203 protein-coding genes and 3 tRNA genes (1 of these 206 cut by a window edge) are annotated in these 230,686 nt (G+C 35.3%); 85 read left to right on the plus strand and 121 right to left on the minus strand.

The annotated features are described in order from the left end of the window. Positions 1-5: 5 nt before the first annotated feature. Together L1S34_RS05635 and pafA are read left to right on the plus strand one after the other, a co-directional pair. Positions 6-91, plus strand: a tRNA-Leu gene (locus L1S34_RS05635). 291 nt (positions 92-382) lie between these two features. Then, positions 383-1,996, plus strand: coding sequence for an alkaline phosphatase PafA (pafA, locus tag L1S34_RS05640; RefSeq protein ID WP_236363191.1), 1,614 nt, complete (start codon positions 383-385; stop codon positions 1,994-1,996). A 61-nt stretch (positions 1,997-2,057) separates the two neighbouring features. Here the strand turns inward: pafA and lysA are convergent, their stop codons facing one another. The 3 genes from lysA to gltB form a co-directional block, all read right to left on the minus strand. Then, a complete protein-coding gene (gene lysA / locus L1S34_RS05645; protein WP_144894018.1) occupies positions 2,058-3,278 on the minus strand; it encodes a diaminopimelate decarboxylase in 1,221 nt (406 codons plus the stop codon). 305 nt (positions 3,279-3,583) lie between these two features. Next, positions 3,584-5,038, minus strand: a complete 1,455-nt coding sequence (locus L1S34_RS05650) for a glutamate synthase subunit beta (RefSeq protein WP_236363192.1) — start codon at positions 5,036-5,038, stop codon at positions 3,584-3,586. A 2-nt stretch (positions 5,039-5,040) separates the two neighbouring features. Next, a complete protein-coding gene (gene gltB, locus L1S34_RS05655) occupies positions 5,041-9,558 on the minus strand; it encodes a glutamate synthase large subunit (protein WP_236363193.1) in 4,518 nt (1,505 codons plus the stop codon). A gap of 402 nt (positions 9,559-9,960) precedes the next feature. On the opposite strand from gltB, the gene sucC reads away from it, so the two are divergent. Both sucC and L1S34_RS05665 read left to right on the plus strand, forming a co-directional pair. Beyond that, positions 9,961-11,154: an ADP-forming succinate--CoA ligase subunit beta gene (gene sucC / locus L1S34_RS05660; protein WP_166134700.1), complete on the plus strand. Its 1,194-nt coding sequence runs from the start codon at positions 9,961-9,963 to the stop codon at positions 11,152-11,154. A 157-nt stretch (positions 11,155-11,311) separates the two neighbouring features. After that, positions 11,312-12,877: a protein adenylyltransferase SelO gene (locus tag L1S34_RS05665; protein WP_236363194.1), complete on the plus strand. Its 1,566-nt coding sequence runs from the start codon at positions 11,312-11,314 to the stop codon at positions 12,875-12,877. A gap of 30 nt (positions 12,878-12,907) precedes the next feature. Here L1S34_RS05665 and L1S34_RS05670 read toward each other — a convergent pair whose 3' ends face one another. From L1S34_RS05670 to L1S34_RS05690, 5 genes are all read right to left on the minus strand, one after another. Further along, positions 12,908-13,423 (minus strand): hypothetical protein, encoded by a 516-nt coding sequence (locus tag L1S34_RS05670; protein WP_166134706.1) that lies wholly within the window; start codon positions 13,421-13,423, stop codon positions 12,908-12,910. A gap of 57 nt (positions 13,424-13,480) precedes the next feature. Then, positions 13,481-14,137 (minus strand): NAD(P)H-binding protein, encoded by a 657-nt coding sequence (locus L1S34_RS05675; RefSeq protein ID WP_236363195.1) that lies wholly within the window; start codon positions 14,135-14,137, stop codon positions 13,481-13,483. Between the two features lie 5 nt (positions 14,138-14,142). After that, complete coding sequence (locus L1S34_RS05680) at positions 14,143-14,607, minus strand: DUF1456 family protein (RefSeq protein WP_236363196.1); 465 nt, start codon at positions 14,605-14,607, stop codon at positions 14,143-14,145. 78 nt (positions 14,608-14,685) lie between these two features. Then, positions 14,686-15,696 (minus strand): dipeptide epimerase, encoded by a 1,011-nt coding sequence (locus L1S34_RS05685; protein ID WP_236363197.1) that lies wholly within the window; start codon positions 15,694-15,696, stop codon positions 14,686-14,688. A gap of 21 nt (positions 15,697-15,717) precedes the next feature. Continuing rightward, complete coding sequence (locus tag L1S34_RS05690; protein WP_236363198.1) at positions 15,718-16,521, minus strand: alpha/beta hydrolase; 804 nt, start codon at positions 16,519-16,521, stop codon at positions 15,718-15,720. A gap of 58 nt (positions 16,522-16,579) precedes the next feature. Here L1S34_RS05690 and L1S34_RS05695 point away from each other — a divergent pair, with 58 nt between their 5' ends. Continuing rightward, positions 16,580-16,981, plus strand: coding sequence for a TerB family tellurite resistance protein (locus L1S34_RS05695; RefSeq protein WP_236363199.1), 402 nt, complete (start codon positions 16,580-16,582; stop codon positions 16,979-16,981). Here L1S34_RS05695 and uvrB read toward each other — a convergent pair. Continuing rightward, entirely contained in the window at positions 16,978-18,969 is a 1,992-nt protein-coding gene (uvrB, locus tag L1S34_RS05700; RefSeq protein ID WP_210791770.1) for an excinuclease ABC subunit UvrB, read from the minus strand. The two genes, L1S34_RS05695 and uvrB, sit on opposite strands and share 4 nt — an antisense overlap. A 58-nt stretch (positions 18,970-19,027) precedes the next feature. Then, on the minus strand, positions 19,028-19,972 hold the full coding sequence (gene rlmF / locus L1S34_RS05705; protein WP_236363200.1) for a 23S rRNA (adenine(1618)-N(6))-methyltransferase RlmF: 945 nt from the start codon (positions 19,970-19,972) through the stop codon (positions 19,028-19,030). 153 nt (positions 19,973-20,125) lie between these two features. Here rlmF and L1S34_RS05710 point away from each other — a divergent pair, with 153 nt between their 5' ends. Next, on the plus strand, positions 20,126-20,992 hold the full coding sequence (locus L1S34_RS05710) for an alpha/beta fold hydrolase (protein ID WP_236363201.1): 867 nt from the start codon (positions 20,126-20,128) through the stop codon (positions 20,990-20,992). A 374-nt stretch (positions 20,993-21,366) separates the two neighbouring features. On the opposite strand, the gene L1S34_RS05715 is transcribed toward L1S34_RS05710, so the two are convergent. The 7 genes from L1S34_RS05715 to trmD form a co-directional block, all read right to left on the minus strand. Then, positions 21,367-21,732, minus strand: a complete 366-nt coding sequence (locus L1S34_RS05715) for a hypothetical protein (protein WP_236363202.1) — start codon at positions 21,730-21,732, stop codon at positions 21,367-21,369. A gap of 58 nt (positions 21,733-21,790) precedes the next feature. Beyond that, positions 21,791-22,453 (minus strand): thiamine diphosphokinase, encoded by a 663-nt coding sequence (locus tag L1S34_RS05720; protein ID WP_236363203.1) that lies wholly within the window; start codon positions 22,451-22,453, stop codon positions 21,791-21,793. A gap of 211 nt (positions 22,454-22,664) precedes the next feature. Continuing rightward, complete coding sequence (locus tag L1S34_RS05725; protein WP_236363204.1) at positions 22,665-23,507, minus strand: DUF4249 domain-containing protein; 843 nt, start codon at positions 23,505-23,507, stop codon at positions 22,665-22,667. A 15-nt stretch (positions 23,508-23,522) separates the two neighbouring features. Then, complete coding sequence (locus tag L1S34_RS05730; RefSeq protein WP_236363205.1) at positions 23,523-25,904, minus strand: TonB-dependent receptor; 2,382 nt, start codon at positions 25,902-25,904, stop codon at positions 23,523-23,525. Positions 25,905-26,047: 143 nt separating this feature from the next. Continuing rightward, positions 26,048-28,270, minus strand: coding sequence for an NADP-dependent isocitrate dehydrogenase (locus L1S34_RS05735; protein WP_236363206.1), 2,223 nt, complete (start codon positions 28,268-28,270; stop codon positions 26,048-26,050). Positions 28,271-28,537: 267 nt separating this feature from the next. Further along, on the minus strand, positions 28,538-28,888 hold the full coding sequence (gene rplS, locus L1S34_RS05740; protein WP_166134748.1) for a 50S ribosomal protein L19: 351 nt from the start codon (positions 28,886-28,888) through the stop codon (positions 28,538-28,540). A 170-nt stretch (positions 28,889-29,058) separates the two neighbouring features. Then, on the minus strand, positions 29,059-29,736 hold the full coding sequence (gene trmD / locus L1S34_RS05745) for a tRNA (guanosine(37)-N1)-methyltransferase TrmD (RefSeq protein WP_236363207.1): 678 nt from the start codon (positions 29,734-29,736) through the stop codon (positions 29,059-29,061). 369 nt (positions 29,737-30,105) lie between these two features. Here trmD and L1S34_RS05750 point away from each other — a divergent pair, with 369 nt between their 5' ends. The 6 genes from L1S34_RS05750 (at position 30,106) to L1S34_RS05775 (ending at position 34,792) form a co-directional block, all read left to right on the plus strand. After that, on the plus strand, positions 30,106-30,819 hold the full coding sequence (locus L1S34_RS05750; RefSeq protein ID WP_236363208.1) for an endonuclease/exonuclease/phosphatase family protein: 714 nt from the start codon (positions 30,106-30,108) through the stop codon (positions 30,817-30,819). 3 nt (positions 30,820-30,822) lie between these two features. Then, the gene (locus L1S34_RS05755) at positions 30,823-31,686 is read left to right on the plus strand and encodes a GIY-YIG nuclease family protein (RefSeq protein WP_236363209.1); all 864 of its coding nucleotides are present in this window, start codon (positions 30,823-30,825) and stop codon (positions 31,684-31,686) included. A gap of 188 nt (positions 31,687-31,874) precedes the next feature. Then, the gene (locus L1S34_RS05760) at positions 31,875-32,495 is read left to right on the plus strand and encodes a hypothetical protein (protein ID WP_236363210.1); all 621 of its coding nucleotides are present in this window, start codon (positions 31,875-31,877) and stop codon (positions 32,493-32,495) included. 96 nt (positions 32,496-32,591) lie between these two features. After that, positions 32,592-33,206, plus strand: coding sequence for a hypothetical protein (locus L1S34_RS05765; RefSeq protein WP_236363211.1), 615 nt, complete (start codon positions 32,592-32,594; stop codon positions 33,204-33,206). A 138-nt stretch (positions 33,207-33,344) separates the two neighbouring features. Beyond that, positions 33,345-33,707, plus strand: coding sequence for an iron chaperone (locus L1S34_RS05770; protein ID WP_236363212.1), 363 nt, complete (start codon positions 33,345-33,347; stop codon positions 33,705-33,707). A gap of 152 nt (positions 33,708-33,859) precedes the next feature. After that, complete coding sequence (locus L1S34_RS05775) at positions 33,860-34,792, plus strand: peptidylprolyl isomerase (protein ID WP_236363213.1); 933 nt, start codon at positions 33,860-33,862, stop codon at positions 34,790-34,792. 109 nt (positions 34,793-34,901) lie between these two features. Here L1S34_RS05775 and L1S34_RS05780 read toward each other — a convergent pair whose 3' ends face one another. Beyond that, positions 34,902-35,780, minus strand: coding sequence for an alpha/beta fold hydrolase (locus tag L1S34_RS05780; protein ID WP_370637579.1), 879 nt, complete (start codon positions 35,778-35,780; stop codon positions 34,902-34,904). A 141-nt stretch (positions 35,781-35,921) separates the two neighbouring features. On the opposite strand from L1S34_RS05780, the gene L1S34_RS05785 reads away from it, so the two are divergent. Next, positions 35,922-36,260 carry a tRNA-binding protein gene (locus L1S34_RS05785; RefSeq protein WP_236363214.1) on the plus strand — a complete coding sequence of 113 codons (339 nt, stop codon included), beginning with the start codon at positions 35,922-35,924 and terminating at the stop codon, positions 36,258-36,260. Positions 36,261-36,266: 6 nt separating this feature from the next. Here the strand turns inward: L1S34_RS05785 and L1S34_RS05790 are convergent, their stop codons facing one another. From L1S34_RS05790 to L1S34_RS05800, 3 genes are all read right to left on the minus strand, one after another. After that, positions 36,267-37,088 carry a sulfurtransferase gene (locus L1S34_RS05790; RefSeq protein ID WP_236363215.1) on the minus strand — a complete coding sequence of 274 codons (822 nt, stop codon included), beginning with the start codon at positions 37,086-37,088 and terminating at the stop codon, positions 36,267-36,269. Positions 37,089-37,178: 90 nt separating this feature from the next. Next, the gene (locus L1S34_RS05795) at positions 37,179-37,559 is read right to left on the minus strand and encodes a PUR family DNA/RNA-binding protein (protein ID WP_166134790.1); all 381 of its coding nucleotides are present in this window, start codon (positions 37,557-37,559) and stop codon (positions 37,179-37,181) included. A gap of 71 nt (positions 37,560-37,630) precedes the next feature. Then, positions 37,631-39,391, minus strand: a complete 1,761-nt coding sequence (locus L1S34_RS05800; protein ID WP_236363216.1) for an ABC transporter ATP-binding protein — start codon at positions 39,389-39,391, stop codon at positions 37,631-37,633. 203 nt (positions 39,392-39,594) lie between these two features. Here L1S34_RS05800 and L1S34_RS05805 point away from each other — a divergent pair, with 203 nt between their 5' ends. The 3 genes from L1S34_RS05805 (at position 39,595) to yajC (ending at position 42,090) form a co-directional block, all read left to right on the plus strand. Next, positions 39,595-40,701, plus strand: coding sequence for a Glu/Leu/Phe/Val family dehydrogenase (locus tag L1S34_RS05805; RefSeq protein ID WP_166134797.1), 1,107 nt, complete (start codon positions 39,595-39,597; stop codon positions 40,699-40,701). Positions 40,702-40,879: 178 nt separating this feature from the next. Next, positions 40,880-41,791: a transcription antitermination factor NusB gene (nusB, locus tag L1S34_RS05810; RefSeq protein ID WP_236363446.1), complete on the plus strand. Its 912-nt coding sequence runs from the start codon at positions 40,880-40,882 to the stop codon at positions 41,789-41,791. 26 nt (positions 41,792-41,817) lie between these two features. Beyond that, entirely contained in the window at positions 41,818-42,090 is a 273-nt protein-coding gene (yajC, locus tag L1S34_RS05815; RefSeq protein ID WP_236363217.1) for a preprotein translocase subunit YajC, read from the plus strand. A 73-nt stretch (positions 42,091-42,163) separates the two neighbouring features. On the opposite strand, the gene L1S34_RS05820 is transcribed toward yajC, so the two are convergent. The 3 genes from L1S34_RS05820 to L1S34_RS05830 form a co-directional block, all read right to left on the minus strand. Then, positions 42,164-42,655, minus strand: a complete 492-nt coding sequence (locus L1S34_RS05820) for a hypothetical protein (protein WP_236363218.1) — start codon at positions 42,653-42,655, stop codon at positions 42,164-42,166. A gap of 207 nt (positions 42,656-42,862) precedes the next feature. Then, positions 42,863-44,101, minus strand: coding sequence for a peptidase T (pepT, locus tag L1S34_RS05825; RefSeq protein WP_166134809.1), 1,239 nt, complete (start codon positions 44,099-44,101; stop codon positions 42,863-42,865). 157 nt (positions 44,102-44,258) lie between these two features. Continuing rightward, entirely contained in the window at positions 44,259-44,777 is a 519-nt protein-coding gene (locus L1S34_RS05830; protein ID WP_236363219.1) for a hypothetical protein, read from the minus strand. A gap of 283 nt (positions 44,778-45,060) precedes the next feature. On the opposite strand from L1S34_RS05830, the gene L1S34_RS05835 reads away from it, so the two are divergent. The 5 genes from L1S34_RS05835 (at position 45,061) to guaB (ending at position 50,737) form a co-directional block, all read left to right on the plus strand. Next, on the plus strand, positions 45,061-46,080 hold the full coding sequence (locus L1S34_RS05835) for a quinone-dependent dihydroorotate dehydrogenase (RefSeq protein WP_236363220.1): 1,020 nt from the start codon (positions 45,061-45,063) through the stop codon (positions 46,078-46,080). 64 nt (positions 46,081-46,144) lie between these two features. Beyond that, positions 46,145-47,008, plus strand: coding sequence for a hydroxymethylglutaryl-CoA lyase (locus tag L1S34_RS05840; RefSeq protein ID WP_236363221.1), 864 nt, complete (start codon positions 46,145-46,147; stop codon positions 47,006-47,008). Between the two features lie 83 nt (positions 47,009-47,091). Beyond that, a complete protein-coding gene (locus tag L1S34_RS05845; protein WP_236363222.1) occupies positions 47,092-47,643 on the plus strand; it encodes a hypothetical protein in 552 nt (183 codons plus the stop codon). Continuing rightward, positions 47,640-49,028, plus strand: a complete 1,389-nt coding sequence (locus L1S34_RS05850) for a DUF5723 family protein (protein ID WP_236363223.1) — start codon at positions 47,640-47,642, stop codon at positions 49,026-49,028. The genes L1S34_RS05845 and L1S34_RS05850 overlap by 4 nt, the downstream gene beginning before the upstream one ends. 236 nt (positions 49,029-49,264) lie before the next feature. Next, positions 49,265-50,737: an IMP dehydrogenase gene (gene guaB / locus L1S34_RS05855; RefSeq protein ID WP_236363224.1), complete on the plus strand. Its 1,473-nt coding sequence runs from the start codon at positions 49,265-49,267 to the stop codon at positions 50,735-50,737. Positions 50,738-50,873: 136 nt separating this feature from the next. Here the strand turns inward: guaB and L1S34_RS05860 are convergent, their stop codons facing one another. From L1S34_RS05860 to L1S34_RS05870, 3 genes are all read right to left on the minus strand, one after another. Next, entirely contained in the window at positions 50,874-53,108 is a 2,235-nt protein-coding gene (locus L1S34_RS05860; RefSeq protein WP_236363225.1) for a cation:proton antiporter domain-containing protein, read from the minus strand. A gap of 89 nt (positions 53,109-53,197) precedes the next feature. After that, positions 53,198-54,544, minus strand: coding sequence for an adenylosuccinate lyase (purB, locus tag L1S34_RS05865; protein ID WP_236363226.1), 1,347 nt, complete (start codon positions 54,542-54,544; stop codon positions 53,198-53,200). Between the two features lie 68 nt (positions 54,545-54,612). Then, positions 54,613-55,305 carry an SIR2 family NAD-dependent protein deacylase gene (locus L1S34_RS05870; RefSeq protein ID WP_236363227.1) on the minus strand — a complete coding sequence of 231 codons (693 nt, stop codon included), beginning with the start codon at positions 55,303-55,305 and terminating at the stop codon, positions 54,613-54,615. Positions 55,306-55,526: 221 nt separating this feature from the next. Between L1S34_RS05870 and L1S34_RS05875 the strand changes: the two genes are divergently transcribed. After that, complete coding sequence (locus L1S34_RS05875; protein WP_236363228.1) at positions 55,527-56,189, plus strand: TrmH family RNA methyltransferase; 663 nt, start codon at positions 55,527-55,529, stop codon at positions 56,187-56,189. A gap of 80 nt (positions 56,190-56,269) precedes the next feature. Here L1S34_RS05875 and L1S34_RS05880 read toward each other — a convergent pair whose 3' ends face one another. The 26 genes from L1S34_RS05880 to L1S34_RS06005 all read right to left on the minus strand — a co-directional run bounded on the left by L1S34_RS05880 (position 56,270) and on the right by L1S34_RS06005 (position 78,810). Beyond that, entirely contained in the window at positions 56,270-57,184 is a 915-nt protein-coding gene (locus L1S34_RS05880; protein ID WP_236363229.1) for a helix-turn-helix domain-containing protein, read from the minus strand. Between the two features lie 53 nt (positions 57,185-57,237). Beyond that, complete coding sequence (locus L1S34_RS05885) at positions 57,238-58,275, minus strand: aldo/keto reductase (protein WP_236363230.1); 1,038 nt, start codon at positions 58,273-58,275, stop codon at positions 57,238-57,240. A 245-nt stretch (positions 58,276-58,520) separates the two neighbouring features. Beyond that, on the minus strand, positions 58,521-59,519 hold the full coding sequence (gene amrB / locus L1S34_RS05890) for an AmmeMemoRadiSam system protein B (RefSeq protein WP_236363231.1): 999 nt from the start codon (positions 59,517-59,519) through the stop codon (positions 58,521-58,523). A gap of 432 nt (positions 59,520-59,951) precedes the next feature. Then, positions 59,952-60,680 (minus strand): hypothetical protein, encoded by a 729-nt coding sequence (locus tag L1S34_RS05895; protein ID WP_236363232.1) that lies wholly within the window; start codon positions 60,678-60,680, stop codon positions 59,952-59,954. 2 nt (positions 60,681-60,682) lie between these two features. Continuing rightward, positions 60,683-61,174, minus strand: coding sequence for a hypothetical protein (locus L1S34_RS05900; protein ID WP_236363233.1), 492 nt, complete (start codon positions 61,172-61,174; stop codon positions 60,683-60,685). 93 nt (positions 61,175-61,267) lie between these two features. Then, entirely contained in the window at positions 61,268-61,789 is a 522-nt protein-coding gene (locus L1S34_RS05905; RefSeq protein ID WP_236363234.1) for a hypothetical protein, read from the minus strand. Positions 61,790-61,949: 160 nt separating this feature from the next. Next, complete coding sequence (locus L1S34_RS05910; RefSeq protein WP_236363235.1) at positions 61,950-63,281, minus strand: serine hydrolase domain-containing protein; 1,332 nt, start codon at positions 63,279-63,281, stop codon at positions 61,950-61,952. Then, a complete protein-coding gene (locus L1S34_RS05915; protein ID WP_236363236.1) occupies positions 63,271-63,720 on the minus strand; it encodes a MarR family winged helix-turn-helix transcriptional regulator in 450 nt (149 codons plus the stop codon). Before L1S34_RS05915 ends, L1S34_RS05910 begins: the two co-directional genes overlap by 11 nt. Before the next feature lie 179 nt (positions 63,721-63,899). Further along, positions 63,900-64,250 carry a hypothetical protein gene (locus L1S34_RS05920; protein ID WP_236363237.1) on the minus strand — a complete coding sequence of 117 codons (351 nt, stop codon included), beginning with the start codon at positions 64,248-64,250 and terminating at the stop codon, positions 63,900-63,902. Positions 64,251-64,270: 20 nt separating this feature from the next. Continuing rightward, positions 64,271-64,894, minus strand: a complete 624-nt coding sequence (locus tag L1S34_RS05925) for a CatB-related O-acetyltransferase (protein ID WP_236363238.1) — start codon at positions 64,892-64,894, stop codon at positions 64,271-64,273. A 204-nt stretch (positions 64,895-65,098) separates the two neighbouring features. Next, positions 65,099-65,620, minus strand: coding sequence for a GNAT family N-acetyltransferase (locus tag L1S34_RS05930; RefSeq protein WP_236363239.1), 522 nt, complete (start codon positions 65,618-65,620; stop codon positions 65,099-65,101). Between the two features lie 76 nt (positions 65,621-65,696). Further along, the gene (locus L1S34_RS05935) at positions 65,697-66,305 is read right to left on the minus strand and encodes a short chain dehydrogenase (RefSeq protein ID WP_236363240.1); all 609 of its coding nucleotides are present in this window, start codon (positions 66,303-66,305) and stop codon (positions 65,697-65,699) included. A 76-nt stretch (positions 66,306-66,381) separates the two neighbouring features. Beyond that, positions 66,382-66,957 carry a Crp/Fnr family transcriptional regulator gene (locus tag L1S34_RS05940; RefSeq protein WP_236363241.1) on the minus strand — a complete coding sequence of 192 codons (576 nt, stop codon included), beginning with the start codon at positions 66,955-66,957 and terminating at the stop codon, positions 66,382-66,384. Positions 66,958-67,127: 170 nt separating this feature from the next. Further along, positions 67,128-67,895: an MBL fold metallo-hydrolase gene (locus L1S34_RS05945; protein ID WP_236363242.1), complete on the minus strand. Its 768-nt coding sequence runs from the start codon at positions 67,893-67,895 to the stop codon at positions 67,128-67,130. Positions 67,896-67,969: 74 nt separating this feature from the next. Then, the gene (locus L1S34_RS05950) at positions 67,970-68,542 is read right to left on the minus strand and encodes a Crp/Fnr family transcriptional regulator (protein WP_236363243.1); all 573 of its coding nucleotides are present in this window, start codon (positions 68,540-68,542) and stop codon (positions 67,970-67,972) included. A 156-nt stretch (positions 68,543-68,698) separates the two neighbouring features. Continuing rightward, positions 68,699-69,190, minus strand: a complete 492-nt coding sequence (locus tag L1S34_RS05955) for a hypothetical protein (protein ID WP_236363244.1) — start codon at positions 69,188-69,190, stop codon at positions 68,699-68,701. Positions 69,191-69,329: 139 nt separating this feature from the next. After that, positions 69,330-69,818 carry a DUF4199 domain-containing protein gene (locus L1S34_RS05960; RefSeq protein ID WP_236363245.1) on the minus strand — a complete coding sequence of 163 codons (489 nt, stop codon included), beginning with the start codon at positions 69,816-69,818 and terminating at the stop codon, positions 69,330-69,332. Then, complete coding sequence (locus tag L1S34_RS05965) at positions 69,815-70,453, minus strand: tetratricopeptide repeat protein (protein WP_236363246.1); 639 nt, start codon at positions 70,451-70,453, stop codon at positions 69,815-69,817. Before L1S34_RS05965 ends, L1S34_RS05960 begins: the two co-directional genes overlap by 4 nt. A 162-nt stretch (positions 70,454-70,615) precedes the next feature. After that, positions 70,616-71,257 (minus strand): hypothetical protein, encoded by a 642-nt coding sequence (locus L1S34_RS05970; RefSeq protein ID WP_236363247.1) that lies wholly within the window; start codon positions 71,255-71,257, stop codon positions 70,616-70,618. Positions 71,258-71,364: 107 nt separating this feature from the next. After that, positions 71,365-72,060, minus strand: a complete 696-nt coding sequence (locus L1S34_RS05975) for a DUF1003 domain-containing protein (RefSeq protein ID WP_236363248.1) — start codon at positions 72,058-72,060, stop codon at positions 71,365-71,367. Positions 72,061-72,148: 88 nt separating this feature from the next. Then, a complete protein-coding gene (locus tag L1S34_RS05980; RefSeq protein WP_370637585.1) occupies positions 72,149-72,277 on the minus strand; it encodes a DUF4241 domain-containing protein in 129 nt (42 codons plus the stop codon). A 406-nt stretch (positions 72,278-72,683) separates the two neighbouring features. Next, complete coding sequence (gene secA / locus L1S34_RS05985; RefSeq protein WP_236363250.1) at positions 72,684-76,025, minus strand: preprotein translocase subunit SecA; 3,342 nt, start codon at positions 76,023-76,025, stop codon at positions 72,684-72,686. A gap of 85 nt (positions 76,026-76,110) precedes the next feature. Next, a complete protein-coding gene (locus L1S34_RS05990; protein WP_007138072.1) occupies positions 76,111-76,332 on the minus strand; it encodes a DUF2795 domain-containing protein in 222 nt (73 codons plus the stop codon). A gap of 172 nt (positions 76,333-76,504) precedes the next feature. Next, positions 76,505-77,074 (minus strand): cob(I)yrinic acid a,c-diamide adenosyltransferase, encoded by a 570-nt coding sequence (locus tag L1S34_RS05995; RefSeq protein WP_236363251.1) that lies wholly within the window; start codon positions 77,072-77,074, stop codon positions 76,505-76,507. Positions 77,075-77,107: 33 nt separating this feature from the next. Continuing rightward, a complete protein-coding gene (locus L1S34_RS06000; RefSeq protein WP_236363252.1) occupies positions 77,108-77,965 on the minus strand; it encodes an ATP-grasp domain-containing protein in 858 nt (285 codons plus the stop codon). Between the two features lie 158 nt (positions 77,966-78,123). Next, a complete protein-coding gene (locus L1S34_RS06005) occupies positions 78,124-78,810 on the minus strand; it encodes an ABC transporter ATP-binding protein (protein WP_166134907.1) in 687 nt (228 codons plus the stop codon). A 336-nt stretch (positions 78,811-79,146) separates the two neighbouring features. Between L1S34_RS06005 and L1S34_RS06010 the strand changes: the two genes are divergently transcribed. Continuing rightward, positions 79,147-79,818: a DUF6565 domain-containing protein gene (locus tag L1S34_RS06010; RefSeq protein WP_236363253.1), complete on the plus strand. Its 672-nt coding sequence runs from the start codon at positions 79,147-79,149 to the stop codon at positions 79,816-79,818. A gap of 66 nt (positions 79,819-79,884) precedes the next feature. On the opposite strand, the gene L1S34_RS06015 is transcribed toward L1S34_RS06010, so the two are convergent. The 3 genes from L1S34_RS06015 to L1S34_RS06025 form a co-directional block, all read right to left on the minus strand. Further along, on the minus strand, positions 79,885-80,670 hold the full coding sequence (locus L1S34_RS06015) for an O-methyltransferase (protein ID WP_236363447.1): 786 nt from the start codon (positions 80,668-80,670) through the stop codon (positions 79,885-79,887). A 90-nt stretch (positions 80,671-80,760) separates the two neighbouring features. Continuing rightward, positions 80,761-81,159: an NUDIX hydrolase gene (locus L1S34_RS06020; protein ID WP_236363254.1), complete on the minus strand. Its 399-nt coding sequence runs from the start codon at positions 81,157-81,159 to the stop codon at positions 80,761-80,763. Positions 81,160-81,303: 144 nt separating this feature from the next. Beyond that, positions 81,304-83,166, minus strand: coding sequence for an ABC-F family ATP-binding cassette domain-containing protein (locus L1S34_RS06025; RefSeq protein WP_236363255.1), 1,863 nt, complete (start codon positions 83,164-83,166; stop codon positions 81,304-81,306). Positions 83,167-83,392: 226 nt separating this feature from the next. On the opposite strand from L1S34_RS06025, the gene L1S34_RS06030 reads away from it, so the two are divergent. From L1S34_RS06030 to L1S34_RS06085, 12 genes are all read left to right on the plus strand, one after another. Further along, complete coding sequence (locus tag L1S34_RS06030) at positions 83,393-84,580, plus strand: glycosyltransferase family 2 protein (RefSeq protein WP_236363256.1); 1,188 nt, start codon at positions 83,393-83,395, stop codon at positions 84,578-84,580. Between the two features lie 84 nt (positions 84,581-84,664). Beyond that, positions 84,665-85,966 (plus strand): dihydrolipoamide acetyltransferase family protein, encoded by a 1,302-nt coding sequence (locus L1S34_RS06035; protein WP_236363257.1) that lies wholly within the window; start codon positions 84,665-84,667, stop codon positions 85,964-85,966. A gap of 142 nt (positions 85,967-86,108) precedes the next feature. Next, positions 86,109-86,885, plus strand: coding sequence for a 3'-5' exonuclease (locus tag L1S34_RS06040; RefSeq protein WP_166134928.1), 777 nt, complete (start codon positions 86,109-86,111; stop codon positions 86,883-86,885). A gap of 39 nt (positions 86,886-86,924) precedes the next feature. Then, the gene (locus tag L1S34_RS06045; RefSeq protein WP_166134931.1) at positions 86,925-87,536 is read left to right on the plus strand and encodes a fumarylacetoacetate hydrolase family protein; all 612 of its coding nucleotides are present in this window, start codon (positions 86,925-86,927) and stop codon (positions 87,534-87,536) included. Further along, positions 87,536-87,880: an Hpt domain-containing protein gene (locus L1S34_RS06050; protein WP_166134934.1), complete on the plus strand. Its 345-nt coding sequence runs from the start codon at positions 87,536-87,538 to the stop codon at positions 87,878-87,880. Before L1S34_RS06045 ends, L1S34_RS06050 begins: the two co-directional genes overlap by 1 nt. 216 nt (positions 87,881-88,096) lie before the next feature. After that, a complete protein-coding gene (locus L1S34_RS06055) occupies positions 88,097-89,350 on the plus strand; it encodes a CinA family nicotinamide mononucleotide deamidase-related protein (RefSeq protein ID WP_236363258.1) in 1,254 nt (417 codons plus the stop codon). Positions 89,351-89,422: 72 nt separating this feature from the next. After that, entirely contained in the window at positions 89,423-89,659 is a 237-nt protein-coding gene (gene rpmB, locus L1S34_RS06060; protein WP_024980263.1) for a 50S ribosomal protein L28, read from the plus strand. Positions 89,660-89,686: 27 nt separating this feature from the next. Next, positions 89,687-89,869, plus strand: coding sequence for a 50S ribosomal protein L33 (gene rpmG / locus L1S34_RS06065; protein ID WP_007805817.1), 183 nt, complete (start codon positions 89,687-89,689; stop codon positions 89,867-89,869). A gap of 95 nt (positions 89,870-89,964) precedes the next feature. Then, positions 89,965-90,117, plus strand: coding sequence for a DUF4295 domain-containing protein (locus L1S34_RS06070; protein WP_073370281.1), 153 nt, complete (start codon positions 89,965-89,967; stop codon positions 90,115-90,117). Positions 90,118-90,245: 128 nt separating this feature from the next. Then, complete coding sequence (gene ftsY, locus L1S34_RS06075) at positions 90,246-91,226, plus strand: signal recognition particle-docking protein FtsY (protein ID WP_236363259.1); 981 nt, start codon at positions 90,246-90,248, stop codon at positions 91,224-91,226. A 445-nt stretch (positions 91,227-91,671) separates the two neighbouring features. Next, complete coding sequence (locus L1S34_RS06080; RefSeq protein ID WP_236363260.1) at positions 91,672-92,112, plus strand: hypothetical protein; 441 nt, start codon at positions 91,672-91,674, stop codon at positions 92,110-92,112. Then, a complete protein-coding gene (locus L1S34_RS06085) occupies positions 92,093-92,389 on the plus strand; it encodes a DUF721 domain-containing protein (protein ID WP_166134946.1) in 297 nt (98 codons plus the stop codon). The genes L1S34_RS06080 and L1S34_RS06085 overlap by 20 nt, the downstream gene beginning before the upstream one ends. Positions 92,390-92,510: 121 nt before the next feature. On the opposite strand, the gene L1S34_RS06090 is transcribed toward L1S34_RS06085, so the two are convergent. Both L1S34_RS06090 and bshC read right to left on the minus strand, forming a co-directional pair. Continuing rightward, positions 92,511-92,930, minus strand: a complete 420-nt coding sequence (locus L1S34_RS06090) for a nucleoside-diphosphate kinase (RefSeq protein ID WP_166134949.1) — start codon at positions 92,928-92,930, stop codon at positions 92,511-92,513. An 86-nt stretch (positions 92,931-93,016) separates the two neighbouring features. Continuing rightward, a complete protein-coding gene (bshC, locus tag L1S34_RS06095) occupies positions 93,017-94,606 on the minus strand; it encodes a bacillithiol biosynthesis cysteine-adding enzyme BshC (RefSeq protein ID WP_236363261.1) in 1,590 nt (529 codons plus the stop codon). A gap of 112 nt (positions 94,607-94,718) precedes the next feature. Here bshC and L1S34_RS06100 point away from each other — a divergent pair, with 112 nt between their 5' ends. From L1S34_RS06100 to L1S34_RS06135, 8 genes are all read left to right on the plus strand, one after another. Then, a complete protein-coding gene (locus tag L1S34_RS06100; RefSeq protein WP_236363262.1) occupies positions 94,719-95,993 on the plus strand; it encodes an MFS transporter in 1,275 nt (424 codons plus the stop codon). A gap of 77 nt (positions 95,994-96,070) precedes the next feature. After that, positions 96,071-96,607, plus strand: a complete 537-nt coding sequence (locus tag L1S34_RS06105; RefSeq protein WP_236363263.1) for a hypothetical protein — start codon at positions 96,071-96,073, stop codon at positions 96,605-96,607. A gap of 244 nt (positions 96,608-96,851) precedes the next feature. Then, positions 96,852-99,053, plus strand: coding sequence for a B12-binding domain-containing radical SAM protein (locus L1S34_RS06110; RefSeq protein WP_236363264.1), 2,202 nt, complete (start codon positions 96,852-96,854; stop codon positions 99,051-99,053). Between the two features lie 93 nt (positions 99,054-99,146). After that, positions 99,147-99,632, plus strand: a complete 486-nt coding sequence (locus L1S34_RS06115; protein ID WP_210788625.1) for an acetyl-CoA carboxylase biotin carboxyl carrier protein subunit — start codon at positions 99,147-99,149, stop codon at positions 99,630-99,632. 96 nt (positions 99,633-99,728) lie between these two features. Then, positions 99,729-101,168: an acetyl-CoA carboxylase biotin carboxylase subunit gene (gene accC, locus L1S34_RS06120; protein ID WP_236363265.1), complete on the plus strand. Its 1,440-nt coding sequence runs from the start codon at positions 99,729-99,731 to the stop codon at positions 101,166-101,168. Between the two features lie 53 nt (positions 101,169-101,221). Beyond that, entirely contained in the window at positions 101,222-102,763 is a 1,542-nt protein-coding gene (locus tag L1S34_RS06125; RefSeq protein ID WP_236363266.1) for an acyl-CoA carboxylase subunit beta, read from the plus strand. A 318-nt stretch (positions 102,764-103,081) separates the two neighbouring features. Further along, positions 103,082-105,205 carry an ATP-binding protein gene (locus L1S34_RS06130; protein ID WP_236363267.1) on the plus strand — a complete coding sequence of 708 codons (2,124 nt, stop codon included), beginning with the start codon at positions 103,082-103,084 and terminating at the stop codon, positions 105,203-105,205. 85 nt (positions 105,206-105,290) lie between these two features. Next, positions 105,291-106,643, plus strand: coding sequence for an NAD-dependent succinate-semialdehyde dehydrogenase (locus tag L1S34_RS06135; protein WP_236363268.1), 1,353 nt, complete (start codon positions 105,291-105,293; stop codon positions 106,641-106,643). Between the two features lie 88 nt (positions 106,644-106,731). Here L1S34_RS06135 and L1S34_RS06140 read toward each other — a convergent pair whose 3' ends face one another. Both L1S34_RS06140 and L1S34_RS06145 read right to left on the minus strand, forming a co-directional pair. After that, positions 106,732-107,211, minus strand: a complete 480-nt coding sequence (locus tag L1S34_RS06140) for a hypothetical protein (RefSeq protein WP_236363269.1) — start codon at positions 107,209-107,211, stop codon at positions 106,732-106,734. 18 nt (positions 107,212-107,229) lie between these two features. Next, positions 107,230-107,559 (minus strand): hypothetical protein, encoded by a 330-nt coding sequence (locus L1S34_RS06145; protein WP_236363270.1) that lies wholly within the window; start codon positions 107,557-107,559, stop codon positions 107,230-107,232. Positions 107,560-108,115: 556 nt separating this feature from the next. On the opposite strand from L1S34_RS06145, the gene L1S34_RS06150 reads away from it, so the two are divergent. Continuing rightward, positions 108,116-109,165 (plus strand): outer membrane beta-barrel protein, encoded by a 1,050-nt coding sequence (locus L1S34_RS06150; RefSeq protein WP_236363271.1) that lies wholly within the window; start codon positions 108,116-108,118, stop codon positions 109,163-109,165. A gap of 77 nt (positions 109,166-109,242) precedes the next feature. On the opposite strand, the gene L1S34_RS06155 is transcribed toward L1S34_RS06150, so the two are convergent. From L1S34_RS06155 to L1S34_RS06175, 5 genes are all read right to left on the minus strand, one after another. Next, the gene (locus tag L1S34_RS06155) at positions 109,243-110,145 is read right to left on the minus strand and encodes an N-acetylmuramoyl-L-alanine amidase (RefSeq protein WP_236363272.1); all 903 of its coding nucleotides are present in this window, start codon (positions 110,143-110,145) and stop codon (positions 109,243-109,245) included. A gap of 30 nt (positions 110,146-110,175) precedes the next feature. Beyond that, positions 110,176-110,646, minus strand: coding sequence for a hypothetical protein (locus L1S34_RS06160; RefSeq protein WP_236363273.1), 471 nt, complete (start codon positions 110,644-110,646; stop codon positions 110,176-110,178). Between the two features lie 25 nt (positions 110,647-110,671). Continuing rightward, positions 110,672-111,985, minus strand: a complete 1,314-nt coding sequence (gene rimO / locus L1S34_RS06165) for a 30S ribosomal protein S12 methylthiotransferase RimO (protein ID WP_236363274.1) — start codon at positions 111,983-111,985, stop codon at positions 110,672-110,674. A gap of 190 nt (positions 111,986-112,175) precedes the next feature. Continuing rightward, positions 112,176-113,753 carry an OmpP1/FadL family transporter gene (locus tag L1S34_RS06170; RefSeq protein WP_166134999.1) on the minus strand — a complete coding sequence of 526 codons (1,578 nt, stop codon included), beginning with the start codon at positions 113,751-113,753 and terminating at the stop codon, positions 112,176-112,178. Positions 113,754-113,798: 45 nt separating this feature from the next. Further along, the gene (locus L1S34_RS06175; RefSeq protein ID WP_236363275.1) at positions 113,799-114,830 is read right to left on the minus strand and encodes a hypothetical protein; all 1,032 of its coding nucleotides are present in this window, start codon (positions 114,828-114,830) and stop codon (positions 113,799-113,801) included. A gap of 100 nt (positions 114,831-114,930) precedes the next feature. On the opposite strand from L1S34_RS06175, the gene proS reads away from it, so the two are divergent. The 4 genes from proS (at position 114,931) to rpsT (ending at position 117,058) form a co-directional block, all read left to right on the plus strand. After that, the gene (proS, locus tag L1S34_RS06180; RefSeq protein WP_236363276.1) at positions 114,931-116,409 is read left to right on the plus strand and encodes a proline--tRNA ligase; all 1,479 of its coding nucleotides are present in this window, start codon (positions 114,931-114,933) and stop codon (positions 116,407-116,409) included. A 78-nt stretch (positions 116,410-116,487) separates the two neighbouring features. Beyond that, positions 116,488-116,559, plus strand: a tRNA-Glu gene (locus L1S34_RS06185). Between the two features lie 46 nt (positions 116,560-116,605). Further along, positions 116,606-116,677 (plus strand) — tRNA-Glu (locus L1S34_RS06190). 129 nt (positions 116,678-116,806) lie between these two features. Continuing rightward, positions 116,807-117,058: a 30S ribosomal protein S20 gene (gene rpsT, locus L1S34_RS06195; RefSeq protein WP_166135008.1), complete on the plus strand. Its 252-nt coding sequence runs from the start codon at positions 116,807-116,809 to the stop codon at positions 117,056-117,058. 107 nt (positions 117,059-117,165) lie between these two features. Here rpsT and L1S34_RS06200 read toward each other — a convergent pair whose 3' ends face one another. Together L1S34_RS06200 and L1S34_RS06205 are read right to left on the minus strand one after the other, a co-directional pair. Next, positions 117,166-117,567: a response regulator gene (locus L1S34_RS06200; RefSeq protein WP_166135011.1), complete on the minus strand. Its 402-nt coding sequence runs from the start codon at positions 117,565-117,567 to the stop codon at positions 117,166-117,168. Continuing rightward, positions 117,567-119,282: a PAS domain-containing sensor histidine kinase gene (locus L1S34_RS06205; RefSeq protein ID WP_236363277.1), complete on the minus strand. Its 1,716-nt coding sequence runs from the start codon at positions 119,280-119,282 to the stop codon at positions 117,567-117,569. The genes L1S34_RS06200 and L1S34_RS06205 overlap by 1 nt, the downstream gene beginning before the upstream one ends. 164 nt (positions 119,283-119,446) lie before the next feature. Between L1S34_RS06205 and typA the strand changes: the two genes are divergently transcribed. Next, entirely contained in the window at positions 119,447-121,243 is a 1,797-nt protein-coding gene (typA, locus tag L1S34_RS06210; protein WP_210788609.1) for a translational GTPase TypA, read from the plus strand. Between the two features lie 296 nt (positions 121,244-121,539). Here the strand turns inward: typA and L1S34_RS06215 are convergent, their stop codons facing one another. From L1S34_RS06215 to L1S34_RS06240, 6 genes are all read right to left on the minus strand, one after another. Next, on the minus strand, positions 121,540-126,489 hold the full coding sequence (locus L1S34_RS06215; RefSeq protein ID WP_236363278.1) for a T9SS type B sorting domain-containing protein: 4,950 nt from the start codon (positions 126,487-126,489) through the stop codon (positions 121,540-121,542). Positions 126,490-126,513: 24 nt separating this feature from the next. Continuing rightward, positions 126,514-128,619 (minus strand): choice-of-anchor L domain-containing protein, encoded by a 2,106-nt coding sequence (locus L1S34_RS06220; protein WP_236363279.1) that lies wholly within the window; start codon positions 128,617-128,619, stop codon positions 126,514-126,516. A 12-nt stretch (positions 128,620-128,631) separates the two neighbouring features. Then, positions 128,632-129,468, minus strand: a complete 837-nt coding sequence (locus tag L1S34_RS06225; protein ID WP_236363280.1) for an ABC transporter permease — start codon at positions 129,466-129,468, stop codon at positions 128,632-128,634. Positions 129,469-129,540: 72 nt separating this feature from the next. Further along, the gene (locus L1S34_RS06230) at positions 129,541-130,437 is read right to left on the minus strand and encodes an ABC transporter ATP-binding protein (RefSeq protein WP_236363281.1); all 897 of its coding nucleotides are present in this window, start codon (positions 130,435-130,437) and stop codon (positions 129,541-129,543) included. Between the two features lie 64 nt (positions 130,438-130,501). After that, complete coding sequence (locus tag L1S34_RS06235) at positions 130,502-130,903, minus strand: response regulator (protein WP_236363282.1); 402 nt, start codon at positions 130,901-130,903, stop codon at positions 130,502-130,504. Then, entirely contained in the window at positions 130,893-132,722 is a 1,830-nt protein-coding gene (locus L1S34_RS06240; RefSeq protein ID WP_236363283.1) for a sensor histidine kinase, read from the minus strand. Before L1S34_RS06240 ends, L1S34_RS06235 begins: the two co-directional genes overlap by 11 nt. 313 nt (positions 132,723-133,035) lie before the next feature. On the opposite strand from L1S34_RS06240, the gene L1S34_RS06245 reads away from it, so the two are divergent. Then, the gene (locus L1S34_RS06245; RefSeq protein WP_236363284.1) at positions 133,036-134,100 is read left to right on the plus strand and encodes a hypothetical protein; all 1,065 of its coding nucleotides are present in this window, start codon (positions 133,036-133,038) and stop codon (positions 134,098-134,100) included. A 57-nt stretch (positions 134,101-134,157) separates the two neighbouring features. Then, positions 134,158-135,033 carry an SdiA-regulated domain-containing protein gene (locus L1S34_RS06250; protein WP_236363285.1) on the plus strand — a complete coding sequence of 292 codons (876 nt, stop codon included), beginning with the start codon at positions 134,158-134,160 and terminating at the stop codon, positions 135,031-135,033. On the opposite strand, the gene L1S34_RS06255 is transcribed toward L1S34_RS06250, so the two are convergent. Then, the gene (locus L1S34_RS06255; protein ID WP_236363286.1) at positions 135,016-138,747 is read right to left on the minus strand and encodes a metallophosphoesterase; all 3,732 of its coding nucleotides are present in this window, start codon (positions 138,745-138,747) and stop codon (positions 135,016-135,018) included. The genes L1S34_RS06250 and L1S34_RS06255 overlap by 18 nt on opposite strands. 25 nt (positions 138,748-138,772) lie before the next feature. On the opposite strand from L1S34_RS06255, the gene L1S34_RS06260 reads away from it, so the two are divergent. Then, positions 138,773-139,948, plus strand: coding sequence for a Pycsar system effector family protein (locus L1S34_RS06260; RefSeq protein WP_236363287.1), 1,176 nt, complete (start codon positions 138,773-138,775; stop codon positions 139,946-139,948). 2 nt (positions 139,949-139,950) lie between these two features. Here the strand turns inward: L1S34_RS06260 and L1S34_RS06265 are convergent, their stop codons facing one another. From L1S34_RS06265 to L1S34_RS06295, 7 genes are all read right to left on the minus strand, one after another. Continuing rightward, positions 139,951-142,314 (minus strand): GAF domain-containing protein, encoded by a 2,364-nt coding sequence (locus tag L1S34_RS06265; RefSeq protein ID WP_236363288.1) that lies wholly within the window; start codon positions 142,312-142,314, stop codon positions 139,951-139,953. Between the two features lie 154 nt (positions 142,315-142,468). After that, the gene (locus L1S34_RS06270) at positions 142,469-143,527 is read right to left on the minus strand and encodes a nucleoid-associated protein (protein ID WP_210788596.1); all 1,059 of its coding nucleotides are present in this window, start codon (positions 143,525-143,527) and stop codon (positions 142,469-142,471) included. 45 nt (positions 143,528-143,572) lie between these two features. Next, entirely contained in the window at positions 143,573-143,932 is a 360-nt protein-coding gene (locus L1S34_RS06275; protein WP_236363289.1) for a four helix bundle protein, read from the minus strand. 77 nt (positions 143,933-144,009) lie between these two features. Beyond that, the gene (locus L1S34_RS06280; protein ID WP_236363290.1) at positions 144,010-144,549 is read right to left on the minus strand and encodes a plasmid pRiA4b ORF-3 family protein; all 540 of its coding nucleotides are present in this window, start codon (positions 144,547-144,549) and stop codon (positions 144,010-144,012) included. A 130-nt stretch (positions 144,550-144,679) separates the two neighbouring features. Next, positions 144,680-145,069 (minus strand): SMU1112c/YaeR family gloxylase I-like metalloprotein, encoded by a 390-nt coding sequence (gene gloA2, locus L1S34_RS06285; RefSeq protein WP_236363291.1) that lies wholly within the window; start codon positions 145,067-145,069, stop codon positions 144,680-144,682. Positions 145,070-145,117: 48 nt separating this feature from the next. Then, complete coding sequence (locus tag L1S34_RS06290) at positions 145,118-145,513, minus strand: hypothetical protein (RefSeq protein WP_166135064.1); 396 nt, start codon at positions 145,511-145,513, stop codon at positions 145,118-145,120. Between the two features lie 72 nt (positions 145,514-145,585). Continuing rightward, positions 145,586-146,143 carry a sugar O-acetyltransferase gene (locus tag L1S34_RS06295; protein WP_236363448.1) on the minus strand — a complete coding sequence of 186 codons (558 nt, stop codon included), beginning with the start codon at positions 146,141-146,143 and terminating at the stop codon, positions 145,586-145,588. Positions 146,144-146,423: 280 nt separating this feature from the next. Here L1S34_RS06295 and L1S34_RS06300 point away from each other — a divergent pair, with 280 nt between their 5' ends. The 7 genes from L1S34_RS06300 to L1S34_RS06330 all read left to right on the plus strand — a co-directional run bounded on the left by L1S34_RS06300 (position 146,424) and on the right by L1S34_RS06330 (position 153,239). Then, the gene (locus L1S34_RS06300; protein WP_236363292.1) at positions 146,424-148,583 is read left to right on the plus strand and encodes a TonB-dependent receptor; all 2,160 of its coding nucleotides are present in this window, start codon (positions 146,424-146,426) and stop codon (positions 148,581-148,583) included. Between the two features lie 231 nt (positions 148,584-148,814). Next, positions 148,815-149,435 (plus strand): hypothetical protein, encoded by a 621-nt coding sequence (locus L1S34_RS06305; RefSeq protein WP_236363293.1) that lies wholly within the window; start codon positions 148,815-148,817, stop codon positions 149,433-149,435. A 52-nt stretch (positions 149,436-149,487) separates the two neighbouring features. Next, entirely contained in the window at positions 149,488-150,819 is a 1,332-nt protein-coding gene (locus tag L1S34_RS06310; protein WP_236363294.1) for a 2TM domain-containing protein, read from the plus strand. Beyond that, positions 150,810-151,124: a 2TM domain-containing protein gene (locus L1S34_RS06315; RefSeq protein ID WP_236363295.1), complete on the plus strand. Its 315-nt coding sequence runs from the start codon at positions 150,810-150,812 to the stop codon at positions 151,122-151,124. The genes L1S34_RS06310 and L1S34_RS06315 overlap by 10 nt, the downstream gene beginning before the upstream one ends. 2 nt (positions 151,125-151,126) lie before the next feature. Beyond that, a complete protein-coding gene (locus L1S34_RS06320; RefSeq protein WP_166135087.1) occupies positions 151,127-151,435 on the plus strand; it encodes a 2TM domain-containing protein in 309 nt (102 codons plus the stop codon). Positions 151,436-151,501: 66 nt separating this feature from the next. After that, positions 151,502-152,269 carry a LytR/AlgR family response regulator transcription factor gene (locus L1S34_RS06325; RefSeq protein ID WP_236363296.1) on the plus strand — a complete coding sequence of 256 codons (768 nt, stop codon included), beginning with the start codon at positions 151,502-151,504 and terminating at the stop codon, positions 152,267-152,269. A gap of 43 nt (positions 152,270-152,312) precedes the next feature. Next, positions 152,313-153,239, plus strand: coding sequence for an SMI1/KNR4 family protein (locus tag L1S34_RS06330; RefSeq protein WP_236363297.1), 927 nt, complete (start codon positions 152,313-152,315; stop codon positions 153,237-153,239). Between the two features lie 486 nt (positions 153,240-153,725). Here the strand turns inward: L1S34_RS06330 and L1S34_RS06335 are convergent, their stop codons facing one another. The 4 genes from L1S34_RS06335 to L1S34_RS06350 all read right to left on the minus strand — a co-directional run bounded on the left by L1S34_RS06335 (position 153,726) and on the right by L1S34_RS06350 (position 157,759). Further along, positions 153,726-154,499 carry a CDP-alcohol phosphatidyltransferase family protein gene (locus L1S34_RS06335; protein WP_236363298.1) on the minus strand — a complete coding sequence of 258 codons (774 nt, stop codon included), beginning with the start codon at positions 154,497-154,499 and terminating at the stop codon, positions 153,726-153,728. 47 nt (positions 154,500-154,546) lie between these two features. After that, positions 154,547-155,572 carry a COX15/CtaA family protein gene (locus tag L1S34_RS06340; protein WP_236363299.1) on the minus strand — a complete coding sequence of 342 codons (1,026 nt, stop codon included), beginning with the start codon at positions 155,570-155,572 and terminating at the stop codon, positions 154,547-154,549. 125 nt (positions 155,573-155,697) lie between these two features. After that, a complete protein-coding gene (locus tag L1S34_RS06345) occupies positions 155,698-157,125 on the minus strand; it encodes a CCA tRNA nucleotidyltransferase (RefSeq protein ID WP_236363300.1) in 1,428 nt (475 codons plus the stop codon). Between the two features lie 67 nt (positions 157,126-157,192). Beyond that, on the minus strand, positions 157,193-157,759 hold the full coding sequence (locus L1S34_RS06350; RefSeq protein WP_236363301.1) for an L-threonylcarbamoyladenylate synthase: 567 nt from the start codon (positions 157,757-157,759) through the stop codon (positions 157,193-157,195). Positions 157,760-157,933: 174 nt separating this feature from the next. On the opposite strand from L1S34_RS06350, the gene L1S34_RS06355 reads away from it, so the two are divergent. After that, positions 157,934-158,719, plus strand: a complete 786-nt coding sequence (locus L1S34_RS06355; protein ID WP_236363302.1) for a DUF5672 family protein — start codon at positions 157,934-157,936, stop codon at positions 158,717-158,719. Between the two features lie 10 nt (positions 158,720-158,729). Continuing rightward, the gene (locus tag L1S34_RS06360) at positions 158,730-159,464 is read left to right on the plus strand and encodes a Kdo domain containing protein (protein ID WP_236363303.1); all 735 of its coding nucleotides are present in this window, start codon (positions 158,730-158,732) and stop codon (positions 159,462-159,464) included. On the opposite strand, the gene L1S34_RS06365 is transcribed toward L1S34_RS06360, so the two are convergent. From L1S34_RS06365 to L1S34_RS06380, 4 genes are all read right to left on the minus strand, one after another. Beyond that, positions 159,447-160,232, minus strand: coding sequence for a glycosyltransferase family 2 protein (locus tag L1S34_RS06365; protein ID WP_236363304.1), 786 nt, complete (start codon positions 160,230-160,232; stop codon positions 159,447-159,449). The genes L1S34_RS06360 and L1S34_RS06365 overlap by 18 nt on opposite strands. A gap of 64 nt (positions 160,233-160,296) precedes the next feature. Continuing rightward, positions 160,297-161,361, minus strand: coding sequence for a glycosyltransferase family 9 protein (locus L1S34_RS06370; RefSeq protein WP_225872908.1), 1,065 nt, complete (start codon positions 161,359-161,361; stop codon positions 160,297-160,299). 18 nt (positions 161,362-161,379) lie between these two features. Continuing rightward, on the minus strand, positions 161,380-162,363 hold the full coding sequence (locus L1S34_RS06375; protein WP_236363305.1) for a glycosyltransferase family 2 protein: 984 nt from the start codon (positions 162,361-162,363) through the stop codon (positions 161,380-161,382). A 25-nt stretch (positions 162,364-162,388) separates the two neighbouring features. Beyond that, positions 162,389-163,204: a 2,3,4,5-tetrahydropyridine-2,6-dicarboxylate N-succinyltransferase gene (locus L1S34_RS06380; protein WP_166135123.1), complete on the minus strand. Its 816-nt coding sequence runs from the start codon at positions 163,202-163,204 to the stop codon at positions 162,389-162,391. A 195-nt stretch (positions 163,205-163,399) separates the two neighbouring features. Between L1S34_RS06380 and ruvX the strand changes: the two genes are divergently transcribed. Both ruvX and L1S34_RS06390 read left to right on the plus strand, forming a co-directional pair. Next, positions 163,400-163,813, plus strand: a complete 414-nt coding sequence (gene ruvX, locus L1S34_RS06385; protein ID WP_166135126.1) for a Holliday junction resolvase RuvX — start codon at positions 163,400-163,402, stop codon at positions 163,811-163,813. A 120-nt stretch (positions 163,814-163,933) separates the two neighbouring features. Beyond that, positions 163,934-165,430, plus strand: a complete 1,497-nt coding sequence (locus L1S34_RS06390) for a malate:quinone oxidoreductase (RefSeq protein WP_236363306.1) — start codon at positions 163,934-163,936, stop codon at positions 165,428-165,430. Positions 165,431-165,492: 62 nt separating this feature from the next. On the opposite strand, the gene L1S34_RS06395 is transcribed toward L1S34_RS06390, so the two are convergent. Then, positions 165,493-167,700 carry an FUSC family membrane protein gene (locus L1S34_RS06395; protein ID WP_236363307.1) on the minus strand — a complete coding sequence of 736 codons (2,208 nt, stop codon included), beginning with the start codon at positions 167,698-167,700 and terminating at the stop codon, positions 165,493-165,495. A 193-nt stretch (positions 167,701-167,893) separates the two neighbouring features. Here L1S34_RS06395 and def point away from each other — a divergent pair, with 193 nt between their 5' ends. The 4 genes from def (at position 167,894) to L1S34_RS06415 (ending at position 171,396) form a co-directional block, all read left to right on the plus strand. Beyond that, complete coding sequence (def, locus tag L1S34_RS06400) at positions 167,894-168,481, plus strand: peptide deformylase (protein ID WP_236363308.1); 588 nt, start codon at positions 167,894-167,896, stop codon at positions 168,479-168,481. Positions 168,482-168,563: 82 nt separating this feature from the next. Further along, positions 168,564-169,037 (plus strand): DUF5606 family protein, encoded by a 474-nt coding sequence (locus tag L1S34_RS06405; protein WP_166135138.1) that lies wholly within the window; start codon positions 168,564-168,566, stop codon positions 169,035-169,037. Between the two features lie 80 nt (positions 169,038-169,117). Continuing rightward, a complete protein-coding gene (gene mazG / locus L1S34_RS06410; protein ID WP_166135141.1) occupies positions 169,118-169,891 on the plus strand; it encodes a nucleoside triphosphate pyrophosphohydrolase in 774 nt (257 codons plus the stop codon). A gap of 50 nt (positions 169,892-169,941) precedes the next feature. Then, a complete protein-coding gene (locus tag L1S34_RS06415; protein WP_236363309.1) occupies positions 169,942-171,396 on the plus strand; it encodes an APC family permease in 1,455 nt (484 codons plus the stop codon). 64 nt (positions 171,397-171,460) lie between these two features. Here the strand turns inward: L1S34_RS06415 and L1S34_RS06420 are convergent, their stop codons facing one another. The 5 genes from L1S34_RS06420 to L1S34_RS06440 form a co-directional block, all read right to left on the minus strand. Continuing rightward, positions 171,461-173,395 carry a DUF349 domain-containing protein gene (locus tag L1S34_RS06420; RefSeq protein ID WP_236363310.1) on the minus strand — a complete coding sequence of 645 codons (1,935 nt, stop codon included), beginning with the start codon at positions 173,393-173,395 and terminating at the stop codon, positions 171,461-171,463. Positions 173,396-173,715: 320 nt separating this feature from the next. Then, complete coding sequence (locus tag L1S34_RS06425) at positions 173,716-174,465, minus strand: shikimate dehydrogenase family protein (protein ID WP_236363311.1); 750 nt, start codon at positions 174,463-174,465, stop codon at positions 173,716-173,718. 2 nt (positions 174,466-174,467) lie between these two features. Further along, positions 174,468-175,862, minus strand: a complete 1,395-nt coding sequence (locus L1S34_RS06430) for a tetratricopeptide repeat protein (protein ID WP_166135153.1) — start codon at positions 175,860-175,862, stop codon at positions 174,468-174,470. A 154-nt stretch (positions 175,863-176,016) separates the two neighbouring features. Next, entirely contained in the window at positions 176,017-177,153 is a 1,137-nt protein-coding gene (locus L1S34_RS06435; RefSeq protein ID WP_255710741.1) for an aspartate aminotransferase family protein, read from the minus strand. Between the two features lie 191 nt (positions 177,154-177,344). Then, positions 177,345-178,967 (minus strand): OstA-like protein, encoded by a 1,623-nt coding sequence (locus L1S34_RS06440; protein ID WP_236363449.1) that lies wholly within the window; start codon positions 178,965-178,967, stop codon positions 177,345-177,347. A gap of 282 nt (positions 178,968-179,249) precedes the next feature. Between L1S34_RS06440 and L1S34_RS06445 the strand changes: the two genes are divergently transcribed. Further along, the gene (locus tag L1S34_RS06445; protein ID WP_236363313.1) at positions 179,250-181,115 is read left to right on the plus strand and encodes an alpha-amylase family protein; all 1,866 of its coding nucleotides are present in this window, start codon (positions 179,250-179,252) and stop codon (positions 181,113-181,115) included. A gap of 34 nt (positions 181,116-181,149) precedes the next feature. Next, the gene (locus L1S34_RS06450) at positions 181,150-182,835 is read left to right on the plus strand and encodes a glycoside hydrolase family 13 protein (RefSeq protein ID WP_236363314.1); all 1,686 of its coding nucleotides are present in this window, start codon (positions 181,150-181,152) and stop codon (positions 182,833-182,835) included. 178 nt (positions 182,836-183,013) lie between these two features. On the opposite strand, the gene L1S34_RS06455 is transcribed toward L1S34_RS06450, so the two are convergent. From L1S34_RS06455 to rsfS, 7 genes are all read right to left on the minus strand, one after another. Then, complete coding sequence (locus tag L1S34_RS06455) at positions 183,014-183,784, minus strand: superoxide dismutase (RefSeq protein ID WP_236363315.1); 771 nt, start codon at positions 183,782-183,784, stop codon at positions 183,014-183,016. A 6-nt stretch (positions 183,785-183,790) separates the two neighbouring features. Beyond that, the gene (locus tag L1S34_RS06460; RefSeq protein WP_236363316.1) at positions 183,791-184,060 is read right to left on the minus strand and encodes an acyl-CoA-binding protein; all 270 of its coding nucleotides are present in this window, start codon (positions 184,058-184,060) and stop codon (positions 183,791-183,793) included. Continuing rightward, positions 184,060-184,713 (minus strand): phosphatidylserine decarboxylase family protein, encoded by a 654-nt coding sequence (locus L1S34_RS06465; protein ID WP_236363317.1) that lies wholly within the window; start codon positions 184,711-184,713, stop codon positions 184,060-184,062. Before L1S34_RS06465 ends, L1S34_RS06460 begins: the two co-directional genes overlap by 1 nt. Next, on the minus strand, positions 184,703-185,593 hold the full coding sequence (locus L1S34_RS06470; RefSeq protein WP_236363318.1) for a phosphatidate cytidylyltransferase: 891 nt from the start codon (positions 185,591-185,593) through the stop codon (positions 184,703-184,705). The genes L1S34_RS06465 and L1S34_RS06470 overlap by 11 nt, the downstream gene beginning before the upstream one ends. A gap of 1 nt (position 185,594) precedes the next feature. Next, entirely contained in the window at positions 185,595-186,197 is a 603-nt protein-coding gene (locus tag L1S34_RS06475) for an LUD domain-containing protein (RefSeq protein WP_236363319.1), read from the minus strand. Between the two features lie 115 nt (positions 186,198-186,312). Next, on the minus strand, positions 186,313-188,238 hold the full coding sequence (gene ftsH / locus L1S34_RS06480) for an ATP-dependent zinc metalloprotease FtsH (RefSeq protein WP_236363320.1): 1,926 nt from the start codon (positions 188,236-188,238) through the stop codon (positions 186,313-186,315). A gap of 18 nt (positions 188,239-188,256) precedes the next feature. Continuing rightward, positions 188,257-188,628, minus strand: a complete 372-nt coding sequence (rsfS, locus tag L1S34_RS06485; protein ID WP_166135181.1) for a ribosome silencing factor — start codon at positions 188,626-188,628, stop codon at positions 188,257-188,259. Between the two features lie 95 nt (positions 188,629-188,723). On the opposite strand from rsfS, the gene L1S34_RS06490 reads away from it, so the two are divergent. Continuing rightward, positions 188,724-189,452, plus strand: a complete 729-nt coding sequence (locus L1S34_RS06490) for a biotin--[acetyl-CoA-carboxylase] ligase (RefSeq protein ID WP_236363321.1) — start codon at positions 188,724-188,726, stop codon at positions 189,450-189,452. A gap of 57 nt (positions 189,453-189,509) precedes the next feature. On the opposite strand, the gene L1S34_RS06495 is transcribed toward L1S34_RS06490, so the two are convergent. After that, positions 189,510-189,902: an SRPBCC family protein gene (locus L1S34_RS06495; protein ID WP_166135188.1), complete on the minus strand. Its 393-nt coding sequence runs from the start codon at positions 189,900-189,902 to the stop codon at positions 189,510-189,512. 24 nt (positions 189,903-189,926) lie between these two features. Then, positions 189,927-190,574, minus strand: coding sequence for an orotate phosphoribosyltransferase (pyrE, locus tag L1S34_RS06500; RefSeq protein WP_236363322.1), 648 nt, complete (start codon positions 190,572-190,574; stop codon positions 189,927-189,929). A gap of 7 nt (positions 190,575-190,581) precedes the next feature. On the opposite strand from pyrE, the gene L1S34_RS06505 reads away from it, so the two are divergent. Continuing rightward, positions 190,582-191,181 (plus strand): NUDIX hydrolase, encoded by a 600-nt coding sequence (locus L1S34_RS06505; RefSeq protein ID WP_236363323.1) that lies wholly within the window; start codon positions 190,582-190,584, stop codon positions 191,179-191,181. A 48-nt stretch (positions 191,182-191,229) separates the two neighbouring features. Here L1S34_RS06505 and L1S34_RS06510 read toward each other — a convergent pair whose 3' ends face one another. Then, positions 191,230-192,963, minus strand: coding sequence for a M14 family metallopeptidase (locus L1S34_RS06510; protein WP_370637580.1), 1,734 nt, complete (start codon positions 192,961-192,963; stop codon positions 191,230-191,232). Between the two features lie 196 nt (positions 192,964-193,159). Between L1S34_RS06510 and L1S34_RS06515 the strand changes: the two genes are divergently transcribed. Then, positions 193,160-194,506, plus strand: coding sequence for a DEAD/DEAH box helicase (locus L1S34_RS06515; RefSeq protein WP_236363324.1), 1,347 nt, complete (start codon positions 193,160-193,162; stop codon positions 194,504-194,506). A 338-nt stretch (positions 194,507-194,844) separates the two neighbouring features. Here L1S34_RS06515 and L1S34_RS06520 read toward each other — a convergent pair whose 3' ends face one another. The 4 genes from L1S34_RS06520 to L1S34_RS06535 all read right to left on the minus strand — a co-directional run bounded on the left by L1S34_RS06520 (position 194,845) and on the right by L1S34_RS06535 (position 197,678). After that, the gene (locus L1S34_RS06520) at positions 194,845-195,486 is read right to left on the minus strand and encodes a hypothetical protein (RefSeq protein ID WP_236363325.1); all 642 of its coding nucleotides are present in this window, start codon (positions 195,484-195,486) and stop codon (positions 194,845-194,847) included. A gap of 137 nt (positions 195,487-195,623) precedes the next feature. After that, on the minus strand, positions 195,624-196,190 hold the full coding sequence (locus tag L1S34_RS06525; RefSeq protein WP_236363326.1) for a PhnA domain-containing protein: 567 nt from the start codon (positions 196,188-196,190) through the stop codon (positions 195,624-195,626). Positions 196,191-196,238: 48 nt separating this feature from the next. After that, positions 196,239-196,697, minus strand: coding sequence for a pantetheine-phosphate adenylyltransferase (gene coaD / locus L1S34_RS06530; RefSeq protein WP_236363327.1), 459 nt, complete (start codon positions 196,695-196,697; stop codon positions 196,239-196,241). A gap of 9 nt (positions 196,698-196,706) precedes the next feature. Next, the gene (locus tag L1S34_RS06535; protein WP_236363328.1) at positions 196,707-197,678 is read right to left on the minus strand and encodes a D-alanine--D-alanine ligase; all 972 of its coding nucleotides are present in this window, start codon (positions 197,676-197,678) and stop codon (positions 196,707-196,709) included. A 240-nt stretch (positions 197,679-197,918) separates the two neighbouring features. On the opposite strand from L1S34_RS06535, the gene L1S34_RS06540 reads away from it, so the two are divergent. The 3 genes from L1S34_RS06540 to L1S34_RS06550 all read left to right on the plus strand — a co-directional run bounded on the left by L1S34_RS06540 (position 197,919) and on the right by L1S34_RS06550 (position 202,270). Continuing rightward, positions 197,919-198,545, plus strand: coding sequence for a PASTA domain-containing protein (locus L1S34_RS06540; protein ID WP_236363329.1), 627 nt, complete (start codon positions 197,919-197,921; stop codon positions 198,543-198,545). Next, positions 198,535-199,581, plus strand: coding sequence for an RluA family pseudouridine synthase (locus L1S34_RS06545; protein ID WP_166135221.1), 1,047 nt, complete (start codon positions 198,535-198,537; stop codon positions 199,579-199,581). The genes L1S34_RS06540 and L1S34_RS06545 overlap by 11 nt, the downstream gene beginning before the upstream one ends. A 217-nt stretch (positions 199,582-199,798) precedes the next feature. Beyond that, the gene (locus L1S34_RS06550) at positions 199,799-202,270 is read left to right on the plus strand and encodes a zinc-dependent metalloprotease (RefSeq protein ID WP_236363330.1); all 2,472 of its coding nucleotides are present in this window, start codon (positions 199,799-199,801) and stop codon (positions 202,268-202,270) included. Positions 202,271-202,319: 49 nt separating this feature from the next. Here L1S34_RS06550 and L1S34_RS06555 read toward each other — a convergent pair whose 3' ends face one another. Then, positions 202,320-203,738 carry an adenosine deaminase gene (locus L1S34_RS06555; protein WP_236363331.1) on the minus strand — a complete coding sequence of 473 codons (1,419 nt, stop codon included), beginning with the start codon at positions 203,736-203,738 and terminating at the stop codon, positions 202,320-202,322. Positions 203,739-204,058: 320 nt separating this feature from the next. On the opposite strand from L1S34_RS06555, the gene L1S34_RS06560 reads away from it, so the two are divergent. Next, on the plus strand, positions 204,059-205,588 hold the full coding sequence (locus tag L1S34_RS06560) for a SulP family inorganic anion transporter (protein WP_236363332.1): 1,530 nt from the start codon (positions 204,059-204,061) through the stop codon (positions 205,586-205,588). A 67-nt stretch (positions 205,589-205,655) separates the two neighbouring features. Here L1S34_RS06560 and L1S34_RS06565 read toward each other — a convergent pair whose 3' ends face one another. Both L1S34_RS06565 and L1S34_RS06570 read right to left on the minus strand, forming a co-directional pair. Then, entirely contained in the window at positions 205,656-206,894 is a 1,239-nt protein-coding gene (locus L1S34_RS06565; protein ID WP_236363333.1) for an NAD(P)/FAD-dependent oxidoreductase, read from the minus strand. Positions 206,895-206,985: 91 nt separating this feature from the next. Beyond that, positions 206,986-207,504 (minus strand): GNAT family N-acetyltransferase, encoded by a 519-nt coding sequence (locus tag L1S34_RS06570; protein WP_236363334.1) that lies wholly within the window; start codon positions 207,502-207,504, stop codon positions 206,986-206,988. A 153-nt stretch (positions 207,505-207,657) separates the two neighbouring features. On the opposite strand from L1S34_RS06570, the gene yaaA reads away from it, so the two are divergent. Beyond that, positions 207,658-208,416, plus strand: coding sequence for a peroxide stress protein YaaA (gene yaaA / locus L1S34_RS06575; protein ID WP_236363335.1), 759 nt, complete (start codon positions 207,658-207,660; stop codon positions 208,414-208,416). 32 nt (positions 208,417-208,448) lie between these two features. Here the strand turns inward: yaaA and L1S34_RS06580 are convergent, their stop codons facing one another. The 4 genes from L1S34_RS06580 to L1S34_RS06595 form a co-directional block, all read right to left on the minus strand. After that, the gene (locus L1S34_RS06580) at positions 208,449-210,032 is read right to left on the minus strand and encodes a DHA2 family efflux MFS transporter permease subunit (protein ID WP_236363336.1); all 1,584 of its coding nucleotides are present in this window, start codon (positions 210,030-210,032) and stop codon (positions 208,449-208,451) included. A 63-nt stretch (positions 210,033-210,095) separates the two neighbouring features. Next, positions 210,096-211,175, minus strand: a complete 1,080-nt coding sequence (locus L1S34_RS06585) for an HlyD family secretion protein (protein ID WP_236363337.1) — start codon at positions 211,173-211,175, stop codon at positions 210,096-210,098. A 10-nt stretch (positions 211,176-211,185) separates the two neighbouring features. Next, positions 211,186-212,508: a TolC family protein gene (locus tag L1S34_RS06590; protein ID WP_236363338.1), complete on the minus strand. Its 1,323-nt coding sequence runs from the start codon at positions 212,506-212,508 to the stop codon at positions 211,186-211,188. After that, the gene (locus L1S34_RS06595; RefSeq protein WP_166135250.1) at positions 212,498-213,124 is read right to left on the minus strand and encodes a TetR/AcrR family transcriptional regulator; all 627 of its coding nucleotides are present in this window, start codon (positions 213,122-213,124) and stop codon (positions 212,498-212,500) included. Before L1S34_RS06595 ends, L1S34_RS06590 begins: the two co-directional genes overlap by 11 nt. Before the next feature lie 301 nt (positions 213,125-213,425). Here L1S34_RS06595 and L1S34_RS06600 point away from each other — a divergent pair, with 301 nt between their 5' ends. Then, a complete protein-coding gene (locus tag L1S34_RS06600; protein ID WP_166135253.1) occupies positions 213,426-213,971 on the plus strand; it encodes a DUF4494 domain-containing protein in 546 nt (181 codons plus the stop codon). Positions 213,972-214,069: 98 nt separating this feature from the next. Here the strand turns inward: L1S34_RS06600 and L1S34_RS06605 are convergent, their stop codons facing one another. From L1S34_RS06605 to L1S34_RS06615, 3 genes are all read right to left on the minus strand, one after another. Continuing rightward, positions 214,070-214,585, minus strand: coding sequence for a GNAT family N-acetyltransferase (locus tag L1S34_RS06605; RefSeq protein WP_236363339.1), 516 nt, complete (start codon positions 214,583-214,585; stop codon positions 214,070-214,072). A gap of 105 nt (positions 214,586-214,690) precedes the next feature. Further along, positions 214,691-215,158, minus strand: coding sequence for a PEGA domain-containing protein (locus L1S34_RS06610; protein ID WP_166135259.1), 468 nt, complete (start codon positions 215,156-215,158; stop codon positions 214,691-214,693). Positions 215,159-215,172: 14 nt separating this feature from the next. Then, positions 215,173-215,559, minus strand: a complete 387-nt coding sequence (locus L1S34_RS06615) for a hypothetical protein (RefSeq protein WP_236363340.1) — start codon at positions 215,557-215,559, stop codon at positions 215,173-215,175. 378 nt (positions 215,560-215,937) lie between these two features. Between L1S34_RS06615 and dnaK the strand changes: the two genes are divergently transcribed. Continuing rightward, the gene (gene dnaK / locus L1S34_RS06620) at positions 215,938-217,824 is read left to right on the plus strand and encodes a molecular chaperone DnaK (RefSeq protein WP_236363341.1); all 1,887 of its coding nucleotides are present in this window, start codon (positions 215,938-215,940) and stop codon (positions 217,822-217,824) included. A gap of 85 nt (positions 217,825-217,909) precedes the next feature. On the opposite strand, the gene L1S34_RS06625 is transcribed toward dnaK, so the two are convergent. Beyond that, positions 217,910-218,815, minus strand: a complete 906-nt coding sequence (locus tag L1S34_RS06625; RefSeq protein WP_236363342.1) for a Brp/Blh family beta-carotene 15,15'-dioxygenase — start codon at positions 218,813-218,815, stop codon at positions 217,910-217,912. A gap of 110 nt (positions 218,816-218,925) precedes the next feature. On the opposite strand from L1S34_RS06625, the gene L1S34_RS06630 reads away from it, so the two are divergent. Continuing rightward, on the plus strand, positions 218,926-219,651 hold the full coding sequence (locus L1S34_RS06630) for a bacteriorhodopsin-like (RefSeq protein ID WP_166135271.1): 726 nt from the start codon (positions 218,926-218,928) through the stop codon (positions 219,649-219,651). Between the two features lie 350 nt (positions 219,652-220,001). Here L1S34_RS06630 and L1S34_RS06635 read toward each other — a convergent pair whose 3' ends face one another. Next, a complete protein-coding gene (locus tag L1S34_RS06635; RefSeq protein ID WP_236363343.1) occupies positions 220,002-222,563 on the minus strand; it encodes a zinc-dependent metalloprotease in 2,562 nt (853 codons plus the stop codon). Between the two features lie 323 nt (positions 222,564-222,886). Here L1S34_RS06635 and corA point away from each other — a divergent pair, with 323 nt between their 5' ends. The 5 genes from corA to L1S34_RS06660 form a co-directional block, all read left to right on the plus strand. Beyond that, positions 222,887-223,957 (plus strand): magnesium/cobalt transporter CorA, encoded by a 1,071-nt coding sequence (corA, locus tag L1S34_RS06640; protein ID WP_236363344.1) that lies wholly within the window; start codon positions 222,887-222,889, stop codon positions 223,955-223,957. A gap of 47 nt (positions 223,958-224,004) precedes the next feature. After that, complete coding sequence (gene pta, locus L1S34_RS06645; protein ID WP_236363345.1) at positions 224,005-226,098, plus strand: phosphate acetyltransferase; 2,094 nt, start codon at positions 224,005-224,007, stop codon at positions 226,096-226,098. A gap of 75 nt (positions 226,099-226,173) precedes the next feature. Continuing rightward, entirely contained in the window at positions 226,174-227,373 is a 1,200-nt protein-coding gene (locus L1S34_RS06650; protein WP_236363346.1) for an acetate/propionate family kinase, read from the plus strand. Between the two features lie 12 nt (positions 227,374-227,385). Further along, positions 227,386-229,482 carry a glycoside hydrolase family 97 protein gene (locus tag L1S34_RS06655; RefSeq protein WP_236363347.1) on the plus strand — a complete coding sequence of 699 codons (2,097 nt, stop codon included), beginning with the start codon at positions 227,386-227,388 and terminating at the stop codon, positions 229,480-229,482. Between the two features lie 130 nt (positions 229,483-229,612). Then, positions 229,613-230,686, plus strand: partial view of a M28 family peptidase gene (locus tag L1S34_RS06660; RefSeq protein ID WP_236363348.1) — the 5' portion only. 309 nt of this gene lie beyond the right edge of the window; only the first 1,074 of its 1,383 coding nucleotides appear in the window; its start codon is at positions 229,613-229,615; the stop codon falls past the right edge of the window.

Genomic DNA, 230,686 nt, shown 5'->3' on the forward strand with positions numbered 1-230,686 from the left:
ACCATGCTCGGATTGTGAAATTGGTAGACACGCTGGACTTAAAATCCAGTGAACAGCAATGTTCGTGCGGGTTCAAGTCCCGCTCTGAGTACACAGTAAAACCCTTCAACACTAATGTGTGGAAGGGTTTTTTGCGATTAAATGATAGTAAATTTAAATTTTGAGAACTTTAAAAAATAGGATATTCTTAAAATTTATTTTAGTCAGCTTTCTAAAGGCATTTTTAAGCGATGTTGTCTTCTAAAATATTATTCTATTTATTATGGAGTCTATCTTATAATTTATTATCGGGTTAATAATTTATTAAATTAGTATCATGAGGTAATTGTCAACAGTGGGTTTAAACTTTATGTTGTATTTTTGTATAAAATATATTTATAGTATGAAGAAAATTTTTTTGTTTTTGACAGTTGTTTTGTCTCTAAACTCACAAGCTCAACAACGCCCTAAATTGGTAGTAGGCATAGTAGTAGATCAAATGAAAATGGAATATTTATATCGTTTTTCAGATGATTTTTCTGCAAATGGATTTAAAAGATTGATGAATAATGGATATACTTTTCATAATATGCATTATAATTATGTGCCAACTTATACTGCGCCAGGTCATGCCAGTATTTATACTGGAGCAACTCCATCAACGCATGGTATTGTTGGAAATGATTGGTTCAATAAAGCGACGGGAAAAGATATGTATTGTACTGACGACGCATCTGTTAAGACGTTGGGTGAAGGTGCTGAAAATGAGGGTGCAATGTCACCACGAAATCTTTTAAGTACTACTATTACAGATGAGTTGCGTATGGCAACTAATTTTAGAGGTAAAGTAATCGGATTGAGTATTAAAGATCGTGGTGCTATTTTACCAGCAGGACATTTTGCTAATTGGGCATTTTGGTACAGTTCAACAGGTTCCTTTATTTCAAGTACGTTTTATGGTGCAAATTTGCCTAATTGGGTAACTGAATTCAACCAAGAAAAACGGTTTATGAACTATGTAAATAAAGGTTGGAGTTTATTGAAGCCATTAGTAACCTATAATGAAAGTTTAGCTGATGATAATCCATACGAGGGGAAATTAGATAAAGCTAATGGTCCTGTTTTTCCTTATGATTTAGCTAAGATCTATAAAGATAAAGGAGCTGATGTGTTACGAACTACACCCTTTGGTAATGATATTTTAGCAGATTTAGCTATGAAAGCTATTGAAAAAGAGGAGTTAGGAAAAGATGATATAACGGATTTTTTAACAGTTAGTTTTTCTTCGACTGATTATGTTGGTCATACTTTTGGGCCTCGTTCAATTGAACTTCAAGATACCTATTTACGTCTTGATCAAAATATAGATCAATTTTTAAATTACTTAGACAAGACAGTTGGAAAGGACAATTATTTAGTTTTTCTAACAGCTGATCATGCTGGAGCTGAAAACCCAAATTATTTAAAGGATAATAAATACAATGTAAAAAATATTCCTACCAAAGGTTTTGTTGAATCCTTAAAGAAATTTTCAAATGATACTTTTGCTGTAGACCTTATCTTGGACTATTCTAATTTCAATGTATTTTTTAATATGGATTTGGTAAAACAAAAAGGTTTAGAATTAACAAAAGTAAAAGAGAGATTCAAAGGATTTTTGATGACACAAGAACACATCAAAAGAGTGTACACTGAGGAAGAAATTTTAGCTTCGTCTGGTGATGATTATTTTTTGAGTTCCATAGCTAAAGGTTATGATCCTAAGCAGAATGGTGAGTTAGTGATTTTAGATAAAACGGGCTATATGGAATATCAAGCTACAGGAACAACACATGGATCTCCAAATAGTTATGATACTCATGTACCGCTTCTTTTTTATGGATGGCATGTACCTAAAGGTGAGTTACACGCAAAGAAATATATCACTCAAATTGCACCAACACTTTCGCAAATGTTAAAAATTCCGTTTACGAATGGCACTGAGTCAGAAGTTTTAGAAACTTTACTTGATAAATAATAGTTTTTTGAATTGAAAAATCCCATTTACATCTGATTGACTGTAAATGGGATTTTCTATTTTAAACCGCTGCTATTGCTTGTGGTAATGGAATTTGATTTTTCAATAAATCTTCAAAGGTTTCGTGGGCTCTGATTAAATGTCCTTCGCCGTTCATCCATAAAACTTCAGCAGGTTTGTATCTAGAGTTATAGTTTGATGCCATAGAGAAACAATAGGCTCCTGCATTTCTAAAAGAGAGTATATCGCCTTCTTTGATTTCGGCAATTCTTCTGTTGTTTGCAAATGTGTCCGTTTCGCAAATATATCCTACTACAGAGTAAAAACGCTCTTTCCCTTTTGGGTTTGAGATGTTTTCGATATGGTGCTGAGAACCATAAAACATTGGACGAATTAAGTGATTGAAACCACTATCGATTCCTGCGAATACGGTTGAAGTTGTTTGTTTAACTACATTAACTTTTGCTAAGAAATATCCAGCTTCACTTACAAGGAATTTTCCAGGTTCGAAAATCAATGTTAATTCTTTTCCATACTCATCACAAAAAGCGTTGAATCTTTTTGATAGTTTTTTACCCAACTCTTCAATATCTGTTTCGATATCGTCTTTTTTGTATGGAACTTTAAATCCGCTTCCGAAATCTAAGAATTCTAAGTTTTTGAAATTTCTTGCGGCATCAAATAATATTTCAGCTGCATACAAAAACACTTCAATATCTAAAATATCGGAACCAGTGTGCATGTGGATACCTACAATGTTCATTTTTGTATTTTCGACAATTCGAACCAAATGTGGTAATTGGTGAACTGAAATTCCAAATTTACTATCAATATGACCTACAGATATATTGGCGTTTCCACCTGCCATCACGTGAGGATTGATTCGGATGCAAACAGGCACATTTGGATATTTTGTTCCAAATTGTTCCAAAATTGATAAATTATCAATATTTACTTGTACTCCCATTGCGGCAACTTCTTCTATTTCTTCAAGCGAAACACCGTTTGGAGTATAAAATATTTTTTCCGGTTCGTAGCCTGCGTGCAAGCCTAATTGTACTTCTTGAATAGAAACCGTATCTAAACCTGAACCCATTTCTCGTAACAATTGAAGTATCGCCACGTTTGATAAGGCTTTCATTGCATAATTGATGCGCAACTGTTTTACCTTAGAAAAAGCTTTGGATAATCTGTTGTATTGAGATTGTATTTTTTCGGCATCATATACGTATAATGGACTACCAAATTGTTCTGCTAATTGTACTAAGTCTTTTGATTGCATAATTATTAATTTTGAACAAATTTATTACTCTTTATTTAGTCCTACAAGGGAAGATATGAATTCTAACAAATTGTAACAAAAAGTTATATTTTAAACAAATTAGTGTTTTAGATACGAATTTTCACTTTGGGTGAGGGATGGTAGCGGATAGCCCACAGACGCTGTAGTTTTTACGAAAGCGGCGCGGACTTGAAGTGAACAGCCCGACGCTACCGCAACGATAGTGGAGGTAGGCGCACCTCCTAAAAAATCAAATGACTGCCATTAATTAAATTGGCAGTCATTTTTTGATTGTTTAAAACAATTTATAGGCTAGGCAAATCGCCATTTCCTTTGGTTGGTAAATTGGTATAACCCATCAAGTATTTATCTACTTCTCTGGCGGCTTCACGACCTTCAGAAATTGCCCAAACAATTAAGGATTGCCCTCTACGCATGTCGCCTGCAGTGAAAATATGCGGAATATTGGTTTGGTAATTGGTAGCTTGATAGTTGTTACGGGTGTCAATTTTGATACCTAGCTGCTCGCTTAATGTTTTTTCAGGGCCTGTAAAACCGAGTGCTAAAAGTGCCAAGTCACAAGGCCAGATTTTTTCGGAACCTTCTTTTTCAATTAATTCAGGTCGCTGACCAGGTGTCATTTTCCAAGCGACTTCAACGGTTTTCAAGCCGACCAGTTCTCCAGCTTCATTGGCTATAAATTCCTTCGTATTGATGAGCCAGTTTCTGTCGCAACCTTCTTCATGAGAGCTAGACGTCTTTAATTGCAAGGGCCAAAAAGGCCATGGAGTTGATTCGCTTCGGCTTACTGGAGGTTTTGGTAAAATTTCAAAATTTGTAACTGATTTGGCACCATGACGGTTTGACGTTCCTACACAGTCTGATCCGGTATCTCCACCGCCAATAACGATAACATTTTTATTAGTTGCTTTGATTTGATTAGGAATCGATTCACCGTATAATGCTTTGGTTTGCTGTGTTAAAAAGTCCATTGCCTGCACCACACCTTTGCTTTCAATTCCTTTTGTTGGTAAACTGCGACGCTCTGTAGCACCACCGCATAATACAACAGAATCGAAATTATTGAGTTCTGAAATTTCATAATTTATCCCCACATTGACATTGGTTTTAAATGTAATTCCTTCCGCTTCTAAAACTTTTATACGTCTATCAATAATCCCTTTTTCTAGTTTGAAATTTGGAATTCCATAACGCAATAATCCACCAATGGCATTGTCTCTTTCGAATACTGTAACGGTATGTCCGGCGCGGTTTAATTGTTGTGCTGCCGCCAAACCAGCAGGTCCAGAGCCAATTACGGCAACTGTTTTTCCGGTTCTAACCCCTGGAGGTTGTGGTTTGATCCAACCTTCGGCAAAGCCTCTTTCAATAATATTTTTTTCAATATTTTCGATAGCAACTGGCTCGCTAATGATTCCTAGAACACATGATTTTTCGCAAGGAGCTGGACAAAGTCTTCCTGTAAACTCAGGAAAATTATTAGTAGATTGTAATATTTTCAGTGCACTTTCCCATTCCTCTTGATGCACCATATCGTTGAAATCAGGAATTAAGTTTCCTAACGGACACGAGCTGTGGCAAAATGGAATGCCGCAATCCATACATCTGGAACCTTGTTCTTTTATTTTATCTTTGGTTAATGGAATTGTAAATTCATTATAATTTGAAACTCTTTCTGGAACTGCAACATTACTTTCGTCGGTTCTAGAATATTCTTTAAATCCTCCTATTTTTCCCATGACTATGATGCTATAAGTTCTTTAATTTCTTTTTCTTCGGCTAAGCGCTGCAACGCTTTTTTGTAATCTGTAGGCATTACTTTTACAAAATGCAGACTTTGATTTTCCCAATCCTCTAAAATTCTTTTTGCTAGAGGGCTACTCGTATACAGCGAGTGATTTTTAATCAAACGACGTAGTTTAGTGAAGTCGTCCTCTTCTAAAGATTCCAAGCCAACCATTTCCATGTTACAAACTCGTGCATCAAATTTTTTGTTGGGATCGAAAACATACGCAATTCCACCGCTCATACCGGCTGCAAAATTCCTTCCAGTTTTTCCTAAAACTACTACAGTTCCACCTGTCATGTACTCGCAGCCATGATCTCCAATTCCTTCAACAACGGCAGTTGCTCCAGAATTTCGAACACAAAAACGTTCTCCTGCCATACCATTAATGTAGGCTTCACCAGTAATAGCCCCGTATAGCGCCACATTACCAATAATGATGTTTTCTTCAGGTTTGAAGGTAGCAGTAGGAGGAACTTTAATGATTAGTTTTCCGCCTGAAAGTCCTTTACCTAGATAGTCATTGCAGTTGCCATGAATTTTAAATGATAATCCATTTGTTGCAAAAGCCCCAAAACTTTGCCCAGCGGATCCTGTAAAATCAACTAAAATAGTGTCTTCGGGTAAACCCTGCGCACCGTATATTTTTGAAATTTCGTTACTCAATATGGCTCCTACAGAACGATCGGTGTTTTTGATATCGAAGGTGACTCTTGTTTTTTCTTTTCTATAAATTGATGGAATCGCCGCTTTGATAATATCAAAATCCAAAACGTGCTCTAAAGCATGATCTTGAGTAGTTGTATTATGATTGGGAACTTCTTTTGCTTTTTCAGGTTTGTATAAAATGGAAGACAAATCTAGTCCACTTGCTTTATAATGCTTGATGGCTTTGTTTACATTCAGTTTTTGTGATTGTCCAACCATTTCTTTCAAGGTTCTAAAGCCTAATTGAGCCATGATTTCTCGCAATTCTTCGGCAATAAAATACATGAAGTTGATAATGTGCTCTGGCGTTCCTTTGAAATTTTTTCTCAATTCAGGATCTTGTGTTGCAATTCCTACAGGACATGTATTCAAGTGACACGCTCGCATCATGATACAACCTGAAGCTACTAATGGCGCTGTTGCAAAACCAAATTCCTCCGCTCCAAGTAAGGCTGCTATAGCAACATCGCGACCCGTTTTTAGTTGCCCATCACATTCTAAAACGATTCGGCTTCGTAAATCATTTAAAATCAATGTCTGTTGTGCTTCGGCAAGTCCAAGTTCCCAAGGAATTCCGGTATGAGTTAATGAAGTCAATGGAGCAGCTCCAGTTCCTCCGTCGTATCCTGAAATTAAAATCACATCTGCTTTTGCCTTTGCAACTCCAGCAGCTATTGTACCTACACCAACTTCAGAAACTAATTTGACATTAATTCTAGCTTCGCGATTGGCATTTTTTAGGTCAAAAATCAACTGCGATAAATCTTCAATTGAATAAATATCATGGTGAGGTGGTGGCGAAATTAAGCCAACATATGGTGTTGAATTTCGAGTTTCGGCAATCCAAGGCACTACTTTTTCACCAGGTAATTGACCACCTTCACCAGGCTTTGCTCCTTGTGCCATTTTGATTTGTATTTCACGAGCGTTGGTCAAATAGTTAATCGAAACTCCAAAACGGCCAGAAGCAACTTGTTTGATGGCGCTGTTTCTAGAGTCTCCATTTAAGTCTTTTTGAAAACGTTTTGGATCTTCTCCTCCTTCTCCAGAATTGCTTTTACCACCAATTCTGTTCATGGCGATCGCTAGGTTTTCATGTGCTTCTTGGCTGATAGATCCATAAGACATGGCACCTGTTTTGAATTTTTTTACAATTTCAGTCCAAGGTTCCACTTCATCCAAAGGGATAGGATCTAAGTTGTTGAATTCAAATAAGCCTCTTATGGTCATCAAATTTTCACTTTGATCATTGACCATTTTAGAGTATTCTTTATAACTTTCAGGACTATTTAAACGAACTGCTTGTTGTAATTTAGAAATAGTAGTTGGATTGAACATGTGCTTTTCGCCTGATCTTCTCCATCTGTAAACACCGCCAATTTCAAGTGGAAGTAAATTACTGACTTTAGAATTTGGAAAGGCTTTTTGGTATCTTTTTTTGACTTCTTTTTCAATTTCCATCAAGCCAATTCCTTCAATTCGAGATGGTGTGTATGGGAAATATTTAGAAGTAAAAGTTTTGTTCAGTCCTAAGATTTCAAAAATTTGTGCCGCTCTGTACGAATGCAAAGTAGAAATTCCGATTTTATTCATGATTTTCAGAATACCTTTTGCGATGGCTTTGTTGTAATTTTTAATGGCATAATCAGCTTTTACACCAGTGATAAATCCTGCATTTACTTGATTGTGGATGATTTCGTTGACCATATATGGATTTATGGCACTTGCTCCGTAACCAAATAATAGGGCAAAATGATGCGGTTCACGTGGTTCTGCCGATTCGATAAGGATACCAAATTTTGATCGAACTTTAAGAATGTTTAGCGAATGATGAATATACGAACACGCCAATAACATTGGAATAGGAGCCATTTTTTCACTAACACCTCTGTCTGACAAAATTACAATATTGCAGCCTTCTGCAACTGCTTTGTAGGTGGCTTGCACTGCTTTTTCAAGTGCGCGTTCTAAGCCGTTTACGCCTTTTTTGATCTCGTACAACATTGAAATAGTGACCGACTTGAAATCGGCATGATCAATGTTTCGAATTTTATCCAAATCTTCGTTGGAGATAACAGGATTTTGAATTTTTAGTTTTTTACAATGTTTGGGAACAATATCAAAAATATTATAATCGCCACCAATTGCTAAACTGATATCCGTAATGATTTCTTCACGAATACCGTCCAACGGAGGGTTAGTTACTTGTGCAAAAAGTTGTTTGAAATAATTATACAACAATTGAGGCTGATCAGATAAAACAGCAAGCGGAGTATCATTCCCCATTGAGCTTAGTGCTTCCGCGCCTTCGGCACCCATTGGGTTGATGATGGTTTTTAAATCTTCAATAGTATATCCAAATAAACGCTGTCTGGTTTCAAAATCAATATTTTCAACAGGAATAGGATTATCAGTATATGGAATTTGCGCTAACGGAAGTAAATTTTCATCTAACCATTGTTTGTAAGGGCGCTTGGTGACAATTGCATTTTTGATTTCGTCATCTTCTATAATTCGGCCTTCATTCATGTCAACTAAAAACATTTTCCCCGGTTCTAATCGACCGTGCTGAATCACATCTTCTGGTTTGATATCTAATACACCAATTTCAGAGGACATAATTACGAAACCACTTTTGGTTAAGGTGTATCGAGAAGGACGCAAACCATTTCTATCCAATAGCGCTCCAATAACGTTACCATCTGTAAAAGGAATAGAGGCTGGACCATCCCAAGGTTCCATAATACAGGCGTTGTATTCGTAAAAAGCTTTCTTATCTTCTGACATCGTTTGGTGTTTTTCCCAAGCTTCAGGAACCACCATCATCATGGCTTCAGGCAAGGAACGTCCTGTCATCAGTAACAATTCAATAACCATATCCATTGAGGCAGAATCTGATTTTCCTTCCAAGATAATTGGGAAAAGCTTTTTGATGTCTTCGCCAAAAACATCACTTTTCATCAACTCTTCACGGGCACGCATGCGGCTTATGTTTCCGCGGAGTGTATTGATTTCTCCGTTGTGGCACATGTAGCGAAAGGGTTGCGCGAGTTCCCAAGACGGAAAAGTATTGGTAGAAAAACGTTGGTGAACCAGCGCCAAGCGAGTTACCAAGTCATCATCGAGTAAATCGGTGTAATACCTGCTGATGTCTTCGGGCATTAATAGACCTTTATATATTATGGTAGTGGTAGAAAAACTGGAGAAATAAAAACGATAGCTCTCGGATATTCTGGAATTTAATACGGTATGCTCTGCTATTTTTCTTGCAGCAAACATTTTGGCATTGAAGGCTTGTTCTGTCAAATCTTGCTCATTTTTACCCACAAAAACTTGAACTACATTAGGTTCTTTTTCGGCGGCAATTGCACCTAAATTAGTAACATCAACTGGAACGGTACGCCAGCCTAAAATGGATAAGTTTTGATCTTGAATGGCTTTTTCAAAAGTAGTTTTACAAAATAAAAGTTGGTTCGCACTTTTAGGCATAAACAACATTCCTACAGCATATTCTCTTATTTCAGGTAGATCGAAATCACAGACTTTTTTAAAAAAAGCGTGAGGAATATCAAATAAAATTCCAGCTCCATCTCCTGTGCGTCCGTCAGAACTGACGGCACCGCGGTGTTCTAACTTGATTAAAATGTCAAGTGCTTTGTGAATAATATCGTTCGACTTAATTCCATTTAGATTACAAATAAATCCTGCTCCGCAATTATCGTGTTCAAATTCGGGCAAATACAGACCTTGTTCTTTAACTTTCATGCTTAATTTTTTTCTTCAAAATTAAATATTTAGTATGGAATATTAGTCAAATTGGTTAAATACGAGTATTTTTTATAGTAATAACAGAAAAACGTTGTGAAAAATATAAAAACGTGATTTAAAGGGAGGTGATTTGTTTTTTCGATAAAATTCGAGTCTACAAATAGACAAATCGCAAGTGGAAAAGCATAAACAAAGCTGATTTTCAACGGGGAGTAAAAAAATATAACAAAATTATAACAGAAGCTTAAATTTGTTTTGGTTGACACAGTTTAGGTAGTCTTTCATCACTAATAATTCCCCAATTTTTTAGTAAAAAAAAGAGCAGTTACACATAATTTTGCTATTTTTGTGCCACTTTAAAATCTGAAAAAATTTCAGAAGCCAGACAAATTCTATATTATGAACATACACGAATATCAAGGAAAAGAGATTTTAGCTAGCTACGGAGTGCGTATTCAACGCGGAATCGTTGCTAATAGCCCAGTAGAAGCGGTAGCTGCTGCCAAACAATTAACAACTGAAACCGGTACAAGTTGGTATGTGGTAAAAGCACAAATTCACGCAGGTGGACGTGGAAAAGGTGGAGGAGTTAAACTTGCTAAAAATTTACAGCAAGTAGAAGAGATTGCAGAACAAATCATCGGAATGCAATTGATCACGCCTCAAACCTCTGCTGAAGGTAAAAAAGTACACAAAGTATTAATTGCTGAAGATGTATATTATCCTGGTGAAAGTGAAACTTCTGAATTTTATGTTTCTGTTTTATTGAATAGAGCTACAGGTCGTAACATGATTATGTATTCTACTGAAGGTGGAATGGATATTGAAGAAGTTGCTGAGCACACACCACACTTGATTTTTACTGAAGAAATTGATCCTTCTGTAGGATTACAAGGTTTTCAAGCAAGAAGAATTGCTTTTAACTTAGGTCTATCTGGAAATGCTTTTAAAGAAATGGTGAAATTCATCGACTCTTTATACAATGCATACATCGGATCAGATGCTTCTATGTTCGAAATCAATCCGGTTTTGAAAACATCTGATAATAAAATTATGGCTGTTGATGCTAAAGTAAATATCGATGATAATGCTTTATACAGACAACCAAAATATGCTGACATGCGTGACGTTCGTGAGGAAAATCCAATCGAAGTTGAAGCAAAAGAAGTAGGATTGAACTATGTTGATCTTGATGGTACTGTAGGATGTATGGTTAACGGTGCAGGTCTTGCAATGGCAACTATGGATTTAATTAAATATGCTGGTTTTGAGCCTGCTAACTTCCTTGACGTAGGAGGAACTGCTGATGCAAAACGTGTTGAAACTGCGTTCCGTATTATCTTAAAAGATCAAAACGTAAAAGCGATTTTGATTAATATTTTTGGTGGAATCGTACGTTGTGACCGTGTGGCGCAAGGTGTTGTTGACGCTTACAAAAATATGGGTGATGCTATTAAAGTACCAATCATTGTTCGTTTACAAGGTACCAATGCAGCTATTGCAAAGGAATTAATCGATAATTCAGGAATGCCAATTTTATCTGCTGTTGAATTTCAAGAAGCAGCTGATCAAGTACAAGCGGCACTTTCTTAATTTATTTTTTGTTATATATTACAAACCTGTTTGTCTCTGGCAAACAGGTTTTTTTTTGCTTCGCTTTTACTTTAACCTAAACTATTGCTAATAAAATTGTAACAAAAAGTATTTTGTTAGCCCTTTGATTTACCTTTGTCTATTCAAAAAACAGTTTATGAAACTTCACATACACAATAGCTTTATTACGGAATTACCCGCTGATAAAGATCAAAATAAAATTCCGCGTCAAGTAGAAAATGCTTGTTTTTCATACGTGCAACCGGTGGTGCCATCTAATCCTGTGTTAATTCATGCTGTTGCTGAAGTTGCAGACAATATTGGTTTGTCACAAACTGATTTGGACAGTCCTGAGTTTTTAAAGGTCTTTTCAGGATCGACAGTTTATCCCGGAACTAAACCGTATGCCATGTGTTATGCAGGACATCAGTTTGGCAATTGGGCTGGGCAATTAGGAGATGGTCGTGCTATAAATTTGACTGAGGTTATAAATAATGATCAGCTGCATACGCTCCAATTGAAGGGTGCGGGACCTACACCGTACTCTAGAAATGCGGACGGTTTTGCTGTTTTGCGCTCGTCTATCCGTGAATATTTGTGTGCTGAGTCCATGCATCATTTAGGAGTTCCTACAACGCGCTCTTTATCTTTAATGGAGACAGGTGATCCGGTTTTACGTGATATTTTATACAATGGCAATCCTGCTTATGAAAAAGGTGCGGTCGTATGTAGAGTAGCGCCTTCTTTTATTCGTTTTGGAAGCTTCGAGATTTTTGCAGCACGCAATGACCTTGAAAATCTAAGATTATTGACTGATTATACCATCAAACACCATTTTTCGGATATAAAAGAAGAAGGTGTATCAAAATATGTTGCCTTTTTTAGTGCTGTTGCAAAAGCGACTCGTACCATGATTATTCATTGGCAGCGCGTGGGTTTTGTGCATGGTGTAATGAATACCGATAATATGTCTATTCACGGAATTACGATTGATTATGGACCTTACGGTTGGCTTGAGGATTACAATTCAGGTTGGACACCCAATACGACTGATGCACAATACAAGAGATATCGATTTGGTAATCAAGCCGAAATTGCGTTGTGGAATTTGTATCAATTGGCAAATGCTTTATTTCCTCTTATTGAGGAAGCAGCGCCTTTAGAAGCTGTTTTAGAGTCTTTTCGATCCGATTACGAAAAGGATTATTTGCAAATGATGCAGGATAAATTGGGTTTAACTGGTGAAGCCGAAAATGATTTGATTTTAAGTGGCACTTTGGTGCAATTATTAGAAAAGGCAGAAACGGATATGACGCTCTTTTTTAGAATGTTGGGTAAAATCACAAAAGATAACGCTGTTGAAGCAGCTTTTGAGACTATTCGAATTGCTTTTTACAATGAAGAACAATTGCCTCAAAATGTGCGAGCCGAGTGGGAGCAATGGTTGCAAAACTATTTGAATCGTTTACAAAAGGATACTATTTCAGATGAAGAGCGGGCTAACAAAATGAATACTTATAACCCGAAATATGTGTTACGTAATTATATGGCACAATTAGCAATTGATGCAGCCGAAAAAGGAGACTATTCAATTTTAGAAGAATTATTTAACGTGCTTCAAAAACCATACGAGGAACAACCCGAATTTGAGAAATGGTTTGCAAAAAGACCAGAATGGGCTCGTGAAAAAGTAGGTTGTAGTATGTTGAGTTGTAGTTCGTAAACCGCAAACCAAAATTTTTTACTTTTAGTTTTATTCTTTTTTTGAAGCATTTTTTAAAATTTGCTCCTTTTTATCCTTGATGTTTTTTGCAGTTTTTCCGAGAATGTGAATGATGTCTGATTGAATTTCTCCAGAACTTAAATTGTAAAATTCGGTGGTGTTGGTTGTAATGACCTCTAAGATATAATTGCGATTTAACTGTAAAGTTTCGATTCCGTCTTTAATTATTTCACCGTTGATTGCGTATCCCACACTTTTGGTTTTGACTTTGGTATATTCATTTTTTATTTGTTCCAAAGTCATGAAGTCAAACTGTTTCGGATTTTTGGATTGAATAAAAAGTTGACCTTCAAAACGGACATTGTTTATTGTTGTATCTCTTTTTATGACATTAACGGTTGCAATAAGGTCGGGTTCGATGTAAGCTATGGTTTCCTGCGAAACCAATTTGCCATCAAAAAAGAAAGCTGGATCGGCAACTTTTTTAGTTTGAGCAGAAAGATTTAGTGCAAAAAATACAAAAAGTAAAGAAAATAGCCGTTTCATAGGATTTGATTTTGATTAAAAAAAATCCTGATGGATTATCAGGATTTTGAATGAGCTTTATTTACCGAGTTCTTCTAGTACGTCCGATTCATAAATATGGAAACCTTGAGTATTTTTTTGAGCCAAAGTGTACATCGCTTTGGCTACGGTAGCGCCTTGTATGGCTTTGTATTTTTTTAAGTTCCCTTGAAATACAAAGGAAAATATTTTCATAAAAAATGCGCCTACTTTTTCTCCAAATCTAAACTCAGCTCTTGGACCAAGTAATAGCGAAGGTTGTAAAATAGCAACGTTCTCAAAGGGTAAGGTTTTTAAAAAATCCTGAATTTCACCTTTGGTTTTGAGGTAAAAATTAGTTGATGTTGCCGATGCGTTCAACGAGGAAATCAATAAAAACTGCTTTACATTTTGTGCTACAGCAATGCTTGCAAAATGTTTAGGGTATTCAAAATCTACTTTTCTAAACGCTTCTTGGCTACCTGCATTTTTGATAGTCGTTCCAATAGTACAAAACAAATCATCACCCACGATGTACTGTTGGAAACTTTCTGGTGCGTTAAAATCAATTTGATGTTGCACAAGTTTAGGATGTTGCAAGCCCGCATCTCTTTTTACGAAAGTAATGACTTTGCTGTAATCAGCACTCTCTAATAAAAGTTGTACCAAGGCAGAGCCAATCAATCCGGTGCTTCCAATAACAATCGCTGTTTTCATTCGGTTTATTTTTTGTTTTTGCCGAAGTTGTATTTTACTTTTTCAACCACTTGCACTTTAGGAGTTCCTTTTGCGAAAGTTTTTTTGAATGGTTTTTTTGCAGCCGGTTTTGCTTTAGCAGGAGCTTCATCTCCTCGTGAACCTTCCGTGTCTCTTGGTTTTGCTTTAAATTCCGGTCTGTTTTCGGCACCGTCTTTCACAGGAATTTGCGCTTTGTGTTTGGCTAAAATGTCTTTTGGATTCTTTGGGTTTTCTTTCGTTCCACGCAAGTGAATTACCAATCCGTTCAAGAAATTACGCAACACTTGATCTCCGCATTCCATATAATTTTCGTGCTTTTCATCTCTAAAAAAAGCGCCTAATTCTGATTTTGTAATTCTAAAATCAACTAATTCTAAAATTTCTACTATTTGATCGTCACGTAACATTAATGCTACGCGAAGTTTTTTGAAGATATCGTTATTTGTCATGGTATGTATTTTTAGCAAAGGTACGGTTTATAAGTAATTAGCGGTTGTTTTTTTTAATAGTCGCTTTCCATTGCTAGTTTACAAAAGTTGCACACCATTTCCAGGAGTGGGAGCGTAGATTGTTTTGCCAAATTCTAATTTAATTCCGGTAGCGATGTCTTCTTGCAGCAATAATGCGCCATCCATGTCTACAAAATCCAACTCAGGTATTAAATGCGCGATAGAGGAGATGCCTACGGTTGATTCGGTCATGCAGCCAACCATAGTTTTCATTTCTAGTTTCTTGGCTTCAGCTAGCATTCGTCGGCCGGGAGTTAAGCCGCCACACTTGGTTAGTTTGATATTTACACCGTGAAAATATTGGTAACATTTCGCTACATCTGTTTCAATAATGCAACTTTCATCAGCAATAATAGGTAAAACGGAGTGTTCATATACTTTTTTATGACCTTCCCAATCGTTGGCAGGTAAAGGTTGTTCTAAAAATTCTACGCCAAGATGTTGCAATTCCTTTGCATTTTTTAGTGTTTCGTCAACAGTCCATCCGCAGTTGGCATCAATTCTAAAAATGGCATTGGTATGTTTGCGGAGTGCTTTTACGATTGCCAAATCTTCAGCTGTGCCTAATTTAATTTTATAAATCGGCCATGGCAATTCTTCCATTTTGGCAGTCATTTTGTCAATAGAATCAATTCCAATCGTATAATTGCTCAGCGGATTATTTGAAGTATTGTAGTTCCATAATTCGTATAATTTTAAACCTTTTGATCGTGCATACCAATCGTTGTAAGCATTGTCTAAAGCACACAATGCAAATTTATTATGTGTTAAAAAAGGTGCTACTTGATTCCAAAATTCTTCTGGTTTGCAAGGTTTAAGGGTGTCTAAAAAGGACTCTAACTTCTTTAAATCTTCAACCATCATGGGTACCGTAATATTATAATAAGGATTTGCGGTAGCTTCACCATAACCAGAGCAACCGTCACTTTGTAATTCGACAATTAATGTAGGCTGCGTGTTGATTGATTTTCTCGAAATCGTAAAAGTATGTTTGAGTTTTAAATCGTATTGGTGCAATAAAAGTTTCATGTGTTTCAATCATTTTCAAAATTAATAGCCAAGCCACAAAAGCGCGTCCACAAAACCATCTCTCCACAGTTTTTCGTTGTGTTGGCCACCTTTAACTATTTTTTTTTCATTTCTGTTTAAGCAATAACAGCGGTTAGAGTTCAATAGGTATTCCATCTTGTTAAGGTCAGCAACCATTTCTGGACTTTCATTGTCTCCACAAAGAAAATAGATTTTGGCTTTCGTTTTTTTACTGCTTTCCATTAAGGTATAAATCTCTTTTGAAAACCAAAACGAAGGTGAAAAAACGCCTGCTTTGCCAAATATTTTAGGATATTTTAAAACGGCGTAAAAGGAGTTAAGTCCACCCAAAGAACTTCCCATAATCAGCGTATGATTTTTATCGGTTTTGGTTCTAAAGTTTTGATCAACATAAGGTTTTAGTGTTTTTGTGATGAATTCTAAGTATTCGTCTGCTTTGCCGCCTCCATATTTTTCGTTTTTAAAAGGCGTAAGTTCGTCTAGTCGTTTTTCATTGCCATGCTCAATTCCGATAACTATAATTTGTGCTTGCAAACTATCGAGTTTTTCATCAATATTCCATTCGCCGCTAAAAGAAGTTGCAGCGTCGAATAAATTTTGCCCGTCGTGCATGTACATTACGGGATATTTCTTTTTGGAACCTTTGTAATTTTTGGGCAAGTACACCCAGATTTTTTTGGTGGTTTGAAGTTGTGGAGCTTTAATTTCAAAAGTACTCACTTGTTGGCTTGCAGTACTTGGTTGACCTTGAATTATTTCTGTAAACAATAACAACAAGCAAACGGATAAAAATTTCACTGTCATAAAAGTGATTTTGTGTATGTGATCTAAAAACAATAATTTAGCTAAAAATAGGAATTTGATGGCTACTTTCGAAGAAAAGAGAAGTTTACTTTTAGAATTAATTGCTTTTGCCACGGTTGATGGTAAACTACATGCAAGAGAATACGAGTTCTTGCGAATTGTTGCAGTTGAATTGGGTTTTAATACTGCTGATTTTCAAGAGCTATTTCATGAAGAATTGCCAGAGCTTCCTATTCGCTCAGAGTTTATGCGCATTCAGCAATTTTATCGATTGGCTTTACTTATGCATTGTGATGGCGTTTTACATGATAAAGAATTAGCCGCCATTCAGCAAATTGCTATTAAAATGGGGTTGAATCCACACGCGACTAAACGCATTTTAAAATTAATGGAAAAATCACCTTTCTCTGTTATTGAGAGTGAAGTTCTGTTGACTATTTTTCAAGAGCAACACAACTAAGTAAGTTGCTCTTGTAATGCTTTGATTTCATCACGGAATTTTGCTGCCTGCATAAAGTCTAATTCTTTGGCTGCCTTTTCCATGTTTTTTCTTTTCTCTCGAATCAATTTTTCAATTTCTGGTTTCGATAAATAGGCATTTACTGGCTCTGCAGCTATTGGTGCACTGTTGCCCAATTCATAATCTACCAGAGTGTTTTTGGTAAATGCGCTTTCGATTTTTTTGTTCAGCGCCTGCGGAACTACATTGTTTGCAACGTTGTAATTGATTTGTTTGGTTCTGCGGTATGAGGTTTCATCAATTGTTTTTTGCATGCTGTCTGTAATTTTATCAGCATACATGATGGCTTTTCCGTTCAGGTTTCTCGCTGCACGACCAATAGTTTGTGTTAAAGAGCGGTGGCTACGTAAAAAACCTTCTTTGTCGGCATCTAAAATCGCAACAAGAGAAACTTCAGGTAAATCAAGACCTTCACGCAATAAGTTGACACCAATCAACACATCAAAAATACCTTTTCGTAAATCTTGCATGATTTCAATTCGTTCCAAAGTGTCTACTTCTGAATGAATATAACGACAACGAATATGAACTTTAGTTAAGTATTTAGCCAACTCTTCAGCCATTCTTTTGGTCAAAGTAGTCACCAAAACACGTTCATCTTGTTCAGCACGTTGTTGAATTTCTTCAATTAAATCATCAATTTGATTTAAACTTGGTCTAATTTCAATAATAGGATCTAACAATCCGGTAGGACGAATTACTTGTTCTACCACAACACCTTCCGTTTTTTGCAATTCATAATCAGCTGGAGTAGCGGATACATAAATTACTTGGTTTTGCATGGCTTCAAATTCCTCAAATTTTAATGGACGATTGTCCATCGCAGCGGGAAGTCGGAAACCATATTCCACTAAGTTTTCTTTACGACTGCGGTCGCCTCCGTACATAGCACTAACTTGTGATAATGTAACGTGACTCTCATCAACCACCATCAAATAATCTTTAGGAAAATAATCTAATAAGCAAAAAGGTCTTGTGCCCGGTAAACGGCCATCTAAATAACGAGAGTAATTTTCAATTCCGGAGCAATAACCCAATTCACGAATCATTTCTAAGTCGAAATTGGTTCGCTCTTCCAGTCGTTTTGCTTCAAGATGTTTGCCTATTTCTTTAAAATAATCTACTTGTTTGACCAAATCTTGCTGGATTTCCCAAATGGCATTTTGCAGCACATCGGGCGAAGTAACAAACATATTGGCAGGATAAATTGTCAATCGTTCGAATTTTTCTAAAACTTGAGATGTTTTGGTATCAAAGCTTTCAATTTCTTCAATTTCATCACCAAAAAAATGAACGCGGTATGCTTCGTCAGCATAACTTGGGTACACATCAACAGTATCACCTTTAATTCTAAAACTGCCCGGATTAAAGTCGGCTTCTGTTCTGGAATACAAACTTTGTACTAATTGATGGAGCAATTTAGTTCTCGAAATCATTTGACCGCGCTCAAGCGGAATTAAATTTTTCTGAAATTCAATTGGGTTTCCGATACCGTACAAACAAGATACCGATGCTACGACTAAAATATCACGTCGACCGGAAAGTAGCGAAGCCGTTGTCGACATACGCATTTTCTCCAATTCCTCGTTGATGGATAAATCCTTCTCGATGAAAACTCCGGTAACCGGCATAAAGGCTTCTGGCTGATAATAATCGTAGTAGGATACGAAATATTCTACTGCATTATTCGGAAAAAACTGTTTGAATTCAGAGTACAACTGTGCCGCAAGGGTTTTGTTGTGTGCCAAAACCAAGGTCGGACGCTGAACTTCTTGAATTACATTGGCTACTGTAAACGTTTTTCCGGATCCTGTAACTCCCAAAAGGGTTTGAAAAGGATCGCCATCAATTATACCTTGTGCTAATTTTTGAATGGCTACAGGTTGGTCGCCTTTGGGCTGATAATCGGATACTACTTGGAACTTCATGTGGGTACAGTGCTAGTTCACAAAGATACTAAGGAATTTGACAAACGGTTTTTAAAAACTAAAATTTCCACGCTTTTTGTTGGGCTTCGCTGTGAAATGTCCAAGCCAAAATACGACTTGTTTTTTGGCCTTGAGCCATGTCAATGGTACGCACTGTAACAGCACTTACCTTTTGTAAGGTTTTGTTTAAGCTGTAAAGATTTTCTTTTTTAGAGACCAAAGTGGTAAACCATAAACATTGCATTGGGTATTTAGCACTTTCAAAAATCATTTGAGTCAAAAATCCTAACTCGCCACCAGCACACCATAATTCGGCATTTTGTCCACCAAAATTAAGAACGAGTTCTTTTGTTTTTGATTTTTCGAGTGTGTTCACTTTTCGAAGACTGCTTTTGGTAGCTTCATCTGCCGAGGCATGAAAAGGCGGATTACAAATCGTAAACGTAAAACGATCCTCGGGAGTGATTATGTTTTTAAAAATAAATCGAGACTCCGTTTGCTGTTGCAAACTAATAGCTTCACCAAGTTTTGGATTGTCACTCAAAATGCTGCTACAATTTTCAATCGCTTTCAGGTCAATATCGGTACCGACAAAATTCCAACCATAAGTAGAGTTTCCTAAAATAGGATAAATGCAATTGGCACCTACACCAATGTCAAGACCGAGTACAGTATCGCCTTCTGGGATTACACCGTTGTTACTTGAAGCCAATAGATCGGCAAGGTAATGAATGTAATCTGCGCGACCCGGAATTGGCGGACAAAGGTATTGGGCTGGTATATCCCAATTTTTGATGTTAAAATGAAAAGCAAGCAATGCTTTATTGAGCGCCTTTACGGCCAGAGGATCGCTAAAGTTGATGGTTTGTGTTTGATGTTCATTCACAAATACATGTTGACTAAGCTCAGGATTTACGGCCGACAATTGTTCAAAATTATACCCTTCACGATCAAGATTTCGAGGATGTAAATTTGTTTTAAGGATGCTTGGTGTTGCTTTCATTTTTTTAATTTCAGTGCAAAGATAGTCAATCCTAACTTGTAAATTGTTAGGCGGTTGTTTAAGAGAAAATAGCATTTTGAGTCAGTGTAAAAATTGTAGAGGCAAGGCTTTTAGTTGCCATAAAAAACGGTTACTTTTATAACAAAAACACTAATGAATTTTACGTTGAACCGATTCCGATTTAAAAAACGCTACGTTGTCTACGTTTTGTTTTTGAGTTACGTGGTAATGAGTCAGTCGTGTATGCGAATGCGCTACAATGCCAAAGAAACAAAGCAGTTTTTTACAGAAAGCGGAACGCAATTTCAAGATAAGTACCTTAGTATAGACGGCCACCAAATACATTATATTCAAACTGGTGATGGGGCAAAACCTACGCTGTTTTTTATTCACGGTTCGCCAGGAAGTTGGAACGCCTACAAAGATTATTTAAAAGACACTTTATTGCTGAAAAAATACCGAATGATTGCCATTGACCGTCCAGGTTTTGGTTATAGTGATTTTGGGATAGCTGAAAACTTAGCTGTTCAGTCAAAATACATTGCCCAATTCATTGCAAAAATGAGTAATCAAAAAGAGGTTGTGTTGATTGGTCATTCGATGGGTGGACCCGTTATAGCGCAACTAGCAGCGGATTATCCCAAGCGATACAAACACTTAGTTATTTTAGCGGGCTCGCTCGATCCTGCTGCTGAGAAGCCAGAAAAATGGCGCACAGTGATTCTGTCGCCACCGTTACGGTATTTGATTCCTGGTGCTTTGCGACCATCGAACGACGAATTGTGGTGGTTGAAAAAAGATTTGATCGCTTTGAAACCAAAGTTGCCCAAGATTACGTCAGGAGTTACAATTATTCATGGGACCAAAGATGATTTGGTACCGTTTAGTAATGTTGCTTTTATGAAAGAAAATTTTAGCAATGCAGCAAGTTTAGATGCCATTGTGATTGAAAATGCCAATCATTTTATTCCGTGGAGTCATTACGACATCGTGAGAGATGCTGTTTTAAAGTTGAATTAGAGGTTCTGAAAATAAAGGTGTTCTGTTCTAAAGTAAAATCAATTTTTCGTTAACTAGTTTGCAGTTAAATACAAAATTAGTTATCCATAAAGCTAATTGTCCAAATCCGATGTAGTAGCTGTTGTGTGCTGGTTTTTTATTAAATTTTTGTTGTAGAGTTGCAATTACTACACCACCAAAATTCTTCTATTTTATCTTTTAATTTTGTTTCAGTTTTTTGATTGCATTTGAGACATTTTCTTTCATCGGTTTCATTTTCGACTGCAATATATTTACAATGTAGACAGCTCCATTTTGTCAATGTAGTTTCGCTAACATCAATATTCCAAAAAAAATTATCTGTTTTACACTTTGGACAAATTTGTACAGCCATTTTAATCTACTTTTTCAAAATAATATTCTAAATCACTGTCTAAATTAATTCTGGGTTTAGAAAAAAAACTTCTATAAATATTCATTTCATAACTAGCTTCTCCAAATTCAAATCTATAATTTAATTGAATATTAGTTCCTTTCAGTGAATATTTTAGTTTATACTTTCCATTTCCCCAAGTTTGACTTTCAAATCTATCATTACTGTAAATTTTCAAAGTATCTCCAAAATTTGGTCCGTCAATTAAACTTTGTTTGTTATTACTAACATAAGTTCCCGAAATCATATTTTTGGACAAGAAATTTTTGAATAAATAAAAGCCAAGTAGCAAAACACAAACTATCAAAATTTTATTATTTTTTACCATTTTTGTTTCTGTTTTGGATTTCTTTTTACCGTAGATTTTTTTGTAAACTTCCACACAACTAATCAATACATTCCATTAATAATAAATCGCCTGATTGGTGCGAAATACTAACTAATCCATCTTTGGCGACATGATTGCTGCTGCCTGTGCGGTACCCAATAGTTAAGGTGTCATTTTGTAAAGGATAATACAAATTACTGGAATGAATTCCTGAAACTTCACCAATGGGAATGAGAGAAATAGGAGTGTTGGCCGTGTACCATTTTTCGAATTGTCGTGGTAGAAGAAAAATTTTCGAATGGTCGTCAAGTACTACAATTTTAATAAGGTCTTTGTAACGGACAATATTGGTAATGTTGGTAATGGTATGATCGGCTCTTCGTCCGGTGGCCCAAACTACATTTACAGCGGGAATTTTGCGTTCAATTAGGTAATCAAAAGCTTTTTCGAGGTCGGTTTTGTTTTGGTCTGGCGTATGAATGATATCAATTGGGTATTGCAAGGTTTGGTATCGCTCAGTATTGTAATCACGATCGAAATCGCCCAGCAAAACATCAACTTTTATGTTCAAGTCCATCACGCGCTCCATGGCCGAGTCTAGCACAATCACAAGCGGAGACCACTCTAACAACTGCCCCAAAAGTTCAGGATTGCAAGCTGCACCATTGGCAATGATTAAAGCGGGTTCTTGATCGTCTCGAACGATGTGATGTGAAGACATGGTATTGCGGTTTTGAAATAGGATTGTAAAAGTAAATAAAAGTTCTGTTATTGCCGAGTGCTCTAGCCCAGATGGAAATGAAAACCAAGAACCGCTCTTGAACATTTGTTTTGTGCTTGTAGAAGAGCGACCAAAGGAAGCTCCTTATACAAGCTACAAAACAGTTCAAAAGCGGTTGTGGGTTGTAATGAACAGCTGGATCAGCTACTAATTATTGTACGGTGTAATTGGCAACTGCAATCTCGCTTAGACTAAAAAAGCCTAATGGAAAATTTTCTGGTGCGGTGGTATTGACAATGTTGCCGCGCACGGTTGCCGGTGGTGACTGAAATGGGCCGCCGCCGCTGTTGCCTGCAATGCTCACGAGCACGCTCATGTAGTTGTAATAGGCGCGAGAAATGCCGTAATGAGTAACCTCGATTTTATCGTCTTTTTTTAGTTCATCGTTTTGCGAAATACTAAAAAACTCGTTGCCATCAAAAAATTCGTCACGGTCTACGTAAAAGTCTGACTTGCGTTGGTTGGAATACGAATATTTATACAGGTAATAATTAGGTTGGCCGGCAGGATCAAGATAGTAGGTTTTAATTTCCTTTTCGTTTCCTGTAAAACCGCCTTGGTCGTTTTGTTCTAGTCGGCTGATTGGTGCGACCGCTTTCAGAGTCTCCATTGCAGTGTAGGTATTGCCGTTACTGATGATGGTTAAGGTATAAGTTTCGTTAATTACCGGTGCAAAATTGCTACAAACGTACTCGCCTGTTGTTCCTACTTCGTTGAAAACAAAAACGGTGTTTTGACTGTTTCTGATAGTCACATTGGCGCCGCTTACTTTTGGTATTTGGGAACTGTAAAAGCCAGTTGTAGTAGTCAATTTTATTTTTTGGGTATTTCCTGAGGTGCCTTTTTGCCAGTTTATAGCTGCTTCGATAACTAATTTTGGATCGGCTTCATCTAAGTCAACTGCAATTACATCCTCGCAACTACTTACCAAAAAGGAGAGTGCAAGTGCAAGAAAAAGAAAGCTTTGTTTGAGAATATTTGTTGTTGATTTCATGGTGTCAAAAAGAATTTAAAACTTAAAATTATAACTCACAGCAGGAACTATTCCAAAAATCGAGGTACGAACGGCTTCATTGGCGCCTGTGTCCGCGTTTTGTCTGAAATTAATAGATGCTGCGTTGCGCCTGTTGTAAAGGTTGTAAATACTAAAAACCCATTCGCCTTTCCATTGGCGGTTGTTATTGCTTTTTGGTGTTAAAGTTGCAGCAATATCCAAATGGTGGTACGCTGGCAATCTATTTTTGTTGCGCAAGCCATAACTAGGAACCACAATGCCCAAGTACTCGTATTGACCAGTTGGAAAGGTTACTGGTTGGCCACTTTGTAGTGCAAAATTAGCTCCAAAAGACCATTTGTCATTCAAGGTATAAGAAGAAGTAACTGCCAGATTGTGCAGTTTGTCAAAAACAGAATTGTACCACTGACCGTTGTTGATGCCGGTTTCAAGCGTAGTTCGTCCGGGTGTTTGTTGCTCTGAACGCGATAGGGTATAAGAGATCCAACCGTTCAGTTTCCCTTCATTTTTACGAAGTAAAAGTTCTAGTCCGTAGGAACGTAATTGCCCGTTAAGAATAATTTGTTCGATGGCATTGTTGGCAATCAAATCGGCTCCGTCAATGTAGTCCAATCTGTTTTGTACTTTTTTATAGTAGGTTTCTACTTCAAAAGAATACTGGTCATTGCTGAAATTTTTGAAAAATCCTAAGGCAACTTGATCGGCAATTTGTGGTTTGATGAAATTATCACTTGGTGTCCAAATATCAAGCGGAGTAGGAGATGAGGTATTCGAGATGAGTTGCAAATACTGCACCATGCGGTTGTAACTCGCTTTTATGGATTGCTCATCATTTATTTGATAAGCAGCAGAAAATCGCGGTTCAAGGTAGTTGAAGCTTTCAATTACTTGGTTACGAGAAAATGATTTTTGACCGATAGGAGTTGCTTTTTCATAAATTTTCAACTCAGGATTAAACAATACTGGGTTGTTGTCTTGGTAAAGATTAACATCCGATGCACCCAAACGGTAAAACATGCTGTAGCGCAATCCGTAAGAAAGTGAAATTTTGTTGCTAATATCATGATCAGCATTGAGGTATAATGCAGGTTCGAAAGCGTATTTTTTATCCAATTGTGCAAAGTTAATTCCACTATCGAGTTTAGATGGCCTGATAGTTCCCGGATTGAATTCGTAATAAATACTGTTCATTCCGTAATTCAATTTGAACTTATCCGAAATGTAGTTTTTGAAATCGTATTTGATGTTGTAGTTTTTAATGCCAGAATCCCATTTGAAACCCACAAAATCGAGATCTAAACCATAATAGTAATCGCTGTATATCAAGGACAGGTTCGAGAATAATTTTTCAGAAAATAAGTGATTCCAACGCAAGTTGACTGTGGTGTTTCCGTAAATGTTAGAAAAGCTATCTCTTAAACTGAAAACATCGCGACCAAAATAACCAGACAAATACAAACTGTTGTTGGGATTTAGTTTGTAACTTAATTTGGTGTTGAGGTCGTAAAAATAAGCTGCATTGTCTTTTTGTTCTTCGGAAAGTTTTAAAAATAAATGGGCGTAAGAGCTGCGACCGCCAATTAAAAATGAACCTTTATCTTTTACCAAAGGTCCTTCGGCAAGAATGCGGCTGCTGATCAAACCGATTCCTCCATTTACATGAAAATCTTTACTGTTGCCATCTTTTTGATAAATATCTAAAACAGAAGAGGCTCTTCCGCCAAAACGTGCTGGAATTCCGCCCTTGTACAGTTTTAAATCTTTTATGGCATCAGGATTGAAAACGGAGAAAAAACCAAAAACATGCGAGGAGTTAAAAATGGTTGCTTCGTCTAGTAAAATTAAATTTTGATCGGCACCACCACCACGAACATTAAAACCAGAGGCGCCTTCGCCCGCGTTTGTAACTCCTGGCAATAATAAAATAGATTTTAAAACATCTACTTCACCAAGAACAACAGGCATTTTTTTGATGGCTGAAATCGAGAGTTTGTTGACACTCATTTCGGGTTTTTTGATATCGATCTTGGTTTTGTTATCGGTAATGATGACTTCTTTTAATGTAGTTTCGTTACCAAATAAATTGAAATTATTTTTAACGTTTTGATTCAGATTTAAAGTTTGTTCAAGGGTTTTATATCCCAAATAACTCACTTGTACGGTATAAGTCCCTTTGGGTAATGTAATCGAGTAAAAACCATATTCATTGGTAGTAACTCCCGTTTTTAACTCGGTAACCACAACATTTACTCCAATCAACGTTTCATTGCTATTGCCATCAATAACAGTTCCGCTAAGTGTGAATTTTTCTTGGGCCAAAGCTGGCAAAGCACCAAACAAAAGAAACAGCAACAGGTATTTTTTTATAAAATCCATAGATAGTTATTTAACGAATTATAAGCTACAAAGAACAAACTTTGTATTCTTAATTTTATTATAACGGATGTTAAGGTATTACTAATAAAAAAAAGACAACTCGGTGAGTTGTCTTTTATAAGTATTCTTAATTGTGCATTTAATTATGCGATTTTTTCGATAATAGCATTGAATGTTGCACTTGGACGCATCGCTTTGCTAGTCAATTCCGGAATTGGGTGGTAATGACCTTTAATTTCTTGCGCTTTTCCTTGTGCTGCAATTAATTCAGTATTAATTGTAGCTTCGTTACTCAAAAGTTCTGCTGCAATTGGAGCAAAAGTCGCTTGTAATTCAGCATCTTTTGATTGTGCTGCAAGAGCTTCAGCCCAGTACATAGCTAAGTAAAATTGTGATCCTCGGTTGTCAATTCCACCTACTTTACGAGCAGGAGATTTATCATTTGCTAAAAATTTCTCAGTAGCAACATCAAGAGCTTCTGCTAATACAATGGCTTTAGTGTTGTTTAAAGTTTGACCTAAGTACTCTAATGAAGCTCCTAGTGCTAAAAATTCTCCCAATGAATCCCAACGCAAATATCCTTCTTCTGTAAATTGCTCAACGTGTTTTGGAGCTGATCCACCTGCACCCGTTTCAAACAATCCACCACCGTTCATTAACGGAACAATAGAAAGCATTTTGGCAGAAGTTCCAACTTCTAAAATTGGGAATAAATCAGTTAGGTAATCACGCAATACGTTTCCAGTAACTGAGATAGTATCTAAACCTTGTACAATTCTTTCCAAAGTAAATTGAGTAGCTTCAACTGGATTCAAGATACGAATATCTAAGCCATTTGTATCAAAATCCTTCAAGTAATGATTTACTTTTACGATCAATTCTCTGTCGTGTGCTCTTTTGTTATCCAACCAGAAAACGGCTGGAGTACTTGATAAACGCGCTCTGTTTACAGCTAGTTTTACCCAGTCTTGAATAGGAGCATCTTTAGCTTGACACATTCTAAAAATATCATTAGTTTGAACAGCTTGCTCCATTAAAACAACGCCATTTGTATCCACAACACGAACGGTTCCGTTAGTTGTAATTTGGAAAGTTTTGTCGTGTGATCCGTATTCTTCTGCCTTTTGAGCCATCAAACCTACGTTAGGAACACTTCCCATGGTAGTTGGGTCAAAAGCACCGTGTTTTTTACAAAAATCAATAGTGGCAGTATACACACCAGCGTAAGAACGGTCTGGAATAAGTGCAACAGTATCTTGTTGTTTTCCTTCTTTGTTGTACATCTGTCCTGAAGTACGAATCATTGCAGGCATAGAGGCATCTACAATTACGTCAGATGGAACGTGTAAGTTGGTAATTCCTTTATCAGAGTTTACCATTGCCAATGCAGGACCATTTTCGATAGCTGCGGTTAATGCGGCTTCTACTTCAGCTTGCAATGGATTTCCAGCAATTTTAGCATAAACATCGCCAAGACCGTTGCGGGTGTCAATGTTTAATTCTTGGAATAAAGTTGCGTATTTTTCGAAAACATCTGCAAAGTAAACCTCTACGATAGCGCCAAAAATGATTGGGTCAGATACCTTCATCATCGTCGCTTTCAAGTGCACTGATAATAGAATGTTTTGTTTTTTAGCATCAGCAATCGTTTGCGCTACAAATGATTTTAATGCATTTACATTCAGTACAGCAGTATCAATGATTTCACCTGCTTTTAATGGTGTACTCGCTTTTAATGTTGTAGTGGTACCATCTTCAGCAACCAATTCGATTTTTACGTCGGTAGGAGTTGCAATGGTTACTGATTTTTCACTTCCGTAAAAATCACCACTTTCCATTGATGCTACGTATGTTTTTGAATCTGCACTCCAAGCGCCCATGCTGTGTGGGTTTGCTTTTGCATAATTTTTAACTGCTTTTGGTGCTCTACGGTCAGAGTTTCCTTCACGTAAAACAGGGTTTACCGCAGATCCTAAAATTTTAGCAAATTTAGTTTTGATAGCCGCTTCTGCATCGTTTTGTGGTTCTTCTGGATAACTAGGAACAGCGTATCCGTGTGCTTGAAGCTCAGCAATAGCAGCTTTCAATTGTGGCACAGAGGCTGATACGTTTGGTAATTTTATGATGTTTGCTTCTGGCGTAGTAGCTAATTGACCTAGTTCAGCCAAAGCATCGTTGGTTTTTTGAGCATCTGTCAAAAACTCAGGGAAGTTGGCAATAATTCTACCGGCTAATGAAATGTCTCTTGTTTCAATTTCGATAGCAGCAGTACCTGTAAAGGCTTGAACGATAGGTAAAAATGAATAAGTGGCCAATAATGGCGCTTCGTCAGTAAGCGTGTAAAAAATCTTTGATTTCTGTGTCATTTTTTTATTTTTATAATCCAATAGCGTTAAAAGTAGCTTATTTAAAGGTTTAGTCTTGAAATAAGGCGCACAAAGATATGAAAATCAGATGTAATTGAGGCCCGAATTACGCGAGAAAAACATGAATTTTCAGATTATAACGTGTTCGTTTTGGATTGTGATATTTACTCTTGCTTTTAGTGTTTGTTTGGTAATGGATTTGCTATAATTAGAGCAAAAAAAAAGTCCCAAAACGAGTTGGGACTTTTATGATTCAAAGAGATAAAACTATCTTCTTTTATCTTTAATTTTTGCTTTCTTACCAGTAAGTTCTCTGAAGTAGAAAATTCTAGCTCTACGAACTGCACCTTTTTTGTTGATTTCAATTTTTTGTAATGCAGGTAAGTTTACAGGGAAAATACGCTCTACACCAACTGAACCAGACATTTTACGGATGGTGAAAGTTTCAGTGTTAGCTGAACCTCTTCTTTGAATAACCACACCTTTAAAGAACTGAGTTCTTGTTTTTTCACCCTCTCTAATTTCGTAGTAAACGGTGATTGTGTCTCCAGCTGCAAAAACTGGGAAATCTTTTCTTGTTACAAACTCGTCTTGAACGAATTTCAATAAATCTGCCATGATTTTATTTTATTATGATTTAATTTAGGTCAACATTCACGGATCTCGCCAGAGGTTAACTTAATGTGGGCGCAAAAGTAAAAAAAAATGTTTAAAGTTTAAAGTTTTTCTTGTTTAAAGTTTCTAAGTTTTTGAATCACAACTTTAAACCTGAAACTTTAAACTAATTTTTACTCCTCCAACAAATCCGGTCTTCTATTTTTAGTATGTTCATAGGCCATATCTTCGCGCCATTGGTCAATTTTGGCAAAATTCCCACTAGTCAAAACCTCTGGAACTTTCCATCCTTTGTAGTCTGCAGGTCGTGTGTAAATAGGTCCCGAAAGTAATCCATCCTGAAAACTATCAGTCAGAGCCGAAGTTTCATCACTCAACACTCCAGGAATCAACCTAATTAAAGCATCTGATAAAACTAAAGCTCCCAATTCACCACCAGATAAAACATAATCGCCAATAGAAATTTCTTTGGTAATGAAATGATCACGCACACGCTGGTCTACACCTTTGTAGTGCCCACACAAAATAATAATGTTTTCATACAATGACATCGTATTCGCCATTTTCTGGTTAAGTGTTTCACCGTCGGGCGACATGTAAATCACCTCGTCATAGGTACGCTCGCTTTTTAAATGCGTAATGCAAGCGTCAATAGGTTGCACCGTCATCACCATTCCAGCGCCGCCACCGTACGGATAATCGTCAACGCTTTTTTGTTTGTTAGTTGTGTAATCGCGCAGGTTATGAAAATGAACCTCCACCAAACCTTTATCAATAGCACGTTTCATAATCGAAGCTTCAAACGGGCTTCGTAACAACTCAGGCAAAACGGTAACAATATCAATGCGCATAATTTTTCTTAAAAAAGGTTCTATGCGACAAAGATACAAAGTTGCTAAGGTTTTCTAATAATCAATTACCCAATTCAACCATTAAACTTTTCTTTAGGAGCTTGATCCAGCTATACGTTACAATCTTATACGCCGAAAGCCGGCGCATAAGGATTTTCACTCCTATCTGGGCTAGGGCATGCGTATTTCAAGATAGTTTTTTTGGTTGCGCAGGTACGAAAACTGTTCTTTTATGTAATTATAGTTTCGTGAATTGTAACTAATTATTTATATATTTGAAGAATAGGATATGATGGCTCTAACGGCTCGTGACTACTGAATATTACATGGTTTGGGGTTCTGACTCCTTTTTTAAAGATAGAATAAATAATGAAAATAGTTACTTGGAATTGTAATGGCGCATTGAGGAATAAGTATGAACAGCTTTCAGACCTTAATGCTGATCTTTACATTATACAAGAATGCGAAAATCCAGAATTAGCAAAACATCAGCTCTATACTGCATGGGCAGGAAATTATTTATGGAAAGGAGACAATAAAAACAAAGGGCTTGGGATTTTTGCGAAAAACAATACATCAATCGAAGCGCTGCACTGGAGTGATACCTACAAAGACCATGAAGTAAAGTACTTTTTGCCTTGCCTTGTGAATAATGATTTTCAATTATTGAGTGTATGGACAAGTCAAAACAAATCACCAAACTTTGGCTACATTGGACAATTATGGAAATATTTAGAGATAAATAAACATAAATTTAATAAAATAGTTGTAGCAGGTGATTTCAATAGCAATTCGATCTGGGATGAATGGGATAGATGGTGGAATCATACTGATGTGGTGCAGGATTTATCAAAAATGGATATCAACAGTTTGTATCATAGCTATTTTAATGAGCAACAAGGGAAAGAATCAAAGCCAACTTTTTATCATCAAAAGAATAAAATAAAACCCTACCACATTGACTATATTTTCGCGTCAAAAGCAATTGAAGAGTGCATGACAAGTTTTGAAGTAGCGACTATTGAAAATTGGTTAAAATATAGCGATCACCTGCCAGTAATTTGTGAACTTAATACTTATTAAATAATGAAATTCGGAAAGACAATAAAAATTTTTCTCATTGACGGAGAACCAAATGGACGAATGAGTTGCGAACTTTCCAACTGGTCAGGAAAAGCATATAAAATTCCAAGAATTAAAATTAAGGATTGTTCAGATCGTGAAGACTTAAAAAGCACAGGAGTGTATTTACTCTTTGGTAAAGATGATACGGGCAGAGACCAAGTGTATATTGGTGAAGCTGAATCAATTTTAAAAAGGCTCAATCAACAATTGACTCAAAAAGATTTTTGGAACGAAGCAATAGTTTTTATTAGCAAGGACGAAAACTTAAACAAGGCACATATAAAATACTTAGAAAATCGCCTTCATGACATTGCTAAATCTGCAAATCGATACACATTAGACAATTCAATAATTCCCACTCAATCTTCAATTTCAGAATCTGATAGAGCCGAAATGGAAGAATTTATCGAATATATTAAAATGCTAGTAAATACACTTGGGCATAAGGTATTCGACGAAAAAAGAGAATTTAAACCTATACAAAAACAAGAGTTATTTTTTATTAAAGCGGCTCGGGGTGCAGACGGACAAGGCGAGCCAACATCAGATGGTTTTGTTGTTTTTAAAAATTCTAAAGCAGCTGCGACAATTGTAAATTCAATGACTCCAAATTTTATCAACTACAGACAAAAACTTATTAATGAAGGTGTACTTGTTTACAGGGAAGAATACCTTGAGTTTTCAGACGACTATATTTTTAGTAGTCCATCGACAGCAGCAGTTATGGTCATGGGACGCAATGCAAATGGATTGACAGAGTGGAAAAATAAAGATGGTAAAACTTTAAAGGAATTTGAAACGACTGACCAAACAGAGAGGTTGTAACTACGGTTGGTAAAAGGAAGTACATCCATCCTCTACATTCACAAATGCGGTTTATTAAACATCGGTTCATTGCAACAAAGTTTATGGTAAAAATCGTCACTTTCTGCAATCTAGAATATGTTATAAAACATTTTCAAACTAAATGACACAATATACAATTTAACATTAATCCTTAAAAAATAGAACTTATGAGAAATCTGATTTTGTCTTTGTTATTTGCCTTGTGCACTCCAATGGCTTTCGCAGCTGAAATTGAAGCAACTGTTGTTTTTGAAAACTTAACAAGTAAGGAGTTAATATTGGGAGAGTTTACGATTATTACTTTAAACAAAACAACTAAAATTACTAAAGCTGAAAGTTTCAAAATCACCTTGCCGGAAGAAGGAAAATACCAATTCAGTTTTGTCTCAAACGACTTTATAGCGTACACTTTTTATCCGGCGAGGATAAATAAAAATAAAAACACAATTACAATTCGGCTTAAAGAAAAAAACGAATTAAAAAATCTTGAAACACGCTCTTTTGCTACTAACTCGGATAGTAAATTAACCATTGAACAAATAGAAAACCGCTTAGCAAAAGGAACTTTAAATTTTATAATGCACGGAATTGATAACACAATACCCGAAGACTATTTAAAATTCAAAGAAAAATATGGTATTGGAGTAATCAAAAAGAATTGTGTTCTTGATCCTTTGTCTTTCAAAAAAGCAACAGAAAATAACCAAATGATTTTCGATTATTTGAACCAAAAATATGGAACGGAATGGTTAAGTGAATTGAACTCAAAACCTTTCGGAGTAAAATAAATATGTTTTTTAGAAGTTTGTAAAAAGTATTGGCTTTGGAGTATGGATAAAAGGCATCGCCAGACAAAACGCTGTTTGCAATATTTAAGAACCAAGATGAAAAGAATAGTAATTTTAGCTCTGCTTTTTTTCAAAGCTTTAATTAGCTTTGGACAAAAGCAACATCTGGAACCCGAAACTTTTTTTGTTGGAGGAGGTTTAGAAAATTATTATCGTAACATAAGTTCTTTGTGTTTTGATGGAATGTCCTCTAATCCGTACGCAAGATTTATCGCTATCCCATCATTTTCAAAAGAATATGCATTTTCAATTGAAAAGGAAAATCAAAATTACTTTTTAATTTCTATTACATTGTCTGAAAGCTATTGGAGAGCAAAAAATAAAGAAAATGTCAAATTTGAAACAAAAAAAAGGAGAGTTGACAAAAAGTTTTATCATAAAATCGGGTATTTATTCCAGTTATTGGCTAAACAGACAAAAAGTTATGAAATAGAGCCCTATTACATCGACGGTGAATCCTTTTACTTTTTGACTACTGACGATACTGGAGCTGTGAAAATTGGAAAAACTTGGTCTCCAGATAAACGTTCGCAAATGGGGCAATTAGTAAAAATATCTCACGATTTATACTTTTATGGCAACGGAAACAAAGTGTCTATCACTGAAATTTGTTCTACAATTGACAATTTAATTGCTGAACTCGAGAAATAAAAAACTACCCAAAACAGTTTTTGGTTAATAGTCTAAAAAAAAATCGGCTTTGATACAGAAAAATAATTTACAAACACAAAATAAATCTTAATTTGGCATTAGCAACATCAAATGCGAATATCATCACGAAAAGAAAACATGAAAACTGATTTTCAATCTGTAGACGAATACCTAAAATCATTTCCTCCAGCTATTCAATTGCTTTTGGAGAATATTCGGTTGATAATTATTAAAAATGCGCCAACAGCTGTTGAAAGTATTTCCTACGGAATGCCTGCTTATAAAACATTCGGTAAACCCTTGGTGTATTTTGCGGGATTCAAAAATCATATCGGCTTTTATGCCACACCAACTGGTCACGCAGCATTTGCTGAAGCTTTGTCAAAATACAAGCAAGGAAAAGGATCTGTGCAGTTTCCGTTAAACCAAACAATTCCTTATGATTTGATAGAAAAAATAGTCCTTTTTAGGGTTGAGGAAAACGAACAAAAATACAAATAAGAATCGCGCTGCTGGTAATTATACTGCAAATCAAATCCAAACTAAAATTGGTTTTAATCGTGGCTTTCTTTGCGGCTTTTTAATCAAATAATCGCCAATTCCCTTTTTAAATTTATTTTCGTAAATTTGCACTTCAATAAAAATCATAAAAAATGGAAAACGGAATATATGCTAAATTCAACACCACAAAAGGTGCTATTTTAGTAAAACTCACACACGATTTAACACCAGGAACGGTAGGTAACTTCGTAGGATTAGCAGAAGGAAATTTAGAAAATAAAATTAAACCACAAGGAGTTAAATTTTATGATGGTTTAAAATTTCACCGCGTTATTCCTGATTTCATGATTCAAGGTGGTTGCCCGTTAGGAACAGGTACTGGAGATCCGGGTTATAAATTTGATGATGAATTTCACCCAAGTTTAAAGCATAACCGTCCAGGAGTTTTGGCTATGGCCAATTCAGGACCTGGAACAAATGGTTCTCAGTTTTACATCACACACGTAAATACAGATTGGTTGGATAACAAACACACTGTATTTGGTCATGTTGTTGAAGGACAAGAAGTTGTTGATGCTGTTGCTCAAGGCGATACGCTAGAGTCAATTGAAATTATTCGCGAAGGTGAAGAGGCTAAAAACTGGAATCCAATTGAGGCTTTTATCACTTTTAAAGGAGAGCGCAACAAAAGAGACGCAGCATTGAAAGCAGAAGCAGAGGCGGCAATGGAAAAGTTAGCTGCTGGTTTTGAAAAAACAGAAAGCGGATTGCGTTACCAATTCATCCAAAAAGGAGACGGAAAACAAGCTGAAAACGGAAAAACAGTTTCTGTTCATTACCAAGGTTCATTAGACAATGGTAAAGTTTTTGATTCATCATACCCAAGAAAAAAACCAATCGAATTTAAATTGGGTCAAGGTCAAGTAATCGAAGGATGGGACGAAGGTATTGCACTTTTAAAAGTAGGTGATAAAGCTCGTTTTGTAATTCCATCTGATTTAGGATACGGTCCAAGAGGTGCAGGAGGAGTTATTCCACCAAATGCTACCCTAATTTTTGATGTAGAATTAATGGATGTAAAATAGTTTGAACTATTTCACTTTACTATAAAATGAAAAACCCAAAACTTAGTTTTGGGTTTTTTTATGGCTCCTATTAATTTAGGACTAATTGGTAAATTGCTTTTTTTCAGTGTTATGAATTTAGAAATGTGACTAAATCATTGTTTAATTTTTCTTTTTCGGTATAAAATAAACCGTGTGGCGCTCCTTCATAAATGATAAATTGGTTATCACTTATCAATTTCGCGGCTATTTCAGATGTGATTGCAATAGGAACCGTTTTATCCTCATTCCCGTGAATAATTAAGGTAGGAACATTTACTGCTGCCATTTCTGATCGAAAATCGGTTGTTGAAAAGGATACGGCACATTGTAAAGTGGCGCGAGGCGAAGCAAAAGAGCACAACATTCTGTAATAATCTAATAATGGGGTGCTAATTGGTTTATTCAAAAAACTTTGTCCGAAAAATGTTTTTCCAAAATTATCCAGAAAATCGATTCGGTCAGCTTTAATTAGTTCCGCCATTCCGTCATATTTTTCTTGAGGGACTCCGTCTGGATTCGTATCCGTTTGTAACTGAAAAGGTGTTACTGATGCAATCAGAACAGCTTTTGAAATTCCTTTTCCGCCATGACGACTGAAATACCGTACGACCTCTCCGCCACCCATCGAAAACCCAACAAGCGCGGCATCACTTAAATCCAAATGTTCAATAATCGCTTTCAAATCATCAGTCAATGTGTCGTAATCATATCCGTCCCAAGGTTGAGACGATTTTCCAAAACCTCTGCGGTCATAGGTAATCACTCTAAAGTTATTTTCTATCAAAGCATCAATTTGGTATTCCCACATTTCATTTGATAAAGGCCAGCCATGAATTAAAATTACAGGTTTTCCTTGCCCATAATCTTTCACATACAACTGTACATTTGGGGCTGTCTCAATATACATATCGATACCAGAATTGTTTTCTTTTCGTTTTGTGCTATCATTCATTTGACTCATTTCCATAATAATTACAATTTAAAAGATGAATTTAGTTTTCGTCTTTTGTAAAGTTAGCTTTGTTCTAAAAAAAAAGTATTACAGAATTAGTTTAATTAGTTGTAAATTTTATAGGTTTGTTATTCAGTATTTTAACAGATTGTAACTATGGAAGAATTAAATTGGAGCGAATTTGAAAGAGTAGAAATGCGTGTAGGCACAATTACCGCAGTAAACGATTTTCCAGAAGCCCGAAAACCGGCTTATCAGTTGACAATTGATTTTGGAAGTGATATTGGAATTAAAAAATCATCTGCGCAAATTACGCAACGATACCAAAAAGAAGATTTATTACACCGACAAATTGTTGCTGTAGTCAATTTTCCCAGGAAACAAATTGGGAAATTTTTTAGCGAATGTTTGGTTTTAGGATCAGTAGGAGCTGAGGGCGATATTGTTTTGCTTGCGCCCGATTTTAAGGTTGAAAATGGATTGCGAATTGGTTAAGTGTTTTTATGCTATTGGTAAATCATTGTTTGAACCCCATTCCGTCCAAGAACCATCATAAATCACATTATTTTTTTGTTGAATAAGTTCAAAAGCAAGCAAGGTAATGCAAGCCGTGATTCCAGAGCCACAACTAAAAATGGCAGGTTTATTAAGTTGTGGTAGCACTTGCTTCAATTCTGGAATTGTTTTGAACTTCCCATTCTTCAGCACGTTTGTGTAAGGAATGTTTATTGATTCGGGAATGTGGCCAGAACGAAGTCCTTTGCGAGTTTCTTGTACTTTTCCTTCAAATCGATTTGCTTCGCGAGCGTCAATGACAATTTCGGTTTTCGTGATTAGATTGGCAAGTATTTCCTCTTTACTACGGACTGCATTCTCGCAGAATTGTGCAGTAAAATCGCCGGGGGCAAATCTCGGATTTTTGGTTTTTGTTTGTGTAGGTAAACCATTTTTTATCCACTCGGGCAAACCGCCGTTTAATATCGCTACTTGTTTTGCTCCCATGATCGAGAACATCCACCAAACTCTGGGACTAAAATAGATTCCTAAACGATCATAAATTACAATCTTACTCGAATTATAAATTCCAAGTGCACGCGCTTCTTTTTCAAAATCATTAGGATGAAGCAGCATATTGGGAAGAGAGCTGTCCTTTTTGCTGAAGTTATTTTTGAGATCAAAAAAACGACTGCCTTCAATTTCTATTTCGGTATGATCAAGCTGTAGCTGTGCCTGATTCTCATTGGCCGTAGCATCAAGTAAAATAAGGTCAGGATCGTGCAAGTGCTCCAAAAGCCACTGTGCACTTACTAAAGGTGTTGTCATGAGTCTTTAAAATAGATTAGTGCGAGAATAAAAAAAGTCCAAAAAAATTGAATTTCTTGGACTTTTTTTGGGTAAGTAAGTAACTGAAAATTAAATATCATCAAAATCTAAATCGGTAAAGTTTGATGTTTGTGGTAATGCATCGTCTTCAAAACGTTCTGTTGCATATTCTTTTTTGAAATCTTTTTGATGTCTTTCTGAAATTACTTCTTCGCCTTTATGGTTTAAAACGTAAGAGGTCATTTCTTCTAAAATCTCTGCAAAGGCAGCAAAATCTTCTTTGTACAAGTAAATTTTGTGTTTTTTAAAATGAAAAGAACCGTCTTCTTCAGTAAATTTTTTACTTTCAGTGATGGTAATGTAGTAATCGTCTGCTTTAGTTGCTCTCACATCAAAGAAATAAGTTCTTCTTCCAGCTCTTAAAACTTTAGAAAAAATCTCCTCTTTTTCTAACATGTCATGTTCTCTCATAATCCTTTCAGTCAATTTATGGTTGTTAACTAGCTTCCAAAAATCTATAAAAAATATGGATTATCCAACATTTACAGCATTTCTTTTTCTGAAAGTTGTTTCAAATACAAGTCGGCATAATAGCCTTCTTCATTTATCAATTGATTATGAGAACCTTGTTGAATGATTTGTCCGTTGTCTACAATCAGAATTCGATCGGCATTTTTGGCAGATGAAATACGGTGACTCACAATGATTGTTGTTTTGTCTTTGCAAATTTGAAACAAGTTGTTTAAAATAGTCTCTTCTGTCTCTGTATCTACCGCAGATAAGCAGTCATCGAAGAGTAAAATAGGTGGGTTTTTAATAATAGCTCTCGCAATCGATACGCGCTGTTTTTGTCCGCCTGAAAGTGTAATTCCACGCTCGCCCAAAACGGTATCGTATTGTTTGTTAAAGCCCATAATGTTGTCATGTACCACGGCGCTCTTGGCTGCATTTTGTACTTCGTCGTCAGTGGCGTTCTCTTTTCCAAACTTAATGTTGTTTTTGATACTATCCGAAAACAGGAACGCATCCTGAGGAACAATACCAATACTGTTTCGTAAGTCGAATAAGTTAACGGTGCTAATTTCATTGCCATCAATAGAAATTTTACCGCTCGTTACATCGTACATTCGTGAAATAAGGGATAAAATGGTCGACTTTCCGGATCCTGTTTTTCCTAAAATCGCCAAGGTTTCTCCTTTTTTAACCGTAAAAGAGATGTTATGCAATGCGGTTATATTCGTGTCTTCGTAGGTGTAGCTCACATTGTCAAAAGCAATGGCGCCTTCGATAATTGATTTTTGAGTCGTATTGTTTTGAATTTCAGGTTCAATTTTTAAAAATTCATTGAGTCGCTTTTGCGAAGCTTCTGCTTCTTGCACCATTGACGATACCCAACCTAATGAGGCTACGGGCCAAGTCAGCATGTTCACGTACAAGATAAATTCCGCAATAATACCAATACTTTTTATTGTTCCATCAATATACATCATCCCGCCGAAATAAATCACCACCAAGTTACTGATGCCGATTAAGGCCAACATTAACGGACCGAATAACGATTGTACTTTTGCTAAACTCAAACTTTTATTTTTACTTTCGGTCGCTAAATCAACCATATTGGCCTGATGTTGTTCCTCGAGTGAATAGGCTTTTATGACACGTATACCTGAAAAAATTTCTTGTGAAAAACTTGATACTTTTGAAAGATACTGCTGGAAAATGGTACTGCGAACGTTGATTTCAGAACTTAATTTAAAAATGGCATAGGACAAAATCGGCAACGGTAACAAGGTGTACAATGTTAAAGTTGGCGAAACGTTGTACATGTACACAATCACAATGGCAAATCTAAAAACGGTATTGATGGTGTACATCACCGCTGGGCCCACGTACATACGTACTTTAGAAACGTCCTCGCTTATGCGGTTCATTAAATCGCCAGTTCGGTTTTGTTTGTAAAAATTCTGAGATAAATTTTCATACTGTCGGAAAACCTCATTTTTCAAATCAAATTCGATATGCCTGGACATTACAATGAGCGTTTGGCGCATCAAAAATGTTAAAAATCCAGCTACAATTGTAGTTGCGATGATTAAGAGAATATTAGAAACTAGCTCCTCATAAATCACGTCTTTGGATACCGTTGTATCTTTGGCGAAAGCCTCAATCGCTTTAAATGATTGACTGATAAGTTTTGGGGTGTATAACATGAAAATTTGGGCAATAATCGTAAAGAGAATTCCCAATAAAAAGCTGTATTTATATTTGACGAAATATTTATTTAAATAACGTAATTCTTTCATTTTTGTTTAAAATTCTGTGTTGAAATGGATTTTATCTTGTGATAAAATGCTTATTTAGTTGATAGTGTTGCTTATTTTTTAAATCTATAATATTGCTGATTTGCTGTTTTTTATATCAAAATGCATGGTTTTTGTATAATTTGTTTACATTTGAAATGTCTTTTTGACAAATTCATAATTTTATCACTATAAAAACTTACACTATGAATGCAGCTTTCACAACTGGAAAGGAACTTCAAAAAATGGATCCGGTATTTGGTCAATTGTCATTTGATGATCACGAACAAATTGTTTTTTGCAATGACAAAGATACGGGTTTAAAAGCAATTATTGGTATTCATAATTCAGTAATGGGACCTGCTTTGGGCGGTACTAGAATGTTTAATTATGCCAATGAGTGGGATGCCTTGAATGATGTTTTGCGCTTGTCAAGAGGAATGACTTTTAAATCAGCAATCACTGGTTTGAATATTGGTGGAGGTAAAGCGGTTATTATCGGTGATGCCAAAACACAAAAAACTCCTGAGTTGATGCGTAAATTTGGAGAGTTTGTACATTCATTAAGCGGACGTTATATCACGGCGGAAGATGTAGGAATGGAAACTGCTGATATGGATTTGGTTAGAGATGTTACTCCTTATGTAACAGGTATTTCTGAGTCACGCGGTGGTGCTGGAAACCCTTCGCCAATTACAGCTTACGGTGTTTACCTGGGAATGAAAGCAGCGGCTAAGCAACAATTTGGATCTGATGTATTGAGTGGTAAAAAAGTATTGGTACAAGGAATTGGCCACGTTGGAGAGTCACTAGTTGATTATTTATCGAAAGAGGGTGCAATAGTTACAATAGCTGATATCAACGAAGAAAAATTAGCTGAGGTTAGTTCAAAATACCAAGCTCAAATTTACCGTGGTGAAGATGTTTACACTGCTGATGTTGATATTTATGCGCCATGTGCAATGGGAGCAACAATCAACAATGATACGGTTTATAAAATTAATGCAAAAGTAATTGCCGGTGCAGCAAACAATCAGTTGGCTGATGAAAATGTTCACGGAGCTATATTGCAAGAAAGAGGAATTTTATACGCACCTGATTTCTTGATTAATGCGGGTGGAATTATCAATGTTTATGCTGAGTTAGCGCACTATGGTAAAGAAGAAATCATGCGTAAAACAGAAAATATTTACAATACAACTTTAGAGATTTTTGATTTTGCAACAGCGAACAACTTGACTACGCATCATGCTGCATTGACTATTGCACAAAACAGAATCAATCAGAGAAAAATTGAAAATAGTACAAAATAGTTTGTTTTTAGTGTTCAGTCGCGGTAATTAGGTTCTGCTGATAACTGCGACTGGGCACTGATTACCTCTAAAATAAGCAAGGATAAATTTTATTTTAAAAAAGGAAATACTTATTTTTGCGCCCTAATTAAAAAGTTCTTATCAGGTGGTAAATAGAAGACACATTCGCGTAAAAGTTATGCAATCCATATATGCGATGCATCAAAGCGGTTCAGATAATTTGGAAAAAGAAGAAAAATTCCTTTTTTACAGTATCGATAATATTCAAGATTTATACCTAATAATGCTTTCTTCCTTGATCGAAATATGTAAAACCGAAGCGGTTTATTTGCATAAATCAAGCCTGAAACATCTCGCAACTCCAGAGGAACGAAAACCAAACGAGAAATTTATTAAAAACAAGATTTTTCAAATTCTAGCTGATAACAATTCCTTAAGTATTGCTCTAGAAAATCGTAAAATCAACAACTGGTCACTTAACGACGATTATATTTTATTGTTATTGAATGAGGTAAAAGCAAGTGAGTTGTACGCCAACTACATGCGTAATTCAGTAAACACTTTTGAAGAAGACCGTCAATTTGTAGCTGACCTTTTTGCTGAAGTAATTGTTCCTAATGAAAAGTTATACGACTACCTTGAAGATGATAAATTAACATGGGTAGATGATATTCCTGTTGTAAACACGCAAATTACCAAGCAATTAAAGGCGATTAAGGACGGTGAAGACGATAATTTTAGAGTTCCTAAATTGTTTAAAGATATCGAAGACCGTGATTTTGGTCGCGATTTGTTTCGCAAAACAGTTTTGAATGAAAAGGATTTGGCCAAAGAATACTTGGATAAAACACCAAATTGGGACAGTGAGCGTATCGCCGAAATTGATACTATTATTTTAAAAATGGCTATTTGCGAATTTTTGAAATTCCCATCAATTCCTGTTAAAGTAACATTGAATGAATATTTAGAAATTGCGAAAGAATATTCTACGCCAAAAAGTAGTATTTTTATCAATGGAATTCTAGATAATTTGGTAAAAGAATTAAATACAAACAAACGAATCGTCAAAGCTGGTCGTGGCTTGATGTAATACAAAAACACAAATACAAAAGCATTATGGAACAATTACAACAGTTTGCACCTTATTTATTAATTTTTGCTGTGCTGTATTTCTTCATGATTATGCCTGCGCAAAAAAGGGCTAAAAATGAAAAAGCATTTGAGAGTAGCTTAAAAGTAGGAGATAAAATTATTACCAAGAGTGGCCTTCACGGTAAAGTTTCAGAGTTAGCAGACACTACTGTAATTATTGAAACAATGTCAGGTAAGTTAAAAATGGAGCGTTCCGCAATTTCAATGGAAATGAGTGCAGCTTTAACAAAAAAATAATAGCTTAGTTTACAAAAAAAAAGTCCCAAATTAGAATTTTAATTTGGGACTTTTTTACGTTTATGAGGAACTTTTATTTTTTATTCTTCTTATTCTTTTTGTTTTTCTTGGCCTTTTTTGATTTGGCTTTCGCTTTTTTAGCTTTAATTTTCGCTTTCGCTTTGGCTTTCTTTGCTTTCTCTTTTTTTGCCTTCTTTGCTTTTTTAGCTTTGGCTTTAGCTTTCTCTTTGGCGTTCGCCTTTGCTATTTTTTTCTTTTCTTTATCCTTCATTTTTACTTTGTTTTTTTTCTTTTCCTTTTTACCCTTTTTGTCTTTTTTCTCCTTACTATCCTCTTCGTTTAACGCTTCTTCAATAGCAGAATTTTTAGCTTCTTCATCTGATGCTGGTTTTTCAATATCAGAGGTTTCACTATCAACAGATGGGTTTTCAGCAGTGGTAGCAGTTGTTGCTGAAGTAGGTGTTTTTTTTGCTGCTGGAGCGCGTCTTGCTCTTACAGGCTTTGGCGACTCAGGTTTTGGTGTAGATTCTGGTTGGAGGTTTGTTTCGTTTTGTTGTGGTGTCATAGAGTAAGTAGTTTATTACTGTTTAGTGTTGATTTTACTTTAATGTTAACAAATTGTTATCTGAACGTTAGTAAATATAATGATTATAATCGTTCTTCAATGTTAAGTTTTCATGTTCTACGTTTCTTTTTTGTCAATATGCTTTACATCAAAAAAAAAGTCTCCAATTATTTTGGAGACTTTAATATTTTGAATTAGATAGTACAGTTATTGTTTTGCTGTTAATTCGGCTATTTTAACAATTACATCGACTGCTTTTTGCATGCTTTCAGCAGGTACGTATTCGTATTTTCCGTGAAAATTATGACCTCCAGCAAAAATATTCGGGCATGGTAATCCTTTGTATGATAATTGAGAGCCATCAGTACCACCGCGAATTGGTTTAATTAATGGTTTAATTTTGAGTTCTTTCATTGCTTTTTCAGCAATATCAACAATATATTTTACAGGAAGTACTTTTTCCTTCATGTTATAATATTGATCTGCGATTTCTGCAATTACAATATCTTCACCAAATTGCTTGGCAAATTTCTTGTTTATTCTGCGAGCGATTTTCTCAATTAGTTCTTTGCGTTTTTCGAATTTTTTCTTGTTGTGATCACGAATAATAAGTTCCAAAACGGTTTCTTCAATAGTCCCGTTCAAATGATGCACATGAAAAAAACCTTCATAACCTTTAGTTTCTTCGGGAGTTTCTCCTGCGGGTAATTGATTGATAAAATCATTAGCAATCAACATCGAATTGATCATTTTGCCTTTAGCATAACCAGGATGCACGCTTTTACCTTTGAAAGTAATTTTTGCTCCAGCAGCATTAAAATTTTCATATTCTAGTTCGCCCACTTGACTGCCGTCCATGGTGTATGCCCAGTCTGCGCCAAATTTTTCAACATCAAAATGATGAGCACCACGACCAATTTCTTCATCTGGTGTAAATCCTACTCTGATAGTTCCGTGTTTGATTTCAGGATTCTGAATTAAAAACTCCATTGCAGATACAATTTCTGTAATTCCAGCTTTGTCATCGGCGCCTAATAAAGTGGTTCCGTCAGTGGTAATTAAAGTTTGTCCTTTGTATTGTAGTAAGTCTTTAAAATAACTTGGCGACAAAATGATGTTTTTTTCGGCGTTTAATACAATGTCTTTTCCGTCATAATTAGGTATAATTTGAGGTTTTACATTGGCGCCAGAAAAATCAGGTGATGTGTCAAAATGCGAAATAAACCCGATAGTAGGCACGTGATGCGAAACATTGCTTGGTAATGTTGCCATGATGTATGCTTTGTCATCGATGGTGACATCGTGCATGCCAATTGATTTTAATTCTTCGACTAATTTGTTGGCTAAATCCCATTGTTTTGGGGTACTTGGTGTAGTAGGTGAGTTCGCATCAGACTCTGTATCTATAATAACGTAACTGATGAAACGGTCTATTATATGTTGCATTTTTGTTGGTTTTTGTGCAAATATAATCTTTTTTTTATGAGGATTTGTAGTCTTTCAGTAGCAAAAAAATATCTTTTATAATGTTCTCTCAGCTGTTTTTAAAAGTGCATCAAGGATATACAAATCAAAAAAAAAACCACCCGAAGGTGGCTTTATATTAAGATCTTAGTTTGCTAAGTTTTTCTTCAGCTTTAGCGAGTTTGGCCTGCAAATCGTTAATTTTTATTTGCTGTTTACTTATTTTGATATTCTCTTTTTCAACTTGAGTTGAGTCGAATTTATTACGAGCTTTCTTTTTTTCTAATTTTTCAGTTTTCGAAATTAAATCTTTTTCAGCTTTTACAATTCGAGTCTTAATTTTATTCACGGATTTCTCAGCAGCAACAATACGATTTTGTTTTCTTTCAAATTGCTTTTTTTCTTTCTCAAATCGTTTTTGCTCTTTTTCTTCTTTTTTAGCTTCGCGCAAAGCATTCTTTTCGTTCTTCAGTTGTTTTTTTAACTCTTTAGCTTCTACTCGTAATGCTTTTTCAGTTGCTGTAGTCGCTTTTTTAATACTGTCATTCGTTGCTAGAATGGTTGCTTTTGAAGGAATACTGTCCGTTTTAACTTCTTGAGCAAAAAATAATTGAATACTAAACAGTAGTACTAAAGTGGTTATGATTTTAATTTTCATGGTGTTTATTTTTAAATGAATTAAACAATTGCATCTTATTTTTAAGATACTTCCTTATAAATAACTATAACTATGCCATTTTTGGCACATGTCAGGTTCTTTAACCACTAATTTACATATTTTTTTGTTTCTATTTGTTTTTCAGAAAGTTATTCCTGCAGTTAAGAAAATTACTGACCGCTGAAGCTAGTTGTTTTAACCATATCCGTGTGTATTTTTTTGTATAGATGGGTAATAATCGGTCAGATAATTCTATTTTTGCTACCACACAACTACCATATTTATGTACAAAATTATCATTCGTCCAATACTTTTTTGGTTTGATCCAGAACAAGTTCATTACTTCACCTTTTCTGCTATTCGCTTTTTATCGAAAATCCCTGCCATTTCATGGTTTTTTAAACAATTGTATACCGTAGAGGATAAACGACTCGAAAGAGAAGTTTTTGGTCTTAAGTTTAAAAATCCTGTCGGTCTTGCTGCGGGATTCGATAAAGATGCCAAATTGTACAAAGAGTTGTCTCATTTTGGATTTGGCTTCATAGAAATTGGGACCCTAACGCCAAAAGCGCAAGATGGTAATCCTAAAAAAAGATTGTTTCGTTTAAAAGAGGATTCAGCAATTATTAATCGAATGGGGTTTAATAATGGTGGAGTAGACGCTGCTGTACTGCGATTGCAACGTAACAATGGAGTTTTAATTGGTGGAAACATTGGTAAAAATAAATTAACGCTTAATGAAGAGGCTACTTCAGATTATGAATATTGTTTTGCCGCACTTTATGACCATGTAGATTATTTTGTGGTAAATGTGAGCTCACCAAACACACCTAATTTGAGAGCATTGCAAGAAAAAGAGCCTCTTACAGCGCTGTTGCAAACGCTTCAAAATCAAAATAAGGCTATGCCCAAGCAGAAACCAATTCTGTTGAAAATAGCACCAGATTTATCAGATGAGCAGCTTTTAGACATTATTGATATTGTTGCCGAGACTCAAATAGCTGGAGTAATTGCAACGAATACCACCATTTCTCGAGAAGGATTACAGTCTGAAAATCAATCTGAAATGGGAGGTTTATCCGGTAAACCATTAACCAAAAGAGCTACAGAAGTAATTCGTTTTTTGAGTGAAAAGAGTAATAAAGCATTCCCTATAATTGGCGTGGGAGGCATTCATACTGTTGAAGATGCTATTGAAAAACTGGAGGCAGGCGCTAGCTTATTGCAATTGTATACTGGCTTTATTTATGAAGGTCCTGCTTTAATCAAAGCCATAAATAAGCAGCTTCTTAAAAATAATTAAGTTTAAAAAATCGGGTAGTAGTTTCGTTTTTTAATCCTAATTGTTTTTTTATCTTTGATTTTCTATGGAGCCAATAAAAATTATAGAATGTCCGCGTGATGCCATGCAAGGCATCAAGCCCTTTATACCTACCGAAAAAAAAGTAAGTTATTTGCAAGCACTATTACGTGTTGGATTTGACAGTATTGATTTTGGTAGTTTCGTTTCAGCCAAAGCGATTCCTCAAATGCAAGATACCGCCGAGGTTTTGGCTCAGTTGGATTTATCACAAACCAAAAGCAAACTATTGGCTATTATTGCGAATACTCAGGGAGCAAGTATCGCAGCAACTCATCCTGAAATTCAATATTTAGGATTTCCATTTTCAATTTCTGAAAACTTTCAGATGCGCAATACCCACAAAACTATTGCTGAATCTTTGATTACTTTAAACGAAATTTTAAATATTGCTGATCAATCTAATAAAGAAGTAGTGGCCTATCTTTCGATGGGATTTGGAAATCCGTATGGTGATCCTTGGAATGTTGAAATTGTGGGCGAATGGACACAAAAATTAGCTTCGATGGGAGTGAAAATTTTGTCGCTTTCGGATACTGTTGGAAGTTCAACTCCTGATGTAATTTCGTATTTGTTTTCAGAACTCATTCCGCAGTACCCAGAAATAGAGTTTGGAGCACATTTACACACCACTCCAGATAAATGGTTCGAAAAAATTGATGCAGCTTACAAAGCAGGATGTCGCCGTTTTGACGGTGCGATTCAAGGTTTTGGCGGCTGCCCGATGGCAACAGATCAATTAACAGGAAATATGCCAACCGAGAAACTATTATCCTATTTTACCGCTCAAAAAGAATATTCTGGCATGAGTCCGATGAGTTTTGAGAGTGCTTATAATGAAGCATCAAAATTATTTGGCGAATACCATTAAGGTGTCCTTTGGTAAATTTTACAATAAGCGTGTTGATGCTACGTTACTAAAATATACTGTACCTTTTTAATTTAGAATCGATTATGAAAATTAGTAGCTTGAAGCGTTTTGTGTTTTTGCTCTTTATCGGGATTTGTTCCTTATCGTGTGCTAGTGATCTTGATTTTGATCAAGTTAATGATATTAAAATTGAGCCCGTTGTTGTTGCAAATTTGGCATACTTTAATCTTGCTGCACCTGATTTCATTCGTAACGGACAAGAGCAAACCGTATTGGCGGACATTCCAACTGTTGATTTTTTTAACGATAAGTTTTTTAGAGAAAGACTCAAGAAAGCTGAAATTTTTATTGAGTTAGAAAATACAATTGCAAGACAGTATCGTATTGATGTGGTTTTTTTAGATGTAAATACTCAAGCAGTTTACAGTACAAATTTTAATGTTCCAGCCTACACTGGTAGTACTAATAAAGTAAGCCGAACCGAAATTTTTGAAAATGCGCAACTCGATTTACTAAAAAGAACCCGCAGAATTGGTTTTCGAGTTCAAATGTTGGCAGGACCGGCACTTACGCCTTCAAGCCCAGGGAATTTAATATTGCGTTCAAGTGCCACTACTTATTTAGTTGTCGAATGAAAAAGATAGTAACTTTCCTTCTGTTAATTTCGGTCGTTTCGTGGTCTCAAAATAAGCAAATACTATACAATTTTGCAGCGATTCCGCAGTCTGCAATGTATAATCCAGGAGCTGATGTTTCGTATAAATGGTATGCGGGGATTCCGTTTTTATCCGGAGTTTCGGCAAATTTTGGCTCCACTGGATTTTCTGCGTATGATCTTTTAGCTGATAATGGTGTCGATTTCAATACCAAATTAAGAAATGTTATCTTTTCTACTACACCAAAAGATAGAATGGCAATCAACGAGCAATTAGAAATCTTAAGCGGTGGTTTTAAATTGAAATCCTCTTTGGGAGACGAGACTGATTCCTATCTTTCATTTGGTTTGTATCAAGAATTTGATTTTTTGACTTATGTACCAAAAGATCCATTTATTTTGGCTTTGGAGGGCAATCAAAATTATATAGGTAAAGTATTTGATTTAAGTGATATTAACATGAAAGCAGAGTTACTCTCGGTTTTTCATGTGGGATATCAAACCAAACTAAAGTCTAATTTTATTGTTGGAGGTCGAGCGAAGATTTATTCGAGTATTTACAACGCTAGTAGCACTAATAATAGTGGGTACATTTACACGATTCCTGCCTCAGATGCAGTATACGAGCAACAAATTTACTCGCAATTGCAATTAAACACATCCGGATTAGCTAGTTATTTTGATTCAAATAATGAAGTTGATGTTCAAAAAGACGTTACTAAAAGAACATTACTGGGTGGTAATTTGGGCTTGGGTTTTGATTTAGGATTCACCTATTATCCTAAAGATAATTTGCAAATTACAGGAAGTATAATTGATGTTGGTTTTATTAAACACAGCAAAGATGTAGAAAGTTATACCTTAAATGGAACTTATTCATACAAAGGTGTTGTCCCTAATTTTAACCAGCAAAACGACCCGGGAACTGTTTTTCAAGATTTTAAAGATGCCATTCCTTTAGACACTTTAAATGTAAAATACACCACTTGGCGTCCAGCAAAATTGAATACTTCCGTTCAATATTCATTTGAGGAAGAACGCTCTGATGAATGTAATTGCACTGATGGCAATGAAAAACCAACCTACAAAAGCGCTTTTGGAGCTCAATTTTTTATGATGACTTTGCCAAAAACTCCCACGATGGCACTGACGGCTTATTACCAACGTAAAATTTTAAAAGGTTTTCACGCCAAAGCAACTTATACGTTAGACTCGTATTCTTATTCTAATTTAGGTTTAGGAATTGCAACCCAAGCAGGTCCTGTAAATTTTTATATTCTCGCGGATAACTTATTAGAGTATCGGGATGTAACCAAAGCTAATAGTCTTGGTTTTCAGTTCGGTCTCAATGTTTTGGTGCGATAGTTGTCCTTTTAATTTCTTTTTAGCTGAAATTCGACTTTATCGTTGAAGAAATATGCGGGTATTATTTTAAGCATGTTACAGTGGAAAATCAGTTCTTGTCTACCACTAGCAAGAACTACTTTTTATCTTAAGATGTTGTTAATTAATGGTTTTTTTAGCAATTATAAGCTTTGTTCTTTATTTTTAGTCTAAGATTGTCTATATTTGCACGCAATTAAACTCCAACTACAATTGCAATGATCGCACACAACTCTAAAATTATCGGTGAAGGCTTAACTTACGATGATGTTTTATTAGTTCCTAATTACTCAAATGTGCTTCCTCGCGAAGTGAGTATTCAATCAAAATTTTCTAAAAATATAACACTAAATGTTCCTATTGTATCCGCTGCTATGGATACAGTAACTGAAAGTGCTATGGCAATAGCTATGGCTCAAGAAGGTGGAATCGGTGTTTTACATAAAAATATGACTATTGAGCAACAAGCTGCAAAAGTTAGAAAAGTAAAGCGTGCGGAGTCAGGTATGATTATCGATCCAGTAACTTTACCATTAAGTTCTACTGTTGCCGATGCTAAAAATGCCATGAAAGAATTTGGTATTGGTGGTATTCCAATTGTTGATGAAAATAAAATATTAAAAGGAATTGTTACCAATCGAGATTTACGTTTTGAAAAAAACGGTTCTCGACCAATTGTTGAGGTGATGACTAGCGAAAATCTAGTTACTGTTGCCGAAGGAACTTCATTAGAACAAGCCGAAGTAGTTTTACAAGGTTATAAAATTGAAAAATTACCTGTTGTAAATGCAGATTATAAATTGGTAGGTTTAATCACTTTTAGAGACATTACTAAATTAACCCAAAAACCGATCGCTAACAAAGATGTTTACGGACGTTTACGTGTTGCTGCAGCTATTGGCGTAACTGGTGATGCAGTTTTAAGAGCCGAAGCACTTGTAAATGCAGGTGTAGATGCTATTATTATTGATACCGCTCACGGACATACACAAGGTGTAGTAAATACTCTAAAAGAAGTAAAATCTAAATTCCCACAGATCGACGTAATTGTTGGTAATATTGCTACTGCGGAAGCGGCACGTTATTTAGTTGAAAATGGTGCTGATGGTGTCAAAGTAGGAATTGGACCTGGTTCAATTTGTACTACTCGTATCGTTGCAGGAGTTGGTTTTCCTCAATTTTCTGCTGTGCTTGAGGTAGCTGCTGCTATCAAAGGAACTGGAGTTCCAGTAATTGCTGATGGTGGAATTCGTTACACTGGTGATATTCCAAAAGCGATTGCTGCTGGTGCTGATTGTGTAATGCTTGGTTCACTTTTAGCAGGAACAAAAGAATCTCCGGGAGAAACAATCATCTTTGAAGGACGTAAATTCAAATCCTACCGTGGTATGGGTTCAGTTGAAGCCATGCAAGAAGGATCAAAAGACAGATATTTTCAAGATGTAGAAGATGATATTAAAAAATTAGTTCCGGAAGGAATTGTAGGTCGTGTGCCATACAAAGGAGAGTTGAACGAAAGTATGCAACAATTCATAGGTGGTCTTCGAGCTGGAATGGGATATTGTGGTTCAAAAGACATTCCTACTTTGCAAGAAACGGGTCGTTTTGTTCGCATTACTGCTAGTGGAATTAATGAAAGTCACCCACATAACGTAACCATTACAAAAGAAGCTCCGAATTATTCAAGATAGTTTCTGAGATAATTTCAGATAACTATTTGAAATAGTTGAAGGATTGCAATAAATTAAAACCATTAAGAAAATTACACAAGATTTCAATAGCTGTTGAAACGTAATTTTCTTAATGGTTTTTTTTATTGAAGTTAAACTAAGCCCTCAAAAAGGCGGCGATTTTTTTCTTCTCGCCGGCAATCCATAAAATATCACTTTCTTCTAATACCAAGTGAGACTCTGGATTTAACATACGTTTTCCGTTGCGTTCAATGCCAACAATAATCCCATGGGTGTTTTCTCGAATTTGCGATTCTCGAATACTCTTGCCTATACAAACTCGGTTTTTTAATTCCAGTTTTTGAAGGATAATGTCAGTCTCAACCACTTTTTCGGCAACATCAATTTCATTTTTATCCAAATAGGTTTTAAATTGTTTGACTTGAGCATCTGTGCCAATGATACTAATTTCATCTCCAGGAAACAATCTTTCGGTTTTCAAAGGAATATTAATTACTACTTCTCCTCTTTTTATTGAGGCGATGTTAATTTCAAACTGTTCTCTAATTTTTAATTCTTCAAGAGTTTTGCCAGCTAAATTAGATTCTTTGGCAATTTCAAATTCTGTCATGTGTCCATCCCAAGGAGAGAGTGTACTTTGACGTTTGTTTTCTTTTCTAATTTCTCGATCATTATAGTTGGTCATAAAATGATCTTCAATTTTATGGTAAACGGCATGTAATTTTTTTGGGAATAAGATATAAGCACCTATGGCAATTAAAAACGCAATTGCAGCAATCCCAGCAGAGAAAAATGTATTTAAAATAAAGCCAACATAAAATAATGAAAGCGCTATTCTAAATAGTACTAGCATGATAATTGGGCCATAATGTTTTTTTTGCTCCAATAAAATTTGAACTTGTTTTACTGCAACTCTTCTTAACGAGAGCGCCCACAAGAATGGTGATAATATAATCAGTGTAATTAACGCAGCAGTAGCATTTCCAAATTTTGAATTTTCTACTAACGGAAGTATAAAATTTGACGAAAGTAAAATAATGGCAACAATAATGATAGAGTGCAGCACCACTTGTGTGAGATAACTTCGCATAACAATTTGCCAATTGCTCAATGACTTTATTTCTTCGGTATTAGAGCTGTACAATTGAATTCTTTTCACCCATCTTTTAGGGAGTTTCTTTTCAACAAAAACCGAAAATGGTTCGGCAAACTTGACCATGAAAGGTGTGGTAAAAGTGGTAATTGCAGATACCGCCACTACAATAGGATATAAAAAATCACTAGTTACTTTTAGGGTGGTTCCCAATGTGGCGATGATAAATGAAAACTCTCCAATTTGTGATAAACTCATACCAGATTGTATGGATTGTTTAAGCGGTTGTCCCGATAGCAAAGAGCCTATGGTAGAACTAATGGATTGACCAAAGATTACGATCAATGTTAAAACTGCCACTGGAAAAGCATATTCTAGCAGTGTATTGGGATCAATTAACATTCCCACAGATACAAAGAAAACAGCGCCAAATAAGTCTTTTACAGGCTTTACAAGATGTTCTATGTGTTCTGCTTGTGTAGTTTCGGCAATGATAGATCCCATAATAAAGGCACCAAGAGCTGGCGAAAATCCAACGTTTGCTGCAAAAATCACCATTAGTAAACACAAGGCTAAAGAAATAATCAACATCATTTCATCAGTTAATAAATGTTTCGCTTTTTTTAATAGTGTTGGTATAAAAAAGATTCCGACTACAAACCAGATCGTCAAAAAGAAAATAAGTTTTAAAACGGACTGTACTAATTCCATTCCGGAAAACTGCTGACTCACAGCAACTGTTGAGAGCAAAACCATCATCAAAATGGCAATAATATCTTGAACAATAAGAGAACCGATTACGTTTCCAGCAAACTTTTGCGATTTTACGCCCAGTTCATCAAAGGTTTTTAAAATTATGGTGGTTGATGAGATAGACAATATTACTCCCAGAAAAATGCAGTTCATTGTACTCCAACCCAAAAACTGACCGGTAAAAAAGCCCAATGTAACTAAAGAAATAATTTGTGTAAACGCGGTGATAGAGGCTGTTCCGCCTACTTTTACCAATTTTTTAAAACTGAATTCGAGTCCTAAACTGAACAGTAAAAAAATAACGCCTATCTCGGCCCAGACTTTTACACTATTAACATCTTTTACAGTTGGGAAAAAATCAAATTCAGAACTTGCTAAAAATCCAGCAACCAAGTACCCTAAAACCAAAGGCTGTTTCATAATTCGAAATAACAATACAGCAATTGCAGCAGTGATTAGGATTAAACCTAAATCAGTTATTAAATCGGGTAAATGAACTATTGAAGTGGACAAAAAGGGAAACATAAATTTTGAATTTTTACTAAAATAACAAAAAAATCTGCTTTTATCAAGTGACAAAAGCAGATTTTAGAAAAGTATAACAATATCGGGGTTTAGATTCCCAAGAAATTGCTTGGTGTAATTTGCATTAATTCGGCTTTTATAGCTTCAGACACATCTAGTGTTGCAATAAAACCATGAATAGCATTTTTATCAATTGCTTCATTAGTTCGTGTCAATCCTTTCAAAGCTTCGTAAGGATTAGGATATCCTTCACGACGCAAAATTGTCTGAATTGCCTCAGCAACAACGGCCCAGTTTTTTTCTAAATCTTCGTGAAATTTAGGTTCGTTCAAGAGTAATTTGTTCAATCCTTTCAAGGTAGCTTCAAATCCTATGATGGTATGACCTATTGGGACACCCACATTTCTTAAAACAGTACTATCAGTTAAATCACGTTGCAATCTTGAAATTGGTAATTTTGCCGAAAGGTGCTCAAAAATAGCATTGGCAATGCCTAAGTTTCCTTCTGAGTTTTCAAAATCAATTGGGTTTACTTTGTGCGGCATGGCTGATGAACCAATTTCACCTGCTTTTATTTTTTGCTTGAAATACTCCATAGAAACGTACGTCCAAATGTCTCTATCCAAGTCAATAATGATGGTGTTCATTCTTTTTAACGCATCAAAAAACGCTGCAAAATGATCGTAATGTTCTATTTGTGTGGTTGGGAACGAGTGGTGCAATCCTAAAATATCTTCCACAAATTTACTTCCAAATTGTTTCCAATCAATTTGTGGGTAAGCTACATGGTGTGCATTATAATTTCCAGTAGCGCCACCAAATTTAGCTGCAAAAGGAATATTGAATAACAAACGCATTTGCTCCTCTAATCGTTCTACAAAAACGCCAATTTCTTTACCCAAACGAGTAGGTGAGGCGGGCTGTCCGTGCGTGCGTGCCAGCATTGGGACGTCTTTCCATTCTACGCTTAATTCTTTCAACTTTGCTGTCAAAGCAATTAACGAAGGCATGTATACTTTTTCAAAAGCCTCTTTAGTCGATAATGGAATTGCAGTATTATTAATGTCTTGGGAAGTTAACCCAAAATGAATGAACTCTTTGTATTGTGACAAACCTAGTTTTTCAAAAGCATCTTTTATAAAGTATTCTACCGCTTTTACATCGTGGTTGGTTACTTTTTCTGTTTCTTTAATCCAAAGTGCATCTTCAGTTGAAAAGTTTTGGTAAATGTTGCGTAAACTTTCAAATAAATCCGAATTTATCCCAGCAAGTTGTGGCAAAGGCACTTCGCACAAAGCAATGAAATATTCAATTTCAACCAGTACGCGGTATTTGATTAAAGCTTCTTCAGAGAAAAATGGAGCTAAAGAAAGGGTTTTACTTCTATATCTTCCATCAATTGGAGAAATAGCATTCAATTCGTTTAAAGTAGTCATTGTTGTGTTATTTGTTGGAAAAGCACAAATATAAACCTTTAAAGGCAATTTATAAAAGGAATATTTTTTTAAATATCCCTCAAGAGTGTTGCTTTTAATTGTTCCATTCCTTTTGATGCAATTTCAGGAATCACTTGCAGTTGATTTCTCAAATTCGGAATCTTGATCGGTTTGGGATCGATGTAAAACAGTGGTGTTGTCACTTTCGTAAAATCAATCAAACCTGCCGCTGGATACACTTGTAACGAGGTGCCTACCACGGCAAAATAATCAGCAGTTTCTGTAATTAAAACAGCTTCTTCAAGTGCAGGAACTTCTTCGCCAAACCATACAATGTGCGGGCGCAATTGATTTTGATTTTCATCAAAGTCGCCAAAATTCAAATCTTCGGTCCAGTTTAATATATAATCAGGGTTGCGCGTACTACGTACTTTCAACAATTCCCCATGTAGGTGCAGTACCTTTGTGCTGCCAGCGCGCTCATGCAAATCATCTACATTTTGAGTTATGATATGCACATTAAATTCCGACTCCAATTCTGCTAAAATATAATGAGCTGCGTTAGGAGTAACCTCTTTGAGCTGTCGGCGTCTTTGGTTGTAAAAATCGAGTACCAAAGCCGGATTTTTATGCCAACCTTCGGGCGTGGCCACATCTTGAACGTTATGCCCTTCCCAGAGTCCATCACTATCCCGAAACGTTTTAATACCGCTCTCAGCACTAATTCCAGCGCCAGTCAAAACTACTAATTTCTTTTTCATGTTCTATTTTTTTGGGCGTGTTCGCCGCGGCGACCGGGCTTTCTGCTCTATCTTTATGGGCAAAAAAAGCCCATAAAGGATGCCGCGTCAATCCCTCACGCAAATCCCGTAATTGTACTTTGTTTATCTTTCAAAGTACAATTCGTAAGAGATCAATACTCGCTGTTCTTTAAAACATAAAACTACTCTTTTTTACTATTTTTGCCAAAAAATAATCCCACATGATCGATTTAAAATATCTCGATTTTCTTGAAAAGATCCTCACAGATAATCGCAAAGAGAAATTTTTGAAAGTATTGCAAAACAGAACCAAACATTTTACCATAGCTGTTGAAGATGTTTTCCAGATGCACAATACCAGTGCTGTTATGCGCAGTTGCGAGGTTTTTGGAATTCAAGAACTGAACGTAATTGAACAGCGATACGGAAAAAGTATCGATAAAGAAATTGCCATGGGTGCCCAAAAATGGGTTGACATTAACACGTTTGACAGTGTAACCACTTGTGTGGACACTTTAAAAAATAAAGGTTATCAAATTATCGCTACCACGCCACACGACAACGATTGTTTGATGGAAGATTTTGATATATCTAAACCTAGCGCCTTATTTTTTGGAACCGAACGAGATGGTTTATCTGAGGAAATCTTGCAACGTGCGGATGGGTTTTTAAAAATCCCAATGGTGGGTTTTACCGAAAGTTTGAATATCTCCGTTTCGGCTGCAATCATTATCCAAAATTTAACCAATAGATTGCGAAGTTCTACTATTGATTGGCACTTAACCGAAAATGAAATTCTAGAAAAACGTTTAGAGTGGGCTAAAAAATCTATAAAAGATATTAAAAGGATTGAAAAACGGTATTTTGAAGAGAATCCTTCCTAAGTCAAAACCAAAAAAAAACAAGTCAAAATATAGCTAATCACGAAGTTTCTCTTTTAAAGCTACTCCTGAATTTGATCTTTTTAATGGAAACTTTTACGGTAGGAAGTAGGGGTGAAAGTCGTTTTGTTTTTAAATAATTTACTAAAAGATTGCGGATACTCAAACCCTAGTGCATAAGCAATTTCACTGCTGCTCAGATTAGTCGTGGTTAAAATTTGTTTGGCTTTTTCAATAATTTGATTGTGAATGTGTTGCTGGGTATTTTGACCTGTTGTACTCCGTAACATATCACTTAAATAAGCAGCAGAAACATGTAATTGTACTGCTAATTCTTCAACAGTTGGGATTTTCGTTACTGTCTCTGGGGCAAAATGGCGCGAAAGCAGCAATTCAAATTGACTGAGTAAGTCGTTCGAAGCCATTTTTCGGGAAATAAATTGTCTGTTGTAAAATCGGTTAGCGTAACTCATTAACAATTCTAGGTTAGACACCAAAACATCTTGGCTAAAACGATCTAAACGAGCGTGTATTTCTTTTTTGATGTTGTCTACTATAGATTCTATGGTGCGCTCTTCTTCCTCTGAAAGATGTAAGGCTTCGTTTTCCTCGTAGCTGAAATACCCATAATTTTTAATGACTTTCCCCAAAGGATATGCACGAATCAAATCCGGGTGAAAGAGTAAAGACCATCCGTCTTGGTTTATATTTTCGGCGTTATCCAGTCCTATAATTTGGTTGGGTGCAATGAATGAAATGCTGCCTGAATCAAAATCATAGGTGTTTTTACCATATTTTAATTGCCCTTTAAAGCTTCTTTTAATAGAAATATTGTAGAAATCTAAGTTTAGTTTGTCTTTAATCGTCGTACTGAATTTTGAGGTTAAAGCATGATCAATCACGGTAATCAAAGGATTCAAAGGACTAGAAAGGCCTAAAAAGTCGTGTAATTTTTGTATCGAAGCAATAGCAATAATATTTGAGCTGGTATTTTTCATAGTCAAAACAAGCAGGCAATAGTTTGGATTGCCTGCATAATTATGTGGTAAATTTAGCTTTTTTGAAAGTCAATTCCAGATCTTCTGTCCAAAGTCATGATATCAAGCACATTTCCTGGGTATTCTACTGGTAAATCACTTACTTTACTTAGTTGGATTAATTCGTCAGGAGTAAAGATAACATTTGTAGCTCCAAGATTGTCTTGCAATTGATGAGGTTTTGTAGCTCCAATAATTACAGTACTGACTGCGGGTTGCTGCATGACCCAAGCCAAGGCAAGTTGTGCAATTGATGTGTTTTTTTCTGCAGCCATAGGCACCAATACGTCTAGCACATCATAAGCTCTTTGCTCGTGAAAAGGAGGGAAGGGAAAACTGTTCAATCGGCCTTCGTCTTTCTGACCATTTCTTTGATATTTTCCCGTGAGTAAACCGCCGCTTAACGGACTCCAAACCATCATCCCGACTTTTTGGTCTATCAACATGGGTACTATTTCTCGTTCAACATCTCGCACGTCTAAGGAGTAATTAACCTGCAATGATGCAAAGCGATCGAGACCATTGTATTGCGAATATGACAAACCTTTCATCATTTGCCAACCACTAAGATTACTTGCTCCAAAGTAACGAATTTTACCACTTCGAACTAAATCGTCTAAGGTGCGCAGGGTTTCCTCAATGGGCGTTAAAGGATCGGCAGTGTGAATTTGGTACAAATCAAGATAATCTGTCCCCAGTCTTTTTAAACTTGCCTCTACTTCTTGGAGAATGTGTTTTTTAGAAAGTCCCAAGCTGTTGGGTGTAGTTCCTGTTGTACCTCTAACTTTTGTAGCTAGAACCAAATCATTCCTGTCAATTCCCAGATTTTTAATGGCTTTACCAATCATTATTTCTGAAAGGCCTTCAGAATAAATATTGGCGGTATCAATACAATTTACACCAGAATCAATTGCCATTTTTATTTGTTCATCTACCGCTGTTTGGTCCAGATTTCCCATGTAGCCAAAAAATCCTTTACCACCATAATTCATAGTGCCTAAACACAAACTCGAAACTTGTAATCCAGTGTTTCCTAAAATAGTATACTTCATTTTTTTTTTACTTAATGTTAAGTAGCAAAGTTCATCGCTTTTCGCTTTTCGCTTGTATCCAAACCACAGTTACTTGTGTTCAAAATGAAGTTGTTTAGTTTTTTTTCTGAATATTAAAACTTTAGTGTATTGTGAAAATTATAAGTAGTAATAAATTAAAGATCTTTGATGTAGATTTTTTTCAAATGAAAATAAAAACGGGGAGTTGCGAAAAAAGAGATTTCCTAACCCTCAAGATTTTATTTCTATTCGTATTTGATACTTGCATAACCTACCCAGTGTTTTTGAGTAGCTATAGCCGTAGTTCCCATGCCTAAATCTTCTACTTTTATAAGTTCGTGATCAATACTAGATGCGTAATTTAAAATAGTCCCTTTCAGTGGTTTGTTGGATAATGCCAGATTTAATTTATTGGCAAAAGTCACTCCAAATGGCACCGAATATCTGCCACACCAAACCCATTTATATTCTTTGTAATCTGTATTTTTGACGGTGTATTCGGTAAAGTTTTTTACTTTTTCTGCACTAATTTCGCTTACTAAACACTTCTCAATAATCTCCATATCCAAAGCCCTAGCTTTTTTGGTGCCTTCATCATCAACTCCAAAAGGTGCTAAATCGCCACTCCATTCTTCATTGCCATAATGTACGGCATCGTTCGAAACGACAACTGCGACGTCCTTTCCATATTTAAGATGCTTTTCTTTTAAAATTTTTGATACAACATCAGAAAGTGCGTTGCTAATATTGTCAATTGTTTCGTAATTGATGTACGGCACCAGAATTGGAATAATTTGTAGGTTCTTGTTTTTGCGATGTAAAAAAGGAACTATAGCTTCTAATGAATGTTCTAACTCTTGCATATCGTTATGAACCAGGTAGGAAGTTTTTGGAAGTTGCGCCATGATTTCCGCATTTAAATCAGACACTTTTAAATCACCATAAGGCGATTGCCAATGTGTAAAATCTCCAAAGATGATTTTGTCTTGAAGGGTAAAGTTGCGAGCGCGATGTGCCACACCAATTAAAATAATTGTGTTGGCATTAATACCTTCAAGCGATTCGTAATACAACCGCCCGACGTATTTATAATCGTCATGCGGACTTATAGCTGCTTTCCATTTCATCTTATTTTTAGAATCCTTAATCTTTAAACGGTTATAAATAGAATCTAATTGCCAACTGTATTTTGTAAAACCAATCGTATCATGAACAGGCCTAACTCTCTTTTCTAGTGCTAACACTGCTGCTGGATTTTTGACATTTTTTTTACTCGTACAACTAAAACAACACAAACAACACAAACAAATCAAAATAAATAGTAATCGCATATCAAATTTTATTTTAAGCAATTTACGTTAAAAAATGTGATTTGAAAATGGTTACAATTTTTAGATCTTTTTTGAAGCTATCGTTTAGTTTAAGATTTGAAGAATGATACTTTGTGACTTTCTCACAAATTACTAAATTGTTAGTAGTGTTTTTGAATACGGTTGTGTACACAGCTAGCAAATCCGGGTTATCGGGCTTTAATTTTCGCAAAGTTTGTATTTTTTCGGCACGAGCTAGAAGCGCACGCAAGCGCGGGAATATTTTTATTTTTTTTAAGATGATTGAGATAAAAAAATTATTTCATAATATACAAAGTAGTCATTCTACTCCTCAAATAGAAAAAATTAAAAATTTGTTTCGCTCTCTAGTTGGATGTCTTTAATGTCGTTTGGATTCATTTTATAACGGTATACACCTTTATCTCCAACAGCAAACAAGGTATTGTCTCGAATAATTACATCAAAACAATTTTTGTCAATGGCATGAACCAAAATAGGTTCAGCTGGATTTTCAATGTTGAAAATTTTTATTACATCGTCGCAAACCAATAGGTATTTTGCAGTATAAAATCCAATTCCTTTGGGTTGCATCAGATTTCTACTGTGAATTAACTTCGGGTTTTTCAGATCCTTAGTGTCGTAAACTTGCAAAACGTTTGTGTTATTCCCACAAGTAGTGTTTGAGTTCAATGTTACAAAGGAATGTGTGCTATTGGCAATAACAGGGTCGCAAGCGGTAAAGTGTTGTACACTTGATAATTTGGTTGGGTTTTCAGGATTACTTATTGAATAAATAAACATTCCGTTTCTTGAACCAATAAATAAGTTGTCTCCATAAGCGAATAGCGTTTCGATGTCAAAGCCAATAGGAATATCATTCACTTTAACTGGTTTTTCGCCATTAATTAGCGAAAAGACATTTAATTTCATGTGGTCTACGCTGTAAAGATAGTTGTCTTTAAGGGCAAAAACAGCGAGGGAACCGCCTTGTCCGTTACTATCGTTTGATGCGCTATCACTGTCAGAGCAACCGATTGAAAGTGCTAAAAGGGAAATGAATATAATTTTTTTCATGATTATTTTTTTAAATTCCAGTCAATTATAATTTCATCGTCTTTTGTGTAGCCAAATATCCCGTTTGGTGCTTGCTTTTGCGGAAACACATTTTTATTTCTGTTGGTGACCTTAAAAATTCTTGTAGTAGAATCGAAGGTAGCGGTAACCAAATCTACAGCTTGATTGATGTACATGGTATTGCCTTTAATAGCTAAATCCGTGGCACCTGGCGCCTTTATAAAATAGAGTCGTTCAGGTTTGCTTGGATTTGTATAATCGTATACATGAAACCCTTTGTTGACATCATTTATAAACATTAAATCTCCTTTAATGTAAATTTTTCCTGATTTAACAATGGGCTGAGCGTTTTGAAAAGCGATAGAGGTTTCGAGTACGTTGCGAGTAATTATTACTGGTTGGTATTCTTGTCTTGGAAATTCATTAGGTTCATTTGGAGGCCAACACGATGCAAGCATAATTGAAACCAGCAGGAGAAGTACTGTTTTTTTCATAGGGAAATATTTATATAAAGATAACTAATGTAACTTTTTGTTGCGTTACATTTAGGTTAAATTTAAATACGCAATAATCTAATAATCAGAAATCTATTTGTTTAATTCAAAGAGGTTTTCTAAGAAAGCGATTTTTTCGTCCTCTGGCCAAAGCTTGGTGTAAATAAGTAAGTTCAAAAATTCGGTTTTACTGGCCCCAAACAGAAAAATATTATCTAATTTCCTGTCATTGTATTTCCAAATGATATAACCAAGTGTTGCATTTTCCTTTATTTTCGACACCTTAAATTTTTGTTCTTTGTAGTAATCTGAATCCCATTGGTAAAAAAGAGTAACCTGTTCAAAAGCAGTTGCAGTATTCTTGTAAAAAGGGTAGGCTTTCATTAGATTTCTTGCAACAGCAATGACTACACCGTCATTATTTTTTAAATAGGTCTGCCCTGAATCTGCTGTGGTATTTAATATTTGCCATTTCCCCGGTATTTTTACAACTTCGGTAGCGGTTTTTACGGTCGTATAATCATTGCTTTCTTGGCACAGTGCTTTGTACGGTAAAGCTATAAGCAGTAGAATGATCAGTTGTTGTAAAAGGTTACTGTTTTTTTTCGGTTTCATAGGTGATTTTAAATTGGTTTTTGCTAATGATTAGTGTTTGGCAGAATTTTAATTTTTCAGAAAATTCTATTTTGGCAACTAAAATACAATTTCTTTTCTTCCAAAATTTAAAATGTTTGGTCAACAAAAATTACATTAACTATGTTGTTGCATATACTAGTTATTGCTGTTTATTTTTCGTGAAGATTTCTTTTACGCCTCCTTTAGCGACCACAATTTTATTGTAACTGCCATTTTTGTCCGCTATAAATTCTACTGTTCTGTTATTGTCATCTGATCTAAAAAATTTTGTTTTTGATTCAGGGATTAGCTCTAGTTCCATACTGTTATAATAGAGTTTGGTACCCACCTTTATGATTTCAATTGTACCAAATTGCCCTGTGTAGTGCTTATAATTAGATAGGTTTGCCTTTATTTTTTTGTGTTTGTATGGCAGTGAAACCTCTTTTTGAAAAACCAGAGCCGAAAGTCCATATGCAATGATATGCGAAAGAGATTCATTGTTAGAAAGCACAGTGACCAAAACGCGATCTTTTGTAAACCGATTGAAGGATGTCATAGCTCCAAAAAAGCCTCCGTCATGCGCAATCAGTTCATGGCCGTGATTGTAAAATGGATTGATTACAAAACCATATCCCCAATTTTGTGCACTATAAGGTGTGAACATAAGTTGTTTCATTTTTTCGGATAAAAGGGTTGTGCCATAGAGCGCTTTGTCCCAAAAAGCCAAATCTTCAACCGTTGCATACACCCCATCATGTCCATAGTTGATGTCCCAATTGATATAAGGGTTACTAACGTAGCGGTCCTTTTCTTTAATGTAGTTTTTAGCTCTTTTAGGAATTAATGCATCATTAGTAATCACACCCGAGTTGTACATGCCAGCTTTTTTAAATATATGTTTTTGAAGATAGGTGCTGTACTTTTCACCAGAAACAGCTTCTATAATTTTAGCTAACAAATAATAGCCAATATTACTGTAGGCCGTGCTTGTGCCGGGTTCAAATTCATATGGCATTTTTTTAATTTCGTTGTAGGCTGAACCAGCAGAAAGGGTACTTGTTGCAATGTTTTTGAAACCCATGGCTAGTCCAGACGAATGGGACAGTAGCATGTGTATAGTAACCTGATCTGCTTTGGGGTAGTCAGGAATATAACGACTTAACGGATCATTCAGAGATAATTTTCCATCCTGTACTAATTGAAGGATGGCCGCCGCAGTAAATTGTTTAGTAACCGATGCCAATTGAAATTTAGTATCAATCGTATTTTTAATTTTTTGTTCATAATCAGCAAATCCATAGGCTTTTTTGAAGAGTACAGTATCGTTTTTTGATACTAAAACAGTACCGCTAAACTGGTTAATGTCAGACTGTGCTTGCATGTATTTTTCAATAGCTGTAGCTGTATTTTCTTGACAAAAAAGAATCGTTGGCAAAATTGTGAATAGGAGCACTGTGATACTTACACTAGTTTGATTTTTATTTTTCATGATCTGTTTTACAATTGGTAAGTACTTTATTTAAGAGTTGGTCCAAAAGAATAATTTCATTTTCAGACAATCCGGCTAGAGCATCTATTCTGTTTTTTTGTATGGTGGGAGTAAGTAACGCGATGGTTTTAATCCCTTTTTGTGTAATTTCAAGATTGAATTTACGTCTGTCAGTCTCATGAATTTTCCGACTGATGTAGTCCTTTTTTACCATCAAATCAATAATTCTTGTTATTGAAGCATTGTCTTTGAAAATCATTTCTGCTACCTCTTTTTGGGAATACTGAGGGTTTTTGTGAAGAATAATTAGAACCAAACATTGGTCAACGGTGATATCGTGTACAATGGAACTTATATTTTTTTGAGCCATTTTTCGGTATTCTTTGATGGTCTGTTCTAAGGTATAAAGCACCGTGCCCGTGGGATTTGTATTTTTCATCTATTTACTATTTGATACAAATATAATTGATGTATCAAATAAAATAATATTTTTTTAAATTTATTTTTTAGAATGTTAAAGGTGTTCCTACCCTTACGTTTTTGGTTTAAAGTGTTTTACTAGTTCAAAAACTGCTAGGCTTTCATTGAGTATTTTGCGGCGATGGAGATTGTAAACGTTTAAACTAGATGATTATAAGCTAAAATTAAAACGAAAAAAAATAAAAGCAGTAAAGCAGCCAAAAGCATCACGAACGTACTAAACCGAATATTGTAAAGCCAATTTTTGGTTTTGAAAAGTAGTAAACTAACAGCTGTAAGTACAACCGAAGCTATGATAAACCAGCAAATTTCGACAGTAGTAATGCCTAATTGAACAGCTGTTTTGTAGAACGGTATTACAAAAATCCCAGCAATAAGTAAAGTAAAATAGGAAATGGAAAGCATTACTTTTTCAGTACGACTTTGCTTTATTTCGTGAGTATTTGATGATGAAAGTAAGCCGATAATTTCGAATAATTCTGAGATCATATTTGAGATTTAAATTTATGTTATTCGATTAATTTTTCCCAATCACAAGCTGTTAGGTGTTCTACATTTCGGGTTATTTTTTCAATAGGCCAATGCCACCATTGAATTTCTAGTAGTTTTGTGATCACCTCATCCGGAAATCGTTTTTTAATTTCTCGAGCGGGGTTTCCTCCTACAATGGTATAGGGCGGAACATCAGTTATCAGGGTAGCATTTGCTGCAATAATAGCGCCATCGCCAATGGTAACGCCGGCCATTATAGTGGCGTTGTAACCAATCCAAACATCGTTGCCAATGTTAATATTGCCTTTGTTCGGATAACTTTTATCTTGCATGGCATGTTCCCAACCGTTACCAAAAATTGCAAACGGATAAGAGCTCAGTGCGTTGGTCAAATGATTGGCGCCATTCATAATAAAAGTGGCACCTGAGGCAATCATGCAAAATTTACCAATAACGAGTTGATCGCCAATAAAATCGAAATGGTATTTTACATTTTTCTCAAAATTAGACACATCTTCAAAGTCATCATAATATGTATAATCGCCCACGATGATGTTCGGATTTGTGATTGTATTTTTTAAAAAACACAGTCGGTCGTAATTGGCTAGAGGAAAAACACTATCCTTGTCAGGTCCTGTCATTTTTCGGATTTTTAAAATTAGCTTTTATTGAATGCTTTGTTTACTTGAACAGCAACACTGATCAAATATACTATTATTTTAAAAATAGAGATCGAGAGAACGTGTTTTGTAAGCTTCTTCTAAATTGTCAAAAAAATAGGGGATCTTTTGGAAGCGGTTTTTAGGAACATGTTAAAAATCAACGCAGTTCAGATTCCCTATTTTTTATTTAGACCTTAAGTCAATTTCAAATAAACTTACCGTTGCGTTTTCATAATGTGCAGGAAGTCCTTCGGTATTCTTAAGCTTTAATAAACCTAAAAACTCAAAGCCACATTTTGTGTAGTAAGTAATCAATCCTGAATTATCGCCAACAGTATCCATTCTTACGAATTGTTTTTGATTATCAATGGCATAAATTTTTGCCCATTCGACAATTTTACCCACTAAATTTTGTCCGCGAAAATCAGGATTGGTTGCAATTCGATGAATGTAAACAGCTGGTTCTTCGTTGCGTTCCTCCCAAATTTGTGGATCATCAAAAGTTGTCGCCCACACACAAGCAATTTTACCATCTACAACTATTTTCCATTGTCTGTTTTCTAAAATTTCAGTTTCAATAAGTCGTCTGTCAAATTCTGGCCAATGATGGGTAAATCTCGTCTTCTGAAAATCAGTCGCGATTTTATACAAACGGAAAATTTCGTCGGTATCGTTACTGTTGCTATTTTGTATTTGAAAGTTCATTTTCTTTTTATTTTAAAATAAACAGCATATAGTCAATTTCTTTTTTGAAAAGACTATATGCTGTAATTTTTGTTAATTATGCATCAACAAGTATCACTTGACCAGTAATAAATCCATCAACCGAGCGCTCAAACGCTTTACCAACCAATGCACTTGGTACGGGTTGAAATCCGGGCATCATATCGCCATAAACTTCCCAAGCCTCCGCTAAAACTGTTGGATTTACTGAATTTACACGAATACCTCTTGGCATTTCGAAGGCTACACATTTTACAAAGGTATCAATGGCACCACTTGTAGTTGCATCTGCAATAGCAAAAGGAATAGGCTTTAAATTTAGTATACCTGTAATAAGCGTAAAGGAACCTTTATCAGCAATGTATTCCTGACCTATTCTAACAATATTGATTTGCCCCATCATTTTACTCATTACTGTAGTCATCCATTGCGCTTCAGTCATTTCCTCGAAGGTTGCATATTCACATACGCCAACTGTATTCACAACTGCATCAAAGTGACCAACCTCCTTGAATAATTTTCTCAAAGATTCTTCACTGGTAATGTCAACTTGGTAGTCGCAACCGTCTTGAGAGCGACCTGCTGTAATCACTTTGTGTTTTCCTAAACCTGTCAGTGCTGCTTTCCCCATTTTCCCATTAGCACCTATTAAAATTACTGTTTTCATCTATTTAATTATTTTTAATTTGAAGTGCAAAATTACACTCCTGCCGTACTAAGCAAGTAGGACATTTGTCTAAAAATTAAATCGATGCTCTTATTCTACTTAAATGTCTTTGAGTAATTCCAAGATAAGAAGCTATATAGTGAAGTGGAATTTGTTGTACAAATTGTGGATGGTTGTGTATCAAATCTACATATCGTTTTTGGGCGTTGGATTTTTGATGATTAAATATCCATTTTTCGAGTTCAACATATTCTTTTTCAGCAATTATTTTTAAAAAATTCAACCATTTATTGTTTGATTCCGCAAGGTTTTCTAATTCTTTTTTTGAAATTGAAATTATTTCAGAATCGGTTAAAGCTTGTAAATTTTCTTCTGATTTATTCTGTGTAATAAATGAAGAATAAGCCACTAATAATGTATTAGGAAAGGTAAAACAATAGGTTATTTCTTCATCATTATTAGAATAATAAAATGATCGAAAAATACCAAAATTCACGAAGGAAAGCGTGGTACAGATTTCATCTTGTTTAATGAAAAAATCTCCTTTTTTTATCGTAGAAATAGTCGCTAAACTTATAAATTCACTTATTTCACTATCTGTGAATAAATTATATTGTTGTAAGTATTCCAACAGTTGATTTTTCTTAAACATAGTACTTGTTTTAAGCTTTAATTCTATAATTCGTATTTATATTTTGCTGCTTTGCAAAGTTAGCAATTACAAGTGTAGAGTTTTAAATCCCTTTCAAATCATTGATGATATAAAAAATATGACATTGATTTACTGGCTGTTTTTCTATAAGATCATTTATACTTAGTTTATTAAAAGACTTTACTTTCTCCATCATTTGGAATAAAAACCTTATCAGAAAGTCCAATTTTTGAAACTTCTACTTTTAATTGTTGTCGTGTCGTCGGGCAATGATTGACGGCTTCTAAATGATTGGCGATAACTTGGTTTGGTGCGTTTTTTACAAACTTCAAAATGTCATCCATTCGCATTAATAAAGGCTGAAAAATATCCAGTTGTGCTGTTCCACAAGCTACAACAGCAACTTCAGGTTTTAGTTCGGTGAGTACTCGGTGTACATCGTCAGTGTAAACGGTATCGGCGCTGAGATAGATTGATTTTTCGTTTGGTAATTTGATATAAAAGCCCATTACATTCCCCATTGGTTTAGCTACAAATCCGTAACCGTGTACCGCTGGAATACCTAAAATTGCTCCGTCTAAAAATGGCGTAGACAGCCAATAATCAACTGTTTGGGAAACGTTTAATCCCCTTTTTATCAATTGTTTTTTATCCTTAATACTACAAATAACAGGAATTTGTTTGGAGCGAAGAAAATTTTCAGCCTCCTTGTCTAAATGGTCTGGGTGCAAATGTGTAAGTAAGCAATGGGTTGTTTTTTCAACAATATCCATTGCATTGCTTGGTAAATCTACAATAGGATTTCGTTGAGGTTTGAAACGGAAAAGTGTAAACGTGGGGCCAGCAGTTCCTTTTTTTCCAAGCATTGGGTCTACTAAAAGTACTTTGTCTCCCGTTTCTATTACCATGGTGGCATTTCGTAAATGATGTATTTTCATTTTTTTGATGTTTTAAATTGAAAATACAAAGTTGCCACGTACCACAACAATTTCCATTGATTGAAATCAAGAAGTTACATTTTCTTTCTGATTCGGCTCAATGTTTCGGGCGTAATTCCCAAATAAGAAGCAATATGATATTGAGGAATTTGTAACAACCAATCTGGTTTATTTTTCATAATATCGAGATACAATTCTTCTGCAGTATTTACAAAATGGTTAAATTCCGCAGTTTCCTTATTAACAACAATTCTTTGGAAAATAGTTTCAATAAATAGTTTGCCACATTGATATTGATTGGTAAAAGCCAAGAATTTTTCTTTCGATAAAACTCTCAAGTCTACATCAGTCAAACATTCCTGATATTTTTTTGTGGGAATAGCATGTGTAAAGGAACTGAAATCAGTAATGAAGGTCGGATTGGTGTAAAAATTAATATTTTTTTCCTTCTCGTTGCTAGCGTAATATTCTCGAATGATGCCTTGATCTAAAAATCGGAGTTCATTTTCGACAGTGTCATTTTGTAAAAGGATTTCCCCTTTTTTATATGATTTGATGACAAAAGTATTTACAAATTCGGCTAAACCTTCTTTGTTAAAAGGAAACTCATTGCTAAAAAATAAAGAGAGCTTATCTGTTGTTGTCATTTGTGTTTTAATCATTTTACAGAATATTCCTTTGGGATTGGTCGGGATTGGAGCTAAAGTAAGTTATTTTGTTGATTTGTTAAAATTTCCAAAGTAGGATACTATTTTTTCCTTTAAGACTAATACCCAAATCCTTTGTGAGGCTGTTAGTGGCAGTTATAATTTTCCGCCAAACTTAAGATATATTTGTTTGAAACTACTTATTTTTAATTTCCCTTTATTTTGAACTTTCAATTCGAATTTTAGTTTCGAATAATTTGAATAGTAAAAACTTGAAATTTGGTCTTCTAATTTTCCATTTTTAAATAACCACAAAGATTCGTAATATCCTGTTTTAGATTTTTCATTTACAAATTTTGAGAAATCATAATAAGAAAACAATCTTTCCTTTTTGAGAAATGGTAATATTAGGTTTTTAAAAATCACTTTATCTTTTTCAATTATTATTTTTTTTAGTTGAAAAATTAAGCTTAAAGCAAATATCTCAAGAATAATTATGAGAAATAGAATAAGCGGTTTGTATGTCCAAAATTCATATTCAAAAACTTTAATACCTGCATTTATAAAAATGATCCAAAATAAGATTCCGACAAGAAAATTTGTAAATAATACAAGCAAAAAGGATGTGATTTTTATATTAGATTTCATTATTTGTCATAATTTCGGTTTCAACGGGCTAATTTCCAACAACGTTTAGCAGCTACACGAAGTTGGCGATTTCGAAGCACAAAGCTTCATTTAACCACTGAACCGCCAATTTCTTGTTTGTGCTGTGCATAGTTCGTTGTTATTCGTTTTTTTTTGTTCGTATAAAAATCATTGCAATTGCTGTCGTCACAATTCCCATTACCAAAGCACCGATTGCACTTTGTTTAGCATAATTCATATAGTTAAAGTTTGCCTCTGCCTCTGCTGTCGATTTGAAGTAACCAATTTCAACTGAACGTTTAATTACATTCGGAAAATACTCTGGTGAAATGATGTAGGTTATTACCCATTGTGTCAATGGACTTAGTATAGCAATAATTAAAGACAACATGATTCCCGATATAAGTCCTTGTCTATAGTTCATTTGTCCATCATAGAAAACTTTCTTTTTTTCTTTTAACCCAAGAATCATAAACAAAATCGCAGGAATTGCAAAAAGGTTAGTAAGATAAAGATGATAGTCGATGTATTTGCCGTGCAGTCCACTTAACTTTTCTAATACCATCCAAAGCAATGTCATTAATGAGAATAAAATTGCCCATTTGATTTCAATTTTTATTTTTTTCATTGTTTATTTTTTTCAAGTTGCTTTGTCAAAGTTTCCTCTGCGTTTTTTTCATTTGTTAGCATCCATATTTTTACATTTGATTGCGGTCTTTTTTCTTCAACATATTTGATGAATTCCATAAATTTATTTACATCACTTGCGTTTGGTTGTAATCTTACATATTCTTTAGAAGTTTCAAGCATTCGATCTGTTTCTTCATAAGTTATTCCTTCAGTTACCAATATATTTCGATACGACTTTCCAATATAGAAGTTAACGGCAAAAAATTGTGGCGAAGTTTTTAGAATTAACGGATAAGCTTTTTCAAAATATTCAACTGCTTTTCGGAAGTTTTTGGTATTCTGGAAAATATTTACTCCGTAATACCACAACGCAGCTACATTATTTGAATCTTGGGCGATTACTTTGTCGAGTTGTTGCTGAGCTTCTTCGTATTTGCCTTGATTTAGCAAACACAAACCAATTTGCGTCTGATAAATTAAATTCTTCTCATCAGATTTTAAACCTTCTCTAAAAACTTCTTCGGCTTCTTTGGTTCTATTTTGACTTAACAAATTATTTCCTTCGTCTAGAAAGTTCCTTTGAGCATTCAAAATAAAAGGGCAAAGTAACGCTAAAAAAATCATCTTCTTCATATGCAGGGTTTTGAATAATTACCACCAACGTTCCGCCGCTTCATGAAGTGGCGAACTTCGTAACGGCATATTTTCCTTTAAAGATAAAAATTCTTGCGAAAGAGAAATGTGAATTTTGCACATTTTTCGCCATTTCTTGAAACGGCTGTTAGCAGAAGTTTTTTAACTTATCCAAGTTCCAAACTTTTTTACAATTATCCATTTTCCGTTTAACTTTTTCAAGTAAATCGCTTTTCCATGTCCACAAAGAGTTCCGCAGTGATATCCTAATTCCACGTAAGCTTTTTGATTGTCGAGCGAAAAAATTGGAATAGTCATTTCATAAAAACGATAGTTTTCGCCTTTTTTTCGTTTTGCATTTTCTTTTTCAAAAGATGTAGAATTTATATTTTTTAAAATTGATTTGTCAATTATGAATTTTGAAGATTTAGAGTTTTGTACAATTAAATTAGACGAATCTTTTGTTGAGAATAATATTTCATCGTTTATTCTGTCATTCAATAGTTCAGTTAAATAAATACGACCTGGTGCTGGAGGTAAAACTAATCCATTGGCCTGTTTTTCTGGAATATCTATTGGTAGTCTTCTTAAATCGTGACAAAGAAAGTTAGTATAGTCATCAGATTTTAAAACTTTCAAACTATCTTGGATTATAATAGTTTCTACAATTGAGTTAATATCTTTTATCTCTTTTAAACTTAATGGCTTTTCAATAAGTTCGACGCTCTTTTGAGAGTTTTCATTTTTCTTATTACAACTTAAAATAAAAAGAGAAAAGAGTAATATAATTATTGATTTGTTCATTTTAAAAGAGGTGTCTGAAAATTTCTGCTAACTAGTGGCTTTGACTGATTAATTTACTCTAAAATCTGTTTTCAACTTAATCAATGCCTTATTTGTTTCACTTTAATTTATGAAGACTTTTTTAATTCTTTCATTAAGTCTTCTAAATAATCGGTTTGTAGTTCTTGAATTTCAAGCAGTTTTTTGTTTTGATGGGCTAATAAATGATCTATTTTTTCGCTTAAAAGTTTGATTTCTAGTTCGGCTTTTAAGTTGATTTTATAATCGTGTTCGCTTCTTTGACGGTCTTTTTGTTCTTGTCGGTTTTGGCTCATCATAATGATTGGAGCTTGAATGGCAGCCAAGCAAGAAAGTATTAAATTGAGTAAGATAAAAGGGAAGGGGTCAAATGGTTTGGTGGTTAAAAACCAAATGTTAATGATCATCCAAATTAATATGAAAGAAAAAAAAGTGATGATAAAAGCCCAACTTCCGCCAAAGGCAGCTACGCCATCAGCTAGTTTTTGACCGAAAGTAAGTTCGGCTTCAATTTCGTCTTGAATGTTTTCAGAAAGAATTGAGTTGTTTTTTATGGCGTTCATTACATCTTGGTCGATAGCCGCAATTTCTCCTTTTTCTTGTTGGATTAACGAGGTCAAATACAATCGTCGGTATCGATTCAATTCTTCAATAGTTATAGCATCGTTCAAACCAAAATTCGGGAAGTCGGTTTGTATTAGGTTGAAAATCCCTTCTCGGATATCGCGTCCGAGTATTTCTTCTCCCTTTTTTATTTCTAAATTGCTAATCTTGCTGGTTTTCATAGTGTTTTGTATTTAGCTTCCCGATTTGATCAGGTTGTGGAAAAGAAATTAGTAGTTGATTTATCAAAACTAATACTGCCCATGTAAATCAATTATTGGTGCTAGGTAAATCTAAGACAAAAAAATCAAGTACTAATGAGGTAATAGCGCCATTTTCGTCAATTCCCCAATAAGCAGGATAATAGTCCTCTCCATAGTCAGATTGAAACATGGCAATGTTTAAGTTGGTTTATGGCAAGGAATAGTTTATCCAATTTCCTACTGCATTAGGATTGTCTTCATTTACGTCATTTTTATTAAGATCAGTCTCAAAATTAGTGAAATTAGTTTCAACAAGATTATTTTTCTTGTTTTCAAACTGTTTTTGATTTTTCAGACAAGTTTACTACCGAAGTTGCTGTGGGTTGTAGCCCTGACAGCAGCGAAAAGCCTATGCCGGTTGCCAACTACTTTTTATGGTGTCTGGCAGAGCGACCGAAGGAAGCTCCTGAAAGCACCTATAAAAAGAGTTGGCAACCCAATAGCTTGCGGCGTATGGCAGGAATAGGTCCTGAAAAAAAATAGCATAAAAAAAACTCCACTACTTGCGCGGTGGAGTTTGATATATTTTGAAATAAATGGAATTAGTTCACTAAAACCCATTGTCCTGAAGCGATTAGGCTTTCGGCTTTTTTGTATTTCATTTCTTGAATTTGTCCGTTAGCCACGTTTTGAATGGTCACGTTATCATTGCGATTGATTTTTGGTTGATCGCGTGTGATGGTCTCTGTTACCTGACGGGTTTGTGTTTGCATTGCCTCTTGATTAGCGGCTTCGCTGCTTACAATTTCGTCTTTTGAAACGGTGTAATCTTCAACAGGCGTTACATCAATAGCTTCTTGAATACGCTGGTTTTCTTGTGCTGGCAAATCACCTTTGAACAAGAACGAGATTACCTCTTTGTTTACATTGTCAATCATGGCTCTAAACAAATTGAAAGCCTCTAACTTGTAAATTAGCAACGGATCTTTTTGTTCATGCACGGCCAATTGTACAGATTGTTTCAATTCGTCCATTTTGCGTAAGTGCTTTTTCCAAGCTTCATCAACAATGGCTAGTGTGATGTTTTTCTCGAAATCAGCTATCAATTGCGAACCTTGAGTTTCGTATGCTTTTTTCAAGTCGGTTACCACATTTAGTGATTTGATACCGTCAGTAAATGGCACTACAATACGCTCGAATTGGTTGTTTTGATCTTCGTAAACGCTCTTGATAATTGGGAAAGCTTCACGTGCGCTACGAGCTGTTTTCTCAGTATAGTACTCTAAAGTTACTTTATATAGTTTATTAGTAATGTCTGTTTCGTTGCTTTTTGCAAAGTCACTTTCGCTAATTGGCGACGTGATAGAGAAGTAACGAATTAATTCAAACTCAAAGTTTTTGAAATCGTTTGTTCCTTTGTTTTGGCTTACAATAACTTCGCAGGTATCGTACAACATGTTGGCAATGTCAAGTTTTAAACGCTCACCAAATAAGGCGTGGCGACGACGCTTGTAAACTACCTCGCGCTGTGCGTTCATAACATCATCGTACTCTAACAAACGTTTACGTACTCCAAAGTTGTTTTCTTCTACTTTTTTCTGAGCACGCTCAATTGATTTGGTCATCATAGAGTGCTGAATTACTTCACCTTCTTGTAATCCCATGCGGTCCATTACTTTGGCTACTCTTTCAGAACCAAATAAACGCATTAAGTTGTCTTCAAGTGAAACGTAAAATTGAGAACTTCCAGGATCACCTTGACGTCCAGCACGACCACGTAATTGACGGTCAACACGACGAGAATCATGACGCTCTGTACCTACAATAGCCAAACCTCCTGCAGCTTTAACTTCTGGAGATAATTTGATATCGGTACCACGACCGGCCATATTGGTTGCAATTGTTACTACTCCTGGTTTACCTGCCTCTTCTACAATTTGCGCTTCTTGCTTGTGCATTTTAGCATTCAATACATTGTGAGTAATGCCACGCATTTTAAGCATTCGGCTTAACAATTCAGAAATTTCAACAGATGTTGTTCCAATAAGAACTGGTCTTCCAGCTTTCGATAATTCGGTTACATCTTCAATAACAGCATTGAATTTTTCACGTGTAGTTTTGTAGATAAAGTCTTCTTTGTCTTTACGTGCAATTCCTCTGTTGGTAGGAATTTCAACTACGTCTAATTTATAGATTTGCCATAACTCACCTGCTTCAGTAACGGCTGTTCCGGTCATTCCACCCAGTTTGTTGTACATTCTGAAGTAGTTTTGCAAAGTAACTGTTGCAAAGGTTTGAGTAGCAGCCTCGATTTTTACATTTTCTTTGGCTTCGATAGCTTGGTGCAATCCGTCAGAGTAACGACGACCGTCCATGATACGACCTGTTTGCTCGTCTACAATCATGATTTTGTTGTCCATGATTACATACTCTACATCTTTTTCGAATAAAGTGTAGGCTTTCAACAGTTGCGTAAGCGTGTGAATACGCTCGCTTTTTACACCAAAATCTTGGAATAATTTTTCTTTTTCTTCTGCTTCTTGATCTTTATCTAATTTTCTACTTTCGATAGCTGCAATTTCAGTTCCAATGTCTGGAAGTACGAAAAAGTCAGAGTCCGTATCACCAGAAAGGTATTTGATACCGTTATCAGATAACTCTACTTGATTGTTTTTTTCTTCGATTACAAAATACAATGCTTCATCAATTTTATGCATTTCTCTTTTGTTGTCTTGCATGTATTGATTTTCAGTTTTTTGAAGCAATTGTTTGATTCCTTCTTCACTCAAAAACTTAATTAAAGCCTTGTTTTTAGGTAATGCTCTGTAAGCTCTCAAAAGTTGGAATCCACCATCTTTGGTATTTCCTTCTTTGATAAGTTTTTTTGCTTCTGCCAAGAAACCGTTAGCCAATTGTCTTTGTAAACTCACCAAATTTTCGATTTTTGGTTTCATTTCAACAAATTCGTGGCGGTCACCTTGTGGTACAGGACCTGAGATAATTAATGGCGTTCTTGCATCATCAATCAAAACCGAATCCACCTCATCGACAATAGCGTAGTTGTGTTTTCTTTGTACCAAATCTTCTGGCGAGTGCGCCATGTTATCTCTTAGGTAATCAAAACCAAATTCGTTGTTAGTACCATAAGTAATATCGGCATCGTAGGCTTTTTTACGACCTTCAGAGCTTGGTTGGTAATTGTCAATACATTCAACTGACATACCGTGGAATTCGAATAAAGGTGCTTTCCAAGTGCTATCACGTTTAGCCAAGTAATCATTCACGGTTACTAAGTGTACGCCATTGCCAGTAAGCGCATTCAAGTAAAGAGGTAAAGTTGCTACTAACGTTTTACCTTCACCCGTTTGCATTTCGGCTACTTTTCCTTGGTGTAAAACCATACCACCAATTAATTGTACATCATAGTGAATCATGTCCCAAGTAATCTCTTTACCAGCTGCGCTCCAAGAGTTGGCCCAAATGGCTTTGTCGCCTTCAAGCGTGATGTAGGTTTTGGTAGCAGAAAGTTCACGATCTTTAGCTGTAGCGGTTACTTCGATATGTGTGTTTTCTTTGAAACGGCTTGCTGTTTCTTTTACCACTGCAAAAGCTTCTGGTAAAATATCCATCAACACTTTTTCAGAGATTTCGTAGGCCTCTTTTTCTAAAGCGTCAATACTTACATAAATATCTTCTCTTTTATCGATGTCTTCGATGAGTTCAACATCGGCTTTTAAAGCAGCGATTTTACTGTCTTTTTCGGCGCGTGCTTGTTTGATTTTTTCTTTGAACTCAGCCGTTTTTGCTCTCAATTCATCATGAGACAATGCTTTAAGGGCAGTTTCGAAGGTTTTTATTTTGGAAAGATACGGTTGTAAGCCTTTGACATCATTTTGAGACTTGTCGCCTACAAAGATCTTGATAATACTGTTGATGAAACTCATGATATGTTTTTATTTCTAAATTGTGTTATTCTATACATTTAAACCAAAAAAAAGCCTCTTTTGAGACTTTTTATTGGTTTACCTTTTAATATTCATCCTCATTCCAAAGATAGTCTTCGTCTGTAGGATAATCTGGCCATATTTCTTCCATTGATTCATATATCTCGCCTTCATCTTCAATAGATTGAAGGTTTTCTACAACCTCTAAAGGAGCTCCTGCTCTAATGGCGTAGTCGATTAATTCGTCTTTGTTCGCAGGCCACGGGGCATCACTTAAATACGATGCTAATTCTAATGTCCAATACATCTGTTGTCGATTTAGTTTTGTGCAAAAATAAATTTTTTACTGAAAAATACAAGTAAAAAACGATTTATTTTTGGTTAAAGTTAAGAACGTTTATTTTTAGTCTTCAGTGACCGGTTTTCAGCGATCAGTATGAAACTGCAAACTGAGACTGTAGTACACTGCTCACTGACTTCTACTTTCTAGGAATCCATTTTACTTCATCCGCTTGTAGGTCATGAGACAACTTTCGTGCCAGCACAAAAAGGTAGTCAGAAAGTCGGTTTAAATACGTGATAGCAATTTCAGGAACGTGTTCATTGTGACTTAAATGCACTGCTAAGCGCTCAGCTCTGCGGCAAACGCAGCGAGCGATATGACAATATGACACGGTAGTATGTCCGCCTGGTAAAACAAAGTGGGTCATTGGCGGAAGTGATTCTTCCATTTGATCGATTTCGTTTTCGAGCAATTCGATATCGGTAGGTACAATTCCTAAATTTTGTAAACGCAATTCGCCATTTTTTTTAACCTCTTTTTCGGGTGGAGTAGCCAAAATTGCTCCTACCGTAAAAAGGCGATCTTGCACCTCAATTAAAATAGCTTTGTAGCTGGTATTTATTTCTTGGTCTCTGATGAGTCCGATGTATGAGTTTAATTCGTCTACCGTTCCGTAGCTTTCAATACGTGCGTGATCTTTAGGAACTCTGGTACCTCCAAATAATGAAGTAGTTCCTTTGTCGCCCGTTTTAGTATATACTTTCATGTAAAATGCTATTGATATGTTGAAAAGACAAATTTAGGCTATTAATTTTACTAATGCAGCAACAAACTGACTCAATGCTGTGGCACTTAAGTTAAAATACAAATCGGGTTCAATGCATTCTACTTCCATCAACTGCAATTGGTCGTTAATGATGATGCCGTCAACGCGGGCGTAAAGCAATGGGTCTGGAAAATTTGCGATGATTTTTTGAGCGCTTTCAATTAAATTTTCTGACGGGTGTACCAAAGTGTATTTGCCACCAAATAGCGTTTGCACTCTAAAATCGCCGTCAACAGGTTTTTTGTTTACGGCATGTGAGAATTGTTTGTTGAAAAAAATAAATGATGTTTCGCCAATGGTTTGAATCTCTGGGCGAAACTCTTGCAACAGCAGCTCTTTTTGGGTTGCAATATTGCTGTATTCTTCGCTGATGTTATTGACATCTGCTGCATCAAATACCGTTGTTAAATACGATCCTGCTGAAAAAGCGGGTTTTATTACGGCTTGTTTCCACGATGCTGGCAGCAGTGCTGACAAATCTATATTAGCAGTGCGATCGATGAATACAGTGGGTAAAATAGTTACTCCTTGTTGCTCCAGATCACGCAGGTAAAACTTATGAATGTTTTGTTTGACCAACTCAATTGAATTTAGGGTTTTAATACCTAATTGTTCGATGTGGTCAAGCCAAGCTCTGAATTCAGATTCTTTTTCGAAATAATCCCAAGTATTGCGGAAGATCAGATAATCAAATGTAGTCCAATCGATCGTTTTATCGCTCCAAATCGTAGGAATTGCTGTAATGCCATGTTGTGCCAAAGCAGGAATTAACGGTTGGTCTTCGGGATTTAAATGGGTTAGTTTTTCGCAAGTTAGTAGTGCGATTTTCATTTTTTAGGATTTTGAATGGTAATGCTAGATTTGTTTAGCAGCAGGATTTTCTAGCCCGGATAGCAGTGGAAATTCTTTTGTAGAACCTTACAGCCCTCAAAAGGCTGTGAGGTTTTAAAAAAGATTGTAGCGCATAGCCGGATTAGCTCCTGAAAAAATTATTTTGAGGTGTCGCTTTCAATTACACCATCCCTAAGTCTGATGACGCGGTTGGCGTAGGCGGCAATTTCTTCTTCGTGTGTTACTAAAATTACGGTGTTGCCTTGGGCGTGAATGTCGCCAAATAGCTTCATAATTTCGACAGATGTTTTACTATCTAAGTTTCCGGTTGGCTCATCGGCAAGGATGATCGAGGGTTTGTTGACCAATGCTCTGGCAATGGCTACACGCTGACGTTGCCCTCCAGAAAGCTGATTGGGTTGGTGATCCATTCTGTTCGATAAATTCACTTGCTCCAACACTTCAGTTGCTCTTTTGTTGCGTTCTGATTTTGAGTAGCCAGCATAAATCATGGGTAAAGCTACATTGTCAAGCGCGGTTGTTCTTGGCAACAAGTTAAATGTTTGGAAAACGAATCCGATTTCTTTATTTCGAATTTCGGCTAATTCGTCATCACGCATTTTACTAACGTCTTTGCCATTTAAGACGTAGCTTCCTGATGTGGGTGTGTCAAGACAGCCCAGTAAGTTCATCAAGGTTGATTTTCCTGATCCAGATGGTCCCATTAGGGCTACATATTCTCCTTTGTTAATTTCTAAATCGATTCCTTTAAGTACGTAAACAATTTCATTGCCTAGTACAAAGTTTCTTTTAATATCACTTATTTTGATTAACGGGTTTGCCATTGTAGTTGATGATTTAAACCTCAGTCGGAACTTCGGCGGTATTTAAGTTTGCTTTTTTTTAAGTACAAAAACTTTTGATTATTGGGTTAGTAGCTCATTTTGTGATTTGTTACAAATTTATGGCGACGTTTTTGGTTAATGTTTGTCATGATGTAATTTTGGTTGATCGTTGCTCCTGATTTTACAGAATTTAATTTACAATTTATACTTTTTTAATGGTATTGAGTACGATTTTGTAGAATTTTGGGTATATTTTTCATAATTATTTGATTTATATTGAATTGGTAGCAATGTGTTATACTTTTGAACCACAATAAAAACATAAAATCACACGATATGAAAAGTTTAAAATTAAGTTTAGGATTAGCAGTAATTGCATTGAGCGTTACAGCTTGTAAAAATGAAAAGCAAGCGGCTGCAGAAAAAAAAGTAGAAAGCTATGTCATGTATGTTGATTCGCTTGAAAATGTAGCAGGCAGCGAGGTAGAAAAAAACTGGGAAGCTATTGAAACAGCCTACGAAACTAGAAGCGCTAGCATTGAAGAATCTATGGAAGATTTAGGTGAAAATGGAGAGGCTAAAGCGCGAATTGAAGCAAGTAGAGCAAAATACGAAACTATAAAAACAAAAATTGCTGCTCAAAAAGCTGCAGCTCTAGTTGCCATGTCTGCAAGTCCGCAACAAAAAATTAGAAATACACTTTTTGGTGAAGGAAGAGTAGGAGAGGATATGAACTTTAGTTGGGTAAATAAAACAAACATCCTAGCTGTTTACCAACAATTTGTTGACGCAGTTCAAAAAAATAAAGATGGATATTCTCGTGAAGATTGGGACGAAATTAAACTAATGTACGAGGCATTAGACAGTCGTAAAAACACTGTTGAAAACGAAGGATTGTCAAGTGATGATAACCGTAAAATAGCAGGTTTAAAATTGAAGTTTGCACCTATGTATACCTTGAACAGAATGGGAGCCAAATCTGGTGAAATGCAAAAAGCAAAACAATAAACAACAAAAACGTTTTGGTTACTAATGCAAGGTGAAGATGGCAGTCCGCAAGGGCTGTCATTTTTTTTATACCCGAATTATAAAATGTTCTTTTGGTTGCTCTCTTCTAAAAAAAACAAATCCCCATTGATAAGTATCGATAGTTACAGATACTCTTGGATGTTGTTGGATTAGCTCCCAAGCTTGCTCCATCCCTTTAGACCAATGGATGTCATCAAAAATCCAAACACTGTCATTGTGTGCTGTAGGTAATAAAAGTTCAAAATATTCTAAGGTCGCTTTTTTAGAATGATTGCCATCAAAATAAATTAAATCGAAGTTTTGTGGTTGTGATTGTTTAAAATAACTGCTGAATTCTGTTGTAACAACTTCAATGTTCTTGAAGTTAAATTCTTGTAATTGTGAACGAGCATAATTAGCTGTTTCTGGACAACCTTCGAGTGAAATTATTTTTGTGATTTCATTGTTTTTATTAGCACCAATATGCATTGCTGAGGTAGCAATTCCGAGAGAAGTTCCCAGTTCTAAAATTGTTTTTGGATTGAAATACTCTACTATTCGAACTTGTAATTTACCTCTTTTTTGACTGATTCCTGCTGTTTTGGCAATCTTGCTAATTACTCGATTGTTGGAAGTAAATACGCGAGATCCAGCACCAAAATCGGTGATGTGTAAAGTGTTTTTATTGTTCAATTGTTGCTGGCGGTACTTTTTAAAAACATCATAGGCAGCACGATTTTTAGTATCGTAAAAACATTTGGTAAGCAAATTAAAAACAAATGGCGAGTGCACGGCATGTTCGTTCTTAGAGTGCCATAAAAAGTGCAAGTAAGCTTGTATTTGAAAAAGCATAATAGTTGTAAACAAAATTGAAATAAAATCAATGCGAAGATACATTGCGAATTTTAGTTGACTCGCATTTTGAATTAATTTTTGACAATTTTAGTCGATTTCGTTTCTGGCTTTTAATTCTTCAAAAATGATTTGATCAACAGCAGAAATATGTTCTCGATCAGAATACTGCAACCATTTAACCTCTTCAATCTCAGAGCTTGCTTGCAGATTTCCTGAGTAATCCGCCTTGTAGCAGATCATTTGTACCAATATGTTTGAAGCATGACCATGTGCTTGTGCTTTAAAAGTGCCAAAATAATTAATGCTTTGTTGGTTGATTACCACATTTAACTCTTCTTTGATTTCCCGAACCAAGGTTTGCTGATCCGTTTCGTTTCCTTCTCGTTTTCCTCCCGGCAGATAATATTTGTCTTTACCAAAGCTTTTGGTTGAAAGGATGCGACGATTTTCAATGAATATCCATGCTATTTTGTCAATAATGGTCATTTGCTTTACTTTTTTTATTCAGTTGTACTAGTTATCTAATTTCAAAAAAACCACAACAAAATCAAAATTTCGTTGTGGGTTTTTAAATTTATAACTTTCGCTTTTTATATGCTATTTGTATTTACTGCCAACTGCGACTAGATTCTAACTCTCAATTTTAGCACTCAATTCAAACCAGCGCTCTTCTTTAAGTTCAATCTTGGTAATTATAGTTTCTAATTCTTTGGCTTTCTTTTCAATATCAGCATCAGCTACTTTTCCGTCTGCAAAAAGTTGTTCAATTTTGGCTTTTTCTACCTCTAAATCTTTGATTTCGCGCTCTATTTTCTGAAATTCTTTTTGTTCGTTAAAAGTCAAATTTCCGGCAGGATTGTTTTGTTTCCAGTCTTTCTTTTCGGCTTTGTTTTCCTCTTTTTGAGCCACATCGGCACTGTCTTCGTAGGCTCTGAAATCTGAGTAGTTACCCGGAAAATCTTCTACCACACCGTCACCTCTAAAAATGAACAAGTGATCTACAATTTTATCCATGAAATACCTATCGTGCGAAACTACCAAAAGACAACCCGGATAATCAAGTAAGAAACTTTCTAAAACGTTTAGTGTTACAATATCCAAGTCATTCGTCGGCTCATCAAGAATCAAGAAGTTTGGATTTTGAATCAAAACAGTACACAAATACAAGCGTTTCAATTCGCCACCACTCAATCGGTCTACAAAGTCATATTGCTTTTTCGAATCAAATAAAAAGCGTTCCAATAATTGTGATGCCGAAATTAACTTTCCTTTCATCAACGGAATAAATTCGCCGTATTCCTTGATCACATCAATAACACGCTGACCCGGTTTCGGATTGATTCCACTTTGTGTGTAATACCCAACTTTAATGGTTTCACCAACTACTACTTTTCCAGAATCTAGTTGCAAAGTTCCTGTCAAAAGATTTAAGAAAGTCGATTTACCAGTTCCGTTTTTACCAATAATTCCAATGCGTTCGCCACGCTGAAAATCAAAACTAAAATTATCCATGATGACATGGTCCTTGAATTTTTTTGAAATTTTGTGAAGCTCAATAATTTTGCTCCCCATGCGTTCCATGTTGATTTCAAGCTCCACTTTGTTCTCACGGCGTCTGCTTTGTGCTTTTTCCTTGATCACATAAAAATCATCTTGTCTAGATTTTGATTTGGTGGTTCGCGCTTTGGGCTGACGGCGCATCCACTCTAATTCCTTTACAAAAAGATTTTGCGCTTTATCGACACTCGAGTTTTCAGAGGCAATACGTTCTTCTTTTTTCTCTAAATAATAGGAGTAATTCCCTTTGTATTGGTATAATTTTCCGTTGTCTAATTCAATAATTTCATTACATACGCGCTCTAAGAAAAAACGGTCGTGTGTAACCATAAACAGCGTAATATTTTCTTTTGCAAAATAGCTTTCTAACCATTCAATCATTTCTAAATCTAAGTGATTCGTAGGTTCATCCAGAATTAGCAAATCAGGACGGTTGATCAAAATGATGGCTAGTGATAAACGCTTTTTTTGTCCACCCGAAAGGTTTTTTACTTTCAATTTGAAATTTTCTAACTTCAATTTGAATAAAATCTGCTTGTATTGAGTTTCAAAATCCCAAGCATTGTGCTGGTCCATGCCGTCAAAAGCTTTTTGGTAAGCCTCTTCGTCTTCTGGATTTTCTAGTGCTTTTTCGTAGGCTTCAATTACTTTTAAGGTTTCGTTATCCGATGCAAAAATGCTCTCTTCAATGGTCAATTCATCTTGTAGATTGTTGTTTTGCGACAAAAAAGCCATTTTGATTCCTTTACGAAGCACCACTTGACCCGTATCTGATTCTTCCAAACCATTTAGAATACTCATAATTGTGGTTTTTCCCGAACCGTTTTTGGCTATAAAAGCAATTTTTTGATCTTTATTGATCCCGAACGAAATGTCTTTAAACAAGGTGCGTTCTCCAAAGGATTTTGATATGTTTTCTACTGAAAGGTAATTCACGAGTCTCTATTTTTGGCAAAAGTACATTATTTCAACGAAGTAGTCGCCATTAACGAGCTGTGCTTGTAAATAGATACTTAAAATTATTTTTTAATGGTTAGACCAAGTTGTACTTTGATGAAATAGAAGTAGTAGCTTATTTTTAGATATGAAGAAAAGAATGTAGTTTTGAACCAACCTATAAATAGGAGGAACAAAGTTTCTTAATCAATCAAAATAATCACCTTTGCAGTTATCAGTTGTTATTCTCAATTACAATGTGCGCCATTTTTTGGAGCAGTGCGTGCTTAGCGCACAAAGTGCTTTGCTGGATCTTGATGCTGAAATTATTGTAGTTGATAATAATTCGTCAGATGATAGTGTGGCGATGATAAAAGAACGTTTCCCTACTGTGAAACTCATTCAAAATGCTGAAAATTCGGGTTTTCCAAAGGGTAATAATGTTGGTGTAGCAGTTGCTCAAGGCGACTATGTCTGTATTTTGAATCCAGATACGGTTGTGTCCGAAGATACTTTTGTAAAAGTTTTAGCTTTCGCCGAAAAGCAAAGTAATTGCGGAATTGTAGGCGTTAAATTAATTGATGGTGCTGGTAATTTTTTACCAGAAAGCAAGCGCGGTGTGCCAACGCCATGGGTTGCGTTCACTAAAATTGTGGGATTGTATCGCATTTTTCCACACTACAAATGGTCAAAACAGCTTTTTGGCAAATATTATGCACAGCATTTAAATGAAAATGAGTCAGGTCCAGTATCTATTCTGGTTGGAGCATTCATGGTTTTAAAAAGGGATTTGTACACAGAATTAAAAGGTTTTGATGAAAACTGTTTTATGTATTCGGATGATATTGACTTATCGTATCGAGCGCTCTTGGCTGGAAAAAGTAATTTTTATTTCCACGAAACTACAATCATTCATTATAAGGGAGAAAGCACGATAAAAGATGCATCTTATATGAAGCGCTTTCAAGAGGCGATGACTTTTTTTTATCAGAAGCATTTTAAAGTATCGTTCTTGTTTCGTTTTTTAATGCAAGTAGGGATTTCCTTTTTCTCATTTATAAAAATGCTACAAGGTTCTTCTGCGGACAAATGGCAACAGATGCAGACTCCTGATGGGTATATTTTGTTTTCAAAAAATAAAATGTTAGCCAATAAACTGGCTAGTATTTTACAAAATAATGTCGTTTTTCATGATATTACCCCAGAAAAAATGGTATTTTCGTTTACTGAAAAAGGCGAAAAACAGGTAGAAATTATTCTTGATTCGGAACATATGTCCTTCAAAGAGTGCATATCGTTTCTCGAATCTGCAAGAAATAAGGGATTTACATTTAAAATTCTACCTAAAAGAGCTAATTTCTTAATAGGAAGCAACAATAGTAATAGCAGAGGTGAGATTATAGAAATAGTATAAAAAATTACATTAAGTGTAAATTATATTTGTAAATTTTAGTAATTTCGCAAACTGAAAATCAATATCACCTTTTAGGTTAACAATATGGCAAGATTTGAATTAAAACTTCCGAAAATGGGAGAAAGCGTTGCTGAGGCAACCATTACAAACTGGTTAAAAGAAGTTGGCGACAAAATCGAAGCAGACGAGGCAGTACTTGAAATTGCTACTGATAAAGTAGATAGTGAAGTGCCAAGTGAGGTTTCGGGTGTTTTGGTAGAAAAACTTTTTGGTAAAGATGATTTAGTGCAAGTGGGACAAACTATTGCTATCATTGAAACTGATGGTGATGCTGCAAGTACTCCAGCACCAGAAGTGGCAGTTATTGAAAAAACAATTGCTGCGGTACAAGAGAGTGTGAGTGCTCCTGCGCCTGTTGCGGTAGATTTTTCAACATCAGAACAATTTTTGTCTCCGTTGGTAAAAAATATAGCTAAAGAAGAGGGCGTTTCTGTCGCTGAATTGGCAACTATTCAAGGAACAGGTAAAGAAGGTCGAGTGACCAAAAACGATATATTAGCTTATGTAAAAAACAGGACAGCGGCTCCAGTAGCGCAACCTGTTGCGGCATCAGCTCCAACGCCGGTTGCGGCACCTGTTGCAGTAGCGCAAAAAGCAGCTCCAGTATCAGTAAACGGAGGTGATGAAATCGTTGAGATGGATCGCATGCGTAAATTGATTTCTGGTTACATGGTGGCTTCTGTGCAAACATCGGCGCACGTGCAATCCTTTATAGAGGTAGATGTGACTAACATCGTAAAATGGAGAAATAAAGTAAAAGATGCTTTTGAAAAACGCGAAGGTGAAAAACTTACTTTTACTCCTATTATGATGGAGGCCGTTGCAAAAGCATTGAAAGATTTTCCTGGAATGAATATTTCGGTTGATGGCGATTACATAATCAAAAAGAAAAACATCAATTTAGGAATGGCTGCAGCGTTGCCAAACGGGAATTTAATTGTTCCTGTAATCAAAAATGCAGACCAATTAAACCTAGTTGGAATGGCTAAAGCAGTAAACGATCTTGGTAATCGTGCTAAAGCTGGAAAATTGAAACCAGATGATACGCAAGGCGGAACATACACAGTAACCAACGTAGGAACTTTTGGTAGTGTTTTTGGTACTCCTATTATTAATCAACCACAAGTTGGAATTCTAGCTTTGGGCGCTATTCGCAAAGTGCCTGCTGTTATCGAAACGCCTGAAGGAGACTTTATTGGTATTCGTCAAAAAATGTTCTTGTCTCATTCTTACGATCATCGTGTGGTAGATGGAGCACTTGGAGGTAGTTTTGTAAAACGAGTTGCTGAATATTTAGAAGCTTTTGATGTGAACAGAGATTTTTAATTCACAAATTGAAATAAAATAAAAACCCGATGGCTACCAAGCTATCGGGTTTTTTGTTTGTAGCTTTTCAACATAAGTTTGATTGGTAACTATCTTTAATTTCCATAACAAATTTCTATCTTTGCCTTCTTACACATATAAAATGGAACTTAAACTCAATAAACCAATTTGCTTTTTCGACCTAGAAACCACAGGAATTGATATCGGAAAGGACAGAATTGTAGAAATCTCAATATTTAAAGTTTTTCCTAACGGAAACAAAGAAAGCAAAACGTGGTTGGTAAATCCAACCATTCCAATTCCGCCGCAAACTACGGCTGTGCATGGTATTACGGATGAAAAAGTGGCGAATGAGCCTACTTTTAAAGATTTGGCTGCGCAAGTTTACGCTATGATCAAGGATAGTGATTTGGCGGGCTTTAATTCAGATCGTTTTGATATTCCGTTATTGGCCGAAGAAATGTTGCGTGCTGGAGTCGATTTTGACATGAAAAATAGAGTTTCGGTAGATGTTCAAACTGTTTTTCATAAAATGGAAGAACGTACTTTGAGTGCTGCTTTGAAATTTTATTGTGGTAAAACACTCGAAAATGCCCATTCAGCCGAAGCAGATACCATGGCTACTTACGAAATTTTGAAAGCGCAATTGGATCGTTATCCTGAATTAGAAAACGACATAAAGACCTTATCGGAATTTACTACTCGTAAAAAGATCGCTGATTTTGCAGGTATGATTGCTTTTGATAAAGATGATGAAGAGATTTTTACCTTCGGGAAACACAAAGGAGTAAAAGTAGAGAAAGTACTTGAAAGTGAACCAGGTTATTTTAGTTGGATTCAAAATGCCGACTTTCCGTTATATACCAAGAAAGTTTTGACGGCGATTAAACTTCGAAAACTGAATAATAAATTAAGCTAATTTTTGAATCTTTCAACCATTAATTTTTTTAAGTAAGAAATGAAAATAATCTGTATCGGTAGAAATTATACCAATCACATCGAAGAATTACATAACGAACGTCCAACGGAGCCTGTTGTTTTTATGAAACCAGATTCGGCTGTTTTATTAAAGCAGCATCCTTTTGTGCTTCCAGAATTTTCTAATGATGTGCATCACGAAATTGAACTTATTGTAAAAATTAGTAAAGTAGGTAAGTACATCGAGCCAAAATTTGCTCATAAATATTACGACGAAATTAGTGTAGGAATCGATTTTACCGCACGTGATTTGCAGGATAAACTAAAAGCAAAGGGTTTGCCATGGGAGAAAGCCAAAGCATTTGATGGGTCGGCAGTTATTGGAGAATTTTTACCTAAAAGTGAATTTACTTCCTTAGAAAATCTTACATTTGAATTAACCAAGAATTCACAAACGGTGCAAAAGGGAAATTCTAATTTGATGCTGTGGAAAATTGACGAACTTATTGCATACGTTTCGCAATTCTTTACATTAAAAATTGGTGATATTATTTTTACAGGAACTCCAGAAGGTGTTGCTGCGGTGCAACCGGATGATGTTTTGGAAGGATTTTTAGAGGGAAAACAACTATTAAGAATACAAGTAAAATAATGGCTATACATTACAACCTTTCGAAAGTGTACGCACTTTCAGATAACGATCCAGAGTTTGTTAATGAGATTTTAACGCTCTTTGTAACTGAAGTTCCTATGGATATGGTTCAGATTAAAGAAGGAATCACTAAGAAGGATCACAAACATGCTTATGCTTATGCGCACAAAATCAAACCTACTCTTGATTTGTTGGGCATGAATGTAGCATTTGAAGAAATTCTGCAAATTGAAGCTTGGACCAAGACCGAAGGCAAGAAGAAAGATATTAAAGAAACTTTCAAAAGTGTAAAGAGTCAAGTGAATGAGGCTATAAAAGAAATTAAAAAAGATTTCGAATTGTAGTTTTTGAAATTTGAATGCTATATTTTTTTAAAGAAGCTACTCTATTGAAGTTAGTTTTTTACAAATATAGTAGTGAAAATATAAGATAAGGTGTTTTTAAAGATAGAAGCGCTTTTAATGTTTTGTCAATGTAACATTTGCTATTTTTTAAAGTAAAAGAATAGTAAATGGTACACTGGCATTTTTTTTAGGAATAGAATAAAATACATGTGATAAATGAAAGCAGCTATAGTTACTATTGGAGACGAAATTTTAATTGGTCAAATTGTTGATACCAACTCGGGATTTATTGCAAAGGCATTAGATAGAATTGGTGTCCAAGTACAAGAAATGCTTTCGATTAGTGATGATCAAAATCATATTTTAGACACGTTTGCGGCTTTACAAAATAAAGTAGATTTTGTAATTGTAACCGGAGGATTAGGTCCTACGAAAGATGATGTTACTAAAAAAACATTTTGTTCTTATTTTGATGACCACCTAGTTGTTGACAAGGCTGTAGAAGCGCATGTAATTGCATTGATTGAGCGCGTAATGAATAGGCCTGCCTCGCAAGTTAATAAAGATCAAGCATTGGTTCCTTCAACTTGTACGGTTTTGCATAATCAAGTAGGAACTGCGCCGGGAATGTGGATGCAAAAAGAGAGTACGGTTTTTATCTCGCTTCCGGGTGTTCCGTATGAAATGAAGTATTTGGTAGAACAAGAAATTGTACCCAAAATAGTTAGTGAGTACGAACGTCCGTATATTATTCATCAAACTGTGCTTACTTATGGGCAGGGTGAAAGTTTAGTAGCGGAACGCATTGAAGCTTGGGAAGATAATTTACCAGAATTTATAAAGTTGGCCTACTTACCAGCTCCAGGTCGAGTACGACTCCGTTTAACTGCAAGAGGCACGGATAAAGAAGTGTTGCAAAATGCTTTAGCCGAAAATGTAAAAACTTTACAAGGTTTAATAGGTGATATCATTGTTGGTTTCGATGAAGAGGACACTATTGAGGTTGTGGTTGGACGATTGCTAGCGCAACAAAAATACAGTATGGGAACCGCCGAGAGTTGCACTGGAGGTAAAATTGCGCAGCTTGTTTCGAGCGTAGCAGGTTCCTCCGCGTATTTTAAAGGAGGAGTGGTTACTTATGCTACGGCCCTAAAAGTGGATCTTTTGGGAGTTCCTGAGGCATTGATAAAAGAATATTCCGTTGTTAGTAAAGAAGTAGCCGAAGCCATGGCGCAGCAAGCAAAAGCCAAATTAAATGTAGATTTTGCAATTGCTACAACTGGCAATGCAGGACCTTCAAAAGGAGACGCAGAGGCTGAAATAGGAACTGTTTTTATTGCAATTGCGGCACCATGCGAAATTATTGTAGAAGAGTTCAATTTTGGCCAACCCCGTGAAAAAGTGATAGATAGAGCGGTAATAAAAAGTTTAGAATTGCTTCAGAAAGAAATTTTAAAAAATGTGCGTTAAGAATGTTGCTTTATAGGTTTATTTTTCTTTTCTTTGCACCCTGATTTTGAATAACGATAAAAGATAAGTATAATGTCAAGAGTTTGTGACCTTACAGGTAAAAGAGCGATGGTAGGAAATAACGTTTCTCACGCTATGAACAAAACTAAGAGAAAATTTTCTGTGAACTTAGTTAAAAAGCGTTTTTATCTTCCAGAAGAAGATAGATGGATTACTCTAAGAGTAGCTGCATCTACGATAAAAACAATTAATAAAAATGGAATCGCTGCTGTTTTGAAAAAAGCACAGTCAGAAGGATTTATTAAATAATCTGTTCCAAAATAAAAAAATAGCAAGATGGCAAAGAAAGGTAATAGAATCCAGGTAATTTTAGAATGTACTGAGCACAAGACTACTGGTGTTGCAGGAACTTCAAGATACATCACTACTAAGAACAAGAAAAATACTCCAGATAGATTAGAGATTAAGAAATTTAATCCAATCTTGAAACGTGTAACTGTTCACAAAGAAATTAAATAATAACACGAGATTTTAATAATAATCTCAAGAACTGCCTTTTAAATGTAAAGCATTATACTTGAGACACTTATTCTAATTTTTAAAACATTTGAATCATGGCAAAGAAAACCGTAGCATCGTTACAAACATCTTCTAAGAGATTATCAAAAGCCATCAAAATGGTGAAATCTCCAAAAACAGGTGCATATACATTCGTAGAATCTATTATGGCTCCTGAAGCTGTTGATGAATTCTTGAAAAAGAAATAATTAACAAATACATTATATAGAAAAGCTACTTTCACTCGGAAGTAGCTTTTTTATTTTCTATATTTACGGTGCCGAAAATGAATGGGCGAAGAACTTCTAATGTGCTCATTCTTAATATTATTTATATTATGAGTTTTTTTAAAAAAATATTTTCATCTGATAAAAAAGACCCAAATTTTAGCGAACAAGCTAAAGAGGTATTGGATAAAGGACTTGAAAAATCGAAAACTAACTTTTTCTCTAAACTTACCAAAGCTGTTGCCGGAAAATCAAAAGTTGATGATGAGGTTTTAGATAACCTAGAAGAAGTTTTGGTTGCCTCTGATGTAGGTGTAAATACTACCTTGAAAATTATATCTCGAATTGAAAAGAGAGTTGCAGCCGATAAATATTTGGGTACTGCGGAGCTGAATCATATTTTACGTGACGAAATTGCTGGATTACTATCTGAAACAAATACAGAGGATGCAACCGGTTTTGTAAAGCCGTCTAATGCTACGCCGTATGTAATTATGGTGGTGGGCGTTAATGGAGTGGGTAAAACAACAACCATTGGTAAATTGGCGCATCAGTTTAAAAATCAAGGTTACAAAGTAGTTTTAGGTGCTGCAGATACTTTTAGAGCAGCTGCTATTGACCAATTGCAAATTTGGGCTGATCGTGTAGGTGTGCCTATTGTGCGCCAAGAAATGGGTAGTGATCCAGCATCTGTGGCTTTTGATACTTTGCAATCAGCAGTGGCTCAACAGGCAGATATTGTTATTATTGATACCGCAGGTCGTTTGCATAATAAAATTAACTTGATGAACGAATTGTCAAAAGTGAAGCGTGTGATGCAGAAAGTTGTAGCTGATGCGCCTCATGATGTACTTTTGGTACTAGATGGTTCTACAGGTCAAAATGCCTTTGAACAAGCAAAACAATTTACCGCAGCAACTGAAGTAAGTTGTTTGGCCGTTACTAAATTAGACGGTACTGCCAAAGGTGGTGTGGTGATTGGTATTTCGGATCAGTTTCAAATTCCTGTGAAATATATTGGAGTGGGTGAAGGTATAAATGATTTGCAGGTTTTTAACAAATATGAGTTTGTAGATAGTTTTTTTAAATAATAGCACTATGAATTTTTCTTCTTTAAAAAATATTTCGCCTCTGTATTTTTATTTGGTAAGTATGCTTTGTTTTGTGCTTGCAAATGTGGTTCGCGATCAAACGATTAGTTTTTACTATGCATTACTTCTTGTGGGAGTTATGTGTTGTGTTGCTGGTTTTTTGTTGCGAATTAAATCAAAACAGTAGGTTGTAATTGATATAGAAATCGTTTCATGAAGCGGTTGATTTAAACCAACATGTTGTTAAACAATTGTTGGTTTTTTTATTCTTTGTACTCCGCGTTTTGGTAAGAGTATTGAAAATTAGACATCTTAATTTAAGTAGAATGGACTAGCCCTGATGGAAGCGGCATCCTTTTTTTTGGCAAAAGCTGACGCAGGAAGTTGGCCAAAAAAAGATACAGCGTACAGCAGGAAATAGCTCCTAAAAAAAAATAATTTGAACATGAAAAAGTATGTAATTTTTGCCGTATTGGCTTTGGTAATTACTAGTTGCAAACAAGAAATTAAAAAGGAAGATGTTGCCTTGTTGAATGGATATTGGGAGGTAGAGAAAGTAGTTTTTGACTCCATCGACGATAAGGAATACCGCATGAATGAGGTTTATGATTATTTCAAAATTGAGAATAATAAAGGGATTCGCAAAAAAGTAATGCCGCAACTTAATGGTACTTTTTTAGTGAATGATGTTTTCGAGAAAGTTTCGGTGCGTTATACGTCAGATGGCATATTTTTAGATTATGTGACGCCTTATATGAAATGGAGTGAGGAAATTATTGGTTTGACAAATGAGGAATTGGTTTTGTTGAACAAAGAAAGAGGGGAATATCATTATAAAAGAGCAACAGCGATAAATTTATTAGGAGATGGCAAAGAGGTTAAATAATGAAAGCACGGTTGGTGATGTGCTCAAGCAGATTATTCAAACCAATAAGTTGCAACCAGGCATGGATCAAATTGATGTGAAAGATGCGTGGAAAAACCTAATGGGTAATGGTGTAAATAGCTATACGAACAATGTAGTTTTGAAAGGAAGTACCTTATATGTAGAGCTCACTTCATCAGTATTGAGAGAGGAGTTAAGCCACGGAAAGTCTAAAATTGTGGCTATGATTAATGAGGAATTGCGACGGGATGTAGTGAAAGATGTGGTGTTGAGGTAGTTTTCAGTTTTTAGTCGCAGTTTTCAGCTAGATTGGAAATAAAAAATCCCGTTTCAATTTGAAACGGGATTTTCTGTTTTATTATAATCTGTCACTCTCAAACTGAGAATGAGACTGATTACTAGAATTGCTCTCTTCCTGCAAAGTGAAATGCACCTTCGATAGCAGCATTTTCGTCGCTGTCAGATCCGTGTACTGCGTTTTCTCCGATAGAAGTTGCGTAAGCTTTACGGATAGTTCCTTCAGCAGCTTCAGCTGGATTTGTAGCTCCAATTAAAGTTCTGAAATCTTCAACTGCATTTTCTTTCTCTAAGATAGCAGCAACGATTGGTCCTCTTGACATGAATTCAACTAATTCACCGTAAAAAGGTCTTGCAGCGTGTACTGCGTAAAATGCTTGTGCATCAGCAACAGTAAGTTGAGTTAATTTTAAAGATACGATTTTGAATCCTGCATTTGTAATCATTGCAAGAATGTTTCCGATGTGTCCGTTAGCAACAGCATCAGGCTTAATCATAGTAAATGTTCTATTTGTAGCCATTGTGTAAATTTTTAAATTTTGTGCAAAAATAGGATTTTTTTATCTATTATTTTTACAAATATAACATTCAATCCCGTAATATTTCACTAAAGTACAATGATGTCAAATTTAGTATCTAATGGATCTAATTTTTGAATTAAGTTTGGGATAAGATTTTCGCCGTATTCTAGGTAAAACTCTGAGAAGTTCGTTTGTCTTTCTTGCAAACTTCCGTTTGGGAACAATTCATTTTGAATGTCGCTTATACGGTCTAGAATATCACTCAAATTTCGTTTCTGCGCTTTTAACAGGCGTTTTTCTAGTTGCTGAAGTCCTTTAATTTGTTTGGTTTCTTGTGCTTTAAGAGCACCGATAAAAGATTCGTCAGTCTTCTCAGCTATGTCGTACAATTGTTTGAATTGTGTTTGTAACTGCGTTTTTAAGTCTGTTAATTCGATAGAAAACTCAGATAATTCAATCGTTTTTTGATTGATTAAATCGGCTTGCTTTTTGAATAAATCGGTCCAAGATAATTGTAATTTATCCGCCTTTTTTGCTTGTTTCTCGCTTGCTAATACTACAGAATTACGCAATAATAGCATTGGAAAGGTAATGTTCGAAGCTTCGAAATATGATTTTAATTCCAACCAATACGCTATTTCTCCGCCACCGCCAATGTAGCAGAGGTTTGGTAGAATTACTTCTTGATACAACGGGCGCATGATTACATTGGGACTGAACTTTTCAGGATTTGATTCTAAAAGAGCCAAAATCTCAGTCTCTGAAAATGAAATCTTAGTATGATTTACCTTGTAAAGACCGTCTTCAAGCAGAATGCGTTCGCGTAGGTCATTTTCGATATAAAACAAGTTTATTTTTCTCGGGTTTACCTGTACAGTATACTCTTTTAGTAAAGCAATTGAGGCTGTCACTTTTTCAAAAGCGGTTTGCTGTAGCAACTCTTGCTTTACATGTGGGATAAAAAGACGTTTTAATGATGCGGAATCAGCGTCAATAATCACTAAACCGTAGGCTCCAAAAAGTTCATTTGCTAGAAAGCGCGTTGCGTCAGCTAGATTCTTTTGTTTGATGTATGCATCTTCAAAGAACTTCTTTAATGTAGTTGCATTGCTACTGCCGCCTAATTCTAATTGATATACTTCTAAAAATTCATTTAAGCCTTCGGTACTCAAACGGCCTACAGGACCAGTGCTCTCTTGGTTCCATCTGAATTTTTTACCCTTGAAATTAAAGTAATTGATTTCTTCAAAATCGTGATCTTCGGTAGCCATCCAATATACGGGAACAAAATGCTGTTCAGGATACTTGTTTTGAAGTTTTTTGGTCAGGTTAATGGTAGATATTATTTTGTACAAAAAGTACAACGGACCAGTAAATAAATTCAGTTGGTGACCTGTAGTAATTGTAAAAGTATTGTTTGAGGCTAATGATTTTATGTTTGCATTTGTAGCTTCACTAGTCTCACAATTATTGTATTGTTGTAAAAGTGCCTCTACAAGTATTGCACGAGAGCTGTGATTAAAATTATTTTGTTTTTCAGCGATTTGTTCTTCAAAGTTTTCGATAGTTGGAAACCTGTTGTAAAGAGCAGACAATTGTGGTTTTTGATCTAAATAATCATTCATTAAAGCAGAAAAATATCCAGAGTGCTGATAGCTGATACAGTCGGTTGGCATAATTTAATTTTATATGTTGCTAAAATACCACTTATTATTGGAATTTTTTATTTGTTACTTTCGAAAAATAGCATCACTTTTATCTAATAATATTAACGTTTTTATAAAGAATATGACCAACAAACCAACAAAAAATACCGTAAAACATGTGCTTTTTGGGAGCTTGATAGGAACTACAATAGAGTTTTTTGACTTTTATATTTTTGCTAATGCGGCCGTTTTGGTGTTTCCGCAGTTGTTTTTTCCGAGTTCGGATGCTACATTGGCTACCTTACAATCATTGGCTACTTTTTCAATTGCTTTTTTATCGCGTCCGCTTGGTTCGGCTTTTTTTGGACATTATGGTGATAAAATTGGACGTAAGTTTACTTTGGTCGCAGCATTGTTAACCATGGGAATATCAACGGTAGCCATTGGTTTTTTACCAAGCTATGCTAGTATTGGTATTGCTGCTCCTTTGTTGTTGATGTTATGTCGTTTTGGTCAAGGTGTAGGTTTGGGAGGCGAGTGGGGTGGTGCTGTATTGCTTGCTATTGAAAATGCGCCTCCGAATAAAAGAGCTTGGTATGGAATGTTCCCGCAATTAGGCGCTCCAATTGGATTATTACTTTCTGGAGGAACTTTTTTGATATTAACTGACACGATGAGCAATGAAGATTTTATGAGTTATGGCTGGCGAATTCCATTTATAGCGAGTTCTCTATTGGTATTAGTTGGTTTTTATATTAGGACCAAAATTACGGAGACACCTTCGTTTGAGAATTCAAAAAAGGAACAAGAGGCTGTGAAAATTCCGTTTTTCAGCCTAGTTAAATCCTATAAAAACCAACTTGTTTTTGGAACATTAGCGGCGGTAACCACTTTTTTAGTTTTTTATTTAATGACCGTTTTTACCTTGAGTTGGGCCACATCCGACTTGGGTTACAGTAAGCGTGATGCGTTGTTGCTACAGTTGTTTTCGGTATTGTTTTTTGCAATTTGTATTCCTATTTCGGCATTAGTAGCTGATCGATTTGGACGCCGAAAAATTCTCATGTTAGCCACCGCGCTAATTGCAGTTTTTGGTTTTTTCTTTTCGTTTTTCTTAAACTCGGGACAAAATATTTTGATAACTACTTTTGTTTGCATGGGTATGGCCTTGATGGGTTTTACTTATGGACCTTTAGGAACTTTTTTGTCGGAGCTTTTTCCAACTCAATTGCGCTATACCGGCGCCTCGTTAACCTTTAATTTGGCTGGAATTTTAGGCGCTGCTTTTGCGCCGATGATTGCAATTTGGCTCGCAACTACTTATAATTTAACTTATGTCGGATTTTATTTGACTGCTACAGCGACCGTTTCATTACTTGCTTTTTTAATCATCAAAAAAGACAAACAGCAGTTTTAGTAAGGAATAATTTAGTTTTGATTTATTATTCAAATGCGAGTAGTGCGCGACACTTTAATATTAAAACGAAGATATCTTTGGAAAAAACAATATTTGAAACTGAAAGAATTCCATTTAAAGAAAGATGCAAAAAAGATATTAAAATTAAATTTTTTGGCATCATAATTTTTGCTTCAATCCCAATATTCTCTTTTGGTGAATTTAATATTATGTCAATATTATTTATTCTCTTTTTTTTATTTGTATTCATATCTATAACATATGATGAATCAAAAGAGTTTGTATATAAAATTGAATTTGAAAATGAAAACGTAAAAATTTCTGGTAGCAATTTTGATAATGATTGGATCGAAAAATTTGAAATTAAGAAAGTAAATATCCACATTAGAAAACGCGTATCAAAAACTGGAAGTGTAATTGGATATAAGATAGTATTCAAAAGTGCTAAGAAAAAAATAACATTAAACAGATTAAATAACTGGAATAATTTTGCATTACTCCAGATATTCACAGAGTTTAAAAAATTAAAAGGGGAAAAAATAACAATTGATGAGAAATCATTAATCGATGGAATTAAGAAAAAAGCAGAAAATGAAGGCGAGTGGAAATACTAACCAAAAAACGATGCACAAAAACCTACAGGCAAGTTTTGTTCTAGGTTTAAATTAGTCCTAAACTACTTTTTGCGCGGGAACGTTATGGCTGTTTTTTTTCAAGCGATTTACATCGTGTTGACTCCATTTCATTTGGCTTTTAGTTTTTTAATACTATTAAGCTAGTGGATTTCACTTTTAAACTCAAAAATATTTTTCATAAAACACCACAATTATCCCTTATTTTTGCACAAAATAATTCCACTTGAAAACGAAACTTTTTCTCATTACGCCGCCTTTTACTCAACTGAATACCCCGTATCCGGCAACGGCGTATATTAAAGGTTTTCTGAACACCAAAAATATTGAGTCTGTACAGGCTGATTTGGGTATCGAGGTGATTCTGAAATTGTTTTCGAAGGAAGGATTAACAGATTTGTTTGAGGTAGGAAGTCAAAAGTTTAAAGATGGAGAGATCTCAGATAATTCCAAACGAATTTTTGCGTTACAAGACGAGTACTTAAAAACGATTAATCCCGTAATTGCTTTTTTGCAAGGCAAGAATCCAACCTTAGCACTTCAAATATGCCAAGAAGATTTTTTGCCAGAAGCTTCACGCTTTACACAATTAGAGGAACTCGATTGGGCATTCGGAACGATGGGAACTCAGGATAAAGCGAAGCACTTAGCTACTTTGTATCTCGAAGATATTTCTGATTTTATAGTTGAATGTGTTGATGTTAATTTTGGTTTCAGTCGCTATGCCGAACGATTGGGTCGAAGCGCGAATTCTTTTGACGAATTGTACGAAGCCTTGCAGCAGGAGCCTACTTACACCGATTTGGTTTTGTTTTCTCTTCTAAAAGAAAGAATTGAAAAAGTACAGCCCACTTTATTTTTGATATCGGTGCCTTTTCCAGGAAATTTGTATTCGGCTTTTCGTTGTGCGCAATGGGTTAAAAAACATTTTCCTGAAATTAAAATTTCTATGGGAGGCGGTTTTCCTAATACGGAATTGCGTTCCCTTTCTGACACACGCGTTTTTGAGTTTTTTGATTTTATTACGTTAGATGATGGCGAAACACCTATTGAAGAACTAATCAACGCTATCTCATCTAGTGCAGTCGAAAAACAATACAAACGAACTTTCCTTTTAGAAGATGGTCAAGTAGTTTATAAAAATAATTCCACTAAACCAGATTATAAGCAATCTCAAGTGGGTACGCCTGATTATTCTGATTTACTTTTGGATAAATATATTTCGGTAATCGAAATTGTCAATCCGATGCACCGCATGTGGAGCGATGGCAGATGGAATAAGCTTACCATGGCGCACGGTTGCTATTGGGGCAAATGTACTTTTTGTGATATTTCATTAGATTACATCAAAATTTACGAACCCGTTGCTGCAGTATTACTCTGCGATCGAATGGAGGAAATGATTTTACAAACAGGCGAAAATGGTTTCCACTTTGTCGACGAAGCAGCGCCGCCAGCTTTAATGCGAGCATTGGCTCTAGAAATCCTGCGTAGAAAATTGTCAGTGACGTGGTGGACAAACATTCGTTTCGAAAAAAGTTTCACCAAAGATTTGTGTTTACTACTCAAAGCATCAGGTTGTATTGCGGTTTCGGGCGGACTCGAAGTAGCTTCTGATCGATTGCTAAAATTGATTGATAAAGGAGTTACGGTAGAGCAAGTAGCACGAGTTACACGCCATTTTACCGAAGCAGGAGTAATGGTACATGCGTATTTAATGTATGGCTATCCTACACAAACGGTTCAAGAAACGATTGATAGTCTTGAAATGGTGCGTCAATTGTTCGAAGCGGGAATTTTACAATCAGGATTTTGGCACCAATTTGCCATGACAGCTCACAGTCCTGTTGGGATGTATCCCGAAAAATTTGGTGTAAAAAAGGAAACGGAAGCTATTGGTACTTTTGCCAACAACGATATCAATTATACGGATGCTACGGGGATTGACCATGATAAATTTAGTTTCGGATTAAAGAAATCCCTTTTCAATTTTATGCACGGCATTTGTTTTGATTATCCGTTACAAGATTGGTTTGAGTTCAAAATTCCGAAAACCAAAATTCATCCTGATTTTATCTTTAATGCTTTGAATGATGCAGAGGATTTTTCTACTAAGCCTACGGCAAAAGTCGTTTGGTTGGGCGGAAAACCTTTTGCAGAAGCATTTACAAAGTCTAAAAAAGGTCGAACATGGAATATGATGTCTTTCACTTTTCACGATAAAAAAGAAAGTTTTTCAATTCAAACCAGTGCCCAAGAAGGAGAGTGGTTGCAACAGTTACTTGAGAGAATTTCGGTGTCTCAAACTAAAGTTTATACTTTTCAAGAAATAAAAGCCGATTTTGAACTAACTCTTGAGGACTTTGAACTCTTTTGGTTTTCCAAACCAATTAAAACATTGCGCGATTACGGCCTGCTTGTACTTTAAAAAAGAACCTTCATGACGCGACCAAAAAAGTGATTTTTTGGTTTACGAAAACGTTTTCTTTTACTTATTTTTACGATTCTAAAAAAGTAAACAATGAGTACTACTTATAAAGTGAACGTAAACGATACTTTCCTTTTTGATTTGGATCAGGAAAGTACGAATCAACTTGATGCTGTGCATTTAAGTTCTAACGCATATCATGTTTTACACGATAGCAAACCTTACGAAGTAGCTATTTTAGCTGCTGATTTTCTTCAAAAAAAATACACTGTCAAAGTCAATAATTCGGTATTCGAAGTCGATATTGCTAATCCACTTGATACTTTGATTAAGGAGATGGGCTTTGAAACAGGGCTTTCCAAACAAATTAACGCGATCAAAGCTCCGATGCCTGGATTAATCCTCGAAATTAACGTTGTTGTAGGTCAAACGGTCCAAGAAAATGATAATTTGATCATTCTAGGTGCCATGAAAATGGAAAACAGTTTTTTATCGCCAAGAGATGGAGTGATTAAAACCATTGCTGTGCAAACAGGTGATGCCGTTGATAAAGGACAGCTATTAATTGAATTTGAATAAGTACCTACCGAAAGTTTTACTAGCTTAAAATTTTGCACAGCTTGAAAGTCTGTTGCAATATATTTTAAAACTGATAACTCCGTTAAAATTTAAAAAATGAAAAAAATACTAGTTGCCAATCGAGGTGAAATTGCTATTAGAGTGATGAAAACCGCACAAAAAATGGGCATAAAAACAGTAGCTGTATATTCTACCATAGATCGTAATGCACCTCATGTTAAGTTTGCTGACGAAGCCGTTTGTATTGGCGCTGCGCCTTCAAGTGAGTCTTATTTATTGGGAAATAAAATTATTGAAGTAGCATTGTCACTTCAAGTAGATGCTATTCACCCAGGATATGGATTTTTGAGTGAAAATGCTGATTTTGCTGAAGAGTGCGAAAAAAATAATATCATATTCATTGGTCCAAAATCAAAAGCCATTCATGTAATGGGAAGTAAATTAGCGGCTAAAGAGGCTGTTAAACAATACAATATCCCCATGGTGCCAGGATATGATCAAGCTATTACCGATGTTGAAAAAGCCAAATTAGTGGCTCAAGAAATTGGGTTTCCTATTTTAATCAAAGCCTCTGCAGGTGGCGGAGGAAAAGGGATGCGCGTGGTAGAACAAGAATCCGACTTCGAATCACAGATGGATCGTGCTATCAGTGAGGCAGTAGCGGCTTTTGGTGATGGTTCTGTTTTTATCGAAAAATACGTAGGCTCACCGCGACATATCGAAATTCAAATCATGGCAGACAGTCATGGCAATGTATTGTACTTTTTTGAAAGAGAGTGTAGCATTCAGCGCCGTCATCAAAAAGTAATTGAAGAAGCTCCTTCATCAGTATTAACGTCTGAATTGCGAAAAAGAATGGGAGAAGCGGCTGTTTTAGTAGCCAAATCTTGTGATTATTTGGGTGCAGGAACAGTCGAGTTTTTATTGGATGAAAACCTAAATTTCTATTTCCTTGAAATGAATACGCGTTTGCAAGTAGAGCATCCGGTTACAGAATTGATCTCGGGCACTGATTTAGTTGAACTTCAAATAAAAGTAGCTCGTGGCGAGGCTTTGGCTATGAAACAAGAAGATTTAAAAATTTTAGGTCATGCCATGGAGTTGCGTGTATATGCTGAAGATCCTTTGAATGACTTTTTGCCAAGCGTAGGAAATTTAGAGATATATCAATTGCCTGAAGGCGAAGGTGTACGTGTTGATAATGGTTTTGAACAGGGTATGGATATTCCTATTTATTATGATCCCATGTTGGCTAAACTAATCACTTACGGTAAAACTCGTGAAGAAGCTATCCAAATTATGATCAAAGCCATAGCCGATTATCAAGTTAAAGGAGTCGAGACTACCTTGCCATTTGGGAAATTTGTTTTTGAGCATGAAGCTTTCCGTTCGGGTGATTTTGATACTCATTTTGTTAAAAAATATTACAGTCCTGAAAAGTTAAAAGATCAAACTCAAAAAGAAGCTCAAATTGCAGCCTTGGTAGCTTTGAAACAGTATTTTGAAGATCAAAAAATGGTACGATTGCCGAACTAAATTTTCTTTTGTTATTAAAGAAGAAATATTAGTTCTAGCTAAAAAAGATAAAGATGAAAGACAAAATAAAAATTTTAAACGATAAAATAGCCGAAGCGCATTTGGGTGGAGGTAAAAACAGAATTGCCAAACAACACGCTAACAAAAAGCTAACAGCAAGAGAGCGCGTAGAATATTTGCTTGACGAAGGTTCATTTGAAGAAATTGGGATGCTTGTTACGCATCGTACTACCGATTTTGGAATGGAAAAAGAGCAGTATTACGGTGACGGTGTAATTACGGGCTATGGTACCATTAATGGCCGATTGGTATGCGTTTTTGCTCAAGACTTTACTGTTTTTGGAGGTTCTTTGTCAGAAACACAAGCCGAGAAAATTTGTAAAATTATGGATATGGCAGTTAAAATGAGCGTACCTATGATTGGTTTAAATGATTCTGGTGGTGCTCGAATTCAAGAAGGTGTTCGCTCTTTGGGTGGTTATGCTGACATTTTTTACCGTAATGTACAAGCAAGTGGTGTTATCCCACAAATATCGGCTATCATGGGACCTTGCGCTGGTGGTGCGGTATATTCTCCCGCAATGACTGATTTTACCATGATGGTCGAGGATACGAGTTATATGTTCGTTACCGGTCCAAATGTAGTTAAAACGGTTACAAACGAAACAGTAACTTCAGAAGAATTAGGTGGTGCAAGTACGCATTCAACCAAATCTGGTGTGGCACACATCACCTCTACAAATGATGTGCAATGTTTGGATGATTTGAAGCGTTTGTTAAGTTATTTGCCTCAAAGTAATAAAGAAAAAGCAGCTGATTTACCATATCAATTGGATACGGAATTACGTGAACAATTAGAGCAAATTATTCCAGATAATCCCAACAAACCTTATGATATGCATGAGGTAATAAAAGGGGTAATTGATGCCGATTCGTTTTTTGAAATTCATAAAAATTATGCTGAAAATATTATAGTTGGATTTGCACGATTAGGTGGAAAAAGTATTGGTATTATTGCCAATCAACCTATGGTTTTGGCAGGTTGTTTAGATGTGAACAGTTCTAAAAAAGCAGCGCGTTTTACTCGTTTCTGTGATGCATTTAACATTCCATTACTTGTGCTTGTAGATGTACCTGGTTTTTTACCTGGAACAGATCAAGAGTGGAACGGTATCATTATTCATGGTGCCAAACTGTTGTATGCCTTAAGTGAAGCTACAGTGCCTAAGGTTACTGTCATTACTAGAAAAGCTTATGGTGGTGCTTATGATGTAATGAATTCTAAACACATTGGAGCCGATATGAATTTTGCTTGGCCTACTGCCGAAATCGCAGTTATGGGAGCAAAAGGCGCCTCGGAAATTATCTTTAAAAAGGAAATAAACGAAGCCGCTGATCACGACGCAAAATTGCTTGAAAAAGAAGCAGAGTACGCTAATTTGTTTGCAAACCCATATACAGCAGCGCAACGCGGATTTATTGATGAGGTCATTCATCCTCAAGATACAAGACGAAAGTTGTTAAAAGCTTTTAGTATGCTTGAAACAAAAGAGGTGGTATTACCTAACAGAAAGCACGGCAATATTCCGCTCTAGATAATTTATTTGGCGGGGTAACAAGAAGATTCTCCTCATTAAAAACCAGTTTACTTGCTGAAGTATGCTGGTTTTTAATGAGGATTTTTTTATTTCATCTAAAAATTAAAAAATAGCCTTGTCTTGTGACCCTCAACTATTGCTAGGGTTTTGCTATCGTATTGATGTGGAATAGGTTATTTAGGACTAGTTTTTTTTTAAAATCAAAAGTTATTTTTTTTTAACACAAAAAGCGCTAACTTGCACGCTTTGAAAAAAGTGATATATCTTACAAAAAAATACAGTTTTATCAGTTTACTGTAATGGTTTTCCTAATCTATGAATAAATTTTTTCATTTGAATACTTACTCAAAGTTAATATTGTTGATTGCATCAACAACACTTTTTTTTGTGTTTATATACATTACACTTTATCTCTACACTGTACAAGAAGAGCGACATTTTTACGACAGTACTTATACACAATATGAAAAAGAAGTCAAATCACTCTTTCGTTTAAATTCAAAAATAACAACTGCTACTATTATTGATGTTACCTATTGGGATGAATTAGTTCAATTTACAAAGTCTAAAGAAGAGCGATGGTTTCAGCAAAATATAGTTAGAGAGTTTGAAGCTTACGAAGCTGATTATGTTGGAATTTATGGGTTAGACACAAAGTTAATCAATAAAATAGCAACAAAGAAATTGAAAAATGGGATTAAAATTTCAGCAGAAATTTTAAAATCAATACATAAATCGAGGTTGAAACGCTTTTATTTGTCGGTGCCAGAAGGTATTGTTGAGGTGTTTTCTGCCACGATTCATCCCGCTTCTGATCCGAAAAAGAACAAAACAAAACCTGAGGGTTATTTTATTATTGCCAGATTATTAGACCAAGCTTTTTTTACTTCTCTAGGACGAATTAGTAGTTCAGAAGTTGTCTCTGTAAACTCTCAACATCTACTCGAAAAAGAGGACAATTTTATTGTGGTAGGTGTGGATTTGAAAGATTGGAAAAATCAAACTACAAGCAAGTTACTTTTTAAACGACCGTTTACCCTTAATTATAAAAATACAAAAGAAATATTGTTTGTAGTGTTATTAGTATCGTTACTGAATATTTTAATTTATGTAATTTGTACAAAAAAATGGGTATATGACCCTTTGAAACTAGTTAAAAGCATCTTAGAAACCACCAATCAACCTGCAATTACTGCCTTGAAAAAAGTACAAGGTGAATTTGGCTATATTGGTAATTTATTTGAAGAAAATAATACCCAACACAAACAATTAGAAAAAGCGAAACGAAAAGCGGAAGAAAGCGATACACTAAAATCGTCTTTCCTTGCAAATTTGTCACACGAAATTCGTACTCCAATGAATGCAATTATGGGGTTCAGTGACTTACTAGAGGATGACAGTTTATCGGAAAAGGAGAAAAAACAGTATCTAAAAATCATCAAGGACAGTGGTTCAAACTTAGTTTCTATTATTGAAGATTTAATTGAAATGTCTAAAATTGATGCCAATCAAATAGTTCCCAATTATGCACCTATAGATCTTGAAGTTTGTATTAAAGAGTTGTATTCTTCTTTAAAAGTAACCATTCCGCCATCAAAAGAAATAGATTTTTACATAAAAGAAGCTTCGAAACCATTAAACCAAAAAGTCCTAACAGACGAGACCAAACTCAAGCAAATACTGATCAATTTGATTACTAATGCGGTTAAATTTACTGAGTCAGGTTCTATCAATTTTGGTTATTCGGTACATAAAAAGAAAGGTGTTTTAGAATTCACTGTCGAAGATACTGGCAATGGTATAAGCAAAGATTACCTTAAAGTAATTTTTGATCGATTTCGCCAAATTGAAGCTACAATATCTCCAGAATTAACAGGATTAGGTCTTGGGCTTTCGATCACCAAAGCTTACGTAGAAATGTTGGGAGGTAAAATAGCAGTAAAATCTGCTGTAGGGAAAGGGTCTATTTTTTCTTTTACTATTCCATTGGTACTTGATGAAAATCTAGCACCGATTGAGCCTTTAAAAGTTCCTGCTTTAGTAGAACATAGTGATGACGAAGTAATTTTAGTAGCCGAAGATGATAATGTAAATTATCTCTTATTGAAAAAATTAATTCAACACAAAAAATATACTGTTCTTCGTGCTAAAAATGGGCAAGAAGCTGTTACGATGTGCCTCGAATATAAAGACATTAGTTTAGTTTTTATGGACTTGAAAATGCCGGTACTTAATGGTTATGAAGCATTTGAACAAATTAGAATGAATCGACCTGATTTGCCAGTTATTGCACACACTGCTTACTCTTCTGTTGAAGATAAGGAGAAAATCATGCAGTTTGGATTTACTTCTTACATTTCTAAACCACTTCAAAAAGAAAAAGTATTTGATATTCTTGACTCGATTTTTGCTGATTGTACGCAATCTGCAAGTAACTAGAATAAGCTTTTACAGGTAGTATTTATGTTTTTGTTGGGTTTTTGTTTTATAAATTAGACTTAAATTTACGAGAAAAAATACTTGTATGATTTTCAAATCAATCAATCCTTATACCCAGGAGATCGTTGCGACTCATTCTATTTTAACTACTACGCAACTCCATCAAAAAATAAATCTAGCAGATAATGCTTTTCATCATTGGAAAATAACTTCTTTTCAAGAGCGAGCGCTCAAAATGAAACGACTAGCTGATTTACTTCGGTTAAACAAAACCGAACTAGCGCTGCTTATTACTTCCGAAATGGGAAAGGTTTTAGCTGAAAGTGAGGCCGAAATCGAAAAATCAGCACTGAATTGCGAATATTATGCAGAACATGCAGAGCAATTATTAAAAGAAGAAATCAACGCAACTAGATTTAGTAGCAAAACTGTCTACGATCCTTTAGGTGCCGTTTTTGCAATTATGCCATGGAATTATCCTTTTTGGCAAGTATTTAGATATGCAGCTCCCACAATAATGGCTGGAAATGTTACATTGTTGAAGCATGCACCAAATGTAATGGGATGTGCTAAGGCAATAGAGCGATTGTTTCTTGAGGCTGGTTTTCCTGAAGGTGTTTTTCAAGAGCTCACTATTGATGTGCCGCAAGTAGAGGAAGTAATTGAATCAAGTATCGTATGTGGTGTTACCTTGACCGGAAGTGAGGGCGCTGGAGCTGCTGTTGCGTCGTTGGCAGGTAAATATATTAAAAAATCAGTTTTAGAACTTGGTGGTTCTGATGCTTTTATTGTTTTAGATGATGCTAACTTAGAAGCCGCTGCTACAGTAGCTGCACAATCTAGAATGGGCAATGCAGGGCAAGCTTGTATTTGTGCTAAAAGATTTATTATTACGGATGCGATTGCAACTGATTTTATTTCTCTTTTTGTAGAAAAGGTTAAAAAGATACAGCAAGGCAATCCACTGGATACTAAAAATCAAATGGGGTCTTTGGCTCGCATCGATTTGGCAGAAAAACTGGAAGTACAATTAAAAACTTCTTTAGATCAAGGTGCTCAATTACTTTTAGGAGGTGAGCGAGAACAATGTAATTTTCAGCCAACAATTATAGATCATGTTCAGGAAAATAACATCGCCTTTAGAGAAGAAACATTTGGACCTGTAGCTGCAATTGTTCGTGCAAAAAATGAAGACGAGGCAATTGCTCTCGCAAATCAGCACCGATATGGCTTGGCGGCAGCTATTTGGTCAGAAGATGTAGAAAAAGCACAGCAATTAGCCAGAAAAATTGAAGCGGGATCAGTCTTTATAAATTCTTTAGTACGATCTGATTCACAAATAGCCTTTGGTGGAATCAAAAAATCAGGTTATGGAAGAGAACTTGGAACAATAGGATTGAAAGAGTTCCTCAATGTAAAATCCATAGTTATAGGCTAAATCGTTTATGTCAGTAATTACAAAAGCCGAAAATAGATCGTGTAGTTCTATTTTTCGGCTTTTTTATATTTAGTTCGAACTGTTGTATTTAGTAAGAGTATAAATCGGCTTTTAGGTTTTGAGGTTTATTGGATGTAATGACCATAAAAGGAGCACCTTTTTTAGCAGCTAATTGTTGGAGTCTTTTAAGAGCGTTATCTGTAAAGGCTCGGTTTGTTTCACCTTTTGCTTGTCCCAAAAAACTAGAAACATTCCCTATTTTTTTAAGTCCGCTCGTTTCTTGTAGTCTTACAGATTGTACTTTGCGGTAATCAGAAGCACTCTCAATATGTACCTTATCAGTAACAATTTTACTATTGCTTTTGTTGTTGTCTTGTATTTGAGCTAGTGCAAGCATGCTAATTGTTTTTTCTTCAGCACTGTTTGGTATAGAGTAGTGCACCAATTTTTCTTCAGTTTTGATATAATTTACTTCAAGTTTTTCGCCATTGTGTTTTATAAATTCATGTGTTTGTGCAAAATTAATTGCCGTAACGGCTAGTAGTGCTGCGGTATATAAATATTTCATTTTTTTATTTTTTTAAAATTAAGAATTCTTTGTAGCCATTGTCAAGTGCTGCAATGTTTTTGGAGGTGGCGATTCTGTTATCGCTGACCATTCTTTGATACTAAAATCATAGTAAATTAAATGGTTTGTTTTTTCTTCTTGAAATGTGATTTGAAAATGATTTTTCAGATTACTATCAATGATGTAAGTTTTATCTTTTTCTTCAATAGATTTATCTTCTATACTTTTTTCGGATTGTTCGGATCTGTTTTTATCACTCGTGCTATCACCATAATTGTTCGCAAGCCACGCTGTTGCAAAGCAAAAAAACAGGAGCGAAAAGAGTATTTTGTATGAGTGATTTTTCATTATATAAAAGTACAAAATGAGAAGTTATTTTGTTTTAAACTTTTCATAAAAGTCTAAAAAGGTAAAGAGTCTTTTATTAATTGCTTTAGTGATATAGTGGTGATTTTTCTTTTTATTTTAGATTATTCATATTTTTATCAATTTTTAATAGACCCTATTTTTAAGAGGGGTTTGTGTTTCTGTAAACAATAAATTATCTATTTATTTTAATTTTTTAATTTTTAAAACATCTTTTCGTGAATTTTAAGGGGGTATTTCTACAAAAATTAATTATTGATTTTTTAAAATACAAACTTTAAAATAGGGAATACTTATTTATTTTTATTCATTTTCTGTTATTCATAATTCTGCTATACCGACAGTCAAAAAACTTCTAATTCGTAATTATTGGTAAATAAAAGTTAATAAATTCGCTTCAAATAAAAGCATAAAACACAAGTAGATAGCATCGAACTATTTTCTTTTTTATACTTTTTTGCTATTGGTTCGCGACAGTAATAGCAGTAACATATCCATAAGATTACCAATCTTGATTACTAATTAAAACCAACTAAAAATGAAAAAACTAATCACAATTATTGCTTCGTTATTTATATCCTTATCTTGTTTTGCACAAGAAATCACTACTACACCTGCAACAACTTTTGCTGGTTCTGCAGATGCTTATTACAAATATGATTTTGCCAAGGTAGACAACAGTTTAACAAGCTTTACAAATTCACATAATTCTTTTGAACTCGGAATGGCCTCTATTGAAGCTTCTCATAAAATGGGAAAGGCCTCAGTTTTTGTAGACTTAGGTTTTGGTAACAGAGCAGCACAGTTTACTTATAATGACGAGGCGACTAGTTTTATGATTAAACAATTAAATTTTACTTATGAATTTTCAGATAAGTTTAAAGTTACTGCGGGTAGTTTTGGAACTCATTTGGGTTACGAATTGGTAGATGCAGTTGATAATAAAAACTATAGTATGTCGTACGCATTTACATACGGTCCGTTCTTTAATACGGGTATAAAAGCCCAATATACCTCTGGTAAATTTAGTTTCATGGCGGGAGTCTCAAATCCAACTGATTTTAAAACTGCTATTGAAGCGGGTTCGTCTCAAAAAACATTTATTGGCCAATTGGCTTATGCAGGAGATACAGGCAGTGTCTTTTTTAATGTAACATCTGGCAGTAGTAATCCTTCATCTACTGAAAATAAAACGCAATTTGATTTTGTGGGTACAAAAAAAGTAAGTGATTCTTTTTCTCTTGGATTTAACGGAACGTATGCAATGACAAATGACGATTTGGATAATGATTTGGACGGTGAATGGTTTTCATTGGTAGGCTACGCAACGGTTTCATTGAAAGAATCACTAAATCTGGCTTATAGATTGGAGTATTTAGATGCAAAAGATGCTACGCCGGCACTAGGATTATTATCAGGTACTTCAGTAGTTGGGAATACTTTATCGCTGAATTACAAAGTAGGTAACTTAACTATTATTCCTGAGTTTAGAGTAGATACTGCATCAGAAGATATATTTACAAATAGTGCTGCTGCTCCAAAGGGACTTACAGCATACGCTCTGCTAGCTACAACTTATACGTTCTAATTTTTTTTTTTTTTTTAAACTGCCAAGGAAACTATTCTTGGCAGTTTTTTTTTGTTTAAAAAAACACGATTTCCTTTTTATTGTTGCTTGTAGATGGAGTAGATGGTGTTTATTGTTTTTGGATCCAAAAAGTTATTGACTTCGTTTTGTATGTAATGCAATTTAAACGCTGTTACTGCGGCGGCCAAATTTTTAGTATCATAGCCTATTAATCGCAGTCCTAATTCAGGATTGAAATCGATTGGAGCTGTCATTAAAAACTCATCTGGCCATAACCCAAAACCTTTTTCAGCTAAAATTTTCCAAGGAAATAAAGCGCTTGGATCTTTTTTTCGAGTGGGTGCTATATCGGCATGACCAATAAAATTTTGTTGCGGTATGTTATAGTCTTTTTTTAGTTTGGTCAATAGCGCTAGTAAACTATTGATTTGCATCTCAGAGAAAGGTTCTGTACCGTTATTGTCTAGTTCAATGCCAATTGAACAAGAGTTTAAATCGGTGTTCTTGCCCCAAGAGCCATTTCCGGCATGCCACGCTCTTAAATAATCATTAAGCATTTGAACCACTTTTCCGTCGTCTCCAATTACATAATGTGCACTTACTTGTGTAGTAGTTTTTGTAAAAGTTTTAATTGTTTGCGGCAGCGAATCTTGTGCCGTATGATGAATAATTACAAAATTAGGTTTGCGCAGATTAAAGTTTACCGAGCTAATCCATTCTGTATTAATGCCATTTTGCAAATTAGCTGCATTCATTTTAAACAGAGTATCCTTGTAAGTATGAAGTTGCTGCGTGTATAGTGTATCAATCGGAATTGGTACAAAAGGAATCACGGGCAACGGCTGCGGTTCTTTATTTGAAATGGTTTCCTTTAGAGCTGTTAAATTTGTGTCATATGTTTTTTCGTTGGCAGGAAAAGGTTTCGGTGCGCAAGAAAAAAACAGCACTAGCAAAAGGAAATAATACAGGGTAATTTTCATGTTGAACAAACTTATTGTTAGATTGCAGAATTAATTTTGCTCTGCTTTCTTTTTATTTTTGGCTTTTTTTGCACCTTGAGGCTGACTGTTTAGCACTTTGAATTTTTCTTTTTGGTCAGCGTTAAGCAAGTCGTTTATTTTTCGATTAGTAGTTTCAGAAAGAACCTTAATGTTGTTTGCTTTCTCTTCTTGCGAAACTTCAGCTTTAAGCAAAACACCTTGTTCTTTTATGCTTTCGGTAACGATGTTGCTTATAGCAATAGCTTGCAGCTCATCTAATGAAAGATCTGGAGTTAAACGTTCCATGATTTTTGATACGGTAACCTCCACAGGGATTTCTTTCGGTTTGTCTGGTTGTCTGGGTTGGTCCATCCCACCGGCCATACGTCTGTTCATGCCGTAGCCGTTTCCATACCCATTTCCGTACCCGTATTGGGCTGAAATTTCGTTCGAAAAAAATAAGGTTGTAACTAATGCGATTCCGTAAAAGACTGCTTTCATATAAGTTGTTTTTAATAGATAAACATTATGCTGGTTCGCCATATAAATCAAATTCAGTGGCATCGGTGATTTTTATCATCGCGAATTCCCCTGTTTTTAAATAGTGTTTAGATGCATCAATTAATACTTCGTTATCTACATCAGGACTGTCAAATTCAGTTCGGCCTACAAAGTGAGCGCCTTCTTTTCTGTCAATGATACATTTGTAAGTTTGACCGATTTTTTCCTGATTTAAGTCCCAAGAAATTTGCGATTGTAATTCCATAATTTCGTTAGCGCGATCTTGTTTTACTTGATCAGGAACGTCATCCTCAAGTAAGTAGGCGTGTGTGTTTTCTTCATGTGAATAAGCAAAACAACCCATTCTGTCAAATTTCATTTCTTGAACAAATTCTTTCAAAATATTGAAGTCTTCTTGAGTTTCTCCTGGATATCCTACAATTAATGTTGTTCGGATAGCCATTCCTGGCACGGCTGCACGAAAGTCTTTTAGTAGTTTAGTAGTTTTTTCTCGTGTAGTTCCTCTTCGCATTGATTTTAAAACCGAATCTGCGATATGCTGCAAAGGAATATCAATATAGTTACAAATTTTTGGTTCTCGTTTCATGATTTCCAAAACCTCCATCGGAAATCCAGTAGGGAAGGCGTAATGCAAACGAATCCACTCAATTCCTTCTACTTTAACAAGCGCTTCAAGTAAATCGCCTAAAGCTCTTTTTTTGTATAAATCTAGACCGTAATAAGTTAAATCTTGTGCTATTAAAATCAATTCTTTAACGCCGTCTCTAGCCAATCCTTCTGCTTCTTTAACTAGTTTTTCAATGGTTTGTGAAACATTTTTTCCGCGCATTAATGGAATAGCGCAAAAACTACAAGGTCTATCACATCCTTCTGAAATTTTTAAATAGGCATAATTTTTTGGAGTAGTAGTTAATCGTTCTCCAAGTAATTCATGTTTGTAATCGGCGCCAAGTGCTTTAAGTAATTGAGGTAGTTCCGTTGTTCCAAAAAATTGATCCACATTTGGGATTTCTTTTTCTAAATCAGGGCGGTATCTTTCAGAAAGACATCCGGTTACAAATACCTTGTCTACCAATCCTTTTTCTTTTTTATCGGCATATTCCAAAATCATATTAACCGATTCTGCTTTTGCATTATCAATAAAACCACAAGTGTTAATCACGATAATATTGCCTTCGTCGGCTGCTGTAGCCTCATGTGTTACTTCTTTTCCATTAGCGCGAAGTTGCCCCATAAGGACTTCACTATCATACACATTTTTTGAACACCCAAGGGTAATTACGTTTATTTTGTTCTTTTTTAAAGATTTCGTTCTCATAACATTAGAATCCTGATATTTTAGGAATTTTGCAAAATTACACTTTTTTATTCAAACAGCTATTTTTTACTGTTTTTTTCATTTTTAGATGTTATCCTAAAAACAAGGATCTCATTACGATTATGTTTGGTTTAAAAAAAAAATCCGTTTCAGTAACTGAAACGGATTTCATTTATAAAATAGATCTTTTTTATAATTCGAATAATAATGTTAGCGAAACGGTATTGTTTATCCCATCTACACTAGCACCATCTGTAAACCCTTGGTTGAAAAAACCTTGCTGTGTATTTCTTTTGGCGTAAGCATAAGATAAATCGACTTTAGTTGATCCGAAATTATATCCTAAACCACCCGAAAATCCATTAAGGTTACCAATAGTAGTATTGTCAACATAAGGACTTTGTTCGTAACGATAACCACCTCTTACGCTCAAACGTTCTATTTTGTACTCGCCTCCAATACGGAGTTCTCCACTAGTGTCAAGTGTATTGCTGATTTCGTTATTTAATGAATTAAAAAATAAATCATTGGCAGGTTTAAATTTGGCTGTACAATAGCTTTTTAAGGCATAATCAATACTGATTAACCCTTTTTTACCAAATACATAGGCGAAACTACCAGTTAGTTTACTTGGAGTTTGCAATTTATAAGGTTCGTATACATTGATCACTTGCGGTGCAATAATGTCAGCAGGCAATTCACCACTTGTATTTGCGCTTACTACCGTTAAACTTTGAGATAATTCATCAGTTAAATTATACCACGTAGAAGATTCGTATGATAGCCCTACACGAACCTCGTTGCTCAGTTTTGCTATGGCTCCAAGTTGAAATGAAAATCCAGTTCCATAGGTATTTAAGTCGTTGTTGAAGCGTAATCTTGAAACGGTATAATTACTAGATAAAGGTGCATTGTTACTTTCTGTAAATGAGGATGATCTGGTGTAATCTGTAAAGTGTGAATTCAGATTCAATCCAAAATAGAATTTATCTTTGTAAGAGGTGGATAAATTAAAAGATAATTTACCATTGTATCCTGTACTGTATACTTCGTTGGTTTGGAAATAATTTCCACCTCCAGGAACGTTTGATACATAAGCGGAATTTTCATTGTTTTCATCAACGGCATCCAATAAAAAACCCTGGAAACCAAGAAATGCTTGTTGTGCATCAAAACCATTTAGTCCAGGAAATTGATTGTTCGGTAAGTTGCTTCCTAGAAAAGAGTACAAATCACTTATTGTTTCACCTGGCTCTCTGTTAACAAATTGCTGTGGTACAGGAGCTCCATTGTTGCCTCTGTTGGCAAAGGCTAAGAAATATTGATCTATCGAATTGGTTGGATTGGTTCCAGCTGAAAAAACACCATTGTCAAAATTATTTGTATTTTCGTAATTAACACCCAATGCAATTTTTTTCCAATTGTCATTATTTTTTGATCCAAAAATAAAAACCGCTCCAGCTTGATTCAAGTCGAAAGTATTGGTGTTCTCGGAGTTGGTTTGGCCAAAATACGTAGAATTATTTTTGCTATTGAAGTTGCTTAGTGTTACAGTCATTTGATTATTCGCAAATATTGCTGACCCAGCAGGATTTACATTTAAGGAAGATAAATCACCTCCTAGTGCTCCAAATGCTCCGCTCATCGCTCTAAATCGAGCTGTTCCTGTAAGATTGTCTTGAGAGTAGCGCAATGCATCTCCTACTTCTTGTGCCTGCGTAGCAATTGCGGTGAGACCAAAAACTGCTACTAAAAAATATTTTTTCATCTAAATCAAAGATTTGTTTTTATCTATTTTGTTTCATTACACATTTTAACCACGACCACCACGACCTCCGCCTCCAGTAGATCTTCCGCCTCCTCCACCGCCGTAGCTGCCACCTCCACCTCTTGAAGAGCTTGAGCTAGGAGTGTAAGATCGACTACTATTTTCGGTTCTAGACGGTGTATATGTTCTTGTTTCGCTTTGGTTTTGAGTATTATAGGAGCCTCTACGATTGGTTCCTGTATTGTTTCGAGATTCACTTTGTGTAGCAGTTTGGTTTGTTCTGCTAAATCTTGTTGCTGAACCTCGGCCAAAATTAGTGGTATTGTTTCTATTTAAAGTTTCGCCATTTCTGTTGAAAGTTTCACCGCTTCTTCGTCCATTATTGATAGTAGCACTTCGGTTGTAAGCGTTTACACTTCGGCCAGAATTATTAGAGGTAGTGGTGTAAGATCCTCTTCGTCCTGCGTTACGTGTATATACCTGATTGTTGTATGTTGTGGTATAGCCCCAGTTGTTTCCGTACCAATTGTTCCACCCAAATCCGGCGTTCCATCCAAAACCTGTATTCCATCCCCAGCCAGGATAGCCACCCCAACCAAAGTTGTTGTTCCATCCCCAATTGTTCCATCCCCAACCTGGGTAGCCACCCCAACCGAAATTATTGTTCCATCCCCAATTGTTCCATCCAAAACCGCCATTCCAGCCCCAATTATTAGCGCCCCAACCATTGTTGTAAATGTTTATGTCAACAGTTTGAGGATTGCTGCCCCATCCAGGATAGCTGTTGTTGGAAATAGAGTCGTTTTCAGTATCGTATGAATTGTAGTTGTCTACATCTGTAAAAATGGTTACATTTTGATCATTGTTTTGTAAAGAACTAAAGTAGTCTTTGTAAGGACTATTATTATCCACTACTACTTTTCTTTCAGGAGCACGCTCGTAAGTTGCGCCATAAATACCATCTGAATCGTAGTAAGAGCTGTTTTGATATGAGCCACAAGATGCAAATAAAATGCACCAAATACCCATGGAGGATAGCAGCGCACGATTTTTTAAAGTAAGAGTACTAGTTTTCATATATATGGAGATTTTATTGTTGCACATTACAAAAATAGTTAGTTTTGCTGAACTATTTATTTTAAATTAACAGAGCAATATTTGTGCCAAACTATTCAGTATGAGTAAGAACATAACTACAAGAGCGGAAGATTATTCGAAATGGTATAATGAATTGGTGGTAAAAGCTGATTTAGCCGAAAATTCAGGGGTAAGAGGTTGTATGGTTATTAAACCTTATGGCTATGCAATATGGGAAAAGATGCAAGCTGAATTAGATCGAATGTTTAAAGAGACAGGTCATCAAAACGCATATTTTCCGTTGTTTGTACCTAAAAGCATGTTCGAGGCTGAAGAGAAGAATGCGGAGGGTTTTGCAAAAGAATGTGCGGTGGTTACACATTATAGATTAAAAAATGATCCAGATAAGCCTGGAAAGTTAATCGTTGATCCAAACGCAAAATTAGAGGAAGAATTAATTGTTAGACCAACTAGTGAAGCTATTATTTGGTCTACTTATAAAGGTTGGGTACAATCTTATAGAGATTTGCCACTATTGATTAATCAGTGGGCAAACGTAGTGCGATGGGAAATGAGAACACGTTTGTTTTTAAGAACAGCCGAGTTTTTATGGCAAGAAGGTCATACAGCACACGCCTCAAGAGCGGAGGCGGTGGAAGAGTCAGAAAAAATGATGAATGTTTATGCTGATTTTGTTGAAAATTTTATGGCGATTCCTGTGGTTAAAGGAATAAAAACAGAAACAGAGCGTTTTGCAGGTGCAGAAGAAACATACTGTATTGAGGCTTTGATGCAAGATGGAAAAGCATTGCAAGCAGGTACATCGCACTTTTTAGGTCAAAACTTTGCAAAAGCATTTGATGTTAAATTTGCTAATGCCGAAGGCAAGCAAGAGTATGTTTGGGGAACATCTTGGGGAGTTTCAACACGATTGATGGGGGCGTTAGTAATGACGCATTCAGATGATCAAGGTTTGGTTTTGCCACCAAGTTTAGCGCCAATTCAAGTTGTAATTGTGCCTATATACAAAAGTGACGAACAGTTAGCAACAATCAAAAAAGCTGTTGATAGCTTAGTTTTGGCATTGAGAAAATTAAATATTACTGTCAAATTTGACGATAGAACCACTCAAAAGCCAGGTTTTAAATTTGCAGAATGGGAGTTAAAAGGGGTTCCAGTTCGTATAGCAGTTGGACCTAAGGATCTTGAAAATGGTACTTTTGAAGTAGCACGTCGCGATACGTTGACTAAAACAGTTGTTGCAAGTGACGGTATTGAAGTATACATACAGGACTTATTAGCGCAAATTCAAGCTGATTTGTTTAATAGAGCGTTAGAGTATAGAAATACGCATGTTACAAAAGTTTCTAATTTTGATGAATTTAAAGAGATTTTAGAGACTAAAGGAGGATTTGTATCAGCCCATTGGGATGGTACTGCCGCTACCGAGGAAAAAATAAAAGATTTAACCAAAGCAACCATCCGATGCGTACCTCTTGATCAAGAGAAAGAAGAGGGGGTTTGTGTCCTTACAGGTGCGCCATCGGCGGGAAGAGTATTCTTTGCGAAGGCGTATTAAAAAAAAATAAAAAAAAATGCAGAACCTATTGTGCGTTCTAAAAATAGTTGTATTTTTGCATCCGCATTAGAGAAGCAAGGCCCGTTCGTCTATCGGTTAGGACGCATGGTTTTCATCCATGTAAGAGCGGTTCGATTCCGCTACGGGCTACTATTTTTTTACTGCAATAAGTTTTCTAAACTTTAATTAGAATAATGGCCCGTTCGTCTATCGGTTAGGACGCATGGTTTTCATCCATGTAAGAGCGGTTCGATTCCGCTACGGGCTACTACTTTTTCTTAGTTTAGTGTTTAAACAGGGTTTTTGAGTCTTGATGCTCTGTTAATATAAGATAACTTTCGAGTTCTTTAATAAAGACTAATTAAAAGAAATAATAAAAGATAAAAAAAGCAATAAAATGGCAAATCATAAATCAGCTCTAAAGAGAATTAGAAGTAACGAAAAGAAAAGAGTATTAAACAGATACCAACATAAAACAACTCGTAACGCGATCAAGGCGTTGAGATTGGCTACTGATAAATCTGATGCTAGTGCTAAATTGTCAAGCGTAATTTCAATGATTGATAAGTTAGCTAAGAAGAATATCATTCATGATAACAAAGCTTCTAATTTAAAATCTAAGTTAACTAAATTAGTTTCAAAACTATAGTTAGATGTAGAATATACAGTAAAAGCCTCACTAAAGTGAGGCTTTTTTGTTTTTTGTAATAATTGAAGTCGTTTTTGTTTTGGGTACGTTGATTTTAGTTTTCTAAATTAAAAACCCATTTTATCAGATAGGTAGATTAGCATTTGTGTGCTTATTGGTTTTGGTAAAAAATCGATAACCATTTCGTATTGCTTTGATTTTTCTAAATCTTCGGGATCAATTGTTGATGATAGTACTACCACTTTAATTGTTTTGAATTCTGAAAAATCTGTTTTTTTGAAAAAATTCAGGAATTCCCATCCACCCATAATAGGCATGTTAAGGTCAAGAAAAATGAGGTCGGGACGCGTAATGCTTATGTTTTCTTTCATTGTGGCGAAGTGTTGTAGTGCATCTTCTCCGTTAGATGATGTTATGATTTCGTGGCAAAAGTTAGATTTGGCTATGACTTTTTTGCATAGCATAAGAGTAATGGGGTCGTCATCAATACATAAAATTTGATTTAACATTAGTTTTTATTTTTAAATATTAATGTAAACGTAGTTCCTTTGTTTACTTCGCTCTCAATTTCTATTGATCCTCCCATCGTTTCTATTTGCGATTTTACTAAGTATAAACCAAGTCCTTTACTATCTGGGTAATTATGAAATCTTTGATATAAGCCAAATACTTTGTTTCTGTGTTGTTCTAAATCGATACCAATTCCATTATCTTTAAATAGCAATAAAATGCCTTCGTCAGTTTTTTGCGAAGCTATTGTGATTTTTAATTTTCTGTTCTCTGATTTGTATTTAATAGAATTTGAAAGTAAATTTAACAAAATACTTTCAATATATGCTTTGTTGGTGTTTATTATAGAAACATTTGCAAAGTTTAACTTTATAATTGGCTTGTATAATTCAATTTGAAAAGAGAGTTGATTGAATACATTTTCGAATATTTCAGCAATTTGAATGTCCTCTTTTTTAATGGAAGGATTATCTTTAATAATGATAACTTTAACAAGGTCGTTGATGGTTTCGTTTAGTTGGTGGGTAGATTTGCTGAATCCCGCAAGAATTTCTTGTAGTTCTTGATTTTCAATTGGTATGTCTTCTAGTAAATTGAGTAAGCCAGTTAGGTTGGATAATGGAGCTCTTAAATTGTGCGATGTAATGTAGGAGAACTGCTTTAAGTCTTTATTGTTTTGAGTTAATTCTCTAATTAATTGTTCTTTTTCTTTTTCACGTTTTTTATCTTCACTAATGTCTCTTTGGATAGAAATCCAATGAGATATTTCGTTTTCGGTGTTAAAAATAGGTATCATTGAAAGGCGAATCCAATATTCTTCTTTGTTTTTAGAGAGGCTTACTGTTTCAATTAAACATTCTTCTTTTTTGTCAATGGCGTTTAAAATAGTTTGTAATGCTTCTAGGTCTGATTTTGGACTATTGAAAAAATCAGGTGATTGACCAAATATTTCTTCGCTTGTGTATCCTGTCATTAGGCTAAAAGCTGGATTCGTGTAAATAATGTTTGGAATTTGATTTTTATCTGATTTTGCTTCAGTAATTAAAACAGAATCTTTTGATTGTGTAATTACAGTCTCTAAGAGTTTGAGTCTTTGTTCTTCTTCCTTCTGTTTGGTTATATCTTGAATGGCTCCAATCATTCTGATTACTTTGCCTGATTCATCCTTAATTAAAAAACCGCGGTCTAATACGTATTTATATGTATTGTCAGCACATTTAAAGCGGTATTGATCTTGCCATTTTTCAGTTTTCTGTTCAATGAAAGAGTAAAGTCTTATCGACATTTTGATACTGTCTTCAGGATGAATTTTGTCGAACCACCAAGTAGATGTGTTTCCGACCTCATTAATCTCGTAGCCAAATACCGATTCAATTCCTTTATTCCATGAAAAATTATCGTCTTCAAGAGTCCAGTCCCAAATCGTATCGCTAGTTGCTTTGGCTACAATATCATATTTTTCGTTTGACTCTTTTATTTCGTCATTTGTTTTTTTTAACTGTTTGAAAATTGCAATATTACGATTGTCATTTTTAACCAAAATATATCGAAAAAGAACTCCAGTTAGTATTATAAAAACGAAATCTTTAGCAAACGAGTACAGGTAGAGGTGTTGTGGTTGAATACAATGCCAAGCAATTTTGTAGCTAACAATTGCCACAAAAAGGGAAATGATGATGTAAATGAGTGTGACTTGGTTGGTTTTGCTTTTCATTACTCAAATATAAATAATAATTAATTAACTAGTAAGTTTCGCATTCAACTTATTTCTTTAATCAGTTCATTTTTGCTCGTAATGAGTTAAGTATATGTAAACTATTGTATAATTATTTTTTATATCAAAATAAAGTGTACCTTTGCACCCATTAAAAATCACAGATGGAATCTATTAGAAACATTGCAATTATTGCTCACGTCGATCACGGTAAGACTACTTTGGTAGACAAAATTATGTATCACTGTCAACTATTTCGTGACAACGAAAACACAGGTGATCTAATTCTTGATAATAACGATTTAGAGCGTGAAAGAGGTATCACTATTACTTCTAAGAACGTATCGGTTACTTATAAAGGAACAAAAATCAATATTATTGACACTCCTGGTCACGCCGATTTTGGTGGTGAGGTAGAGCGTGTATTGAACATGGCAGATGGTGTATGTCTTCTTGTAGATGCGTTTGAAGGGCCAATGCCGCAAACCCGTTTTGTACTACAAAAAGCAATTGATTTAGGTCTTAAGCCTTGTGTAGTTATCAATAAAGTTGATAAAGAAAACTGTACTCCTGAGGAGGTACATGAAAAAGTTTTTGACTTGATGTTTGAATTAGGAGCTGAAGAATGGCAACTTGATTTCCCTACCGTATACGGTTCAGCTAAAAATAACTGGATGTCTGATCACTGGGAAAACCAAACTCAAAATATTGAGCCATTATTAGACATGGTAATCCAAAACGTACCAGCACCAAAAGTTTCTGAAGGAACGCCACAAATGTTGATTACATCTCTTGATTTCTCTGCTTTTACAGGTCGGATTGCTATTGGTCGTCTTGAAAGAGGTGTTTTGAAAGAAGGTATGCCAATCTCGTTAGTAAAAAGAGACGGAAGTATTTCTAAATCTCGTATTAAAGAATTGCATACTTTTGAAGGTCTAGGTCGTAAAAAAGTAGAGCAAGTTATTGCCGGAGATATCTGTGCTATTATTGGTGTTGAAGGTTTTGAAATTGGTGATACTATCGCTGATCATGAAAACCCAGAAGGATTAAAAACGATTGATATCGATGAGCCTACAATGAGTATGTTGTTTACAATTAATGACTCTCCTTTCTTTGGTAAAGAGGGTAAATTTGTAACATCAAGACACATTAGAGAGCGTTTGACAAAAGAATTAGAGAAAAACTTAGCTATGAAGTTAGGTGAAACTGATTCTGCTGATAAATTCATGGTTTTTGGTCGTGGTGTGTTGCACTTGTCTGTTCTTATTGAAACAATGAGAAGAGAAGGGTACGAGTTACAAATTGGTCAACCACAAGTTATTATCAAAGAAATTGATGGTAAAAAATGTGAACCAATTGAAGAGTTAACTATTGATTTGCCAGAAAATCTATCAGGTAGAGCGGTTGAGTTCGTAACATTACGTAAAGGTGAAATGTTAAGTATGGAAACCAAAGGTGACCGTATGATCGTAAAATTCAATATTCCATCTCGTGGAATCATTGGTTTACGTAACCAATTGTTAACTGCAACTGCTGGTGAAGCTATTATGTCACACCGTTTTATTGGATATGAGCCTTACAAAGGAGAAATTGCTGGACGTAACAAAGGTTCATTAATCTCTATGGAAAAAGGAAAAGCAATTCCTTACTCTATCGATAAATTACAAGATCGTGGTAAGTTTTTCGTAGAACCAAATGCTGAAATTTACGAAGGTCAGGTAATTGGTGAAAACTCTCGTGGAGACGATATGTGTGTAAACGTAACGAAAGAGAAAAAACAATCTAACGTACGTTCATCTGGAAATGATGACAAAGCTAGAATCATTCCTCCAATTATTTTCTCATTAGAGGAAGCTTTAGAATACATTCAAAAAGATGAATATGTTGAGGTTACACCAAAATCTATTCGTCTAAGAAAAATATATTTGACAGAAACAGATAGAAAAAGATTCAAAATCTAATTCGAATCGATATTTTATAAGCCCAAAGTCTATTTATAGATTTTGGGTTTTTTTATGCCTAGTTTGTTCTTTGTGATAAATGAATTATACCAACTTACACGTTTTTACTTTTGTTTTTTAAATGGGGTTGAAGTTTGTTTGGGAAAAATTCATTCGAAAAACAGAGCTACTTTATGTAGTATGTTTGCCAATTACTTTTAATTAATTAGATTGATTGGAACAGAAATTACTAAAGCAAAAAAGTCCAAAATCTATAAATAGACTTTGAACTTTTTATTTAGTTTAGGTTGCAGTAATTAACGTTTAAGAGTAAAATGTCCTTTTATCTCGCGACCGTCTTGTAGTTTTACAGTGTACCAATAATCATCAGATGGCATAGGTTGTCCTGCAAAAGTTCCATCCCATCCTTGACTTGTAGGAATTACTTGTTTGATTAATTTGCCGTAGCGGTCAAAAATATAAATGATTGTGTTGGGATTAAATTCACTATTGATTCCTTTCACATTCCAGTAATCATTATATCCATCACCATTTGGAGTAAAATACTTTGGCACTCCAGTTATTGCAATTATTTTTCTAACTATACCACAGCCATTTTTGTCTCTTACATATACTTCATGAATACCAGGCGGAATATTGGTAAACTCATTACTGTCCTGGAAAAGACTTTCGCTATCATCAATGCTGTATTGATAATCACCTGAGCCGCTTACTTTAATGATTACAGTACTTATATCCGTAAGATCTTCGATTTCGATGTTGTTTATTGTTGCAATGTCTGAAGCGGTTACTTTGATAATCCTCGTTCTAGAGCATCCTTGAGCAGTACCAACATCTACACTATAAGTTCCCGCTGTATTTACTTTTATAGTATAATTAGTCTCTAATGGTAGGAGTACATTATCTTTAAACCATTTGTAATTATAATCAGTAGTTGATGAACCATTTTGTAATCCCGCATTAAGTTCTACCATAAATGTAGGGATGTTTGAGCATACAAGCTGATCATCTGCACCATCTGAATTTAGGTCGATTGGTGGTAGCGGATTTACAACAAAACGCAATATAGTAGTGGCTGTACAAGTCGTGTTTTGATTGTTAGTAACTACTACTGTGATTTCTTGTGATTTTGTAATAAAAGGATTCGGCAATGGACTAGTTAATGCTACTCCATTTTGATCTAGATAGGTTAACGTTATATCTGTTTGATTTCCTCTAATGATTTGATCAATCCCACTTGTGTTAAATGCAAACTGCCCGTCTTGCAACAATGGGTTTACTTCGTCATCACATGCTGTTGTTACTGCAGATGGCACGGTAAAAGCTTGTGGAAGTTTGTCAACTACAAAAGAAATTGTAGTTTCATCTTCACATTTAGTAGCTGTATTGTTGGTAACAACTGCGCGAATGGTTTGTGTTGGAGTTCTAAATGTTGCCGGAAAAGGGCTAGGTAATGTATTACCATTTGCATCAAAATACGAAACCGTTACATTGGTTTGGCCTTGTAAAAGATCAGTTTCTAACGTAGAGGTGTCAAAAACTAAAAAGCCATCTTGGTCGTCGTCACAAGCTCTAATCATGTTATTTGTTCCAACAGCATTTAGAGTTGGTAGCGCTTCTACAACTAAGTTAAAAGTCGTAAAACCATAACAGTCATTCGCAATTGTGCTGTCAACTCGTGCCCAGATAGTTTGATTATTTGGATAACCACTATTTCTATAATTTGAAATTGAAGCAGCAGGAATTTCTAATGAATTTCCGTTTGTGTCAGTTTCTGCAAAAAAATCGGCTTCGTTTTTATAGTATTTTATAGTGTAATTGCCTCCAGGTGGCAGGACGTTTACAATTTTTGCTGTAGCAGAACTAAAGTTAAATGTTGCAATTCCATCTTTATCGTTGTTGGTGGCATCAACATAATCATCACACTGTACAAAATCGTCGATTTTAAATGAACTCGGAATTTGTGTTACCGAAACTTCTAAAGTCATTGTTGAAACTCTAAAGCAACCGTTTGCATTTTCTACTCTTGCATAAACTGTTGTGTTTGTCGTAGTGTAAGCAATTGGATTTGTAATTAAAAAGGCATTATTTTTAGATGCTGCTGCTGTTGCATTTGTGTAATAAGTAAAAACCTCATTTGCAGCATTAGTTGAAATTTGATTGTTTTTTTGTGTTAAGTTAAACGTTGAGATTCCATCGGTATCGTCATCACATTGCACTATTGTGATTGCATTTGTGATTGTAGGTAAAGCATTTACAACTAAACTTGCAGTAGCAGAATACAATCCGCAAGAGTTTCCATTTCTGTTTAAAAACACTCTGTATTTATTGTTATTCATACTATTTGTTACTTTGTTAATAGTAATCGTAGCGGTTGTTACACCTGAGTAAATAGCATTGTTTGTAAGTGTTGTCCAATTTACACCATCTATAGATTCTTCCCATTGATACGTAGAAATTGCAATTGCATCGATAGTAAAAGAAGCATCTTGTTGGTCGCAAACAACAGTGTTTGATGGTTGAGTGTTAATAATAATTGGCGCAGCAATCAAATAGTTTGCATTTGGAGATGTATATCCAGTTCCGCTTGTAACTATACCATTTGGGTCTACCAAAATAGGCGTACCACCAAGTAAACCGTCATTATTTGAATCAATGAAGCCTGCTTCAATAACATCGGTACATAAATCATTATCGCTATCTAAATCTCTAAAATTGCGGACACCATCAGCATCTAGGTCGTTTCCAGTTTCTACAGCATCAAGAATTCCGTCATTATCACTGTCTAAATCTAAATAATCAGGAATACCATCTTGATCCTTATCAAAAGGAGTAAAACCTGGTTCAAAAGCATTATCTAAACCATTTTTATTGATATCAGTATTGGCAATAGGTTTGAAAGTATTGCTTTGTGCCTCGATTACATCTGAAATACCATCGTTGTCGCTATCAACATCCAATTGATCCGCTGTACCATCGCCATCTGAATCTTTTGGAACACAAACGGCAAATAATTCAAATGTAGATTTATTTGTACTGCTTTCAGACAGATTTTTGTGGGTGAATTTGATTGAATTGGCTAAGTAAGTTAAGAACTGAAAAGTACCAGTACCTGCTGCTAAAGGTGTATTGCTCTTTAGACGAAATCGAATTTCGAAAGACGAAAATTCAGTGACACCACTTTCATAAATACCATCATAATTTGTGTCAATCAAAAGTTGATCTGTAGGGTTTAAAACTGTAATGTTTTTATTTACTTCTGAGTTAATTATGTATTCCGCATCGGCGTTCATTAAATCAGAACTATTTGCCGTTTTTACATACCTAATACCAACTGTCATTGGTTTATTAAAGTTAGTAATATAGGTTACAAAATTTCCTTTTCCAGCAGGTACCTCAGAGACAAAACTTCCATCATTTTTCCCTGTAAATGGCGTTAAACTTGAAGTTGATGATGTGTTAGTAGACGCTGTAAAAGAGTTGGAGTAATTACCAGTAGCTATAGATCCACTTAATGGATTGCTAGTATCAATACTAATGTTTCCGTAGGACTCCGTACAATTTGTAATGCCGTCTTGATCGTTGTCAATATCAATATTGTCGTTTGTACCATCATTGTCCATGTCAGTGGTACATGCGCTAACTGGTATTAAATCAGATAAAACTGGTGGTGATGAACACCCTGAAATACTACCTTTTACTTGGTAATAACCTGGTTGTGTTGGCCTATAGAAATTGAAATTTGAATTTGGAATTGGCGTATTATTGAAAAACCATTCAAATGAATCATAAGAGGAAAGCGAACTCACGCGGAGTGTTACGTTTGGAATACAACTAGATCCAGTCGCAGTAATTCCCTCACTAATAACTTCGGGTTTAATATCAAAGCCTGAGTAGTAACCTCCGTAAGTAGCTGCACTATTAGAACCAAAATACGAAACATATACTTGTTTTGTCGAAAAAACGCCTATGTTGCCAGTTAAGCCAAATAAAGAATACGTTTCGAAGCCAGGGTTACCAACCACGTCTCGGGGTGCAACGCCAATTGGCTGACGAATTCCGTTGATCGCAATTTCAATGGTTGCCCCTTTTTCAGTAACAATGTTTAAGCCACTATTTGTAGTGAAAGTTCTCGATCCAATCTCTTCAATTAAAGGAATATTATCTACAATATTGGGAGTAGAACAATTTATAGCTGGTACAAAGAAAAGTTCTTGATTAGCTTGTGTTGAACCCCCTACGCTTTGGTATGCAAAAACTTTTTTGGTAGCTCGAACATATAAGCTACCATTGGCAGAATAGTTTGTACCATCAAGAATAACATATTGACCAGCATTTAATGGTGTGGTATTAAAAGGAGTGGTACTATCGTTTAAATATATATCTGTGTTATTTTCATGTATAACCAAAAGTGGACGCTCTGTAACATTCAGCCCAGGACCACGGACAAAAATATATTGTTGTCCTACTATAGATGCTGGTACAATTTGATCAAAACCTAAATCTAGATTTCCATTTACCTCTCCATTAGTTCCTCCAAAAGATCCGCAGTTCATTACTATGGGTTTGTCTGCTTTAACTAAGGCACCTATTAGACCATCTTTGTTGGCTAAACTAGTGTCTTCGGTTGCTATGATATAACTTTGACCTCTATTTAGGGTTACACTAGGCGGTGTGCTGCCTACGGTTGGATTTCCTACTAAAGTTACCCCTTCTTTAATATCATCGAATTCTACTACAGTATTGTTCTCTGTAGCTAATACAGATATAAAAGTGTAGCGGAAAGCTGCATTATTGGTTGTTCTAGTATTAACATATGCACCAACTCTAAATTCTTGTCCAATAGCAGAAAGTCCTTTAGATACGAGTGAACCCGCTTGATTATTTCCGCCTGCTAATACTCTTGCCGCAACATAAATCAAACTTTCGGCCTCAATAATAAAACCCTTATTTGATAGTGGCATATTGAGTAAACTTGGGCTGGCATGTAGCTGGGTATCCGTACCAAACCCCACATTATAAGCAATTGGAGCATTTTTAGATACGGTGATTTCAGTAGTACCAGCGCCAATAGCGTTAATTTTTACTTTAACGGGAGTTGTACTTGGTGTAGAGATATATAGAAACTGATCTTGAGCAGCAATTAAATCTGAGCCTGACAAGGGCGGTATGTAATGTGTTTTACTAAATTGTGCAAATGTAGCAACCGAAAGTAACAGAAAGAGAGCGAGTAATGTTTTTTTCATGCGCTAAAAATAGCAAATAAAAATTTATCTTTTCAAAGAAAAATGCCCTTTTATGATGTTGTCTTGATCTAAAACCAATCGAAACCAGTAATCAGTTGCTGGTAAAAGTTGGCCATTATAAATTCCGTTCCAAGTAGCATTAATCCCTGAAACTTCGCGGAGTAATTTTCCGTAGCGATCAAAAATTGAAAGATTAGCTTTTGGGTATAAATCAAGGTTTTTAATGAACCAAGTATCATTAAAACCATCGCCGTTTGGAGTGAAAAATTTAGGATAATCTAAAACTAAAAATTGACGAGAATCGATTGTACAATTTTCTATATCTCGGACATAGGCAACGTACTTACCCGCTGATAAACTTGAAAAAGTAGCGCTACTTTGAAAAGTAATTCCATCAATAGAATACTCATAATTACCCGATGGGATGGTGTTGATTTTAGCAGTATTATTATTAGAAAAATCACTAACCATAATAGTTTCTATAAGATTACTTGATGCATTTGTGTACGGTTGAATTGCAACTGCAATTTGGTAAATGCCCGAACAATTAGCATTGTTTTCTACACGAACATAAAGAATTTGCGGATTAGTGGTTGTGGTGAAATTATTGTTGAGCTGATTACGTTTCATAGCAGCATCTTCTTGATTGTAATAATATGTTAGTTTGCTTGTCGCAACTACCGTACTAGGAGAAATTTTTGGACTCAATACTTTTTCGGGATCAAAAGTCATAATACTATCTTGAATCGCATCATTATCGCACAAGATTATGGTTGGCAAGTTTGAGTCTAGTGCTAAAACAGTGAGTTGCACTGCAGCATAGTCCTGGCAACTACCTTGTGGGCTTGCAATACTGGCGTGAATAATTGTTGTTGACGAGTAATAATTTTTTAAATTAGTTATAGGATTTCGCTTTTGTTGATAATCAGCAAAGGTTTCATAAAAGGTCATGATACTACTTTCTGAAATTCTTAAATCATTAGAAGCGCTTGATAAATCAAAAAATGCTTGATTGGTGCTATCTCCGCACTGCATTAATGTGGTGCGCAGGGTTGGTTTATAGGTGATTTTTGTATTGCCTGTTGCTGCACAAGCAGTAATTCTAGAGCCGTTGAGCGTTACTTTTGCAGTATATTCTCCCGCATCAGTAGCCTGGAAAGTTGGGTTGTTGGCACCTGCAATAGGTACAGTTGATCCATCTTTAAACCATTGGTATTGATAATTAGTATTGCTAAAGCCAGTATCTAAAACTATTGATTCCCCATTACAAACAGTTTGTTCAGGTCCTAAATCGATTTGCGGTTGAAAACTTCCCGCCTCTATAAACACTGCCGAATCGAATAATTCATTTGAATCATCGGCTATCACTAATTTTATATGATAATTTCTTCCTGCAACTACTGTTGTTTTTGCATTTAAAATAACGGTTTGGGCACTATAATTAATCGGGCTTGAGGTAGTGTTAAAACCGGCAAAAAACTGCTGATTCATTGCCTCGCAACTCGGTTTAGATATGATTCCATTGTTAAAAGCGGGAGTAAAAGGTCTGATATTGGTTGATGAAACTGGAATAGTTGTATTTGGAATGGTGGCAATATTTCGGTAAGGCTCCGTGCTACCTACTTCTTTGATTAAAAAAGCAAAACCATCTGAAAATTCACAAGGAAAATACAATTGATATTCGTTTGAAGCAAACAAATAATTAAAGCTAATGGTATTGGTTAAGGCGGTAAAATCGAATTCGAGCACTGTGGCATTTATGGTATTGTTCCTGCCTAAAGCTATTTGTAAATCTCGGTCACCTAACCATCGTAAATCTCCTTCACCTTCACTATTGGTGTAAGGGCCAGCCGCATTTTGACTGCTTGATGTGCTTAGAATTACTCCTTCTTTGAACGGAAAGTTACTCCCATTGGCATTAAAATAGGCATAACTTTTTTTGCTTCCTGAAAAATCATCACCCGTAGCATTAGCATTTTGAGTTGCAATGCACGAACTGTTTGTGAGTACATTTTGAACTAATTGGTTGGCTGTAAAAGTGTCATCAACACGAATTGCTTGTGCCTTCGAAAACCAACTAGCACAAGCAATTAATGTATATAATGTAAATTTGAAAACCGGATTTTTCATCCCGTAAAGGTACTACAAATCTCTTTTTTCTAACAATCGATAAGAAGAGTATATAAAAATCAGAGTCCAAGCCAATACTATTACTATTGCGCTTGGTTCAACAGCATAACTATTAGTGTTTTCAACTCCTATTTGATTACCTAAATTTTTAACAACCGATAATCGTGTAAAAGGCATAACAATCAGATTAGACATTGATTGTAAGGGTAAAAATTGCGTAATTTTTGCAGCGGTATCGCTTTGAGGGAAAATTTTAAAGGTTAAAATACCGATGATAACACCTTCAATAATATTCCAAACAAACAAAAAACCAAGCGCAAAAGCAGAGCGTTTTACTAAGATTCCAAGGAATAAACAGAAGGAGAAAAATCCAATTAATTTTACAAAATAAGCTAAAAGATACTCTAAATCAGAGAATACAATTCCAAATTCAGTATAGGACGAAAAGCTAAATCCTAAAATTAATGAAAGTATAAAAATAAAAAGAGTTGATAAAGTGGCGAATAATAGCACCGTTAAAAACTTAGATTGAATGAATTCTTTTTTACTCATTCCGTCAATTAAATTTTGTTTCAGTGTACCATAGCTGTATTCGTTGGCCATCATTGATACGATTACTATCGCTAAGAATAATTTTAAAATCGCAGCTATATAAGTGTTAAAATGCCAAATAAAAGGAAAATTAAAAATGCCCATTTCGGCTAAATGGAATTTGAAAATACCGACGTCAAATTTGATAGAAGCGATAAGGGCTATAAAAGTGAGTAAGATAAAGTAAGTTAGGGTTAATACTCTACTGGCTTTATTTTTCCATATTTTTTGTAGTTCGATAGTAAGAAGTCTCTTCATGGATTGTAGTTTTAAAACGAAATTAATTGTTTGGCTCAGGCAGATGCTCCACCTTGATTTGGAAAGATGTTGTTATTTTTGACCAGTAAGCGTCAAAAATTGCTCTTCGAGACTGTTTTTTCTTTTTACCAAATGCTGTAATACTATTTGGCGTTCAAACAGAAATTGATTCAAATCTTTGGCTTCAAGTGGCTCTTTTAGATAGACCAAAACTTTTTCATTTTCAATATTACATTTTTGTACTGCGGGATGCTGTTCAAGTGCATTTTGCAATTGTTCGTTATTTGCTGCTTGCAGTTCAAAAAAGCCTTCGTTTGCAGCCATTCCATCTACTAAACCAGTATATAAAATCACGCCCTTTCTTAACACAACGACATGTGTGCATACTTTTTCGACCTCGTCAAGTAGGTGTGAGGCAAGTAAAATTGTGGTTCCTTGCGCAGCAATTACTTTTATAATGTCTCGAATTTGATGTATTCCTTGAGGATCGAGACCGTTTGTAGGTTCGTCTAAAATTAAAATTTCGGGATCGTTCAACAAAGCCGAAGCTATTGCCAATCGCTGTTTCATCCCTAATGAAAAGGTGTTGAATTTACTATTTTTACGCTCTAGTAATCCAACAAGTTCCAGCTTTTCATGAACTTTGGCGTAGTTTATACCTTTAATTTTGCACACAAGTTCTAAGTTTTCTTGTGCTGTCATGTAGGGGTAAAAGTTAGGTCTTTCAATAATGGCACCTACTTTTTTTAAGGCATCATGCGTAGCCATGCTTCCACCAAACCAACTGTATTGGCCTGAAGTTTTGTTGACCACATTTAGTACAATACCTAGTGTTGTTGATTTTCCGCTTCCGTTCGGACCAAGAATTCCGTATACATTACCTTTTTGAATGGTAAAGGAAACATTGTTTAGTGCTTGAACGGAGCCGTAACGCTTGTTGAGGTTTTCAATAGTAAGGATAGGTTTCAAAGGTTTCGTTGTTTAGTTTTAAAGTAGGACGAAATAGTACCTTTTTTGTTACTAAATTGCAGCTTTAATTTGTTCCTTCAATAATTTGATGCATGTATTGCAGTTTTTGAATGGTAATGGGTTTGTCGATATAGTATTTCACCACAGCATATTTTTTTGATTTTTCAATATCTGCAGGATCGATAGATGAGGTCATGATAAATACATGAATGTCTTTGAGAAAAGGTAGTAACATAAATTCATCCAAAAATTGCCAGCCATCCATCATAGGCATGTTTAAATCTAACAAAATAGCATCGGGTAACTCCGCTTGATTTCGAACATTTTCGCGCAATACATCAATGGCACTTTGTGCATTTGGAAACGATTCTATTTTTTCGCAAAAATTATTTTTGGTAATTAAAATGGTCATCAATCGAGCCGTTAACTTATCATCGTCAATGATATAGGTCAATTTATTTTTCATTGAAATAAATTTTAAAATTAGACCCTTCTCCTTCGATACTTTCAACTTCAATTTTGCCATTCATAGCCTCTAATTGATTCTTGGTAATAAACAATCCAATACCCTTTGCATCTTCATTACCATGAAAGGTTTTGTACATTCCAAAAATTTTATGACCGTTTTTATTTAGGTTTAGTCCTAGTCCATTGTCTTTAAAATGGAGTACGATATATGGTTCAACTTTTTCGTATTCAATGTGCAAAGTAGCTGTTTGTTTAGCTGATTTGTACTTTATAGCGTTTGTAAATAAATTTAGTAGAATACTGTCTAAATAGGCGGGGATAGCCGTTACGGTTAAATCTTCGGGAATAGAATCGGTAATAATAATTTTGCTTTCGCGTATAGCGAGACGCAAGGCCATTTTAGTTTTCTCGATTTGCTCTTTTAACAGAATTTCTTTTTTCTCAATGTTTGTTTTTTGTTGAATGGTAATAATTTCATTCAAATAATCAATCGATTCAGACAGTTTTTCAGTGCCTTCCTTAAACAAGTCGAAGTAAGATAATTTTTCGTTAACATCATCCGTGTTTTCAATTACGTCAACAACCATCGCCAAATTACTTGTATGGGAACGAATGTTGTGCGAAACGATATGAGTGAAGTTGAAAAGTTTGTTATTTTGATTACTAGTAACTTCAAGTAATTTTTTTAATTCCAGTTGTTTTTCAATTCTCGAAGTAACATTACGACCTACTCCGATAAAATTCATGAAATTATTTTGAGCGTCAAATGCGGTCGTAATATTGAGTTCATACCAATATTTTTCACCTTGTTTGGTATAATTCAAGATCGTAATTTTGATGCTCTCTTTGTTTTTAACTGCTTGCCGTAACAATTCACTGGTTTTAGGATCGGTCTCAGGTCCAATTGATCGGTATCCAGGTTTCTGTCCAATTACTTCCTCCATACTTAGTCCAGTTAAATCTAGATAAGCTTGATTGGCCCAGACAGCTGTTCCTTTTTCATTTGCAATAACAATAGTATCCGTCGTTTCGGAAGCTGCAAGTGATAATAAATTAAGTTCTTTCTCTGATTTTTTCCGCTCGCTAATATCTCTAATGTAGCATACCAGATAAGTAATATTGTCTACAATAAATTTTTTACCCGAAGCAATTTCTACAGGTACTAATTCACCACATTTGGCTTTTATAACTGTTTCATTAACGGTGTATTCGTTCCGTTCTAAATTATATTTTAAAAAAAAGCGCACCTCTTTTCGGGCGTCTTCTGGAAAAAGTTGTGAGTTGTGTAGTCCTTTTAATTCAGATAATTGATAACCTGTAAGTTCTTTAGATCTTGGATTGCAATCAGTTATAAAACCAGTTGAAGTGTTAATGATAAAAATGGCATCATTGGCGCTGGAAAAAATAGATGAAAATTTTTCTACATTAAGCTGCAGCTCGTTGATAAGATTTTGTTCATTGGTAATATCCTGAAAAGTACCAAGTAAATTGGCTGCTTTTCCATCTTTAAATTCTACTTGGCAAATACATTCAATGTATCGAATATTGTTTTTTGCCGTTGTAATTTGAAATTTATCATTAAACGATAGTCCTTCCTCCACAGCCCGCCGAATGTGATTGCAAATGCGATCTCTATTTTCACCTTCGGAGTAAAACGGAATGCCACTGCCTTTAACAGGGATAAAATCATCCGGAAGTTCAAGAATCCTTTTGGTCACCGCATCCCAAAAAATATCATTGGTGTCTAAATTCATTTTCCAGATGCCAATCTTAGCTGATTCTGCAGCCTTGAAATAGAGCTCAAGCTTATCGGTCATTAGTAGGTGTTATAAAGTATTAAATTAATTTGGGGCGACCAAATATAAAATTTATATTCACGGAACCTCCTTTTTTAACATAAAAAGTTATATTTTTTGTTAGATATTTTGCCATTTTTATCTAATCGTTTTCCTTTCAGTGCTTTAGGTTTTGAGTTCTGTTTTTTGAGTAAAGTTTGAAGTAAAAAATTATTTTTTATCTACTTTTTTTAAAGATTTATATCTGTATTATCCTCAATAAAGTCAATTTTCTATGAATGTATCAGCTGCGAATCTTTAGTTTTATTGTAAATTTGTTATAAATCCATTTGATATGAGTGAGCCAATTATGGTTTTTAAAAAACCGTCGTATCCTGTCAATCCGGCGCTGTTAGAATACCTTGAACGCTTTGATCGTTTATCTGAAGTATCTGTTTTTTATGATGATTTGCTGCGTTTTTCGGGCTCGGTTACTGTGTATGATAGAAATGATCAGGACACTTTATGGATTAGAGTGTATTATAGCGAATTTGAGCGCGAAGAAATTGATTTGAATTTAAAAAAAATCTATTCTTTGTTACATTCTGATGGAAATTTGAGTATCATCAAGTTCTTAAATATTGACTCTATTGATTATTGTACGTTTGGGAATTCAAAACCTTTTCGAATTAAGGTTCGAAATATTCTAAATGACAACTACACGCATTTTTATGTCAAAAAAGCCGATGCTTCGCGTATTTATGGTTTAGAGTTAGAGCACATTTTATCTCCTGACAAAATCAATTTTTTAGTTTATAAAGATACTCTTATCGAAGAGCATATTATGGGAATTCCCGGCGATGTTTTTATTAAGACCCTTTTGCAAGAGCGATCTGAAACTGAAAAAGCACAAATTGCAAAAGAGTTTGTAAAATTCAATGAGCGTTGCATGATTCGGTTGCTAGGTGACATGCGCTCCTATAATTATGTGATTGTTCCAATACATGATTTTGATCATGTGGTGTATAAAATTCGTGCAATTGATTTTGATCAACAATGTTACGAAGGCAATTTTAAAGTGTATCGTCCGCAATTTTTCAAGGAAAATTATCCGATGGTGAAATTGGTAAAAGACAAATTGCAAGAAAGTTCGATTGAGCAATACAAAGATGAAGAACGTGCCGTTTTGGCCAAACGAATTTTGTCGGCCGAAAACCGTATTAATCGTTTGCTTGAAATTATGGGTGAAGACAAATTGGCACCTGAGGCTCATTTGCAACAGCTCAAAATGGAATTGTATCGCTACACAAATGACATGAATTTTAAAAAAGCAAAATCAATGGGAACTGTTATGTCGGCTGCTTTTGAATTCATTATTCGGAATTTCAAAAACACCAATTTGTTTAAAAATAAAATGTAAGGAATTTTCGTTTCCTAAATATAGCAACCAAAATATAGGTTTAATAAAAAATCGAATATGAAAAAACATTGGATACCAATTATAGCACTTCTTGCTGGAGCCTGTCAACAAGATTCAACTGTATTACAAGAACAATACGAGCTACCAAAAAAGTTAAAGGAAGTTTCAGGAATCACTTATGATGCTAAAGCGGACATGCTTTGGGCGCTTGCCGACAGTGGAAACCCAAATGAAATTTATGGTTTAGATAAAAATGGGTCTATTGCCAAGACCTGCGAAATTAACAATGCTACCAATACCGATTGGGAAGATATTACTCAAGATAAAGAGGGCAATATTTACATCGGTGATTTTGGAAATAATGATAATGAACGTAAGGATTTGGTGATTTATAAAGTAGATCATTCGTCTTTAACGGATGGCGAAACGAATTCAGCCTACGAAATTGCTTTTTATTATCCGGAGCAAAAGGAATTTCCACCTTCCAAGAAAGAACTTTTGTATGATGTGGAAGGTTTTTTTGAGCACCAAGGTTATTTTTATTTGTTTACCAAAAACCGTAGTAAAAATTTTGATGGCACATCTCTATTGTATCAAGTGCCGAACAAAGCTGGAACTCATGCGGCCGTATTGTTAGGTTCCTTAAAAACCTGCGACAATTACAATCATTGCGCGATAACAAGTGCCACAATAAGTCCTGACGGAACAAAAGTTGCTTTACTTACGCACGATAAACTAATTCTTTTGGAGGGTTACTCCAATGGAAATTTTTTAAACGGAACACAATCTAATTTAGAGCTAGGTCATTTTTCGCAGAAAGAATCGGCTGTATTTATTGACAATGAAACGATTTTGATTGCTGATGAAAAAGCGGGCGGAGATGGCGGAAAACTCTATAAAACAAGTTTGAAAAACCTAAAATCCAAATCCTAAACCAAAAGCGATGCGCGCTGGCTCACCGTTGCTTTTAAAGTAGGTGAGTCTGGCCGTGAGTGCATTGAGTCCGTTCAACCATACACCACCACCAACTGATTGATGCCATTTGTCTGATTCTTCTCCTTTCAGCCAAACGCGGCCGTAATCGTAGCCAGCCAAAACTCCAAAACTCATCGGGATGATACTGCGTTTAATTTTTCCGATGTTAAAACGTAAATCACTGCTTTGATAAAATGATTGGTTTCCTAAAAATCGTTCATTTCTAAAACCACGCAAATCGTAATCTCCGCCCAAAGTAGCAGCTTGATAAAACTCAAAGTTAGAGTTTAACACGTGTTTGGCTTTTACAATCGTAGCTAGTACAACCTTTCCTTTGGCATCAATTTTATGATTAAAATTCAGTTTGCTTTCAATCGTAGGGAAATTACGCTTGCTATCTTCGAGGTTTGTTTTCCAGCTTCCGCTAATGCTAAATCCCATTCCCATTGAAGGAAAAGCAGGTTCATCATAGTTTTCAAAACTATATTTAACCATTGCTCCCGCGAAATGCTGATTGGTAAAAACCTCCGGTCGCACTTGAGTTGAATTCTCAATAAAACGGTTTGGAGTTTCTTCAACATTAATGCGTTCGTAAACGGTTTGTAATTGAAATGTACCACCAAACAAGCCAATTTTTTTAAGTGATGGCATGACCTTTAAGATTCTAATTTTTACCCTATTGAAATCACGCCCAAAATCTTCCTCATTATTCGTTGTCTCGTTTCCATAACCAAAATAGTTGATAGAGAAGTTCGGACTTGTAAATCGTCCTTCAATATCGGCGTCCCATTTACCAAAAAGCTTTGGGAATTTACCGTTGTAAATGGCTTCATAACCACTTGTAGCAAAGTAATAATTGGTTTTTAAAGTATGTTTTTGAGTGTACGGATTTTGTTTGTAATCGTTCACGATGTAACCTGTTACAATTCCTAGTTTGATACCGTCATCGGGATTAAAACCAATATTTGGCAAGCCTGTAAAGTAATTGTAATTCGGTTTTTTGTAGTTGTATAAATTGCTTTCATAATTATCAGTTATGCGCATTCTTGTTGCGGCATCAACTTGATAATTGTTGTTTTTGCTTTTAAAATCGTGAATTTTAATGTTTTTGCCTTTTTCTAATTGGTAAGTATCCTCGTTTTGGCCTCCAATTAAACGTATTTTTATTTTAGACGATGCTGTACCTGTAACTTGAAATTCGTCATCATCATCAAGACCATAAATCCATATTTTTTTGGTAGTATTGTCTGAAAATTGCTTGTTGTATTGCAGTTCATCACCTGACTTTTTCTTTCTAAAAACTGCGACTTCAACTTGTTTTTTAGTGTTTTTTCGAATTTCAAATCGATCTTTTTTATCCGTACCAACCAATAAAACGGTATGCTGTAACACTTTGTAATAGGTTTCTGCAGCAAGCAACAGTTGTTTTTTACGTTTTCCTAGTTTTGCTTTAATAGATTCAATGGTGCCGTCTTGAACTTCTTGTGGTAGAGAATTAAAGGCCTTGTCTATAGCTTCATCTGTTAATTCGTTCTGAATGAAAGTAGCTTCTTGCATCCAATTGGCCAAAGTACTAGTTTTTAAAAAAGCCAAATCGAGCGGATAGGCCTCGCGGCTCATAATTTTTACTTTTTTTAAATGGTCTTTGAACGTTTGCATGTGTCGCAACTGAACGTTATTCATCAACACAAATACCAAAGTGCCATCGTATTTGCTAAAAGCTTGATCGCGATCCCTAGGAATGGGTTTGTAAATTATTTTTTCACCCACACGGTATTCGCCCCAGCGCCATTGGTCTTCGTGACGGTCCCAATCACCAATTAAAATATCAAACAAACGCGCTCTGATATAGGCATTTTCATCAACGGCATATTTTTCGTCTTTTCGTAAGTTCTTTAAAACATCATCAGTACCTACAATTGCGGTAGGAGAACCAAAACTTTTTACGCCAAGTTGGCTGTCCGTTGGTCGTTCTTCAACAAGATATAGTTCGTCACCATATTGTTCATTAAAATTTCCTAATGCCGCGTGCTTCGGGACATAAAATAATTTTGGATTGGTATGCGCTACTCCAATTGCCTCTGCCAAGTTTCCAACAGCAAAGGGGGTGTAAGGATGTGCAGTGGTATAAAAGTCAGCAAGTAAACTTTCGGCAAAGGTATTTTCAAACTCATCTTGAATGAATTGTTTTTTAAAAGCAACAGCTTGCAGGAAGCGTGTTGTACTTTTCTTCATGCCGCGCATTACGTACTCGCGTTCGTTGCTGTCAAGTAAACGCAAGGAGTTGGATTGGTGTCCGCCGCCTGCGCGTTTGGGCGTAAGTCCGCCTAAAAGTGAATCTAAGGTTGCTGTAGGTACAGTAATGGGTTGGCTATAATAGGTTCTGTAATGTTTACCAAAGAAAAAACGGTATAAACTTGACTTTTTTGTTTGCGAGGCGTTATATATTTGAGTAGTTGTTTGCTTAGGAAAATTTTCAGCTAAACTTTTAATATCATAATCCTGCTTAGCTGTGCTGATTTGTTTTTCGAAAAGAAGTTTTTCTTGATGATTTTCGATTCCGAAAAAAGCAACTTTCGAAGCTCCGTTTTCGAAAATAGACAACTTGGCAAAACCATTTTTTCCGTATGAAAAATCGTTTGGAAAAACAGCCTTTGCGGCTTCAAATTTAGAGCCAGCGCCGCTAATTATTTGTTTGATATTGTCTTTTTCGAGGTATTGTAAATTGTGGTCGTGACCGGAAACAACAATAACATTTGCGTGACTTTGTAGCAAGGTTTTTACTCTTTTTGTAAAAAGATCGTACGGTTTGTTTTGTAAATCTTGCGGACTTATTCCAGATGTTTTTCGGATTAAATTAATCAATGAACCAATTATTGGTAACGGAATTTTCTTTTCAAGTGGGAACAATTGCTTTTGAAATGAAAATTGTCCGCCATGTGATCCGTTGCTCATCAGTGGATGGTGAACGGCTAGGACGACTGTTTTATCTTGATTTTTTACCAAAATGCTTTCTAGTTCGGTAAAGAAATCTTCACGCGTTTTGATGCTGCATTCATCGTTTATGGTAGGATGCTTATCCCAATTTTCTAAAAACCATTGGCTGTCAATGGTAACTAAAGTCAGGTTGTCGTTCAGTTCTAAATCCTCAATAGCACAACTTTTACTTGGTAAAAAAGATTTTTTATTATTTAGGTAATTGGTAACAAATTGCGCTTGACGTTCTAATCCTTTTAAACCACTGTACCAATCGTGATTGCCCGGAATAAAGATCGTTGATCCTTTAAAATTTTTAGACAAATCGAGTTGTTTGGTCAGTTTGTCCTCGGCAATTAATCGTTCATTGGTAAATTCATGATCAGGTAGGCCTTTTGGATAAATATTATCGCCCAAAAATAGCAAAGTACTTTTTTTAGGTGCTTTTGAAAGTTGTTTTTGAAGTAATTGTAGCGTTTCTTGCGCTTGTTTTTCGTTGGTATTTCCTGCATCGCCAATTAAAAAAAAGGTATGGGCAATTTTTGAACTATCAACTGCGTTTTGAGTTGGGTTTTTGCTGTTTTTGCCATATTGCGCATGATATGTAGCACACGATTGAATGATGAATATTAGGACACTGAAAAAAAGAACTCGTTTAATCAAAGCTTTAAAACGGCTAACTGAAAATAATTTCATAATTTAGTTGAGTAAAAATACATCCATGATTTTAATAGAACAAGCCAAAGAATTCGTAGAAAAACAGTTCAAAGATAAACTTTCTAATTCATATACCTATCATAATATCAGTCATACAAAAGATGTTGTGGCCGCTGTTGAAATTATTGCTGCACATGAAGGTGTAACGGAGAAAGAGCTAGAAATGTTGCTTCTTGCTGCTTGGTTTCATGATATGGGTTACATCCATGGCTGTCTAAAACACGAAGAGAGTAGTGTAGTGTTTTTAAAGGAGTTTTTAGCTACACAACCCAATGCCGCTCTTTATCAAGAACAAGTTGCACAACTCATTATGACGACGGTTTATAGCTATGAGCCTCAAAATAAATTAGAAAAAATTATCAAGGATGCCGATTATTACCATCTTTCAAAACGAGAATATGTAGATTCTTGCGGAGCATTGCGCGCAGAATGGCATAATTTGGATCAAAAAACATTTTCGGATGCAGAGTGGTGGAAAGAAAATTTAAACTTTCTTACCAACAAACACCAATATTACACCACATTTGCCATTACAAATTGGCAACCTTTAAAAGATAAAAACAAGAAAAGATTGCAAAAGAAAATTGATAAATTGAAAATAAAATCAAAAGAGGAAATAGTGGTTGCTGAAAATCGTAAAAAAGAAGAAAAGCCCGATCGAGCTGTTGATACTTTGTTTAGAGTCACGCTCAACAATCATACGACATTGAGCGGGATTGCGGATAGTAAAGCCAATATTTTACTATCTGTAAATGCTATTATTATTTCGATCGCGCTTTCTATTTTGATCCCAAAATTAGATAGTCCTAAAAATGTGCATTTGATGATCCCAACATTCATCATGTTGATGTCAAGTGTCACCACTATCATTTTTGCTATTTTATCGACACGCCCAAAGGTGACGAAAGGTGTTTTTTCGCGCCAAGATATTGAGAATCAAAAAGTCAATTTGCTTTTCTTTGGGAATTTCTATAAAATGCCACTCGAAGAGTACCAATGGGCAATGAACGAGATGATGAAAGACAAGGATTATTTATACAATTCAATGATTAAAGATTTGTATTATTTAGGTGTTGTGCTCGAAAAAAAATACCGCCTTTTGCGTTTGACCTACAATTTTTTCATGATTGGAATTATTGTCTCTGTAATTGCGTTTGTCATTGCTTTTAAAATGGCATAACATTATTGAATTTCGTCAAGTAAATCTTGGTAGGAATACAGTTTCTCAAGAGGAGACGATATGTTGTTGCATACTTTGACACGAATGGCACGTAAGCCAGAAACACCTTGTAAATCTTCTACTTCAAATTGTTCAATTGTAGGTTCGAGTATTTTTTTGAATTGTAAAAATTTAATGTAGTTGAGGTATTCTTGTTCCTCGTTATTGTGTGAATACACAATTGTAATTTTTTCCTGTCCTGTAATGCGTTCCTCTTTGTTTTTGATGTGTGCTTTGTCAATTCGTTTTTTGACTACTTCATAGCGTGCGTTGTAGGTGCCGTCAACATCAAAACGCTTTTCGTCCATTCGAAAACGAATAGAAATAGGAGAGCTAAACACCAATATCAAAGTAGTTACATCCAGTTCATAAGGTAATGAAAACTTAAGTTGGCTGTGCTCCATAACCATTTCGCACAAGGTTTGTAATTGCCATAGTCTCAAATTATGCAGATACAAATTTTCGAAATTTTTGGTTGGTGCAATAGAGGAACCAATATATAAATTGTGTTCTACGCCATCCGTTTTAAAGCGCTCGTAGTAGTGCGGAAAAATCTTTTGTGCTTCCGCTTGTTTAGCGTCCAGTAACGAAGCTAGTTTTTTATTAACGATGGAAAGCGCATTGTCAAACTTTTTTCGGGAGTGGTAAAATAGTCCAGATTTTTCGTCTAAACTTTCAAAATAATTATTGACTTCAAATTGCGTAGCCTCGTTAAATTCGGTAGTTTTTAAAATAGGATGAATCTCATTTTCAATATAATGCTGAATTTGCTGCTCAGTATCTGCTTTAAAGGGCTGATCCAGTTCGGAAATCAGGGTTTGAAGTTCAAATTTTCGTTGTTCAACGAGTACCAAATTAGTACTAGAATTATCGTTGCTAAACAAGTTTAGGAGCGCTTGTATTTGGTTTTTCAAATCAACAGTTACTGTTTTATTGCGATGTTCTGATGAGCCTTTAATGTCAATTTGGCCATATAGCGGATAAACTTCTTTGAAAACAATTTCTTTAAAAATGTAATCGCGTGTTTGCAATTGTACGTATTTGAGTGCTTCTTTTCTGAATTTCCAATACACACTTTGATGAATAGCGGTGTATTCACGTTGAATGACTGCTTCAATTTGGTTTTGCATATCAATATTATAACGTTCTACAGTATCAATTAAATACGGTAAAATCAAATCTAGTTTACTAGCATTGATACTGTTTAATGCGCGCGCATTTGCTGAAACAAGTTCTAGAACACCAAGTAATACTCCGTTTTTTACAATAGGTGCAAAAACACAACTCTGAATGTTTTGTGATAATAGGTGTTGTCCTAATTGTTCATTTCCTGCTATTTGACTAAAATTAGACACATTAGAAATAGATACAATTTGATTATTTGATAGTAAATTCTCAAACGAACAGCCCAAAAAGCCATCTTGACAAGCTATTTCCTGCTGTTCATTTAGTATAAAACTATGCAAGCTACTGTCGTTAATGGTGGGCTTTATAAATTGATCTTCTTCCGCATTGTACAAAAGGATTCCCACTCGCAAGTCGGCTATTTTAAAAATAGATCTAAAGATTGACTCAGAATTTTCTTGAATTGCAATTTGTTCTTTATCAGGTTTCAAAAGATTACTTTTTAGCTTTGATATCGAACTTTCAGTGGTAGCATCGAATAAAATGGCAATACCAAATCCTTTTAAAATCCAACTTTCTACTGGGAATTTTTCTTTCCACAAAGCGATGTTATCAAAATTATCCATCAGTAAATCAATGTCTTCAGGAGTAATTTCAGGAGCTGAATCCGTTGGTAATATTTCTAAAAAGTCAGCATTGTACAAAATTCGGTATTGGTTCATGATTCCTTTTTTATTCGGAATTTCATAAAACAAAGGTTTGTTAAAATCAATCTGCTGACCGTAAATTTCGTTAAGTATGAGCGTACAACTCATGACGTAAAATTGATCGGCATCAAAGTCTTTTATGGCAATATCAAACAAAACACCAGCTTCGTCAACAATTTTTTTAAAGCGTTCGGTATAATTAAAAGTAAAATTTTGAAACGGAATGGCAACAGCTTTAATTTCGTTGTGCGTCAATGCTGTTGGGAATAAATCAGCCAATAAGTTTTTAATCAAGGCAGATTTTTCAAAAATCAAATCAAAATCTTCGATACCGGTTCTAAACTCCGGAAAAGGTTCAATTTCTTGCAAAAGAGCTTGCGCGTATTTGGCTCTATAATCCACATCGCTGTTGGCAATTTCTTCTAAATTTTCAATGAGTTTGTGAAAAGAAATTAAGGTTTTGAACGGACTTTCTTTAAAGAAAAATTGCGCCATTTTTTGTGATTTTTTGAAGGGTAAATTTACAAAGAAACACTGTTTTTAGATGCTATTTAATCATTTTATTTTTCCAGAAAAAAATCTCCAAATGCACTTGGCATTTGGAGATATAATGGTAATTCGAGTAAAGATTCTTTTCTTTCAGGTAAGTTTAGTTTTTTTCTTCTTTGTTGAAGTAAACTAAGTAATAGTACATTTGTTTTTCTTCGTCCCAACCTTTTTCAACAAATTTTTCAGCACTTTCAGGATTGATAAAATCCATTTTAATTTGAATGTGCGTATCTAAATTGATTACATTTTTTATTGATTTTCTGGCATCAGATACTGCTGCATTCGCAATAGGGAAGGAGGTAACATCCTCAATGCTGTATTTCTCGCCTTTATCGGTTTTGTAGTTTTTGAACTCCGGAATCAAATCAGGATTATCTAAAACTTCATTTAAAAAGTTAGTTTCTTCAAACTGATCGTTTTTTGCAAAATAATTTACAGATCGGTTCATAAACATCACTTCTTCTTTTTTATCTTCTGCCGGGAAAACAACATCTTTTGCAAAGTTTTGACAGAATTTCAAATACTTTTTAGTGATGAAATTTTCATCCTCAAAAGCATCTACTGATAAAAAGTGCTCTAACCAGTAGCGCGCGTCATAACGGTTGCTATCTACGGTCAAAATTTTATATCCTTCTTCTTTCTTGTAATTAAAAATCAAACAGCCTTTGTCAAGTTTATTCAAACTCACGCCTTGCTGCAAAATCATTTCTAATTGAGAGGCCTTTTCTTCAAATTGTAAAAAGTCGGCTTGAATTTCACTCTTAAAAATACCAATGGCATCAACTACATTGTTGTCAATGCTTAAATTGGTTAAATAGGTTACGTAAACCTCACCATTTTTGATATGTGGGTGATTGGATTGCTCAAACAAATGCGTGGTGATTTTTTTTGAAACCTCGTGAACGCTGCTTGGATTGTCAAATATCTCGGTGGCGTATTTGAACATGTCGTTGTAATCCAAATCGATTTCATGTGCAAATTGGAAATAATTTTCTTCTTTTTCGCGAAACGGTTTAAAGAAAAATTCCTTCATTAGAGGCACAATTTCATCTTGCAACGCATACGGTTGCTCTGATAAAAATATAGCTTCGTTTCTACTCTTGTTACCCACTCTGTGAATGGATAAATTTTCGATATGGGTGTTGAATAAGTTGATCATTTATTTTTGAGGTGCTAAGTGAAAAGTTGCTGAGTTACTGAGGTTTTAATCTCTTTCTTTAATTTTATTGATGAACGAAACCAGCATTCGTTCAATCTCTCGACTATCTTCGTACAAAGTGTTAAATTCATCTTCGATTAAATAGTCGATGTTTTTTGCTATTTCTAATTGGGTTTGTAATTCAAATAATGATCCAATGGCTATGTTTAAAAAACGCAGATATTCTTTACTACTTTCTCTTCCAAACCCTTCGGCAATGTTGCTCGGAATTGAAACTGAGCTCCGCCTTATTTGTGATGTTAATGCAAATATTTCTTCTTTTGGGAATTTCTTGGTTGAATTATAAATTTTAGTAGTTAATGACATTGATTTTTGCCAAATCAGTAGGTTTCTAAAATTGCTCATGGTGTGAAAATATTAAATTTAGTTCCTGTCAGAACTTAGTACCTCAGAACCTTAAATTCTTAGAAACTTACTAAAAACTAATTCCAATTCTCTTCAAAACCGTAGTCTTCAAAACTGTCATCGCCTTCAAACATATCTAAATCATCATCATCAAAACCGTCTTCGAACTCGTCATTGTAATCATCTGCATTATCGGCTTCAAAGTTTTTTTCCATTGCTTCATCGGGCATTTCACCGTGAGAGAATAAAGTTTCAGGATAGAAATTTCCGGCAACTTTTTCTTCAATAGCGGCTAATTCTACTAAAAACGTCCACATGTTAATAAAGTCGTATACGTAAATGATTTTCGTGTTTTCTTTATCTAAAATGTCCGACAATTTGTAGTCGCTCATGGTTTTTTGTTCGCCAGGAATATCGCCGGTATCAAACATCGGAATCTCTTCTTCTTGATTCCACGTTTCATCACAAGTATAAAAAGAAGCTACTTCCATTCCGTCAAAACCGAATGAATTGAAAATAGCATTATGTAAATCCTCTAAAGTATCGTCTTCAAGTATTGCAATGTCTCTAAAAATATCTTCCTCGGCGTCTAGAATGACTCTAAATTTATAAACCATAATCGTTGTTTTTATTGAAAGGTCAAAGGTAAAATTTAATTTCAGATTTAAATTTTACTTTCTCGATTTGTTGATAAGATTTTTGTGTATTGCCAAGTATTGATTTCAAAGCAAGCCGAATTTTTAGACTTTATTTTTCATAGAACTCTATCGGTAAATCATCGGGATCACTGATAAAGAAAAACGATTTATTGGTGTATTCATCAACCCGAATTTCTTCCGCAATTACGCCTTCAAGCAGGCACAAATGGTGAGTAGCTGCAATGTCATTTACCTCAAATGCTAAATGACGCAAACCGGCCGCTTCTGGACGAGACAGCCTTTGGGGCGGATTTGGAAAAGAAAACAATTCCAATACATAAACGCCATTCAGCGTTAAGTCTAGTTTGTACGATTGGCGTTCTTCGCGATACGCTTCTTGAAGTATTTGCAAGCCGAGAATCTCAGTATAAAATTTTTTGGATTTTTGATAATCACTGCAAATAAGAGCGATATGATGAATTTTTGAAAGTGAAAGCATATTTAGTAAGCGAAAAAAAAGCCCAATCAGTCGATTGGGCTTGGTGTTTTATTTTTTAGAGTCGGAGCACAAACCTACAATTTCATGAAAGGTATCGTGCAAAGTTGTAATCGATTTTACAATAGCAGCATCATCGCCTTTGGCTACAACCAATTTGTGTAAAGCTTTGCTTTGCAATTGCAAACGTTCTGCCGAAGCTAAAATAGCATCTGTTCTAAATTCAGTTGGGATATCCGACTTTAATAACGAAGCTGCTTTTTGAACCATTTCCTCAGAGCGCGCTTTGATTGGTGCTAAATTACCTTCTTCGGCTGGATGAAAAGTTTCCGACATTACACCGTGAAATTCTTTAATAGCCGGCCATTTGTCAAATGTACTTTGTGCCGATACCGAACTGGCAACCACAAATAAAGCAAATACCAATACTAATTTAAGCTGTTTCATTTTCTATGTTTTTGTTGTTAGTAAATCAAAGATAGGATTTTTTTGTAGCTACCAAAAAAAATTATAAAAACCTTATGCTTTTAAATTCCGAATCACTCTCGCAGGATTTCCTACCGCTAGTGAATGATCAGGAATATCTCTCGTAACCACAGATCCTGCACCAATTACACAACCTACGCCAATAGTCACTCCTGGACAAATAACACTATTGCCACCTATCCAGCAATCATCGCCAATAGTTATTGGTAAAGCATTTTCGAGCGTTTTGCGCAATTCCGCATCAAGTGGGTGCGTAGCCGTATACAATTGCACGTTGGGCGCTATAAAAACATTCGATCCTATAGTTACCGTGGCACAATCGAGCACCACACAGTTCATATTAAAATACACATTTTCGCCACACACGATATTGTAGCCGTAATCACAATGAAAAGGTGGTTCAATGTATAAATTGGTCCCTGCATTGGGAATCAATTCCTGAATAATTTCGCGCGCTTTTTTAGTCATTCGATACTCCGTTACATTCAAGCGGTGCAACAACAACTTCGCTCGTCGTCGGTCTTTCACCAACACCGGATCACCAGCTAAATAATATTCGCCAGCAATCATTTTTTCCTTCTCTGATTTCAAATCCATATTGTTTCATTTTTTTGGGCGTGCCCTCCGCAAAAGCTCCGGTCGGGCTATTCGTTACAATCTTTGCCGCCCCTTTTTTGCAACGGGTCAGCAAAGGATTTTCACTGCTATCCCTCACGCGATTCCTAGTATACTTATTTAATGCAACTAGGTAAATGTAGCCTAAAAATAAAAATTTCACAACTCAGATGGTATTTTCAACAGTTCGGTATTGTAAAATTTGCGGCACCAAGTAAGACCAATACTTTTGAAACGAAATAAAAAATCAAATCTTATGAAAACCATATTTACGCTGTTTTTAGTATTGCTTACCACTTGCATTTTTTCGCAAACTACGATTTCGGGCAAGATAGTCGACCAAAAAGGAAAAGCTGTTTCGGGTGCCAATGTTTATCTTGAAGGAACTTATGATGGCGGTAGCAGCAATGAACTAGGTCAATTTTCTTTTGCGACCACAGCAACAGGACAGCAAATTTTGGTGATTAGCTCATTGGTTTTTGAAAATTTACGCACCCCAATTGATCTGGCAAATTACCAAGAAAAAACTTTTACCCTTCGTGAAAACGCTGTTGCGCTTGATGCCGTTGTAATTACTGCAGGAACATTTGAAGCGGGTGATAAATCGAGAGTTTCGGTTTTAAAACCTCTAGATATTGTGACCACAGCAGGATCAGCAGGGAATATCATTGCGGCTTTGCAAACCTTACCAGGAACGCAAACGGTAGGTGAGGACGGAAGATTGTTTGTTCGTGGTGGCGAGGCTAATGAGACACAAACATTTGTAGATGGGATTAGAGTAGCGCAACCTTATGGTGCAACTTCCAACAATTTGCCAACTCGCGGCCGATTTTCACCGTTTTTATTTAGCGGAATCGCTTTTTCCACCGGTGGCTATTCTGCAGAATATGGCGAAGCATTATCCAGTGTGTTGTTACTCAATACTCAAGATAATCCAGATCAAAACAAAACCGAAATTAGTTTGATGACCGTAGGTTTAGGAATTGGAAATACCCAAAAATGGAAAAAAAGTTCCTTGAGTGTGAATGCTAATTATTTGAATCTTGCTCCTTATCAAGCTGCGATTCCTCAAAACGTAGATTGGAACAGTCCTTTTCAATCCTTGTCTGGTGAAACGGTGTATCGTTATAACTTCAATAATGGTATTTTAAAAGTATACGCAGCATTTGACGCTTCAAAATTTGATATCAATCAAGAAAACATCAATGCTCCAGAGAAAATAAGAGTAGATTTAAACAACGACAATTTCTATTTTAATACGTCTTACAAAGGAGTTTTTGGGAACAACTGGCAAATCACCTCTGGATTGAGTTATGGCTACAGCAACAATAACATAAACTTAGATTCAGATAAAATAACCAATGAAGAAAATGCAGCTCATTTAAAAGTTAAGTTGAAAAAAAGTTTCTCAGATCGATTAAAATTGTCTTTTGGAGCTGATTATTTTGTTACCCAATTCCATGAGGATTTTAGCAAAAGTTCAGGTATGGTTTTTAACAGTGGATATGATTCAAACATTGTAGCTGTGTACTCTGAGGCTGATATTTTCTTCTCTAAAAAATGGGCTGCAAAAGTGGGGATACGCGCAGCAAATAACAGTGTTCTAAGTGAAAATGCTATTTCGCCAAGAGTTTCTTTTGCTTACAAAATGGCTAAAAACAGTCAGTTTTCATTTGCTTATGGCGACTTTACTCAAACTCCTAACGCTGATTATCTCAAGTATACAGCAAATAATCCTCTAGAAAGTGAAAAAGCATCACATTATCTTTTAAACTTTCAGTATGCTAAAAACGGAAAAACCTTTAGAGCCGAAACCTATTACAAAAACTATCGTGATTTAGTAAAATTTGATACTAGTGTAGCTGCTTTCAATTCAAATTATGATAATTCTGGTTCAGGATATGCAAAGGGATTAGATTTGTTTTGGCGTGACAACAATTCCATCAAAAATCTTGAGTATTGGATTTCCTATTCCTACATAGATACCGAAAGAGATTATAGAAATTTCAAGGCCGCAGTTACACCAAGTTTTGTTGCTGATCACAGCTTGTCTATTGTTACAAAATACTTTATCACAAACTGGAAATCGCAAATAGGATTTACGAATTCCTATAGTTCTGGCCGACCGTACAACAATCCCAATGAAACAAAATTCATGAACGGTAAAACGAAAGATTTTAACAATTTAAGCTTTAATTGGGCGTATTTATTGGCTCCGCAGAAAATTTTATATTTCTCTGTCTCAAATATTTTAGGAACTCAAAATGTATTTGGGTACGAATACGCTAAAAATCCAAACAGCGCTGGCATTTACAACCGTAGAGAAATTATTCCTACTGCAGATCGTTTTTTCTTTGTTGGTTTCTTTTGGACCATCAGCAACGATAAAAAAGACAATCAGTTAAAGAATTTATAAAGGTCCAAAGTCGCAAAGACACCAAGGTACTAAGCCTGTGATTCTCGAAATTTATTACTTTGAACCTTAGGACCTAAGAACCTTTGCAACTAAAAATACAACTCATCCATTAAATTCTACAGTTCGGTAGGAATCAATTTTTAAGCTGTAAAAAGCAATCTACTTTTGAATCATCAAATAACAACAAGGTTTCAATCGTCACAAAAAAATCAACTTTAAAAACAAAACATCATGAGCAAAATTATCACTATCATCACGTTTCTTATTACTAGTTTATTAAGTGCACAAACACAATTTGAGCAAGGAATGGGCAAAGCCTTACAATTATGGGGCGAAGGAAAATCAACTGAGGCAACCGATTTATTGGAGCGTATTGCAGCAGCCGAAAAAAATAGTTGGTTGCCTAATTATTACATTGGCTTGATAAATACCACAACTGCATTCCAAACAAAAGATGCCGAAAAATTAAACCTTTTATTGAGCAAAGCACAAAAAGCTATTGACATTGAAATGGATAAAAATCCAAAAAATGCCGAGTTAATTGTAATTCAAGCTATGATTCACACTGCCTGGATTGCTGCTGACCCAATGACAAACGGTCAAAAATTAGCTGGAACTGTAATGGATTTGTATGCACAGGCAGAAGCACTTGCACCGCAAAATCCTCGCGTAATTTTAAACAAAGCCGAATTCGAAATAGGCGGAGCGAAATTCTGGGGAACGGATACCAAACCAATGTGTGCGCAAATTGAAAAAGCTATCGGACTTTTTGCTACTTTTAAACCTGAAAGTCCATTTGCGCCAAGTTGGGGTTTGAATAACGCCTTAGCTGCTCAAAAAAAATGCAAATAAACATCATTATTAGTCTTTGCTGAATCTGGCGCAATACAAAACAATACTTAAAATGAACATACTTTATAAACAACTTCAAAAAGTAATTAAACTCACCGTGTTGATATTTGTTATTATGCAAATCATTAACGCTGTCATGGGAAGCACTGTAAGACTAGACCACCATTTAGTCACACAGTTTTTATTTACTGCCTTGTATACATTTTCACTTTATGCAGCAAATGCGGTTTTGTTTATAAAATTAGACTCTTTTTTTACAGATCGATTTTCAATTAAGAGATTGGTAGCAGGTTTTACAGGTTCTTTTTTAGTTTCATTACTAGTGATTTTCTTAATGCATGTTTTTGAAGTGGTAGTTTATGAAAATCAAACATTTGACTATTTCTTGGCAAACGAAAAACCTTCAAAATATTTGTTTGCTATCATCATTACTTTTTTTGTAACCCTGTCAGTACACGCTATTTCCTTTTACAAAGCGTATAATGAGAATAAAGTCAAGGAACAAAAAATTATTGCAGGTACAGCCAATGCCAAATTCGAGAGTTTAAAAAACCAAATTGATCCGCATTTTTTGTTCAATAGTTTGAATGTTTTGAGTTCTTTAATCGAAGAAAATCCTGAAAATGCACAGCGTTTTACAACCTCTTTATCTAAAATTTATCGATATGTTTTAGAACAAAAGGACAAAGAACTTGTTAGTGTTGCCGAGGAATTGGCTTTTGCCAAAACCTATATGAATTTATTGAAAATGCGATTTGAAAACAGCATCACCTTTCAATTACCAACTGATTTTGATAATTTAGAAGCTAGGGTAGTGCCATTATCCTTGCAATTGTTGCTAGAAAACACCATCAAGCACAATGTAGTAAGTGAAAACAAACCCTTGCAAATTACAATTTACATTCAGGATAATTACTTGGTAGTTCAAAACAATTTGCAAAAAAAAGAAGTATTACAAGACCGTCAAGGTGTAGGATTGCAAAACATTGTAAGCCGTTATGCCTTGCTATCAAAGAGAAAAGTTTTAGTAGAACAAACGGAAACACACTTTAAAGTACTGATTCCTATTTTAACCAAACAAATAGCCGCTATGGAAACAAATACAATTAGCAACGAAAATTTAGCGTACGCAAGAGCTAAAGAAAGAGTAGAAAAATTAAAAGGATTTTACGGAAATTTAATTTCGTACTGTATCGTAATCCCAATTTTAATCATAGTTAACCTGAGTTCGCCACATCCTTTTCAGTGGTTTTGGTTCCCGCTTCTGGGCTGGGGAATGGGACTTACCTTTCATGCACTCGAGACCTTTGGGTACGGCAAAAATTGGGAAGAACAAAAAATTCAACAGATTTTAAACAAAAACAAAACAAACAAATGGAACTAAATAAACCAAACAATAGCGAATTTGAGCAGTATCAAAGCGCTAAAAAGCAAGTGGAGGAATTAAAAGGGTTTTATTCGCATCTTGCTGCATTTATACTTGTAAATGGAATTCTGATCCTAATAAATTTTAGATATTCTCCAAATTACATATTTTTCCTTTGGACTTTTGGAAGTTGGGGAATAGGACTTTTATTTCACGCGATTAGAGTTTTTAATTGGATTCCAGTATTCGGAAAAGATTGGGAAGAAAGAAAAATTGAGCAATACATACAAGCAGAGAAAAACAAAACTAATACCTACGAGTAATCATGACTACAACAGATCAAATAGCATACGATAATGCACTAAAAAGAGTTCGAAAAATTAAGGGTTTTTATACGCACCTTATTGTTTACATTGTTATCAACATTATGATTGTAGTGTTGAACACACAAAACCTTAAGTCAGACGAAAGCTATTTTCAATGGGGAAATTTTGCAACTGCAATTTTTTGGGGAATTGGTTTGGCCGCACATGGATTATCGGTTTTTTTACCTCCAGTATTTTTAGGACGCGACTGGGAAGAGCGTAAAATCAAAGAGCTGATGGAGAAACAAAAAAACTCGAATTGGGAATAACTAAATTCTTATTTTTACGCAGCAACAATAGCCAAACAATCATTTATAAAGCAAGCATAACCATTCATGACAACACTAATTATAGAAGACGAGAAACCAGCTGCACGACTTTTACAACGTAAAGTAGAAAAGTTAGGCGTACAAGTACAAACGATGCTTCACTCTGTAGAAGAAGCGGTCGAATGGTTTTCTGCAAACGAACATCCAGATTTGATTTTTCTAGATATTCAGCTATCAGATGGATTATCGTTTGAAATTTTCGAAAAAGTTGAAATTAAAAGTGCTGTAATTTTTACAACGGCTTATGATGAATATGCATTGCGAGCGTTCAAGTTAAACAGTATTGACTACCTCTTGAAACCAATTGACGAAGATGATCTTGAAGTTGCGGTAAGTAAATTCAAATCATTGTTGCCCAAAGAAGTAGTGTCTACTCCAAACCTAGGAATCGATTTTGAACAAATCAAAAAAATGCTGGCTAATCCGTTTGACAAAAGCTACAAGAAACGCTTTACTGTAAAAATTGGTCAGCATTTAAAAGTAGTAGCAGTCGACGAAATTGAATGTATATTTAGCGAAAACAAAGGAACATACTTGCATACTGTTGACAATCGGAATTACTTGATTGAGTCTACTTTAGAGCAGCTTGAGCAAGAATTAGATCCGAAAGATTTTTATCGCATTAGCCGAAAATTTATTGTGCCAATGAAAGCCATTAAAGAAATAGTAATGTATAGTAACTCTCGCTTGCGCGTTGTGCTACCTACGTACAAGGATGATGAGGTAGTTGTAAGCCGCGAAAAAGTGGCTGATTTTAAAAATTGGTTGGGATAAAAATGGGTTAGTTAGCATATTTTATGACTAAACAGAATTGCGTATGAATGTTGTAGAAAAACTACAGGAAATTATAAGAGTTCAAGAAGAACAAACTAAAATAAAATTTGGGACACTGAATGAGCCAATTGACAGTAATGCGATTCAAGAAATTGAAGCCTTGCTAGAGGAAAAATTACCAAATGAAATTATAGCACTTTATGAATATGCAAATGGGCAGAATGATAGTGGCAATGGGATTTTTTTTGGAGAAAAATTTTGCAACTCGGAGGAAATTATTCGACAATTAAATTTCAGTAGAACTCTAATAAAGTATGAAGAAAATACCATTGCTAACCCTGATCAATCAGATTATTTAATAAAGAAAATTGTTGCTTTCTACGCCAAATTGGCACCTAAAAGCAGCTTTTTTGGCTTAAAAAAAGCTTGGTATAAAATAGAATTTCAATGTGGGCTCAATAGTTTTGGAGGTCCTTATCTTTATAAATCTGAAAGCACAACAGCTCATAACAGAGAGATAATGCGGGTAGATACAAGCGAAATTGAAGAATGCGTCAATGATTTATATAATCTTGAACAGCCAACTTATCGCTGGGACGAGTTACGATTTGTGATTTTTTCAGATGGAAACTACGAATTGGAACGATTTGCATACGACTTTGATAATGAAATTCCGTTCACGTCAACTCCGTCGCAAGCAATCAAACAAAAATATTTTCATTATAAATGGTTGCCTGTATTTTCAGATTATGCTGGAAACTATATCGGAATCGATCTTGACCCTGATTCAAAAGGAAAAAGGGGACAAGTTATCAACTTTGGTCGAGATGAAGAAGACATGTTCGTGTTGGCAGAAAATCTCGAAGATTTGTTCGATAAGATATTAAATGAATTTGCTAAAGCAGAAAATAGCGTACTAAATTCTGAAAATCATTTGCACGAAATTTTAAAAGATCTTGTTTCGAAATAAACACTTTTTTACGGTTATGAACTATCAACTTTTCTTTTAATAATAGTCTGAAAATGTTTGTTATTCTACAATCAAAAGTTCATTGATATGAAGAAATTTTTTAAAATTTTATTTTTATTGGCAACTGTTTATTTACTTGTTCCATATACTATTGGTCTATTTGGAAAGATAATGCAACCTCACTTCAAAAACATTTCTTTACTTGACTATTTTTGGATCGGCCTTATTTTAATTGTGATGATACTCCTCAATTTTAAATGGTTGTATTGGGACAAATTAAAAAGAAAATAATAATCGGTTTAACTATATTTAAACTTTAGTTAGTAGCTGATAAATAACTTTATAAAAATTCACTGACCATTAGATAGTTGGCTTTATTGATAGAAAAGCTTATCAAAACACTTCATATTTAACTTTAATATAAAAGAAGATAAATACTGGTTTTTAATATTTTAGTGTAGAGTTATAGATTAAATCTATTTCGGTTTAAACCTTGAAGAATGTTTTTCGAATTGCAATTAAAACCAAAATAAATCCTGTGTAAAAAATGAAAAACGGAATAATCCATTCTACTTTATCAAAAGCAAGTAAAGCGGCAATCAGTAGTAGTTGAAAACCCAAACCATAAATAGAAAGTAAGGTCATGAACCAGTTTGGGAATGTTTTTACTTTGTACGCATCAGCATCAAGAGTATGGATAATTTTGTCAAATAAGCCATAAACAACAGTGTAAATTTTGAACAAAATATCTACTGATTTTTGCGTTTCGCCTGGCAAAGCGCGTGGCGATTTGTATTCGAATATTTTACTTGTTGTATCACCGCCGACTGATTTATTACGTAAAATAACGTAATAATAATTATACAATGTGCCTTGCAGCTGAATACCGAAAAAGGCTAGTAATGTTGGTAACAAAGTTGTTTTTGAGATGTAACAGATTGTCATCAAAAACATAAAATTGAGGATAATGTCAAACACACTATCTAAGTACCTTCCGGTGTATGAAGGAGTATTTTTGAGTCGAGCCAATTCGCCATCAGCGGCATCAATACCTGACTTTAGAACAATAAAAAAAGCAGCCCAAACATAAGCGCCTACTAGCATGCAATAGATCGCTGTTAAACCCGAAAGACCAAAAAGTAAGGTAACGTGTATGGGAGTAAAGCGAGTGTTTTTTAATTGATTGGCAAGCAATCTTCCAAATGATCTTCCGTAATCAGACAAATCTAAAAACTGATCTTGGCTAGCAAGTTTTGACATTTTAATTTTAAATAGGCAACAAGAACTGCGACAATATAGTCAGGGTATTATGCAGAAAGTATATTTTTCTTTCTGGTTTCCAAAAATAGGTAAAATTGCACACCAAACAACACTGTTGCTAAAACCAAATGAATTGTTTGCGTTCCAAAAGGGAAATCAAAGTAATACATAGCAATGCCCGAAGCGATTTCTATAGCAAGCAAATACATAATCCATTTCGTTTTGCTGTATCCTAAATTGGATTGGTTGTTGAGGTACAATAAATAGGCATTGATAGACAAAACAACTATTGAAAAGGAGCGGTGAAAGTAAAAAATCCAGCTTGGGTTTTGCAACCACATTATTTCTGGAGCTCCTGTTTTTACCACGATATCAACTTGTTCTCGAACATCAGTACCCAAAATAATTTGAACCAAAGTTAGTAACAAAGCAAATATTAAAAGATTCTTGTATTTCGTAGGAGCGTTAACTGCAGGTTTATTGTTTTTTTGAACATTAAAAATAACATACAATTGCAATGCAACAATAAGTAGTGCCGCCAGCATGTGTGTGGTGATTTTATACGGACTCAAATCAGAGTCGACAACTGTTTTACCTAACCAGGCTTGAAATCCCATCAAGATACAAACGGCAAAGGAAAGGTAAATTAGTTTGCTGTTTTCTTTGCGGTATGCAAAAGCTAACGCAAATGTAATCACACAAGCTATACCTGCGAGAGCTCCAAAAAGTCGGTTTATAAATTCGACCCAAGTGTGCATTGGGTTAAAAATGGCGTAGTCGTGTTTGGTATATTTTTCCCAATTCGCAGCGTTAAAATTGCTAGCTGAGGTAAAGTCAGTTTTGGCCACCAAAAGAGCTTCATCTTTGATAATCACTTGCCCTTTTTCATACTGTTTAGTTGGTGTAAAAAGGAGTTGACTTTTTTCGGTTGGTGGAATGTAATATCCAAAACATTTTGGCCAATCCGGGCAACCCATTCCAGAGCCTGTCAATCGAACAAAAGCTCCGGCAAATATGACCAAATAAACCAGTACTAAGGCTATTTTTGCTGATTTTAAAAAGTATTTTTTCATCTGAATTGGTAGAAAAATTGAGGTCTATCTATCGACCATTTTTTATTTTTTTTAGCGCTAAAATTGAAATTGTTTTGCTGTTGCAAAAGTAGCTAAAAGCCCAGCATTGCTATTTGAAACAATAGTTAAACTTTGGCCAAACCCATTTTTGCGGCTTTGATCAACATAAAATCATAGGCTGCGTGATAATCGTTCGGGATTTCACCTTCTAAAATCGCTTCTTTAATTGCCTCTTTCAAACGGCCAATTTCCATAGAAGGTTTTAAATTAAAAATCGCCATGATTTCTTCTCCACTAATTGGTGGTTGAAAATTACGAACATGATCACGCTCTTCTACCTCAATGATTTTTTTACGAACTATTTCAAAATTTTTATGGTATTTCTTGAACTTGTTTGGGTTTTTGGTGGTAATATCTGCCTCGCACAAAATCATCAAATTTTCAACGTCTTCACCGGCGTCAAAAACCAATCGGCGAACCGCACTATCGGTTACCAAATCTTGAGACAAAACGATTGGTCTTGAACTCATCGAAACCATTTTTTGAACAAATTTCATTTTGTGGTTTAAAGGCATGTGCAAGCGTTCGAATATTTTTTTGGCCATTTTACCGCCCAAAAATTCATGTCCATGAAACGTCCATCCTTGTTTTTTATTGAATCGTTTGGTAGGTGCTTTACCAATATCGTGCAACAAAGCAGCCCAGCGTAACCAAACATCATCTGTATTTGGGCAAATATTATCTACGACTTCTAAAGTGTGGTAAAAATTATTTTTATGTGTATGACCTTCGATTTCTTCGACTTGATTTAAGGCAGTAAGCTCTGGCAAAATTAAATCTAACAAGCCTGTTTGATACAGCAATAAAAAGCCAACAGAAGGTTTAGCGGTTTGTAAAATTTTGTTGAGTTCATCAACGATGCGTTCGCCAGAAATGATTTTAATTCGCTCGGCGTTTTTAGTAATAGCCTGCAACGATTCGGTTTCAATTTCAAAATTCAATTGCGTTGCAAATCGAATAGCGCGCATCATTCGTAACGGATCGTCAGAATAAGTAATGTCAGGATTTAAAGGTGTTTTCAGGATCTTTTTATCCATGTCTTGCAAACCTTGAAACGGATCAAGCAAGTCGCCATAAGTTGGTTCATTTAAAGAAATAGCCAACGCATTGATCGTAAAATCACGACGGTCTTGATCATCTTTTAAAGTTCCATTTTCAACTATTGGGTTGCGACTGTCTGATTGATACGACTCTTTTCTGGCTCCAACAAATTCAATTTCGGTATCTTCAAAACGCAACATGGCGGTGCCATAGGTTTTAAAAACTTGTACTTTTGGTTTGTTTGGCAAAAGTTGAGATACTTTTAATGCCAATTCGATACCGCTACCAACGGCAACGACATCAATATCTTTTTTGAAATCTCTTCCTAAAATGTAATCTCTCACGAAGCCACCAATCACGTAGCTTTCTACGTTCAGTTCTTGCGAAGCTTGGGAAATGATTTCGAATATTTTATTGTTTAATGCTTGTTTGTATGAAGTTGTAATGCTCATTTTAAAAATGTTTGAAGTTTAAAGTCCAAAGTTGCTAAACTGAAAACTGGAAACTGAGTACTGCGAATTATTTACGAATCACCTTAACCTGCGAATCACTCGTTAATTTGATAATAGTTGATGGTTTCCCTCCAATTTTATCTTGATGCAAATTTACAACATAGTCCACACCTTTTATAATTTCTGGATTGATATCTTTAAATGCAATAGGAGTGGGTTGTCCTGATATATTGGCCGAAGTTGATACCAATGGTTTTTTCATCTTTTCCATCAGCTTAAAACAAAACGGCTCTTTTACTAGGCGTACACCAAGCGATTTATCAGCCGATATAACGTTAGGAGCGACATTTCTGGGATTATCAAGGATTATGGTAGTAGGTTTTTCAGATAAATCTATTATTTGCCAAGCTACTTCCGGAATGTCCTTAAAAACATTGTACATCATTTTTTCGCCATTCATCAACACAATCATGCTTTGCGTTTCGGCTCTTTGTTTGAGTTTGTATATTTTGGCTACGGCATCAGGATTGGTGGCATCACAGCCAATTCCCCAAACGGTATCAGTAGGGTACAAGATAATTCCGCCTTCCTTGATCACTTCGTAAGCTTTGTGTATTTCGTTGTTAATATCCATTTTTCTGAGGTAAATTCGATGCAAAATTAAGCAATATCCAAGAGGATTGCTATAAATTTAATTTTCAATAAATATGTTTTTCTTAATTATAAGATTATTTTTGTCAATTCATAACATGATTCATCTTTAAAATTGTTTTTAAGTCGGTGTATGTTATAAATAATCCAAGATCGAATGAGTCAAAAAGTAAAAGTAGTTATTCCTGTATACAGAAGTTTTTTTGGAGAATTGGAGGAAGAATCCTTTTTGCAATGTCACGCTGTTTTGTCTAATTATGACATCGTTTTAGTGCAACCAGAAGGTTTAGATACAAGTTTTATCACTAGTAAATTTCCAAAAGTACAGGTCGAGTATTTTCCAAAATCTTATTTTCAAAGTATTGATGGATACAATGAGTTGTTGCTTTCTTCTACTTTTTATGAACGTTTTATAAAATCGGAGTTTATTTTAATTTACCAGTTAGATGCCTTTGTTTTTTCAGATCAGTTGGCGCAATGGTGTGCTAAAGACTATGATTATGTTGGAGCTCCTTGGATTGCAACTCAAGAAAAATTCCCATTGAAACAAATTAATGCTGTGCTAAAACCATTTAAATCACACCGCACCAAAAGAAGGGATGTGATTTTTTATAAAGTAGGCAATGGTGGATTTTCACTACGTAAAACAGCTACTCATTTAAAAATAGCAACCGAACAAAAAGATGCTATTAAAAAATTGTTAGCCGATAAAGAACGCGATTTATGCGCCATTGAAGATGTGTTTTGGTCCATTCGTGTACCAGAATTATATCTAAATTTTAAAATTCCTCTGTATCAAGAAGCACTTGGCTTTGCTATGGATAGAAAGCCTGAATTGGCCATGAAGCTCAATAACAATCAAATGCCATTTGGTTGTCATGGTATCAATAAAAATAAAGTTACCCATTTTTGGAAACCACTTTTACAGCAGTATAAAAAATAATTTGAAAAAAATGATGGTCCCTCAATCTATAGCCGATTGCATAAAGAATTTTAAAACAACTGGAACTGTTTTTGGTGACGGTCAGCGAAACATCATCAAATTATTTACAGTGGATGGTACGATGGTTAATATCAAATCATTTAAAATTCCTAATATTATTAATCAAATTGCGTACAAATATTTTCGCAAATCAAAAGCGCGACGCTCTTACGAATACGCTACTCGATTGTTAGAAAATGGCATTGGTACACCACAACCTTTGGCCTATGTAGAACATTTTAATTGGTTGGGTTTGCAATCTAGTTTTTATGCAAGTGCGCATTTACAAACAGAGTTAACTTACCGAGAATTAGTCCTGCAGCCTGATTATCCGGATCATGAAAATATTTTACGTCAATTTACCGCTTTTACTTTTTTGTTGCATGAAAAAGGAATCGAGTTTTTAGATCATTCGCCCGGAAACACACTGATAAAAAATGACGACAACGGACGCTATAGTTTTTATTTAGTTGATTTAAATCGAATGAATTTTCATCGTGAAATGAGTTTTGATTTGCGAATGAAAAACTTTTCTAGGCTTACGCCAAAAGAAGAAATGATCGCTGTTATGAGTGATGAGTATAGCAAATTAGCTGCTATTCCTTATGATGAAGTGTTTACAAAAATGAATTTTTATACTATCGATTTTCAAACTAAATTTCACAGAAAGCGCGCTCGAAAGCAGAAACTACTTTTTTGGAGGTAAGTTGGATTCCTGCCAAAGTTGTTTTAATTTTTGATATCTAACCCGAACCGAATTAGCATTTAAGTAACAAATGATTAGTCCCTTTTTGCAATCTAAAAAACCCAATCGAGCAATATAATTGTATAAAAAATTATAGAGGGGATGAAAAAAAGAACTGCCAAGTAACGCTTTTTCATTTTTTAAGAATTTCTCCTGAGCCTTTAATTCACCGTATCTGACTGTTTTCGCTTTGTATGAATTATAGTCGGTGTATGAATAGTGAATCAATCGATGGCGTAGGGCAGCAATTTTTCCTTGTACGTGCAGTTTTTCATGTACCAATTTATCATTTGCGTACTGAGCATATTTTTTGTTAAAAAGCCTGAATATTTTATCGGTTTGATTTCCGCTAAAACGTAATATTTCATTTTCAAACATAAATGTGCGCCTAAACAAATACGCTACTGCAGCAGGATTCTGTAAAGTAGTTTTAATTTCGTTTTGCAATTCAGGTGTCAAACGTTCGTCTGCATCGAGAAATAAAACCCAATCATTGCTTGCTAATGATAATGCATAATTGCGCTGGGCAGCATAGTTTTCAAACTTATTTTGATAAAATTTTACTTTAGAAAACACTTTGGAGACTTCTGCTGTACCATCTGTACTAAAGGAGTCAACCACTATAATTTCGCTTGCAAAATCAAGATCACTCAATAAGGTAGGCATTTGATGCTCCTCATTTAGCGTTATGATCAAAACGGATAAAGCAAGTGGGAAATCTGTGGTCATTATCTAGGATTGGTTTTAAAAATAAAAGTAAACGTTTGCATTTGAGAAATTGCACTCAAATAGTTCATTTAGCATGCGTATTTAAAAAATTCTTTAAAGCAGGAAAAATTAAATCAGGGTGAAATTTATGGTATAAATTGTCACTTTCTTGTTTGATTTCTTTCGCTGATTTTGATAAAAACAATTCAGGTTTGAATTCTTTCAAATGCAAAGACACATGTCGAATTCCATCTTCAAAAGTAGCCCAGCCTTTTTTATCAATCCAAGGAGAAAAGATGATAAATGAGGGTTTCTTGAGTGCTTTTGCCATATTAATAGCACCACCATCATTACCAATAATAAAATCGCAAGCATTCATAATGGCAATAAAATCGCGTATGCTGTGGCCAATTGCTTTTGGATAAATTTTACTTTGAGTACTCGATTTACAAGCCTCTAATAGTTCAGTAGCTTCACTGCTTTGTTGAGGCATGTAATTAAAAAGTAGGTTTGCATCACAATGGTCGGCAATGAAATCTATCACTTGAGCCATGTAAGACAAAGGATAAGTTTTATCTTGGCTACTACCAAGAATACTTAACATTATTGTTTTTTTTGTTGTATCTATTTCATGTTCTTCGAACAATTTTTGAGCAAATGTTTTTTCATTTTCAGCTACGTAAATTTTAGGGAAATTGTCCAAGCTTACATTCAATTGTAATGGGTTGAGTAATGATAAACGTTGTTCTATAATTAGACCCGCATTGCTTGTGGCTTGCTCATGTCTGACAACAGTATCAGTGTATAGAAAAGAGCGCCCTTTTTTCCAATACGATATTTTTTTAGTTGCACCTGAAAATAAAACGACCAACCAGCTTTCAAGTTTCGAGTAAGCGTCAATAACGATATCATATCTCTCTTTTCGGATCGATCGAATGAATTTGTAATATTCCCATCTACTATTTTGGTGTTTTTTTTCGAATAGGATCAATTTGTCGAAACTTGTATGTCCTTCAAGCACTGGAGTTGTTGATTGATAAACCATGTAATCAATTTGTGCATTAGGATATCCTTTGCGCAAATTATCACACAAAATAGAGCTTACCAATACATCGCCGATCATTTTTTGCTGAATTACTAATATTTTCATGGAAATAATCAAGTAGGTTTAAAGAACAATTTTTCTTTTAAAATTCATTGCGCGTGGACTAATCCAAGTTTTGTTTTGAAGAACATGTTTGTAGTACATTGTTAAATTTCGCAACATGAGTCGGTGTACTTTTAGTTTTGGAACAAAAAATAAAACCAAACTAAAAAGGGATAAAATACTTTTTTCAAGTAATACACTTACAACCAATATGAATTGAAAATATGACTTAGTAAAGCCTGCAAATTCATTGCTTATGTAGGTATGTTTAGAGATAATAACTTCTGTTTTTGTCAGCGCTTTGGTAACTACATTCAAACGAGAGGCACCTCCATGCTGATGAAAAATGGTTGCTTTGCGAGTCACCGCTATTTTAGCTCCCATTTTAACTGCTTCTTTACAAAGATCAACATCTTCAAAATACAACCAATAATCTTCGTTCCAACCATTAATTCGTTCGAACCAGGCTCTGCTGATCATTACGACAGCACCAGTCACCCAATCAGGGTAAAACAATTCGTTAGTGTTTTGAAATCGATTTTTTAAAGCATTTGAATTCCACTTACGATAGATAGATCGCGAAATACCAAAAAAACGTCCTGCCGCTGGAAACAAATTATTTTGTTTGTAGTATTTATCATTTTCATTGATCTGCAAACAAGATAAAATTCCAATTTCAGGTTTCGCAATTGCAGTTTCTACCAAAACAGTTAAAGCTGTAGTAGTCAGTTTGGTGTCAGGATTTAAAAAAAGGAAATGGTTTCCCTTTGCCATGCTTGCACCTGTGTTGCAACCATTAGAGAAACCATTATTACCTGTGTTTTCTTTAAAAATAAACTGTGGATATTTAACTTGAAAGTTCGGCAATTGACCGTCATTCGAAAAATTGTCAATCACAATAACCTCAAAAGAGTGCTGTGATTCACTGATTTTTGTTAGCGATTCTAAACACTCGTCTAGCGCTTTCCAGCCGCGGTAATTGACAATGATTATTGATATATCCAATAGAATAAATAGTAAAGTGATTAATTTATACTGCTACGTTATATTCACGTAAAGCATCATTTAAAGATGTTTTCAAATCAGTCGAAGCTTTTCTTTGTCCGATGATTAATGCACAAGGAACTTGAAAATCTCCTGCAGGGAATGATTTAGTATAGCTTCCTGGGATAACTACTGAACGAGCTGGTACATATCCTTTCATTTCAACTGGAGTTTCTCCGGTAACGTCAATGATTTTTGTAGAGGCAGTTAAGCAAACGTTTGCTCCCAAAACCGCTTCTTTTCCTACGTGTACACCCTCAACAACAATACAACGAGATCCAATAAAAGCACCGTCCTCAATGATTACTGGCGCAGCTTGTAATGGTTCTAAAACACCGCCAATACCAACACCACCGCTCAAGTGAACGTGTTTACCAATTTGTGCACAGCTACCTACAGTTGCCCATGTATCTACCATTGTACCTTCGTCAACATAAGCGCCAATATTTACATAACTTGGCATCAAAATTACACCACTTGAAATGTAAGCTCCGTAACGTGCTACAGCATTTGGAACTACGCGAATTCCTTTTTCAGCGTAACCTGTTTTTAGTAACATTTTATCATGGTATTCAAAAATACCAGATTCCCATGTTTCCATTTTTTGAATAGGGAAGTACATTACTACCGCTTTCTTCACCCACTCGTTTACTTGCCATCCGTCAGCAACTGGTTCAGCAACTCGAAGTTGTCCGTTGTCAACTAGCTCGATTACCGCTCTAATGGCATCAGTAGTTGTAGTTTCTTGCAATAAGGCTCGGTTTTCCCAAGCTTGCTCTATAATTGTTTGTAATGGATTCATGTTATAAATTTTTGGCAAATATACCAATTTTAGACACAAGCAAAATAGCAAATTGCTATCAAAATGTTACATTTCTAACTTTATTATAGGTCTTTGTTTTCGGCATGAAAACTAGCGTTTTTAGATATCAAAATTAGTATTAATCATCGTTGTTTGACAGTTGATTCAAATACTTATCTTTGTAAAAAAAAACTAATGCCAAGAATTCTATCTATTGATTACGGTCAAAAACGCACTGGAATTGCAGTTACTGATGAAATGCAAATTATAGCATCAGGATTAACAACGATTCCTTCAGCAACAGCTATTCCTTTTTTGAAAGAGTATTTTAGTAAAGAGAAAGTCGAGGCGGTTTTGATAGGAGAACCCAAACAAATGAACGGACAGCCATCTGAGAGCGCCTCCATCATTAAAGGTTTTGTAACACATTTTAGCAATCATTTTCCGGATATGCCTGTGATTCGCATGGACGAACGCTTTACCTCAAAAATGGCATTTCAAACGATGATTGACAGCGGAATGAGTAAAAAGAAGCGTCAGGATAAAGGTTTGATCGATGAAATTTCAGCTACAATTATGTTACAAGATTATTTAGCTCGTAAAAAATAGCGTTTTCAAGAAAAAATAACGTTTTCGAACCAAAATGTTTTGAAAAATGTAGATTTTCGGGCTTATTTTATGCTTTTTTTTGCAATTATATGATTTATCTTTGCAGTCTAAAACCGAGTTATGTCTGATACAACCATACGTACAAATAGTGAAGTAGTGCTTATTGGAGCTGGAATAATGAGCGCTACTCTAGGTTTAATTCTGAAAGAATTACAACCGGATATTAAAATAGAAATTTACGAACGATTAGATATGGCGGCTGCCGAAAGTTCTGATGCATGGAATAATGCAGGGACTGGGCATTCTGCTTTTTGTGAATTAAATTATACCCCTGAAGCCGAAGATGGTAGCATTAATCCTAACAAAGCCATCAGTATTGCTGAATCATTTGAGGTTTCTAGACAATTTTGGGCTTATTTAGTGCAAGAAAATAAAGTGCCTTCTCCAGAAAATTTTATCAAAAGCATACCACACCTGAGCTTTGTTTGGGGTGAAAAGAATGTACAATACTTAAAAACAAGATTTGCAGCTTTGCAAACTAGTCCTTTGTTTAAAGAAATGGTATACAGCGAAGATGTTGCCGAACTTAAAAATTGGATGCCACTAGTAATGGATGGCCGAAAAGAAGGTGAAAAAGTAGCAGCTACATCTATGGCATTAGGTACTGATGTGAATTTTGGAGAATTAACACGCAGTATTTTTAAATATCTTACCAAAATGGATGGTGTTACCATGCATTTTAATCACGAAGTTCAAAAATTAAAACAACGTGATGATAAATCGTGGCGAATTAAAATTACCGATTTGGCCACGGGACAAAAACGAAAAGCATACACAAAATTCGTATTTATTGGTGCTGGTGGAGGTTCATTGCCTTTGCTAGAAAAAGCTGATGTTCCAGAGGGAAAAGGCTACGGTGGTTTCCCAGTAAGCGGACAATGGCTAAAATGTACGAATCCTGATGTTATTGCCAAACACGAAGCGAAAGTTTACGGTAAAGCAAGTGTGGGTGCCCCACCAATGTCGGTTCCTCATATTGATTCTAGAATGATTAATGGTGAAAAACAATTACTTTTTGGTCCATTTGCTGGTTTTTCAACTCGTTTCTTAAAAAATGGTTCGTATTCTGATTTGCCTCTTTCAATAAAACCAGACAATATCATTCCGATGATCGCTGCGGGTATCAAAAATATTCCGTTAACCAAATATTTGATTGAGCAAGTACGCCAATCTCCTAAAGACAGAATCAATGCCTTGCGTGAATATGTGCCAGGAGCAAGATCTAAGGATTGGGTTTTAGAACGTGCCGGTCAACGTGTTCAGGTTATCAAAAAGGATGAAAAAGAAGGTGGTGTTTTAGAATTTGGTACCGAAGTAATCGCTACTGCTGATGGAACACTTTCTGTTTTATTAGGTGCATCACCTGGAGCTTCAACAGCAGTCTCAATCATGATTGATTTGCTAGGGCGTTGTTACAAAGAAGAGATGAAAACAGCCGAGTGGCAAGATAAATTAAAGAAAATGATTCCTTCGTATGGTCAAAAGTTGAATGAAAATCCAGCTTTGTTAGCGCAAGTACGCGAGGAGACTTCTAAAATTTTGAAATTGACGAACTAAAATTTTGTTATTGTAATTAAAAAGGTACTAAGTAGAAAAACTTCTATTTAGTACCTTTTTTTTTATTGCATGCTTTTCGTCGCTTTAACAATGTTTTTAGATAAGTTAGTCAGCCAAAGCAATTGCTCAATTATCAATTGGGCTTCTTGCATCTTGATTTGAAAAGCTTCTTTATCCAGTCCAATATTGGCCTTTATTTCTTTTTCTTTTACTTGTTGCAGTTCTGAAAATCTAATTTTTACTGCTTCGTTATCAGTTTCAAATATTTCGTTAGTTGCGTTTGCTTGTAGAATCAAAATAGCCTGTTCTAAATTTTGAATGGCTGCTTGCACTACAATTTGAAAAGCTTCTGACGCTTTCGTTGTTTTATGTGATTGTATATAAGTTCCCATTGAGGCTAGCGACGATAGTAAGGAATGATTTAGTACTACCAATTTGTAGGTTTGTGCCAAATGCACCTGTTTAGATTTAGGTTCCTGCACCATTCTTTGGAAAGAAGCCATTAAATTTCCTGTTTCCACAAAAGCATTTTTGCGAGCCAAGCGGTATGAGGTAGTAATTGCACCTTTAGTTTGATAAAAAAGAGCTATTTCTTTTAAATAATCTTGGTTGGCTTTAATAGCCTTTTCAAGATGTTTTGGTACGTGTAAAAACTCCCATGATGGCCATAAAATATAATTGGCTAAAAAAGCTAAAGTTGCACCTATAGCTGTATCTAAAATTCGAAATTGTACTAAATCACTGCTGTTTGGTGTCAAAATCCCGTAAATAAATACCACATACATAGTTACAAAAGTGGCACTTAATTTATAATTGACTTGTGTAAAAGTAAATCCCAATAGCATGCAAATAATGGATAGTAGCGCAAGAAATGGCGTACTACTAACCACAAACAAAAGGCCAAATGCTAAAACACCGCCAAATATAGTTCCAAGTGTTCGCTGAAAAGAACGCTCTCTCGTCAGGCCGTAACCAGGTCTCATAATTACGATGATGGTGAGCAAAATCCAATAGGCATTTTGAAAATCAAAGCTATGGCCTAATGCAAAACCTGCGGCTAGTGTTAGCGTTAATCGTAAGGAGTGTCGAAAAAGTATCGATGAAAAACTAAAATTTTGAACTAAAGTTCTCCAAGGATAATACTCTGGGGTTAAAAATTTTTCTAAGTCCTTGTCAATACCTTTCCAATCTGCATTGCTAAAAGTCGAAGAATAAGCTCGCTCAACAATTTTTATTTTTTCAACTTGCTTTTCAGCGTAGTGCAACATAGTGGTTAACATCAAAACACCCTCTGCAGCTGCAGTTGTACCAAGTTCCTTTTGATAACTCATAATAGCTTCTTGCAAGGCATTTAAATCGCTATTCAGAGTGTGCTCGCTTTGATGTATCTTACTTTTTTTAATGTTTTTTGATAATTTTTTTAAGCTAGCCGCTAGGTTGTAAGCTAGGTTTTGGTAAGTACGCAATACGGCCGGATGGGCATCGAATTTTTGATGTAAGGTATCATGGTCAAATGCAGTAGAAAGAGCCAATTCTTGAATTTCAACTAAGGAAATAAAAATCAATAGCATTTTTCTATTTTGTTCAGAGGAACCGGCAGCAGTTTGACTACCAATCAAGACCTCTCTTAAATTTTGCTGTGTGGTATTGAGGTCAACTTGCAAATGTAATTGTTGCTCTATTATAGATTTTCGGTCTGCATCAATACTCCATAAGTCACCTCTTAGTTTTAAATACTTTGCAGTAAGCTTAATACAAGAAGCCATTTCAAGCGCAGCATAGCGGTTGGGTCTAACAAAATGAAAAATAACAGAGATAAGTGAATAAAATAGTCCCCCAACTAAAACAAAAGCGGCGTGTGTAAAAATTGCTGCACCCGTGCTTACATTTGCAAATGCCAAAGAAATAGCTATGAGTCCTGTAAAAGATACCATGCTCGCTCGCTGCCCGTATACCGAAAGCATTGAAATAAAAAACAGCAAAAGTAGCATTAAAGGATAAAACACAACAGAGTACGGCATTAGTAATTGCACAACTCCGGTTAAGGTACTTACTAGGACTGCTGTAAAAAGCATCCCTCTTATTTTGTGTTGTAAGCTCGATGGTATATCAGTGGGATACACAAAAATTGCTCCCAAAGCCATTGTGAATCCCCATTGAAAATGATCAAAGTAGGACAAGACTAGTACCGGGATGACCGCTGCCAATGTCACTTTTACAGCATTGGTAAAATAAGTAGTGTTGGTAACTTTTGAGATAGATTGTAACATATAACCGTATTGAAACAAAGATACGTTTTAGCGCTCTCCTGCAAAAGAAATCCCGATCTGATTTATTAAAAATGACTATTACTTACGAATAATGACCTACGCATTATTCAATGTCTAATTTTTTACTATTTTTGCACACCGAAACAAAAGGCAATACTGTCTTCGTTCCGGTTATCATTAATATTTCAACACCATGATTTTACAAATTATAGGATACGGTGATCCCGTTTTAAGAAAAGTAGGCGAGGTAATTACACCTGAGCATCCTAATTTAAAAGAAACTATAGCGAACATGTACGAGACCATGTATAATGCGCATGGTGTGGGCTTGGCTGCTCCTCAAGTAGGTTTGGCTTTGCGATTATTTGTAATCGATACTACTCCTTTTAGTGATGATGACGATTTAGCGGCTACCGAACAACAAAAATTGAATGGTTTTAAAAGAACTTTCATCAACGCCAAAATGATTAAAGAAGAAGGCGAAGAGTGGGTTTTTAACGAAGGTTGTTTGAGTATTCCTGACGTTCGTGAAGATGTATATCGTAATCCTACTATCACTTTAGAATATTGCGAAGAAGATTTTGTGGTAAAAACAGAAGTTTTTGACGGACTCATCGCTCGCGTAATTCAACACGAATACGACCATATTGAAGGAATTTTATTTACCGATAAAATATCTTCCTTGAAAAAAAGATTGATTCAAAAGAAATTAAAAAACATACTTGAAGGAAAGACTTTCCAAGAATACCGAATGAAATTTTTTGGTAAAAAAGGAAGATAAATTCCAAACGCGACAAGTGGAATGATTTTTGGTCCACACGCAGCAATAAATTAATCAAATTCTTAATAATAATTACACCAACATGAATTTAGAAAAAATATTAGCTATTTCTGGGAAACCAGGTTTATACATTTTGAGAGTACAAACCAGAACTGGATTCGTAGCTGAATCATTGGCTGATGGAAAAAAAATTACAGTAAATTTAAAAAGCAATGTAAGTTTGCTTTCTGAAATTTCAATTTATACGTACGAAGGTGAAAAACCTTTGGCCGAAATCATGCAAACTATTGCTGATAAAGAAAATAATGGTCCAGCACTTTCTCACAAAGAAGATAACGCTAAATTAGCGGCTTACTTTAAAGAAATCTTGCCAAATTACGATGAAGAACGCGTGTACCCATCAGATATCAAGAAAATTTTAAACTGGTACGGTATTTTGCAAGCAAAAGATTTATTGGTAAGTCCTACTGCCACAGAGGCAACTCCAGAAGAAGAAGCAACGGAAGCAACCGAAGAAAAAGCACCTGCTAAAAAAGCAAAAGCTAAAAAAGAATAGCGCATAACTAAATTACAAATTAATCCTGTTTCAGTTTTTTCTGAACAGGATTTTTTTATTTTTACTAAAAAACAATACAGATGAACTCTAGAGCAAACCAACTGAAAGCTTTCGAACGATTATTGGACATTATGGACGATTTGCGTGAAAAATGTCCTTGGGATAAAAAACAAACCATGCAAAGCTTACGTCACCTAACTATCGAGGAAACTTATGAGTTGGGCGACGCTATTTTGGATAATGATCTGACTGAAGTAAAAAAAGAGTTGGGCGACTTGTTGCTGCATTTGGTTTTTTACGCCAAAATAGGAAGTGAGACAAATGATTTTGACATTGCTGATGTGTGCAATGAAATTTCAGAGAAATTGATTCACCGTCATCCACATATTTACGGGGATGTGGTTGTTGAAGATGAAGAAGAAGTAAAACAAAATTGGGAAAAACTGAAACTTAAAGAGGGCAAGAAATCAGTTTTAGAAGGAGTCCCAAAAAGTTTACCAGCCTTAGTGAAAGCCAGCCGAATTCAAGACAAAGTGAAAGGCGTCGGATTTGATTGGGAAGAACCACAACAAGTTTGGGACAAAGTACAAGAGGAATTGCAAGAATTACAAGTTGAGGTTGCTGCTGGCGATCAAGATAAAATAGAAGCTGAGTTTGGCGATGTCTTGTTTTCGATGATCAATTACGCCCGTTTCTTGAAAGTGAATCCCGAGGATGCGCTAGAAAGAACCAATAAAAAATTCATCAAACGTTTTCAGTACTTAGAAAGTAAAGCTGGTGAAATGGGAAAACCTCTCATGGATATGACATTAGCAGAGATGGATGTTTTTTGGGAAGAGGCAAAGAAGTTGTAGTTTTTGTTTTCAGAGTTAAAGTTTAGTTTTAGATTTATAAAAAATTACCAATGTCAGAAGATAAAACCGAGTTAAAAAGATCATTAGGATTAATTGATGCAACGAGTTTAGTTGCTGGTTCCATGATTGGTTCTGGAATTTTTATTGTAACATCAGCAATGGCCAGAGATATTGGTTCTGCTGCTTGGTTGTTAGTCATTTGGATCATAACCGGAATCATTACTGTGGCTGCAGCATTGAGCTATGGGGAACTGGCAGGCATGATGCCAAAAGCCGGTGGACAATTTGTGTACATACAGCGCGCTTACGGTAGGTTGGTCTCTTTCCTGTACGGTTGGACAGTTTTTACGGTAATTCAAACCGGAGTTATTGCAGCGATAGCAGTAACTTTTGCAAATTATGCCGCTATTTTTTTTCCAGTATTAGATCAAACGTTATTTACAGTAGGCGAAAATTTTGTTTTTTCTTATCAAAAAGTACTGGCTATTTTTAGTATTGTTTTACTAACTTACATCAACACCAAAGGAGTTGAAAGTGGTAAAACAGTCCAACTTATTTTTACATCTGCCAAATTGATTGCCCTATTTGCATTGATTATTTTAGGATTATATGTGGGGTTGCAAACCAACGTTTTGTCGGATAATTTTGAAAACATGTGGGATGCTAGTAAAACCGTAGTTCAGCCTGACGGTTCAGTAACCGTAACAAAACTCGCCGGGATGGCGCTTTTGGGAGCCGCTGGAGCAACAATAATAAACTCATTATTTTCTAGTGATGCTTGGAATAATGTTACTTTTATTGCTGGTGAAATCAAAGACCCAAAAAAGAATATTCCACGTAGTTTGTTTCTGGGTACGTTAATTGTTACCGTGGTTTACGTTTTAGCTAATGTGGCTTATTTGGCATTATTACCTTTGCAAGGAACACCTGCAGCTACTGATATTGCGGCTAACGGAATTATGTTTGCAAGCAATGACAGAGTAGGAGCGGCAGCTGCAAGTATGATAATGGGTGATGTGAGTGTTTTAGCGATGGCTGCTTTGATTATGGTGTCTACTTTTGGTTGTAATAGTGGCTTGATTCTTTCGGGAGGTCGTTTATTTTTTGCGATGGCTAAAGATGGTTTGTTTTTTAAACAAGCTACGGAGTTAAATAAAAATCAAGTTCCTGCAAAAGCCTTGTGGGTACAATGTATTTGGGCTTGTGTTTTGTGTATCTCTGGCAAGTTTGGTGATTTATTGACCTATGCCACTTTTGCGTCCTTATTATTTTATATTCTTACTATTTTAGGAGTTTTTATTTTACGCAAAAAAGAACCTAATGCCGATAGGCCATACAGAGCATTTGGCTATCCTGTAGTTCCTGCACTTTATATTGTAGTAACGGTTGCAATTTGTATCACTTTATTGATTTACGATACGTTCAATACTGGTTTAGGCTTGTGTATCGTGGGTTTAGGAATTCCGGTATATTATTTAGTGATGAATAAAAAAGGACAGTCCTAAATTTAATTCGAAATTGGATATAAAAAAAGAGGCCATTTGGCCTCTTTTTTTATGAGTTGTAATACTACTCTTCAATTTTAATGTTACGTAATTGCTGAAGTTTTTCTTTCCACACTGCTAGACCTTCCTTGTGTATAGCGATGTTTTTACGAACTTCTAGTACAATTGAATTTTCTTTTTTGGCATTTTTGGTATTGGTAAAAAACTGAATGTTGTTTTCCAATTGAAAAATTTCGTTCTGAACTTCTTCTATTTTGCGCATGATAAAAATCTTCTCGCTATCCAGTTTACGGCTATCATTACTTTCTGATAATTGATCCATTCTGTTAGCAAAACGCATCATGTCAGAATCTTTTTTACTCAAACTTAATTTTTCAAAAAGCGCATCCAAAATTTTATTGAATTTACCTTCAATATGTCTTCTTGGGAACGGTACTTTACCAAAGTTTTTCCAAGTTTCAATATGCAATTTAATGGCATCTAAATCGGCTTTGTGCTCTCCTGATAATTCAAAAGTGCGCAATCCTTCTAAATAATTTTTCTTATTTTCAAAAGCAACAACTTCTTCGTTATTTTCGTCGTTTTGGTGTGCTTTCAATTGATCAAAATAGTGGTTGCAAGCCGCTCTAAAATCCTTCCAAATTTTCTCAGAATGTTTTCTAGGTACATGACCAATAGTTTTCCATTCCTCTTGAATTTGCTTCATGATAGGTGTAGTAGCAGCAAAGTCAGTGCTTTCTTGAAGCTCTTGTGCTTTGGCAACCAAAGCCAATTTTTTATTCAAATTGTCGTTTTGATCTTTTTTGATGTCTTTATAAAACGAGTTTTTAAAAGTATTGAAGTTGCGAACGGCTATTTTAAAACGGTTCCAAGTAGCTTCGTTTACTTCAGCAGGAACTTTTCCAGCCTCAAAAAAGGCGTTTCTCAAAGCTTCTACTTTTGCAATTTGCGCCAGCCATTGTGTATGAGCCTCTACTTTTTCAGTAGCCAAAACTTCAATTTGCGCAATAATTTCCTCTTTGCGTTTCAAATTATCATTTTCAATTGCACGTTGGTTTTCAAACAAAAGTTCTCTTTTATCGTGCATTTGTTTAGTAAGTTCACTAAAACGATTCCAAATACTTTCTCTGTGCTCGCGTGAAACAGGACCAATATCCTCTTTCCAAATACGGTGCAAATCTTGTAATTCTCTAAAAGCTTTAGCAACATCTTCTTCATGAACCAAGGCTTCTACACGCGCTACAATTTTTTGTTTTTGCTCTAAATTGTGCTTAAAATCAAGGTCGCGTGCCTCTCTGTCGAGGTGCAAATAATCGTAAAAATTCTCCACGTGAAAATGGTAGTTGTTCCAAACATGGTTGTATTTGTCTTTAGGAATCGGACCCGCATTTTTCCAACGCTCACGCAATTCATTAAAGGGTTTCAGGATATCTTTAATGTTCGCCTGTGGGTCAATAAGCTCCTTTAGTTCTTCGACAATAGCCAAACGTTCCTCTAAATTCGCTTTTAAATTATTTTGTACACTTTTAAAGTGATTGTTTTTTAGTTCTCTGTATTTTGAAAAATAGCTGTCAAACTGTGCTTTCAGTGGCGAGTGGTATTCAAAATCCTCAGTTGGGTCTTGATTTTCAGCTAAAAAAGCAGCTCTTTTTTCTTCAATCAAGTGATTGTATTTAGCCAAAAATGCTTTTTTAATCTCCTCAATGTGTTCTTTGAAGCTCAAAGGTTGGTCTTTACTCACAAAATCTTTGAGTGCGCTCACCAAATCTTCTAGTGGTAAAGCCTCATAATCTTGCATCGGTATTTGCAATTCCTTATTAGGCGTAGCCTCTTCACTTTCAGCGGCATTAGTAGCTGCAATAGCTTCTACGGCTTGTGCGTGCGTATCAGTTTGCGGTTCAGTAGTAGCAACAGTTGGTTCAGTTGCTTCGTGCTGTGCGGTGTTTCCATCTGTGTCGTTTTCCGTACGCAACAGGTTATCGTTCTGTTCTTCTAACATTGGTTCAATGTATAAGTTGTGGTTTATAATCAAGTCGAAAGGTAGTAAAGCCGTTCGAAAATACAAAATATACAACGTACTTTATTACTCACACTGCAAAAGAGAATTTTCATTAGGAGCAATTTAGCTCTGCTGAATCTTCGATGTCTATCACCCCGCTATATTTTCGAAAAAAAAACAGCGGCCGAAAGGATTTTGCTTTTTAAAATCCGGAGATATCGTTTCAATCTGGTCTAGGAGTTTTGTTTTGATACTTTTCCAAAACAAAAAACTCCCAAAAACAAAATCGTTTTGGGAGTTTTAAAACTAAGAGAAAGGTTTTATCTATTCCAAATCTTCCAAGCTTTTTCAGCTTGAAAAATCAGCATGTCTAAACCGTTTTTGGTTTGTGCGCCTTGCGCCGCCGCTTTTTTTAAGAAAAGCGTTTCGGCTGGATTGTAAATTAAATCGTAAGCGATGTGTTTTGTCGTGAAAAATTCATAAGGCAAATCAGGGCAAGCATCGGTGTTGGGGCTTGTACCCACAGGAGTTGCATTGATGATAATTTGGTAATTATCAAAAGTGGTTGCATTTATTAACTCATATCCAATACTGTTTTCCTTGCTTTCACGAGAAACAAAAGTGTACGGAATATCGAGTTCATCTAATGCAAATGCGACTCCTTTTGAAGCGCCGCCTGTACCTAAAATTAATGCCTTTTTATGATGTGCTTGCAATAGTGGTTGTAGTGATTTTTTGAAACCAAAATAATCCGTGTTGTAGCCTTTTAAATTTCCTTTTTTTGTAATTTTTATAGTGTTCACAGCACCAATTTGAGCTGCTTTTTTAGATAGTTTTTGCAAGTAAGGAATGATCGTTTCTTTGTACGGAATGGTCACATTCAAGCCTTTTAAATCTTTGTTGTTGCTTATAACTTCTGGAAATTCGTCAATCGTAGCTATGTCAAAATTCTCGTAACTATGACCTTCAAAATTTTCGTTATCAAATTTTTCTGTAAAATATCCTTTCGAAAAAGAATAGCTAATGTTGCGTCCTAATAATCCAAAATGTTTGCGAAGCAGTTCACTCATCTTTATTTTCTGTTTTTGGCAATATAGTTTTGCACTGATTTTTTGGCCCAAACCACCGGGAATAGTTCCTCAAGAAGGGTATGATTTTCAAAATTCAATCGCAATCCATTGCTCAAATGAAACTTAGCTTTAGTCGCATCAGAAATCATGTAATAAATTCCGGCCAAGCGGTATTCTATTTCGTTTTCTTCAGGGAAATACTCAGAGGCTTGCAATAAAGTTTGCACGGCGCTTTCAAATTCGCCTAAAAATTGCAAAATATCTACCCAAAATAGCCAGGTTTCTAAACCAGTTTCTCCAAATTCAACTGCTTTGCGATAGCCAAATTCTGCTTCTTCAAAAAAGTTCATTTGCTTGTTGATACTCGCGTAACGTTTCCAATACAAGCGGTTTTGATTGTCAATTGCCAACGCTTTATTGACAAAAAACAATGCTTTTTGATAATTTTTTAATCGAACATAAAAATCAGTAATGGCAATCCAACCTTTATCTAACAAAGGGTCTTCGTGCACGGTTTGGTTGTAAAATTTGATTGCCAAGGCACTATTGCCTAATTTTTCGTGGCATTTTCCCAATCGCAATAAAGCATAGGAAGTAGCATCATCCAATTCGATGGTGCGCGTATAGCTTTCAATAGCTTCTTCATATTTTTTGAGTCGTTCGTAGGCTTTGGCTTTTTCCATAAAAGCACCTAAAAATTCGTCATCAATTAACGTAGCATATTCAAAGGCGCGAATGGCATCTTGGTATTCTTTTTCACTATAGTGCAAGCGACCTAATTGGTGCCAAGCAATTTCGCTATATGGTTTTTTGTCGATATAGGTTTTTAAAAACTGTATGGCATCTTGATTTTGGTCTAAAAACTCAAAGCAATACACAACGTTGTACAACGCCGATTGATCTTCAAGATCTTCCTCTAGACAATTGATGAAGTTTGTTTTTGCCAATTCAAAATTATCCATAAAAAGGTATTCCATTCCAATCAAGTTGTACACATCAGCCAAGTCATCGGTGTATTGTAAAGCAATTTTAAGCAATTCAACTGCTTTTTCGTGTTGGTCTCTTTTGGAACAAATATTTGCTTTTTGAATGTAAATTTCCTCGTTATTGGGTTCAATAGCATACAATTCGTTCAGCAATTTTTCAGCCAATTCTAGTTTGTCATCGTAGACCAACATTTCCACTTGAACCAACTTTAAACCAGTAGATCTAGGGTGTTGTTCTAATGCTAATTTGAGTGCTTTTTTTGCCAAAGAAGCCTTGCCCATATCAAGATAATGCAGGATTATTTCTTCAAATTCTTCCGAGTCAAAAAAGAAAACCTTGTTCGTTTTCAACATCGATTCAAATTTGGAAAGAGATAAGTTATAGTCTTCTTCTTCGTTGCTTAATTGCATACTTTGTATTTTTAATTGACCTACCTAAAATTAGGTATTCGGTTTTGTATTGCGGATACTCTGTCAAATTGTTGTGAACAATTTAATTAACACGCCTTTGGAGTTCTGTATCTTTAGAGAAAGCTATTTGAAATATTAAGCTTTTACGTTTTTATCAGTTGTTTCTAGCGTAAATTTCATCCATAACTTCTAAAATGATGGCGCAACCTTCGCGTATTTCATCTTCAGAAATAGTTAATGGAGGCGTAATTCTAATAGCACATCCTTCAAAAAGCAACCAAAACAAGATCAATCCTCTGTCTTGACAGGTTAAAATTACTTCGTTTGTTATTTCAGGAACTGCGGTCATTGCGGCTAGCATCAATCCTTTTCCTCTAACTTCCTGTATCAAAGGGTGTACCAAAAGCGAGCGAAACAGTTTTTCCTTCTCAAGCGCTTCGGCCATTAAATTTGTCTCTGTAATTTCTTTCAAAGTAGCCAAACAAGCTGCCGCAATGACAGGATGTCCTCCAAAAGTGGTTATATGTCCTAATTTGGGGTTGTGACTCAAAAGTTTCATCATATCGGCAGAAGCAGTAAAAGCACCCACTGGCATGCCGCCGCCCATTCCTTTACCCATGACTACAATATCAGGAATTGCATTGTAATGTTCAAAACCAAACAGTTTTCCTGTACGCCCAAATCCGGGTTGGATTTCATCTAAAATTAATAATGCGCCAACCTCGTTGCAACGAGCGCGTACTTTTTGTAAAAAATCGTTCTCTGGTTGTATAAAACCGGCTCCACCTTGGATAGTTTCTAGTAAAATTCCAGCTGTTTTGGTGGTGATTTTTTCTAAATCGGCTTCGTTATTAAAAGTAATAAAATCTACATCAGGAATCAACGGTCTGAATACTTGTTTACGTTCTTCAAATCCCATCACACTCAACGATCCCATTGTGTTGCCGTGATAGGCATTGTGGCAGGATATAAGCTGACTGCGACCTGTAACACGGCGGGCCAATTTTAAAGCGCCTTCTATTGCCTCTGTACCTGAATTCACTAAATAGGTGGTGTCTAAGGGATCGGGTAGAAGGGTAGCCATAAGTTTACAATATTCTACGGCTGGACTTTGAGCGTATTCACCATAAACCATCACGTGTGAATATTTGTCTAGCTGATCTTTAATAGCTTGATTCACCCGTGGGTGTTGATGACCAAGTGAACAAGCTGAAACGCCTGCTACAAAGTCAAGGTATTTTTGTTGATTGGTATTGTAAATGTAGCTTCCTACCGCATGCGAAATCTCCATTCCTAACGGATACGGAGATGTTTGAGCTTGGTATGTTAAAAAATCTGTCTTCACAAATTATTGTTTATTCGTTTATTGTATGCTTTTTTTCTAGCTAAATGTTCAATTCGACTGCACACTGCCAACTGATACTATATTATTGTTATTGTATACTGCGACTGTCAACTGCGACTATGCACTGCCAACTGCAACTATTTCTTAGTCTTCTTTTTGTCAAAATTTAGCGTTTCTTTTCTAGTTTTCAAAGGAACGTTTTTCTTGGCTACTGCAGTTTTTAAAGCCTTTTCAATTTTATCATTGTCGCTATTTTCTTCTGGCGGAAAAATATCGTCTTTTGATTTGATTCGCTCGTCGCCACGCCAAACAAAACCTCGCAGAATTCGAGCGTTTTCAGGTAATTCTTTTTCAGGAAAAATATCGCCATCAACTTGTTGGAAAAAAGTAATGGTTTCCACTTCATTGTTTTCTAAAATCAAATTGATTTTACTGCTTTTGTTTTTATTAATACCAATTAATTCTTGGTCGTCATTGCGCATGTAATAAATGACTTCAGTATTTTTTACCACATCTACATCGTGCAGTTTTCCTTCTTTAAATTTCCCATACAAGTTTTGACCTTTGACTTGGTTGTAACCGGTCCCGATTGTGTCTTTTGAGACAATAAATGTATTTTCGAGAACTTTTAGCGAATCCAACTTTTCTGTTGTATTGTTACCAATCAAGTGCATGACATCGCCTGTAATTTGGTTTTCAGCGTTCCACAAAATCGGATTTCCAATTAGTTTTGTTAAAGCTGTTTTCGAGCTAGAATGAATAGAATCACATTTACCACTCATATCTTTTTTGAAAAAGCGAACATTGTTAAATGCTCTAATGATTCGATTTCCCTCTTTCCCGGTCACCATTAATTTTTTTCCGTGAATGTAAACCGAGTCATTTTCTACAAAATTCACTGCAACTGCTCTCTTGGTTACAAACATGGAGTCTAGTTTTTTGTAAACTTCGGCGTAATGTCCTTTTACTATTCCGCGGTTAATAGAGTCGGTTATTTTTACATTCCTACTAGCCGATGCAAATTCTCGATTTCTATCGTAGTACAAACTATCTCCTTTTATTAACCGATCGTCATACCTAATATAAGATTTGTTTAAAAAATGGGCGAGATTTTTTTTAGTATCGTAAAAACCTTTTTCAGTATAAATATAATTGGCTTTACTAGTAATTGTTGATGGTCCCAACAAATAGGAGTGACCAGAGTTACTAAAATAATCTAAGTGATTCGACTTGATTACATAAGTAGGATTGGTGATGCTAACAGCCGTTAAAAATTGAAATTTTTTCTCTTTTACATAGTACCGCCCAGAATTACTCTTTAAAGTATTGTCTTTATTGATGATAGTTCCGGGTGTGTCGTAATACACCTCTTGAATGTTTCGGTCAAAATTAAGAACTTCAGTCATTAAAGTGGCGTCAGGCGAACTCATGACAGCCTCTCCTGAAGCGTAAGCTTTTTTAACCAAGCCATTGTATTCAGCGTATTTACTGTTCAAGAACAAAGTGTCACCTTGAACCATTTGTACATTTCCAAAGGCTTTGATGTATTTTTCTTTCTCGAAGTAGTAGGCTTTGTTGCAGGTAAGCACAATGCCGTCGTGATTCACACGAACATTTCCGATCAACAAAACAGCATCAGGAACTTCAACTTGATTCACATCTGAAAAATCAGCATTTTCGATGATTATTTTTTTGGGAGCTTGTGCCAAAAGAGTGCTGCTAACCAAAAAAAGGAAAGCAAAGAGAGCAAAAAGCAACAGTTTTTTCAAGGGATTAAATTTTTCACAAATTTATGAAAAAGCAAGCAATACTAATCCATATTAAGATTTATTTATAAGCGGTCTTAGCAGGAGGGTCATGTTGTTTTAGTCAAAGTTATCAACAGTTTGGCAAACTCTTTCGTTGTAGTAAATTTGAAAACAAATTATGGCGGATAAAATTTTTAGCTAGAATCGGAGTTGCAGCAAAAATATATTAAATTTCAACTTTAATTTCTTTTTAAGGTGCTAAACATCTTAAAGTAGTTTAGATAATTTTATATTATGAAAAAAATAACTATCGTTGCAGGACTGAGTGCAGTGCTTTGTGCAACAGCTTGTAAAACAAAAGGAATCACGATGGATAAAAAGTACAATGACAGCAATACTCCAAAAAAAGAAGTAGTTTATCAAGTGTTTACACGTTTGTTCGGCAATACCAATACGACCAATAAACCGTGGGGAACCATTGAAGAAAATGGAGTTGGGAAATTTAATGACTTTACTGACAAAGCTCTTTTTGAAATAAAAGATTTGGGTGCTACCTATATTTGGTACACAGGTGTTCCGCATCATGCTGTGATTAGAGACTATACCAATGTAGGCATTTCAAATGATGACGCAGAGGTGGTAAAAGGTCGTGCGGGTTCTCCTTATGCGGTGAAAGATTATTACAATGTTAATCCAGATTTAGCAGTGAATCCTGTCAACCGTCTGCAAGAATTTGAAGAATTAATTGCAAGAACACACAAAGCAGGCCTGAAAGTTTTGATAGATATTGTTCCCAATCACATTGCGCGAAAGTATGAAGGCAAAAACAACCCCAAAGGTGTAACTGATTTTGGAGCCAATGATGATGTTTCTGTAGAATATAAACGTGATAATAACTTTTATTACATTCCGAACACTGCCTTCGAAATTCCAGATACGGATAAGCCATTAAACGGCGAATTTAATCCTGCAATTGATGGGAAATTTTCGGAGTTTCCTGCAAAATGGACAGGTAACGGATCCCGAATGGCAAAACCTGATCGCAACGATTGGTACGAAACGGTTAAAGTAAATTATGGAATTCGCCCAGACGGGTCGAAAGATTTTCCGGAACTTCCAGGGGGATTTGATACAAAATCATATAAAGAGCATTTTGATTTTTGGAAAGACAAAGACGTTCCAGATTCTTGGAAAAAATTCAGAGATATTGCACTTTATTGGACTGATAAAGGCGTAGATGGTTTTAGATTTGACATGGCCGAAATGGTTCCGTATGAATTTTGGAGTTACATGAACTCGGCTATTAAAGTGCGAAATTCAGATGCTTTTTTATTGGCCGAAGTATACAACCCAGCTGAATACCGCAATTACATTCGTTTAGGTAAAATGGATTACCTATATGATAAAGTGGAGACGTATGACAAGTTAAAAGACATTATTCAAGGTAGAGCTCTGCCAGATGATTTATCTAGCATTCAAAATCGTATGGCTGATATTGAACATCATATGCTTCATTTTTTGGATAATCATGATGAACAGCGATTGGCTAGTCCTGAATTTGCCGGAACGCCACAAAAAGGTAAGCCGTTAATGGTTGTTTCTACAACAATTAGCTCGTCACCAACTATGGTGTACTTTGGTCAAGAGGTAGGCGAGGCAGGTAATGAAAATGCTGGTTTTGGTACCCATTCTAGAACTTCAATTTTTGATTATATCGGAGTACCCAATCACCAAAGATGGATGAATGGTGGTAAATTTGACGGAGGTCAATCAACACAAGAGGAGAAAGATTTACGTGATTTTTATAAAAGGCTGTTGAATTTCTCTACAAATAGTTCGGCGTTAATGGGGCAATTTCAAGAGATTCAATCGGTAAATAGAGAGCTTACCGCTGGCTATGATCCAGGAATATACTCGTTTGTACGTTGGTCTGATCAACAAAAATTGCTAGTTGTAACTAATTTTTCTTGGTTAACTACAAGTTCTTTTGACTTAATAGTTCCTTCGGATGTAATCTCAAAATGGAATTTAAGAGACGGTTCGTATTCTATTAAAGACCAATTGTACCAAAAACAAACTGCAATACTAGAAGTACAAAACGGTGAGGGAAAAATAAAGATTTCTATAGCTCCGTCGGAATCGTTTATTTTTCAATTGTAAACTCATACTAATTTTTAATTCCAATTTAACCACAATGTTCAAAAAAAGAATGCTCTTTTTGCTACTATCTTGCTGCACGCTAAGTTTCGCACAAACTGATTTTACACCATCTTGGAGCAAAGGTGTAGTTTGGTATCAAATTTTCCCTGATCGTTTTTATAATGGGGATCCAAGCAATGATCCTAAAGTAAATGATCAGGAAGGAGCGTATCCGTTTGATACTACTTCAGACTTCAAAATTCATCCTTGGATTAGCGATTGGTACCAATTGCAAGAATACGAAAAAAGTAATGGCAAGGATATTTATTATAATTTACAGCGCCGTCGCTATGGTGGAGATTTGCAAGGTGTTATTGATAAATTGGATTATTTACAATCATTAGGTATCAATGCAATTTATATGAACCCTATTTTTTGGGCGCCTTCTTCACATAAATATGATGCTTTGTGTTACCATCATGTTGATCCTACATTGGGACCGGATCCTGAAGGGGATAAAAAAATGATTTTAAATGAAGATCCCTTAAATCCTGAAAAATGGGTTTGGACCAAGGCAGATTTACTAGCTTTAAAATTAATTGACGAAGTACATAAGCGTAAAATGTTTATCATTTTTGATGGTGTCTTTAACCATTTAGGTGCAAATAGTTTTGCGTTTAAAGATGTTGCACAAAATCAAGAAAAATCAGCTTTTAAAGATTGGTTTATGGTTGATAGTTGGAAAGATGTTGCCGCAGGTACGGAGTTTAGATACCAAGGTTGGTTTGGTGTAAAAACTTTACCAGAATTTAAAGAAGATGCTAATGGTTTAGTTGAAGGTCCAAAGAAGTACATATTTGATGCAACTAAACGTTGGATGAATCCGATGAATAAAGGAAAAGAATTTGGTATTGATGGATGGCGATTGGATGTAGCCTATTGTATTGCGCATCCTTTTTGGAAAGATTGGCGTAAAGTTGTAAAATCAATCAATAGCGAAGCATATCTTACAGCAGAATTAGTAGATCCTATTGATAAAACAGTACCTTATTTAAGTGGTGACGAATTTGATGCCACTATGAATTATAATTTTTCTTTCATTGTACACGATTTTTTTGTTCAAGATTCCACAGGAAGTTCCGTAACTAATTTTGATAATCAATTAAAAGAATTGCGAAATGCTTTTGGAAAAGGGGTTGCTTACAACATTCAAAATTTAGTAGGTAGTCATGATGCAACGCGAATTGGTAGTGCAGTTACTAATCCCGATGGTAAAAAATTCAGTGATTGGGGACCGTATTTTAATTGGAGTCAAAAAAGCAATAACAAGCAATACAATGCTCGTAAACCCAATACGATTCAAATTGAAAAACAGAAACTTATTGCTGCATTTCAATTGTTGTATCTAGGTTCACCGATGATTTATTATGGTGACGAAGTTGGTATGTGGGGCAGTAATGATCCTGATTGCCGAAAACCGATGCTTTGGCAAGAAATGAAATACCAAGATGAAGTGATGAATCCAGACCAATCTCAGCATGATGTAGATCATGTTTTGGTGAATTTTGACCTATTGGAGTGGTACAAAAAGTTCATTCAACTGCGCAACAAATACGAATCTATTCGCACTGGAGATTACAAAACATTAGAGATCAATGATGAGCAAAAGTTATATGTATTTAGCAGAACTAAAGGTACCGAAGAAGTTTTAGTATTTATCAACCGAGGTTCTAAAAGTTAAACGGTAAATAATGCTAAGTTACAAAGTGGCTCATTTACAGATGTTTTTACTCGTAAAAGGCTTAAAAAAGTAGTGCTGTCGCCGCTCAGTATTGTAGTTGTTACAAATCAATTACAGAGGTAGAAAATTAAATATAGTTTAAAAAGAAAGCTGCAGTCTCAATAGGCTGCAGCTTTTTTTATATTTGGGTGTTTTCAAAATTTTCTTGAATTTTTTTCCAATTGATAACATTAAAAAAGCCATCAATATAATTGGTTCTTCGGTATTGATAATCCAAGTAATAAGAATGTTCCCAAACATCAAGAGCCAAAATAGGTTTTCCTGGTACCAATGCATTTCGCATTAGCGGATTGTCTTGGTTTGCAGTTGTGGTGATAACTAATTTGTCGCTTCGATCTACAATAAGCCAAACCCAACCTGAACCAAAGTGTTTGGTAGCCTCGCTTTTAAATTGAGAAACAAACAAATCATACGACCCGAAGTCTTTATTTATAGCATCTAATAAAGTGCCAGTAGGTTGACCTCCGGATTTTGGAGCCATACACTTCCAGTACAAAGAATGATTATAATAACCGCCAGCATTGTTTCGTATCGCTGCATCGTTAGGGTCTAGTTTTGCGAGAACTTCCTCGATGGTAAGGTTTTCTAAAGCAGTCCCTACAAGTGCTTTGTTTAAGTTATTCGTGTATGTAAGGTAATGTTTGGAGTAATGTGTTTCTATTGTTTTAATACTGATACTTGGTGTTAGCGCATCATAACCATATGGTAGTTTTTCTATCTGAAATGAACCTGCATCAGCCACAACATCATCAGGATTTCCTACTACGGTTTTTTGTTCGGTCTCTTCTGGTAGAGGGACTTCAACCACTTCAATTAATTTATCGTCTTTGCATGCTTGCAATGAAACGCAACAAAACAAGATAGGAAGGATTACTTGTAATTTTCTCATCGTGTATTATTTTTGTAATAATGAATTTATGATTTCAATGTAATTTTCTTTGGCTTCATCCGCACTGAGATGACTAATTTGCATCCATGCGTTGGTTTTAAAAGCATCTCTTAAATGATAAGATGGGTTTTGCTTTAGATCAAGATAGCCAAAGGTCGCTTGTTTATAAAAAGCGTAGAGACGCAATTGCACGTCTTGAGGCAGCGATGCTTGTGTCATTTCCGAAGCTTTTTGTACTGCTTCTAAAAATCGATTTTCTAACGTAGCGTCAGTCATTATTTTGTTGTTGCAATAATAGTTTTTCCGCCAATCGCTTTTTGATTCAAAACCACATTTATTGGCGTTCCCAGAGGTAAAAACAAATCTACTCTTGAACCAAATTTAATGAAACCAGCATCGGTACCTTGAACAACTTGCATTCCTTGTTCAGCGTAATTAACAATTCTACGGGCAAGTGCTCCAGCTATTTGACGATATAATATTTCGCCAAAATTTTTATTTTCGATCACCACAGTAGTTCTTTCGTTTTCCTCGCTAGCTTTTGGATGCCAAGCAACTAAAAACTTACCCGGATGGTATTTACTAAATTTAATAACTCCGCTCATTGCGTAACGTGTTACGTGTACATTGATTGGTGACATAAATATTGAAACCTGTAATTTGTTTTCTTTAAAATATTCACCTTCGTAAACCTCTTCAATAACTACCACTTTACCGTCTACCGGTGCAATAATTTGATTTTCATTCAAGATTACACTTCTTTTAGGGTTTCTAAAAAATTGCAATATGATGATTAATAGTAGTAATGCAACTATTTGTATCGCCATTTTTAGCCAACTGCTTGTAATAAAATTGTCAGCTAACAACAGCACAACTGAGGTAAAAATTGTACCTAATAAAATTGACGGGGTTCCTTCTTTATGAAACATAATTTAAAATTTGATAAAATAAAAATATTAAAGGTGCTACAAATATAACACTATCTAGTCGATCTAGAATGCCTCCGTGTCCTGGCATGATGTTTCCGCTGTCTTTTACTGCAGCAATTCGTTTGAATTTAGATTCGATTAAGTCGCCAATAGTTCCTGCAACCCCTACAATTAAGGCAATTGAAGTCCAAATTAAAATAGATCTTTCGCTAAATTCGGGTTTCGCCTTAATGTAATATTTTGATATGAGATAACCAGCAACGATTGCAAATACAATTCCGCCAGCAAATCCTTCTATGGTTTTTTTTGGTGAAATTTTTTCTAGTAATTTAGTTCTTCCAATTGATTTACCAACGATGTAAGCAAAAGTGTCGTTAGTCCAGATCAAAATAAACAAACCAATGATGATTTTTGGATTGTAGTCATTAATTCCGAATGAAATCTTTGTGATAAAAATGAAAGGTAAGATAATATATCCTAGTAAATACAAGTACTTAGACGATGTGCTTATAGATTGAATTTTATCATAAAATAAAAACAAAATACACTTGATTGACACTACCAACGTTGTTACCAAAAGAACGATGTTAAGTTGCTCAATATTTACTTTTAGCGAGAGCTTCGTGTCAAATTGTTCATTGATGAAATTTTCGGTTACATCATTGTAATGACTTAGAAGTGTAATACTAGTGTACGAGATTGCTGCAAATAAAAGGGGGAATATTTTTTGTATATGAACCAAATTACAAAATTCGTATACAGCAATAAGAAGGAATAATCCAAAAAGAATAAAAAAAGTTTCGGTCGAATATAAAATAGAACTGATTAATAAAACTATGTAAACAACTCCTGATATCCCTCGTTTTAGAGTTTCATTCATTTTATAGATCTTCTAATAGCAACAAATACAAGTTTTTTGCAGAACTTCCGTATTGTGTAAAATCTTCTTCTTTTGCTTTTTCGAAATATTTTATAGTCGTAATATTGGTAGGCAAATCGCGTTCGTATTTCTTTTTAATTGCGCTCAAGCCATCGCTTTTTGTAGCAACAATTTCGCTTGTTTTGGCAATGACAATGATATTGGCAGGCAAATCATTTGGCTTATTTTGCTTGATTTGTTTTGATGAAAAAAGAATAGAACCTTCTTCAGCAATTAAACTTTCGCATGTAGCAATTAGAAATTTTGGATTATTAATTCCTGTGTAAGGTAATTTATTGTCTTCTAATAATGGGAATAAAGTTGGGTTAAAGCATAAAACTTCGTTTTCAAACCAGTCATTTTCCTCTAAGATGTTTTCAAATTGTTCTTTTACTTCATGTGAATTTTCACAATATAAGAACTTGCCGCCATTCTTTTTGAAGTTGAAAATAAAGTGTTCGTCAATAGATATTGCTTTTTCAGAAGCAGAAAGGTTAAATTCACTTTCTTTCTCCTCTTCAGAAGTAGGTTGATTGGAACTAAAAAATTTTCTAAAAAGACTCATATTTTTGTAAACGGCTATAATTTGTATTTGAGAACGTCCAAAGATAAAAAAATCTTAATTCAAAAGTAGATTTTGAATTAAGATTTTAAGAATATTTGAAAAAAGGCTCTAATTTTTAGGAAACCACTTCACTTAGATTTTTATCAAAAGTACGTTTTCCGAAGATTGCTTCAAGGTCGTCTTTAAAAATAACTTCTTTCTCAATCAGGATATCCGCCAGTTGGTTTAGCTTGTCTTTGTTTTCTTCTAGAATTTGAATGGCTCTTTGATACTGGCCCTCAATTAGTAATGAAATTTCAGTATCAATAACTTTTGCAGTTTCTTCTGAATATGGTTTTGAAAAATTATATTCACTTTGACCTGTTGAGTCGTAATAAGTAACATTTCCAATTTTATCATTCAAACCATAAACCGTTACCATTGCTCTCGCTTGTTTGGTTACTTTTTCAAGATCGCTTAATGCTCCAGTTGAAATTCTATTAAAAGTGACCTTTTCAGCAGCTCTTCCTCCCATGGTAGCACACATTTCGTCGAGCATTTGGTCTGGTCTCACAATTAAACGTTCTTCCGGTAAGTACCATGCCGCTCCTAAACTTTGTCCTCTTGGTACAATAGTTACTTTGATTAGCGGTGCTGCGTGCTCTAACATCCAACTAACTGTAGCGTGTCCCGCTTCGTGTATGGCAATTGCTTTTTTCTCTTCTGGAGTAACAATTTTATTTTTCTTTTCTAAACCTCCTACAATACGGTCTACCGCATCCAAGAAATCTTGTTTTTCAACTGCAGACTTGTTGTTACGGGCAGCAATTAAAGCTGCTTCGTTACAAACATTTGCAATGTCAGCTCCTGAGAATCCTGGAGTTTGTTTTGCTAAAAAGTCAGTATCTAAACCTTCTGCTTTTTTCAGAGCAGCCAAGTGTACTTGAAAGATTTCAGCACGTTCTCTAATGTCTGGTAAGTCTACGAAGATTTGTCTGTCAAAACGTCCAGCACGCATCAAAGCCTTATCTAATACATCAGCGCGGTTGGTAGCTGCTAAAACAATTACGTTTGAGTTGGTTCCAAAACCATCCATCTCTGTTAATAATTGATTTAAAGTGTTTTCACGCTCATCGTTTCCGCCTGACATGTTACTTTTTCCTCTTGCTCTACCTACGGCATCAATTTCGTCAATAAAAATGATAGCTGGAGATTTTTCTTTAGCTTGTTTAAACAAATCACGTACTCTTGAAGCACCAACACCTACGAACATCTCTACAAAGTCAGATCCTGACATTGAAAAGAAAGGCACTTGAGCTTCACCAGCTACGGCTTTGGCCAATAAGGTTTTACCTGTTCCAGGTGGTCCTACTAAAAGGGCTCCTTTTGGAATCTTACCACCTAAATTGGTATATTTCTCAGGGTTTTTAAGGAATTCTACAATTTCTTGAATTTCCTCTTTAGCTCCTTCTAAACCAGCAACATCTTTAAATGTGGTTTTAATATCCGTTTTTTCGTCGAAAAGTTTCGCTTTTGATTTGCCAATGTTGAAAATTTGTCCTCCGCCACCAGCACCTCCGCCTGACATTCTTCTCATTACAAAAAGCCAAACAGCAATGATTACAATTATAGGTAGTAAACTAAAGAAGATGTCCGACCAATTATTTTGTACTTTGAAATTAAAGTCTTTTAATTTTCCTTCTTTAACTGCTTTTTCAAGTTTATTTTGAAAGATTTGATCATTACCAATTTCAAAAGTGTAGTGCGGGCCTTTGTTTGGCTCGTTAAAAACATCTTTTGCTACTTTTTTATGAGTTAGGTCTTTGATAGCAGCTGGAGTTAAAAAAACTTCCGCTTCTGCTTTATTATAAACAATTACGCGCTCAATTTGACCTTTTTCTAGATATTCGTTGAATTTAGAAGAAGTTAATTGTCCCGGTTCGCTTAAGCTAGAACCACCAGTCATGAAACTAATGAACAGCAATATTAAAATTACAGCAGTGTAAAGCAGCCAAGGGCTTACTTTAAACTTATTTGGGTTTGGATTGTTTTCTTTGGCCATTACTATGGATGTGTGTCTTTAGTATTTGTTTTCTATGGTTGTTATTTTAGCATCGCCCCATAAACTTTCGATGTTGTAATACTCTCTGATGTGTTTTTGAAATACATGCACTACGATATTTACGTAATCCATCAAAACCCATTCGGCATTATCAGTTCCTTCAACATGCCAAGGCTTGTCTTTCATTTCTTTTGAAACCGTTTTTTGGATAGAGTTTACAATGGCGTTTACTTGAGTGTTAGATCCACCGTTCGAGATTACAAAATAATCGCACACTGAGGTATCGATATCTCTTAAGTCCAAGATGGTAATGTCATTTCCTTTTACTTCTTCAATTCCTTTAATGATATTTGCCAAAAGCAAGTCATTATTTATAGTCTTTTTCGCCATGAATTATTTTTATATAAGTTTGTAAAGTTACCATTTTTTGTGGTTATTTTTGAACCTTAACACAAGTTTAAATTCTGTTTCACAAAATAATGTTTATGAAAGTAATCAAACTCGATGCCATAGATTCTACAAATGAGTTCTTAAAAGGCTTGGCAAATAAACAAGAGGTTGATAATTATACGATTGTTACGGCTAAAAATCAAACAAAAGGGAAAGGGCAAATGGGCTCCGTTTGGAATACAGAATTGGGTAAAAATCTAATAATGAGTATTTTGGTTAAAGATTTCTTGTCGGATATTAATCGTTTGTTCGATTTAAACATTGCTGTTGCAGTAGCGGTTCATTCGGTTTTAAAGGAAATGGATATTCCTGAATTGAGTATAAAATGGCCTAACGACATAATGTCATACAATAAAAAAATTGGTGGCATTTTAATAGAAAACAGTATTAAAAGTGATGCGACATTTAGCTCTATTGTTGGTCTTGGTCTTAATGTGAATCAAACTAATTTTGAAATGTTGCCTAAAGCGTCATCTTTAGCGTTGGTGACCAATTGTAACTTTGAAGTGGATAGTTTAGCTGTCAAAATTGGTGAAGCCATTTTTAAAATAACTTCAGATATGAAGAGAAACTCAGCTTTTTATTGGAATCAATACGATGGAGTTTTGTTCAAAAAAGGAGTTCCTATGGCATTTGAAGCACCGTTAAAAGGTCGTTTTATGGGTATAATTACGGGAGTCTCTCCAATTGGAAAATTGCAAATAATGCTAGAGGATGATACAGTTGAAGAGTTTGATATTAAAGAAGTTCAAATGTTGTATTAATAAAAAAGTCTTCTAGCTATTGCGAGAAGACTTTTTGTATTTTGATAATTTTTGAATTTATAGTTTTGGCATGTTCGTAGCCAAAGTTTCAATGAATTTTCCAATTGGTCCTTTAATCATCATGGCCATCATTGGGTTAAAGTCTCCTTCGAAATCTAATTTTACAGCACTACTTTGTTCCGTTAGTGCTTCAATCGTAGCTACTAAAGTGAAAGGTAATTTATCACTAGCAGCTCCTAGAACAATTTTACTTGGTGCTACTTTTTCTTTCATTTTTAATTTGATTTCTGGCATGCCTTTAAGTCCAAATATAAAAGCATCATCGCCTAGTACTTCAAATTTTGCTATATTTTCAGGCATCAGTTTTTCAAAATTCTTTACATCGCTCAAAGCAGTAAACAGTTCTTGAGCTGATTTTTCTACGGTAACTTTTGGACTTTCTAAATTCATTGGTGTATTTATTAGATTTGGGTTTTAAACTTCAACATTCCAGGTAGATGGACTTTGGTTCCATTCTCTTAATGTTTGCTCTTCTTCCTCGGTGATGTAACGCTTCGCCACAGCCAAATTAAGTAAGTTTTGATAGTTACTTAAAGTGTACAAATCTAAGTTTGCAGTTTTAAAGTTAGCATCAGCTACTGGAAATCCATAAGTGAAAATGGCAGCCATTCCTTTGATGTTAGCACCAGCGGCACGAAGAGCTTCAACTGCTAGTAAACTGCTGTTTCCAGTACTTATTAAATCTTCAACAACTACTACGTTTTGACCTTTTTGTAAAAAACCTTCTACTTGATTTTGCCTACCATGTTTTTTTGGCTCTGGGCGCACGTAAACAAAAGGTAAACCCATGCTTTCAGCTACAAGCATTCCAATACCAATGGCGCCTGTTGCTACTCCAGCAATAACATCTGGTTTTCCAAATTGTTTTTCGATGTTCTTTGAAAATTCATCGCGAACATAATTTCGTACCGCTGGGAATGAGAGTATTAAGCGGTTGTCACAATAAATAGGTGATTTCCATCCTGAAGCCCATGTAAAAGGATTTCTTGGATTCAATTTAATTGCATTTATTTGCAATAGAAATTCGGCTGTTTTTTCGGCTGTATCTTTATTAAAAATCATAGTACAAATGTATAAAGTTTTTGTTAACGACAAGCCACTTTTTTTGACAAATGAGATCTCTAAGGAGACTGATTTTCAATTGTTTTTATTGGAGAGTATTGATATTGAGCAACTTATTGTGAAAATATTTCAAAATAAAATTAATAAGGCCTATTTGTACCATCCAGACGAAAGCTTGATTTTGAAGACCTTAAAAGCTAAGATTCCTGTTTGTAAAGCGGGCGGTGGTTTGGTTTACAATAAAAAAGGTGAGGTTTTATTTATTTTTCGAAATGGAAAATGGGATTTACCGAAGGGTGGAATCGAAAAAGGAGAGGATATTGAAGATACTGCTATGCGCGAAGTAGAGGAAGAAACGGGCGTAAACAAATTAAATATTGGCCACAAATTACAAAAAACCTACCACGTTTTCAGGCGAAATGGAAAATACAAATTGAAAATTACGCATTGGTTCGAAATGCAATCTGATTTTGAAGGAACACCACAAGGTCAATTAGAGGAAGGAATTGAAAAAGTTGCGTGGTTGAACCCAGAACAAATTAAGGAAGCACTGACAAACTCCTATGAAAATATCAAATTACTTTTTCAAGAAGAGAAAGTAATTTGATTGAACTCAAAAATAAAAGTCCCCAAATGAATTCTTTGGGGACTTTTTTTATGGTTTCATGATTCGATAAATAGGATACTGTAAATGCGCTTTTTCGTAATAGATCGAATTTTTATATATCCAATCGAGTTGTGCCTCTGGACTGCCAGCAAATTTAGGATCACTTTGTTTTTTGCTTTCTAGCTTCGATTTTAAATCTGGATTTTTTTGTAGCAGTTGGGCTGCCGTATCTTCAAATACGTAGTCAGAGTAACCTTCTTTTTGTTGTAACATAGTATCGAAGAAATTCCAATTGAAAAATGAATCCATCGCTTCAGGCTCCAACGCTTCGAGCAAATATTTTATCCCTTTTTGGTTGGTAGGTACATAGAAATCTCCTTTAGCGAAAGCCTTTTGTTGTATAGTGCTTGTTACAGAAGTATTTCTATGCAAGTAATGTCCTTCGTATGCAGATGATCCTGTTTTATAATCGGCAATGCGGTAGCTTTCTACTGAAATTACAGTGTCTTTTGGTAAAACTTTGAATTCGATATTGTTGGTTTTTAAAACATCTATTACATGCCAAAAACCTCTCGGAATAATGTACGCTTCAGGAATTGTTACCTCCTTGGTAGCTTTGTATTCTTTTTGGTAAGGAACGTCTTTTTTAAATGGTTTGTTACGGTCGTAAAATAAACGTTTACCTGTTGTAGCATCACTTTTTTTATAACCAGCTTCATATCCTAGGAAAGAAAAATTGGTGGTTTTTGTGCTGTCAATTTCCCATTTAATCGCATATTTTTTACCTGCTTGGTATTGTTTTTCGTTTTGCAAACGGAGCTCATTTATCTTGGCGTAATTGGCATCGGTATAGTCGATTGTAGAGCGCATGTATTCATAAGTAACTTTTACACGTTCAGCATATTTTTTCAGCATGTGGGTTTCTACCACAAAACCAAGCGTGTTGTACAATGAGGTATAGCCTGTAGCAAATCTCGGACTCTCAAAAAATTGTGCAAATCCCTTATCCGGCGTGTCTTGAAAAGTATTTACGTAAGGAGTTGATTCAATTTTTTTCTTTTGTAAATCTTGTACAACGGCAGGCATCATTTCGGTGTTTAAAAAACCTCCTAAAACAGTTCCTAATTTATTATGCTGTGTCATTATATAGGTAAGTTTGTATTGGTAATCAGCGCCATTACTCACGTGATTGTCAATGAACACATCGGCGTTTATTTTATGAAAAATAGAAACAAAACTTTTGGTATTTCTAGTGTCCGATTTCATGAAATCTCGATTAAGATCATAGTTTCTGGCGTTTCCGCGAAAGCCATATTCTTCGGGTCCATCTTGGTTGGCTCTTGTGCTAGAGTTTCTATTTAATGCGCCGCCGATGTTGTAAACAGGTATGCAAACTAAAACCGTATTTTTTGGTGCTTTTACTTTACCTGTTGCTAAGTCGCGGTACAATTGCATGCTGGCATCAATCCCGTCTGGCTCTCCTGCATGTATACCATTATTGATTAAAATGACAGCTTTATTTTTTTTGATGTCTTCAAAATTGAAGTTTTTTTCAGGATTAAAAATGACAATATGCAAAGGTAATCCGCTATCCGTTAAACCCATTTCTTGTATTTCAATGGTAGGAAAATCTTGTGCCAATAATTGGTAGTAAGCAATAGTTTCGGCGTAGGTTGCAGACTGGTTTCCGTTTCCTTTTTCAAAAACTGTAGCGTATTTATTTTGGGCTTGACCCCAACTGCATACCATTAGGAATAAGAGATAAATAGGAAGGTTTTTCATGATTTTAGGTTAAAAATAGTGTCCCAAATGTAGCTTTTTTTATAAAATTCTCAGTGAAGTTCTTTAAAAAAGTAGCTGCCTTTTGCTCTAACGAAGAAATGATAATGTATAATTGTTGCCAGGTGGTTTTGCAAAAACAAATAGCAGCTCATGAGTTTAGTCGTTTTTTAAAATTATCTTTGCACAAATTTAAAATATGAATACAAAGCAATCCGCTACCACGACACTTTCCAATTTAGGCATTACAAGTTGGAATGAAATGCAAGAAGTTGCACACGATACCATTTTAAACGAAAACAATACTTTGCTGCTTTCGCCAACAGGTTCGGGTAAAACACTCGCATTTTTACTTCCTGTTTTTGAACTTTTGCAAGCTGAAATTTTATCGGTTCAATGTTTGATTTTGGTTCCTTCTCGCGAATTAGGTCTTCAAATTGAGCAAGTTTGGAAAAAAATGGGCACCTCATACAAGGTTAATACTTGTTATGGCGGGCACTCTATTGAAACCGAAATAAAAAATTTAAGCAATCCGCCAGCAGTTTTAATTGGAACTCCAGGTAGAATTGCTGATCATATTGATCGTGGTACTTTTCGTTTGGATAAAATTCAAACTATTGTTTTGGATGAATTTGATAAATCGCTTCAATTAGGTTTTCATGAGCAAATGTCCTATATCATTGGGCAATTGACTAAGGTGAACAAAAGAGTTCTTGTGTCGGCTACGTCAGATATTGAGATTCCGAAATACACTCGCGTGGTTAATCCTGTGGTTTTAGATTTTATTCCTGAAGAAGAGACGGTTTCTAACTTATCAATGAAAATGGTTTTATCTAAAGAAAAAGATAAAATAAACACCTTGTTTCAACTGATTTGCTCTTTGAAGTCAGAAGCTGCAATTGTGTTTTGCAACCATCGCGATGCAGCAGAACGAATTAGCGATACTTTAAATGAAAAGGGAATTTACGCTACGTACTATCATGGCGGAATGGATCAAGAGGAGCGAGAGCGAGCCTTGATACAGTTCAGAAATGGCAGCATGAGTTATTTAATTACAACTGATTTAGCCGCACGCGGACTCGATATTCCTGAAATGAAACACGTTATTCATTATCATTTACCTGCTAAGGAAGACGAGTTTACACACCGAAACGGGCGTACTGCACGTATGCAAGCTTCTGGTACTGCCTATATTGTAGCGCACGAAAGTGAAAAAAAATTGGATTATCTAGATTATTTTATGGAAGTTTTGACAGTAGATCAAGCCAAAGCATTGCCAAAACCGCCGCAATTTCAAACCATTTACATTAGTGGCGGAAAGAAAAATAAGTTAAATAAAATTGATATTGTTGGTTTCTTTTCGCAGAAAGGAAAACTCGAAAAAGGTGATTTAGGACTTATCGAAGTAAAAGATTTTATCTCGTTTGCAGCTGTAAAATTCAACAAAGTAAAAGATTTGTTGCATGCAATTAAAGACGAAAAAATGAAGGGTAAAAAGTTTAAAATTGAAGTAGCCCGAAAAGTGATTAAGAAAGAAGAGGAGTAAGTTTTTTAGTGCTCAGTCTCAGTTTACAGTCTCAGTTTGCAGTCTCAGTATTCAGTCTCAGTTTGCGGTTACAATAGTAGTGTTCATAAAAAAAACCGTTGCTAGTAAATTTAATTTATTAGCAACGGTTTTTAGCTTTACGGTAGTTTTTAAGTATGTCTTTGTTGTTCAAATATTTGGGAAATGGAGAGTATTTGGTGTATACGGTCCGCTGCTTCTCGAGTGTTACGAACTTAGGAACTTTTTATTTTCTGTGAAAGATAAAAATTCTTGCGAAACGTAATCCTGAACTTACCACAAAATTCCCAATTGCGAGAAACGGATTTAGTAGAAGTTTTTTAACTTACCCAAGTTCCAAACTTTTTTACAATTATCCATTTTTCATTTATTTTTTTCAAGAAGATAGCTTTTCCATGTCCACAAAGAGCTCCGCAGTGATAACCTAATTCAACATAAGCTTTTCGATTGTCCAGCGAAAAAATTGGAATAGTCATTTCATAAAAACGATAGTTTTTACCTTTTTTGCGTTTGATGTTTTCTTTCTCAAAAGAGGTTGTATTTATATTAATTAGAAGTAGTTTGTCTATTTTGAATATGGAAGGCTTGGAGTTTTGTGCAATTAAATTAGATGAATCTTTTTTTGCAAAGAATATTTCGTCGTTTATTTTATCATTCAATAGTTCAGTCAAATAGATACGGCCTGGTGCAAGAGGTGGAGTTAATCCATTCGCCTGTTTTTCTGGGAAATCTATTGGTAATCTTGTTAATTCATCGCATAGATAATTTGAATAATCAGCAGATTTTAAAACTTCTAAACTGTCTTGTGTTATTATAGCTTCAACAATTGAGTTAATATCTTTTACTTCTGATAAACTAAATTGTTTTGCAATAAGTTTTATATTCTTTTCGGAATTTTCATTTTTGTTATTACAACCTATAATAAAAAGTGAAAATGCTAGTATAATTATCGATTTGTTCATTTATATGCGGATGTCTTAAAATTTCTGCTAACTCTTCGTTACGACTTAGATTGCAAACTGATTTCTCCACTTTAATTACTGTGCTCTGAGACTGCGATTGCAAACTGAGTGCTGCGACTGCGACTGCAAACTTTCAACTATGTTTTCTTCACGTATTGTGTTATGATAACAATAGTTTGTCCGTCAACGCGTCCTTCGATATATTCGGCGTTTTCATGATCTAATCTGATGTTACGCACTGCTGTACCTTGCTTGGCAACCATACTAGAACCTTTTACTTTTAGGTCTTTGATTAAAACTACTGAATCGCCTGTTTGTAAAACTACACCATTGCTATCGCGATGCACTATTTTATTTTCATCCTCTTGACCTTCGCCTGTTGCTTGTGCCCACGCTAATGTTTCTTCGTCAAGGTACATTTGTTCTAGCAATTCTTGATTTCCTAAACGGCTTAACATTCGCCATGATAATACTTGAACTGCTTCGTGTTCGCTCCACATACTATCGTTTAAGCATCGCCATGAATTTGGATCCATAGTTTCGGCTTGCTCGATTTGTGCAATTAAGTTTTTCGAGATTAGTACGTTTTCATCGAGTCCGCCACGGCGTGTAGGAGTGAGGGTGTATACTTGTAGGTCTTCGGTAACGCCTGATAGTTCACACTTTCCGCCACTTCGTTTCATTAATTCTCTTTCGATGCTCATTGTTTTTGTTGTTGTTTTTGTTGCGAAAATTCGCTTTTTAAAATAAAATTATTTGGTTACTCGAACCGCATCAGGAACTAGCATTTCGTATTGTCCGTTGTTGCGAATGACATCGCGAACAATACTTGAGCTAATGTAAGATGTCTTGGCGGCAGTTAGTAAAAATACGGTTTCAATCTTTGCGAGGCGTCTGTTGGTGTGTGCGATTGCTTTTTCAAACTCGAAATCTGCAGGGTTACGAAGACCTCTAAGAATAAAATTGGCATTGAGTTTTCGGCACAAGTCAGTAGTCAATCCCTCGTAGGTGATCACTGAAATTTTAGGTTCGTGTTGAAAAGTTTCTTCGATAAATCGTTTTCTATCTTCTAGTGAGAACATGTATTTTTTTTCGGCATTAACGCCAATGGCGATCACGATTTCATCAAAAAGAGGCAAGCTCCGTTTAATGATGTCTTCATGACCAAGTGTAATTGGGTCAAACGAACCCGGAAATATGGCTTTTCTCATGGTAGAGGGTTATGCTAATGCCAATTCGATGGCGTTGGTAAACAAGTCTGTTAGTTCAATTCCTGCCGCTTTGGCCTGTTGCGGAATTAAACTTTCGGTGGTTAAACCCGGAATGGTATTCATTTCGAGCATGTGTGGCTCGCCGTCAACAATAATAAATTCGCTACGGGAGAAACCTTTCATTTTAAGCACTTCGTAGGCGCGTTTTGCAATAGCTCCCACTTTTTGAGTCATTTCGTCAGAGATTCGTGCAGGTGTAATTTCTTGTGATTTGCCTAAGTATTTTGCTTCGTAGTCGAAGAAATCATTTTCGGAGACAATTTCGGTAATTGGCAAAACTGTAATGGCGCCTTGGTAATTGATAACTCCAACAGAAACTTCGGTTCCATCCAGAAAACTCTCAATTATAATTTCGTTATCTTCTTTGTAAGCCGTTTCAATTGCAGTTGGCAATTCGGCTTCTGTTTTTACTTTTGAGATTCCGAAACTTGAACCTGCTTTATTTGGTTTTACAAAACAAGGCAATCCTACTTTGTTTACAATGGCGGTTGTATCAACTACATCGCCTTTGTTTAGGTAATAAGAAGTTGCGGTTTTGATCCCGTAGGGTTTTAAAACTGAAAGCAAGTCTCTTTTATTGAAGGTAAGTGCTGCTTGGTAATAATCACAGGCAGTTTGCGGAATTTGCAATAATTCGAAGTAAGCTTGCATTAAACCATCTTCGCCCGGCGTACCGTGAATGGCGTTAAATACACAATCGAAACTTATTTTTTGTCCAGCAACAGTAACCGAAAAATCATTTTTATCGATTGGAAATTCTTTATCTTGTGCATCAACATAAACCCATTTTTCCTTGAAGATGTGAATACGAAAGCTGTTGTATTTGGTTTTGTCTAAGTAGTGGTACACGACATTGCCGCTGATTAAAGATATTTTGTATTCGCTGGAATACCCGCCCATGATGATGGCAATGTTTTTCATTTTTTACTGTTTTAATTGAGTTCTTTTAAGCACCAAATAGCCTATTTACTACTGTTTTGAATTAGCCCCGATAGCAGCGGTATCCTTTGGTTTTTTTGTCAAAAAAAAGCAAAGATACAAGCGAATAGCGGGAAAAAGCTCCTAAAAAAAGGAGTTGTTTGTGCTAAAAACGATTAAACAAAATTATCATTTTTTTTGAAACGAAATAGGTTTATCTTTGTGGCATATAAAAATAAATTTATGAGTTTACGGAAGTATCTTACTAGTCGCGTTTTCTTTGGACAAGTCTTTGTTGCATTAGCTATTATTGCTGCTTTGGGTTATTTTTTCATGCATTGGCTCACGTTTACAACCGATCATGGCAATGAAATTTCGGTTCCTAATTTGAGTAAATTGACCGAGGAGCAGGTAGAAGAAAAATTAGACGAGCTAGATTTAGACTATGTTTTACTTGATAGTGTGGATTTTAGAAGCGATTTTCCGCAGTATAGTGTGGTGGAACAAGATCCTTTGCCAGGAACTAAAGTAAAAGTTGGGCGCAAGATTTACATTAAAATAAATACTGCCGGATACTCATCAGTTCGTATTCCTGATTTGGTAAACAAAACCTACCGTGAGGCTGTGCCAACCTTAAAAGCGCTTGGTCTTGAAGAAGGAAATATTACCTATGTACCCAATTTAGGTAAAGATATGGTGCTAGAAATGCGTTACAAAGGACGTAATTTGAAGGCAGGAGATCGTGTTTTAAAATCCAGTAAGATTGATTTAGTACTTGGTGATGGGAAAATGAGCTATGAAGAAGAAGAGAGTGCTGCTGATACTTTGGCTGCACCGCTAGAAGAAGAAATACCAGTTGATGAACAATAATATAGAAACACTAGATTTAGAAGACGAGTTATTTGAACATTTCAGGTTTGAAGTTCCTAAAGGCCAAGCGTCCTTGCGAATTGATAAATACTTGATGAGCCTTATTCAAAATGCGACTCGCAACAAAATACAAACGGCAGCAGCAGAAGGAAATATTTTTGTGAATGATGCTATCGTAAAATCCAATTATAAAGTTAAGCCTTTTGATGTGGTGCGTGTGATGCTTTCGCACCCGCCATATGAAAATCATATCATTCCGGAGAACATTCCGCTTGATATTGTTTATGAAGATGATACTTTATTGTTAATCAATAAATTGCCAGGAATGGTGGTGCATCCTGGTCATGGTAATTACACAGGAACTTTGGTGCATGCCTTGGCTTATCATTTTGATAATTTACCAATGAATAGTAGCGAGCGTCCAGGTTTGGTACATCGTATTGACAAGGATACTTCGGGTTTATTAGTGGTTGCTAAAACTGAGGCGGCGATGACACACTTGGCGAAACAATTTGAAGCAAAAACTTCAGAGCGCGAATATATTGCCCTAGTTTGGGGTAATGTTGCTGATGATGCGGGAACGATAGAAGGAAACCTAGCCAGACACTTGAAAGATCGTATGCAAATGGCAGTATTTGCTGATCCAGAAATTGGTAAACCTGCGATTACCCATTACAAAGTTTTAGAACGATTTGGTTACGTTACACTTGTTTCTTGTCAGTTAGAAACAGGACGTACGCACCAAATTAGAGCGCACATGAAACATATTGGACATCCTTTGTTTAATGATGAGCGTTACGGTGGTCATTTAATTTTAAAAGGAACAACTTTTACAAAGTACAAGCAATTTATTGAAAACTGTTTTAAGGCATTGCCTAGGCAAGCATTGCATGCCAAAACGCTCGGTTTTATTCATCCTACAACAGGAGAAATGATGCGTTTTGATACTGAATTGCCTGAAGATTTTGTAAATTGTATCGAAAAATGGCGAGGTTACTCAAAGTCGCACCAAACGGATGATGAAAGTGAAGATTAATTCAATCGAAACTCATACAAAACCCAAAGCAACATTAGCTTTGGGTTTTTTTATGCTTTTTTTGGAAGAGTCGATACTTCAATTTTACTGCTTCAACTTACATACGAAATCCAATAAATCAACCGTTGTTAATTAAAAGTTAAACCACTGAATACTATTCATTTTTAGAATGCTTCCCTCTATTTTTGATATTGATTAACCAAAAAATAACCACTAAATGAAGAAAGTTTTCATTTTATCAGCGATTGCTGCGCTTGCCCTTGCTCCACCTGCTGTTTATGCGCAGTCAAAAAAGAAAAAAGACAAAAATGCTGTTGCTGTAGCGCCATTGCCAGAGAAAAAACCAGAATCGGCTATTAAGGATTACAGTAAAGTGATCACCAAAGATGCCATCAGCGATACTGGTTTGTTTACCGTGCACAAAGTAGATAAAAAATATTTTTTTGAAATCCCGAATACCCTCTTGAATAAAGACATGCTTTTGGTGAGTAGATTATCAAAACTACCTGCTAATTTGGGTGGTGGTTATGTCAATGCAGGTTCAGAAACCAATGAACAGTTGATTGTTTGGCAACGCTTTCAAGATAAGATTGTCATCAAAATTAAATCATTTAATGCCGTGGCAAATGACAGTTTGCCTATTAGCATTTCAGTAAAAGCAAACAATTATGAGCCAACTTTATTCGCATTTGATATTGTGGCTTTTAGTAAGGATTCGGCAAATACAGTAATTGATGTAAGCAAGTTTTATGGTACTGATGTAAAAGCAATCAGCGGACTATCAGCCGATATGCGTGAAACTTATAAAGTACGTGGGTTGGATGAATCACGTAGTTTTATCAATACGATGAAAAGTTTCCCTATGAATATTGAAGTCATTCAGGACTTTAGTTACAATGCGGCCAAACCACCTGTGCAAGGAGATGCGGAGACCATTAGTATTCAAATGAATCAATCTATGATTTTGTTGCCAGAAAAGCCTATGCAACCTCGTTTGGCTGATCCGCGAGTGGGTTGGTTCACCATAGATCAAATTGATTATGGAAGTAACGAATTGAAGTCGGATGTGAAAACCTATATTCGCAGATGGCGTTTAGAGCCAAAAGATCCTGTCGCTTACGCAAAAGGAGAGCTCGTTGAACCAGTAAAACCAATTGTATATTATCTTGATCCTGCAACTCCAGAAAAATTGCGCAAATACATCAAGCAAGGTATTGAAGATTGGCAAAAGCCTTTTGAAACCGCCGGATTTAAAAATGCAATTATTGCTAAAGATCCACCTACAAAGGAGGAAGATCCTGATTTTAGTCCAGAAGATATTCGCTACTCTGTAATTCGTTATGTAGCAAGTACCACCCGAAATGCGGTAGGGCCAAGTGTATCTGACCCAAGAACAGGTGAAATTATCGAAAGTGATGTTATTTGGTACCACAACCATTTGCGTTCATATAGAAACCGTTATTTATTAGAAACTGGAGCGGCTAATCCAACCGCGCGAACTTTGCAAACAAGTGATGAGGAAATGGGCGATATGATGCGCATGGTAATCGCACATGAAGTAGGACATGCACTAGGATTTCCGCACAATATGGGAGCGAGTTGTGCTTACGATACAGAATCATACCGTAATGGTGAATTCACACAAAAAAACGGAATTGCAGCGAGTTTGATGGATTATGCGCGTTTTAACTACATCGCACAACCAGGTGATAAAAATGTTCGATTCATCCGTCAAATGGGACCTTATGATCATTACGCTACCAACTGGGGTTATCGTTTTATTCCACATGCATCTTCGCCAGAAGCTGAAGTTTCCACTTTAGACAAGTGGATTATGGAAAAAGCGGACAATCCTATTTATAAGTTCGGAAAACAAAGCAGTAGTTTTGATCCTACTTCGCAAACCGAAGATATTGGAAACAGTTCCATGAAAGCAAGTACATACGGACTTAAAAATCTGCAATATGTTGCTGCACATTTACACGAGTGGACAAGTGATAAAACCAATAATTACGATGATTTAGATGAATTGTATAAAGAAATGCTCGATGTTTGGGGACGTTATGTAGGACACGTAGTGACAAATGTAGGAGGTGTTTTTGAAGCGACGAAAAAACCAAACCAGAAAGGGATGATTTATGAAGTGGTTTCAAAAGCACAGCAACAAGAAGCTATGCAATGGTTGCAAGCAAATGCTTTTGCATCGCCAACTTGGTTGGTTAACGTGAGTACTTTACGCAATATTGATTACGCTGGTTATACAGAGCGTTTCAGAAGTTTACAGGTACGCCACTTAAACAATGTGATGAGTTTTGATCGTTTAGGGCGTTTATTAGATGCAGAAATTCAGGGAAATAATAATTACAAAGCGCTGGATTTATTAGGTGACATGCGCAAAGGAATCTGGAAAGAAGCTTCAGCTGGTAGTAATGTAACTATTTATAGAAGAAATTTACAAAGAGCCTACATTGAGCGTATGGGCTTTTTGATGAAAGAAGAAATAAAAGGCGGTCGTCCTTCAGAATATTTTAATGTAGCGCAATCAGATGTTCGTGCTTTAGTACGTGGTGAGTTGGTTGCTTTAAAAGCAACACTTAATATTGCCAAAGCTGCAGCTGTAAATACGGAAACAAAATATCATTATGCTGATGCAATAAAGAGAATTGATCTTATTTTAAATCCTTCATAGCTTTAAACGGCACAAAAAAAATCTGCTTTCGAGCAGATTTTTTTTTGTTTTATTGCTTCGTGAATTCTTTTTCAAAAGTAGTAAATCGCATTTCTAAATCTGCCAGTAATTGTGCTCTAACTGAAGCTGATTTTATAAAGCTAAATTTGATGCTATTGTACACAAATTGTTTAATGTCTTGATACGAAATATCTTTATATCTTTTTGCCAATAGTACATATTGTTCGGTCATATTAGTTCGTAAAATTCCTGCATCATCGGTGCTAATTACAATTGGAACTCCAAATTTTTTATACAAGGAAAGTGGATGACGATTTTCTTTGACCTTCAAAATAAATTCATTACTCACTAAATTAATCTCAATAGGAATATCTTTTTGTGCCATGTGACGAAGCAATTCGTATGAATCTTTTTCATAAGGCATGTCTACACCGTGGCCAATTCTATGGGCGCCAGCGGTATGTACTGCCGCGCCAATATGCCAAGTTAATTCTTCAGGTTGAACCAATCCTAACGTAAGCTCACCAGCGTGCATGGTATATTTTACATTCGGGTATTTTGAGTTACAAAATTTAAACATCATCATGTGCAACCAATAATCTTTCATCGAAGTTTCGCCGTCTTCTGGTGATACAATATTGACACCAGCCATCAAATCACTTTCATTGGCAGAGATGAATGCAATAACCAAATTTTTAAACAAATCAACAGGTTCCATAAAACGCAACACAAAATTTTGATAACGCATTGTAAATTGAGCATCATCAATTTTTAGATCGTTGTGTAACTTGGTAACAAAATTATTGTTGAATTCTTTAGCATAATTGTTAGCATTTTTTTGAAGGATGCTCTTATACATTAGGTCTAAAGTTTTCAATACTTCTTTCTCATTTTTAGCTAGAGCATACTCACGAAGTTTGGCGTTAAAAGTAACCAAATCATCCGTATTCATGGTGTTAGGAATGGTTGAGAGTTGCGTTTCAATGTAGCTCACATTCTCAGCAATTGCTCTTTTTTTCAACTCCAATAATCCCTGTCCGAAATTACCTTTAATGGCTGGTTCAAATTTCATGAAGGATTCGAAAAATAACTTATCAGAAGGATAATCAACATAATTATAGTCTTTGATAGACCATTTCTGCATGATTTTTTGCTTGTAAAACTCTAAAGTACCGTTGGCTTTGAGTTCGGAAAATAATTTCCAATTTCCCATAGATTCTTTTTCCTTGCGTACGTCCATGCTTTCGGTATTTAGGTAAAAGTCTGTTTGGATTGCATGCTGCAGTAAAGGTTCTGCGTAAATAGAACCTGAAAAATGATGGTGTAAGTCGCCACCTTTTGGCATTTGAGAGAAAAAAGCAGTCAGTTCTGCTTCGTTGTCTCTTATTTTTTCAAAATACTCACTTACGGATTGCGAGTAGCCGGCTGTTACAGTTAAGAACAACAATAGTGTTGGTAATATTTTCATAGATATTGGTAATAGTGTCAAGTAGTTTTACCAAAGAAATTGCTCGCACGCTGTTGAAAGCATTTTTTGTTTTCGTTTTTTTAGACTCGAAACTTAATTTTTTGCAGTACTAGCAGTAAAAAAATGGTAAACTGGCGCAAAGTTAAACAATTTCTGCGGTAGTTTTGGTATTCCTTTAAAAAGTTTCACCTTTGCACTTTTACCAATTAATGTCAATTTGGACCTAATTTATCAATTTACTGATTTCAGAATACGAACTTCACGAGGTTTAAAAAGTCAGTGACAATTTCCCCCAAACATTTATTTATTGCACAATTTTTATGAAACAACAATTTAATCTTTTTGATTTTTCACAAAAAGTAAATTATAAAACTGAACTGCTTGCCGGTTTTACAGTTGCCATGACCATGATTCCTGAATCGTTATCTTTTGCTATTTTGGCAGGTTTTTCGCCTTTGTCAGGACTTTATGCTGCTTTTATTATGGGGTTAGTTACCGCAATTTTTGGAGGTAGACCCGGAATGGTTTCTGGTGGAGCAGGAGCAACAGTAATTGTTCTTATTGCTTTGATGCAATCGCATGGAATAGAATATGTATTTGCGGCAGTAGCACTTGCTGGTGTTATGCAAATTGCAGTGGGTATTTTTAAATGGGGTAAATTTATCCGATTAGTGCCTCAGCCAGTTATGTTTGGTTTTGTAAACGGACTTGCAGTTATAATTTTTATGTCGCAACTTAATCAGTTCAAAACTGGTTTAGCACCAGCTACGCAATGGTTACAAGGATCACCTTTATGGATAATGCTCGGATTAGTAGGACTTACTATTGCTATAGTTTTACTTTTTCCTAAAATATCGAAAGCCATTCCATCTTCTTTAGTTGCCATTGCGATTGTTTTTGTGATTGTTTATTGTGGTGAAATTGATACCAAGACCGTGGGCGACATTGCTGCAGTAAGCGGAGGTTTACCACCTTTTCATATTCCGAATATCCCTTTTACCTTTTATACCTTGCAAATCGTATTCCCTTATGCTGTAATTATGGCAGCGGTAGGTTTAACCGAAGGTTTACTTACTCTAAATTTAGTTGATGAAATCACTCAAACCAAGGGTGATGGAAATAGAGAGAGTATTGCGCAAGGAAGTGCTAACATCTTAAACGGTTTTTTCTTTGGAATGGGAGGTTGTCCTATGATTGCTCAAACATTGGTTAATTTAAATGCGGGTTCTAGGACGCGGTTGTCAGGAATCATTGCATCCTTAACCATCTTATTCATTGTGTTGGTTGGTGCACCAGTAATTGAACTTTTACCTATGGCAGCACTTGTGGGTGTGATGATAATGGTAGCCATAGGAACATTTGAATGGTCGAGTTTCAAGATTATTAATAAAATGCCGAAACAAGATATTTTTATTGGTATTGTAGTGGCAGTCATTACTATTGTGTTACATAATTTAGCTTTGGCTGTTTTGATTGGTGTTATAATTTCTGCTCTAGTTTTTGCTTGGGAAAGTGCTAAAAGAATTCGTGCTAAAAAACATATCGATGATCAAGGGGTAAAGCACTATGAACTGTACGGGCCTTTATTCTTTGGATCGACTGTTGCTTTTATTGAAAAATTCGACGTGTTAAATGATCCTGTAGAAGTAATCATTAATTTTAAAGACAGTAAAATTTGCGATATGAGTGCGATTGATGCCGTACATAAAGTGACAATGCTATACGCTGCCCAAAATAAAACAGTCCGTTTGCAACATCTAAGCCCTGATTGTGTGCGATTATTAGAAAATGCAGCCGCAGTTATTGATGTAAATATTCTTGAAGATCCTCTATATCAGGTTCTCGAATAATTTAGTAGAAGTTAAAATAAAACCATCAAGACAATTGTAAGTAACAATTGTTTTGATGGTTTTTTATTTATCGTTGCATTGCTTCAGCTGCTAATCGGCCAGATTGTAGCGCTGCATTTATGGAGCCGTTTAAAAGATGATCTCCACAAATAAATAACGAATCTGAAATTTTAAAAGAGGCCAAATCTTTCTCATTGGTTACCTGCTCTTGCGTAGGTAAAGCATAGCTAATTCGGTAGGCTTTTAGCATTTTCCAAGATGCTGCATCAGCACCATACCAATGAGATATTTCTTCTTTCATATTTTCAGCTAGTGTTGCATCGTCAACATCTGGAATTCCGTTATAGGAAACGGAAATTAGTGCTTTACCTTTAGGGGCATAAGCAGCCGAAACGGCACTCATTACTGTTAAATTATTAACCCATTTTTTATTTTGAGCCGCGTTCAAAATCACTACCGCTTTTTGTGATGGTGGCAGACGTGTTTCGAAATATACACAAGTTACTTGGTGCGCTGTAGTTTTGGTTTCAGGAACTATTTTCGATAAGAACTGATTGGCATTGGTAGCCAAAAGAATTTGATTGGCTTCATAAACAGTGCCATCTGCGGTTGTAATTTTGTTTTGATCAAGACTTACGACTTCTGTATTGCATTGAATACTGCCTTGTGGTAACAGGGTAACCAATTGTTTCGGGATTTCTTCCATTCCTAATTCAGGTACGGCAACATCACCATCTGAAAACATTTTCATTACAAAATCGAACATGCGTCGTGAAGTAGTTAACTGATTTTCTAAAAAAATACCAGACATAAATGGACGGTAAAAACGTTCAATCATTTTGTCGCTAAAGCCATATTCTTTTAATTGTGCAGCGGTTGTATTTTCAGGTTGACTAAATATTTGGTCAATAGTTAATTTCTGCAAGTGATTCTTTAGCCACAGGGTATTTAATTTATCTTTTATGGTACCAACAGGAGCTATGAGAGTTGCCCAAGCAGCAGAAGGGCGTCGCATAGGGTCAGCTATTTCGAATTGTCCTTTTTCATAAAGTACGGTTGCGCCGGGTAACATTTTTTTTAATCGTAAAGCTTTGTAATCCAGTAAAGTTTTTGATTCTGGATAGGCAGTTAATAGAACTTGAAATCCTCTGTCTAATAAAAATCCTTCGTGTAGGTCTGTTTTTAATCGTCCGCCAGGTCGGTCTGAAGCTTCTAATAAAAGTACTTTTCGTCCTTGACGGTGCAAGTGTACAGCCGCGGCTAATCCGGCCAAACCTGCGCCAACTATTATAATATCTTGTTTCATTTTTTATAAGTCTTGCTCACTACAAAAATAGGATAAATAAGTGTTTTGTTGCTAGTGGAAGTAGGTGTAATAATATTGGTTTTTAACTTTTTTAAGGTGTACGCTGTAAAAGTAAATCAGTTTGTTTGTCATCGCCCATCCAAAAATCGTGCTGGTCAAAAACAGTAAAGCCATTGTTTTTATAAAATTGTAAGGCTCGCTTATTTTCTTCCCAAACACCTAACCACAATTGTGGAACTTCTTTTTCTCGTGCAATTTGTAATACTTTTTCAAATAATTTTTGAGCTACTTTTTTGCCATGAAATTCTTGTAGTACATAAATTCGATGCAATTCCATGGCGTCTAAGTCATGTTGTTCTGTTTGTGCTGTGTTTATATTTATTTTGGCGTAGCCTACTGGAATTTCATTTAAAAAGGCAATAAAAAATTGTGAATTTTCATCGCTTAGTTCTGCAGTGAGTTGCTCTTTATTAAAACTTTTATCCAAGTATTTTTGCAAATTTTCGGCTGTATTTACTTCTGCAAAGGTTTCGGTAAAAGTAGTAATACTCAATTTTTGTAATTGTTCGATATGAGCTAGTGTAGCAGTTTCAATGATAAGCGAATCCATAAATGTGATGTTTGATTATCAAAAATAAGGTAAAGAAATGGTAATTTTCAATTTCTATAACGGTATTCGACAAATCAATCTACTTAGCATTGGATTTTATTTTGCAATCATTACTTTTGAATCAAATTATAAAAAAGTAGTACTTACTAGCATATGAAAATTGTCATCTCTCCAGCCAAATCACTAGAATTCGAAAAAGCTTTGCCAACCACTCAATTTTCTGAAGCTTTATTTTTGAAAGAATCAAAAAAAGTGCAGCAAGTTTTGAAACAGATTAATCCAACGGGTTTATCTAGTTTAATGAGTATTTCTGAAAAATTAGCAGATTTGAATTGGCAGCGCAACCAACAATGGAAAACTCCTTTTAACGCTGAAAATGCACGTCCTGCGGTTTATACTTTTGATGGCGATGTTTATACTGGATTGAATGCTTACGAACTTGCGCCCGAAAAAATTGATTTTTTACAAGAACGTTTACGCATTTTATCTGGTTTGTATGGTTTGCTTAAACCTTTAGATTTGATTCAGGCCTATCGTTTAGAAATGGGTACGAAAATGGCGGTTGGCGAAAGTAAAAATTTATATGAGTTTTGGAAACCAACTATAACTAAAGCTTTGAACAAAGAGTTAGCTGATGACGAGCTTTTTGTTAATTTGGCAAGCACAGAATATTTTTCGGCAGTAGATGTAAAAGTGCTAAAAGTCCCGGTAATTACTCCTGAATTTAAAGATTACAAAAATGGTAAACTAAAAATCATTAGTTTTTTTGCCAAAAAAGCTAGAGGTATGATGGTGCGCTACATTATCGACACTAATGCTGAGACTTTAGAAGATTTAAAAAGATTCAATTATGATGGGTATCAATTTGATGCTAACCTGTCAAAGGGGAACAATCTAATTTTTACCAGATAATTTAAAAGGGAATAAAAACAAAATAAATCCTGCTAGTGCATTGCATCAGCAGGATTTATTTTGTTTTTTCCTTTTTTAATCAATAAGATAAAGGGGATGCAAAGTAAAAATAGTCCACCTAGATATAAAAAGATATCCATGTAAGAGAGTACGCTGCTTTGAAGCATTACTTTGAATTCTAATGCTTTGTAAGCTTTTGCTAACGATTCATTTGCAGAGAAACCTTTAGACATAAATCCCAATTGCAATTCTTTTACTGTTTGCTGTACTTCAAACGATGATTTATTGAGGTGTGATACTAAGTTTACGCGGTGTTCTTGATTGAATCGTGCCAAAAAAGTAGTAATAATTGCAATTCCAAACGACCCACCTAACTGGCGCATCATTCCTGTAAAAGCAGCACCCTCGCCAATACTTTTTCCTTTTAAAGTAGATAATGATAATGTCGTAATTGGTACAAAAAGTAATCCTAATCCAACTCCTCTCAAAATTAAAGGCCAAAATAAATGTTCTTCGCCAGAATCAGGTGTGATAACTTGCTGCATCCAAAAAGTAAACAAGAAAAACAGAAAGAAGCCTGCAGCAACCATGTAGGCTTGTGGAATCCCGCGCTGAATCATTTTACCAATAAAAGGCATCATAATTCCGGTAGTTATCGAACTAGGAATAAGCAATAAACCAGCGTCTAATGCACTCCAACCCAAAACCGATTGAGTGTAAATTGGAATAATAAAAGTAGAACCGTACAACCCAAAACCGAGTATAAAACACATCACAGTTCCAACTCGTAAGTTGGTATCTTTTAAAACACGTAGGTTTACAATAGGGTGCTCGTATGTAAGTTCACGCCAGATAAACAATATAAATCCAAAAACGGTTACTACGCTTAGCATAATTATGGTTCCGTTATTGAACCAATCATCTTGTTGTCCGTGTTCCAAAACATATTGTAACGAACCAATAAAAGCCGTTAATAAAACAATTCCCCACCAATCTACTTGACTTGCTTTAAGTTTTGTACCGTATTTTGGACTTTTTACAAATGAAAAAGTTAGTAAAGTTGCAATAATTCCGATTGGAATATTGATGTAAAAAATGTACGGCCATGAAAAATGATCTACAATATAACCTCCCAAGGGTGGTCCTAACGTAGGTCCTACAATTACGCCCATACCATAGATGGCTTGCGCCATTCCGCGTTTAGCAACCGGATAACTTTCGGTAATAATAGTTTGGGCAGTTACTAATAAAGCACCTCCACCTAATCCTTGAATGAAACGAAATGCAACAAGTTCCCAAATATTAGTGGCATTTCCGCAAAGGAAAGAAGCCGTTGTGAATATGATAATAGATACAGCAAAATAATTTCGTCTACCAAATTGTTGTGACAACCAACTTGTCATTGGTATTACGATAACATTGGCAATGGCGTAGGCGGTAATAACCCATGCCACGTCAGTTAGGGAGGCACCCAAACTACCGCGCATATTGTTTAATGCTACGTTGACAATTGTAGTATCTACAATTTCAAGCATTGCACATAGTACTGCAGTGATGGTAATTATGACTCTTCTAAAGCCGTATTCTACTAAATCGTCTTCTCCTGATTGCACCATTTTGTCCTTTATTGAAAGCCAATTTTATTTTTATCTTCTACAGTGTTGAGGTAAACCAAGTATTTATTTTACATGTACGTCTACATCAACATTCATTCCTGGTCGAAGCAATTTTATTTTTTCAGGATCGTTTGATGCGTCCAGACTAATTTTTACTGGCAAACGTTGAATGGTTTTTACAAAATTCCCTGTAGCATTATCAGGCGGAAGTAATGAAAAACGAGATCCTGTTGCAGGTGAAAATGAAGTTATGGTGCCTTGAAATAAATAGCCAGGATAGGCATCTACTTTTACGGTTACCTTTTGACCTTTAACCATTTTGTTCAATTGCGTTTCTTTAAAATTAGCAATTACCCAAGCTTCTTGGTTGTTGATGATGTAAAATAATGATTGTCCCGGTTGTACTAATTGCCCCGGTTGAATGTCAATTTTAGATACTTGACCATCAATTGCAGCAGTTACTACCGTGTAGGTTAAGTTCAATTTTGCTGCATCCAATTGTGCTTGTGCTTTTTTGATGTTAGCAGCGGCAACTTCGGTTTGCTTGCTTGAAACTTTTGATTTGGCAATAATAACTGATTTTTGAAAAGCAGTAGCTCGTTCTTGTTGTTTCAGAATTTTTATTTGATTTTCAGCTTCTAATTTAGCAGCAAGCGCTTGTTCGTATTGTTGTTTGGTAATCGAATGACTTTTATATAAGTTTTCATATCGGATAAAATCGCTAGAAACTCTGTCTAAACGAATTTTAGCCGACTCAATATTGCCGCCTGCAGAAAGTACGTTAGCATCTGAAACCGATATGCTAGCCAAAGCACTACCGATGTCTGCTTTTGAGACTTCAAGATTTCCTTCGGCACCAATTAATGCGGCGGTAGCTTCGTCAATTTTAAGTAAATAATCTCTTTTATCGATAGTAAAAAGCGTGTCGCCTTTTTTTACAAAATCATTGTCTTTGATGTACACTTTATCAACGTAGCCAGAAACCCTCGGGATTATGGGGTTCATATTTTTTTCAATTTGAGCATCATCAGTTTCCTCATGAGCTTGTGAATGCATGTATTTGTATGTACCATACGTCCCACCCAAAACTACCAGAGCTACAAGGATAATGATGAATTTTTTGTTTGTTTTTTTCTTTTCCATGGTAGTATAATTATTTTTGAGCTAATGTGAATGATTGTGATAACTGTCCTGTTACTGCAAGTAACTCGTAATATTTTTGGATGGTATTAGCGCGAGCCAAAGCTTTGTTTATGGTTGCATTGAGTTGCTCTACATCAGCTTCTAACAAATCGTTGGTGTCTGATAAGCCGTTGTCGTATTTGTCTTTAACAATACGGTAGTTTTCGCTAGCTTGTTCCTGAGCTTCATTGTAAACTAAGCTTTGTTTTACTGCAAGTTCATAATCTTCGATTGCTTTATGAACTTGAACTTTGATGTAATCTACAAGTAGTGCTTCATTACTTTGAACCTCAGATAATCTGCTTTCGGCTAGTTTTACCATGGTCGCATTTTTAACTAGTGCACTCAAATCGTATGATATTCCTACTCCAATATTCATTGCATTTTGAACCGTAATTACATTGCTTAGGTCTAATGCCGTGTAACCGCCTACAATTGCTAAAGTAGGGTAGTAGGCACTTTTAGCGATTTTAATGTTTGTTTCGCTCGCTTTGCTCTTGAGTCGAATGGATTGTAAGTCCTTACGATTTTCGAGTGCTGGTAGGTCATTGTCAGGGACATTATTCATTTGAAAATCAGCAAAATCAGCTTCGCGAATTTCAAGTTGCGTATCCGGACTTAATTTTAAAAGTGTGGTTAAGTAAAAATTGATTGTCTTTAAGTTATTAGAAGCTTCATCTAATGACAACTGTATTTTAGAAACTTGTAACTTGGCTTTCAATAAATCATTGCGAGGAATGATTTCATTTTTTTCCAATTCAATAAAATCTTTTACACGCTGCTTGGCACTTTTTTGGTTTTCCTTTAAAAGTTCAATTGTTTTTTGAGCTTTGTATAGGCTAGCGTAATATTCAATAACACGCAATGCAACATCTTCTTTTGTTTGCAATGATGTAGCCATTTCTGCTTGGTACAATTGGTCTTGTGCTTTAATTCCGTTTTGAATTTTAAAGCCCGAAAAAACAGGTATAGCAGCCGTTATTTGACCCACCATCAATTGGTTCACTGCAGGTACTGGACCATTATTATCCTGATTTAATTTGAAATTTACTGATGCATTAGTCAATCGTTGGTATTGGCCAGACGCTTTTAAGTCGGGGTATTGATTGTTTTTTGCGGCTTGTAATTCAAATTTTTTAGACTGTACCTTTGTATTGGCAAGCGATACTTCGTTGCTTTTGTCCCAAGCTTTGTTTATAGCCTCACTTAAGCTTAAACTTGTTTTTTCTTGTGCCCCAACGGACGAAATTCCGATAAAGAACATCCCATAGAGCATGATTTGACTAACTTTCATAGATAAGAAGTGCTTTTATTGTTTGTTGAATGTGCTGGGTCAAGTTTGTTTTGATATAGTTGTTGTAAAGATCCTCTGTTTTGAGTTGAAGGAGGTTTTCAAAAAAAGGCTTATTCATATGAAAATGAAAAAATGTACCTAAAATTGTTGGAGTTATTAAAGGTATAATGACATCCTTTCTGAAAATTCCTTTTTGTTGGCCTTCTTGAATGATAGCTTCTAACGCTTTTAAATTTCCTTTGCGCAATTCGGTAAAAACTTCAAGGTTTTGCTCTCTTTTTTTTGATGAAAATTCAAAGTGTAAAATGCGATAAATCCCTTTATTAGAACTAATTCTACTAATATAGAGTTCGATTAGTTTATTGATTTTTTCTAGAGGTTGTAAATCTTCTTGCAATAAATTTTCGAGTTGTTTTTTTAGGTCGGTTGTTCGGTAAATTAAAAGTGCTTCAAGTAAGCGCTCCTTTGAACCAAAATAATACGAGACCATGGCGATATTAATCTGCGCTAATTTGGCAATAGCACGTATCGAAGTGCCATCAAAACCTTTTTCAGCAAAAAGGGTTTCGGCAACTTGTAAAATTTGAATTTGCTTGTCGTTGAAATTGGATGTCACGCGTTTTCTTCTTTTCCTTGTACAAATTTAAACAGTTGTTTAATTTAAACAGTTGTTTAATTTTTTTTAACATGCATTTAACGCTTTTTTAGCAAGATAGAAGTCCGGATAAATTTTAAAATGAATTTTGAATTGTAAAAATAATGTAGTTCATAAATATTTGAATTCAAGAATGTTATTACGCTATATTTATTTGCTTTTAGTTTGTTGTGTCAAATTGTGAATATCTATTTTTTGGTTCTGCTTTTTTATTAATTCGAAAATTTATCTTTGACGACCTTAAAAAAAAATAGAGAAAAAGATGAGCACAATTTGGTACGAATGCAAAGTAAAATATAGAAAAACAGATGAAAGTGGTGTTCAAAAAATGGCAAATGAACCTTATTTAGTTGATGCTTTGTCGTATACGGAAGCAGAGAGCAGAATAAACGAAGAAATGTCGGCATACATCAGTGAAGAGTTTAAAATAACAACAATTAAGGTTGCTAATTACGCCGAAATTCATCCTTTTGAAAATGCGGACCGTTGGTTTAGATCTAAAGTTTCGTTACTTGCTTACGATGAAGAAAGTGGAAAAGAGCGCAAAACCAATATGTATCTTTTGGTTCAAGCCAATGATGTAAAAGAAGCGTACGATAATACGGTTACTGTTATGAAAGGTACAATGGGCGATTATACGATTCCGGCTATTGCCGAATCGCCAATACTAGATGTTTTTCCTTATTTTAGTGGAGAAGAAGAAGATTTAGAAAAAATTGAAAAGTTTAATGCAATAAAAGCATCAAAGCCTGAAGTAGAAGCGGAAGTAATCGACCACATGGAATTTGTAACTGAAGAAGTTGAGTAAATTCAGAAGAGAAGAATAAAGTTGAAATGCAATCAATAATTGTCAAAACGTACCATTTTTGATTGCATTTTTTTTAAGCTACAGAAAAAATATAGGCGTTACTTTAATACTTTTTCAAATGCCTTTCTGGCGCTTCCTCTAAAGTAGACTTCGCCACAATAACTATAGCCTAATTTTTCAAACAAATGTAGCATGGGTAAGTTGTCAAAGTTTGTGTCGGCTTTGATGCTGAAAATATGATGTTGCATAGCATAGTTTTCTATTTCAGTCATTATTTTTTTTGCTAAGCCTTTCCCAAGTTGTTCTTGTGCAATTGCTACACGATGAATGACTACAAAATCTTGATCCGATAGCCATTTGCCTTCAATGGCTTCATAAGCAGGCTCATAATTAATGATCAAAGCACAGTAACCTACTATTGTATGATTTTCTAGGAGAACAAATCCATTACCTTGCCTAATATCGTTTTCTACAACAGTAGGGTTGGGGTAGCCGTCTTGCCATTGTGTACTTCCATCTGTTTTTCTACGCACGATAGCATCGGCTAAAATTTCCCAGATAAATGTATGATCAGCAGTTGTAGCTTTTTTAAATTGATAATTGGTTGAATTCATGCTTGTATGTTTTGATTTGGATTTATCTTAAAACAAAGATTGCGAATTTTGTTTGAGGAACAAAATTCGCAATCAAGCATTACAATTCTTTTAGGACATAGGGTTTTATTGTGCGCTACTCAATTGACCTACTTTGTTCCAGTTAGGATCAACCTCTAAAGCTACAGCGACATAAACGTCCCCTTTTTTGTAATTGAAAGCAGTTCCTTTTGTCATTTCGGCATTTACTTGTTTTGGTGTTAGGTTGTAAATTGCTCCAGTAACCGGATCAATAATTAAACCTACAAGTCCACCAATCAAAATATTTCCTAAATACCAAGCATTGAATTTTTTAGTTAAGGTAGTTTGATAGTTTTTGTAACCGTCTAATTTAATTAAAACTTCGTGTTCGCTTTTACGAGAAAGTTTTATTTCGAAAGGTGTTTTTCCCACTTCAACTTCATCAACTAAAATAGTAGCTTGGCTTGGGTTACTCTCGAATTTTACATTTTGTTTTGAACCTGAAACAATAGTTGCACAGCTGGAGCATAAAAGCACAAAAGCTAAAGAGGCAGAAATAAATGATTTTTTCATTTTGTAAATTATAATTAGTTAATTTGAATTTGATATTGGTCTAGTTGAGTCACATCGCCTTGGTAAGAATAAAAATCAACTTTTATTCGGTAGCATGACGAACCAAAAAAATTAGGTTCTTTTTTTTCAGTGACCTTAATTACATTGGCTCCGTTTTGTCGTGCAATTTTACGAGCATTAATTAAATTGCTATTAAAATCACAATCAGTAGAAAAACCGGTGTCACCAAACGAAGCTGTCCCTATTTTTTGTGCTCCAGAAGGGACTTCGTTTTTTAAATCAAGTATTGCTACTTTCTGGTCCATAGAAATTGGCGCTAGTTGGGTAGTGAAATTAGATTTAATACTTGCTCCACAACTAACTAATGCTAGAGTAATAGCACTAAGAATTAATTTTCGCATAACGTTTCGTTTCAATTTTTCCGTAAATATAGGTGATTTGTCGTACACGAAAAATAAAATTTATTAAAAAGGTGTTGACTCTTTTTTATACTTTTTGTCTTGCTAAATTTTGCTTTTCAAAGACATATCTGTCTTTCAATAATGAATAAGTTTGTTAAGTAATCAACGGTTCGTGATCCGCCATGCTTGCAGTCTAAATTCTTTTCTGAAGATTATCGATTTTAACTTGGCACTTACAAATGTCATCTTGTCATATTATTTTATGTCATTTTTAATACAAACTGACAATTTACAGAGCTGTTTTGTATTGGCATAAAGATTGACTTACGGACAGCAAGTAATATAACTGAATATACAATAAAATTAAATATATTAAAAATGGGTAAAATAATCGGAATTGATTTAGGTACGACCAACTCTTGTGTTTCTGTAATGGAAGGTAACGAAGCAGTTGTTATCCCTAACGCAGAAGGAAAAAGAACAACACCATCTATCATCGCTTTTGTTGAAGGTGGAGAAATTAAAGTAGGTGATCCTGCAAAGAGACAAGCAGTAACTAATCCAACTAAGACTATTGCTTCTATCAAACGTTTTATGGGACAAGGTTTTGGTGAAGTTTCTACTGAGGCAAAAAGAGTTCCTTACAGCATCGTAAAAGGAGATAACAATACACCACGTGTTGATATTGACGGTCGTTTGTATACTGCACAAGAATTGTCAGCAATGACTCTTCAAAAAATGAAAAAAACTGCTGAAGACTACTTAGGTCAAACTGTAACTGAAGCGGTTATTACTGTACCAGCATATTTTAATGATGCGCAACGTCAAGCTACTAAAGAAGCTGGAGAAATTGCAGGTCTTAAAGTAATGCGTATCATCAACGAGCCAACTGCAGCTGCATTAGCTTACGGATTAGATAAAAAAGGTACTGACCAAAAAATTGCTGTTTACGATTTAGGTGGAGGTACATTTGATATCTCAGTTCTGGAATTAGGTGACGGAGTTTTCGAAGTATTGTCTACAAACGGAGATACTCACTTAGGAGGAGACGATTTTGACCAAGTAATTATTGACTGGTTAGCTGACGAATTCAAATCTGAAGAAGGTATTGATTTACGTTTAGATCCAATGTCTTTACAAAGAATTAAAGAAGCTGCTGAGAAAGCTAAAATTGAATTATCAGCTTCTGCAGAAACTGAAATCAACTTGCCATACGTTACAGCTACGGCTTCAGGACCAAAACACTTAGTTAAAAAATTATCTCGTTCAAAATTTGAGCAATTATCAGATACTTTAGTAAAACGTTCTATGGAGCCAGTTGCTAGAGCTTTGAAAGATGCTGGTTTAACAGTTTCTGATATTGACGAAGTTATCCTTGTAGGAGGTTCTACTCGTATGCCAAGAATTGCAGAAGAAGTTGAAAAATTCTTCGGTAAAAAAGCATCTAAAGGAGTAAACCCTGATGAGGTTGTTGCAATTGGAGCAGCTATTCAAGGTGGAGTTCTTTCTGGAGATGTAAAAGATGTATTGTTACTTGACGTTACACCTTTATCTTTAGGTATCGAAACAATGGGTGGTGTTATGACTGTTTTGATCGAAGCAAACACAACTATCCCAACTAAAAAATCACAAGTTTTCTCAACTGCTGCTGATTCTCAACCATCTGTTGAATTACACGTATTACAAGGTGCAAGAGCAATGGCTGCTGATAACAAAACTATTGGTCGTTTCCATTTAGATGGTATCCCACCAGCACCAAGAGGAGTTCCACAAATCGAAGTTTCTTTCGATATCGATGCTAATGGTATCATCAAAGTAACTGCTACTGATAAAGGAACTGGTAAATCTCACGATATTCGTATCGAGGCTTCTTCTGGATTAACTTCTGAAGAAATCGAGAAAATGAAACAAGATGCAGAAGCTAATGCTGAGTCTGATAAAATTGCTAGAGCAAGAGCAGAAAAATTGAATGAGGTAGATTCTACAATCTTCCAAACTGAATCTCAATTGAAAGAGTTAGGAGATAAAATCTCTGACGAAAACAAAACTGCTATTGAATATGCTTTAACTGAATTGAGAATGGCACACCAATCTCAAGATCTTGATGCAATTCAAAAAGGTTTAGACAATGTAAATGCTGCTTGGAAAACAGCTACTGAGGCTATGTATGCTCAAGGAGAACAAGGTCAAGGTGCTGCTCAACCACAAGGTGAAGCTACTCAAGGAGATAACGTTGAAGACGTTGAATTCGAAGAAGTAAAATAATAATTTCCAGTAGTGATAGACTTCTGTCTGTCTTTACTGTTGATTTAAAAACCGTTTGCCACTGGTAAACGGTTTTTTTTTTGCCTTATTTTTTTGGAATTACTGCAGAGTGATGAAACATGGTACTGATAACTGCCGCATGCGGAAATGTAATAGCTGCTAAAAATGAGAAAAACAAAGCGTTAAACAGTTGTTCTTGCTCTGAAAAATAGTAATAGATTACTACGATACCTATTATAGAAACAAACCAGTATAAAGCTGCATTTTTACAATAATTTATAAAATTAGCAGTGGTATATGTTCCATCTAAAAAACGAATTTGATCCATTATTGATGGTATACTGTGCCAAATAACAAAGTAAATAGCAAAACCCCAAATCAAACTTGATGATTTAAAAATAATGGCATACAAAAGGATGTAAAAACATTCTTGTAGTATATTTTGGATCTGATTTTTGTTTTGCAGATAAACTACAGAGCACAAGCTTAAAAAGAGTGCTAAAACAATTCCGAATAATAAATCAAAGTATGTTATTGGTACTTTAAGTTGGCAAATGTTTATAATAATTTCTTGAACTTGTTCTTTATGAAAAATAAACAACAGCGATAAAATGAGTAGGCCATAAATAATTTGAAAAGCAAAAGTAAACCATTTACCGTATTGTAATAGGGTTTGTTGCCATTCTTGCTCCCCAAAATGGTAGGCACTAACTAGTATGAATAATAATAGTGCAAATTGTGGTATTAAATAAAAAAGTACAATTCCACAAAGCACCACTACTATGTAATAAGATAATACTTTTAGCCAAGATTTTTTTTGTTTATCATTTTTAATAGTTTTAATTAACATCAAATCATTCGCTCCGTGCAAGATTCCAAAAGTAAAAATTAAGAAAAAACCTAAATATATTTGTTTTGAATCTGATAGATAGGAATCTAGCCATAGTCCAAAAAAGCTTGCTACCATTGCGATATTCGAATATTTGCGCATAAAAAATAATTTTTGTTTAAAATTACGCAAAAATATTTAAACAAAAATTATTTTTTGTGTTTAACATTTTCTATATTTGGATAAACAAAACCATTTAAAAACTATTATTTATGACAAATTTTATGTTTATTTCAGGATTAGTGGGTAAATTATCTCCAACCGATTATGTTGGGTTTACCTTTTTTGTAGGTTGTATGGCCATGATGGCTGCATCAGCATTTTTCTTTTTATCATTAAGTCAATTTGATAAAAAATGGCGTACATCAGTATTGGTTTCTGGTTTAATTACTTTTATTGCAGCTGTGCACTATTTTTACATGAGAGATTATTGGGCTTCGTTTGGTGAGTCGCCAACATTCTTTCGTTATGTAGACTGGGTACTAACAGTTCCGTTAATGTGTTTAGAGTTCTATTTAATTTTAAAAGTAGCAGGAGCTAAGCAATCATTATTATGGAAAATGATTATTTATTCAGTAATCATGCTTGTAACAGGTTATTTTGGTGAGGTTGTTGCACCAGAAAGTGCTGCACTTTGGGGTGGTATTTCAGGAGCGGCGTACTTCTTAATTGTGTATGAAATTTGGTTGGGTGAAGCTTCTAAATTAGCAGCAGCAGCCGGTGGCGAAGTGCAAAAAGCACACAAAATTTTATGTTGGTTCGTGTTAGTAGGTTGGGCCATTTATCCTTTAGGATACATGATGGGAACGACAGGCTGGTACAATGGTCTAATTCCATCAGGGAATATTGATGTAGCGTACAATATTGCTGATGCAATCAATAAAATTGGATTTGGTTTAGTAATCTACAGTCTTGCTGTGAAGTCATCTAAAGATTAATTTTCTTTTTTTATTATAATGTAGTGATGAACCGGGCTAGAAATAGCTCGGTTTTTTTTATACATTGAAAGTAGAATAGTCGAAACGCTATCTCTGATTTCTGCTAACTAATACTATTTTTCGATTAGTTATAACCTTCTGTACAAATGTGTTGTAATGTTAACAACTACATCTTTTATTATATCTTGTTATTGTTTTACTTTAAAATTTAACTATGTACTGGAGTCTTACCGATAAAAGACTTATTAGTATTTTAAATAAAGGCGAAAGATTATTTGTTTAGTATTAGACATAAAAAAAGGGGAAATGAATTGCTCATTTCCCCTTTCTCCTTTACGATTATAATTGGACTATTTTGGATCCAATGCCTCGCTAATTCTAGAAATTAAATCTTGAGTATGGTATTTACTCAAACGATCTGTCATTTGACTAGATGCGATTTTTAATTCGTTTTTCAAAGCGACCAATTGCCCTCTTGCAATAGAAGGTAAATCAGTCTGAGCTAAATTCACTCTTCTTGTATTGAAACCATAAGTTGCACCAACTACATTAGAACGAACCGTTGTAGAACCTGGTTTTAGTAACTCAATCAATTTATCAACGTAGATTTTTTGAATATTTCTACGGTACATGTCAATTGCACCATTTGATTTCAACTCTGAGAAAATTCCTTTTTTCAAGTCTGTTACCATTTCATCTGCGCTATAATTGTCTTTGCTAGCCACAGATGTTTCCATCAAACGTACCATACGATCTCCTGCCATTAAACTCGATAAAGTAGCATCTTGCATCGCTTTAATAGCTTCTACACCACTATCGGGGTTAATTTTTGCAAGAACATTTTGATCTAGCAACCATTTTGGGGTATTGAACAATTGTGTGTTTAAGAACGAAATAGCATCTTTTTGAATACTTTTTGGAACAACTTGAAACTGATTTCCAGTCATGTCGTAGGTTTTAGGATTGTCATAAATACCTCCTACGTTTTTAGTAACGTGACCCAAATATCTTCTGAATTGTCCAGTTAAAGCACCATACAATTCATCTAATTCTGCATAGCTTTCACCATCTTCTTTAGACCAAGTTATTAGGTTTGGTAAAATTCTTTTCAAGTTTTTAATACCATATTCAGAGGCTCTCATAGCGTTGTCTCCAATATCTTCTGTTTGGTATCTCGGGTCGTAAGGACTAGATTCTGTACCAAACCACAATCTGTTGTTTTTGTATGCTTCTTTAGTCATGTTATTCAACACCGCTTTTTCTTCTGCTTCGGTTTTTGCATCTTCAAAATAAGAATAACCCCATTTGATAGCCCATTTGTCGTAATCACCAATTCTTGGGAACAAGTGTTTTACATTATCTTCTGGTTGCGCTACATAGTTAAAACGAGCATAATCCATGATAGATGATGTGTGACCGTTTTTCTCTTGGTAAGCGGCATCTCTTAGTTTTTCAACAGGAGTTGCAGAGCTTGCTCCCATGTTATGACGCAATCCTAATGTATGTCCTACTTCATGAGACGATACAAAACGAATCAATTCGCCCATCAAATTGTCATCAAATTGTTTTTTTCTTGCCGCTGGATCTACTGCTGCTGTTTGAATTAAGTACCAATTGCGTAACAAACTCATGATGTTGTGGTACCAACCAATATGACTTTCTAAAATTTCTCCACTTCTTGGATCGTGAACATTTGGTCCGTAAGCATTTTGAATTTCAGCTGCAAAGTATCTCAAAACTGAGAAACGGGCATCTTCTAAACTCATTGTTGGATCATTTTCTGGCCAGTATTCTCCGCGAATTGCATTTTTCCATCCAGCAGCTTCAAAAGCTACTTGCCAATCATCAATACCTTGCTTGATGAATTTTTTCCATTTGTCTGGAGTAGCAGGGTCAATGTAGTATACAATTGGTTTTAAAGGCTCAATAAGTTCTCCTTTCTTTTGCTTGGCAGCATCCTCTGGAGATTTAGGCTCTAAACGCCATCTAACAGCAAAAGTTTTAGTATCTGATTTTTGAGATTCTTCTTCAAAAACGCCGTATTCATTTGCAAAATATCCTACACGTGCATCAAATTCTCTCTTACGCATTGGTGTTTTAGGAAGCAAAATCATAGAGGTGTTCATTTCAACAGTCACAACTCCTGCATCTAAAGCCGAAGGTAGATTGACACCAATTTGCGGAGTAGGTGTTGTACTAATTCTAGGTGGTGTTGTAGTAAAAGTTTTTACAGTTCTAATTTCAGTGTTGATTGGGAAACTGCTAATTTTTGAGATGTAAGAACGATCTTTTTGAAACGTTTGGATGTTTAATAATTGTTTCTTGATCGGATCTAATGAGAATGTTTGAACATCTGCATCAAAAGTAGTAGTCATATCAATTACGTAACCAGTAATTTTTCCGTCATTATCTTTTTTATAAGCAAGAACGTCAAAATTTCCAATAATTGGGTCGGCAGTTGAATTTTTAACCGCTTGCGCCAACGGTTTGTCTTGGTCAGGTGACATGATTACGTACGTTACTGAACGCATCAAAATGTTGTTGTTTGGTCCTTTTTCAAAACGAATTACTTGGCGGTTGATTTCTTCTCCACCAAAAATTCCTCCACCTGCCGGTGTTTTTGAATAACGGGTGATAGTCATGATTTCGCCTCCTAAAAGAGAATCTGGAATTTCAAATAGGTACTTGTTGTCCGTTTTGTGAACATCAATCAAACCTTTTTGTGTGACTGCAGTTGAGTCAATTACTTTTTTGTAAGGCTTTGGTTCTTTTTTGCCTTCAGCTGGTTTAGCCATTGGTGCAGCAACGGCAGTTTTGTCGTTCTTTTTCTTTTTTTTGCTTTGAGCAAAGGTCTCAGTAGCTGAAAAAGATAAGAGACATAACATCAATAGAGTTAGTTTTTTTTGAATCATGTAATTCTACATCTTACGGTTAATAATTAGTTTTTTACCGAATTATACTAAGGATATGGTATAAATTCAGCATTAATTTTCAAATCTATTGATATATTTTCACAATTTGAGGTTTTCTAATTTCATTTATAAAACATTAACATAAATTAACACATGTAGAATCAAAATTTTTGTGCTTTTTTAGCGTGTGTACTTTCAAAAGACTAGTATTTTCTGAGTACTTTTGTTTTTCAAGCATTCATAATTTTTGCAGTTCAACATTTACATGGTTCTGTGATCAAATGGCTTTTTAAAAGTTCCGATGGAATACTAACAACGGTTTAATGAGAAAAATTAAATATAAAAAAGGCAAACGATTACAGCCTTACACGCTTGAATACACGGGAGCGCATCGAAATATTGAATCTGAGTTACAACTTTTTGTTTATGATGATAAAACTTTAGCTGAATATGAGGCTTTTAAACTAATTCATTTAGATAAATTTTTAGCAAATGATAAAGTAAATTGGTTGAATATTCATGGTTTAAATAATGTGGAGTGGCTGCAAGCAATAGGTGATTACTTTTCGATTGATAATTTTATGTTGGCCGATATTTTGAATACGGTACGCAGAACAAAATTAGAAGAAACTAACGATTGTTTATTCTTTAATATCAAGTCTTTATTGCCTTCTGAGGGTTCAGATGCTATCGAGGTAGAGCAGATTAGTTTTTTACTAAAAAAAGATGTTTTGCTTTCGTTTCAAGAAAAAAGAAGCGATTTCTTTATCCATATAAGGGAGCGTATTCGCAGTCATTCAGGTTTGGTACGCAGTCGAAAAGCCGATTATTTGTTATATATTTTGTTAGATTCAATCATGGAAAATTTTTACATCACTCTTGAAAACGAAGAGGATAAAGTAGAAGAATTAATTGATATGACTAAGCAAAATCCAGATCCAATTATTTTAGAACGCATCGAAAAACACCGCGATAATTTTAACTTTTTAAAACGTTCTATCATTCCGCTTCGAGATTCTTTGTACGAAATTAAAAGTATAAAAGACGATACGGTGTTTAACGAAATTCAAGACGATACCTTCAGTTTTTTCGCGCGATTGCATCAAAAAAGTTTAGAGCTTTTGGAGCAAATTGATTCTGATATGGATACGCTAGAAAGTGCCTCTAATTTCTTTTTTTCGGCGCAAACACACAAAATGAATGAAGTAATGAAAACGTTGACCATTGTGTCTTCTATCTTTATTCCGCTAACTTTTATTGTTGGTGTATACGGAATGAACTTTGAAAATATGCCTGAATTGAAAAGTACCTATGGCTACCCAATAGTAATGGGAGTTATGTTTTTGCTGGTAATTGGTATGATCGTGTATTTTAAAAAACGACGATGGTTTTGATATTTTTCCTTGACAAAAGATTTTAATATGTTTCTAAAAACTATAAAATGAATAAAGCAATTTACATAGCAACAAGCGAGCAAAATAGCGGTAAGTCAATTATCACGCTGGGTTTAATGAGCATGCTCATCGGAAAAACTGCCAAAGTAGGTTATTTTAGACCGATCATAGAAGATATTGAAGAAGGTGGTTTCGACAACCATATTGAAACTGTTATTGGTCATTTTGGATTGGATATCGATTTTGCAGATGCCTATGCCATTACCAAAAGCAAATTGATTAAAAAGAAAAACAAGGGTAAAATAGGCGAAGTTCTCGATTTGATTATCGAAAAGTATAAAAAACTAGAGCAACGCTTTGATTTTATTTTGGTTGAAGGAACCAGTTTTACAGGCGAGGGCACGGTTATCGAATTGGATATGAACGTCCTCATTGCTAAGAATCTTGGAATTCCTACCATGATTGTAGGCTCTGGCGTAGGGAAAACACTCGAGGAGTTAATTGACAGTTTATATTTAGCCTACGATTCTTTCAAAGTGAAAGATGTAGAGGTGCTTGCGGTAATTGCTAATAAAGTACAACCCGAGAACATAGAATTAGTAACCAACGGACTCACTAAAAATTTGCCCAAAGGTATTTTGGTCAATGCCATCCCGTTGATTTACAATTTAAATAATCCGACCGTTCAAGAAATTGTAAAAGAGTTAGGTGCAAAAGTACTTTTTGGCGAAGCCCATTTGAATAATCAAACGGGTAATTTTAGCGTTGGAGCCATGCAGCTTCGTAATTATTTATTGCATTTAAAAGAGAATAGTTTGGTAATCACGCCTGGTGATCGTGCAGATATTATACTAGGAGCCCTACAAGCCAATGAATCGGCCAATTATCCTTCGATTTCTGGTATTGTTCTAACAGGAAATATTGTACCTGAAATTAGTATTTTAAAGTTAATTGAAGGTCTTTCCACTATTGTACCTATCATCGCAGTGGAGGAAGGAACGTACTATATTACCAATAAAATCGGCAGTATCAAGTCGAAAATTTATGCGAATAACAAACAGAAAATTGAGCTTTCGATTTCTACCTTCGAGAAATTTGTCGAACTAGATTTGCTTTCCGAAAAGTTAATCACCTTTGAACCTGAAGGAATGACTCCAAAAATGTTTCAATATAACTTGGTTCAGCGCGCCAAACAACATCGCAAACACATTGTTTTACCTGAAGGGAATGACGATCGAATTTTGATGGCGGCATCTCGATTGCTCGAAATGGATGTAGTAGACATTTCGATTATTGGCAACAAAAAACAAATAGAGAGTAAGGTTGCGGAATTAGGATTGTATTTTGATTTTGATAAAGTAGAAATCATAAATCCTATCGAATCCAAACATTACGACGATTATGTAAACACCTATTACGAACTACGCAAAGCGAAGAATGTAACCATTGGTATGGCCAAAGATTTAATGGAAGATGTTTCGTATTTCGGGACGATGATGGTGTATAAAGGTCACGCTGACGGAATGGTATCTGGTGCGGCACATACCACGCAACATACCATTTTGCCGGCTTTACAGTTTATTAAAACCAAACCCAATTCGTCGGTTGTTTCATCAGTATTTTTTATGTGCTTAGAGGATCGAGTTTCTGTGTTTGGAGATTGTGCTATTAACCCAAATCCTACAGCAGAACAACTGGCTGAAATAGCCATTTCATCTGCCGATTCGAGTTTGGCTTTTGGTATTGAACCAAAAATTGCTATGCTTTCTTACTCATCTGGAGCATCTGGAAAAGGTGATGAGGTCGATAAAGTTCGCACTGCTACCGAGATTGTTCGCCTAAAACGTCCAGACTTAAAAATCGAAGGTCCTATACAATACGATGCCGCCGTTGATATGGCTGTAGGCCAAAGTAAATTACCCAATTCGGAAGTGGCAGGTCAAGCAAGTGTTCTTATTTTTCCGGACTTAAATACTGGAAATAACACCTATAAGGCTGTACAAAGAGAAACCGGAGCGCTAGCTATTGGCCCAATGTTGCAAGGATTAAATAAACCGGTTAATGATTTAAGTCGCGGTTGTACGGTTGACGATATCATAAATACTGTCGTGATTACGGCAATTCAAGCACAAGGATTGTAAAATGGTACTAAGGTTCTAAGTAACTAAGCGCCTTAGTGCCTTTGAACCTTAGAACCATAAAAAAATAAAAATTAAATGAAAATAGTAATTATAAATTCAGGAAGTTCATCTATTAAATACCAATTACTTGACATGCCTTCTGGCGAAGTGATTTGCTCTGGGATGATTGATCGAATTGACCTCGAAGGTTCTAATTTAACTTACGTAACAAGTTCTACTAAATTAGAGGAAACACTTTCGATTGCGAATCATAAAGTAGGTTTAGAGAAAATCGCCAATTTGTTGATGGATGAAAAAATTGGTGTAATCAAAAGTACTGACGAAATTCAAGCCGTAGGACATCGCGTGGTTCATGGCGGAAGCGATTTTACTAATACAGTACGAATAACAGAGGATGTAAAAGAAAAAATAAAACAACTTTTTGATTTGGCTCCTTTACACAATCCAGCTAATTTAGAGGGAATTGCTGTTGCTGAAGAAATCTTTAAATCGGCACAACAAGTTGCTGTTTTTGACACTGCTTTCCATCAAACGATTCCAGTGGTAGCGCATCAATATCCTATTCCAAAACATCTTTTTACCGACAGTAAAATTAGATTGTATGGTTTTCATGGTACCAGTCACAAGTATGTTTCACAAAAAGCAATTGACTACTTAAAGCAAAATACAAATTTGTCAGGTTCCAAAATTATAACCATTCATCTTGGGAATGGTTGCAGCATGACTGCTATTAAAGACGGAAAAAGTATCGATCACACCTTAGGTTTTGGTCCCATGAACGGATTAATTATGGGAACTCGTAGTGGTGATGTCGATCAATCAGTAATTTTTTATTTGGTGAATACTTTAGGATATTCGCTCGATGCTGTAAATACCATGCTTCAAAAACAAAGCGGAATGCTAGGCCTCACAGGTTACAGCGATTTAAGAGATATTGAAGCAAGAGCAGAAAATGGCGATGCTGATTGTCAATTGGCTTTGGCCATGAATGCCTACCGTGTCAAGAAATACATAGGCTCTTATGCTGCCGTTTTAAACGGTTTAGACGCGATTGTGTTTACCGCCGGAATCGGAGAAAATTCATCTTATATCAGGAAATTAGTCTGCACCGACATGGATTATTTTGGTTTGCAATTAGATGCATCTAAGAATGAAACACGATCCAAAGAAATTCGCGAAATCAATACAGCTGATTCAAAAACAAAAATTTTAGTGATTCCAACCAATGAAGAAGTTGAAATTGCCAATCAAGTTTTTGAATTGTTAAACAAATAAAATTACAAAAAAATGAAAAAAGTCATCCTTATTTCCCTACTGGTCTTTGTTAATCTTGCTGTTGCTCAAAGTGTTCAATCACCTTCGGGTAAAATAGCCGTAAATTTTAAGCTAGCTGCCAATGGACAACCAAGCTACTCTGTGAATTACAAAAATAAGCCAACGGTTTTAGAAAGCGCTCTTGGGATTAAATTAAAAGATAAACCAGCTTTGGATGCTAATTTTGATATTCTGGATTCAAAAACTTCCAGTTTCAATGAATCTTGGAAACCGGTTTTAGGGGAACAATCGAGTATTAAAAATCACTACAACGAACTTAGTGTTTCGCTCATCAACAAGGAAACGAAGGTGAAAATGAATATCATTTTCCGAGTTTTTGATGAAGGTGTCGCTTTTAGATATGATTTTCCGAAACAAGCAGAGCTGAATTATTTCGTCATTTCGGATGAGCTTACTCAATTTAATCTTACTGAAAATAATAAAGTATTTTGGCTTCCGGGTGATTTTGATAGTAATGAATACGAGTACAACGAAACGAGGTTTTCAGAGATTGATAATTCTAAAATCAATATGAACAACGGGATTGGTGTAAAATCGATTCCTGGAAAATATACCGTTCAAACGCCATTGATGATGAAAGCACCATCTGGTTTGTATCTCAATATTTTTGAAGCGGCGGTAGTTAATTATCCCGTAATGCATTTGAATGCCGATGTGACCAATTATAAATTAAAAGCCGAATTAGTTCCAAATGCTATTGGTGACAAAGCCTATTTACAAACGCCTTGTGTTTCGCCTTGGAGAACCATTATGATCAGCGATGATGCCCGAGATATTGTGGCTTCTAAAATCATTTTGAACCTCAATGAACCTTCAAAAATTGAAGATACTTCTTGGATAAAACCGATGAAATACGTGGGGATTTGGTGGGAAATGCACGTAGGAAAATCAACTTGGGATTATGCAGGTTCTCAAAATGCCACCAATTTTGCCGATGCTCCAAAAGCCTCGGGAAAACATGGTGCTACTACCGAAAATACCAAACGATACATTGATTTTGCCGCTAAAAACGGTTTTGATGGCGTTTTAGTTGAAGGTTGGAACGTAGGTTGGGAAGATTGGAATGGCAACTGGAAAGAGGAAGTTTTTGACTTTACTACGCCATATCCAGATTTTGATATTGCAGCGCTTTCGGCTTACGCCAAAGAAAAAAATGTCAAAATGATCATGCATCATGAAACATCTGGTTCTGTCAGTAATTATGAAAGACACCTAGATCGCGCTTTTGATTTGATGAAAAAATACGATTATCCAGCTGTGAAATCTGGATATGTGGGCAAAATCATTCCGCGTGGCGAGTTTCATGACGGACAATCGATGGTGAATCATTTTAATTTTGTGGTAAAACGCGCTGCTGATTATAAAATTATGATCAACTCTCACGAATCCTCCCGACCAACAGGTGTGGGTAGAACGTATCCTAACTATATCGCAGCCGAAGCGGCTCGTGGTAACGAATTCAATGCTTGGAGCGTAGGAAACCCACCTGCACACGAAACCATTTTACCATTTACCAGACAATTGGGAGGTCCGATGGATTATACGCCGGGAATTTTTGAAGTAAAAATGAGCTATTACGACAAAAACAAAACAGAACAGGTGCATACTACTCTCGCTAAACAATTGGCTTTGTATGTAACAATGTATTCGTCTTTGCAAATGGCAGCTGATTTATTAGAAAATTACGAGAAATATCCGGATGCTTTTCAGTTTATCAAAGATGTGGAAACAGATTGGGATGAAAGTAAATATTTAGAAGCTGAACCCGGAGATTATGTTACCGTTGCCCGAAAAACAAAAGGAAAAGAGACGTGGTTCTTAGGAGCCATCACGGATGAAAACGAAAGAACATCAGAGGTGAAATTAGATTTTCTTACTCAAGGTAAAAAGTATAAAGCAACTGTATATTCCGATGCAGCCAACGCTCACTGGAAAAACAATCCAATTGCATACCAAATCAAAACAATGACGGTCACTAGTAAATCGAAACTAAAATTAATCTTGGCAGCGGGCGGAGGTACAGCTGTTAGTTTTGAGCCAATTCCATAATTTACAAACCTGCAAGAGTATAATTTTGCAGGTTTTTTTTTTGGCGAAAGCAAAAATTCCAAACAGAATGCCGAAATTGCTGGATTATTATAAAAAACACAAAAATCACTCGCAATAACTTTTTTAAACTATGAAAAAATCAATTGTTATGGCTGCACTTTTCTGCGGCACATTACCGCTCCTTGCACAAACTACTGCGGAGCAAACCTTAAAAGAAATTTACAAATCGTCATTAACCAAGGCCAAATGTTACCCTTGGCTGGATCATTTATCTAACAATATTGGTTCTCGATTATCAGCCTCCCCGGGTGCCGAAAAAGCGGTTTTATATACCAAAGCACAATTAGAAACTTTAGGTGTTGACAAAGTGTACCTTCAAGAAGTAATGGTGCCAAAATGGGTGAGAGGTGAAAAAGAAGTAGGCTATTTACAACTAGGGAAACAAAAAATTACTTTTCCAATTTGCGCATTGGGTGGATCGGTGGCGACTCCCAAATCTGGTTTAAATGCTAGTGTGATTGAAGTTAAGAGCCTTGAAGAATTAACTGCTTTGGGCGAAGCAAAAGTAAAAGGAAAAATCGTGTTTTTTAACCGACCTATGAATCCTGAATTTGTAGAGACTTTTAAAGCCTACAGCGGTTGTGTAGATCAAAGATCATCTGGAGCTAGAGAGGCTGGAAAATTAGGTGCTTTGGCAGTAATTGTGCGTTCAATGAATTTGCGCATGGATGATTTGCCTCATACGGGTGCTACTAATTATGGCGATATTAGTAAAGACCAACGCATTCCTGCAGCTGCAATAAGTACCAATGGTGCTGAATTATTGAGCAAAAGTTTACAATCGAATCCCAATGCGACTTTTTATCTAAAGCAATCGTGTCAAACTTTTGATGATGTACTGTCGTATAATGTGGTGGCGGAAATGACAGGTACTGAGCATCCAGAGAGAATTATGGTAGTAGGAGGTCACCTTGATTCTTGGGACTTAGGCGATGGTTCACATGATGATGGAGCTGGTTGTGTACAAAGTATGGAAGTTTTAAATATCTTCAAGAATATTGGTTACAAGCCAAAAAACACTTTGCGAGTGGTATTGTTTATGAACGAGGAAAATGGTGTTCGTGGTGGTAAAGAGTATGAAAATCAGTCGGCTAAAAAAGGGGAGAATCATATTTTTGCACTAGAGAGTGATGCAGGAGGATTT

This window comes from Flavobacterium sp. K77 (assembly GCF_021608205.1).
In the GTDB taxonomy this organism is placed as follows: domain Bacteria; phylum Bacteroidota; class Bacteroidia; order Flavobacteriales; family Flavobacteriaceae; genus Flavobacterium; species Flavobacterium turcicum.

Bases quoted from the DNA above. Each gene is read 5' to 3' on its own strand.
- L1S34_RS06320 (WP_166135087.1), top strand. From the start codon at position 151,127: ATGACTACAACAGATCAAATAGCATACGATAATGCACTAAAAAGAGTT.
- rlmF (WP_236363200.1), bottom strand. From the start codon at position 19,972: ATGAAAGCAACACCAAGCATCCTTAAAACAAATTTACATCCTCGAAAT.
- L1S34_RS06360 (WP_236363303.1), top strand. From the start codon at position 158,730: ATGATGGTCCCTCAATCTATAGCCGATTGCATAAAGAATTTTAAAACA.
- rpmG (WP_007805817.1), top strand. From the start codon at position 89,687: ATGGCAAAGAAAGGTAATAGAATCCAGGTAATTTTAGAATGTACTGAG.
- L1S34_RS06425 (WP_236363311.1), bottom strand. From the start codon at position 174,465: ATGAGTGAACTGCTTCGCAAACATTTTGGATTATTAGGACGCAACATT.
- L1S34_RS06515 (WP_236363324.1), top strand. From the start codon at position 193,160: ATGAATACAAAGCAATCCGCTACCACGACACTTTCCAATTTAGGCATT.
- bshC (WP_236363261.1), bottom strand. From the start codon at position 94,606: ATGCCAACCGACTGTATCAGCTATCAGCACTCTGGATATTTTTCTGCT.
- L1S34_RS06430 (WP_166135153.1), bottom strand. From the start codon at position 175,862: ATGCAATTAAGCAACGAAGAAGAAGACTATAACTTATCTCTTTCCAAA.
- L1S34_RS05795 (WP_166134790.1), bottom strand. From the start codon at position 37,559: ATGAGAGAACATGACATGTTAGAAAAAGAGGAGATTTTTTCTAAAGTT.
- L1S34_RS06270 (WP_210788596.1), bottom strand. From the start codon at position 143,527: ATGATCAACTTATTCAACACCCATATCGAAAATTTATCCATTCACAGA.
- L1S34_RS06545 (WP_166135221.1), top strand. From the start codon at position 198,535: ATGAACAATAATATAGAAACACTAGATTTAGAAGACGAGTTATTTGAA.
- L1S34_RS06275 (WP_236363289.1), bottom strand. From the start codon at position 143,932: ATGAGCAATTTTAGAAACCTACTGATTTGGCAAAAATCAATGTCATTA.
- L1S34_RS05790 (WP_236363215.1), bottom strand. From the start codon at position 37,088: ATGACAACACCTTTAGTAAGTGCACAGTGGCTTTTGGAGCACTTGCAC.
- L1S34_RS05965 (WP_236363246.1), bottom strand. From the start codon at position 70,453: ATGAAGAAGATGATTTTTTTAGCGTTACTTTGCCCTTTTATTTTGAAT.
- L1S34_RS06100 (WP_236363262.1), top strand. From the start codon at position 94,719: ATGACCAACAAACCAACAAAAAATACCGTAAAACATGTGCTTTTTGGG.
- corA (WP_236363344.1), top strand. From the start codon at position 222,887: ATGAGAAAAATTAAATATAAAAAAGGCAAACGATTACAGCCTTACACG.
- L1S34_RS06610 (WP_166135259.1), bottom strand. From the start codon at position 215,158: ATGAAAAAATCATTTATTTCTGCCTCTTTAGCTTTTGTGCTTTTATGC.
- L1S34_RS05820 (WP_236363218.1), bottom strand. From the start codon at position 42,655: ATGACACCACAACAAAACGAAACAAACCTCCAACCAGAATCTACACCA.
- L1S34_RS06240 (WP_236363283.1), bottom strand. From the start codon at position 132,722: ATGACCGATAAGCTTGAGCTCTATTTCAAGGCTGCAGAATCAGCTAAG.
- L1S34_RS06445 (WP_236363313.1), top strand. From the start codon at position 179,250: ATGAAAAAAATAACTATCGTTGCAGGACTGAGTGCAGTGCTTTGTGCA.
- dnaK (WP_236363341.1), top strand. From the start codon at position 215,938: ATGGGTAAAATAATCGGAATTGATTTAGGTACGACCAACTCTTGTGTT.
- L1S34_RS05665 (WP_236363194.1), top strand. From the start codon at position 11,312: ATGAAACTTCACATACACAATAGCTTTATTACGGAATTACCCGCTGAT.
- L1S34_RS06325 (WP_236363296.1), top strand. From the start codon at position 151,502: ATGACAACACTAATTATAGAAGACGAGAAACCAGCTGCACGACTTTTA.
- pyrE (WP_236363322.1), bottom strand. From the start codon at position 190,574: ATGATTTTTAATAAAGATACAGCCGAAAAAACAGCCGAATTTCTATTG.
- L1S34_RS06290 (WP_166135064.1), bottom strand. From the start codon at position 145,513: ATGAAACAGCTTAAATTAGTATTGGTATTTGCTTTATTTGTGGTTGCC.
- trmD (WP_236363207.1), bottom strand. From the start codon at position 29,736: ATGCGCATTGATATTGTTACCGTTTTGCCTGAGTTGTTACGAAGCCCG.
- L1S34_RS05950 (WP_236363243.1), bottom strand. From the start codon at position 68,542: ATGACAACAACAGATAAGCTCTCTTTATTTTTTAGCAATGAGTTTCCT.
- purB (WP_236363226.1), bottom strand. From the start codon at position 54,544: ATGACTACTTTAAACGAATTGAATGCTATTTCTCCAATTGATGGAAGA.
- L1S34_RS06590 (WP_236363338.1), bottom strand. From the start codon at position 212,508: ATGAAAGTTAGTCAAATCATGCTCTATGGGATGTTCTTTATCGGAATT.
- L1S34_RS06160 (WP_236363273.1), bottom strand. From the start codon at position 110,646: ATGAAAGCAGTCTTTTACGGAATCGCATTAGTTACAACCTTATTTTTT.
- L1S34_RS06265 (WP_236363288.1), bottom strand. From the start codon at position 142,314: ATGGCGCAATTTTTCTTTAAAGAAAGTCCGTTCAAAACCTTAATTTCT.
- L1S34_RS05975 (WP_236363248.1), bottom strand. From the start codon at position 72,060: ATGAAAACCAGCAAGATTAGCAATTTAGAAATAAAAAAGGGAGAAGAA.
- typA (WP_210788609.1), top strand. From the start codon at position 119,447: ATGGAATCTATTAGAAACATTGCAATTATTGCTCACGTCGATCACGGT.
- L1S34_RS06450 (WP_236363314.1), top strand. From the start codon at position 181,150: ATGTTCAAAAAAAGAATGCTCTTTTTGCTACTATCTTGCTGCACGCTA.
- yajC (WP_236363217.1), top strand. From the start codon at position 41,818: ATGGAACAATTACAACAGTTTGCACCTTATTTATTAATTTTTGCTGTG.
- L1S34_RS05945 (WP_236363242.1), bottom strand. From the start codon at position 67,895: ATGAAAATACATCATTTACGAAATGCCACCATGGTAATAGAAACGGGA.
- pafA (WP_236363191.1), top strand. From the start codon at position 383: ATGAAGAAAATTTTTTTGTTTTTGACAGTTGTTTTGTCTCTAAACTCA.
- L1S34_RS06140 (WP_236363269.1), bottom strand. From the start codon at position 107,211: ATGAAATATTTATATACCGCAGCACTACTAGCCGTTACGGCAATTAAT.
- L1S34_RS06520 (WP_236363325.1), bottom strand. From the start codon at position 195,486: ATGAACAAATCGATAATTATACTAGCATTTTCACTTTTTATTATAGGT.
- L1S34_RS05845 (WP_236363222.1), top strand. From the start codon at position 47,092: ATGAAAATTAGTAGCTTGAAGCGTTTTGTGTTTTTGCTCTTTATCGGG.
- L1S34_RS06000 (WP_236363252.1), bottom strand. From the start codon at position 77,965: ATGAAAATCGCACTACTAACTTGCGAAAAACTAACCCATTTAAATCCC.
- L1S34_RS06355 (WP_236363302.1), top strand. From the start codon at position 157,934: ATGAGTCAAAAAGTAAAAGTAGTTATTCCTGTATACAGAAGTTTTTTT.
- L1S34_RS06050 (WP_166134934.1), top strand. From the start codon at position 87,536: ATGGCTATACATTACAACCTTTCGAAAGTGTACGCACTTTCAGATAAC.
- secA (WP_236363250.1), bottom strand. From the start codon at position 76,025: ATGAGTTTCATCAACAGTATTATCAAGATCTTTGTAGGCGACAAGTCT.
- L1S34_RS05875 (WP_236363228.1), top strand. From the start codon at position 55,527: ATGATCGATTTAAAATATCTCGATTTTCTTGAAAAGATCCTCACAGAT.
- L1S34_RS05830 (WP_236363219.1), bottom strand. From the start codon at position 44,777: ATGAAAATTAAAATCATAACCACTTTAGTACTACTGTTTAGTATTCAA.
- L1S34_RS06535 (WP_236363328.1), bottom strand. From the start codon at position 197,678: ATGAAAAACATTGCCATCATCATGGGCGGGTATTCCAGCGAATACAAA.
- ftsY (WP_236363259.1), top strand. From the start codon at position 90,246: ATGAGTTTTTTTAAAAAAATATTTTCATCTGATAAAAAAGACCCAAAT.
- L1S34_RS06650 (WP_236363346.1), top strand. From the start codon at position 226,174: ATGAAAATAGTAATTATAAATTCAGGAAGTTCATCTATTAAATACCAA.
- L1S34_RS06220 (WP_236363279.1), bottom strand. From the start codon at position 128,619: ATGAAAAATCCGGTTTTCAAATTTACATTATATACATTAATTGCTTGT.
- L1S34_RS06235 (WP_236363282.1), bottom strand. From the start codon at position 130,903: ATGAAAAATAAATTGACCTATATCATTGACGATGATAAGTTAACGGCT.
- L1S34_RS05765 (WP_236363211.1), top strand. From the start codon at position 32,592: ATGAAAAGAATAGTAATTTTAGCTCTGCTTTTTTTCAAAGCTTTAATT.
- L1S34_RS06455 (WP_236363315.1), bottom strand. From the start codon at position 183,784: ATGAGAAAATTACAAGTAATCCTTCCTATCTTGTTTTGTTGCGTTTCA.
- L1S34_RS06345 (WP_236363300.1), bottom strand. From the start codon at position 157,125: ATGAGCATTACAACTTCATACAAACAAGCATTAAACAATAAAATATTC.
- L1S34_RS06365 (WP_236363304.1), bottom strand. From the start codon at position 160,232: ATGACCACAGATTTCCCACTTGCTTTATCCGTTTTGATCATAACGCTA.
- L1S34_RS06415 (WP_236363309.1), top strand. From the start codon at position 169,942: ATGTCAGAAGATAAAACCGAGTTAAAAAGATCATTAGGATTAATTGAT.
- L1S34_RS06490 (WP_236363321.1), top strand. From the start codon at position 188,724: ATGAAAGTAATCAAACTCGATGCCATAGATTCTACAAATGAGTTCTTA.
- def (WP_236363308.1), top strand. From the start codon at position 167,894: ATGATTTTACAAATTATAGGATACGGTGATCCCGTTTTAAGAAAAGTA.
- L1S34_RS06380 (WP_166135123.1), bottom strand. From the start codon at position 163,204: ATGAATCCATTACAAACAATTATAGAGCAAGCTTGGGAAAACCGAGCC.
- L1S34_RS06565 (WP_236363333.1), bottom strand. From the start codon at position 206,894: ATGAAACAAGATATTATAATAGTTGGCGCAGGTTTGGCCGGATTAGCC.
- L1S34_RS05800 (WP_236363216.1), bottom strand. From the start codon at position 39,391: ATGAAAGAATTACGTTATTTAAATAAATATTTCGTCAAATATAAATAC.
- nusB (WP_236363446.1), top strand. From the start codon at position 40,880: ATGCAATCCATATATGCGATGCATCAAAGCGGTTCAGATAATTTGGAA.
- L1S34_RS06340 (WP_236363299.1), bottom strand. From the start codon at position 155,572: ATGAAAAAATACTTTTTAAAATCAGCAAAAATAGCCTTAGTACTGGTT.
- L1S34_RS05850 (WP_236363223.1), top strand. From the start codon at position 47,640: ATGAAAAAGATAGTAACTTTCCTTCTGTTAATTTCGGTCGTTTCGTGG.
- coaD (WP_236363327.1), bottom strand. From the start codon at position 196,697: ATGAGAAAAGCCATATTTCCGGGTTCGTTTGACCCAATTACACTTGGT.
- L1S34_RS06225 (WP_236363280.1), bottom strand. From the start codon at position 129,468: ATGAAGAGACTTCTTACTATCGAACTACAAAAAATATGGAAAAATAAA.
- L1S34_RS05805 (WP_166134797.1), top strand. From the start codon at position 39,595: ATGAATGCAGCTTTCACAACTGGAAAGGAACTTCAAAAAATGGATCCG.
- L1S34_RS05925 (WP_236363238.1), bottom strand. From the start codon at position 64,894: ATGACAGGACCTGACAAGGATAGTGTTTTTCCTCTAGCCAATTACGAC.
- L1S34_RS06010 (WP_236363253.1), top strand. From the start codon at position 79,147: ATGAAAAGTTTAAAATTAAGTTTAGGATTAGCAGTAATTGCATTGAGC.
- L1S34_RS06555 (WP_236363331.1), bottom strand. From the start codon at position 203,738: ATGAAAATATTACCAACACTATTGTTGTTCTTAACTGTAACAGCCGGC.
- rplS (WP_166134748.1), bottom strand. From the start codon at position 28,888: ATGGCAGATTTATTGAAATTCGTTCAAGACGAGTTTGTAACAAGAAAA.
- L1S34_RS06020 (WP_236363254.1), bottom strand. From the start codon at position 81,159: ATGACCATTATTGACAAAATAGCATGGATATTCATTGAAAATCGTCGC.
- pta (WP_236363345.1), top strand. From the start codon at position 224,005: ATGAATAAAGCAATTTACATAGCAACAAGCGAGCAAAATAGCGGTAAG.
- L1S34_RS05750 (WP_236363208.1), top strand. From the start codon at position 30,106: ATGAAAATAGTTACTTGGAATTGTAATGGCGCATTGAGGAATAAGTAT.
- L1S34_RS05900 (WP_236363233.1), bottom strand. From the start codon at position 61,174: ATGAAAAAAACAGTACTTCTCCTGCTGGTTTCAATTATGCTTGCATCG.
- L1S34_RS06435 (WP_255710741.1), bottom strand. From the start codon at position 177,153: ATGGAGATTTCGCATGCGGTAGGAAGCTACATTTACAATACCAATCAA.
- gltB (WP_236363193.1), bottom strand. From the start codon at position 9,558: ATGAAAGTTAAAGAACAAGGTCTGTATTTGCCCGAATTTGAACACGAT.
- rimO (WP_236363274.1), bottom strand. From the start codon at position 111,985: ATGAGAACGAAATCTTTAAAAAAGAACAAAATAAACGTAATTACCCTT.
- L1S34_RS06130 (WP_236363267.1), top strand. From the start codon at position 103,082: ATGAATAAATTTTTTCATTTGAATACTTACTCAAAGTTAATATTGTTG.
- L1S34_RS06215 (WP_236363278.1), bottom strand. From the start codon at position 126,489: ATGAAAAAAACATTACTCGCTCTCTTTCTGTTACTTTCGGTTGCTACA.
- L1S34_RS06315 (WP_236363295.1), top strand. From the start codon at position 150,810: ATGGAACTAAATAAACCAAACAATAGCGAATTTGAGCAGTATCAAAGC.
- L1S34_RS06125 (WP_236363266.1), top strand. From the start codon at position 101,222: ATGAAAGACAAAATAAAAATTTTAAACGATAAAATAGCCGAAGCGCAT.
- L1S34_RS06405 (WP_166135138.1), top strand. From the start codon at position 168,564: ATGAATTTAGAAAAAATATTAGCTATTTCTGGGAAACCAGGTTTATAC.
- L1S34_RS06460 (WP_236363316.1), bottom strand. From the start codon at position 184,060: ATGACTGACGCTACGTTAGAAAATCGATTTTTAGAAGCAGTACAAAAA.
- L1S34_RS05885 (WP_236363230.1), bottom strand. From the start codon at position 58,275: ATGAAGTATACTATTTTAGGAAACACTGGATTACAAGTTTCGAGTTTG.
- L1S34_RS06505 (WP_236363323.1), top strand. From the start codon at position 190,582: ATGTATAAAGTTTTTGTTAACGACAAGCCACTTTTTTTGACAAATGAG.
- L1S34_RS06170 (WP_166134999.1), bottom strand. From the start codon at position 113,753: ATGAAAAAATATTTTTTAGTAGCAGTTTTTGGTCTCACCGCAATTGCT.
- gloA2 (WP_236363291.1), bottom strand. From the start codon at position 145,069: ATGCTTTCACTTTCAAAAATTCATCATATCGCTCTTATTTGCAGTGAT.
- rpmB (WP_024980263.1), top strand. From the start codon at position 89,423: ATGTCAAGAGTTTGTGACCTTACAGGTAAAAGAGCGATGGTAGGAAAT.
- L1S34_RS06630 (WP_166135271.1), top strand. From the start codon at position 218,926: ATGACAAATTTTATGTTTATTTCAGGATTAGTGGGTAAATTATCTCCA.
- L1S34_RS06370 (WP_225872908.1), bottom strand. From the start codon at position 161,361: ATGAAAATATTAGTAATTCAGCAAAAAATGATCGGCGATGTATTGGTA.
- L1S34_RS05755 (WP_236363209.1), top strand. From the start codon at position 30,823: ATGAAATTCGGAAAGACAATAAAAATTTTTCTCATTGACGGAGAACCA.
- L1S34_RS06035 (WP_236363257.1), top strand. From the start codon at position 84,665: ATGGCAAGATTTGAATTAAAACTTCCGAAAATGGGAGAAAGCGTTGCT.
- L1S34_RS06005 (WP_166134907.1), bottom strand. From the start codon at position 78,810: ATGGCAAACCCGTTAATCAAAATAAGTGATATTAAAAGAAACTTTGTA.
- L1S34_RS05775 (WP_236363213.1), top strand. From the start codon at position 33,860: ATGGAAAACGGAATATATGCTAAATTCAACACCACAAAAGGTGCTATT.
- L1S34_RS06255 (WP_236363286.1), bottom strand. From the start codon at position 138,747: ATGAAATTATTTTCAGTTAGCCGTTTTAAAGCTTTGATTAAACGAGTT.
- L1S34_RS05710 (WP_236363201.1), top strand. From the start codon at position 20,126: ATGAATTTTACGTTGAACCGATTCCGATTTAAAAAACGCTACGTTGTC.
- L1S34_RS06055 (WP_236363258.1), top strand. From the start codon at position 88,097: ATGAAAGCAGCTATAGTTACTATTGGAGACGAAATTTTAATTGGTCAA.
- L1S34_RS06155 (WP_236363272.1), bottom strand. From the start codon at position 110,145: ATGAAAATTACCCTGTATTATTTCCTTTTGCTAGTGCTGTTTTTTTCT.
- L1S34_RS05670 (WP_166134706.1), bottom strand. From the start codon at position 13,423: ATGAAACGGCTATTTTCTTTACTTTTTGTATTTTTTGCACTAAATCTT.
- yaaA (WP_236363335.1), top strand. From the start codon at position 207,658: ATGAAAATTGTCATCTCTCCAGCCAAATCACTAGAATTCGAAAAAGCT.
- L1S34_RS06250 (WP_236363285.1), top strand. From the start codon at position 134,158: ATGAAAAAACATTGGATACCAATTATAGCACTTCTTGCTGGAGCCTGT.
- L1S34_RS05990 (WP_007138072.1), bottom strand. From the start codon at position 76,332: ATGTATTGGACATTAGAATTAGCATCGTATTTAAGTGATGCCCCGTGG.
- L1S34_RS05720 (WP_236363203.1), bottom strand. From the start codon at position 22,453: ATGTCTTCACATCACATCGTTCGAGACGATCAAGAACCCGCTTTAATC.
- L1S34_RS06200 (WP_166135011.1), bottom strand. From the start codon at position 117,567: ATGTTAAATCAAATTTTATGTATTGATGACGACCCCATTACTCTTATG.
- L1S34_RS06655 (WP_236363347.1), top strand. From the start codon at position 227,386: ATGAAAAAAGTCATCCTTATTTCCCTACTGGTCTTTGTTAATCTTGCT.
- L1S34_RS05930 (WP_236363239.1), bottom strand. From the start codon at position 65,620: ATGAACTTTCAAATACAAAATAGCAACAGTAACGATACCGACGAAATT.
- L1S34_RS06335 (WP_236363298.1), bottom strand. From the start codon at position 154,499: ATGTCAAAACTTGCTAGCCAAGATCAGTTTTTAGATTTGTCTGATTAC.
- L1S34_RS06390 (WP_236363306.1), top strand. From the start codon at position 163,934: ATGTCTGATACAACCATACGTACAAATAGTGAAGTAGTGCTTATTGGA.
- L1S34_RS05730 (WP_236363205.1), bottom strand. From the start codon at position 25,904: ATGGATTTTATAAAAAAATACCTGTTGCTGTTTCTTTTGTTTGGTGCT.
- uvrB (WP_210791770.1), bottom strand. From the start codon at position 18,969: ATGAAGTTCCAAGTAGTATCCGATTATCAGCCCAAAGGCGACCAACCT.
- L1S34_RS06245 (WP_236363284.1), top strand. From the start codon at position 133,036: ATGAGTGAGCCAATTATGGTTTTTAAAAAACCGTCGTATCCTGTCAAT.
- L1S34_RS06525 (WP_236363326.1), bottom strand. From the start codon at position 196,190: ATGAGCATCGAAAGAGAATTAATGAAACGAAGTGGCGGAAAGTGTGAA.
- L1S34_RS06090 (WP_166134949.1), bottom strand. From the start codon at position 92,930: ATGGCTACAAATAGAACATTTACTATGATTAAGCCTGATGCTGTTGCT.
- L1S34_RS06510 (WP_370637580.1), bottom strand. From the start codon at position 192,963: ATGAAAAACCTTCCTATTTATCTCTTATTCCTAATGGTATGCAGTTGG.
- L1S34_RS06330 (WP_236363297.1), top strand. From the start codon at position 152,313: ATGAATGTTGTAGAAAAACTACAGGAAATTATAAGAGTTCAAGAAGAA.
- L1S34_RS05910 (WP_236363235.1), bottom strand. From the start codon at position 63,281: ATGAAAAATAAAAATCAAACTAGTGTAAGTATCACAGTGCTCCTATTC.
- accC (WP_236363265.1), top strand. From the start codon at position 99,729: ATGAAAAAAATACTAGTTGCCAATCGAGGTGAAATTGCTATTAGAGTG.
- L1S34_RS05895 (WP_236363232.1), bottom strand. From the start codon at position 60,680: ATGAAAAAAATTATATTCATTTCCCTTTTAGCACTTTCAATCGGTTGC.
- rpsT (WP_166135008.1), top strand. From the start codon at position 116,807: ATGGCAAATCATAAATCAGCTCTAAAGAGAATTAGAAGTAACGAAAAG.
- L1S34_RS05840 (WP_236363221.1), top strand. From the start codon at position 46,145: ATGGAGCCAATAAAAATTATAGAATGTCCGCGTGATGCCATGCAAGGC.
- lysA (WP_144894018.1), bottom strand. From the start codon at position 3,278: ATGCAATCAAAAGACTTAGTACAATTAGCAGAACAATTTGGTAGTCCA.
- L1S34_RS05835 (WP_236363220.1), top strand. From the start codon at position 45,061: ATGTACAAAATTATCATTCGTCCAATACTTTTTTGGTTTGATCCAGAA.
- L1S34_RS05785 (WP_236363214.1), top strand. From the start codon at position 35,922: ATGGAAGAATTAAATTGGAGCGAATTTGAAAGAGTAGAAATGCGTGTA.
- mazG (WP_166135141.1), top strand. From the start codon at position 169,118: ATGAACTCTAGAGCAAACCAACTGAAAGCTTTCGAACGATTATTGGAC.
- L1S34_RS05715 (WP_236363202.1), bottom strand. From the start codon at position 21,732: ATGGTAAAAAATAATAAAATTTTGATAGTTTGTGTTTTGCTACTTGGC.
- L1S34_RS06115 (WP_210788625.1), top strand. From the start codon at position 99,147: ATGAGTACTACTTATAAAGTGAACGTAAACGATACTTTCCTTTTTGAT.
- L1S34_RS06635 (WP_236363343.1), bottom strand. From the start codon at position 222,563: ATGATTCAAAAAAAACTAACTCTATTGATGTTATGTCTCTTATCTTTT.
- L1S34_RS06145 (WP_236363270.1), bottom strand. From the start codon at position 107,559: ATGAAAAATCACTCATACAAAATACTCTTTTCGCTCCTGTTTTTTTGC.
- L1S34_RS05960 (WP_236363245.1), bottom strand. From the start codon at position 69,818: ATGAAAAAAATAAAAATTGAAATCAAATGGGCAATTTTATTCTCATTA.
- L1S34_RS05760 (WP_236363210.1), top strand. From the start codon at position 31,875: ATGAGAAATCTGATTTTGTCTTTGTTATTTGCCTTGTGCACTCCAATG.
- L1S34_RS06150 (WP_236363271.1), top strand. From the start codon at position 108,116: ATGAAAAAACTAATCACAATTATTGCTTCGTTATTTATATCCTTATCT.
- L1S34_RS06580 (WP_236363336.1), bottom strand. From the start codon at position 210,032: ATGGTGCAATCAGGAGAAGACGATTTAGTAGAATACGGCTTTAGAAGA.
- L1S34_RS06300 (WP_236363292.1), top strand. From the start codon at position 146,424: ATGAAAACCATATTTACGCTGTTTTTAGTATTGCTTACCACTTGCATT.
- L1S34_RS05915 (WP_236363236.1), bottom strand. From the start codon at position 63,720: ATGAAAAATACAAATCCCACGGGCACGGTGCTTTATACCTTAGAACAG.
- L1S34_RS05905 (WP_236363234.1), bottom strand. From the start codon at position 61,789: ATGAAACCGAAAAAAAACAGTAACCTTTTACAACAACTGATCATTCTA.
- L1S34_RS05780 (WP_370637579.1), bottom strand. From the start codon at position 35,780: ATGGAAATGAGTCAAATGAATGATAGCACAAAACGAAAAGAAAACAAT.
- L1S34_RS05880 (WP_236363229.1), bottom strand. From the start codon at position 57,184: ATGAAAAATACCAGCTCAAATATTATTGCTATTGCTTCGATACAAAAA.
- L1S34_RS06495 (WP_166135188.1), bottom strand. From the start codon at position 189,902: ATGAATTTAGAAAGTCCAAAAGTTACCGTAGAAAAATCAGCTCAAGAA.
- ftsH (WP_236363320.1), bottom strand. From the start codon at position 188,238: ATGGCCAAAGAAAACAATCCAAACCCAAATAAGTTTAAAGTAAGCCCT.
- L1S34_RS05695 (WP_236363199.1), top strand. From the start codon at position 16,580: ATGGCTACTTTCGAAGAAAAGAGAAGTTTACTTTTAGAATTAATTGCT.
- L1S34_RS05735 (WP_236363206.1), bottom strand. From the start codon at position 28,270: ATGACACAGAAATCAAAGATTTTTTACACGCTTACTGACGAAGCGCCA.
- L1S34_RS06625 (WP_236363342.1), bottom strand. From the start codon at position 218,815: ATGCGCAAATATTCGAATATCGCAATGGTAGCAAGCTTTTTTGGACTA.
- L1S34_RS05970 (WP_236363247.1), bottom strand. From the start codon at position 71,257: ATGAACAAATCAATAATTATATTACTCTTTTCTCTTTTTATTTTAAGT.
- L1S34_RS05650 (WP_236363192.1), bottom strand. From the start codon at position 5,038: ATGGGAAAAATAGGAGGATTTAAAGAATATTCTAGAACCGACGAAAGT.
- L1S34_RS06550 (WP_236363330.1), top strand. From the start codon at position 199,799: ATGAAGAAAGTTTTCATTTTATCAGCGATTGCTGCGCTTGCCCTTGCT.
- ruvX (WP_166135126.1), top strand. From the start codon at position 163,400: ATGCCAAGAATTCTATCTATTGATTACGGTCAAAAACGCACTGGAATT.
- L1S34_RS05690 (WP_236363198.1), bottom strand. From the start codon at position 16,521: ATGACAGTGAAATTTTTATCCGTTTGCTTGTTGTTATTGTTTACAGAA.
- L1S34_RS05685 (WP_236363197.1), bottom strand. From the start codon at position 15,696: ATGAAACTTTTATTGCACCAATACGATTTAAAACTCAAACATACTTTT.
- L1S34_RS05860 (WP_236363225.1), bottom strand. From the start codon at position 53,108: ATGTTTCCCTTTTTGTCCACTTCAATAGTTCATTTACCCGATTTAATA.
- L1S34_RS05995 (WP_236363251.1), bottom strand. From the start codon at position 77,074: ATGAAAGTATATACTAAAACGGGCGACAAAGGAACTACTTCATTATTT.
- L1S34_RS06135 (WP_236363268.1), top strand. From the start codon at position 105,291: ATGATTTTCAAATCAATCAATCCTTATACCCAGGAGATCGTTGCGACT.
- L1S34_RS05940 (WP_236363241.1), bottom strand. From the start codon at position 66,957: ATGTTTAAGAAAAATCAACTGTTGGAATACTTACAACAATATAATTTA.
- L1S34_RS06085 (WP_166134946.1), top strand. From the start codon at position 92,093: ATGGCAAAGAGGTTAAATAATGAAAGCACGGTTGGTGATGTGCTCAAG.
- L1S34_RS06465 (WP_236363317.1), bottom strand. From the start codon at position 184,713: ATGTTTCATAAAGAAGGAACCCCGTCAATTTTATTAGGTACAATTTTT.
- L1S34_RS05935 (WP_236363240.1), bottom strand. From the start codon at position 66,305: ATGAAAACAGTAATTTTAATAGGTGCTAATGGGAAAATGGGGAAAGCA.
- L1S34_RS06205 (WP_236363277.1), bottom strand. From the start codon at position 119,282: ATGAAAAGCAAAACCAACCAAGTCACACTCATTTACATCATCATTTCC.
- L1S34_RS06570 (WP_236363334.1), bottom strand. From the start codon at position 207,504: ATGGATTCGCTTATCATTGAAACTGCTACACTAGCTCATATCGAACAA.
- L1S34_RS05955 (WP_236363244.1), bottom strand. From the start codon at position 69,190: ATGAAATCTAATATAAAAATCACATCCTTTTTGCTTGTATTATTTACA.
- L1S34_RS06305 (WP_236363293.1), top strand. From the start codon at position 148,815: ATGAGCAAAATTATCACTATCATCACGTTTCTTATTACTAGTTTATTA.
- L1S34_RS06310 (WP_236363294.1), top strand. From the start codon at position 149,488: ATGAACATACTTTATAAACAACTTCAAAAAGTAATTAAACTCACCGTG.
- guaB (WP_236363224.1), top strand. From the start codon at position 49,265: ATGATCGCACACAACTCTAAAATTATCGGTGAAGGCTTAACTTACGAT.
- L1S34_RS05680 (WP_236363196.1), bottom strand. From the start codon at position 14,607: ATGACAAATAACGATATCTTCAAAAAACTTCGCGTAGCATTAATGTTA.
- L1S34_RS06560 (WP_236363332.1), top strand. From the start codon at position 204,059: ATGAAACAACAATTTAATCTTTTTGATTTTTCACAAAAAGTAAATTAT.
- L1S34_RS05770 (WP_236363212.1), top strand. From the start codon at position 33,345: ATGAAAACTGATTTTCAATCTGTAGACGAATACCTAAAATCATTTCCT.
- L1S34_RS06605 (WP_236363339.1), bottom strand. From the start codon at position 214,585: ATGAATTCAACCAATTATCAATTTAAAAAAGCTACAACTGCTGATCAT.
- L1S34_RS06015 (WP_236363447.1), bottom strand. From the start codon at position 80,670: ATGCTTTTTCAAATACAAGCTTACTTGCACTTTTTATGGCACTCTAAG.
- L1S34_RS06280 (WP_236363290.1), bottom strand. From the start codon at position 144,549: ATGGTTTATAAATTTAGAGTCATTCTAGACGCCGAGGAAGATATTTTT.
- L1S34_RS06420 (WP_236363310.1), bottom strand. From the start codon at position 173,395: ATGTTAGAAGAACAGAACGATAACCTGTTGCGTACGGAAAACGACACA.
- L1S34_RS05725 (WP_236363204.1), bottom strand. From the start codon at position 23,507: ATGAAATCAACAACAAATATTCTCAAACAAAGCTTTCTTTTTCTTGCA.
- L1S34_RS05675 (WP_236363195.1), bottom strand. From the start codon at position 14,137: ATGAAAACAGCGATTGTTATTGGAAGCACCGGATTGATTGGCTCTGCC.
- L1S34_RS05870 (WP_236363227.1), bottom strand. From the start codon at position 55,305: ATGAAAAAGAAATTAGTAGTTTTGACTGGCGCTGGAATTAGTGCTGAG.
- sucC (WP_166134700.1), top strand. From the start codon at position 9,961: ATGAACATACACGAATATCAAGGAAAAGAGATTTTAGCTAGCTACGGA.
- L1S34_RS06080 (WP_236363260.1), top strand. From the start codon at position 91,672: ATGAAAAAGTATGTAATTTTTGCCGTATTGGCTTTGGTAATTACTAGT.
- L1S34_RS06260 (WP_236363287.1), top strand. From the start codon at position 138,773: ATGATTTTAATAGAACAAGCCAAAGAATTCGTAGAAAAACAGTTCAAA.
- L1S34_RS06175 (WP_236363275.1), bottom strand. From the start codon at position 114,830: ATGAAAACTAGTACTCTTACTTTAAAAAATCGTGCGCTGCTATCCTCC.
- rsfS (WP_166135181.1), bottom strand. From the start codon at position 188,628: ATGGCGAAAAAGACTATAAATAATGACTTGCTTTTGGCAAATATCATT.
- pepT (WP_166134809.1), bottom strand. From the start codon at position 44,101: ATGCAACATATAATAGACCGTTTCATCAGTTACGTTATTATAGATACA.
- L1S34_RS06045 (WP_166134931.1), top strand. From the start codon at position 86,925: ATGAAAATAATCTGTATCGGTAGAAATTATACCAATCACATCGAAGAA.
- proS (WP_236363276.1), top strand. From the start codon at position 114,931: ATGAGTAAGAACATAACTACAAGAGCGGAAGATTATTCGAAATGGTAT.
- L1S34_RS06540 (WP_236363329.1), top strand. From the start codon at position 197,919: ATGAGTTTACGGAAGTATCTTACTAGTCGCGTTTTCTTTGGACAAGTC.
- L1S34_RS06615 (WP_236363340.1), bottom strand. From the start codon at position 215,559: ATGCGAAAATTAATTCTTAGTGCTATTACTCTAGCATTAGTTAGTTGT.
- L1S34_RS06070 (WP_073370281.1), top strand. From the start codon at position 89,965: ATGGCAAAGAAAACCGTAGCATCGTTACAAACATCTTCTAAGAGATTA.
- L1S34_RS06585 (WP_236363337.1), bottom strand. From the start codon at position 211,175: ATGGAAAAGAAAAAAACAAACAAAAAATTCATCATTATCCTTGTAGCT.
- L1S34_RS06600 (WP_166135253.1), top strand. From the start codon at position 213,426: ATGAGCACAATTTGGTACGAATGCAAAGTAAAATATAGAAAAACAGAT.
- L1S34_RS06040 (WP_166134928.1), top strand. From the start codon at position 86,109: ATGGAACTTAAACTCAATAAACCAATTTGCTTTTTCGACCTAGAAACC.
- L1S34_RS06470 (WP_236363318.1), bottom strand. From the start codon at position 185,593: ATGAATGAAACTCTAAAACGAGGGATATCAGGAGTTGTTTACATAGTT.
- L1S34_RS06350 (WP_236363301.1), bottom strand. From the start codon at position 157,759: ATGGATATTAACAACGAAATACACAAAGCTTACGAAGTGATCAAGGAA.
- L1S34_RS06475 (WP_236363319.1), bottom strand. From the start codon at position 186,197: ATGAGTCTTTTTAGAAAATTTTTTAGTTCCAATCAACCTACTTCTGAA.
- L1S34_RS06395 (WP_236363307.1), bottom strand. From the start codon at position 167,700: ATGTTACAATCTATCTCAAAAGTTACCAACACTACTTATTTTACCAAT.
- L1S34_RS05920 (WP_236363237.1), bottom strand. From the start codon at position 64,250: ATGATCTCAGAATTATTCGAAATTATCGGCTTACTTTCATCATCAAAT.